At 68.0% G+C, this 230,686-nt stretch carries 194 protein-coding genes, 1 tRNA gene and 4 pseudogenes (2 of these 199 running past the window's edge); 114 read left to right on the top strand and 85 right to left on the bottom strand.

Annotated features, from left to right (window positions below; genetic code table 11):
• A protein-coding gene (locus WKC72_RS01030; protein ID WP_128640248.1) for an MFS transporter crosses the window boundary here: on the bottom strand, nucleotides 1–1,061 show its 5' portion. It extends 274 nt beyond the left edge of the window; only the first 1,061 of its 1,335 coding nucleotides appear in the window; the start codon lies at nucleotides 1,059–1,061; its stop codon lies beyond the left edge, outside the window.
• A gap of 55 nt (nucleotides 1,062–1,116) precedes the next feature.
• A complete protein-coding gene (locus WKC72_RS01025) occupies nucleotides 1,117–2,295 on the bottom strand; it encodes a CaiB/BaiF CoA transferase family protein (RefSeq protein WP_370181504.1) in 1,179 nt (392 codons plus the stop codon).
• Nucleotides 2,296–2,445: 150 nt separating this feature from the next.
• Between WKC72_RS01025 and WKC72_RS01020 the strand changes: the two genes are divergently transcribed.
• The 5 genes from WKC72_RS01020 (at nucleotide 2,446) to WKC72_RS01000 (ending at nucleotide 6,435) form a co-directional block, all read left to right on the top strand.
• Complete coding sequence (locus WKC72_RS01020) at nucleotides 2,446–3,648, top strand: PucR family transcriptional regulator (protein WP_370181503.1); 1,203 nt, start codon at nucleotides 2,446–2,448, stop codon at nucleotides 3,646–3,648.
• Between the two features lie 159 nt (nucleotides 3,649–3,807).
• Nucleotides 3,808–5,127 carry an alkyl sulfatase dimerization domain-containing protein gene (locus tag WKC72_RS01015; protein ID WP_370181502.1) on the top strand — a complete coding sequence of 440 codons (1,320 nt, stop codon included), beginning with the start codon at nucleotides 3,808–3,810 and terminating at the stop codon, nucleotides 5,125–5,127.
• Nucleotides 5,115–5,492: a YidH family protein gene (locus WKC72_RS01010; RefSeq protein WP_112301685.1), complete on the top strand. Its 378-nt coding sequence runs from the start codon at nucleotides 5,115–5,117 to the stop codon at nucleotides 5,490–5,492. The genes WKC72_RS01015 and WKC72_RS01010 overlap by 13 nt, the downstream gene beginning before the upstream one ends.
• Nucleotides 5,489–5,806, top strand: coding sequence for a DUF202 domain-containing protein (locus WKC72_RS01005; RefSeq protein ID WP_370181501.1), 318 nt, complete (start codon nucleotides 5,489–5,491; stop codon nucleotides 5,804–5,806). Before WKC72_RS01010 ends, WKC72_RS01005 begins: the two co-directional genes overlap by 4 nt.
• Nucleotides 5,807–5,841: 35 nt before the next feature.
• The gene (locus tag WKC72_RS01000; protein ID WP_037239621.1) at nucleotides 5,842–6,435 is read left to right on the top strand and encodes an HhH-GPD-type base excision DNA repair protein; all 594 of its coding nucleotides are present in this window, start codon (nucleotides 5,842–5,844) and stop codon (nucleotides 6,433–6,435) included.
• A gap of 6 nt (nucleotides 6,436–6,441) precedes the next feature.
• Here the strand turns inward: WKC72_RS01000 and WKC72_RS00995 are convergent, their stop codons facing one another.
• Complete coding sequence (locus WKC72_RS00995) at nucleotides 6,442–7,788, bottom strand: ammonium transporter (RefSeq protein WP_037239624.1); 1,347 nt, start codon at nucleotides 7,786–7,788, stop codon at nucleotides 6,442–6,444.
• A gap of 210 nt (nucleotides 7,789–7,998) precedes the next feature.
• On the opposite strand from WKC72_RS00995, the gene WKC72_RS00990 reads away from it, so the two are divergent.
• The 4 genes from WKC72_RS00990 to WKC72_RS00975 all read left to right on the top strand — a co-directional run bounded on the left by WKC72_RS00990 (nucleotide 7,999) and on the right by WKC72_RS00975 (nucleotide 13,714).
• A complete protein-coding gene (locus WKC72_RS00990) occupies nucleotides 7,999–10,272 on the top strand; it encodes a DNA polymerase III subunit gamma and tau (protein WP_370181500.1) in 2,274 nt (757 codons plus the stop codon).
• An 84-nt stretch (nucleotides 10,273–10,356) separates the two neighbouring features.
• Nucleotides 10,357–11,055, top strand: a complete 699-nt coding sequence (locus WKC72_RS00985) for a hypothetical protein (protein WP_174233877.1) — start codon at nucleotides 10,357–10,359, stop codon at nucleotides 11,053–11,055.
• Nucleotides 11,056–11,099: 44 nt separating this feature from the next.
• Nucleotides 11,100–13,043 carry a sensor histidine kinase gene (locus WKC72_RS00980; RefSeq protein ID WP_370181499.1) on the top strand — a complete coding sequence of 648 codons (1,944 nt, stop codon included), beginning with the start codon at nucleotides 11,100–11,102 and terminating at the stop codon, nucleotides 13,041–13,043.
• A complete protein-coding gene (locus WKC72_RS00975; RefSeq protein ID WP_370181498.1) occupies nucleotides 13,040–13,714 on the top strand; it encodes a response regulator in 675 nt (224 codons plus the stop codon). Before WKC72_RS00980 ends, WKC72_RS00975 begins: the two co-directional genes overlap by 4 nt.
• A 10-nt stretch (nucleotides 13,715–13,724) precedes the next feature.
• On the opposite strand, the gene WKC72_RS00970 is transcribed toward WKC72_RS00975, so the two are convergent.
• On the bottom strand, nucleotides 13,725–15,374 hold the full coding sequence (locus WKC72_RS00970; protein ID WP_370181497.1) for an amidase: 1,650 nt from the start codon (nucleotides 15,372–15,374) through the stop codon (nucleotides 13,725–13,727).
• 235 nt (nucleotides 15,375–15,609) lie between these two features.
• Between WKC72_RS00970 and WKC72_RS00965 the strand changes: the two genes are divergently transcribed.
• The 3 genes from WKC72_RS00965 (at nucleotide 15,610) to WKC72_RS00955 (ending at nucleotide 20,199) form a co-directional block, all read left to right on the top strand.
• Nucleotides 15,610–16,824, top strand: coding sequence for an acetyl-CoA C-acetyltransferase (locus WKC72_RS00965; RefSeq protein ID WP_005253367.1), 1,215 nt, complete (start codon nucleotides 15,610–15,612; stop codon nucleotides 16,822–16,824).
• Between the two features lie 29 nt (nucleotides 16,825–16,853).
• Nucleotides 16,854–18,995 carry a 3-hydroxyacyl-CoA dehydrogenase NAD-binding domain-containing protein gene (locus WKC72_RS00960; protein WP_370181496.1) on the top strand — a complete coding sequence of 714 codons (2,142 nt, stop codon included), beginning with the start codon at nucleotides 16,854–16,856 and terminating at the stop codon, nucleotides 18,993–18,995.
• 154 nt (nucleotides 18,996–19,149) lie between these two features.
• Nucleotides 19,150–20,199 (top strand): hypothetical protein, encoded by a 1,050-nt coding sequence (locus tag WKC72_RS00955; RefSeq protein ID WP_370181495.1) that lies wholly within the window; start codon nucleotides 19,150–19,152, stop codon nucleotides 20,197–20,199.
• 23 nt (nucleotides 20,200–20,222) lie between these two features.
• Here WKC72_RS00955 and WKC72_RS00950 read toward each other — a convergent pair whose 3' ends face one another.
• Both WKC72_RS00950 and WKC72_RS00945 read right to left on the bottom strand, forming a co-directional pair.
• Nucleotides 20,223–21,524 carry a class I SAM-dependent methyltransferase gene (locus WKC72_RS00950; RefSeq protein ID WP_005253370.1) on the bottom strand — a complete coding sequence of 434 codons (1,302 nt, stop codon included), beginning with the start codon at nucleotides 21,522–21,524 and terminating at the stop codon, nucleotides 20,223–20,225.
• Entirely contained in the window at nucleotides 21,521–22,972 is a 1,452-nt protein-coding gene (locus tag WKC72_RS00945) for an FAD-binding oxidoreductase (protein WP_370184231.1), read from the bottom strand. Before WKC72_RS00945 ends, WKC72_RS00950 begins: the two co-directional genes overlap by 4 nt.
• Nucleotides 22,973–23,220: 248 nt before the next feature.
• Here WKC72_RS00945 and WKC72_RS00940 point away from each other — a divergent pair, with 248 nt between their 5' ends.
• The 5 genes from WKC72_RS00940 (at nucleotide 23,221) to WKC72_RS00920 (ending at nucleotide 26,843) form a co-directional block, all read left to right on the top strand.
• A complete protein-coding gene (locus WKC72_RS00940) occupies nucleotides 23,221–23,655 on the top strand; it encodes an SRPBCC family protein (RefSeq protein WP_370181494.1) in 435 nt (144 codons plus the stop codon).
• Nucleotides 23,656–23,772: 117 nt separating this feature from the next.
• Nucleotides 23,773–24,114: a YbaB/EbfC family nucleoid-associated protein gene (locus WKC72_RS00935; protein ID WP_370181493.1), complete on the top strand. Its 342-nt coding sequence runs from the start codon at nucleotides 23,773–23,775 to the stop codon at nucleotides 24,112–24,114.
• A gap of 9 nt (nucleotides 24,115–24,123) precedes the next feature.
• Complete coding sequence (gene recR / locus WKC72_RS00930) at nucleotides 24,124–24,732, top strand: recombination mediator RecR (protein WP_005248644.1); 609 nt, start codon at nucleotides 24,124–24,126, stop codon at nucleotides 24,730–24,732.
• Nucleotides 24,729–25,301, top strand: a complete 573-nt coding sequence (locus tag WKC72_RS00925) for a TetR family transcriptional regulator (RefSeq protein ID WP_005248642.1) — start codon at nucleotides 24,729–24,731, stop codon at nucleotides 25,299–25,301. Before recR ends, WKC72_RS00925 begins: the two co-directional genes overlap by 4 nt.
• A gap of 84 nt (nucleotides 25,302–25,385) precedes the next feature.
• A complete protein-coding gene (locus WKC72_RS00920; RefSeq protein WP_037229275.1) occupies nucleotides 25,386–26,843 on the top strand; it encodes an MFS transporter in 1,458 nt (485 codons plus the stop codon).
• A 126-nt stretch (nucleotides 26,844–26,969) separates the two neighbouring features.
• On the opposite strand, the gene WKC72_RS00915 is transcribed toward WKC72_RS00920, so the two are convergent.
• Entirely contained in the window at nucleotides 26,970–27,302 is a 333-nt protein-coding gene (locus WKC72_RS00915) for an ArsR/SmtB family transcription factor (RefSeq protein ID WP_370181492.1), read from the bottom strand.
• Nucleotides 27,299–27,745: an SRPBCC family protein gene (locus WKC72_RS00910; protein WP_037229267.1), complete on the bottom strand. Its 447-nt coding sequence runs from the start codon at nucleotides 27,743–27,745 to the stop codon at nucleotides 27,299–27,301. The genes WKC72_RS00915 and WKC72_RS00910 overlap by 4 nt, the downstream gene beginning before the upstream one ends.
• Nucleotides 27,746–27,951: 206 nt before the next feature.
• Between WKC72_RS00910 and WKC72_RS00905 the strand changes: the two are divergent.
• Nucleotides 27,952–28,964 (top strand): annotated as a pseudogene (locus WKC72_RS00905) (hypothetical protein).
• Nucleotides 28,965–29,048: 84 nt separating this feature from the next.
• Here the strand turns inward: WKC72_RS00905 and WKC72_RS00900 are convergent.
• From WKC72_RS00900 to WKC72_RS00890, 3 genes are read right to left on the bottom strand one after another with little or no spacing between them, the layout of a single operon-like run.
• A complete protein-coding gene (locus tag WKC72_RS00900) occupies nucleotides 29,049–29,759 on the bottom strand; it encodes a type 1 glutamine amidotransferase (protein WP_268791936.1) in 711 nt (236 codons plus the stop codon).
• Nucleotides 29,752–31,005, bottom strand: a complete 1,254-nt coding sequence (locus WKC72_RS00895; RefSeq protein WP_037229260.1) for a MurT ligase domain-containing protein — start codon at nucleotides 31,003–31,005, stop codon at nucleotides 29,752–29,754. Before WKC72_RS00895 ends, WKC72_RS00900 begins: the two co-directional genes overlap by 8 nt.
• 25 nt (nucleotides 31,006–31,030) lie before the next feature.
• Complete coding sequence (locus tag WKC72_RS00890) at nucleotides 31,031–31,948, bottom strand: EamA family transporter (RefSeq protein ID WP_112301697.1); 918 nt, start codon at nucleotides 31,946–31,948, stop codon at nucleotides 31,031–31,033.
• A 72-nt stretch (nucleotides 31,949–32,020) separates the two neighbouring features.
• Between WKC72_RS00890 and WKC72_RS00885 the strand changes: the two genes are divergently transcribed.
• Nucleotides 32,021–32,914 (top strand): LysR family transcriptional regulator, encoded by an 894-nt coding sequence (locus tag WKC72_RS00885; RefSeq protein ID WP_037229251.1) that lies wholly within the window; start codon nucleotides 32,021–32,023, stop codon nucleotides 32,912–32,914.
• A 54-nt stretch (nucleotides 32,915–32,968) separates the two neighbouring features.
• Here WKC72_RS00885 and WKC72_RS00880 read toward each other — a convergent pair whose 3' ends face one another.
• From WKC72_RS00880 to leuA, 4 genes are all read right to left on the bottom strand, one after another.
• On the bottom strand, nucleotides 32,969–33,346 hold the full coding sequence (locus tag WKC72_RS00880; RefSeq protein ID WP_037229244.1) for an SHOCT domain-containing protein: 378 nt from the start codon (nucleotides 33,344–33,346) through the stop codon (nucleotides 32,969–32,971).
• Nucleotides 33,347–33,518: 172 nt separating this feature from the next.
• Entirely contained in the window at nucleotides 33,519–39,005 is a 5,487-nt protein-coding gene (locus WKC72_RS00875; RefSeq protein ID WP_268791932.1) for a biotin carboxylase N-terminal domain-containing protein, read from the bottom strand.
• A gap of 416 nt (nucleotides 39,006–39,421) precedes the next feature.
• The gene (gene ctaD, locus WKC72_RS00870) at nucleotides 39,422–41,161 is read right to left on the bottom strand and encodes a cytochrome c oxidase subunit I (protein WP_009477278.1); all 1,740 of its coding nucleotides are present in this window, start codon (nucleotides 41,159–41,161) and stop codon (nucleotides 39,422–39,424) included.
• Between the two features lie 173 nt (nucleotides 41,162–41,334).
• A complete protein-coding gene (leuA, locus tag WKC72_RS00865; protein ID WP_037229237.1) occupies nucleotides 41,335–43,143 on the bottom strand; it encodes a 2-isopropylmalate synthase in 1,809 nt (602 codons plus the stop codon).
• A gap of 203 nt (nucleotides 43,144–43,346) precedes the next feature.
• On the opposite strand from leuA, the gene WKC72_RS00860 reads away from it, so the two are divergent.
• Together WKC72_RS00860 and WKC72_RS00855 are read left to right on the top strand one after the other, a co-directional pair.
• A complete protein-coding gene (locus WKC72_RS00860; RefSeq protein WP_112301698.1) occupies nucleotides 43,347–44,375 on the top strand; it encodes a hypothetical protein in 1,029 nt (342 codons plus the stop codon).
• Nucleotide 44,376: 1 nt separating this feature from the next.
• Nucleotides 44,377–44,727, top strand: a complete 351-nt coding sequence (locus tag WKC72_RS00855) for a hypothetical protein (RefSeq protein WP_037229231.1) — start codon at nucleotides 44,377–44,379, stop codon at nucleotides 44,725–44,727.
• Nucleotides 44,728–44,811: 84 nt separating this feature from the next.
• On the opposite strand, the gene WKC72_RS00850 is transcribed toward WKC72_RS00855, so the two are convergent.
• The 3 genes from WKC72_RS00850 to WKC72_RS00840 form a co-directional block, all read right to left on the bottom strand.
• On the bottom strand, nucleotides 44,812–45,777 hold the full coding sequence (locus WKC72_RS00850; protein ID WP_370181491.1) for a pirin family protein: 966 nt from the start codon (nucleotides 45,775–45,777) through the stop codon (nucleotides 44,812–44,814).
• A gap of 156 nt (nucleotides 45,778–45,933) precedes the next feature.
• Nucleotides 45,934–46,344, bottom strand: a complete 411-nt coding sequence (locus tag WKC72_RS00845) for a DUF732 domain-containing protein (RefSeq protein WP_037229225.1) — start codon at nucleotides 46,342–46,344, stop codon at nucleotides 45,934–45,936.
• Between the two features lie 94 nt (nucleotides 46,345–46,438).
• Nucleotides 46,439–57,010, bottom strand: a complete 10,572-nt coding sequence (locus WKC72_RS00840; protein ID WP_370181490.1) for an SDR family NAD(P)-dependent oxidoreductase — start codon at nucleotides 57,008–57,010, stop codon at nucleotides 46,439–46,441.
• Between the two features lie 349 nt (nucleotides 57,011–57,359).
• On the opposite strand from WKC72_RS00840, the gene WKC72_RS00835 reads away from it, so the two are divergent.
• A complete protein-coding gene (locus WKC72_RS00835; RefSeq protein WP_370181489.1) occupies nucleotides 57,360–58,148 on the top strand; it encodes a putative protein N(5)-glutamine methyltransferase in 789 nt (262 codons plus the stop codon).
• 32 nt (nucleotides 58,149–58,180) lie between these two features.
• Here the strand turns inward: WKC72_RS00835 and WKC72_RS00830 are convergent, their stop codons facing one another.
• Nucleotides 58,181–58,858: a metalloregulator ArsR/SmtB family transcription factor gene (locus WKC72_RS00830; RefSeq protein WP_128640225.1), complete on the bottom strand. Its 678-nt coding sequence runs from the start codon at nucleotides 58,856–58,858 to the stop codon at nucleotides 58,181–58,183.
• Between the two features lie 85 nt (nucleotides 58,859–58,943).
• Between WKC72_RS00830 and WKC72_RS00825 the strand changes: the two genes are divergently transcribed.
• The 3 genes from WKC72_RS00825 (at nucleotide 58,944) to ggt (ending at nucleotide 63,079) form a co-directional block, all read left to right on the top strand.
• Nucleotides 58,944–59,381 carry a DoxX family membrane protein gene (locus WKC72_RS00825; protein ID WP_037229214.1) on the top strand — a complete coding sequence of 146 codons (438 nt, stop codon included), beginning with the start codon at nucleotides 58,944–58,946 and terminating at the stop codon, nucleotides 59,379–59,381.
• 124 nt (nucleotides 59,382–59,505) lie between these two features.
• Nucleotides 59,506–61,071, top strand: a complete 1,566-nt coding sequence (locus WKC72_RS00820) for an FUSC family protein (RefSeq protein ID WP_370181488.1) — start codon at nucleotides 59,506–59,508, stop codon at nucleotides 61,069–61,071.
• 37 nt (nucleotides 61,072–61,108) lie between these two features.
• Nucleotides 61,109–63,079: a gamma-glutamyltransferase gene (gene ggt / locus WKC72_RS00815; protein ID WP_037229212.1), complete on the top strand. Its 1,971-nt coding sequence runs from the start codon at nucleotides 61,109–61,111 to the stop codon at nucleotides 63,077–63,079.
• Between the two features lie 19 nt (nucleotides 63,080–63,098).
• On the opposite strand, the gene WKC72_RS00810 is transcribed toward ggt, so the two are convergent.
• Entirely contained in the window at nucleotides 63,099–64,109 is a 1,011-nt protein-coding gene (locus WKC72_RS00810) for an LLM class flavin-dependent oxidoreductase (RefSeq protein ID WP_370181487.1), read from the bottom strand.
• A gap of 114 nt (nucleotides 64,110–64,223) precedes the next feature.
• Between WKC72_RS00810 and WKC72_RS00805 the strand changes: the two genes are divergently transcribed.
• Nucleotides 64,224–64,415, top strand: coding sequence for a hypothetical protein (locus WKC72_RS00805; protein WP_370181486.1), 192 nt, complete (start codon nucleotides 64,224–64,226; stop codon nucleotides 64,413–64,415).
• 9 nt (nucleotides 64,416–64,424) lie between these two features.
• Nucleotides 64,425–66,809 (top strand): glutamate--cysteine ligase, encoded by a 2,385-nt coding sequence (locus WKC72_RS00800; protein WP_037229198.1) that lies wholly within the window; start codon nucleotides 64,425–64,427, stop codon nucleotides 66,807–66,809.
• An 8-nt stretch (nucleotides 66,810–66,817) separates the two neighbouring features.
• Here the strand turns inward: WKC72_RS00800 and WKC72_RS00795 are convergent, their stop codons facing one another.
• A complete protein-coding gene (locus WKC72_RS00795; RefSeq protein WP_370181485.1) occupies nucleotides 66,818–67,834 on the bottom strand; it encodes an iron-siderophore ABC transporter substrate-binding protein in 1,017 nt (338 codons plus the stop codon).
• A gap of 458 nt (nucleotides 67,835–68,292) precedes the next feature.
• On the opposite strand from WKC72_RS00795, the gene WKC72_RS00790 reads away from it, so the two are divergent.
• On the top strand, nucleotides 68,293–68,592 hold the full coding sequence (locus WKC72_RS00790) for a DUF4193 domain-containing protein (protein ID WP_005248611.1): 300 nt from the start codon (nucleotides 68,293–68,295) through the stop codon (nucleotides 68,590–68,592).
• A 9-nt stretch (nucleotides 68,593–68,601) separates the two neighbouring features.
• Entirely contained in the window at nucleotides 68,602–69,036 is a 435-nt protein-coding gene (locus WKC72_RS00785) for an SRPBCC family protein (RefSeq protein ID WP_370181484.1), read from the top strand.
• A 68-nt stretch (nucleotides 69,037–69,104) separates the two neighbouring features.
• Here WKC72_RS00785 and WKC72_RS00780 read toward each other — a convergent pair whose 3' ends face one another.
• Nucleotides 69,105–70,928 (bottom strand): NAD(P)-binding domain-containing protein, encoded by a 1,824-nt coding sequence (locus tag WKC72_RS00780; protein WP_370181483.1) that lies wholly within the window; start codon nucleotides 70,926–70,928, stop codon nucleotides 69,105–69,107.
• A 223-nt stretch (nucleotides 70,929–71,151) separates the two neighbouring features.
• On the opposite strand from WKC72_RS00780, the gene WKC72_RS00775 reads away from it, so the two are divergent.
• Both WKC72_RS00775 and WKC72_RS00770 read left to right on the top strand, forming a co-directional pair.
• Nucleotides 71,152–71,592: a YciI family protein gene (locus WKC72_RS00775; RefSeq protein WP_037229185.1), complete on the top strand. Its 441-nt coding sequence runs from the start codon at nucleotides 71,152–71,154 to the stop codon at nucleotides 71,590–71,592.
• Between the two features lie 5 nt (nucleotides 71,593–71,597).
• Complete coding sequence (locus WKC72_RS00770; RefSeq protein ID WP_370181482.1) at nucleotides 71,598–72,863, top strand: RNA polymerase sigma factor; 1,266 nt, start codon at nucleotides 71,598–71,600, stop codon at nucleotides 72,861–72,863.
• 96 nt (nucleotides 72,864–72,959) lie between these two features.
• On the opposite strand, the gene WKC72_RS00765 is transcribed toward WKC72_RS00770, so the two are convergent.
• From WKC72_RS00765 to WKC72_RS00755, 3 genes are read right to left on the bottom strand one after another with little or no spacing between them, the layout of a single operon-like run.
• A complete protein-coding gene (locus tag WKC72_RS00765; protein ID WP_112300577.1) occupies nucleotides 72,960–73,991 on the bottom strand; it encodes a crotonase/enoyl-CoA hydratase family protein in 1,032 nt (343 codons plus the stop codon).
• Nucleotides 73,988–75,625 carry an acyl-CoA dehydrogenase family protein gene (locus tag WKC72_RS00760; RefSeq protein WP_370181481.1) on the bottom strand — a complete coding sequence of 546 codons (1,638 nt, stop codon included), beginning with the start codon at nucleotides 75,623–75,625 and terminating at the stop codon, nucleotides 73,988–73,990. Before WKC72_RS00760 ends, WKC72_RS00765 begins: the two co-directional genes overlap by 4 nt.
• Complete coding sequence (locus WKC72_RS00755; RefSeq protein WP_370184229.1) at nucleotides 75,622–76,233, bottom strand: TetR/AcrR family transcriptional regulator; 612 nt, start codon at nucleotides 76,231–76,233, stop codon at nucleotides 75,622–75,624. The genes WKC72_RS00760 and WKC72_RS00755 overlap by 4 nt, the downstream gene beginning before the upstream one ends.
• 79 nt (nucleotides 76,234–76,312) lie before the next feature.
• Between WKC72_RS00755 and WKC72_RS00750 the strand changes: the two genes are divergently transcribed.
• On the top strand, nucleotides 76,313–77,098 hold the full coding sequence (locus tag WKC72_RS00750) for a crotonase/enoyl-CoA hydratase family protein (protein ID WP_370181480.1): 786 nt from the start codon (nucleotides 76,313–76,315) through the stop codon (nucleotides 77,096–77,098).
• Nucleotides 77,099–77,104: 6 nt separating this feature from the next.
• A complete protein-coding gene (locus WKC72_RS00745; RefSeq protein WP_370181479.1) occupies nucleotides 77,105–78,043 on the top strand; it encodes a phosphatase PAP2 family protein in 939 nt (312 codons plus the stop codon).
• Here the strand turns inward: WKC72_RS00745 and WKC72_RS00740 are convergent.
• From WKC72_RS00740 to WKC72_RS00725, 4 genes are read right to left on the bottom strand one after another with little or no spacing between them, the layout of a single operon-like run.
• On the bottom strand, nucleotides 78,012–79,181 hold the full coding sequence (locus tag WKC72_RS00740; RefSeq protein ID WP_370181478.1) for an alpha/beta fold hydrolase: 1,170 nt from the start codon (nucleotides 79,179–79,181) through the stop codon (nucleotides 78,012–78,014). The two genes, WKC72_RS00745 and WKC72_RS00740, sit on opposite strands and share 32 nt — an antisense overlap.
• 37 nt (nucleotides 79,182–79,218) lie before the next feature.
• On the bottom strand, nucleotides 79,219–80,169 hold the full coding sequence (locus WKC72_RS00735) for an oxidoreductase (RefSeq protein ID WP_370181477.1): 951 nt from the start codon (nucleotides 80,167–80,169) through the stop codon (nucleotides 79,219–79,221).
• Nucleotides 80,170–80,195: 26 nt separating this feature from the next.
• Entirely contained in the window at nucleotides 80,196–81,263 is a 1,068-nt protein-coding gene (locus tag WKC72_RS00730) for a 2Fe-2S iron-sulfur cluster-binding protein (RefSeq protein ID WP_370181476.1), read from the bottom strand.
• On the bottom strand, nucleotides 81,263–82,168 hold the full coding sequence (locus tag WKC72_RS00725) for a metal-dependent hydrolase (RefSeq protein WP_128640210.1): 906 nt from the start codon (nucleotides 82,166–82,168) through the stop codon (nucleotides 81,263–81,265). Before WKC72_RS00725 ends, WKC72_RS00730 begins: the two co-directional genes overlap by 1 nt.
• A 219-nt stretch (nucleotides 82,169–82,387) precedes the next feature.
• Here WKC72_RS00725 and WKC72_RS00720 point away from each other — a divergent pair, with 219 nt between their 5' ends.
• Complete coding sequence (locus WKC72_RS00720) at nucleotides 82,388–83,077, top strand: TetR/AcrR family transcriptional regulator (RefSeq protein ID WP_268791910.1); 690 nt, start codon at nucleotides 82,388–82,390, stop codon at nucleotides 83,075–83,077.
• Nucleotides 83,078–83,084: 7 nt separating this feature from the next.
• Here WKC72_RS00720 and WKC72_RS00715 read toward each other — a convergent pair whose 3' ends face one another.
• Genes WKC72_RS00715 through WKC72_RS00700 form a run of 4 tightly spaced genes read right to left on the bottom strand, consistent with a single transcriptional unit; the run spans nucleotide 83,085 to nucleotide 86,293 of the window.
• Nucleotides 83,085–83,759, bottom strand: coding sequence for a DUF2064 domain-containing protein (locus WKC72_RS00715; protein ID WP_112300570.1), 675 nt, complete (start codon nucleotides 83,757–83,759; stop codon nucleotides 83,085–83,087).
• On the bottom strand, nucleotides 83,756–84,454 hold the full coding sequence (locus WKC72_RS00710) for a glycosyltransferase family 2 protein (protein ID WP_268791909.1): 699 nt from the start codon (nucleotides 84,452–84,454) through the stop codon (nucleotides 83,756–83,758). The genes WKC72_RS00715 and WKC72_RS00710 overlap by 4 nt, the downstream gene beginning before the upstream one ends.
• Complete coding sequence (locus tag WKC72_RS00705; RefSeq protein ID WP_128640207.1) at nucleotides 84,423–85,490, bottom strand: NAD(P)-dependent oxidoreductase; 1,068 nt, start codon at nucleotides 85,488–85,490, stop codon at nucleotides 84,423–84,425. Before WKC72_RS00705 ends, WKC72_RS00710 begins: the two co-directional genes overlap by 32 nt.
• Nucleotides 85,487–86,293 carry an S-methyl-5'-thioadenosine phosphorylase gene (locus WKC72_RS00700; protein WP_370181475.1) on the bottom strand — a complete coding sequence of 269 codons (807 nt, stop codon included), beginning with the start codon at nucleotides 86,291–86,293 and terminating at the stop codon, nucleotides 85,487–85,489. The genes WKC72_RS00705 and WKC72_RS00700 overlap by 4 nt, the downstream gene beginning before the upstream one ends.
• Nucleotides 86,294–86,313: 20 nt before the next feature.
• Between WKC72_RS00700 and WKC72_RS00695 the strand changes: the two genes are divergently transcribed.
• On the top strand, nucleotides 86,314–87,726 hold the full coding sequence (locus WKC72_RS00695) for a hypothetical protein (protein ID WP_370181473.1): 1,413 nt from the start codon (nucleotides 86,314–86,316) through the stop codon (nucleotides 87,724–87,726).
• A 38-nt stretch (nucleotides 87,727–87,764) separates the two neighbouring features.
• Here WKC72_RS00695 and WKC72_RS00690 read toward each other — a convergent pair whose 3' ends face one another.
• The 5 genes from WKC72_RS00690 to WKC72_RS00670 all read right to left on the bottom strand — a co-directional run bounded on the left by WKC72_RS00690 (nucleotide 87,765) and on the right by WKC72_RS00670 (nucleotide 92,266).
• Nucleotides 87,765–88,433: a hypothetical protein gene (locus WKC72_RS00690; RefSeq protein ID WP_037229322.1), complete on the bottom strand. Its 669-nt coding sequence runs from the start codon at nucleotides 88,431–88,433 to the stop codon at nucleotides 87,765–87,767.
• 87 nt (nucleotides 88,434–88,520) lie between these two features.
• Nucleotides 88,521–89,180 carry a class I SAM-dependent methyltransferase gene (locus WKC72_RS00685; protein WP_174233826.1) on the bottom strand — a complete coding sequence of 220 codons (660 nt, stop codon included), beginning with the start codon at nucleotides 89,178–89,180 and terminating at the stop codon, nucleotides 88,521–88,523.
• A complete protein-coding gene (locus WKC72_RS00680) occupies nucleotides 89,177–89,689 on the bottom strand; it encodes a hypothetical protein (RefSeq protein ID WP_370181472.1) in 513 nt (170 codons plus the stop codon). Before WKC72_RS00680 ends, WKC72_RS00685 begins: the two co-directional genes overlap by 4 nt.
• Nucleotide 89,690: 1 nt before the next feature.
• Nucleotides 89,691–90,941: a molybdopterin-dependent oxidoreductase gene (locus WKC72_RS00675; protein ID WP_370181471.1), complete on the bottom strand. Its 1,251-nt coding sequence runs from the start codon at nucleotides 90,939–90,941 to the stop codon at nucleotides 89,691–89,693.
• 116 nt (nucleotides 90,942–91,057) lie between these two features.
• On the bottom strand, nucleotides 91,058–92,266 hold the full coding sequence (locus WKC72_RS00670; RefSeq protein ID WP_037229142.1) for a low temperature requirement protein A: 1,209 nt from the start codon (nucleotides 92,264–92,266) through the stop codon (nucleotides 91,058–91,060).
• Nucleotides 92,267–92,596: 330 nt separating this feature from the next.
• Between WKC72_RS00670 and WKC72_RS00665 the strand changes: the two genes are divergently transcribed.
• Together WKC72_RS00665 and WKC72_RS00660 are read left to right on the top strand one after the other, a co-directional pair.
• On the top strand, nucleotides 92,597–93,046 hold the full coding sequence (locus WKC72_RS00665) for a DUF6325 family protein (RefSeq protein WP_128640202.1): 450 nt from the start codon (nucleotides 92,597–92,599) through the stop codon (nucleotides 93,044–93,046).
• A 16-nt stretch (nucleotides 93,047–93,062) separates the two neighbouring features.
• Entirely contained in the window at nucleotides 93,063–93,404 is a 342-nt protein-coding gene (locus WKC72_RS00660; RefSeq protein WP_112300564.1) for an SHOCT domain-containing protein, read from the top strand.
• 18 nt (nucleotides 93,405–93,422) lie between these two features.
• On the opposite strand, the gene WKC72_RS00655 is transcribed toward WKC72_RS00660, so the two are convergent.
• From WKC72_RS00655 to WKC72_RS00645, 3 genes are read right to left on the bottom strand one after another with little or no spacing between them, the layout of a single operon-like run.
• Complete coding sequence (locus WKC72_RS00655; RefSeq protein WP_037229134.1) at nucleotides 93,423–94,253, bottom strand: SDR family oxidoreductase; 831 nt, start codon at nucleotides 94,251–94,253, stop codon at nucleotides 93,423–93,425.
• Nucleotides 94,250–95,179 (bottom strand): alpha/beta hydrolase, encoded by a 930-nt coding sequence (locus WKC72_RS00650; RefSeq protein ID WP_370181470.1) that lies wholly within the window; start codon nucleotides 95,177–95,179, stop codon nucleotides 94,250–94,252. The genes WKC72_RS00655 and WKC72_RS00650 overlap by 4 nt, the downstream gene beginning before the upstream one ends.
• On the bottom strand, nucleotides 95,176–96,636 hold the full coding sequence (locus tag WKC72_RS00645) for a flavin-containing monooxygenase (protein WP_370181469.1): 1,461 nt from the start codon (nucleotides 96,634–96,636) through the stop codon (nucleotides 95,176–95,178). The genes WKC72_RS00650 and WKC72_RS00645 overlap by 4 nt, the downstream gene beginning before the upstream one ends.
• 190 nt (nucleotides 96,637–96,826) lie before the next feature.
• Here WKC72_RS00645 and WKC72_RS00640 point away from each other — a divergent pair, with 190 nt between their 5' ends.
• The 14 genes from WKC72_RS00640 (at nucleotide 96,827) to WKC72_RS00575 (ending at nucleotide 111,813) form a co-directional block, all read left to right on the top strand.
• Nucleotides 96,827–97,783, top strand: coding sequence for an AraC family transcriptional regulator (locus WKC72_RS00640; RefSeq protein WP_370184226.1), 957 nt, complete (start codon nucleotides 96,827–96,829; stop codon nucleotides 97,781–97,783).
• 125 nt (nucleotides 97,784–97,908) lie between these two features.
• Nucleotides 97,909–99,108: a DDE-type integrase/transposase/recombinase gene (locus WKC72_RS00635; RefSeq protein ID WP_370180656.1), complete on the top strand. Its 1,200-nt coding sequence runs from the start codon at nucleotides 97,909–97,911 to the stop codon at nucleotides 99,106–99,108.
• A 126-nt stretch (nucleotides 99,109–99,234) separates the two neighbouring features.
• Nucleotides 99,235–100,386: a TetR/AcrR family transcriptional regulator gene (locus WKC72_RS00630; RefSeq protein WP_112300561.1), complete on the top strand. Its 1,152-nt coding sequence runs from the start codon at nucleotides 99,235–99,237 to the stop codon at nucleotides 100,384–100,386.
• Nucleotides 100,387–100,492: 106 nt separating this feature from the next.
• A complete protein-coding gene (locus WKC72_RS00625; RefSeq protein WP_370181468.1) occupies nucleotides 100,493–101,686 on the top strand; it encodes a lipid-transfer protein in 1,194 nt (397 codons plus the stop codon).
• Nucleotides 101,683–102,147, top strand: a complete 465-nt coding sequence (locus WKC72_RS00620; RefSeq protein ID WP_370181467.1) for a MaoC family dehydratase N-terminal domain-containing protein — start codon at nucleotides 101,683–101,685, stop codon at nucleotides 102,145–102,147. Before WKC72_RS00625 ends, WKC72_RS00620 begins: the two co-directional genes overlap by 4 nt.
• Nucleotides 102,144–102,554: a MaoC/PaaZ C-terminal domain-containing protein gene (locus WKC72_RS00615; RefSeq protein ID WP_037229112.1), complete on the top strand. Its 411-nt coding sequence runs from the start codon at nucleotides 102,144–102,146 to the stop codon at nucleotides 102,552–102,554. Before WKC72_RS00620 ends, WKC72_RS00615 begins: the two co-directional genes overlap by 4 nt.
• A gap of 42 nt (nucleotides 102,555–102,596) precedes the next feature.
• Nucleotides 102,597–103,424 carry an SDR family NAD(P)-dependent oxidoreductase gene (locus tag WKC72_RS00610; protein WP_012689569.1) on the top strand — a complete coding sequence of 276 codons (828 nt, stop codon included), beginning with the start codon at nucleotides 102,597–102,599 and terminating at the stop codon, nucleotides 103,422–103,424.
• A gap of 10 nt (nucleotides 103,425–103,434) precedes the next feature.
• Complete coding sequence (locus WKC72_RS00605; RefSeq protein ID WP_370181466.1) at nucleotides 103,435–104,589, top strand: acyl-CoA dehydrogenase family protein; 1,155 nt, start codon at nucleotides 103,435–103,437, stop codon at nucleotides 104,587–104,589.
• A 29-nt stretch (nucleotides 104,590–104,618) separates the two neighbouring features.
• The gene (locus WKC72_RS00600; RefSeq protein WP_370181465.1) at nucleotides 104,619–106,148 is read left to right on the top strand and encodes an AMP-binding protein; all 1,530 of its coding nucleotides are present in this window, start codon (nucleotides 104,619–104,621) and stop codon (nucleotides 106,146–106,148) included.
• Nucleotides 106,141–106,953: an enoyl-CoA hydratase/isomerase family protein gene (locus WKC72_RS00595; protein ID WP_370181464.1), complete on the top strand. Its 813-nt coding sequence runs from the start codon at nucleotides 106,141–106,143 to the stop codon at nucleotides 106,951–106,953. The genes WKC72_RS00600 and WKC72_RS00595 overlap by 8 nt, the downstream gene beginning before the upstream one ends.
• A 34-nt stretch (nucleotides 106,954–106,987) precedes the next feature.
• Nucleotides 106,988–108,508 carry a long-chain-fatty-acid--CoA ligase gene (locus WKC72_RS00590; protein ID WP_370181463.1) on the top strand — a complete coding sequence of 507 codons (1,521 nt, stop codon included), beginning with the start codon at nucleotides 106,988–106,990 and terminating at the stop codon, nucleotides 108,506–108,508.
• Entirely contained in the window at nucleotides 108,508–109,353 is an 846-nt protein-coding gene (locus WKC72_RS00585; RefSeq protein ID WP_370181462.1) for an enoyl-CoA hydratase, read from the top strand. The genes WKC72_RS00590 and WKC72_RS00585 overlap by 1 nt, the downstream gene beginning before the upstream one ends.
• Nucleotides 109,350–110,444 carry a CaiB/BaiF CoA transferase family protein gene (locus WKC72_RS00580; protein ID WP_370181461.1) on the top strand — a complete coding sequence of 365 codons (1,095 nt, stop codon included), beginning with the start codon at nucleotides 109,350–109,352 and terminating at the stop codon, nucleotides 110,442–110,444. The genes WKC72_RS00585 and WKC72_RS00580 overlap by 4 nt, the downstream gene beginning before the upstream one ends.
• 223 nt (nucleotides 110,445–110,667) lie before the next feature.
• The gene (locus tag WKC72_RS00575) at nucleotides 110,668–111,813 is read left to right on the top strand and encodes a DUF3089 domain-containing protein (protein WP_370181460.1); all 1,146 of its coding nucleotides are present in this window, start codon (nucleotides 110,668–110,670) and stop codon (nucleotides 111,811–111,813) included.
• Between the two features lie 31 nt (nucleotides 111,814–111,844).
• Here the strand turns inward: WKC72_RS00575 and WKC72_RS00570 are convergent, their stop codons facing one another.
• Genes WKC72_RS00570 through WKC72_RS00555 form a run of 4 tightly spaced genes read right to left on the bottom strand, consistent with a single transcriptional unit; the run spans nucleotide 111,845 to nucleotide 116,730 of the window.
• Nucleotides 111,845–112,732, bottom strand: a complete 888-nt coding sequence (locus WKC72_RS00570; protein WP_037229092.1) for a carbohydrate ABC transporter permease — start codon at nucleotides 112,730–112,732, stop codon at nucleotides 111,845–111,847.
• A gap of 3 nt (nucleotides 112,733–112,735) precedes the next feature.
• Complete coding sequence (locus tag WKC72_RS00565) at nucleotides 112,736–113,770, bottom strand: carbohydrate ABC transporter permease (RefSeq protein ID WP_370181459.1); 1,035 nt, start codon at nucleotides 113,768–113,770, stop codon at nucleotides 112,736–112,738.
• Between the two features lie 12 nt (nucleotides 113,771–113,782).
• Nucleotides 113,783–115,048, bottom strand: coding sequence for an ABC transporter substrate-binding protein (locus WKC72_RS00560; RefSeq protein ID WP_268791892.1), 1,266 nt, complete (start codon nucleotides 115,046–115,048; stop codon nucleotides 113,783–113,785).
• Nucleotides 115,045–116,730, bottom strand: a complete 1,686-nt coding sequence (locus WKC72_RS00555) for an alpha-amylase family glycosyl hydrolase (protein ID WP_370181458.1) — start codon at nucleotides 116,728–116,730, stop codon at nucleotides 115,045–115,047. The genes WKC72_RS00560 and WKC72_RS00555 overlap by 4 nt, the downstream gene beginning before the upstream one ends.
• Nucleotides 116,731–116,913: 183 nt before the next feature.
• On the opposite strand from WKC72_RS00555, the gene WKC72_RS00550 reads away from it, so the two are divergent.
• Nucleotides 116,914–117,930, top strand: coding sequence for a LacI family DNA-binding transcriptional regulator (locus WKC72_RS00550; RefSeq protein WP_112300550.1), 1,017 nt, complete (start codon nucleotides 116,914–116,916; stop codon nucleotides 117,928–117,930).
• Between the two features lie 2 nt (nucleotides 117,931–117,932).
• On the opposite strand, the gene WKC72_RS00545 is transcribed toward WKC72_RS00550, so the two are convergent.
• Nucleotides 117,933–119,012: an ABC transporter ATP-binding protein gene (locus tag WKC72_RS00545; RefSeq protein WP_037229078.1), complete on the bottom strand. Its 1,080-nt coding sequence runs from the start codon at nucleotides 119,010–119,012 to the stop codon at nucleotides 117,933–117,935.
• A 229-nt stretch (nucleotides 119,013–119,241) separates the two neighbouring features.
• Between WKC72_RS00545 and WKC72_RS00540 the strand changes: the two genes are divergently transcribed.
• Nucleotides 119,242–120,246, top strand: a complete 1,005-nt coding sequence (locus WKC72_RS00540) for an ROK family glucokinase (protein ID WP_370181457.1) — start codon at nucleotides 119,242–119,244, stop codon at nucleotides 120,244–120,246.
• Complete coding sequence (locus tag WKC72_RS00535; protein ID WP_025431714.1) at nucleotides 120,231–120,566, top strand: WhiB family transcriptional regulator; 336 nt, start codon at nucleotides 120,231–120,233, stop codon at nucleotides 120,564–120,566. The genes WKC72_RS00540 and WKC72_RS00535 overlap by 16 nt, the downstream gene beginning before the upstream one ends.
• Nucleotides 120,567–120,576: 10 nt before the next feature.
• On the opposite strand, the gene WKC72_RS00530 is transcribed toward WKC72_RS00535, so the two are convergent.
• The 6 genes and pseudogenes from WKC72_RS00530 to WKC72_RS00505 form a co-directional block, all read right to left on the bottom strand.
• Nucleotides 120,577–122,379 carry a protein kinase gene (locus tag WKC72_RS00530; RefSeq protein WP_370181456.1) on the bottom strand — a complete coding sequence of 601 codons (1,803 nt, stop codon included), beginning with the start codon at nucleotides 122,377–122,379 and terminating at the stop codon, nucleotides 120,577–120,579.
• Nucleotides 122,380–122,431: 52 nt separating this feature from the next.
• Nucleotides 122,432–122,680, bottom strand: a complete 249-nt coding sequence (locus WKC72_RS00525) for a hypothetical protein (RefSeq protein ID WP_081792274.1) — start codon at nucleotides 122,678–122,680, stop codon at nucleotides 122,432–122,434.
• 90 nt (nucleotides 122,681–122,770) lie between these two features.
• Complete coding sequence (locus tag WKC72_RS00520) at nucleotides 122,771–125,323, bottom strand: LuxR C-terminal-related transcriptional regulator (RefSeq protein WP_370181455.1); 2,553 nt, start codon at nucleotides 125,321–125,323, stop codon at nucleotides 122,771–122,773.
• A gap of 251 nt (nucleotides 125,324–125,574) precedes the next feature.
• Nucleotides 125,575–127,938: a sulfatase-like hydrolase/transferase gene (locus tag WKC72_RS00515; protein WP_370181454.1), complete on the bottom strand. Its 2,364-nt coding sequence runs from the start codon at nucleotides 127,936–127,938 to the stop codon at nucleotides 125,575–125,577.
• A gap of 118 nt (nucleotides 127,939–128,056) precedes the next feature.
• Nucleotides 128,057–128,143 (bottom strand): annotated as a pseudogene (locus WKC72_RS00510) (YidH family protein); the annotation flags it as partial.
• A gap of 11 nt (nucleotides 128,144–128,154) precedes the next feature.
• A pseudogene (locus tag WKC72_RS00505) lies at nucleotides 128,155–128,626 on the bottom strand (TauD/TfdA dioxygenase family protein); the annotation flags it as partial.
• A gap of 182 nt (nucleotides 128,627–128,808) precedes the next feature.
• Between WKC72_RS00505 and WKC72_RS00500 the strand changes: the two are divergent.
• Nucleotides 128,809–130,257, top strand: coding sequence for an aldehyde dehydrogenase (locus WKC72_RS00500; protein WP_370181453.1), 1,449 nt, complete (start codon nucleotides 128,809–128,811; stop codon nucleotides 130,255–130,257).
• Between the two features lie 16 nt (nucleotides 130,258–130,273).
• Complete coding sequence (locus WKC72_RS00495) at nucleotides 130,274–131,353, top strand: zinc-binding dehydrogenase (RefSeq protein ID WP_370181452.1); 1,080 nt, start codon at nucleotides 130,274–130,276, stop codon at nucleotides 131,351–131,353.
• Between the two features lie 51 nt (nucleotides 131,354–131,404).
• Here WKC72_RS00495 and WKC72_RS00490 read toward each other — a convergent pair whose 3' ends face one another.
• Nucleotides 131,405–132,562 carry an acyl-CoA dehydrogenase family protein gene (locus WKC72_RS00490; RefSeq protein ID WP_370181451.1) on the bottom strand — a complete coding sequence of 386 codons (1,158 nt, stop codon included), beginning with the start codon at nucleotides 132,560–132,562 and terminating at the stop codon, nucleotides 131,405–131,407.
• A gap of 191 nt (nucleotides 132,563–132,753) precedes the next feature.
• Here WKC72_RS00490 and WKC72_RS00485 point away from each other — a divergent pair, with 191 nt between their 5' ends.
• Nucleotides 132,754–133,902, top strand: a complete 1,149-nt coding sequence (locus WKC72_RS00485) for a TetR/AcrR family transcriptional regulator (protein WP_268791882.1) — start codon at nucleotides 132,754–132,756, stop codon at nucleotides 133,900–133,902.
• 71 nt (nucleotides 133,903–133,973) lie between these two features.
• Here the strand turns inward: WKC72_RS00485 and WKC72_RS00480 are convergent, their stop codons facing one another.
• The 10 genes from WKC72_RS00480 to WKC72_RS00435 form a co-directional block, all read right to left on the bottom strand.
• Nucleotides 133,974–135,677 carry a class I adenylate-forming enzyme family protein gene (locus tag WKC72_RS00480; RefSeq protein WP_370181450.1) on the bottom strand — a complete coding sequence of 568 codons (1,704 nt, stop codon included), beginning with the start codon at nucleotides 135,675–135,677 and terminating at the stop codon, nucleotides 133,974–133,976.
• A gap of 19 nt (nucleotides 135,678–135,696) precedes the next feature.
• Nucleotides 135,697–136,863: an acetyl-CoA C-acyltransferase gene (locus tag WKC72_RS00475; RefSeq protein ID WP_370181449.1), complete on the bottom strand. Its 1,167-nt coding sequence runs from the start codon at nucleotides 136,861–136,863 to the stop codon at nucleotides 135,697–135,699.
• 54 nt (nucleotides 136,864–136,917) lie between these two features.
• Entirely contained in the window at nucleotides 136,918–138,075 is a 1,158-nt protein-coding gene (locus tag WKC72_RS00470) for an acyl-CoA dehydrogenase family protein (RefSeq protein ID WP_112300540.1), read from the bottom strand.
• 13 nt (nucleotides 138,076–138,088) lie between these two features.
• Entirely contained in the window at nucleotides 138,089–138,469 is a 381-nt protein-coding gene (locus WKC72_RS00465) for a MaoC/PaaZ C-terminal domain-containing protein (RefSeq protein WP_037229050.1), read from the bottom strand.
• A 1-nt stretch (nucleotide 138,470) separates the two neighbouring features.
• Nucleotides 138,471–139,658, bottom strand: a complete 1,188-nt coding sequence (locus WKC72_RS00460; RefSeq protein WP_370181448.1) for a lipid-transfer protein — start codon at nucleotides 139,656–139,658, stop codon at nucleotides 138,471–138,473.
• A 27-nt stretch (nucleotides 139,659–139,685) separates the two neighbouring features.
• Nucleotides 139,686–140,489, bottom strand: a complete 804-nt coding sequence (locus WKC72_RS00455; RefSeq protein ID WP_112300537.1) for an SDR family NAD(P)-dependent oxidoreductase — start codon at nucleotides 140,487–140,489, stop codon at nucleotides 139,686–139,688.
• A gap of 27 nt (nucleotides 140,490–140,516) precedes the next feature.
• Nucleotides 140,517–141,662: a CaiB/BaiF CoA-transferase family protein gene (locus tag WKC72_RS00450; RefSeq protein WP_112300536.1), complete on the bottom strand. Its 1,146-nt coding sequence runs from the start codon at nucleotides 141,660–141,662 to the stop codon at nucleotides 140,517–140,519.
• Nucleotides 141,663–141,697: 35 nt separating this feature from the next.
• Nucleotides 141,698–142,501, bottom strand: coding sequence for an SDR family NAD(P)-dependent oxidoreductase (locus WKC72_RS00445; RefSeq protein WP_370181447.1), 804 nt, complete (start codon nucleotides 142,499–142,501; stop codon nucleotides 141,698–141,700).
• Between the two features lie 60 nt (nucleotides 142,502–142,561).
• The gene (locus WKC72_RS00440; RefSeq protein WP_112300534.1) at nucleotides 142,562–143,020 is read right to left on the bottom strand and encodes a MaoC family dehydratase N-terminal domain-containing protein; all 459 of its coding nucleotides are present in this window, start codon (nucleotides 143,018–143,020) and stop codon (nucleotides 142,562–142,564) included.
• A 195-nt stretch (nucleotides 143,021–143,215) separates the two neighbouring features.
• Nucleotides 143,216–144,382, bottom strand: coding sequence for a thiolase family protein (locus WKC72_RS00435; RefSeq protein ID WP_112300533.1), 1,167 nt, complete (start codon nucleotides 144,380–144,382; stop codon nucleotides 143,216–143,218).
• 321 nt (nucleotides 144,383–144,703) lie between these two features.
• Here WKC72_RS00435 and WKC72_RS00430 point away from each other — a divergent pair, with 321 nt between their 5' ends.
• The 9 genes and pseudogenes from WKC72_RS00430 to WKC72_RS00390 all read left to right on the top strand — a co-directional run bounded on the left by WKC72_RS00430 (nucleotide 144,704) and on the right by WKC72_RS00390 (nucleotide 154,414).
• Nucleotides 144,704–146,062, top strand: coding sequence for an MFS transporter (locus WKC72_RS00430; protein WP_370181446.1), 1,359 nt, complete (start codon nucleotides 144,704–144,706; stop codon nucleotides 146,060–146,062).
• Nucleotides 146,063–146,119: 57 nt separating this feature from the next.
• Nucleotides 146,120–146,326: pseudogene (locus WKC72_RS00425) on the top strand (acyl-CoA thioesterase); the annotation flags it as partial.
• A gap of 48 nt (nucleotides 146,327–146,374) precedes the next feature.
• On the top strand, nucleotides 146,375–146,899 hold the full coding sequence (locus WKC72_RS00420) for a hypothetical protein (protein WP_328286547.1): 525 nt from the start codon (nucleotides 146,375–146,377) through the stop codon (nucleotides 146,897–146,899).
• A 56-nt stretch (nucleotides 146,900–146,955) separates the two neighbouring features.
• Nucleotides 146,956–148,491, top strand: a complete 1,536-nt coding sequence (locus tag WKC72_RS00415) for a long-chain fatty acid--CoA ligase (protein ID WP_370181445.1) — start codon at nucleotides 146,956–146,958, stop codon at nucleotides 148,489–148,491.
• 121 nt (nucleotides 148,492–148,612) lie between these two features.
• Nucleotides 148,613–149,425, top strand: coding sequence for a crotonase/enoyl-CoA hydratase family protein (locus WKC72_RS00410; RefSeq protein WP_112302097.1), 813 nt, complete (start codon nucleotides 148,613–148,615; stop codon nucleotides 149,423–149,425).
• Nucleotides 149,426–149,480: 55 nt separating this feature from the next.
• Nucleotides 149,481–150,638: an acyl-CoA dehydrogenase family protein gene (locus WKC72_RS00405; protein WP_370181444.1), complete on the top strand. Its 1,158-nt coding sequence runs from the start codon at nucleotides 149,481–149,483 to the stop codon at nucleotides 150,636–150,638.
• Between the two features lie 22 nt (nucleotides 150,639–150,660).
• Nucleotides 150,661–152,187, top strand: coding sequence for an acyl-CoA synthetase (locus WKC72_RS00400; RefSeq protein WP_370181443.1), 1,527 nt, complete (start codon nucleotides 150,661–150,663; stop codon nucleotides 152,185–152,187).
• Between the two features lie 44 nt (nucleotides 152,188–152,231).
• Entirely contained in the window at nucleotides 152,232–153,380 is a 1,149-nt protein-coding gene (locus tag WKC72_RS00395; protein ID WP_370181442.1) for an acyl-CoA dehydrogenase family protein, read from the top strand.
• Entirely contained in the window at nucleotides 153,380–154,414 is a 1,035-nt protein-coding gene (locus WKC72_RS00390) for an acyl-CoA dehydrogenase family protein (protein WP_112302093.1), read from the top strand. Before WKC72_RS00395 ends, WKC72_RS00390 begins: the two co-directional genes overlap by 1 nt.
• Nucleotides 154,415–154,482: 68 nt before the next feature.
• Here the strand turns inward: WKC72_RS00390 and WKC72_RS00385 are convergent, their stop codons facing one another.
• Both WKC72_RS00385 and WKC72_RS00380 read right to left on the bottom strand, forming a co-directional pair.
• Entirely contained in the window at nucleotides 154,483–156,291 is a 1,809-nt protein-coding gene (locus tag WKC72_RS00385) for an alkyl/aryl-sulfatase (protein WP_112302092.1), read from the bottom strand.
• Nucleotides 156,288–157,412 carry an AI-2E family transporter gene (locus WKC72_RS00380; protein ID WP_037229008.1) on the bottom strand — a complete coding sequence of 375 codons (1,125 nt, stop codon included), beginning with the start codon at nucleotides 157,410–157,412 and terminating at the stop codon, nucleotides 156,288–156,290. The genes WKC72_RS00385 and WKC72_RS00380 overlap by 4 nt, the downstream gene beginning before the upstream one ends.
• A gap of 172 nt (nucleotides 157,413–157,584) precedes the next feature.
• On the opposite strand from WKC72_RS00380, the gene WKC72_RS00375 reads away from it, so the two are divergent.
• The 3 genes from WKC72_RS00375 to WKC72_RS00365 are packed head-to-tail and all read left to right on the top strand — an operon-like array spanning nucleotide 157,585 to nucleotide 161,422.
• Complete coding sequence (locus WKC72_RS00375; RefSeq protein ID WP_081792272.1) at nucleotides 157,585–158,007, top strand: hypothetical protein; 423 nt, start codon at nucleotides 157,585–157,587, stop codon at nucleotides 158,005–158,007.
• Nucleotides 158,008–158,019: 12 nt separating this feature from the next.
• A complete protein-coding gene (locus tag WKC72_RS00370) occupies nucleotides 158,020–159,726 on the top strand; it encodes a SulP family inorganic anion transporter (RefSeq protein WP_370181441.1) in 1,707 nt (568 codons plus the stop codon).
• Nucleotides 159,727–159,754: 28 nt separating this feature from the next.
• On the top strand, nucleotides 159,755–161,422 hold the full coding sequence (locus tag WKC72_RS00365; RefSeq protein ID WP_128640182.1) for a SulP family inorganic anion transporter: 1,668 nt from the start codon (nucleotides 159,755–159,757) through the stop codon (nucleotides 161,420–161,422).
• Nucleotides 161,423–161,473: 51 nt separating this feature from the next.
• Here the strand turns inward: WKC72_RS00365 and WKC72_RS00360 are convergent, their stop codons facing one another.
• Entirely contained in the window at nucleotides 161,474–163,825 is a 2,352-nt protein-coding gene (locus WKC72_RS00360; protein ID WP_128640181.1) for an arylsulfatase, read from the bottom strand.
• A 144-nt stretch (nucleotides 163,826–163,969) separates the two neighbouring features.
• Here WKC72_RS00360 and WKC72_RS00355 point away from each other — a divergent pair, with 144 nt between their 5' ends.
• The 7 genes from WKC72_RS00355 to WKC72_RS00325 all read left to right on the top strand — a co-directional run bounded on the left by WKC72_RS00355 (nucleotide 163,970) and on the right by WKC72_RS00325 (nucleotide 171,588).
• Nucleotides 163,970–165,307: a DUF1254 domain-containing protein gene (locus WKC72_RS00355; RefSeq protein WP_112302089.1), complete on the top strand. Its 1,338-nt coding sequence runs from the start codon at nucleotides 163,970–163,972 to the stop codon at nucleotides 165,305–165,307.
• A 13-nt stretch (nucleotides 165,308–165,320) separates the two neighbouring features.
• Nucleotides 165,321–165,977: a GAP family protein gene (locus WKC72_RS00350; protein WP_112302088.1), complete on the top strand. Its 657-nt coding sequence runs from the start codon at nucleotides 165,321–165,323 to the stop codon at nucleotides 165,975–165,977.
• Nucleotides 165,978–166,259: 282 nt separating this feature from the next.
• Nucleotides 166,260–167,234, top strand: coding sequence for a hypothetical protein (locus WKC72_RS00345; protein ID WP_370181440.1), 975 nt, complete (start codon nucleotides 166,260–166,262; stop codon nucleotides 167,232–167,234).
• 95 nt (nucleotides 167,235–167,329) lie between these two features.
• Entirely contained in the window at nucleotides 167,330–168,595 is a 1,266-nt protein-coding gene (locus tag WKC72_RS00340; protein WP_005248517.1) for an aspartate kinase, read from the top strand.
• 2 nt (nucleotides 168,596–168,597) lie between these two features.
• On the top strand, nucleotides 168,598–169,629 hold the full coding sequence (locus WKC72_RS00335) for an aspartate-semialdehyde dehydrogenase (protein ID WP_370181439.1): 1,032 nt from the start codon (nucleotides 168,598–168,600) through the stop codon (nucleotides 169,627–169,629).
• Nucleotides 169,630–169,709: 80 nt separating this feature from the next.
• The gene (locus tag WKC72_RS00330) at nucleotides 169,710–170,828 is read left to right on the top strand and encodes an alpha/beta hydrolase family protein (protein ID WP_370181438.1); all 1,119 of its coding nucleotides are present in this window, start codon (nucleotides 169,710–169,712) and stop codon (nucleotides 170,826–170,828) included.
• 94 nt (nucleotides 170,829–170,922) lie between these two features.
• The gene (locus tag WKC72_RS00325) at nucleotides 170,923–171,588 is read left to right on the top strand and encodes a GAP family protein (protein ID WP_037228988.1); all 666 of its coding nucleotides are present in this window, start codon (nucleotides 170,923–170,925) and stop codon (nucleotides 171,586–171,588) included.
• Here the strand turns inward: WKC72_RS00325 and WKC72_RS00320 are convergent.
• Nucleotides 171,535–172,461: a hypothetical protein gene (locus WKC72_RS00320; protein ID WP_268791864.1), complete on the bottom strand. Its 927-nt coding sequence runs from the start codon at nucleotides 172,459–172,461 to the stop codon at nucleotides 171,535–171,537. The genes WKC72_RS00325 and WKC72_RS00320 overlap by 54 nt on opposite strands.
• 61 nt (nucleotides 172,462–172,522) lie before the next feature.
• Nucleotides 172,523–173,461 carry a formylglycine-generating enzyme family protein gene (locus tag WKC72_RS00315; protein ID WP_370181437.1) on the bottom strand — a complete coding sequence of 313 codons (939 nt, stop codon included), beginning with the start codon at nucleotides 173,459–173,461 and terminating at the stop codon, nucleotides 172,523–172,525.
• A gap of 100 nt (nucleotides 173,462–173,561) precedes the next feature.
• On the opposite strand from WKC72_RS00315, the gene WKC72_RS00310 reads away from it, so the two are divergent.
• The 5 genes from WKC72_RS00310 (at nucleotide 173,562) to WKC72_RS00290 (ending at nucleotide 179,909) form a co-directional block, all read left to right on the top strand.
• A complete protein-coding gene (locus tag WKC72_RS00310) occupies nucleotides 173,562–175,391 on the top strand; it encodes a multicopper oxidase family protein (RefSeq protein WP_370181436.1) in 1,830 nt (609 codons plus the stop codon).
• Between the two features lie 100 nt (nucleotides 175,392–175,491).
• On the top strand, nucleotides 175,492–176,085 hold the full coding sequence (locus WKC72_RS00305) for a TetR/AcrR family transcriptional regulator (protein WP_081792271.1): 594 nt from the start codon (nucleotides 175,492–175,494) through the stop codon (nucleotides 176,083–176,085).
• On the top strand, nucleotides 176,082–177,572 hold the full coding sequence (locus WKC72_RS00300; protein ID WP_370181435.1) for a flavin-containing monooxygenase: 1,491 nt from the start codon (nucleotides 176,082–176,084) through the stop codon (nucleotides 177,570–177,572). The genes WKC72_RS00305 and WKC72_RS00300 overlap by 4 nt, the downstream gene beginning before the upstream one ends.
• Nucleotides 177,569–179,281, top strand: coding sequence for an FAD-dependent oxidoreductase (locus WKC72_RS00295; RefSeq protein ID WP_370181434.1), 1,713 nt, complete (start codon nucleotides 177,569–177,571; stop codon nucleotides 179,279–179,281). The genes WKC72_RS00300 and WKC72_RS00295 overlap by 4 nt, the downstream gene beginning before the upstream one ends.
• Nucleotides 179,265–179,909, top strand: a complete 645-nt coding sequence (locus tag WKC72_RS00290) for a hypothetical protein (RefSeq protein ID WP_037228970.1) — start codon at nucleotides 179,265–179,267, stop codon at nucleotides 179,907–179,909. Before WKC72_RS00295 ends, WKC72_RS00290 begins: the two co-directional genes overlap by 17 nt.
• 14 nt (nucleotides 179,910–179,923) lie before the next feature.
• Here WKC72_RS00290 and WKC72_RS00285 read toward each other — a convergent pair whose 3' ends face one another.
• Entirely contained in the window at nucleotides 179,924–180,334 is a 411-nt protein-coding gene (locus WKC72_RS00285) for an SRPBCC domain-containing protein (RefSeq protein ID WP_370181433.1), read from the bottom strand.
• A complete protein-coding gene (locus WKC72_RS00280) occupies nucleotides 180,331–180,642 on the bottom strand; it encodes a helix-turn-helix transcriptional regulator (protein WP_005248504.1) in 312 nt (103 codons plus the stop codon). The genes WKC72_RS00285 and WKC72_RS00280 overlap by 4 nt, the downstream gene beginning before the upstream one ends.
• A 93-nt stretch (nucleotides 180,643–180,735) precedes the next feature.
• Here WKC72_RS00280 and WKC72_RS00275 point away from each other — a divergent pair, with 93 nt between their 5' ends.
• From WKC72_RS00275 to WKC72_RS00265, 3 genes are all read left to right on the top strand, one after another.
• Entirely contained in the window at nucleotides 180,736–181,194 is a 459-nt protein-coding gene (locus WKC72_RS00275; protein ID WP_005248503.1) for a Fur family transcriptional regulator, read from the top strand.
• A gap of 53 nt (nucleotides 181,195–181,247) precedes the next feature.
• Nucleotides 181,248–182,717, top strand: a complete 1,470-nt coding sequence (locus WKC72_RS00270) for a catalase (protein WP_112302077.1) — start codon at nucleotides 181,248–181,250, stop codon at nucleotides 182,715–182,717.
• Nucleotides 182,718–183,024: 307 nt separating this feature from the next.
• Nucleotides 183,025–183,828: a metal-dependent hydrolase gene (locus tag WKC72_RS00265; RefSeq protein ID WP_037228961.1), complete on the top strand. Its 804-nt coding sequence runs from the start codon at nucleotides 183,025–183,027 to the stop codon at nucleotides 183,826–183,828.
• Between the two features lies 1 nt (nucleotide 183,829).
• Here WKC72_RS00265 and WKC72_RS00260 read toward each other — a convergent pair whose 3' ends face one another.
• The 3 genes from WKC72_RS00260 to WKC72_RS00250 all read right to left on the bottom strand — a co-directional run bounded on the left by WKC72_RS00260 (nucleotide 183,830) and on the right by WKC72_RS00250 (nucleotide 186,065).
• A complete protein-coding gene (locus WKC72_RS00260) occupies nucleotides 183,830–184,837 on the bottom strand; it encodes an ABC transporter substrate-binding protein (protein ID WP_037228958.1) in 1,008 nt (335 codons plus the stop codon).
• Between the two features lie 128 nt (nucleotides 184,838–184,965).
• A tRNA-Pro gene (locus WKC72_RS00255) sits at nucleotides 184,966–185,039 on the bottom strand.
• Between the two features lie 54 nt (nucleotides 185,040–185,093).
• Nucleotides 185,094–186,065, bottom strand: coding sequence for a metallophosphoesterase (locus tag WKC72_RS00250; RefSeq protein WP_037228956.1), 972 nt, complete (start codon nucleotides 186,063–186,065; stop codon nucleotides 185,094–185,096).
• 67 nt (nucleotides 186,066–186,132) lie between these two features.
• On the opposite strand from WKC72_RS00250, the gene WKC72_RS00245 reads away from it, so the two are divergent.
• A complete protein-coding gene (locus tag WKC72_RS00245; protein WP_005248498.1) occupies nucleotides 186,133–186,600 on the top strand; it encodes a GatB/YqeY domain-containing protein in 468 nt (155 codons plus the stop codon).
• Nucleotides 186,601–186,653: 53 nt separating this feature from the next.
• On the opposite strand, the gene WKC72_RS00240 is transcribed toward WKC72_RS00245, so the two are convergent.
• Nucleotides 186,654–188,999: a transglycosylase domain-containing protein gene (locus tag WKC72_RS00240; RefSeq protein ID WP_037228954.1), complete on the bottom strand. Its 2,346-nt coding sequence runs from the start codon at nucleotides 188,997–188,999 to the stop codon at nucleotides 186,654–186,656.
• 258 nt (nucleotides 189,000–189,257) lie between these two features.
• On the opposite strand from WKC72_RS00240, the gene WKC72_RS00235 reads away from it, so the two are divergent.
• Complete coding sequence (locus WKC72_RS00235; protein WP_005248496.1) at nucleotides 189,258–189,581, top strand: WhiB family transcriptional regulator; 324 nt, start codon at nucleotides 189,258–189,260, stop codon at nucleotides 189,579–189,581.
• A gap of 63 nt (nucleotides 189,582–189,644) precedes the next feature.
• Here the strand turns inward: WKC72_RS00235 and WKC72_RS00230 are convergent, their stop codons facing one another.
• Together WKC72_RS00230 and WKC72_RS00225 are read right to left on the bottom strand one after the other, a co-directional pair.
• On the bottom strand, nucleotides 189,645–190,784 hold the full coding sequence (locus WKC72_RS00230; protein ID WP_037228950.1) for an ArsA family ATPase: 1,140 nt from the start codon (nucleotides 190,782–190,784) through the stop codon (nucleotides 189,645–189,647).
• Nucleotides 190,781–191,797, bottom strand: coding sequence for an ArsA-related P-loop ATPase (locus WKC72_RS00225; RefSeq protein WP_037228947.1), 1,017 nt, complete (start codon nucleotides 191,795–191,797; stop codon nucleotides 190,781–190,783). The genes WKC72_RS00230 and WKC72_RS00225 overlap by 4 nt, the downstream gene beginning before the upstream one ends.
• Before the next feature lie 54 nt (nucleotides 191,798–191,851).
• Between WKC72_RS00225 and WKC72_RS00220 the strand changes: the two genes are divergently transcribed.
• The 3 genes from WKC72_RS00220 to WKC72_RS00210 are packed head-to-tail and all read left to right on the top strand — an operon-like array spanning nucleotide 191,852 to nucleotide 193,294.
• Nucleotides 191,852–192,016, top strand: a complete 165-nt coding sequence (locus WKC72_RS00220; protein ID WP_005248493.1) for a DUF4177 domain-containing protein — start codon at nucleotides 191,852–191,854, stop codon at nucleotides 192,014–192,016.
• A 5-nt stretch (nucleotides 192,017–192,021) separates the two neighbouring features.
• The gene (locus WKC72_RS00215; RefSeq protein WP_112302076.1) at nucleotides 192,022–192,498 is read left to right on the top strand and encodes a RidA family protein; all 477 of its coding nucleotides are present in this window, start codon (nucleotides 192,022–192,024) and stop codon (nucleotides 192,496–192,498) included.
• Nucleotides 192,499–192,502: 4 nt separating this feature from the next.
• On the top strand, nucleotides 192,503–193,294 hold the full coding sequence (locus tag WKC72_RS00210) for an MBL fold metallo-hydrolase (protein ID WP_370181432.1): 792 nt from the start codon (nucleotides 192,503–192,505) through the stop codon (nucleotides 193,292–193,294).
• Between the two features lie 65 nt (nucleotides 193,295–193,359).
• Here WKC72_RS00210 and WKC72_RS00205 read toward each other — a convergent pair whose 3' ends face one another.
• A complete protein-coding gene (locus tag WKC72_RS00205; protein ID WP_005256089.1) occupies nucleotides 193,360–194,034 on the bottom strand; it encodes a Crp/Fnr family transcriptional regulator in 675 nt (224 codons plus the stop codon).
• Between the two features lie 219 nt (nucleotides 194,035–194,253).
• Nucleotides 194,254–194,526, bottom strand: a complete 273-nt coding sequence (locus tag WKC72_RS00200; protein ID WP_037229304.1) for a hypothetical protein — start codon at nucleotides 194,524–194,526, stop codon at nucleotides 194,254–194,256.
• Nucleotides 194,527–194,547: 21 nt separating this feature from the next.
• Between WKC72_RS00200 and nth the strand changes: the two genes are divergently transcribed.
• Genes nth through marP form a run of 4 tightly spaced genes read left to right on the top strand, consistent with a single transcriptional unit; the run spans nucleotide 194,548 to nucleotide 198,013 of the window.
• Nucleotides 194,548–195,393: an endonuclease III gene (gene nth, locus WKC72_RS00195; protein ID WP_052032973.1), complete on the top strand. Its 846-nt coding sequence runs from the start codon at nucleotides 194,548–194,550 to the stop codon at nucleotides 195,391–195,393.
• 12 nt (nucleotides 195,394–195,405) lie between these two features.
• A complete protein-coding gene (locus tag WKC72_RS00190) occupies nucleotides 195,406–196,068 on the top strand; it encodes a TlpA disulfide reductase family protein (protein ID WP_112302073.1) in 663 nt (220 codons plus the stop codon).
• On the top strand, nucleotides 196,065–196,826 hold the full coding sequence (locus WKC72_RS00185; protein ID WP_128640172.1) for a CoA pyrophosphatase: 762 nt from the start codon (nucleotides 196,065–196,067) through the stop codon (nucleotides 196,824–196,826). Before WKC72_RS00190 ends, WKC72_RS00185 begins: the two co-directional genes overlap by 4 nt.
• Nucleotides 196,823–198,013, top strand: coding sequence for an acid resistance serine protease MarP (marP, locus tag WKC72_RS00180; RefSeq protein WP_037228933.1), 1,191 nt, complete (start codon nucleotides 196,823–196,825; stop codon nucleotides 198,011–198,013). Before WKC72_RS00185 ends, marP begins: the two co-directional genes overlap by 4 nt.
• A 7-nt stretch (nucleotides 198,014–198,020) precedes the next feature.
• Here marP and WKC72_RS00175 read toward each other — a convergent pair whose 3' ends face one another.
• Genes WKC72_RS00175 through nhaA form a run of 3 tightly spaced genes read right to left on the bottom strand, consistent with a single transcriptional unit; the run spans nucleotide 198,021 to nucleotide 200,723 of the window.
• Nucleotides 198,021–198,959: an alpha/beta fold hydrolase gene (locus WKC72_RS00175; protein WP_370181431.1), complete on the bottom strand. Its 939-nt coding sequence runs from the start codon at nucleotides 198,957–198,959 to the stop codon at nucleotides 198,021–198,023.
• Nucleotides 198,960–198,966: 7 nt separating this feature from the next.
• Nucleotides 198,967–199,491: a phage holin family protein gene (locus WKC72_RS00170; RefSeq protein WP_037228928.1), complete on the bottom strand. Its 525-nt coding sequence runs from the start codon at nucleotides 199,489–199,491 to the stop codon at nucleotides 198,967–198,969.
• Complete coding sequence (nhaA, locus tag WKC72_RS00165) at nucleotides 199,488–200,723, bottom strand: Na+/H+ antiporter NhaA (protein ID WP_037228926.1); 1,236 nt, start codon at nucleotides 200,721–200,723, stop codon at nucleotides 199,488–199,490. Before nhaA ends, WKC72_RS00170 begins: the two co-directional genes overlap by 4 nt.
• Before the next feature lie 176 nt (nucleotides 200,724–200,899).
• Between nhaA and WKC72_RS00160 the strand changes: the two genes are divergently transcribed.
• Together WKC72_RS00160 and WKC72_RS00155 are read left to right on the top strand one after the other, a co-directional pair.
• Nucleotides 200,900–202,285, top strand: a complete 1,386-nt coding sequence (locus WKC72_RS00160; protein ID WP_037228923.1) for an MFS transporter — start codon at nucleotides 200,900–200,902, stop codon at nucleotides 202,283–202,285.
• Between the two features lie 73 nt (nucleotides 202,286–202,358).
• Nucleotides 202,359–204,176, top strand: coding sequence for a DUF5939 domain-containing protein (locus tag WKC72_RS00155; protein ID WP_370181430.1), 1,818 nt, complete (start codon nucleotides 202,359–202,361; stop codon nucleotides 204,174–204,176).
• A 51-nt stretch (nucleotides 204,177–204,227) separates the two neighbouring features.
• Here WKC72_RS00155 and acs read toward each other — a convergent pair whose 3' ends face one another.
• Entirely contained in the window at nucleotides 204,228–206,192 is a 1,965-nt protein-coding gene (acs, locus tag WKC72_RS00150; RefSeq protein ID WP_370181429.1) for an acetate--CoA ligase, read from the bottom strand.
• A 316-nt stretch (nucleotides 206,193–206,508) separates the two neighbouring features.
• On the opposite strand from acs, the gene WKC72_RS00145 reads away from it, so the two are divergent.
• The 5 genes from WKC72_RS00145 (at nucleotide 206,509) to WKC72_RS00125 (ending at nucleotide 212,666) form a co-directional block, all read left to right on the top strand.
• Nucleotides 206,509–208,125 (top strand): ABC transporter substrate-binding protein, encoded by a 1,617-nt coding sequence (locus WKC72_RS00145; RefSeq protein WP_370181428.1) that lies wholly within the window; start codon nucleotides 206,509–206,511, stop codon nucleotides 208,123–208,125.
• A 124-nt stretch (nucleotides 208,126–208,249) separates the two neighbouring features.
• On the top strand, nucleotides 208,250–209,176 hold the full coding sequence (locus WKC72_RS00140) for an ABC transporter permease (RefSeq protein ID WP_037228913.1): 927 nt from the start codon (nucleotides 208,250–208,252) through the stop codon (nucleotides 209,174–209,176).
• The gene (locus WKC72_RS00135) at nucleotides 209,169–210,143 is read left to right on the top strand and encodes an ABC transporter permease (protein ID WP_112302068.1); all 975 of its coding nucleotides are present in this window, start codon (nucleotides 209,169–209,171) and stop codon (nucleotides 210,141–210,143) included. The genes WKC72_RS00140 and WKC72_RS00135 overlap by 8 nt, the downstream gene beginning before the upstream one ends.
• The gene (locus WKC72_RS00130; RefSeq protein ID WP_037228908.1) at nucleotides 210,140–211,885 is read left to right on the top strand and encodes an ABC transporter ATP-binding protein; all 1,746 of its coding nucleotides are present in this window, start codon (nucleotides 210,140–210,142) and stop codon (nucleotides 211,883–211,885) included. The genes WKC72_RS00135 and WKC72_RS00130 overlap by 4 nt, the downstream gene beginning before the upstream one ends.
• A 31-nt stretch (nucleotides 211,886–211,916) precedes the next feature.
• The gene (locus WKC72_RS00125; protein WP_037229302.1) at nucleotides 211,917–212,666 is read left to right on the top strand and encodes a hypothetical protein; all 750 of its coding nucleotides are present in this window, start codon (nucleotides 211,917–211,919) and stop codon (nucleotides 212,664–212,666) included.
• Between the two features lie 412 nt (nucleotides 212,667–213,078).
• On the opposite strand, the gene WKC72_RS00120 is transcribed toward WKC72_RS00125, so the two are convergent.
• A complete protein-coding gene (locus WKC72_RS00120) occupies nucleotides 213,079–213,915 on the bottom strand; it encodes an HAD-IB family hydrolase (RefSeq protein ID WP_370181427.1) in 837 nt (278 codons plus the stop codon).
• Nucleotides 213,916–214,294: 379 nt separating this feature from the next.
• Here WKC72_RS00120 and ssd point away from each other — a divergent pair, with 379 nt between their 5' ends.
• The 8 genes from ssd to WKC72_RS00080 all read left to right on the top strand — a co-directional run bounded on the left by ssd (nucleotide 214,295) and on the right by WKC72_RS00080 (nucleotide 220,545).
• A complete protein-coding gene (gene ssd, locus WKC72_RS00115; protein ID WP_370181426.1) occupies nucleotides 214,295–215,380 on the top strand; it encodes a septum site-determining protein Ssd in 1,086 nt (361 codons plus the stop codon).
• Nucleotides 215,377–216,579, top strand: a complete 1,203-nt coding sequence (locus tag WKC72_RS00110; protein ID WP_370181425.1) for a TadA family conjugal transfer-associated ATPase — start codon at nucleotides 215,377–215,379, stop codon at nucleotides 216,577–216,579. The genes ssd and WKC72_RS00110 overlap by 4 nt, the downstream gene beginning before the upstream one ends.
• The gene (locus WKC72_RS00105) at nucleotides 216,576–217,367 is read left to right on the top strand and encodes a type II secretion system F family protein (protein WP_370181424.1); all 792 of its coding nucleotides are present in this window, start codon (nucleotides 216,576–216,578) and stop codon (nucleotides 217,365–217,367) included. The genes WKC72_RS00110 and WKC72_RS00105 overlap by 4 nt, the downstream gene beginning before the upstream one ends.
• Nucleotides 217,364–217,951 carry a type II secretion system F family protein gene (locus WKC72_RS00100; RefSeq protein ID WP_370181423.1) on the top strand — a complete coding sequence of 196 codons (588 nt, stop codon included), beginning with the start codon at nucleotides 217,364–217,366 and terminating at the stop codon, nucleotides 217,949–217,951. The genes WKC72_RS00105 and WKC72_RS00100 overlap by 4 nt, the downstream gene beginning before the upstream one ends.
• A 57-nt stretch (nucleotides 217,952–218,008) precedes the next feature.
• Nucleotides 218,009–218,227, top strand: a complete 219-nt coding sequence (locus WKC72_RS00095) for a DUF4244 domain-containing protein (RefSeq protein ID WP_370181422.1) — start codon at nucleotides 218,009–218,011, stop codon at nucleotides 218,225–218,227.
• On the top strand, nucleotides 218,227–218,601 hold the full coding sequence (locus WKC72_RS00090; RefSeq protein ID WP_128640165.1) for a TadE family type IV pilus minor pilin: 375 nt from the start codon (nucleotides 218,227–218,229) through the stop codon (nucleotides 218,599–218,601). The genes WKC72_RS00095 and WKC72_RS00090 overlap by 1 nt, the downstream gene beginning before the upstream one ends.
• Nucleotides 218,598–218,954, top strand: a complete 357-nt coding sequence (locus WKC72_RS00085; RefSeq protein ID WP_112302061.1) for an Rv3654c family TadE-like protein — start codon at nucleotides 218,598–218,600, stop codon at nucleotides 218,952–218,954. Before WKC72_RS00090 ends, WKC72_RS00085 begins: the two co-directional genes overlap by 4 nt.
• Nucleotides 218,955–219,135: 181 nt before the next feature.
• The gene (locus WKC72_RS00080; RefSeq protein ID WP_370181421.1) at nucleotides 219,136–220,545 is read left to right on the top strand and encodes an MFS transporter; all 1,410 of its coding nucleotides are present in this window, start codon (nucleotides 219,136–219,138) and stop codon (nucleotides 220,543–220,545) included.
• Nucleotides 220,546–220,554: 9 nt separating this feature from the next.
• Here the strand turns inward: WKC72_RS00080 and WKC72_RS00075 are convergent, their stop codons facing one another.
• Nucleotides 220,555–221,451 carry a LysR family transcriptional regulator gene (locus WKC72_RS00075; RefSeq protein ID WP_370181420.1) on the bottom strand — a complete coding sequence of 299 codons (897 nt, stop codon included), beginning with the start codon at nucleotides 221,449–221,451 and terminating at the stop codon, nucleotides 220,555–220,557.
• Nucleotides 221,452–221,561: 110 nt separating this feature from the next.
• Between WKC72_RS00075 and WKC72_RS00070 the strand changes: the two genes are divergently transcribed.
• Complete coding sequence (locus WKC72_RS00070; protein WP_037228888.1) at nucleotides 221,562–222,482, top strand: CoA transferase subunit A; 921 nt, start codon at nucleotides 221,562–221,564, stop codon at nucleotides 222,480–222,482.
• A complete protein-coding gene (locus tag WKC72_RS00065) occupies nucleotides 222,479–223,261 on the top strand; it encodes a 3-oxoadipate--succinyl-CoA transferase (protein WP_037228887.1) in 783 nt (260 codons plus the stop codon). The genes WKC72_RS00070 and WKC72_RS00065 overlap by 4 nt, the downstream gene beginning before the upstream one ends.
• A 4-nt stretch (nucleotides 223,262–223,265) precedes the next feature.
• Here WKC72_RS00065 and WKC72_RS00060 read toward each other — a convergent pair whose 3' ends face one another.
• Complete coding sequence (locus WKC72_RS00060; protein WP_370181419.1) at nucleotides 223,266–225,629, bottom strand: DEAD/DEAH box helicase; 2,364 nt, start codon at nucleotides 225,627–225,629, stop codon at nucleotides 223,266–223,268.
• Between the two features lie 397 nt (nucleotides 225,630–226,026).
• Here WKC72_RS00060 and WKC72_RS00055 point away from each other — a divergent pair, with 397 nt between their 5' ends.
• The 4 genes from WKC72_RS00055 to WKC72_RS00040 all read left to right on the top strand — a co-directional run.
• Nucleotides 226,027–226,230 (top strand): cold-shock protein, encoded by a 204-nt coding sequence (locus WKC72_RS00055; protein WP_005248460.1) that lies wholly within the window; start codon nucleotides 226,027–226,029, stop codon nucleotides 226,228–226,230.
• A 141-nt stretch (nucleotides 226,231–226,371) separates the two neighbouring features.
• Nucleotides 226,372–226,956, top strand: coding sequence for a hypothetical protein (locus tag WKC72_RS00050; RefSeq protein WP_037228882.1), 585 nt, complete (start codon nucleotides 226,372–226,374; stop codon nucleotides 226,954–226,956).
• 137 nt (nucleotides 226,957–227,093) lie between these two features.
• On the top strand, nucleotides 227,094–230,012 hold the full coding sequence (topA, locus tag WKC72_RS00045; protein WP_370181418.1) for a type I DNA topoisomerase: 2,919 nt from the start codon (nucleotides 227,094–227,096) through the stop codon (nucleotides 230,010–230,012).
• A gap of 52 nt (nucleotides 230,013–230,064) precedes the next feature.
• A protein-coding gene (locus WKC72_RS00040; RefSeq protein ID WP_037228875.1) for a DNA polymerase III subunit delta' crosses the window boundary here: on the top strand, nucleotides 230,065–230,686 show its 5' portion. Its footprint extends 593 nt past the window's final position; 622 of the gene's 1,215 nt are visible here — the first part of the coding sequence; the start codon lies at nucleotides 230,065–230,067; its stop codon lies beyond the right edge, outside the window.

The following is a 230,686-nucleotide window of genomic DNA, read 5'->3' as shown; positions in this document are numbered from 1 at the left end:
CCCCACGCCGCGGTATTGAGGGAGAACGCGAGGGTGATGAGAACCATCTGCACCGTCCCGACCGGAAGGACGGTGAAGCCCACCATGCAGGCGCCGCCGGCGGCCAGCAGGAACGCGGAGAACAGGCCGCGGGCGGTTCGCGACGAGACGCCGTTCAGCGAGAGGCGAGTGGAGATCATTCCGGCAAGGAAGGTCAGGGCCACGGCCGACGCGAACGGTAGCGTGATCAGAAGTCCTGTGACCCCGGGGCTGTAGTCGAGGCCCTCGCGGAGATACAGCGGTAGCCAGCTCACCTTCAGTGCGGTCGCCCAATAGGAGCAGAACGAGAAGAGGGCGACGCCGATGACGGTGGGTCGGCCCCAGAGAACCCGCAGGGGAGCGGTGTCGGGGAGGGCCACAGCTTTCTCGCCGGCACCGGCGCCGGCATTTCCGGCGGGACCCTCGCCGCCCACGAACAACCACGCGACCAACCACACCACTCCCACCACCATCAAGATGAGGAAGGCCGCGTGCCAGCTGTGGCGCTGGATGATCCAGGTCAGAACCGGCGCCGCGATGAGGGGGCCGAGGGAGGCGCCCATGATGACGACCGAAGCGGGCAGGGAACGCCGTTTGGGAGCGAACCAGGTGTGGACGATCTGCTGCGACAACGCTCCCGCAGGTCCTTCCGCGAATCCGAGCAACATGCGGCACGCGAGGAACACCCCGAACCCCACCGTGGTGGTCATCGGCGCAAGGCTGAGCACCCACAGCCCGACCAGGCCGGCGAGTAGCCACCGTGCGGGCACCCTGCCGCCCAGTGATCCGAGCGCCACCGCCCCCACCGCGAACAGCCAGAAGAATGCGCTCTGCGCGGTGCCGAACTGCTGATCGCTCAGCCCGAGGTCGGCCTTGATCTCGACGCCCGCGAGACTGACGACGATCTTGTCGGCGAAATTGATCAGCATGAACGCCATCAGCATCAGGGTGATGATCCATCCGCGGCGTCGAATACCCGGCTTGTCCAGCTCGTCGGAAGGTTCGTCTGCCTCGAGCGGGGTGAGTGGATTGTGAAGGGACATGGGTGCTCCTGGAACGGTGGTCGACGCAGGGGAGACGAGCGGTACCGAACTGTCGTCAATGGACAGTGGCGTGATCGACGAGGCCGTACCGGCTCAGAACTTCCCCGGTGTGTTCTCCGAGTTCGGGGACAGCGCCGGCGCCACGATTGCGTGGCGTGCTCTGCGAGCTGTACGGCAGACCGGGAATGTCATACTGGGCGCCTTCCACACTGCTCGCCGTCGCGAAGATGCCACTGGCGATCACATCGGCCGCTGTCAGTACCTGGTCGTACGAACGGACCGCCCCTGCAACGATTCCGGCCGAGGTGAGCTGCTGCAGGGCCGTTTCGGTGTCGAGTTCGGAGAAGAACGGCGACAACGCGTCGAGAAGTTCGGCGCGATGGGCGACCCTGGCCGGATTGTCTGCGAAGCGTGGATCTTTCGGCAGCTCCGGGCAGTTCGCGATCGCACACAGTTGCTCGAATCTGGCTGCCGTGTACGCCGACACCACGATCGAACCGTCTGCTGTGCGGAAGATGTCTGCCGCAGGTGCGGCGGTGGGCTGGCCATTGCCGCTCCGGCGCGGAACCACGCCGGTGATGCCGTACTCACCCCAGTTCACGCACTGCAGATCGACCGCAACGTCGAGAAGTGATACCTCGATCTCGTCGCCGAGTCCCGTTCGCTCTCTTCGATACAGCGCAGCCAGGATCGCTTGAGCCACCACGTACGCCGTCGCATGATCGACGAGGGGAAATCCGACACGCTGCGGATCGCCGTCCGCTTCTCCGGTCGCCGACATCATGCCGGTTTCCGCCTGCGCCGCGATGTCGAGACCCGGCCGAGCGCGGGAGGGGCCGTGGGTGCCGAACCCCGAAACGGAAGCGAGCACGACCGTCGGATTCAGTTCGCGGATGGCAGCTGCCGAAAGTCCCAGCCTGTCCATGACTCCCGGCCGCAGATTGTGCACGACCACGTCGGCGTGGCGGATCAGTGAGCGGGCGTTGCCGAGGTCCACGTCGTTCTTGAGGTCGAGGACGATCGACTTCTTGCGCCGGTTGTAGGCCCGCATGATCGCTTCGCCGTACACGCCGATTCCACGCGCCTGGTCACCCTCGGGGCTCTCGACTTTGATCACGTCCGCGCCGAGGTCGGCAAGCGTCTGCGCCGCGCCCGGGGCAGCGATGTACTGGCCGAGGTCGACGACCACGATTCCGGCAAGGGGAAGGTCCGGTGCGTTCTCGGTCTGTGTCATGGGGTCCTCATTCCTTCGCCGGTGCATCAGGAGTCCTGTGGAGGTCTCGTCAGTGCATCAGCGTGCCGACCCGGTGACTGTCGTACCATCGGCGGCGGTCACACTCTTGCTGGGTAACCTGTGTGATCCATCACAGTGAGGAGTCGACCGATGCGGGCTGCATCCGAGACAGATCTGCGGCGTTCGATCGCACGGATGCGGCGCTCGATCCCTCGCCTGGCCAGGACCACCATCGACCGTTACATCCAGGCCACCCCGCTCTACGAGGGGACCGGAGTCCCCGACCACCTCCACCGCGAGAGTGCCCACACCGTCCGGTCGATGCTCGATGTCTGTTTCCGTTCGGTCGTCGAGGACTCGATCGACATCGCCGAGACCATGCGGGAAAGCATCGAACGAGGCACCGAGCGGGTATCCGAGGGTTTGCCGCTCCGGGAATACATGCGCTGCTGGCAGACGGCCTTCGACGTGCTCGCCGAAGCGCTGGAGTCCGAATGGGGCCGCGACCACGAGACGTTCTGGTTCGTCCTCGGCCGGGCCCGCCGGACCAACGACCGTATTCTTCGAGACGTGGCTTCCGCGTACGAGATCCACGCGCGCGAGCTGGTCGCGGCCCAGGATCACAACCACGCGCCGATCATCGACGCGGTCCTGCGCGGCGACGACTGGATCTTCGACGACCCCGAACTCGTTCCCGCGCAACCGGTCGTCCTGTTCCTCGACATCGGGGACGTCCCCGGCGAAAAGTCGGGTGACGCCCACGCCCGGTCGGTCGCGGTGAAGCGGAAAGTGCGCCGTCTCCGCGCCCAGCTGGCACGGGAACTGCCGGGTCTGTGGTTGACCGACATCCGTCCGAACTCCGGTCGGCTGCTGATGCATCCGCCGTCGATCGACCTGAATTCACTCGTCGCGGACCTCGAGAAGGCCAGCGGGGCTCGCGTGACGGCGGGTATCGACGAGGCGGCCGGAGTCGGAGATCTTCCGCGTGCGGGACGGACCGCGCGAGAGGTGCTCGAAGTGGGTCTGCGGTGCGGGCTCACCGGTAGAGCGATCCGAATCGACGATGTGGCTCTGGAACACCATTTCGCTCACGCGAGCGCGTCATTGGGCGTCCTGCTGGACCGGTGTAGCGGGCTGCGAAACCGCCCGGAGCTGGTGCAGACGCTGCGGGTCTACCTTGCGTGCAACCAGGACCGGCGCGGCACCGCGGACACGCTGTTCGTGCACCCGAACACGGTGGACAACCGCTTGAATCGGGTGCGCGAGCTGACCGGTCTCGACGTCCATGTCACGAACGATCTCCTCACGCTCGCCGTCGCGGTGAACTCCGGAATCGCACCGCCGGAGGCCTGAGTAGCCGGCGGACGATTGTCCCGACCTGTGACATCTCACAGGTCGGCGCGTCGGCGGGTGTGTGAGAACTCCATTGTCGGCGGAGCCCGCGGAACACAGAATTGGCCACAGCGGACAGCCGATCCGGCCGGACGAGTGCCGACACCCGAGGAGAGCGATATGACCGACATCATCGAATACGCCGACAAGGTGTGGCGGGGCGAGGCGAGCCAGCAGCTGTATCACCGCGGCGACCTCCGCAGGGAGGGGATGCATCGCGTCGCGGACGGTGCCTACATGTGGCCCGCCTTCGGCAACGTCTACGTCTTCCCCACGGATGCAGGCTTGTTCGTCTACGACACCGGCGACCTGCGCACCGCGAACGAGTTGTTCTCGGCGACTCGGGAACTCTCCGACCGGCCGATCCACACAGCGGTGTACTCACACGGTCACATCGACCACATCTTCGGGATGGGGCCGTTCGACGAGGAGGCGGCCAGGCGCGGCTGGGAGCGCCCCACCGTCGTGGCGCAGGAAGCGGTTCTTCCCCGCTTCGATCGCTACCGCAGGACCCGTGGTTACAACGGCGTCATCAACCAGCGACAGTTCCAGGCACCGAATCTCCAGTGGCCGAACGACTACCGCTACCCGGATGTCACGTTCGGCGATCGCACGACGCTCACGATCGACGACCTCGTAGTCGACTTGCGTCACGCACGCGGTGAGACGGATGATGCGGCCATCGCCTGGCTGCCGGACCGGAAGATCCTCTGCTGCGGCGATTTCTTCATCTGGGCGAGCCCGAACGCCGGCAACCCGCAGAAGGTCCAGCGGTTTGCGTACGAGTGGGCGCGCACCCTGCGTTGGATGGCCGGACTCGGAGCGGAGATCCTTCTCCCCGGGCACGGACTTCCCGTAGTCGGCGTGGACCGCATCCGGGTGACCCTGACGGACGCTGCGGAACTGCTCGAGACCCTGCACTGCCAGACGCTCGAGTTGATGAATGCCGGTGCGACGTTGGACGAGGTGATTCACACGGTCACGGCGCCCGCCGAACTGCTGAAGAAGCCGTATCTGGCGCCGTCCTACGACGAACCCGAGTTCGTCGTACGCAACGTCTGGCGGATGTACGGCGGCTGGTACGACGGAAACCCCGCCAACCTCAAGGCCGCTCACCGCAACGACCTGGCGCGGGAGATGGCAGAAATCGGCGGTGGCGCCGAGCGATTGGCCGAGCGGGCGCGTGAGCTGCTCGCACGCGGCGAGCATCGGCTCGCCGGGCATCTCGCGCAGATGGCGGCCGACGCCGATCCGGGCAGCCGGGTTTCGCACGAGACGCGGCTCGACGTGTTCGGTGCGCTCGAGCGGGCAGCCACGTCGACGATGGCGAAGGGCGTGTACAGCTGGGCGGCCGCGGAATCGAGGGCTTTCCTCGAGGGGAGCGACCGTGCGACGGAGCTGAAGGCCAAGACTGCGGGAAGGTCGCAGTGGGCGTTCTGAACTCGCGGCCGCAGCGCGCGTCGTCGGTCGCGTCCGAGGTGGAGGACGAGCCGGATTACCGCTTCACCCTCGCGAACGAGCGAACCTATCTCGCATGGATACGGACGGCGCTGGGACTCCTCGCCGGAGGTGTGGCGGTGGGCCAGTTGGCTTCGTCGCTGTCGGACGGAGCGCAGTGCGCGATCTCCGTTGTGTGTTTCGGACTCGCGACGGTGCTGGCGGTCGGTGCCTACCTCCACTGGCGGTCGGTGCAACTCGCGATCAGGCGCAGTCTGCCGCTCCCGGATTCCGTGCTGGTGCCCGTGCTGACTGTGGGTGTCGGCGTGATTGCGGTACTTGCCGTCGTTGCGACGTCCGTTCCGTGACGGGTGTGCAGGTCCGGGACGCCGGTCTCCAGCCGGAGCGCACCGCACTGGCGTGGCGTCGGACATCCCTGTCGGCAATCGCCGCGGCGTTGTTCCTAGCGCACTTCGCCGCAGTCTCGGACGCCGGTGTGGCCGGTGCGCCGGTTGCCGGGATGGCGCTGTCACTGTTGGGGATCGGCCTCGTCGCGGGTCGGCGCGTCTCTTCTCTGCGCCGTTCGCGCGCAGGGATGACCGATCGTAGTGCGCTGCTGATCTCGCTACTCCTGGCCGCGACCGCCGCCTCGGCCGTCGCCGTCGCGGTTCTCGGCCGGTAGCTGCGCAGCCGAGACCGACCTGGCAGGATCGAACCATGGCACGCACGCTGAACCTGGTAGGGGATCCGGACGCCGACGCACTCCTCGCGAGTGACCCGCTGGCGCTGCTCATCGGGATGTTGCTCGATCAGCAGGTTCCGATGGAGACGGCGTTCGCGGGTCCGAAGAAGCTGGACGACCGGCTCGGCGGCCTCGAGGTGCACCGCATCGCGGAGATGGATCCGGAGGAGTTCGCGGCCGTCTGCTCGCAGACGCCGGCGGTCCACCGGTTTCCCGGATCGATGGCCACCCGCATCCAGTCGCTGTGCGCGTTCCTCGTCGAGAACTACGACGGCAGCGTCGAGGCGTTGTGGACCAGCGGCGACCCCGACGGCAAAGAGGTCCTGAAACGGCTGAAGGCGCTGCCGGGTTACGGCGATCAGAAGGCCCGCATCTTCCTGGCGCTGCTCGGTAAGCAGATCGGGGTGGAGCCGAAGGGCTGGCGGGAGGCCGCAGGCGACTACGGCACCGACGGAGCGCGGCGTTCGATCGCGGACGTCGTGGACGACAAGAGCCTCCACGAGGTCCGCGAGTTCAAGAAGGCGGCGAAGGCCGAGGCGAAGAAGGCTGCGGCGGCGAAGAAGAAGTAGCCGCCGCTACTCGGTGTCGGAGGGCTTCTGCTTCCGCTCGGCATCCAGGTGCCGCCTGCGTTCGGCCTCGTGCATCCACGGGAAGACGCTGTTGCCCTGACCGCCGCCGCCCGGACCGTGCCCGAGCACACCGTGCTCGTACGCCGACTCGGCGTGCAAAGCAAGGTCGATGCCGGACGACTCGTCCTCCGCGCTCACCCGGAACCCGAAGATCCGGTCGATCAGCTTGCCCAGCGCGTACGTCACGCCGAACGCGTACAGGGCGACGACCACCACGGCCACCACCTGCTTGCCGAGTTGGGCGAACCCGCCCCCGTAGAAGAGGCCTTCCGGTCCGCCGGTCATGACCTCGGTGGCGAGCAGACCGATCAGGATGGTGCCGACGATGCCGCCCATCAGGTGGACACCCACGACGTCGAGGGAGTCGTCGTACCCGAGGCGGAACTTCCAGCCGACGGCGAACGAGCAGACCACGCCGGCGACGGCGCCGACGACGAGCGCGCCGACCATGCTCACGGTGCCGCAGGACGGGGTGATCGCGACCAGACCCGCGACGACGCCGGACGCCGCACCGAACGTGGTGGGGTGGCCGTCACGCTTCTGTTCGACGAGGAGCCAGCCGAGCAGGCCGGTGCACCCGGCGACGAGGGTGTTCAGGAAGATCGCGGCGGCGGTGCCGTCGGCGGCGAGCGCGGAGCCGGCGTTGAAACCGAACCAGCCGAACCAGAGCAGGCCGACGCCCAGCAGCACCAGCGGCAGGTTGTGGGGGCGCATCGACTCGGACCGGAATCCGAGGCGCGGGCCCAGGACCAGCGCCAGCGCCAGGCCGGACGCGCCGGACACGATCTCGACGACCAGTCCGCCCGCGTAGTCGAGGGCGCCGAACTGTGCGATCCAGCCCTGCGGGTTCCACACCCAGTGCGCGACGGGCGCGTAGACGACGAGGGCCCAGACGGGAACGAAGATCATCCAGGCCGAGAACTTGGCCCGGTCGGCGATCGCACCGCTGATCAGCGCGGCGGTGATGATCGCGAACGTCAGCTGGAACGTGGCGAACAGGATCTCGGGCACCTGCCCGTGGACGGTGGTGGGGTCGATGCCCACCATCCCCAGGTGCTCCAGCCCGCCGATCAGTCCGCCGCCGATGTCGTCGCCGAAGATGAGGGAGTATCCGGCCACCAGCCACGCGACCGTGACCAGCGCGATCGACACGAAGCTCATCATGATCATGTTCAGTACGCCGGTGGAACGGACCATCCCGCCGTAGAACAGGGCGAGCCCCGGCGTCATCAGAAGGACCAGCGCGGTACTGATCAGAAGCCAGGCGGTTGCTCCGGCGTCGATTGCAGGCACGACATTCTCCTCACACACCGGGACGAAACCCGGCGCGGAAAGTCACGATGACCGCGAGCGGTTTCGACTGTGATGCCGCTGCGTTGCGAACGTGTTACGCAATGCGGTCAGGTTCGGACCTCGGCATGTGAGTAGCGCCCCGAGCGGGTGCCGAGCGGGCGCTTCGACCACCCGGCCCGGACTGTCGGGGACCGCCGGTAGTCTTTCCGCGTGGCCCTGTACCGGAAGTACCGACCCGCATCCTTCGCCGAGGTGGTGGGGCAGGAGCACGTCACCGAACCACTGAGCACCGCTCTCGACGCCGGACGGATCAACCACGCGTATCTGTTCTCCGGTCCCCGCGGCTGTGGCAAGACGTCGTCTGCCCGAATCCTGGCCCGATCGCTGAACTGTGTCGAGGGTCCCACCTCGACGCCGTGCGGCCAGTGCCCCTCGTGCGTGGCGCTCGGCCCCGGCGGTTCGGGCAACCTCGACGTCACCGAACTCGACGCGGCCAGCCACGGTGGCGTCGACGACACCCGTGAGCTGCGCGACCGCGCGTTCTACGCGCCCGCCGAATCCCGGTACCGGGTGTTCATCGTGGACGAGGCCCACATGGTCACCACGGCCGGTTTCAACGCGCTCCTCAAGATCGTGGAGGAGCCGCCGGAGCACCTCATCTTCATCTTCGCCACCACCGAACCGGAGAAGGTGCTGCCGACCATCCGTTCGCGCACCCATCACTACCCGTTCCGGTTGCTTGCGCCGACCACGATGCGCGGGTTGCTCGAGAAGATCTGCCACCAGGAGAGTGTGCCCGTCGCCGACCCGGTGTATCCGCTGGTCATCCGCGCGGGTGGCGGTTCGCCGCGTGACTCGCTGAGCATCCTCGATCAGCTGCTCGCCGGAGCGGGTGACGAGGGCGTCACCTACCCGCGTGCGCTCGCGCTGCTCGGCGTCACCGACGTCGCGCTCATCGACGACGCCGTGGACGCGCTCGCCACCGGCGACGGTGCAGCGCTGTTCGGAACGGTCGACCGCGTCATGGACGCCGGGCACGATCCGCGCCGGTTCGCCGTCGACCTGCTCGAGCGCCTGCGCGACCTCATCCTGATGCAGGCGGTGCCCGACGCCGCCGAACGTGGCCTGGTCGACGCGCCCGGCGACGTGCTCGAACACATGCGCGCCCAGGTCCAGCGGATCGGTCCCGCCACGCTCACCCGCTACGCCGAGGTGATGCACGCAGGCCTGGGTGAGATGCGGGGCGCCACGGCTCCCCGCCTGCTGCTCGAAGTGATGTGCGCCCGGATGCTGCTGCCCGCGGCGTCCGATGCGGAGTCCGCCGTGCTGCAACGACTCGAACGCGTCGAACGCGGACTTCCGCCCGCCGGGGCGGCGCCGGCAGTGGACGCGGCCGAGCGGCCGGCGGCGGCTCCTGCGCGTGCGCCGCAACATCCCGCCGAGCCGGAGCCGGAACCGAAGTTCCAGCGACCGTCGATGCGCCAGGCCGCGGCGGCCACCGTGCCCCCGCCGCCCGAGCCGGAACCCGAACCGATGCCGCGGCCGGTTCCGGAGCCCGCGCCGACACCCGTTCCCGAACCGGAGCCGCAGCCCGAGCCGACACCTGTTCCGGAGCCGACGCCTGCGCCCGAGCCTGCCCCTGTGCCCGCACCCGAGCCCGCGCCCGCACCCGAGCCCGAGCCCGTGCCCGCTCCTGTTCCGGAACCCGAACCGGCGCCCGCTCCTGTTCCGGAACCGGAACCTGTACCGGAGCCGACTCCCGCACCGGAACCGGAGACGCCGATCGCCCCCGAGGTGGAGGCGGAGCCCGCCGCATCGGCCGGACCGGATGCCGCCGCGCTGCGGGAAGCCTGGAATTCGCTGCGCGAGAAGGTGAGTCAGCGTAACAAGATCCTGCCTGCCATGTTGTCGGCCGCGACCGTGCACGACGTTCAGGGCAACCGCCTGATCCTGGCGCACCCCGTCCCCAACCTGGGCGCTCGCATCGCGTCACCGCACAACGCTCAGGTGATCACCGAGGTGCTCGCCGAGATGTTCGGCGGCACCTGGGAAGTGGAGTATCAGGCCGGTGCTCCGACGGCGCCGCCCCCACCGGTCGCGAAGGCCGCTGCAGCGCCGACGAAGCCGGCAGGCGCACCGCGATTCTCCCGGCCCAGCCAGGAGAAGACCGCGCAGCGTCCGCCGCAGCAGCAGTCCGACACACAACGCTCCGATTCGGGTCCGGGTGCGGGCCAGGCACGTCCGTCGTCCGAGCCGGACGACGACATTCCGCCGCCGGAGGCACCCGACTACCCGGACGATCCCGGGCCGATCGACTACGAGGCTTCCGCGACAACGCCGCCGCCCGTCTCCACACCCGAGGACGAGGAAGAGATGTTCGCGGAGGCGGCGGAACCCGTCGATCCCGCGACTCGCCGCGACCCGGAAGACGTGGCGTTCGAACTGCTCAAGGACATGCTCGGGGCCAAGAAGCTCGAGGGCTGACCCGAAGGGGCCGCGTCGCCGGTCCCGCCACATCGGGACATCGGCCCCTGGTGCCCGGGACGCCGGGTGCCCGATTCTCGTCCCATGAGCACAGTGAATGTTCCAGACGGCGTGCAGAACGAGGTCCCGGCGACGGCGCGACCGCGAAGTGGCCGGTGGTGGGCCTACGTCGGGGCCGTCGCCGGCGTGGCCGGAATCGTCGGCATCCAGGCGAGTATGTCGATCGACGCGGTCTACGTGGAGGCGTCGGCCGGCGACGCGGTCGCAATCATGAACGGCCTCGCCGGACAGCGCACCGGGATCCTCGTCATGCACGTGGCGGTCATGACCGCGGCGCTGCTGATCCTCGTCTTCGCCGCGGGGTTGTCCCAGCGGCTGCGAGCAGCGTTGCCTGCCGAGAGCATCCTGCCGTCGGTCGCGGCGTTCGGTCTGGTTCTGACGTCGGCGGCGTGCCTGCTCGGAACCGGCCTGACCACCGAGTTGGTGTTCGGTCTCGGTGACACAGACCAGCTGGTGCCGGAGTTCGCGGTGGTCGGGGGCCACTGGATGGGCACCATCCCGTGGCTGTGGGCGGGTGCCGGGGTCAGCGCGCTGGCGGTGGCCGTCGCACTGCTGCGCGGGCAGGCCGGCCCGCGGTGGATCGGCTGGGTCAGCCTGGTCCTGGGCCTGGTGACGGCCGTCATCGGCGTCTCGCCGCTGCAGTACCTCGCGGGGTTCACCGGACCGCTGTGGGTGCTGGTGAGCGCAATCGGTTTCGCTTTCGCCGACACCGTGCGCGAGTAGCGGAGATACTCGTTCGCATCATGGTGAAGCAGAAGGACACTCCGATGACCGAGGGGTCGGCAGGTACGGGCGGTGCGCCCGTACCTGCTGCTGTCATGGCGGTGTCCGCGTGGATTCTGGTCGTCCTGTCGGTGGTGGCGTTCGTCCGGGCCGATCCGGGCATCGATTCGAACCAGCTGTTCTTCCTGGTGGACGTCGTCGGGGCAGCGGTGTACGGGACCGTGGCCGGCGTCGTCCTCGCGCGCCGGGTGCATCCGGTGCCGATCATCATGGGGATCACCGCCATCGGCGTGGGTGTCGCCGCGCTGAGCTACAGCTATTCCCAGCTCGCGGTCGTGCGGCCGGGGTTGCCGTGGGTCGACGTGCTGTCGCCGCTGCAGAACACGGCGTGGATTCCCGGGACGCTCAGCCTGTTCCTGATCGTGCCGTGGCTGATCCGCGACCATCCGCTCGGTGTCGGCGCGAAACTCGGCGTCCTCGCGGGTATCGCGGCGACGTCCTGGTACTTCTGGTCTCGCACGTTCACGGGGATCCCCGCGGTGTGGGTGATCGTGCCCGTGCTCGTCGTCGGCTCCGCGGCGGCAGCGGACTGCGGGTGGCGCTGGCGGCACGGCCCACCCGACGAGCGTGTGGGGCTCGGATGGATGTGCCTCGGCACGGCGCTGATGACGGCGGCGTACATTCCGCTGGCCCTGCCCGCGTCGCTGCCGGGGCTGTGGGTGCTCAACCCGTTGGTGCACTTGGCCGTTCAGGCGTTCTATCCGGTCGCGATCCTGGTGTGCATCCTGCGTCAGCGCATGTGGGGGCTGAATCTCGCCGTCAGCCGCGCGACGGTGGCGGGCACCCTCACCGTCCTGCTGCTGGTGCTCTACGTGGTGGTGGCCACGGCCGTGACGGCGCTGCTGCCCGAGGGTGATTCGGTGGGGGCGCAGGTGGTCGCGGCGGGTGTCGTCGCCGTCGCCGTGCAGCCGGTCCGGTTGTGGCTGCAGCGGCGGGTGCACCGCCTCGTCTACGGAGAGGGCGAGGACCCGGCGCGGGCCGTCCGCACCCTGGGCCGGCAGTTCGGCAGTGCGGAGACCCCGGAACAACTCCTGGAGGGACTCGCTGCCGGCGTGGGCGTCGCGTTGCGGCTCGAATCCGTGTCCGTGCGGCGCACCAGCGGGGTTGCCGCGGTGTGGGGTTCGGCGACGGGGCACGCCGAGTCGGTGGAATTGGTCCACCGCGGTGCGGCGCTCGGGACGATGGTCGTGACGGCGCCGCCGGGGGAGTCGCTGGGGGCGCGCACCCGCCGGTCGCTCACCGAGTTGTCGGCGGTGGTGACGGCCGGTCTCGTCGTGCTGCAGTCGGCGGAGAATCTGCAGGAGGCCCGACGCAGGTTGGCGTCCGTGCGACTGGAGGAGCGGCAGATGATTCGCCGCGAACTGCACGACGGGCTGGGTCCGTCGCTGGCGGGCATCCGACTCGGCCTGCAGGGCGCCCGGAACCTGCTCGGCTCGGATCCGGTCGCCGCCGCGGAACTCATCGACGCGCTGCAGGAGCAACTCGACCATCAGGTGGAGGGCGTCCGGCAGCTGTCCCGCAGCATGTTCCCGCCGGTGCTCGACGAGCTCGGACTGGTCCCGGCGCTGCACGAACTGGCAGCCAGCCAGTCGCGCAGCGGATTCCAGCTGCGGGTGCAGGCCGATCCGCCGCCCAGGCTGGGGGCGGAGATCAGCGCCGCGGCGTACGGGATCGTCGTCGAGGCCGTCACCAACGCGCGCAGGCACAGCGGAGCCGACGGCTGCCGGGTCGACGCCACGTTCGCGTCGGAGATGCTCACGGTCGTCATCCACGACGACGGGTGCGGGTTCGATCCGGCCGGGGGCGGCGGCGTCGGAACCAGGTCGATGCGCGAGCGCGCCCACGAACTCGGCGGCACGCTCCACATCGAATCCGGCCGTCCGACAGGCACGGTGGTCACCGCCCGGTTACCGTTGACCGCATCATGAGCGCAGGCACCACGAATTCCACCACCTCGTCCATCCGGGTCGCCGTCGTCGACGACCACCCGGTGTTCCGGCTGGGCATGGTGGCGTTGCTGTCGACCCTGGACGGCATGGAGGTGGCCGCGCAGGCCAGCTCCGTCGCGGAGGCGCTCGACGTCGTCGACGGGGACGTCGACGTGGTGCTGATGGACCTCGAACTCGGGGACGGTTCGGGGGTGGACGCCACCCGGCGGCTCGTCGAGCGGCACCCCGCACTGCGGGTGCTCGTGGTGACCATGCACGAGGACGACGAATCGCTGGTCGCGTCGGTGCGGGCCGGTGCCCGCGGCTACCTGGTGAAGGGGGCCGATCCGGGGGAGGTCGAACGGGCGGTCCGGGCGGTCGCCAACGGTGAGGTGATCCTGGGCGCCGCGGTGGCGGCCCGCGCGATGGGCTTCATGGCCGCCTCGCGCCGTGTGGGTCCCACGGTGTTTCCCGAGCTGACCGACCGGGAGCGTGAGGTCCTCGACCTCGTTGCCCGCGGCTACGACAACGCGAACATTTCGCGGCGACTCGTGCTGAGCCCGAAGACGGTGCGCAACCACGTGTCGAACGTGCTGGCCAAACTCGGTGTGCCCGACCGTCCGACCGCGATCGTCCGGGCACGGGACGCGGGTCTCGGCCTCGACGCCTGACCTCGCGGCGTCATACCGCCGCGGTCGATGTCGTCGGCACGAACCGGATACCCGGGCCGGTGTCGTCCGTGTTGGTCGCAGTCGGTCCGGCGCCGGGGGCCGCTACCCGCACCTCGGGGATCCGCCGCGGTGACGGGCCGAGCGGCGGCGCGTCCCGCCACACCGGCTGCGCCTCCTGCAGTTCCAGGACGATCGAGATCAGCGACGCCTCGGACCACGGAACCCCGCCCAGTTGCACGCCGAACGGAATGCCGGTGGCCGCGGACCGGCCCACCGGGGTGCAGACGACCGGGGCTCCGGTGTAGTTGGCCCAGAAGTAGTTCTCCCGCGCACCGGCGAACACGCTCGAGTCGGAGAGCGCGTCGCGCCGCACCCCGTCGGTGAGGGAGCCGGGGCGCACAATCGCATCCAGCCGGTGCTCGGCGAACATCCGGTTGTAGTCGTGCTGGAAGCGCAGGCGTGCGCGTTCGAGAGCGAAGTAGTCCGCGACGGGCAGGGCGAGGCTCGCCGTCGCCGCGGTCGCGGCGAGCGCCGACTCCTGGCCGTACGCCGGGAGCCGGTCCGCGAACTGCCGGTGATACGAGCCGAACTCGGCATAGTCGCCGCTCAGCAGCCCCTTCGGCACGTCGGGCACGGTCACGTCGACGATCTCGCCGCCCAGTGCGCGGACGAGGTCGAGGAAGCCGCCGAACAGGGTCCCGGTCGCGCCGGGCAGGTCGTCGGCGACACCCCGCGGCAACCCGAGGCGCGTGCCCGACAGCGGGCGTGACCCGCCCACGGCGGTCAGCGGGTAACCCTCCGCGGGAACGTCCGGGCCCACCGACGTGCAGGGGTCGTCCACGTCGACGCCCGCCATGTGACTGAGGAGCAGCGACGCGTCGGCGACACTGCGCCCCATCGGGCCGGTGTGATCGCGCGTCCAGGTCAGCGGAATCACCCCGCTGGTGCTGCACCGGCCGAACGTCGGTTTGATCGACGTGATCCCGCACGCGCTCGCGGGGATGCGCAACGACCCGCCGGTGTCGGTTCCCACCGCACAGGGCGCGAATCGCGCGGCGAGGGCGGCGGCGCTGCCACCGGACGAGCCGCCCGGCGAATACTCTACGTCCCACGGGTTCCCCACCTGCGGTGTCGCGGTTCCGATGGCGAACTCGTGGGTGTGCGCGTGGCCGATCAGCACCATGCCCGCGTCGCGCAGCTGCCGCCACACCCCGGAATCGCCGGCGGCGATGTTTCCCGCGAGGACGCCGCTCGATGCCGTGACGGGCAGCCCGGCCACCGCATAGAGATCCTTCAGCGCGATCGGCAATCCGCAGACCAGCGGCGCGGACCCTGCCGCGAGTCGCTGTGCGGCCGACTCCGCGGCCTCGTAGGCCTGCTCGGGGTAGATCCGGATCCAGGCCCCGATGCCGCCGTCGTGGGCGGCACTGCGCGACAGGCACGCGTCGAGCAGCTCGCGCGGATGCAGCGCGCGTGACTGCAACAGCGACGCGGCCTCGACCGCGCTCAGGAGAGCCGGATCGGACGCGGTGATCGCGGCAGGAGACGGCAGTCGACGAGCCGGATCCGCGGACGCTGCGGCGCGTCCCAGCCCGGCAACGGTCGCCGCACCCGCGGTCGCGGCGCCGAACAGTTGCCGGCGGGACAGTCGGGTGGTCACAGCGTGTTCTCCTCCGCTCGGGTCGGGTCGAGCGCCGGGTCATTACAGCACGAAAGTGCGGCCCGGGTAGGGCGGAGATCGGCCGATCGTGATCGCCTGGGTCACGATCCAGGATCGCTTCGGTCCTTCCTACCGTTTTGCAACACGTTCTAAGGTGGACGTGCCGGGGTATGCCCCGTGCAGAGCGCCGTGTGCACGGTCGGCGTCGACGCAGATTAGGAAGGAACACTCCACAGTGACCACAGAGGCATTCATTTATGAAGCCATCCGAACCCCGCGTGGCCGCGGAAAGAAGACCGGTTCGCTGCACTCGGTCAAGCCGATCTCGCTGGTCACCGGCCTGATCGACGAGCTCCGCGCCCGCTTCCCCGACCTGGACGAGGATCGCATCTCGGACCTGATCCTCGGCGTCGTCACCCCCGTCGGCGACCAGGGCATGGACATCGCGCGCGTCGCGGTGAACGACGCCGGACTGCCCGACACCGTCGGTGGCGTCCAGCTGAACCGGTTCTGCGCGTCCGGCCTCGAGGCCGTCAACACCGCCGCGCAGAAGGTGCGCTCCGGCTGGGACGAACTGGTCATCGCCGGCGGTGTCGAGTCGATGTCCCGCGTGCCGATGGGCTCCGACGGTGGACCGTGGGCGCTCGACCCGGCCACCAACTACGACAACTACTTCGTTCCCCAGGGCGTGGGCGCCGACCTGATCGCCACCATCGAGGGCTTCTCCCGCGAGGACGTCGACGCGTACGCCGTCCGCTCGCAGGACCTCGCCGCGAAGGCGTGGACCGGCGGCTACTTCGCCAAGTCCGTCGTCCCGGTCAAGGACATCAACGGCCTCACCGTCCTCGACCAGGACGAGCACATGCGTCCCGGCACCACCCTCGAGAACCTCGCGGGCCTCAACCCGTCCTTCGCCGGCGTCGGCGAGATGGGCGGCTTCGACGCGGTGTCGCTGCAGAAGTACCACTGGGTCGAGAAGATCAACCACGTCCACCACGGCGGCAACAGCTCCGGCATCGTCGACGGCGCCGCACTGGTACTCGTCGGATCCGAGCAGGCCGGTAAGGACATGAGCCTGACCCCGCGGGCCCGCGTCGTCGCGACGGCCACCAGCGGTGCCGACTCCACGATCATGCTCACCGGCCCGACCCCGGCCTCGAAGAAGGTGCTCGCCGCCGCCGGTCTGACCGTCGACGACATCGACCTGTTCGAGATCAACGAGGCGTTCGCGTCCGTGGTGCTCAAGTTCCAGAAGGACCTGAACATCCCGGACGAGAAGCTCAACGTCAACGGCGGCGCCATCGCGATGGGGCACCCGCTCGGAGCCACCGGCGCCATGATCACCGGCACCATGATCGACGAGCTCGAGCGTCGCAACGCCCGGTACGCCCTCATCACCCTGTGCATCGGCGGCGGTATGGGCGTCGCCACCATCATCGAGCGCGTCTGACCGCCCGGACCATCAGGAGACTTGAAGCAGTGAGCGAGCAGAACATCATCAACTGGGAGCAGGACGCCGACGGCATCGTCGTGCTCACCATCGACGATCCCAACCAGGGCGCGAACACCATGAACGACGCCTACATCTCCTCGATGAAGGCGACCGTCGACCGCCTCGTCGACGAGAAGGACTCCATCACCGGTGTCGTCATCACGTCCGGCAAGAAGACGTTCTTCGCCGGCGGCGACCTGAAGAACATGATCAAGGTCGGCCCGGAGAACGCCGACGAGATCTACAGCCACAGCGTCGCGATCAAGTCGGACCTGCGCCGCCTCGAGACGCTCGGCAAGCCCGTCGTCGCCGCCATCAACGGTGCCGCGCTCGGAGGCGGACTCGAGATCGCCCTGGCCACGCATCACCGCGTCGCCGCGGACGTGAAGGGCGTCAAGATCGGCCTGCCCGAGGTCACCCTCGGCCTGCTGCCCGGCGGCGGTGGCGTCGTGCGCACCGTCCGCATGCTCGGACTGCAGAACGCGCTCATGCAGGTGCTGCTCCAGGGCCAGCAGCGTGGACCGGTGCAGGCCAAGGAGGTCGGACTCGTCGACGAGGTCGTGTCCTCGGTCGAGGAACTGGTGCCCGCCGCGAAGGCGTGGATCAAGGCCAACCCCGAGGGCGGCGTCCAGCCGTGGGACAAGAAGGGCTACCGGATCCCCGGCGGCACCCCGTCCACCCCGGCGTTCGCAGCCAACCTCCCCGCGTTCCCCGCGAACCTCCGCAAGCAGCTCAAGGGCGCTCCCATGCCGGCACCGCGCGCCATCATGGCCGCCGCCGTCGAGGGCTCGCAGGTCGACATCGACAACGCGCTCCTCATCGAGGCCCGCTACTTCACGTCGCTGGTCACCGGCCAGGTCGCGAAGAACATGATCCAGGCGTTCTTCTTCGACCTGCAGGCCATCAACTCCGGCGCCTCCCGCCCCGAGGGCATCGAGAAGACCCCGATCACCAAGGTCGGTGTGCTCGGTGCCGGAATGATGGGCGCGGGCATCGCCTACGTGTCCGCGAAGGCCGGCTTCGACGTCGTCCTCAAGGACGTCACCATCGAGGCCGCGAACAAGGGCAAGGCGTACTCCGAGGGCATCGAGGCAAAGGCCCTCTCGCGTGGCAAGACCACCGAGGAGAAGTCGAAGGCGCTGCTCGACCGGATCACGCCGACCGCCGACCCCGCCGACTTCGCCGGTGTCGACTTCGTCATCGAGGCCGTGTTCGAGTCGCAGGACCTGAAGCACAAGGTGTTCCAGGAGATCGAGGACATCGTCGAGCCGACGGCCCTGCTCGGCTCGAACACGTCGACCCTGCCGATCACCGGCCTGGCGACGGGTGTGAAGCGCCAAGAGGACTTCATCGGAATCCACTTCTTCTCTCCCGTCGACAAGATGCCGCTCGTCGAGATCATCCGCGGCGAGAAGACATCCGACGAGGCGCTCGCGCGCGTCTTCGACTACGTGCAGGCCATCCGCAAGACGCCGATCGTCGTCAACGACTCGCGTGGCTTCTTCACCTCGCGCGTCATCGGCACGTTCATCAACGAGGCCATCGCCATGCTGGCGGAGGGCATCGAGCCCGCCACCATCGAGCAGGCAGGCATGCAGGCCGGCTACCCGGCGGCACCGCTGCAGCTGTCCGACGAGCTGAACCTCACGCTGATGCAGAAGATCCGCAAGGAAACCGCGGAAGCTGCGAAGGCCGAAGGCAAGGAACTGCCCGCCGATCCGGCAGGCGACGTCATCAACACGATGGTCGACAAGTTCGACCGCAAGGGCAAGCTCGGCGGCGCCGGCTTCTACGACTACGCCGACGGCAAGCGCACCGGCCTCTGGCCCGGCCTGCGGGAGAACTTCGGTTCCAAGGAACTCGAGGTGCCGTTCCAGGACCTCATCGAGCGCATGCTGTTCATCGAGGCCATCGAGACGCAGAAGTGCTTCGACGAAAACGTGCTCCTCACCACCGCCGACGCCAACATCGGCTCCATCATGGGTATCGGCTTCCCCGCCTGGACCGGCGGTGTGTCGCAGTACATCCAGGGTTACGAAGGCGGCCAGGCAGGCTTCGTCAAGCGCGCTGAAGAACTCGCCGCCAAGTACGGCGAGCGCTTCACCCCGCCGGCGTCGCTGAGGTTGTAGGCGGCTCCGCCGCCCGTGCGTGGTTAAGGAGTCTCTGGACTCGCTGACCACGCACGGGCTGAGTTATCCCCAACCTGTGGGTTATCCACAGGGCAATTCATTTCCCCAGGTGCGACACCGAGACCCGTCGGGGGTCTCGGTGACCGTGCCCGGTATGACCTCCACGCAATTCGCCGCCCTGAAAGACGTCGCCGACGCGCAGTTCGGCCTGATCACCCACACGCAACTCCACGCCCTCGGGTTTCCCCGCAGCAGGGTCCGACACCGCGTCGAATCCGGTAGATGGCAAGCAGTGCTCCACGGTGTCTATTCGGTGAGCAACGGACCGATCACTCGTGAGATGTCGCTGGAAGCCGCGCTGCTCTTCGGAGGCAAGGGTGCAGTCCTCAGCCACCACACGGCCGCCGAGGAATGGCACATGATTCGTGCCGATCCCGCACGCCCCGTGCACATCACCGTTCCCTACGGAAGATCGGCTGTCACCCAGGCGCCGACCGTTGTCGGTGCGGGCCTCGCGTCGGTGAGTCTGTGCCACCGGGAAGGAACTGTCGTGCATCCGGGAGTCGTCGTGCACCGGTCGAGGGCGCACGACTACATTGCCGTCGACACGGACCAACCCCGGACGGCAAGGGCAGATACGGCTCTGGACGTAGCTGTCGCCGAGCCCACGGCACGGGACGCCTACACCCGGCTCATCGCTCTCGTGACCAATGCCCGGATCCCACTGCGCGACATCCGGCGACGCATGGAGGAGCGACGACCACGTCGGTACGGCAAGGCGCTCGTGGATGCGGTACGACTGCTCGCCGACGGCGTCCAGTCGGTGCTCGAATACCGCTACGCCACCGACGTCGAGGACGCGCACGGGCTTCCTCGCGCGCGGCGGCAGTCACCCGTGGTCGTGGACGGGCGCACCCTCTTCGAGGACTGCGACTACTCCGAGCACGGGGTGCCGCTCATCGTGCGACTCGACGGTCGCCGCGCGCACGCCATGGCGGAGGTCGCGTTCCGGGACCGTCGACGCGACAACGCCGCGGAACTGCAGGGGCGTCCACGACTCGTCTACGGGTTCGACGAGGTGACGAAGAGTCCGTGTGTGGTGGCCCGTGAAGTGGAGACCGTGCTGGTGCGGGAGGGGTGGATCAGGCCCGGCGAGAGGCCGTGCCCGGCGTGTGAGTGGTCAAGGAGTGCAGAGACTCCTTAACCACTCACGGGCGGCGGAGCCGCCTACTTCCACCACGGACGCAGCGGCACATGCGCCTCGCCCTTGGGGCCGAGTTTGACGGCGAGGACCTGGTGCAGCTGAACGACGTTGCGTTCGAAGCCCAGTCGCGACCCGGCCATGTAGAGACCCCACACACGTGCGGTCCCTTCGCCGACCTCGGCGACGCAGGCGTCCCAGTTGTCGACCAGGTTCTGGCACCATCCGGCGAGGGTGAGTGCGTAGTGTTCGCGCAGGTTCTCTTCGTGCCGCACCTCGAGCCCGACGTTCTGGATCTCGGTGATGATGCGTCCGGAGCCGGTGAGTTCGCCGTCGGGGAAGACGTACCGGTCGATGAATCCGCCTGCGCGCGCCTGACTCTGGTTGTCGGGCCGGGTGATGCAGTGGTTCAGCAGCCGGCCGCCCTCGCGGAGCTTGCTCTGCAGCAGACCGAAGTAGGCGGGGTAGTTGCCGACACCGATGTGCTCGGTGAGGCCGATCGAGGAGATGGCGTCGAATCCGGTCTCGGGGACGTCGCGGTAGTCGGAGAACCGGACCTCCGCGAGGTCGGACAGTCCTTCTTCGGCGATGGCCTTCTGCGCCCATTCGGCCTGTTCGCGGGACAGGGTGGCGCCGATGACCTTGACGCCGCGGCGGGCGGCGTACCGGACCATCGATCCCCAGCCGCAACCGATGTCGAGCAGTCGGTCGCCGGGCTGGAGGCCGAGCTTCTCGAAGACGAGGCGGTACTTGTTGTCCTGCGCTTCTTCGAGGGTCTGTTCGGCGTTCTCGTAGCACGCGCACGTGTACGTCATGGACGGGCCGAGGACGTACTCGTAGAAGGTGTTCGAGACGTCGTAATGGTGGTGGATGACCTCGGCGTCACGGGACTTGGAGTGCCGCAACCCTTCCGCGACCCGACGCCAGCGCGGGAGATGCTCCTGCGGGGGAGGGGCGATGGGGCGCAGCAGATCCCAGCCGAGCGAGCGCGTGATGGCGGCGAGCGTGAGCGCGGACGGGCGACGGAAGTGCAGTTCGTCGCCCATGACGCGGAGGATCTCGTAGGGGTCGCCGGGATGGACGCCGCGGGCCTCGAGGTCGCCGGACACGTAGGCCCGGGCCATGCCGAGGTCGCCGGGGGCGGTCGCGAGGTAGGTGGTGCCCCGGGTCGTCTTGAGGTGGAGTCCGTAAGGGGCGTCCTCCGGGCCGGCAGCGCTGCCGTCGTAGGCGGAGAACCGCAGGGGGAGCATACCGTCGGACAGAGTTTCGAGAATCTCTGCGATGGTCAGCTTGTGGTCTTGGGAGCGTGAAGCTTTCAGAGTTGTCATCGACGTTGCACCGCCTTGGAGAAAAGGTCCAGTAATCGTGATTTCGGGTCGTAGCGTTTTTTCAGTTCCGTGTATCGATCGCCGCCGTAGTAGAGGCGTTCGAAATCTTCTCGTGAATAGTACGAATCGGAGTAGAGAGACTTGTGTCCGTCGAAGTCGTTGACCTTGTCCTCGATCAGCCGATTCGCCGCCCCCTCGGGTCGGCCCGGAACGATGGGCACCGACGACCAGAATCCGATGTTCACGTATGTGCGCTTCGGTTCGAGGGGGTACAGGGGCCAGGGGCGTTGCGAGGACGCGCCGGCGGGGGCGGGTTCCCGCAACCGCAACGGGCACAGCCACAGCGGTTCGATCGGGATCTCGTCGAGGAACCAGCGGACGAAGTCCGCGGTGCGCTCGATGGGCACTTCGACGTCCTGCACGACGCGTTCGCGCGGCGGGTTGCCCTTGCGCTTCTCGAGTCGGTCGCCGATGTCGTACTTGTGGTCGAGGGCGATGAGCTTCCAGTAGAAGCTGCTGCGGAGGAGGTTCTTCGGCCACAGCCGGCGGATGGTGGGGTTCTGGGCGCCGAATGCGCGCGAGCACCAGAACCAGTCGGTGTCCCAGCGCCACAGGTAGTCTCGAATGGTGAGTTTGTCCGTTTTGGGGTGGTTCACGGAACTGTGCTGGATGGACCGGTAGAAGATGTTCTGCCCGGTGTAGTCGCTGACGGGGCCGCCCTCGTCGGTCTGATGGCCCAGCGTCAGGTAACTCTCGGACGCGGTGAACACGACGCCGTCCAGGTAGTCGACGGGGATGCCGTCGTGGACGCGCTCGGTGACGATGCGATCCATTGCGGACTGCAGCTCGTCGAGGGAGTCGAAACGCAGATGGCGCAGTGCCACATACCGTTTGACGGGCTCGAGCTGGATGCGCAGCCGGGTGGAGTAGCCGAGGGTTCCGTAGGAGTTGGGGAATCCCCAGAACAGGTCGGAGTTCTCGCCTTCCGGTGTCGCGGTGACGATGTCGCCGTTGCCGGTCAGGACGTCGATCTCGAGGACCGATTCGTGGGGGAGCCCGTTGCGGAACGACGTCGACTCGATGCCGAGGCCGGTGACCGCGCCGCCGAGTGTGATGGTCTTGAGCTGCGGAACCACCAGCGGCGCCAGCCCGTACGGCAGGGTGGCGTCCACCAGGTCCTCGAAGGTGCACATTCCGGCGACATCCGCGGTCCGGGCCTGTGGGTCCACCGAGATGACTCCGCCGAGGCCGGAGACGTCGAGGCCGGGCGCACTGGTCTGGGCCCGCGCGCGGAACAGATTGGACGTCCTCTTCGCGAGTCGCACGGTGGCGTCCGTGGGGATCGCGCGGTAGGACGCGAGAAGCCGTTCGACGCCGGCGCGGTGAGCGTCGATCCCGGTGACGGGCAGAGTGCGATGCGCACGGAAGGGGCGTCCACCCTCCCGCATGCTTTTCAGTAGTTCAACCGAAGAGGCAGCCACACCCTGACGCTATCCCTCTCCGCGGCTTCAAGCCACGCATATCGGCGCGGTCGACCGAAGATTCACACAAATGTCTCATCAATGTGCGGGTCGTAACCACGTCGAAGTGAGCTACCTCACAATAGATTGCCACGTCATCGCCCGGACTCGCGGACGGAAGGCAGGATGAGAGGAGGAAGCAGTTTCGTACAAATCGTACAAGAGGAGTCAGAACAGTGGGCCAGGTCAGCGCGAGCAGTTCGATCACCGTCGCAGCCACACCGGAGAAGGCGCTCACGGCTTTGACGGACTACGAGACGGTGCGTCCGCGCATCCTCTCGGAGCAGTACCTGGACTACCGCGTCCTCGAGGGTGGGCAGGGCGGCGGCACCGTCGCGCAGTGGACGTTGAAGGCCACGGAGAAGCGGTCGCGCGACATCAAGGCCACGGTCACCGTGGCGGGCAACACGATCACCGAGACGGACGCGAACTCGTCGCTCGTCACCACCTGGGTCGTCGCCCCGAGCGGCAGCGGTTCGACGGTCACCACGACCACCGAGTGGAAGGGCGCGGGCGGCATCGGCGGCTTCTTCGAGAAGACGTTCGCCCCGCTGGGTCTGAAGAAGATCCAGGGGCAGGTGCTGGCGAACCTGGAGCGCGAACTCGCCTGACGCGACGCCGGTTCGCTCCGGCGCCGTCGGCGTGAGTCCCACGACGGCGTCGGCGCCGGACCGCGCTGACGGTCACGGTCTACGCTGGCAGGGGAAACAGCAGAAAGGACCACGTCAGTGCAACCAGGTGGACAACCCGACATGTCGGCGCTCCTCGCGCAGGCACAGCAGATGCAGCAGCAGCTGATGGCCGCCCAGCAGGAGATGGCCGAGGCCGAGGTCACCGGGCAGGCCGGTGCCGGACTCGTGACCGCGACGGTCAAGGGGACAGGTGAAGTGGTCGGTCTGAAGATCGATCCGAAGGTCGTCGATCCCGACGACGTGGAGACTCTGCAGGACCTCGTGATCGGTGCGATCGAGGACGCGTCGAACAAGGCGCAGGAGATCGCGGCGCAAAAGCTCGGTCCGCTCGCGGGTGGATTCGGTGGGGGAGGCCTGCCCGGTCTCCCCGGTTTCTAGAGGCCCGGCGTGTACGAAGGTCCGGTTCAGGATCTGATCGACGAGCTCGGCAAGCTGCCCGGCGTCGGGCCGAAGAGCGCACAGCGCATCGCGTTCCACCTGCTCAGCGTCGAACCGCCGGAGATCGACCGGCTCAAGAATGCGCTGCAGCGGGTGCGCGACGGCGTCCAGTTCTGCGTGGTGTGCGGCACGGTCTCCGACAAGGAGCACTGCCGCATCTGCGCCGATCCGCGCCGTGACCGCACGGTGATCTGTGTGGTCGAGGAGCCGAAGGACGTCCAGGCCGTCGAGCGCACACGCGAGTTCAAGGGCCGCTATCACGTTCTGGGCGGCGCGCTGGATCCGCTGTCCGGGGTGGGCCCCGATCAGCTCCGTATCCGGGAGCTGCTGGCGCGCATCGGCAATCAGGAGGACGGTGTCGACGTCTCCGAGGTGATCATCGCGACCGACCCCAACACCGAGGGGGAGGCCACCGCGACGTATCTGGTGCGGATGCTGCGGGACTTCCCCGGTCTGACGGTCAGCCGGCTCGCGTCGGGTCTGCCGATGGGCGGCGACCTCGAGTTCGCCGACGAGCTCACCCTGGGCAGGGCGTTGTCGGGGAGACGCACGCTGTGACGTCGGATCCGGGCACTGCCGCGCCGGTGAAGCGGACGGCCGAGCAGTCGCGGTCGCTGATCGTCGACGCTGCCGGCCGGGCGTTCGCGACGCGTCCCTACCGGGAGATCACGCTCAAGGACATCGCCGAGGACGCCGGGGTCAGCGCACCGCTGATCATCAAGTATTTCGGGTCGAAGGAGCAGTTGTTCGACGCGCTCGTCGATTTCCGTGCCGCCGCGGAGATCGTGTTCAGCGGTCCGCTGGACGGTCTCGGTGAGCGGATGGTGTCGATGTTCGCGCGGCCGCTCGAACCGTACAAGCCGCTGTCGCTGAACATCCTGTTCATGAGCGGGCCGAGCGAGGAGAGCAGCCGCAAGCTCCGCGCCAACTATTCGGCGCAGATGATCGACGCGCTGGCCGAACGACTGCCCGGGCCGGATGCCCGGCTGCGCGCCGAACTGGTGATGTCGATGCTGACGGGTCTCGCCGTCATGCGTCGCAAGATGATGCAGGAACACGCGACGGGTACCCCGGAAGAGGTGGTGGCGCACTACGCCCCGCTGGTGCAGGAGTTGCTCGACGGCTGAGGGCGGATTGTCCGGCTTGCGGGGTAAATGGTTGTTCACCTAATGTGGTGAACAACCATTTACCAGCTGTGCAAGGGGTGACGCTTGACGATCTCGTTGCCGCGCCCACTGTCGGCGCTTGCGGATCAGCCGGTCGCACGGCCGGACTCTGCCGGCGGATCGCGTTACCTCTTCCCGATTCTCGCGTTCGCGGGCGTGTTCCAGGCCGTCCTGCAGACCGTCATGGTGCCCCTGCTGCCCAGCATGCCGACGTTCACCGGCGCGAGTCAGACGTCGGTGTCCTGGCTGATCACCACCACCCTCCTGGTCGGCGCGGTCGTCACCCCGATCTTCGGCAGGCTCGCCGACATGTTCGGCAAGAAGCGGATGCTGCTCGTCGCCTTCGTCTTCATGACGCTCGGAGCGTTGATCTGCGCCGTCACGTCCGATATCGCGTTCCTGATCTTCGCGCGGGGACTGCAGGGGGCAGGCGCCGCCGTCATCCCGGTCGGAATCTCGATCCTCCGCGACGAATTGCCGCGGGAGAAGGTCAACGGCGCCATCGCCATGATGAGCTCGACGCTCGGGATCGGCACCGCGCTCGGACTGCCGTTCGCGGCCTCCGTCGCCGAGTACTCCAACTGGCACGTCCTCTTCTGGGTCATCGCGGGAATCGGGCTCGCGGTCACCACCGCCGCGGTGCTGTTCATCCGCGAGTCCGACGTGCGGTCGGGTGGGCGGTTCGACGGTGTCGGCGCCGTCGGTCTGACCGCGGCCCTCGTCTGCCTGCTCGTCCCGATCACGCAGGGCAGCTCCTGGGGCTGGGGTAGTCCCGCGGTGCTGGGCATGTTCGCGTCCGCGGTGTTCCTGTTCGCGCTGTGGGGATATCAGCAGCTGCGCAACCGCAACCCGCTGGTGGACCTGCGGGTGTCGGCGCGACGGTCGGTGCTGCTGCCGCATGTCACGGCGCTGCTCGTCGGTTTCGCGTTCTACGGAAACGCCCTCATCACCACGCAGCTGCTTCAGGCGCCGCGCGGGGACGCCGGCTACGGTCTGACGATCCTGCAGGCCGCGGTGTGCCAGCTGCCGACGAGTCTGTCGATGATCGTGTTCGCGCAGGTCGGGGCCCGGGTGTCCGAACGCTACGGGTCGAAGGTGACGATCCTGTCGGGCGCGATCTGCCTCGTCCTCGGCTACGCGCTGCACACCGTGCCGCACAAGGAACTGTGGATGGTGATCGCGGCACTCGGCGTCGCGGCCGTCGGTACCGCGCTGGTGTACAGCACGCTGCCGATGCTGATCGTCCGGGCCGTGCCGTCCACGCAGATGGCCGCGGCCAACGGCGTCAACGTGCTGCTGCGGACGATGGGTACGACCATGTGCAGCGCGGTGGTCGCGACGGTCCTGGCGGCGAGCATGGTGGGCGGTGTCGCCTCGGCCGCCGGATTCTCGATCGCCTACGGGGTGTGCGCGGTGCTGGCGGTCCTGGTGTTCGCGGTCTCCCTCGCCCTCCCGGGCCACGATCGGATGAAGAAAAGTCCGATGGAGCCACTTGTGACGTAGATCACTCACGTGTATCGTCAGTGATGCGGATCGAGGAAATGTACCTGTGAGCAGAGAAAACTCGAGAAGCAGAGATCCGGCCGAGAATGCAGAAGCATTCCCGGCCGAACCCCTGTCTGGGGGTCTTTACTCCTCCATCGATTCCGCGATCTGCTTGATGGCGGCCAGCCGGCGATCCCACTCGGCGCCGATCCGTTCCAGCGTCCGTGCCGTCTTGCTGAGCTCCGCGCCCAGCGCGCGGTGGCGGATCTCGCGGCCCACCTTCACCGACTCCACCAATCCGCAGGCCTGCAGCGCATTCAGGTGCTTCGCGATGGCCTGCCGCGACACCGGGAGCCGGGTGGCGAGCGACGACGCCGACTGGTCGGCCCGCCCGAGTTCGGTGAGGATCTCCCAGCGGGTCTCGTCGGACAGCGCCGCGAACACCGAGGCCAGTTCGGCGTACGTGCCCACTGTCATGCCTTCACGCCGTGCAGATATGCGACCAGCTCGTCGAGTTCGGCGTGCCAGCCCTGGACGTTGCCCTCGCGGGCCCGCTTCTGGTCGGCGACGTCGCGGTCGAGGGTGTCGAATCCGGTCTCGACGACGGTCAGTTCGGTGCCGGCGGCGTGCTCGGACAGTGTGAACCGCACCAGGGTGGAGTTGCCGATCACCGGATCGGCGTCGATGTCGGCGGCCCAGCGGAAGCCGAACGCGTTCGGTTCGTCGACCTCCGTGACGACGGCGTGGGCGGTGCCGTGCTCGTCCCACGTGAAGGCTGCCTTGCCGCCGACACTGAGGTCGAGCGACGTGCGCTGCCCGAACCACTGGCTGATCTTGTCGGGGTCCGTGATCGCCGCCCACACCGCTGATCTCGGGGCGTTCACGACAACGGTCCTGGTGATGCTGCTCGATGCGTCCATGGTGGGCCACCTTTTTCGACGACGGTTGATATGCAACTCCATGGTTGCACTGTTTCCCACGTTCTGCAACTCCTCGGTTGCACCCACACGTGAGTGCCAATGCGTATCGAGGGGCTTCTTCTCACTCACATGGGTTATCCACAGGCTGTGGAAAGAGTGGTTCGTCGGGGCGATTCTTGTCGGGGCGAGTCGACACCGTTCCGGGCATGGAACACGAATCATGGCAGGCCATTCTCGACGCCCAGGACGGCGTCGTCACCACCGCACAACTCCGGGCGTACGGCGTCAATGCCACCGCACTCCGGCATCGAGTCGTGACCGGCCAGTGGTTGCGGGTGCTGCCGCGCGTCATCGCGGTCACCAACGGCCCGCTCACCCGCCCGATGGCCCTCTCCGCCGCACTCCTGTACGGCGGCCGGCGATCCTGAGTCACCGGACCGCGGCCGAGGAATGGGGAATGGTCCGCGTCGACGACCCGTCGGCGCCGGTCCACATCACCGTCCCATACAACTGCTCGGCCGTGAACCAGGGGCCGACGGTCCGCGCGCCAGGCGGGCCGCGCCCGACCTCGGCCGGCAACGCACTCGTTCACGGCGGCGCCGTGGTCCATCGGTCCCGCGCGTTCGAGCACATCTCGGTCCCGTATCTCCGGCCACGGACATCGTTGGCCGACACGGTGATCGACCTCGCGGTGGCCGAGGCCACCCCGCGGGATGCGGCCCTGCGATTCATCGAGGCCGCCACCAGTGGCAAGGTCCACGTCGAGGTGCTCCGGCGGAAACTCGAGGTCCGGCGTCCACACCGGTATGCGACCGACATCGCCGACGCCGTGACGCTGCTCGGCGACGGCGTTCAATCGGCCCTCGAACATCGTTACGCACTCGACGTCGAACGGGCCCACGGGCTGCCGAACGGGAAACGGCAGATGCCACACGTCGTGGACGGCCGGATTCTGTACGAGGACGTCGATTACAGCCCTTGGGGTGTGCCGCTGATCGTCCGGCTCGACGGGCAGCAGTACCACAGCGCGCAACAGTCCCGCTTCCGTGACCGCCGCCGCGACAACGCGGCGGAGCTCGCCGATCGTCCACGACTGGTCTACGGGTGGGAGGAGACGACCCGCGACCCCTGCGGGGTGTTCGAGGAAGTGCGCCGGGTGTTGGTCCGCGAAGGCTGGGCCGATACGTCGCGTCGCTGTCCGGCCTGCCCACGTGAGTGACGAAGAGTGCCCGGCCACTCTTTCCCACTCACGTGCGGAGGTGAGTGGGAAGGAGTGCGGGACGACGCTTTGCCACTCACGTGCCTAGACGCGCAGGCGCTCCCGGCGCAGCTGCTCGACCTCGGGCAGGTCGAGGGGGGCGAGTTCGTCGACGCCCAGCGCCCGCTTCAACAGCAGGTCGGCGAGTTCGGGATTACGGGCGAGCGCGGGTCCGTGCATGTACGTGCCGATGACGGAACCCTGGACGACGCCTTCGAGCCCGTCCCCGACGCCGTTGCCGACACCGTGCGTGACCCGGGCGAGACCGCGGGCGTCGGCACCGAGTGTGGTACCGCCGCGGTGATTTTCGAACCCGGTGAGCGGCTGCGTCAACCCGTCCATCTGCGGGTTCGTGATCACTTCACCGATGGACCGCGTCGCCTGCGGGGACGTGGTGACGTCGAGCATCGAGACGCCGTCGACGCGTTCGCCGCTCGACGTCTCGTACCAGTTTCCGAGCACCTGGATCGCGGCGCAGATCGCCAGGACGGGGGCGCCGCGTTCGGCGGCCTTCTGCAGACCGGGGTACTTGGCGAGGTGCCGGGTGGCGAGGCGCTGCGCCGAGTCCTCGGCACCGCCGAGCGTGTAGACGTCGAGGGACTCCGGGACCGGGTCGTTCAGCGTGATCTCGACGATCTCCGCGTCGTATCCGCGCATGCGCAGTCGTTGCCGGAGGATCAGGGCGTTGCCGCCGTCGCCGTAGGTGCCCATCACGTCGGGCAGTACCAGGCCGATGCGTACGGTCGAGTCAGGCATTGCGCGCCTCCTTCGCGATGGCGGTGTTCAGGTCGCGGAAGGCGGTGTAGTTGGCGAGCACCTCGACGCGTCCGGGTGGGCAGGACGCGATGGCCCGCAACGGGTTCGGGTCGAGCGTGTGCTCGACGCCGGCGTATGTGAGGCGGACGGCCAGGTCGGTGCCGCGTTCGCCGGCGGCGACCACCTTGACGCCCTCGAAGTGCTCGAACCGCACGTCCCACAGCCAGGACAGGTCTTCGCCGTCGGGGACCTGCCCGTTGACGGCGATCACGAGTCCGTCGACGGTCGGGTCGATCATCGACAGCGCTTCCTGCCAGCCGGCGGGGTTCTTGGCGAGCAGCATGTGCACGGAGTGCGACCCGACCTCGACGGTGCTGTAGCGGCCCGCGACCTCCTGGACGGTGGCCGCCGCGGCGACGGCGTCCTCCGCCTTCGCGCCCATCGCGACCGCCGCGGCGACGGCCTGCGCGGCGTTGCCGCGGTTGGCGCGTCCGGGGAGGGCGAGGGTCATCGGGATCTTCAGACCGTCGGGCCCGTACAGGTTTTCGTCGTCCAGCCACCAGTCGGGGGTCGGGCGCGCGAAGTCGGAACCGGTGCTGCGCCAGTGCGAGCCCTCCCACACGATGGGTTCACCGGTGCGCGGACAGCTGGCGGCGTCGCTGGCCCATCCGCCGCCCGCGGCGACCCAGACGACGTTCTTCGCGTCGTAGGCCACCGAGGTGACGAGGACGTCGTCGCAGTTGGCGATCACGACGGCTTCCGGGTGTGCGGCGACGCAGGCGCGGAGTTTGCGTTCGATCATGTTGATCTCGCCGACCCGGTCGAGCTGGTCGCGGCTGAGGTTGAGCAGGACCAGGGCCTCGGGGTTGACGGCGTCGCTGACGTGCGGGACGTGGAGTTCGTCGACCTCGAGGGCGGCGAGGGGTGCGTGGACGCGGGTGCTGAGCGCCGCGACGATGCCGGCGTCCATGTTGGCGCCGTCCGCCTGCGTTGCGACCTCACCGAGGGTGGAAAGCGCCGCCGCGGTCATCCGGGTGGTGGTGGACTTGCCGTTGGTGCCGGTGATCACTGCGGTGCGTCGGCCTGCGCCGAGTTGCTCCATCAGTGTCGGGTCGATCTTCAGGGCGATCAGTCCGCCGATCATCGAGCCTTTGCCGCGGCCTGCCTTCTGCGACGCCCACGAGGCCGCCGCCGCTGCCCGCAGGGCGACCTTGCCACGCGTCGTGATCCCAGTTCCAGTACTCACTCCGCGAGTTTTGCACAGGGTCCGGTCAGACGCCGACTCGCGCGGGGGCAGGTGAGTGCGAAAGTGTGCTCGGACGCACCTTGCCACTCACCTGGGTGGCGGCAGCACCGGCGATGACGACGGCCCCACCGATCAGCGACAGGACGCTCGGCTCCTCGTGCAGCACCAGCCAGGACGCCCCGATCCCGACGATGGGAACCAGCAGGGAGAACGGCGCGACCGTCCCGGCGGGGTACCGGCTGAGCAGTGCCGTCCACAGACCCGAGCCCGCGACCGTGCCGAGAATCACGATGTAGGCAAGGCCCGCGAGCGCGAGCGGGCCGTTGCCCTCCAGCGACGACGTCAGGGAGTTCCAGCCGGCCGACGGACCCTCCACACCGATCGACAGCGCCAGCATCGGCAGCGGCGGAATGACGCACATCCACAGCATCAGGCGCATCGGCTGGTCCGACGCGGCCTTGCGGTTGCCGATGTTGCCCAGCGCCCACGACAGTCCCGCGAGCAGCGTCAGGGCCACCGGCAGCAGCGCGGCGTGCTGGGCGCGGTCCCAGCCGATGAGCGTCATCCCGGCCATCGCCACCAGCAGTCCGCACACCTGCGTCGGCCGCAGCCGTTCCCGTAGCAGGACCGCGCCGAGGACCACGGTGAACGGCGCGGAGGACTGCAGCACCAGCGACGCCAGCCCGGTGGGCATCCCGACGTGCATGGCCCAGAACAGGAAGGCGAACTGGCAGACGCCGAACCCGAGGCCGTACACCAGCAGCCACTTCAGAGGGACCTGCGGCCGGGGAACGAACAGGATCACCGGGATCGCGATGACGAAGAATCGCAGCGCGGCGAAGAAGAACGGCGGGAAGTGATCGAGGCCCGCGCGAATGGCGAGGAAGTTGAGCCCCCACAGGACGACGACGGTGAGTCCGAGCAGCCGGTCGCGGGAGGTCATGCATTCCATCGTGAGGGCCGGAAACAATCAGGACAAGCGCATTAAAGTGCATCATCGATGTAGTTTTGCTACATGGATGCGACCCGGTTGCGTGTGCTGCGCGAGCTGGCGGACCGCGGGACGGTGGCGGCGACCGCGCAGGCGTTGTCGATGACGCCGTCGGCGGTGTCGCAGCAGCTCAAGATCCTCTCGCGGGAGGCCGGGGTGACCCTGCTCGAACCTGCCGGTCGCCGGTTGCGGCTCACGGATGCCGGTCAGGCCCTCGTCGTCCGCGCCGACGACGTCGTGGCCGCGCTGGACCGTGCGGCGGCGGAGATGAGCGCCTACCGCGGTTCGCCGCGCGGCCGGGTGCGGGTGGCGCTGTTCCCGTCCGGTGCCGCGCTGCTGCTGCCCGGACTGCTGGACGCGCTCGCGGGCAGCGGGGTGGACGTGCAGGCGCGCGACGAGGACCTGCCCGCCGCCGCGGTGCCCACCCTGCTCGCCGATTACGACGTGGTGCTGACGCATCGCGACGAGCGGGCCCCGGACACGTCCTCGCCGCGGGTGACTGCCGAACCGCTGATGCGCGAACCCATCGACCTCATCCTGCCGCCCGGCCACCCGCTCGCCGGACAGGATGCGGTCCGCCCGGACCAGTTGGCGGACGAGCGGTGGATCAGTGTGCGCGGCGGGTTCCCCGTCGACGACGTGCTGATGTCGGTGGCCGCCGCAACCGGTGTGCAGCCGCATGTGGTGATGCGCATCAACGACTTCCGCGTCATCGAGGAACTCGTCGCCGGCGGTCACGGCGTGGCCCTGCTGGCCCGCCATGCGGTGACGAACCGCTCGGTGGTCCAGCTGCCGCTGGCCGGGGTGCGGGCGGCCCGCATCTATGAGCTGGCCCGGCGGCCGGCAGCGGACGACGTTCCCGCGGTGGCGACGGTACTGCAGGCGTTCCGGGACGTCGCGGCGCGGATCGCGGACTGACCCGACAGCACGAAGGCCCGCACCGGGGCGGGCCTTCGACGGTGACGGTGCGGGTCAGGCCAGCGCCTTGGCCTTCAGCGTCTCGTACTCCTGCTGAGTGATGGTGCCCGCGTCGAGCAGGGCCTTCGCGTCCGCGATCTGCTCGGCGGAGGACTTGCCCGCCACCGAACGGATGTAGCTGTCCTGGGCCTGCTTCACCTCCTGCGCGGCCGCCATCGACCGCTGGGCCATGCCGTCGCTCTTGACGATGAGATACACGAGCGCGGTCAGCAGCGGGACGAAGAACAGGAAGATGATCCAGATGGCCTTCACCCAGCCCGACGTCTTATGGTCGCGGAACAGGTCGGTGATGATGGAGAACAACAGGATCAGGTAGGCCACGAAGCCGAAGGTGACGATGATCACCCAGAGAAAGTCCCAGAAAGAGTCCATTGCAGCGCTCCATTCACAGTCGAATTCACTCTGCGCTGACTATCGCACCGGGCCGGGGCACCCGCGTCATCCGAAACAGGTGAAATGCGGTCGGAGCAGGAGCCCCGCCCGCGGTGGCGGAAACGCCGAACGGCCGCGACACCGGTAGGTGCCGCGGCCGTTCGGGTGGGGACTACTTGCCTGCTTCGACCGCCCGGCGCATGCCGCGCTCGACCGCACCGATGATGTACGGACGCAGCTCGACGGCCGGGATGACGGCGTCGACGGAGCCGACCCGCTGTGCCCGCTGGATGTTGTGCACGGCCTCGAACTCGGCCGCGACCTCACCGAGCTTCTCGTTGCGCACCGCAGCCTGCTGGGCCGCCAGCTCCACCCGCAGGTGAGCCTGCTGGGCGTCGTTCTGGGCGCCTGCCAGGTTGGCCTCGAGCTCCCGGATCGACGGGTCGGCGGCCACCCGAGAGTTGACCTCGCGGGTGAACACCACGGCCGCGGCGGGGGCACCACCGAGGACCGAGGCGAACGAACCCTCGACCGCCAGTACCTCCATGTTGTCGTTCAGTGCTCCGGAGAACACCACGAACGCGCCACCGTGGTAACGGGAGACGACGCAGAACACGATCGGGCCGTCGAAGTTGACGATGGCGCGGCCGATCTCGGCGCCGTACTCGAGCTGGATGTGCCGCAGCGAGTCCGGGGAACCGTCGAAGCCGGACAGGTTGGCCAGCACCACGAGCGGACGGCTGCCGCTGGCGGCGTTGATCGCCCGGGCCGTCTTCTTCGACGACTGCGGGAACAGTGTTCCCGCAGTCCACTGGTCGGGACCGTTGGCCGGCGACCATCCCTTACGGGCGATGGCCCGCGACTCGATGCCGATGACGCTCACCGGGTAACCGCCGAGGTGCGCGTCGAACACGACGGACGTGTCGGCGTCCGCCATGTCGGCCCACCGCTCCAGCACCGCGTGGTCCTGGTCGACGAGCGAACGCATCACCGTGCGAATGTCGAACGGCTTCTTGCGTTCCGGGTTCGTCTCCGCGGAGAAGATGTCGCCGACCGTGGTGAAGTCGCTGGACGGGTGGATGTGCGGGAAGGACCGCACGTCGCGCCCGATCGGGTCGCTGGTCTGAGCCCGGCGCGGGAAGCGTTCTCCGGCAACGACGTACGCGTGGTCGTAGTGCGCGAACAGGATCTCGCACGCGGCGGGCAGGTTCGGCGCCCAGTACTGCGCCTCACCGTTGGGGCCCATCACGCGGTCGTAACCACCGATGCCGAAGTTGTCCTCGGCCGAGACGCCACCCGAGTAGTCGAGCGAGTTCTTACCGGTGAGCACCATGGCGCTGTCCGGCGTCATGACGAGGATGCCCTTGGTGTGCATCAGCATCGTGGCTTCGGCGTTCCAGTACGGCTGCGCACCGACGTTGATCCCGGCCACGATCACGTTGACCTCGCCACCGTTCTGCGTGAACGTGATGAGGCGACGCAGGCCGCGGGACACCCAGTCCATGTTCTCGGTGCCGCTGTCCATGGAGATCGTCGCGCCGGACGACAGCGCGAACCACTCGACCGGAACACCCAGCTTCTCGGCCAGGTCCACACCGGCGACGAGGCGGGCGCACTCGGCTTCCGCGACGGTGCCGAGGGCCTTCGTCGGGTCGCCGAACAGCGCGACGCGGGTCATTCCCTCGGGATGCCGGTCGGTGCGGGCGGTGACCAGACCGACGACGAGGCCGGCCTTGTTCTGACCGTACGGACGCTCGACGGGAACCAGCTGACCCGACTCGTCCAGGTCGTGCTCGACGAAGCTGCCGTCGCGGCCGGTGAGCAGCGGGATCAGCTCGTACGGGTAGACGGTGCCGCGGGCGCGTGAGCTGCGGACCTTCTGCGTGTACGCGTCGAGCGGCTGCAGCGGCTCGGTCGGCGGCTCGGTGACCTTGACGACCACGCCGGCGCCGGTCCGGTAGGAGAAGCGCAGAGCCTTCTCCCGCGACTCCGTGCCGGGCTCGCCCTGGAGCCGGGCGATCACGGTGATCTCCTCGAGTCCGGCGCCCGCGGTGAGCGGTGCCGCGACCCGGGCGAACGCCTCGAGGTCCTCGACCGGGACGTCGATCTTCGGCCACACGTACAGCACGACGCGGTTGGCGTCGAGCTTGCGCTTGCTGCCGCGCGTGGCCTGCGCCCGGCGGATGCCGTCGAGGCACGACTGCAGGACGCGTTCCGCGGCGGGAACACCGATGACCTGGCCGTCCTCGTTGCGGACCGGCGTGATGTCGCGGATCTCGGCGAGCGCGATGAGGCGTTCGTCGGTGGGGTTCTCGCGCGAGACCAGGTTGAACAGGAACGTGTCGGCGACCGCGGGGAGGCGGGTGCCGTCGAAGTTCTTCAGACGCCACAGGTCGAGTCGCTGGCCGGTGAGCGGGTGCATGTCCCGGATCAGCTTCTCTTCCGCGAGGACACCTGCGTCCGGGCGGTACGTGAACTTGCGGACGTCCATGTCGGTTCCGCCGAAGACGGACACCGTGACCCGGCGGCAGGTTGCGGCCAGCGGCAGCGCCGCCAGCGCCTTCCGCAGGTCCTCGGACATCGTGTTCGGGTCGGCGGGCGGTGCGGTCCACGACAGGTAGAGGTCGAGGACGAGGTTGTCGGGGTTCTCCGCGGCAACGGCACCGATCTCGTCGAGTGCGCCGGGCAGTTCGGCGTACTCGGCGACGGCCGACACCAGGTTCAGGCGCTCGCCGAGCAGATCGAAGTTGCCGGTGACGAAACGCCGTCCGTTGCGGTCGAAGGACGTGACGTCCTCGAGCGTGCGGATGTCGTAGTAGCGACGGGTGACGACCTCGAGCAGCGGCCCGACGGTCGTGCTCTTGCGGGCGATCCGCTGCCCGAGGAGCTCGGTCAGCGACTGCGGGGTGGCGACCAGGGCCTCGAGACGTTCCTGGTAGTCGGCGGCGTCGGGACGCTCGGCGAGGTACTCGAGGCTGCCGCGGACACCGTCGTAGACCTGCTCGCGGGCCTTGCGGATCTGCGGCTCGTCGAAGAACCGGAACCGCACGTTGCGGGCGACGTTGCCGATCACCGGGTAACGGACCTGGGTGGCGATGATCAGCCGGTCCAGGACCTCGCCGAGTCCGCTGGGTGCACGGCCGGGAGCGTTGCCGTCGTTCAGCCACCGATCGAGCAGGGCGGCGATGACGGGAACCTGGTTGTCCATGCGCTGCTGCGCGAGGAACAGGCGGTAGACCGCCTCCTCCAGCTCGGCGGTGCGCTCGAGGTCGGTGACGTCGTAGTGACGCAGCGCCCGCGACAGCCGGGTCGTGAACGACTCGGGCAGGCCTTCGAGCTCGACGTCGAGGGTGTGGAGGTAGGTGTGGAAGTGCTCGCGCGGGCTGTGGACGCGCTCGTCACCGTCCTCCTCGGCGGCGGTCGGACGGTTACGTCCGATCTCGCAGATGTCCGCGAACGTGTTCAGCAGGGCGAGTTCCGCCTGCACGAGATCCGGGTCGCCCGCGATCTCGGCGCGCAGCTTCTCGTAATCGGCGAGGAGCACTCCGGCGCGCTTCGCGCTGACGTCGTAACCGGTGAGCAGTGCGGCGAGTGCGTCGATCTGCTCGAGGGCGTCGGCCCGGGTGTTCCCGTGCGAAGCGGGAGCACCGAGATCGAACTGGACGCGAGGCGACTTCGGAGCGGTGGACTCCTCGGAGCTCTCCTCGACGCGCAGCAGCGCCGTTCCGGCGTCGACCTGGGAGTTGACCATGGCGAGAACTTCCCGCACCCGGCCTGCGACGGGGGCGCGGACCGCGGTCTCCATCTTCATGCTCTCGAGGACGACCAGCGTGGCGCCGACCTCGACCTCGTCGCCGACGGACACGGGCACCGCGACCACGACTGCGGGAGCCGGTGCGCGGACGACGCCGGCCTCGTCCTGGCTGATCTGGTGGCTGATGCCGTCGACCTCGACGAGGTACTGGGCGCGGCCTGCGACGGAGACGACGTGGTGGCGGCGGTCGCCGATCACCAGGCGGCTCTCGAACTCGCTGAGGCGGTCGACCTCGACCTCGGTCTCGGGGGCGTCCCCGTCGACGCGGTAGCTGTGGGCACCGACCTGCGTGACGGTGAGTCCGTAGGCCTGGCCCTGGTAGCTGAGCTCCACCTTGCGGCCGATGGCGTGACCGGCGCGGGGGCGTCCACCGCGAGCGGACGAGAGGAACGCCTCACGCTCGAGCTTCTCCTCGGCGTCGTAGACGTCGATGGCGGCGGCGATCAGGGCGACGTCCGCGGTCCGGGACGGGACGTTGGAGTTGCCTGCGTCGGTGCGGTCCAGCCAGCCGGTGTCCGCGGACGCCGAGATGACCTCTTCGCGGTCCAGCAGGTCCAGCAGGAACGACTTGGTGGTGGTGCCGCCCTGCAGCACGACCGTGGTCTCGCGAAGGGCGGTGCGCAGACGCGCGAGCGCCTCGGAGCGGTCGCGACCCCAGGCGATGACCTTGGCGACCATCGAGTCGTAGTCGGGCGGGATGACGTCGCCCTGGGCGATGCCGGTGTCGACGCGGAGACCGCTGCCGAGCGGGAACTTGAGCAGCTGCACGGCGCCGGGCGCGGGAGCGAAGCCGTTGGCGGCGTCCTCCGCGTTGAGGCGGGCCTCGACGGCGTGACCGAACTCGGGCGGGCAGTCGCCGACCAGCGGCTCACCGCTCGCGACGAGGATCTGCAGCTTCACCAGGTCGATGCCGGTGGTGGCCTCGGTGATGGGGTGCTCGACCTGGAGGCGGGTGTTGACCTCGAGGAACGTGAACGTCTTCTGCTCGGGCTGGTACAGGTACTCGACCGTGCCGGCGCCGCGGTAGCCGGCGGCGCGCACGAGCTCTGCGGAGACGGTGCGCAGGTGGTTCGACTGCTCGGCGGTGAGGAGCGGGGAGCTGGACTCCTCGATGACCTTCTGGTTCTTGCGCTGGATGGAGCAGTCGCGCACACCGGGAGCCCAGACGTTGCCGAAGTTGTCGGCAATCACCTGTACCTCGACGTGGCGTGCGTCGGTGACCAGTCGTTCGATGAACACGACGGGGTCGCCGAAGGACCGCTGGGCCTCACCCTGGGTGCGTTCGAGCGCGACTTCGAGTTCGTCCTCGGACCACACCTTGCGGATACCGCGGCCACCACCACCGGAGCGGGCCTTGATGATGAGCGGGTAGCCGATGGCCTGGGCGTGACGGCGGGCGTCGGCGCGGGTGGCGACGGGGCCGCCGCTCCACGGCGCGACCGGGACCTCCACCTTCTCGGCGAGGAGCTTGGCCTCCACCTTGTCACCCAGCAGGCGCATCGATTCGGCGGGCGGGCCGATGAACGTGATGCCGAGCTGCTCGCAGACCTCGACGAACGCGGGATCCTCGGCGACGAAGCCCCAGCCGACCCACACGGCGTCGGCCTTGCTCTCGCGCAGTGCGCGGGCCAGCTCGGCGTGATCGAGGTAGGCGGTGCCGGTCTTGACTGTGCGCAAGCACACACCCTCGTCGGCCTGCCGAACGAACATCGCGCGGCGTTCTGCCTCGGTGTGCAGTGCGATCGTGCGGATGCCGTAGTTGTGCTCGGCGTTCAGTTCGCGCACCGCACGAATCAGGCGGACCGCCGCTTCGCCGCGGTTGACTATCGCTATTCGCTTGAACATCTGTTATCGCTCCGTTTCCGTAAAACTCATTGATCCGCAGAGTGTTTCGATGGCCAAGGCCATGTCCGCCGAGGACTGGGTGCCGCCTTCGCGGACACGTGCACCCCTGCACAACCCACTTGACTACCTCCAGGGGCGCCCCGAACGCGATCGTCGGACCTGCGCCATTGCGGGACCGATGCTCGGGGAATGCGAGCATAACGTCGAAAATATGTACCCGCGCGTAACTTCTGCGAGGCCCCGATCTGCTTGTCAAGCGTTCAATGACTTGCGTGTCGACCCTACGGCGGAGTAATGAGGCCGGAATTCCGCCGAACAGGGCGTCCTCCGGACATGTATCTGCAACCCGTTGTCACAGAGTCGTTTTCGTCCGGTTCCTCGAGAAGCTCTCGGGGAAGGGAACTTTCACGCGGAAGTTACTGGCGGTTCACCTTCGGGTCGGCGCCCGCGGGTTCGGTCGCGTGCGCCACCGCCCCCCGCACGCCGACGTGTGCCTCGCGGTGCATCCGGTCGACCATGTGCGGATAGTGCAGTTCGAACGCGGGACGCTCGGAGCGGATGCGTGGCAGCTCGGTGAAGTTGTGCCGCGGCGGCGGGCACGTCGTCGCCCACTCGAGGGAGTTGCCGAACCCCCACGGATCGTCCACCGTGACCACCTCGCCGTAGCGGTAGCTCTTGAAGACGTTCCAGACGAACGGCACGGTCGACGCGCCCAGGACGAACGCGAACACGGTGGAGACCGAGTTGAGGACGGTGAAGCCGTCCGAGGGCAGGTAGTCGGCGTAGCGGCGCGGCATCCCCTCGGCGCCGAGCCAGTGCTGGACGAGGAACGTGCCGTGGAAACCGGTGAACGTGGTCCAGAAATGCCATTTGCCGAGACGCTCGTCGAGCATGCGGCCCGTCATCTTCGGGAACCAGAAGTAGATGCCCGCGTACGTGGCGAAGACGATCGTCCCGAACAGCACGTAGTGGAAGTGGGCGATCACGAAGTAGCTGTCGGTGACGTGGAAGTCCAGCGGCGGGCTCGCGAGGATGACGCCGGTGAGGCCGCCGAAGATGAACGTGATGAGGAAGCCGAGCGAGAACAGCATGGGGGTCTCGAACGTCAGCTGCCCCTTCCACATGGTGCCGATCCAGTTGAAGATCTTCACCCCGGTGGGCACCGCGATCAGGAACGTCATGAAGGAGAAGAACGGCAATAGCACCGCGCCCGTCGCGTACATGTGGTGCGCCCACACCGCGATCGACAGGGCGGCGATGGCGATCGTCGCGTAGACGAGCCCGCTGTACCCGAAGAGCGGTTTGCGGCTGAAGACCGGGAAGATCTCCGACACGATGCCGAAGAACGGCAGCGCGACGATATACACCTCCGGATGGCCGAAGAACCAGAACAGGTGCTGCCACAGCAGCACGCCGCCGGTGGCCGGGTCGTACAGATTGCCGCCCAGGTGGCGGTCGACGAACAGGCCCATCAGGGCGGCGGTGAGGATCGGGAACGCCACCAGGATCAGGATGCTGGTGATGAAGATGTTCCACGTGAAGATCGGCATCCGGAACATGATCATGCCCGGGGCCCGCAGGCAGATGACGGTGGTGATCATGTTGACGCCGCCGAGGATGGTGCCGAGACCGGACAGCGCCAGCCCCATGATCCACAGATCGGCGCCGACACCCGGCGCATGCAGCGCGCTCGTCAGCGGCGAGTACGCGGTCCACCCGAAGTCCGCGGCGCCCCCCGGGGTGATGAATCCCGCGATCGCGATGGTGCCGCCGAACAGGAACGCCCAGTAACTGAACGCGTTGAGACGGGGGAACGCGACGTCGGGGGCGCCGATCTGCAGCGGCAGGATGTAGTTGGCGAACCCGAACACGATCGGCGTCGCGTACAGCAGCAGCATGATCGTGCCGTGCATCGTGAACAGCTGGTTGTACTGCTCGTTCGACAGGAACTGCAGACCCGGTACGGCGAGTTCGCCGCGGATCAGCAGGGCCATCAGACCGCCGGCCATGAAGAACACGAACGACGTGATCAGGTACAGAATCCCCAGGTCCTTGGGATCCGTCGTCGTGATCATCTTGTAGAAGAAGCTGCCCTTGGGGCGGCGCCGGGCCGGAAACGGACGGACCGGAAGATGCTGTTGAAATGCCAGATTCACGACGCCCCCCGAAGGGTCCGAGGCGGTTCGGGTCCGGTGTGGACTCCGTTACCAGGGTAGTCACCCGGCGCCCGGAGGGAGCCGCTTTCTGTGGCCGGAAACGACGTGGCCGGAAACGACGCTGCCGCAGGTGCGCGTGGTGCGCGCCTGCGGCAGCGAGGGTCGGAAAGCGGTCAGTGCGCCCGGTTGACCGCCGAGACGACGGCGCGCAGCGACGCGGTGGTGATCGACGTCGCGATGCCGACACCCCAGACCACGGTGTTCCGTCCGTCGGGAGCGGTCACCGCGCACTCGACGTACGCGGCCGCCTGGGCGTCGTCCCCGGCCGACATGGCGTGCTCGGAGTAGTCGAGAACACGCACGTCGAAATCGATCGTGGCGAGCGCGTCGACGAACGCGGCGAGCGGGCCGTTGCCCGAACCCGAGATCTCGTGCTCCTTGCCGTCGACCTTCACGGTCGCGGTGATGGAGTCGGTGCCGCCGTCCTCCTCGGACGCCGTGACCTTCTGCTTCATCCGCTCGAGCGGTGTGATCGGAGCCAGGTACTCCTCGTGGAAGACGTCCCACATCTCCTTGGGCGACACCTCGCCACCCTCGCCGTCGGTGATCCGCTGGACGGCCTGCGAGAACTCGATCTGCAGGCGACGCGGCAGCACCAGCCCGTGATCTGCCTTCATGATGTACGCGACCCCGCCCTTGCCGGACTGCGAGTTGACGCGGATCACGGCCTCGTACGTGCGGCCCACGTCCTTGGGGTCGATCGGCAGGTAGGGAACCGCCCACAGGATGTCGTCGACGTCCGCGTCCTGCGAGTCGGCGTCGAACTTCATGGCGTCGAGGCCCTTGTTGATCGCGTCCTGGTGGCTGCCGGAGAACGCGGTGTACACGAGGTCGCCGCCGTACGGGTGACGCTCGTGGACGGGCAGCTGGTTGCAGTACTCGACCGTGCGGCGGATCTCGTCGATGTTCGAGAAGTCGATTTGCGGGTCGACGCCCCGGGTGAACATGTTGAGTCCGAGCGTGACCAGGCAGACGTTTCCGGTGCGCTCACCGTTACCGAACAGGCAGCCCTCGATGCGGTCGGCGCCGGCCTGGTAGCCCAGCTCGGCGGCGGCCACGCCGGTGCCGCGGTCGTTGTGGGGGTGCAGCGACAGGATGACCGAGTCGCGGCGGGCCAGGTTGCGGTGCATCCACTCGATGGAGTCGGCGTACACGTTGGGCGTCGCCATCTCGACGGTGGCGGGCAGGTTCAGGATCACCGGGTTCGCCGGCGTCGGCTGCAGCACCTCGGTGACGGCGTCGCAGACCTCCTTGGCGTACTCGAGTTCCGTGCCGGTGTACGACTCGGGGGAGTATTCCCAGCGCCACTGCGTGTCGGGGTACTTCTTCGCCTCTTCGAGCGCCAGGGTCGCCGCGTCGGTCGCGATCTTCTTGATCACCTCGCGCTCGGCCTTGAACACCACCCGGCGCTGCAGGATGGACGTCGAGTTGTAGAAGTGGACGATCACCTTGTTCGCGCCCTCACAGGCCTCGAACGTGCGCTTGATCAGTTCCGGCCGGGACTGCGTGAGCACCTGGATGGTGACGTCGTCCGGGATCGCGCCGTCTTCGATGATCTCGCGGACGAAGTCGAAGTCCGTCTGGCTCGCCGACGGGAAGCCGACCTCGATCTCCTTGTAGCCCATCCGCACCAGCAGTTCGAACATGCGGCGCTTGCGGGCGGGGCTCATCGGGTCGATCAGCGCCTGGTTGCCGTCACGGAGGTCGACCGCGCACCACTGCGGCGCGCGGTCGATGATCTTGTCGGGCCACGAGCGGTCCGGCAGCGACACCGGCTCCACTTCTTCGGAGAAGGAGCGGTAGCGGAACGTCGGCATCGACGAATTCTTCTGCGTGTTCCACTCCGGCTGATCGGAGGGAGCAGGCTTGGAAGGCGGCGTGATGGTGCGCGTTCCGGAGGTAAAGGCGTCAGCGGGGGACATGGGATTGATCTCCAGGTTCGATGTGGACTTTCTGAGTCCAACGGCTGTGTCGACCGGCGCACGAGAAACCCCGCGACGGGAAGCCAGTCTGGATCAGACCCCGTCGCGGCAACCAAGGAGGAGTGCGCGCTGCATACTCAGCACTGTACTCCGGGCACCATCGTTCGCGTGCCGGGGTTCGAAGTCCGAGTGAGGAGACAGCGGTGGGCCGCAGCGCGACGGTGGTAACACCGCTGGTGGCCGCACTTTTTGCGGCGCTGCTCGCGTCGTGCGCCGGGGTGGTCGAGGGGGCGCCGAGCGTCGCCGGGGTCGGCGAGCCGATCTACGGCCTGCCGGTCAGCGATCACAGCCGCGTCGAGTTGGCCGTTGCCGCCGCGGCCCGCGACATCACGCCGTGCGGCCTGCTCGACGAAAGTCTGGTCGCCTCGCTCGGGCAGGTCACCGCGTTCGGTCCCGTCGGCGATCTGTCGACCTGCCACGCCGAGTTGGTGCCTCCCCGCGGCACGCCCGCCAACCCCGTCTGGGTCGAGGTGACGGTGGGTGAACGCGAACCCACGGAGGAAACCGGTGCCGGCGAGGCGACGTCGGGAATCGAGGTGCGTCCCGCGGTCGGCGCGCTCCCGGGCACGTGCACGCTCTACTTCTCGCTGCCCCCGGTTCCCGGAGTGCCGGACGACGCCACCGGCTCGGGGCGGTGGGGGCACGTGTCGTATCTCGACGGGGCAGGCGGAACGGGTGACTCCGCCGCCGGCGACGACTGCGCGGAGGCCCGCACCGTCCTCGGATCGGTCGCGGACCGGCTGCGCACCCCGGTACCGGTGCGTTCGGATATCCCTCTCGCACAGCAGGATCCGTGCAGGGTGGTCGAGAATATGTCGGGCCGAGGCGTCGAAACGTTCTCCCCGGGCAGTCGTCCCTACGAATGTCTCCTGACGCTCCGCGGCGGCGACGCGGCGTCCGTGCAACTGGCGCTGTCGCCCGAACCGACGCAGACCGGCGGCCCCGAAGTGATCGAACTCGACGGCGAGACGTTCACGTACTTCCGGGACGCACTCGAATGTCACTACTACTTCTACCCGGGTGCGGTGTTCGACACGAACCTGCCGTCGAGTCCGGTGAGCGAACGGGACAAACGCAGCAATCGGCTGACGGCGTCCGTGGCGGCGTCCGCGCCTAGCTGCGACGACGCGGAAACGCTGGTGCTCGCCGCGGCCGAAGTGTTCGACTACTGACATGAACACACAGGTCGATGTCGCCCGGGCCTACCTGGACGCGTTGCTCAGCCACGACGGCAACACGGTGCCCATCGAGCCGCGGGCCGTGCGGTACGAGATGGGGCTGAAGACGGCATTCTCCGGAAATCACCTGCGCCGAAGCCTGTCCGGCGGCCCCCAGTACCGGGTGATCCGGGCGATCCGCGACTGTGTGTGGTCGGTCGACGGCGAAAACGTCACCGTCGACTACCTCCTCGACGCCGGACTGTTCGGCCGCACCCTCGTGACGGTCCGGGTGGTCGAGACGTTCCGGATCCCGCAGGACGACCTGCGTATCCATCGCATCGACGCGAAGATCCGGCGCCCCTGATCGGGCGCCGAACCGACTGTCGTGCAGGGCTTCCGCACGTGAGTGGCAAAGTGTGCCCCGGCACGCTTTGCCACTCACATGGGGTCAGTCGAGCGTTTCGTGCGCTGCGGGAACGGAACCCAGGCGCCCGGCCTGGAAGTCCTCGAACGCCTGCAGCACCTCGGCCTTGGTGTTCATGACGAACGGTCCGGCCATCGCGACGGGCGCGCGGATCGGCTTGCCGCCGAGGAGGAACACCTCGAAGGACTTGGTCCGCGAATCCTGGGTGTCGGCCGCGGCGATCGTCAGCGTGTCACCGCGTCCGTAGACGGCCGTCTGGCCCATGCGAATCGGACGGCGTTCCGAACCGACGAGCCCCTCACCCGCGAGGACGTAGGCGAGCGCGTTGAACTCGGGGTTCCACGGCAGCGTCAAGCTGGCGCCCGGAGCGATCGTCGCGTGGACGAGGCTGATCGGCGTGTACGTGGACCCGGGTCCGTGGTGTCCGTCCACGTCGCCGGCGATCACGCGAACGAGCGCGCCGCCGTCCGTCGAGGACAGCAGGGTCACCTTCTGGCCGGTGATGTCCTGGTACCGGGGTGCGGCCATCTTGTTGTCGCGCGGCAGGTTCACCCACAACTGGACGCCGTGGAACAGGCCACCGCTCATCACCAGGTGCTCGGGCGGGGTCTCGATGTGCAGGATGCCGCCGCCTGCGGTCATCCACTGGGTGTCGCCGCCGCCGATGGTCCCGCCGCCGCCGTTGGAATCCTGGTGCTCCATGATGCCGTCGATCATGTAGGTGACGGTCTCGAAGCCGCGGTGCGGATGCCACGGTGTGCCCTTGGGTTCACCGGGTGCGTAGTCGACCTCACCCATCTGGTCCATGTGGATGAACGGGTCGAGGGCAGGCAGGTCGATGCCCGCGAACGCGCGGCGAACCGGGAAGCCTTCGCCCTCGTAGCCGACAGGTGCAGTGGTGAGCGAACGGACCGGGCGGTCGACGGCGCCGGGAGCGGGTGCGTCGATACGCGGCAGGGCAAGGATGTTGTCGACCGTCACGGCAGGCATGGGGTGTCTCCTCGTACTCAGGTAATTGATTGTTCAACTACTTCATGGTGTGTAACACCCGCGGCGTCCAGGTATTCCCGCAGGGGCGGCTCCGCCGCCCGTGCGCGGTTGGCGAGTGCAGAGACTCGTTAACCACGCACGGGCGCGAAGCGCCTCCTAATTGAGGACGTTCTCGTGATCGGGGCAGTACCGCGTGATCGCGCCGATGATGTACGGGTAGACGCCGTCGTTGGTGAGCATCGGCGTCCACTCCTCACGGACCTGGTCGAGGGGTTTGCCTGCGTCGAGGGCGGTGCAGATCTCGCCGGCCTGATGGACCGCGAGGTCGTCGTCGGTGACGGTCTGGTTGTTCGCGCGCAGGTAGGCCAGGTAGTCGGCGGCCGTCTGCGGGTTGTCGGCGACCGAGAACACGCGGCTGCCGGGGGCGGTGGCGGCGGTCGTCCTCGCCGCCACGGAAGCGGAGGCGGACGTCGTCTCGGAGGCGGCGGTGTCGCTGTCGCCACCGCAGGCGGTGAGGATTGCCGCGGAGCAGACGGTGAGGGCGGTCAGAGCAAGGGTGCGGCGCATGGGGCGTGTGATTCCTTTCGAGGCCTGTGACGGCGACGATCGTATCGCCTGCGGGGCCGGTGTTCCCGGCGGCGATCACCCGCACTGTTCCGGGTCAGAGACCGCGATCGATGAGGTCGAGGATCTCCTCACTCGTCGCGGCGTGAATCTTGTCGACCGCGGCCGCATGCGCGTCGTCGGACGTGCCGACCTCGGCCAACAGGCTTCCGAGGCGCTGCGCGATGGCCGACCGCGCCTCGCTGTCCTCGCCGAGTTCGGCGATGGTCGCCCGAAGCCGGTCGACGTCGGCGAGGGCGACGGACATCGGATCCGGGACGAGTTCCGAGCGCAGGAACTCGGCGACGGCACGCGGGCTCGGGTGGTCGAACACCATGGTCGGCGGCAACCGCAGCCCCGTGGCGGCACCGAGATGATTACGGAGCGCCACGGCGGCCAGCGAATCGAAACCGAGTTCCTTGAACGCCTGGTCGGGGTCCACCGAGTCCGACGCGTCGTAGCCGAGCACCGTGGCTGCTCCGCCCCGCACCAGATCGAGCATCAGGTGCCGCTGTTCGGGGATCGACCTGTCGGCGAGGCGCTGCGCCCAATCCGACGGTCCGGACCCGCTCGCGCCGGTGACGACCGCGTCCGACCCCGCGGCGTGCGGGCGGGATTCCCGGATCAGGCCGCGCAGCGGGGCGGGAACGTAGGGTGCGGCCGAACCGGAGTGGTCGAACCGTGCGGCCGCGACCGTGGGGGCACCGGCAGCCAAGGCGCTGTCGAAGAGGGTCAGGCCGTCGGCCGCGGGCATCGGAACCATTCCGCTGAGGCGGGCTCGGGCGAGGTCGATCGCGCCGAGGTTGTCGGTCATGGCGCTCGGTGTCGCCCACATGCCCCACTCGATCGAGAGCCCGGGCAGCCCGAGGGCGTGGCGGTGATGGGCGAGGGCGTCGAGGAACATGTTCGCGGCCGCGTAGTTCGCCTGCCCGGGGGCCCCGAGGACGCCGGCGAGCGACGAGAACATGACGAACACCCGCACGTCGCCGTTCGCGGTCAGCCGGTGCAGATTCCAGGCCGCGTCGACCTTCGGCCGCAGGACCGCGTCGAGCCGTTCGGGGGTGAGCGACGCCAGGGTGCCGTCGTCGATCACGCCGGCCGCGTGGATCACCGCCGTGAGTGGGTGTTCGGGCGGTATCCCGGCCAGCAACGCGGCGACCGCCGACTCGTCCGAGGTGTCGCAGGCAACGATGCTCACCTCGGCACCCAGACCGCTCAATTCGCTGGACAGTTGGTCGCTGCCCTCGGCGTCGGGTCCGCGCCTGCTGGTCAGCAGCACGTGCCGTGCCCCGTGCTCGGTCACGAGGTGCCGGGCGACCAGAGATCCCACCGTGCCGGTGCCGCCGGTGACGAGAACGGTGCCGTCGGGGTCGAACGGTGTCGGTTCGTCGACGGCGGGCATGCGCCGCAAGCGAGGTGCGCGCAAGGTGCCGTTCCGGACCGCCAATTGCGGTTCCCCGCTCGCCAGCGCCGATGTGACCGCGGCTTCGGCGTCCGATTCGTCGTCGAGGTCGATCAGCACGAACCGGTCCGGGTTCTCGTTCTGTGCGGAGCCGACGAGACCCCACACCGCCGCGGCGGCGAGGTCGGGACGGGCGTCGTGGTCCTGCCCGTCGCCGGTCACCATGGCGTTGCGGGTCACGATCACGAGCGGGGTGTCGGCGACAGCGTCGTCGTCGAGCCAGTCCTGGAGCAGTCGCAGTACCCGAGCGCACAGGTCGTGGGTCGCGTCCGGACCGTGGTCGCCCTCGGTCGCGCACCCGACCAGCACCGTCCACGGACGCAGGTCGTCGTCGTCCGGCCTGGACTCCATCGCGGTCCGCAACGTCTCCAGGTCGGGATAGTCCGGGAACGTCGAACCGACACCCGGGTCGCCGAATCCTTCGGCGCCGAGGACGACCGCCGGGCCGAGGGGTCGTTCGGACGAGGCCACCTCCACCGGGATCCAGGCCGCCCGGTGTAGCCGCAGAGCAGCCGATCGACCTGCGTCGGCCGCCCTCGGCGCCACCCGCAGCGCATCGACGGTCAGTACCGGCTCACCCGCGGGGTCGACGGCGGCGATGCGGTACCGTCCGTCCTCGCCGGCAGTGAACCGGGCGGTCACCGCCTCCGCGCCGACGGTGTGCAGACGGATCCCCGACCAGGTCAGCGGCCAGCCGTCCCACCCGAGGAGGGGTTCGATGGCCGCCTGCAGCAGTTCCGGGTGAATACCGTATCCACTCGTGTCGGTGCCTTCGTCGAGGCGCACCTCCGTCTCGGTGTCGCCCGGGTCGTGCTGCGGCACACCGGCGGCAGGGCCGGCGATGTCGTCGATCGTCGCCGAAGCGTTCCGAACCCAGCTGTCCGGACCGTCGGTGTCGCCCGACTTCGACGAGATCGTGACGGTGCGGGCGCCGTCGGTGCCGGGTGGCGACACCAGCACGCGAATCGTGGCCAGTCCCGACGGCGGCAGGACGAGCGGGTGGTGCAGGGTGAGTTCGTCGATGTGGTCGAGGCCGACGTGGTGGGCCGCGTGCAAGGCGAGTTCCACCGGCACCGCAGGCAACAGGGTTTTCGCGTCGCCGGTCGGCGGCTGGTCGCCGTCGTCGATCGTCGGTGGGACGAGCCACGGATCCCGGTGCAGGGACAGCTGTCCGGTGAACAGGGTCGCGTCGTCGTCGAGCGTCACCGCGGCGCCGAGCAGCGGATGATCGGCCGGGGTCAGACCCAGCTCGGTCGGATCGCCGGTATGCCGGGTGGACGCGGTCGGCCAGTAGGAGCGGCGCTGGAAGGCGTAGGTGGGCAGGGCGACCCGGCGGCGACCCGGCAGTACCCGATCCCAGTCGATGGTGGCGCCCTGCACATAGGCGGCGGCGACCGCCTCGATGATCCCGTGTGCTTCGTCTCCGCGTCCGGGCAGCGTGGCGATCGTGTTCGGCACGACCTCGGCGGCCAGTGCCGCCAGAGCCGCACCCGGACCGACTTCGACGAGGCGGGTGACGCCGAGTTCGTCGAGGGCGCAGACGCCGTCGTGGAAACGCACCGCGTGCCGGATGTGCCGGGTCCAGTACTCCGGGGACATGAGTTCGTCGGCGGTGGCGACGCGCCCGGTGACGTTGGAGACGACGGGAATCTTCGGCGGCTGCGCCGTCAGCCTCGACACCACGGCGGCGAACTGGTCGAGGATGGGGTCCATCAGGGCCGAATGGAAGGCCCGCTCGACCCGCAGGCTCGTGGTCTTCAGTCCGGCGGCGGACAGTTCGGATGCGACGGCGTGCACGTCGCGGTCGCCGCCCGCGAGGACGACGGATTCGGCGCCGTTGACGGCCGCGAGATCGACGCGGCCGTCGATCCGCGGCAGGATGTCCTCCTCGCGTGCCCGTACCGCGATCATCAGACCCGGCTTGGTCGACTGCATCAACCGTCCACGATCACCCACCAAAGCGGCCGCATCGGGCAGGCTGAACACCCCGGCGACGTGCGCCGCGGAGATCTCGCCGATCGAATGGCCGATCAGGTAGTCGGGGGTGATGCCCCAGTCCCGCAGCAGTCGGTAGAGCGCGACCTCGATCGCGAACAGTGCCGGCTGGGTGTACTCGGTGCTGTCCAGCTTCGCGCCGCCGCCGTCGGAATCATCCCAGATGACTTGCCGTACCGGGGTTTCCACGTGCTCGTCGAGTACGGAACAGACCTCGTCCAGTGCCCTCGCGAACACCGGGTAGGCCGCGTAGAGGCCGCGGCCCATTCCGATGCGTTGCGCACCCTGGCCGGTGAACATGAAGGCCGTCTTGCCGCGGGCGCTCGTGCCGGTGACGACGTTGCCGCCGGGCTGCCCCGTGACGATGCGGGCGAGGCCGTCGCGCAGGTCGGCCACTGTTTCTCCGATCACCGCCGCGCGGTGGGTGAAACCGGATCGGGTGGTGGCCAGCGAGTACGCCAGGTCGGCCGGATCGGGGAGTTCGGACTCGTCCGTGTCGAGAAACTCCGCCAACCGGGTGGCCTGCGCCCGCAGCGCATCCGCGGTTTTTCCGGAGATCACCCAGACCAGCGGCGACGCCGACGGCGGGACCTCCGGCACCGCGTCCTCGGGCGGTTGTTCGAGGATCATGTGCGAGTTGGTGCCGCTGATACCGAACGACGAGACGGCCGCCCGGCGGGGCCGCCCGGTCTCCGGCCAGGCAACCGATTCGGCGAGCAGCGAGACCTCGCCCGCGGTCCAGTCGACGTGCCGGGTGGGAACGTCGCCGTGCAGGCTCGGCGGCAGCATCCCGTGCCGCATCGCCATCACCATCTTGATCACGCCGGCGACGCCCGCCGCCGCCTGGGAATGGCCGATGTTCGACTTGACGGAACCGAGCCAGAGCGGCCGGCCCTCTCGCCCCTGCCCGTACGCGGCCAGCAGGGCCTGCGCCTCGATCGGGTCGCCGAGCGTCGTGCCGGTGCCGTGTGCCTCCACGGCGTCGATGTCTGTGGGGCCGAGCGCGGCATCGGCGAGCGCTTGGCGGATCACCCGTTCCTGGGACGGCCCGTTCGGGGCGGTCAATCCGTTGGAGGCCCCGTCCTGGTTGACTGCCGATCCGCGGATGATCGCCAGCACCCGGTGGCCGTTGCGCCGGGCGTCGCTGAGCCGCTCCAGCACCACCATTCCCGCGCCCTCGCTGAGCCCGGTGCCGTCGGCCCGGTCGGAGAACGGCTTGCAGCGTCCGTCCGAGGCGAGCCCGCGCTGGCGGCTGAACTCGATCAGCACACCGGGTGTGGCCATCACCGTCGCCCCGCCGGCCAGTGCCAGCGCGCATTCCCCGTCGCGGAGCGCCCGCGCCGCAAGATGCATGGCCACCAGCGACGACGAGCAGGCCGTGTCCACAGTGACGGCGGGACCGGTGAAGCCGAGGGAGTAGGAGATGCGGCCGGAGGCCACGCTGTTGCTCGTCCCGGTCATCAGATAGCCCTCGGCGTCGACGTTGCGCTGAGTCATCAGATGGAATCCGTAGTCGCCGCCCATCAGCCCGACGTACACGCCGGTGTCGGTGAGACCGGGAGCGGTCGGCCGGATTCCGGCCTGCTCCAAGGCTTCCCAGGCACTCTCGAGGAGCAGCCGGTGCTGCGGGTCCATCGCGATCGCCTCGCGCGGGCTGATGCCGAAGAACGCGGCGTCGAATTCGTCTGCGTCGTAGAGGAACCCGCCCTCCTTCATGTACGTGGTGCCGGCCCGGTTCGGGTCGGGGTCGTACACCTCGTCGAGATTCCAGCCCCGGTTGTGGGGGTACGCCCCCACGGCGTTGCGGCCGTCGCGGACGAGCCGCCACAGGTCCTCCGGGCAGTACACCTTGCCCGGGTATCTGCAGGCCATTCCCACGATCACGATCGGGTCGTCGTCCCTGCGGGCACGTGCCGGACCGGCCGGCTGCGGGACCGCGTCGTCCCCGAGCAGTCGCGCCACCAGCTCCTGGGTCAACGCGTCCGCGGTGGGATGGTCGAACACCACCGTCGCGGCCAGCCGCACACCGGTGGCGGTCGCCAGCTGATTGCGCAGTTGCACGGCGGTCAGCGAGTCGAAACCGAGTTGTTTGAACGCACGTTCCGGATCGATCGCCTCCTTTCCCTCGTGACCCAGCACCGCCGCCACGTGGGTGGTGACGATGTCCAGCACTCGGCTGTGCCGCTCACCGGGGTCCAACGCCCGCAACTCCTCGGCCAGGCCGGTCGGGGAATCGGCGGCAGCGGCGCGGCGACGACGGACACCGAGCACCCGGCGCAGGATCGGCGGCAACGACTCACCCTCGGATCGGGAGGCCCGCGTCGAGAGCCGTATCGGCACGATCAACGGACGGTTCACGGCGAGAGCAGCATCGAACAGGGCCAGACCCGACTCCGGGCTGATGGTGTCGATGCCGCTGCGCTGCAACCGGTCGAGATCGGCCGCATTCAGATGGGACGTCATCCCGCTGGGCCGGTCCCACAGCCCCCAGGCCATGGACGTCGCCGGCAGCCCGCGGGCGCGCCGGTGCTCCGCGAGTGCGTCGAGGAAGACATTCGCCGCCGCATAGTTCGCCTGGCCGGCGCCGCCGAGCACACCCGCCGCCGAGGAGAACAGCACGAACGCGGACAAGTCGCGGTCCCGGGTGAGTTCGTGCAGATGCCAGGCACCGTCCACCTTGGGACGAAGGACGGCGTGCAACTGCTCCGCGGTCAACGAGGCGGCAGTGGCGTCCTCGAGCACCCCGGCGGCATGGATCACGCCGGACAGGTCGGGAATGCCGGCGAGGAGAGCGGCCACCGCGGCGCGGTCGGCGACGTCGCAGGCGACAGCGCTCACCTCCGCCCCCGACTCGGCGAACTCGGCACGCAGTTCGGCCGCACCCTCGGCATCGAGCGGGTGCCGGCCGGTCAGCATCAGCCGGCGCACTCCGTGCCGCGCGACGAGGTGGCGGGCGATCAGCCTGCCGATGGTGCCCGTGCCGCCGGTGATCAGGACCGTGCCGTCCGGGCCGAAGAGTGCAGGTCCCGGTTCGGGCGCCGCCGCGGGGGTCACCGCGGCGAGCATGGGCGCCAGCAGTACACCGTCCCGGATGGCCAGCTGAGGTTCGTTGCAGGCCAGGGCCATGGAGATCAACGAAGGGTCAGCGGTGTCCACGTCCAGGTCCACCAGCGTGATGCGGTCCGGGTGCTCGTTCTGCACCGCGCCGATCAGTCCCCACGCGGGGGCGGCAGACACGTCGTCGACCGGTTCGTCGTCGCGGACCGCCACCGCGAGCCTCGTCGTGACCAGCAAACGGGTCTCGGCCAGGCGATCTTCGCGGAGCCAGGCCTGGACCGCCCGCAACGTCGCCTCCGCGGCGGCGTGCGCGCGCGCCGGCATGTCCGGCTCGTCGCCCGGTTCGCGGTCGAGCCACAGCACGCGACCTTCCGGATCACCGCCGGCAAGCGCCTCCTCGAGCGGCATCAGGTTTGCCGGAGAAGTGCTGGACGCGCCCACCGGCATCCACTCCACGCGGTAGAGGCTGTCCCGGACCCCGGCGGCAGGCACACCCGCGTCCCCGAGCGGCCGCAGCGCCAGCGATTCGGCGGTCAGCACCGGTCTGCCCGCCGCGTCGTACGCGGAGACCCGGTAGCGCTCGGGGCCGGTCGTGGTGACGTGCACGCGCAACGCGGTGGCGCCCACCGCGTGCAGTTGCACCTTGTCCCAGGCGAACGGCAGCCGGACACCGGCGTCCACGGCTCCGAGCGCAATCACGTGCAGCGCCGCGTCGAGCACCGCCGGGTGGATCCCGTACCCCGCGACCGCCGCAGCCGGGTCTTCGCCGCTCAGCCGCACCTCGCCGTACAGGTCGTCGCCGCGACGCCAGGCCGCCCGGAGACCCCGGAAGGCCGGGCCGTACTCGTAGCCGGCCTCGTCGAGCACGTCGTACAGACCCCGGACGTCGATCGGCGTGGAATCAGCTGGCGGCCAGTGCTGTTCGGGGGAGTCGGCGGCGTCCACTGCTGGCGTGAGCGTGCCGGTGGCGTGCCGGGTCCACGGAGTGTCCTGCGCGGCATCCGCGGGCCGGGAGTGCACCGACACCGTCGATCGGCCCGCCTCACCGTCGGCGAGCACGCTCACCTGCAACGCCACCTCACCCTCGGCGGGAATCACCAGGGGTGCCTCGATGGCGAGTTCCTCCAGTCGGCCGCACCCCACACGGTTCCCCGCGTGCAGGGCGAGCTCCACGAAAGCCGTGCCCGGCAGAATGACGGTGCCGCTGACACCGTGGTCGCTCAGCCATGGAAGGCGTTGTGGCGACAGCAGACCCGTGAACACCGCGCCCCGGCCGTTGCCGAGCTCGACCGACGCGGCGAGCATCGGGTGTCCACCGGTTTCCATGCCCGTCGACGCGAAATCGCCCTGCGGAACGGGGCTTTCCAGCCAGTAGCGGCGGTGCTGGAAGGCGTACGTGGGCAGGTCCACCCACTGCTGCCGATCGTCGTGGCGAGCCCAGCTCACCCGATCCCACTCGACGTGCAATCCGGACACCTGCGCCTCGGCGAGTGCGGCGGTGAACTGGCGTAGGCCCGCGCGGTCGCGTCGGATGGTGCCGATCGCGCGGCCGGCGACGCCCGCCGCGTCGAGGGTTTCCTGCAACGGCACGGTGAGGACCGGGTGGCTGCACGACTCGACGAACAGTCGATACCCGTCCGCGGCCAGTGATCTCGTCGCCTGCTCGAACCGGACCGTCCGTCGCAGGTTCCGGTACCAGTAGTCCGCGTCCAGCGCGGTGCCGTCCAGCACGCCACCGGTCACCGACGAGTAGAACGGAATTCGCGACCGGCGGGGAGTGATCGACGCGAGGACGTCGAGAATAGGATCACGCAGGACGGAGACGTCCGCGCAATGCGACGCGTATTCCACCGCGATCCGCCGGGCCTGGACACCGTCGCCCTGCAACTGCCCGACCAGGATGTCGAGGGCGTCGACGGGTCCGGAAATCACCGTCGCGGACGGCCCGTTGATCGCCGCGACCTCGACGGCACCGGCCCAGGGCTGAATCTTCTCCCGCACGATGTCCGGCGGCAGTGCCACCGAGGCCATCCCGCCGCCGCGCTTGGCCGACGCGCCGATCACCCTGCTGCGTGCGGCCACGACGAGGGCCGCGTCCGAAAGGCTCAGCGCGCCCGCGACATAGGCGGCCGCGATCTCGCCCTGCGAATGCCCGACGACGGCCGCCGGTTCGACACCGTGGGACCGCCACAATTCCGCGAGACCGACCATCATCGCGAACAAGGCCGGCTGCACCACGTCGACCCGGTCCAGCGACGCGGGATCGCGGTCGCGCAGCACGTCCAGCAGCGAGAAGTTCGTATACGGAGCCAGCGCGTCGGCGCACTCCCGCACGGTCTCGGCGAATACCGGCGACGTGTCCAGAAGCTCGGTGGCCATGCCCACCCACTGCGAACCCTGTCCGGGGAAGACGAACACCGGCCGGTCGCCGGCTTCCAACGCCACGCCGGTCACGACGTCGGCGCTGGGCGCACCTCTGCTGAGCGCGTCGAGGCCGTTCAGCAGACTCCGAGGCCGTGCGCCGATCACGGCGGCGCGGTGGTCGAACGTGGCACGGGACCCCAGCAGTGCGCCTGCCACCGCGGCGGGCGTGAGGTCGGGGTGCTCGGTGACGAACTCGTGTAGCCGCTCGGCCTGGGCGCGCAGCGCGAGCTCGGTGTGGCCCGACACGAACCAGGCCACGACTTCGTCCGGGGGAGAAGCTGATTCACCCGCCTGTGGCTCGACCGGTGGGGCCTCCTCCAGGACGACGTGTGCGTTGGTGCCGCTGATGCCGAACGACGAGACCGCCGCCCGCCGGGGCCGATCGGACTCCGGCCACTCCCGGTTCTCGGTGAGCAGGGACACTGCACCCGCGGACCAGTCGACGTGCGGGGTCGGCCGGTCGACGTGCAAGGTCTTCGGCAGGACGCCGTATCGCATCGCCATGATCATCTTGATCACCCCGGCGACGCCCGCGGCCGCCTGGGTGTGCCCGAGATTCGACTTCACCGAGCCGAGCCACAGGGGCCGGTCGGCCGGGCGGTCGCGGCCGTAGCCGGCCAGCAGGGCGGACGCCTCGATCGGATCGCCCAGCTTCGTGCCGGTGCCGTGCGCCTCGACCACGTCGACGTCGCCCGGGCCGAGTCCCGCATTGGCCAGCGCCTGCGCGATCACCCGCTCCTGAGCCTGCCTGTTCGGGGCGGTCAGGCCGTTGCTGGCGCCGTCCTGGTTCACCGCGCTGCCACGGATGACAGCCAGTATCCGGCGACCCTTGCGCTCTGCGTCGGACAGCCGTTCCAACGCGACCATCCCGGCGCCTTCGCCCCACGCCGTGCCGTCCGCAGCGGCGGAGAATGCCTTGCACCGGCCGTCCCGGGCCAGTCCGCGCTGGCGGCTGAACTCCACGAACACCGCGGGGGTCGCCATGACGGTCGCCCCGCCCGCCAGCGCCAGTTCGCACTCGCCGCTGCGCAGCGCCTGCATGGCGAGGTGAATGGACACCAGCGACGACGAGCACGCGGTGTCCACCGTGATCGCGGGTCCGTTCAGGCCGAAGCTGTAGGCCACGCGGCCGGACGCGACGCTCATGGCGTTGCCGGTGATGAAGTACCCCTCGAGGTCTTCCGGTGGCATGCCGCCCGCCCGCGCCGCGTAGTCGATGCCGGACAGCCCGGTGAAGACTCCGACCTGGCGGCCGTGCACCGACCGCGGATCGATGCCGGCATGTTCGAACGTCTCCCAGCTCGTCTCGAGGAGGAGTCGCTGCTGGGGATCCATCGCCAGCGCCTCGCGCGGCGAGATCCCGAAGACCTCGGGGTCGAAGCCCGCCGGATCGTCGAGGAAGCTGCCCTGCACCGTGTACGTCTTGCCGGCCTGCTCGGCCTTCGGATCGTAGAGATCCGCCAGGCCCCAGCCCCGGTCCTCCGGGAACCCGGCGACGGTGTCGGACCCGGACTCCACCAAGCGCCACAGGTCCTGCGGCGATCGCACCCCGCCGGGGAACCGGCAGCCCATGCCGATGACGGCGATCGGTTCGCGGCTCACACCCTCGACCTCGCGCAGCTTTTCCCGCGCCTGGTAGAGCTCCGCGGTGACTCGCTTCAGATAGTCGAGGAGCTTCGCCTGATCGGCCATATCGGGGTCCTATCCGAGATCCGCCATCAGTAGCGCGGAAACCTCGATTGTATCCGCCACCACCCTGCGGAGGCAGTGGTCCGAGCATCACCTTCGATCGATCTGCCTGGTCAATTCGGGCAGGTCACTTGGGGTACCCGCCGCTGCTCCGGTCCACACCACTTCCGGTTATTCGGCTGCCCGCCTGCCGCTGGTCGAGGTAGTGTTGCCACCCCGAGCAGGATCCGTATCGAGGAGGTGAGACCCGTGTCCGTTCGTTCAGTTCGGGTGCTCTCACTCCGCGACCGCGCGGTCGTACCGACATAAGGTGACCGGGAGAGCGCCCATCGGCATTCCGGAAGGCTCTCCCATGTCAGTGTCTCTCTCACCGTCCCTCGAATTCGTTCTCGTCACGAGGCTTCGCGCCGCCGGCTGTGTGTTCGCCGAGGACGAGGCCCGCTTGATCGTCTCCGCGGCCCGGACGTCCGACGAGCTCGCGTCGATGCTGGACCGCCGCGTCGCAGGCGTCCCCCTCGAACACGTCCTGGGCTGGGCCGAGTTCTGCGGGCTCCGGATCGCGGTCGATCCGCGGGTGTTCGTGCCGCGTCGTCGCACCGCGTTCCTCGTCGAGCAGGCGGCCGCCCTCGCGTGCCCGCACGCTGTCGTGGTCGACCTGTGCTGCGGCTCGGGCGCGGTGGGGGCCGCGCTCGCCGGGACGGGCGACGGCATCGAGTTGTACGCGGTGGACATCGACCCCGCCGCGGTCCGGTGCGCGCGACGCAACGTCGCGGACCCCGGCCGGGTGTTCGAGGGCGACCTGTACGAGCCGTTGCCCACCACGCTGCGGGGAGGCATCGACATCCTCGTGGCCAACGCCCCGTACGTGCCCACCGACGCGATCCGTTTGATGCCGCCGGAGGCCCGCTTCCACGAGCCGCGGGTCTCGCTCGACGGCGGCGCGGACGGACTCGACATCCAGCGGCGGGTGACCCTCGGGGCGTGTGACTGGCTCGCGCCGGGCGGTCATCTCCTGATCGAGACCAGTGCGAGTCAGGCCCCGTTCACCGCGGAGGCTTTCGCGGACGCCGGGTTGCTCACCCGGATCGAGACGTCGGACGATATGGACGCCACCGTCGTCGTCGGCGCCAACCCCAGGTGAGTGCCGAAGTGTGCCCGGGCACTCTTTGCCACTCACATGGGGAGGGGGCCCTCGATCCGCACGCAGCAGTACCCCTCGGCGGGGGCCAGTGTGGCGCGGCGGTCCTCGCATCCCGCGCCGTCGAGCAGTCCGGACAGCAGCGCGAGGTTCATTCCGCAGACCATGTCGGTGTGCTGCCGGGCGAGCGCGTGGAACGGGCAGTTGACCAGGACGATGGTGCCGTCGCTGCGGCGGGGTTCGTAACCGCACTTCGCGAGTGTCGCAACCAGGTCGTCGTCGGTGCAGCCCGTGTCGGCGCCGAGCCCTCGCCCGAAGTCGCGGGCACGCGCGGAGAGGGCCGCCCGCGGTGATGCGCCGGTGGCGTCCGCGTCTTCGATCGCCCGGGCGAACAACTCTCCGGCGAGCGCGTACGCACGCTCGGGCAGGTGTACCGAGAACTCACGGTCGGACCGTCGGTAGAGCTTGGCGGGCCGCCCCGCGCCCGGACCCGAGCGCCCGCCGCGCCGCGCGAACTCGACCGCCAGCAGCCCCTCGTCGGCCAACTTCTCGAGATGGAACGCGGACGTCGAGCGCGCGAGTCCCAGCGCCTCGGCGACGTCGTCTCGGCTGACCGGCGACGCCTGCGCGCGCACGTGGTCGTACACCCGCCTGCGCACCGGTTCGTCGAGGGAGGAGACGGCCGAGACGTCCGAGCGGGGAGTGTCGTCCATGGACCCATTGTAAAACCGAGAATCGTTGACTTAATTGTGCGGAGAATTCTATAGTCAAGATACATAGTTTTTAGAAGGAGTCGTCATGGCTACCAACACACCCCACGAGGTCAGCCACGGTTCGCACACCCTGGCCGACCCCGGCTATCAGGCCTTCCTCGTGCTGCGCACGGTCTTCACCGTGGCGCCCATCCTGTTCGGGCTCGACAAGTTCACGAACTGGCTCACCGACTGGCCGGACTACCTCGCGCCGTGGATCGACGGCATCCTGCCGGGAACCGCGCAGCAGGGCATGTACGCCGTCGGCGTGATCGAAGTGATCGCAGGAATCCTCGTCGCCGTGGCCCCGCGGATCGGCGCCTGGGTAGTCGCGGCCTGGCTGGCCGGAATCATCGTCAACCTGGTCACGCTGTCCGGGTACTACGACGTCGCATTGCGCGACTTCGGGTTGCTCGCCGGCGCCGTCGCTCTCGGCCTGCTCGCCGCGGAGTACGGGCGTCCGCTCCACCGTCCCCACACCTGATCGGGACCGCGCACCCACGTGAGATGCACCTCATCGACTGTTTCGAGTGACTCGACCGCTCGTAGTCTGTGTGGTCGTGTCGGTAGGAGCGCAGGACCAGGGAACCGGGTCGCGGGATCACGGTGTGCCGATCCCTGCGCCGGCCCCGGCACGGTCGTTGCTTCTGGGGGTGCCCAAGCTGGGTCGGCGCTGGCCGGGCGTGGTCCGCGCCGGGGTGGCCGTGTGTCTGCCCGCGCTGGCGGGCGTCGCGCTCGGACACTCGGCGGTCGCCGCGACAGCGACGCTGGGAGCCTTCGCCGTCGTCTACGGCGAGGGCAGGGCGTACCGGGTGCGGTGGCGGGTGGTGACGATCGCCGCCGCCGTGATGGTGCTCCTGGCCGGAGTCGGTGCCGCGGTCGGCGCGCTCGTGCACGACGCGACCGCGGCGGGCGGTTCCGCGCTGTGGGGGATGGCGCTCGTCGTCGCGATGACGGTCGTCGTGGCGGTCTGCGCGTTCGTCGTGGACGGGTTGCGGCTGGGGGCGCCGGGCGCCTTCCTCCCGCTGCTCACGGTGGAGATCTCGTCCGCGCTGCCCGCCCTCGGTGTCTCCGTGGCGGAGGTGACCGCCTGGTCGGCGGCCGGGGCGGTGTCGGCCCTGCTCGTGTCGATGTCGGGGCTGCTCGCGCGCCCACGCACCCCCGAGCGTGCCGCAGTCGCGACCGCGGTCGCCGCAGTCGAGGCCGCACTCTCCGACACCCCCGCACCGAATTCCCGTCGCGACGCGGTGCGGTCGCTGCACGCCGCGTGGCAGTGTCTCCACGACGCCGCCCTCGTCGGGCGTGATCACCCGCTCACCCGGACGTTGCGCGCGGCTCACCTGCGGTGCGCGGCGACCGTCGACGGTCACGATGCGGACCACGCCACCGACGTCGACGACCTGCGGCCGCAGGTCCCGCTGCCGAGGCCCTCGATCCGCTACCGGCTCGGCCGGGCGGCTCATCTCCGAGGCCGGTCCTGGACGATCGTCGCGCGACTGCTGGTCGCGTGCCCCGCCGCGGGTCTGCTGGCGCTGGCCCTCGGCGTCGCCAGGCCGGACTGGGCCGTGATCACCGCGGCGATGATCCTGCACCAGGGACCGGACCGCGTGCTGGGGACGTACCGCGGACTGCACCGGTTCTTCGGAACGGTGCTCGGACTCGTTCTGCTCGCCGGGCTGGCGACGCTCGACCTGTCGGCGGGCGGGCTGGTACTGGTCGTGGCGCTCCTGATGGCGGGGACGGAGGCCTTCCTCGTCCGCAACTACGGCCTGGCGATGGTGTTCATCACCCCGCTCGCCCTCGTCCTCGGCGGCCTGGGGACACACGTCGACCTCGTCGCGGTCACCCGGGACCGGCTTCTCGAGACCGTCCTCGGTGTGGCGGTGGCGCTGCTCGTGCTGTGGACCGTGCTTCCGGGTTCGTACCGGCGGATCCTGCGCGACGCGGACGACCAGGTGGCCGGGACGATCGGGCGGCTCGGCGATGCGCGGGAACCGGCTGCCGTCGCGGAACTCTGCCGGGATCTCGAGTTCGATCTGCACAGTTCCACCACCGCCGCGATCACCGCCGCCCACACCGACCCGGCGTGGACCCGCGACCGGTGGCCCGAGCACCACCATCTTCACGAGCTCGGCTACCGAATCCTCACCCGGCACTTCGGACCTCGTCTTTAGCCGGTCGGCACCGGATCCCCGCTGTTAGGGTTCGGTGATGGGTCCTGTGACGGGAATCGGAACAGCAATTCGGGCCTCGTTGGCCGCAGCACTCTGCGTCGGCATGCTGGCCGCGTGCGCGTCGGACGAGGAACCGCAGAGCGATCCGGCGGCCACGTGTGCGGACGTTCCCAACGGCACCCCGATCGCCAAGGCGCCACCGCCTCCCGGCCCGGCGCCGACCACCCAGAACCTTGCGACCAACCCCGAGATCGCCACCGTGTACCGCTCCGGGATGGTGCCCGTGGACACCGCGTCGTACGCGGTGTCCACGGCTAATCCGGTGTCGACGAAGGCGGCGTGCGAGGTGTTGCGGGACGGGGGCACGGCCGCCGACGCGCTGATCGTGGCCCAGACCGTTCTCGGTCTCGTCGAACCGCAGTCCTCCGGCATCGGGGGCGGGGCGTTCCTGCTCTACTACGACGCCGGGCAGAAGAGCGTCGAGGCCTACGACGGACGCGAGGTCGCGCCGATGGCGGCGACGGAGAACTACTTGCGCTGGATCAGCGACACCGACCGCACCGAGCCCAAGCCCGACGCCCGGGCGAGCGGGCGGTCCATCGGCGTTCCCGGGGTGGTGCGGATGCTCGAGCTTGCGCACCGCGAACACGGCCGGGACGAGTGGCGGGAACTGTTCGACCCGGCCATCTCGCTCGCAGACCAGGGACTCGAGATCAGCCCTCGGATGGCCGGGCAGATCGCCGAGTCCGCACCCGATCTGGCGCTCGACGAACCGTCGAAGGCGTACTTCCTGAATCCGGACGGCAGCCCCAAGCCGGCGGGCACCAAGCTGACGAACCCGGCCATGGCCAAGACGCTCGGTGCGATCGCGGCGGGCGGCGCCGACGCCTTCTACACCGGGGCCATCGCCCAGGGCATCGTCGATGCGACGGCGACGGCGTCGGGTGGGCGCACCCCCGGACAGATGACTCTCGACGACCTCGCGAACTACCAGGCGAAGAAGCGGACGGCGCTGTGCACGCCGTACCGGGATCACGAGATCTGTGGCATGCCCAACCCGTCGTCCGGCGGCACGGCGGTCGCGGCGACGCTCGGCATCCTGGAGAACTTCGACCTGTCGGGGTACGGGCCCACGAACCTCGACGACAACGGCGGCAAGCCGACGGCGGAGGCCGTGCATCTCATCTCCGAGGCGGAGCGGCTGGCGTACGCCGACCGGGACAAGTACGTCGCGGACTCGGATTTCGTTCCGTTGCCGGGCAATTCCCTCGACACGCTGCTGAACGAGGACTACCTGAAGCAGCGGGCCGACCTCATCGACCCCGGCAAGAGCATGGGCACCGCGCAACCCGGAAACTTCGGGCCGGTCCCGCTGGGTGTGCAGCCGCAGGACAAGGAACACGGCACCAGCCACATCTCGATCGCCGACCAGTACGGCAACGTCGCGTCGATGACGACGACGGTGGAATCGGCGTTCGGCTCGTTCCACATGACGGACGGCTTCGTTCTCAACAATCAGCTCACCGACTTCTCGGCCCAGCCCGTCGGGCCGGACGGGACGCCGCTCGCCAACCGTGTCGAACCGGGTAAGCGGCCCCGCAGTTCGATGGCGCCGACGCTCGTCTTCGACCGTGGCAGCGACGGGTCGCTGGGGGACGTCCAGTACGTGACGGGGTCGCCGGGCGGTTCGGTGATCATCCAGTTCGTCGTGAAAACGCTCGTGGGAATGCTGGATTGGGGACTGAACCCGCAGCAGGCGGTGTCGGCGGTCGACTTCGGGGCCGCCAACACCCCGGTCACCGGCGTCGGCGGGGAGCATCCGAACATCAATGCGGCCAACGACGGCGCCGACGACCCGTTGATCGTGCAGTTGCGGGCGATGGGACACCAGGTGTCGGTCGCGCCGCAGTCCAGTGGGCTCAGCGCGCTGCAGCGCCAGGACTCGGGGTGGGTCGGCGGCGCGGACCCACGACGGGAGGGCGCGGTGATGGGTGACGGTACGGGTTAGCGCACCGCCACCGCAGGGATCATGCCTGCTCGACGAGCGGGGCCACCTTGGTGCCGAGCAGTTCGATCGCGCGCATCACCTTGTCGTGGGGCAGCGGCCCGACGCTGGGGTGCAGCATGAACCGTTCGATGCCCAGGGTGTCGCGCATGCCGACGATCTTCTCGGCCACCTGTTCGGGGTTGCCGAGCACGAGCGAACCGCCGGGTCCGCGTAGACCGTCGAATGCCTGCGGGTTCATCGGTGCCCATCCGCGTTCGCGTCCGAGGCCGGTCATGGCCGCGGCGTACGACGGGTAGAACTCCGACACCGCCCGGTCCTCGGTGTCCGCGACGTAACCGTGCGCGTGGACGGCGATGGGCTGCGGTGCGTGCCCGCCCTCGGTCACGGCACGGCGGTGCAGGTCGGCCAGCGGTGCGAAGCGGGCGGGTTGTCCGCCGATGATCGCGAGCGCCATCGGCAGGCCGAGCAGTCCGGCGCGGGCCACCGACTCGGGGTTGCCGCCGACCCCCACCCAGATGGGGAGGGGACGTTCGGGCCGTGGGTAGACGGACTGGTCCGTCAGCGCCGGCCGGTGCCGTCCCGACCAGTTCACGGTCTCCGAGTCGCGGAGGGCGAGCAGCAGACCGAGTTTCTCGACGAACAGTTCGTCGTAGTCGGCCAGGTCGTAACCGAAGAGCGGGAACGATTCGGTGAACGAGCCGCGACCGGCCATCACCTCGGCGCGACCGTCGGAGATCAGGTCGAGGGTGGCGAATTCCTCGAACACCCGCACCGGGTCGTCGGAGCTCAGGACGGTGACCGCGCTGGTCAATGCGATGCGGGACGTCCGGGCGGCGGCGGCCGACAGCACGACCGCGGGCGCCGACGCGGCGAAGTCGGCCCGATGGTGCTCACCGACCCCGTAGACGTCGAGCCCGACCTGCTCGGCCAGGACGACCTCTTCGAGCAGATCCTTCAGTCGCTGTCGTGGCGACACCGCCCCGGTTCCGCCGGAACCGACCTCCGCGAACGTCGTCAATCCGAGTTCCATGCCGTGCCCCTCGATCGTGATAGTTGAATCATCAATTAGATGGAGTAACTGCCCGGGCGGACGGGATATTCCTTCCGATGATTCAGACCCGGGTGGGCGGGGAACCCGTCGACCATGGCGAAATACCGAGTGATCGATCCCCATGGCAGCGTGGTGGAAACGAAGGAGATCTCGAGCGCCGACGACGCGCACGCATGGTTCGTCGACGTTCGCGCGGACAATTCCGAACTCGGATGGCGGATGGAAGTCGACGAGGACGGCACCTGGGCGTTCTTCGACGACACCGAGGGTGCCACAGAGAAATAGAGGCACATCGTGCTCGCCACCGACCCACGGAAAGTGGGCGTCGAGGAGGAATTCCACCTCATCGATCGCAAGACCCGGCGCCTGACCACCCGCGCGCCGGAGTTGCTGGCACGACTTCCCGACGGGGTGTTCGTCGACGAACTCCAGCAGTGCGTCGTCGAGGTCAACAGTGGTGTGTACGCAGACCTCGACGGCCTGCGGAACGACCTGGAGCGGCATCGGAGAGTGCTGATCGACGCGGCCGAGGGGCTCGGCATCGGCGTGGCGGCCGCGGGCTCGATGCCGCTGGCGCTGCCCGCCGAGATGCACGTGACGGGAACGCAGCGCTACCGGCGCATGCTCGCGGACTATCAGGTGCTCGCCCGCGAGCAGCTGATCTGCGGCACACAGGTTCACGTCGACCTGCCCGACCGCGACGAGGCCGTGCAGGTCGCGCACCGCGTCGCTCCGCACATGCCCGTCCTCCTGGCGCTCAGCGCGAGTTCCCCGTTCCGGTCCGACGGTGCGGACACCGGCTATGCCAGCGCGCGGACGCTTCTGTGGTTGCGCTGGCCGAGCACCGGTCCGGCCGCGCCCGTCTCCTCGGCCGCCGAATACGGCACGCTGATCGACGACCTGGTCGCCAGCGGGGTGATCAGTGACCCCGGTATGGCGTACTTCGACGTCCGGCCGTCGGTGAAACTTCCGACCCTGGAGTTGCGGGTGTGCGACAGCTGCCCGCGACTGGACACGGTCATGCTCGTCACCGCCCTCTTCCGTGCGCTCGTGGAACGTGAGGTGCAGGGATTGCGCGCCGGGACGAAGGGCGTCGAGGTCGTTCCGACCCTGACCAGGGCGGCACTGTGGCGGGCGGCGCGGTCGGGGTTGGAGGAGGACCTCGTCGACGTGACGGTTCCGCAGGCACGTCCTGCGGCGGACCTCGTCGGCGACTTCGTGAATTCGCTGCGGCCTCAGCTCGAGGAGACCGGGGACTGGGACACCGTGGTGGAGCTGTCCGCCGAGGCCACCGCCCACGGCAGCTCCGCCGCCCGGCAACGTCGGGCGCTCGGTCGCCGTGGCCGGCTCACCGACGTGGTGGATCTGCTGCTCGCGGAGACGGCGGGCCGCTCCGAGCACCTTCCCGAAGTGGAGGCGCCACCCGCGCCGCGCGAGCTCGGCCCGAGGTCGACCGGTGCCGGCCGAAGCCGGCGATATTGGAGCGCGCGGTTCTGGGACCGCGGCGACACCGCCGACATGACGTGGACGGAGTCGACGGAGCTCGACGAGAAGAAGCTGATCGAGTGGCGCCGGGACCTGCACGCGCACCCGGAACTGTCGTTCGAGGAACGCAGGACCACCGGCGTCGTGCGCGCCCACCTCGTCGGTCTGGGGCTCGCACCCGTCCTGTTGCCCGGCGGAACCGGCCTGTGGTGCGACGTCGGTCCCGACACGGGCGAGTGCATTGCGCTGCGCGCCGACCTCGACGCGCTGCCGATCGCCGAGACGACCGGTCTCCCGTTCGAGTCGAGGGTGCCCGGAGTGTCACACGCGTGCGGTCACGACGCCCACACCACCATGTTGATGGGGGCGGCATCCGTCCTGACGAAATACCCGCCGCCGTCCCGGGTCCGCCTCGTCTTCCAGCCAGGGGAGGAGACGACCCCCGGCGGCTCGGTCGACACGATCGCCGCGGGCGCACTCGACGGGGTGTCGAAAATCTTTGCACTGCACTGCGACCCGAATCTCGAGGTCGGCAAACTGGCCACCCGGACCGGGCCGATCACGTCGTCCAACGACTCCGTCACGGTGCGGTTGTGGTCGGCGGGGGGACATACCGCCCGACCCCATCTGACCGGCGATCTGATCCACGCCGCGGCCGTCCTGGTGACCGGTCTGTCGTCCGTGCTCGACCGCCGGATCGACGCCCGCACCGCGACCGTCCTCACCTGGGGGAAGGTCGCCGCCGGGCAGGTCGCGAACTCCGTTCCCGAGTCGGGTGAACTGGTGGGCACCCTGCGCAGCGCGTCCCATGAGACGTGGGCCTCGCTCGAACCGCTGGTCACGGACACGATCGGTCACCTGCTCGCGCCGTACAACGTGCGGTACGAGCTCTCCTATCTGCAGGGTGTCCCGCCCGTCGTCAACGATCCCGACTGCACCGCCGACCTACGAGAGGCGATCGAATCGGTCGTCGGCTTCGACCACCTGGCCGAGGCACATCAGTCCAGCGGCGGCGAGGATTTCGCGTGGTACCTGGAGAAGGTTCCGGGCGCGATGGCCAGACTCGGAGTGTGGGACGGGACCGGCTCCCGGCAGGAGCTTCACCAGCCGGGTTTCAACCTCGACGAACGCGCCATGATTCACGGGGTCCGAACGCTGGTGGCGCTCACCCGGCTCGAAGACCAGTCCGGGTGAGCGCGGCGTCAGGCCGGTTTGGCGGCGGTATCCGCCAGTTTCGGCACGAGGGCCTCGACGGCGTACGGGAGGCTGAGGACGGTGCCCCAGGTGAGCGCGCCGGAGACGGTGGGGTCGTCGACGAATACGGCCCGCCCCGCCTTCGCCACCGGTAGCGACTGATAGACGGGGTCGGCGGTGATCGTCGCTTCGGCGCCGGGACTGCTGCCCACGTTCCAGACGAGGACGTCGACGTCGACGATGTCGAACTGTTCCTTGCTGATGGTGAACGCGTCCTGATCGCCTGCAAGTTGCGCGATCTGCTCCGGGACGACGAACCCGAGCGACGTCATCAGGCGTGAGCGCGGGTCGTTCGGGGACCGGACGTAGAACGATCCGGCGTCGCCCAGTTCGGCGACCGCGACCGTCTTGCCCTCGAATTCGGGGTGGGCGGCGCGTTGCTGCGCCACCAGGTCGTCCACACCGGCGACGAGGTGGTTCGCCTTCTCGTCCTCGCCGAGGGTGGTGCCGACGATCCGGACGGCGTCCTGCCACGGCATGCCGAAATCGGGGTAGTCCGGCGACGTCGTGACGGTGGGGGCGATCGCCGAGAGCCGTTGATATGCGTCGTCGTCGACGTCGATGTACAGCGCGAGGATCAGGTCGGGGTCGAGTTTCGCGATGGCCTCGTACGCGAAATTGGCCTCACCGGTGAACTGTCCGCGGTTGAAGACCTCGGGGTGCGCCCCGCCGAGCGCGTCCTGGGCCCAGGGCCACGTGGCGTCCGGATAGTCGCCGTACCAGTCGGTGACGCCGACCGGCCGGCGTCCGAACGCGAGGAGCGTGTCCTGGTCGGAGTAGCCGACGGTGACGATGCGCTGGGGGTTGTCCGGGACTTCGGTCGTTCCCTTCTTGTGCGTCACCGTCCGGGTGGTGCCTTCGGTGTCCGCTGCGGTTCCCGAGGAACACGCTGCGGCGACGACGGCCAGGCCGACCCCGGCGCTCACGGTCAGGAACTTGCGGCGGTCGAGCGTTCGCATCCACATACCTCCCTGTAGGTGAGGCTAACCTACAGGGAGTGGCCCCGGCCGTGCATCTGCGGCGGAAACGGGGGAGTCGGATCCGGAATCGGAGGCTGCGGAGGTCCCGGAGGTTCCGGCGGCCCCGGTTGCGGTCCGGGCTCGGGAGGTGCAGGTTCCGGGCCCGGCTCGGGCGGAAACGGGTGAGGCGGTGTCGGCGTCGGCGGCACAGGAGGAGGGCTCGGATCCGGCGGCACCGGCTCCGGGGCAGGCACGGGATTGCCGAGCTCGTCGTGGGCACTCGTCATCAACTGACCACCTTCCGATCGGCTGATTGAGTGGTACCCGGAACGGGCATCCCGCAACCACGGGGCGAGTTGTGGCGGCCCGGGAACAAAACGCGGGATCGGTGCGTTGTCTAGCAACCGTGCCCCGCAAGTGTGGAATTTCACGACACGGGGAACATGAGCCAAAGGGAGGAAGTCATGGCAACCGACTACGACGCACCACGGGTTACCGTCGACGACGAACTCGCCGCGGACTCGCTCGAAGAATTGAAGACACGGAGGAACGACTCGCAGTCGTCCGTCGTCGACGTCGAGGAGACCGACACGGCGGAGTCCTTCGAACTGCCCGGCGCCGACCTGTCCGGTGAGGAACTCACGGTCCGCGTCGTTCCGAAGAGGGCCGACGAATTCACGTGCAGCAGTTGCTTCCTGGTCCATCATCGGTCGCGTCTCGCGTCCGAAGAGGGCGGACAGCTGATTTGCCGCGACTGCGCATAGGAGGCCCGAGTGGCCGAGGTCAGTAGAACGTTCACCGTCGCCGCACCGCTCGAGAAAGTCGTCGCGTACCTGCGCGACTTCGCGAACACCACGGCCTGGGATCCCGGGACCGACACGTGCGAGCAGACCACCCCCGGTCCGGTGGCGGTGGGCACGCAATGGCGCAACGTGTCGTCGTTCTTCGGGCGCAAAACCGAACTGACCTACCGCATGACCCGCGACGAGCCCGATCACGTCGTCTTCGAGGGTCGCAACGACTCCGCAGCCACGTCGGACGATCTGGCGTTCGAAAAGGTGGACGACACCTCGACGTCGATCACCTACCGCGCCCATCTCGAATTCACCGGCCTGGCGCGATTCGCCGACCCCGTCGCCCGCCTCGCATTCGAGGTGCTCGCGGCCAAGACCGTCAAACAGATGACCGGGGTCCTCGAAGCGAGGTAAGCGGATCATGCATCGACAAGCGCCCTCACTCTCGACGAGTGAGGGCGCCGCTACGTGTCAGGGATCGATCAGCTGAGGTGATGCACCTCCTGCAACCCGTAGACCGGTGTCGGGATCTCCTCGTGCCGGGCCTTGAGCTGCAGAGCGAGGTACAGCGAGTAGTGCCGCGACTGGTGCAGGTTGCCGCCGTGGAACCACAGCGCTTCCTGCTGGGTCGGCTTCCACATGTTGCGCTGCTCGCCCTCCCACGGCCCCGGATCCTTGGTGGTGTCGGAGCCGAGACCCCAGCACTTTCCGACCTTGTCGGCCACTTCCTGACCCATGAGGTCGGCGGCCCAGCCGTTCATGGACCCGTAGCCGGTGGCGTAGACGACGAGGTCGGCCGGCAATTCCGTCCCGTCGGTGAGCGCCACGGCGTTCTCGGTGAGGTGGTCGACCTGTCCGGACACGAGGTGGATGCTGCCGTCGGCGACGAGTTCGGATGCGCCGACGTCGATGTAGTAGCCGGAGCCGCGGCGCAGGTACTTCATGAACAGACCGGACCCGTCGTCACCGAAATCGAGCTTGAATCCGGCCTTCTCGAGCCGGTCGTAGAAGTCCTTGTCCCGTTCGGCGATCTTCTGATAGATCGGGATCTGGAACTCGTGCATGATCTTGTACGGCAGCGACGCGAACGTGAGGTCGGCCTTCTCCGTCGTCATGCCCGCCGCGACAGCGCGCTCCGAGTAGAGGTCGCCGAGGCCGAGGTCCATCAACGAGTCCGACTTCACGATGTGCGTGGACGAACGTTGCAACATCGTCACGTCGGCGCCGTTCTCGAAGAGCGCCTTGCAGATGTCGTGAGCCGAATTGTTGGCACCCACGACGACGACGCGCTTCCCCACGTAGGCGTCCGGACCGGGGTGCCGGCTCGAATGGTGCTGCTCGCCCTGGAAGACGTCCTGGCCCGGGAACGAGGGAACGTTCGGCTTGCCCGACATGCCGGTGGCGAGCACCAACTGCTTCGGGTGGAGCACCACGTCCTCGCCGTCGCGGTCGAGGACGACGGTCCACTCCTTGGTCTCGTCGTCGAACGTCGCGGACGTGCAGGTGGTGGACGACCAGTACGGGATCTCCATCACCTTGGTGTACATCTCGAGCCAGTCGCCGATCTTGTCCTTCGGCGCGAAGACCGGCCAGTTGTCCGGGAACGGCATGTAGGGCAGGTGGTCGTACCAGACCGGATCGTGCAGGCACAGCGACTTGTACCGGTTGCGCCACTGGTCGCCGGGGCGTTCGTTCTTGTCGACGACGATGGCCGGGACCCCGAGTTGGCGCAGCCGCGCGCCGAGCGCGATGCCGCCCTGGCCGCCGCCGATCACGAGAACGTACGGCTGGCGGGTGTAACCGAGTTCCCGCTCCTCGATCTCCCGCTTCTCCGCCCAGCTCTGGGTGTCGCCGCCGGAGCCGTGAACAGCACCCTTGACGCGGTTCCGTCCGCGGCGTTCCTCGTGGCCCTTCAACTCCTGCATGGTGGTGAGGAACGTCCACGCCTCGTCGCCCTTCAGGCGCAGGTGCCCCTTGCCGCGGCCCGTCGCCGTCTCGAACTCGATCCACGCCGAGGTGACGCCGTCGGCTTCGTCCGGTGTCTCGGTGGTGCGGAAGGTGACGGGGTCGGTGTCGTCGAGGCGTGCGTGCAGCATCGCGGCGACGGCGTCGCGTCCCTCGACCGTCTTGAGGTTCCAGGTGAACGCCACCAGGTCCCGCCAGAAGCTGTCGACTGCGAACATGCCCGCGGCGCGGTCGACGTCGCGCTCGGCGAGAGCGGATTCGAAGCTCGCCAACCACAGGTCGACTCGTTCCTGAGGTGTCAGGGACGTCTGCACCGCAGTCGGCTGGACCGTCTGTGTCATGTACCTCTCCTTCGCTTGGTATGTGACATACAGCACACTCCGGAGTGGGGCGGGCGGCAAGCGTTGCATCGTGTTGCAGTCCCCGCCCGTGAGTACTTGTTAACCGCGGGCGGTTAACAAGTACTCACGGGGCGCGAATGTCGAAATCCGTGCTGGCTCGTTCGACGTACTGTGTGAGTCCACGGCAAGAAGGCCTGGACCGACCACAATCGAGGAGGAAATCATGCGAGTCATGGTGATGATCGAGGGTGCAGGTGCCGACGAAGACAAGATCGCGCCGACCGAGGAAATGCTGGCTGCGATGGGTGCGTACAACGAGGAATTGGTGAACGCGGGCATCATGCTCGACGGCCAGGGTCTGAAGCCGACCAGCGCCGGGGCGCGGGTGGTGTTCGAGGGCGGCACGACGTCGGTGGTCGACGGCCCGTTCACCGAGTCGAAGGAGATCATCGCGGGCTACTGGATCTGGGAGGTGCGATCCCTCGAAGAGGCGATCGAGTGGGTCAAGAAGTGCCCCGCCGACTCCGGCACCGGTTTGCGCCAGCTGATCGAGGTGCGGCCGATCTTCGAGTCGGAGGATTTCGGGGACGAGTTCACGCCGGAACTGCGGGAGAAGGAAGAGGCACTCGCGGCGCGGATTCGTGAGCAGCACCCGAACGGCTGAGTCCGGTGGATGTCCAGCGCACGGTCGAGGCGGTGTGGCGCATGGAGTCTCCGCGCCCCATCGCGTCGCTCGCCCGCCTCGTCCGTGACGTCGGGATCGCCGAGGAGATCGCTCAGGATGCGTTCGTGCTCGCGCTCGAACAGTGGCCGGAGCAGGGCGTCCCCGACAAACCGGGTGCGTGGCTGACGGCCACCGCCAAGCACAAGGCGATCGACCGTATTCGCCGGGAGCGGTCGCGGCAGTCGAAGTACACGGCGATCGCCGCCGATCCGTCCGCGCAACCGCCGAGTGCGATGCCCGCGCCGGACGCCGTCGACGGCGTGGAGGACGACCTGCTGGCTCTGGTCTTCGTGGCGTGTCATCCCGTGCTTCCCCGGGAATCGCGTGTGGCATTGACCCTCCGATTGGTCGGGGGTCTGCGCACCGACGAGATCGCGCGGGCGTTCCTCGTCCCCCCGGCGACGATGGGTCAGCGGATCAGCAGGGCCAAGCGGACGCTGTCGGAGGCGAAGGTGCCGTTCGAAGTGCCCGCACGCGAGGAACTTCCGGCGCGGTTGTCGGCGGTGCTCGAGGTGGTCTATCTCGTGTTCAACGAGGGGTACTCCGCCACATCGGGCGAGTACTGGATTCGGCGTGACCTCGCGTCGGAGGCGATGCGGCTCGCCCGTGTTCTCGCCGGCCTGCTGCCCCGGGAACCGGAGGTGCACGGACTGGTGGCGCTCACCGAGTTGCAGGCTTCACGGTTCGCCGCCCGCGTGGGTGCCGACGGTGAGCCGGTCCTGCCGCAGGATCAGGACCGGTCGCGTTGGGACCGAACCCTTCTGACGCACGGCAATGCTGCACTGGAACGGGCTGTCGGGCTCGGCCGCCCGCTCGGCCCCTACTCGCTGCAGGCCGCGATCGCCGGGTGTCATGCCAGAGCGCCACGGTTCGAGGACACCGACTGGGAGGCGATCGTCGCCCTGTACGACGCGCTGGCGCAGGTGGCGCCGTCGCCGGTGGTGGAACTCAACCGTGCGGTGGCGTTGCTGCATTCGGACGGGCCCGAGGCCGCGCTCGCTGCGCTCGACGCCGTGCGGGACGACCATCGGCTGGCGCGGCACCACCTCTACGGCGCCGTGCGGGGCGAAGTCCTCGAACGCCTCGGCCGCTACGACGAGGCGGCCCGGACCCTCGAGGACGCCGCGGCGACCGCGCCCACTCGCCGTGAACGGAACCTCCTCATGGCTCGCGCCGCCGCCGCGTCCGAGCACGGGGATCCGCGCCCCTGATCGCACGGTTGCGCACGGATTCGCCGGAAACCGATGCTATTGCGTGCGCATCCGGCGATTCGATCGGCAAACGTCGGAGGGTCCCGCGCCGGTCGATCAGGATCCCGGCTGCGGCTGCTGCGACTTGTGATCGCCGAACGGTTGGTCGCGTTCACGGACGGCCTCTCGGAATCCGACGGTGGCCGAGCGCAATTGGAACGCGTACCCCTCGCGGGTGTGCCGGGACATCCCGTCGAAGACGGTGCTCACCATCGTCGAGTTGGCGACGCCCTGCGCCAGCAGTGCGCTGTTCAGTGCGAGTTTCACCATCATCAGCTGATTGATCGGCATTCTCGCGATCCGCTCGACGAGGTCCTCGGTTCGGCGGTCGAGTTCCTCCGCGGGCGCCGACTCCACCGCGAGTCCCCACTCGGCCGCCTGCCGTCCCGTGATGCAGTCGCCGGTGAGGAGCAGTCGTTTCGCCCGCTGGTCGCCGAGACGGTGCGCCCACATGCCCGCCGCCGGCACACCCCACACCCGGGTCGGGGGATAGCCGATCTTCGTGTCGTCCGCGGCGACGATCTGGTCGCAGTACAGCGCGATGTCGGTGCCGCCGGCGACGCAGAATCCGTGGATCTTCGCGACCGTCGGCTTGTTCGCGTGGAGCAGGCTCGCGAACCCGCGGTTGAACCGGCTCATCATCGCGTAGTCGGCCATCGGATCCCAGTTGCCGAACGGATTGTGGTTGCGCGCCTGAACGATCGGATCGAGCACGGTGCCCGTCGTGCGGTCCGGCCCCTCGCCGGTGTGGCCGCCGTGCTCGGCGAAGATGCCCAGGTCGTATCCGCCGCAGAATCCCTTACCGCGCCCCGACAGCAGGATCACGTGGACGCGGGGATCGAGGTCGGCGCGTTCCACGGTGGCGGCGAGTTCCACCGGAGTGTCGGCGGTGATCGCGTTGCCGTGGTCGGGACGGTTGAACGTGATCCGGGCGATGCGTCCGGTCACCTCGTAGGTGAGCGTCCGATACTCCGTCGGGTCGTCCGCCCGATCCGGTTCACGATCCGCGAACAGGGAATCGCCGCCCTCGTCCCAGCCGTCGCGCCACGCCGCAGGGCGGGTGCCGGCGTGGTCGCCGGGGCCGGTCACGACCCCACCTTGGGAGTGGCGCGGTCGATGATGGCGGCGGTGTCGACGCCGGTCGGCAACGTCCCGAACACGGTGCCCCAGTCGCCGGACAGCCGGCTGACGCAGAACGCGTCGGCCACCGCGGGGTGTCCGTGGCGGATCAGCAACGACCCCTGGAGGGCGAGCGCCATGTCGCCGACGACCCGCCGCGCCCGGTGCTCGAGTGTGTCGAGATCGCCGAAACTCGCCTTCAGGTTCGTGACGGCGGTGTCGAGTCGCGCGTCGGCTCCCGCGGTGGAATCGAGTTCGTCGAAGAAGACCTGAAGCGTCTGCGGCTGTTTCGCCATCGCACGCAGAGTGTCGAGGGCGGCGACGTTGCCGGATCCTTCCCACACCGACAGCAGGGGAGCCTCCCGGTACAGCCGCGGCATCCGCGATTCCTCCACGTACCCGTTGCCGCCCAGGCATTCCAGGGCCTCCGCGGCGTGGATCGGACCGCGTTTGCAGACGAAGTACTTGCTGACCGCCAGCGAGATGCGACGCAGGGTGTTCGCGTGCTCGTCGCCGGCGGTCGCCCGGTCGGTGAGCGCGGCCAGCCACAGGGCGACGGTCGTGGCCGCCTCCGACTCGACGGCGAGGTCGGCGAGCACGTTCCGCATCAGCGGCTGATCCACCAGGTGGGCGCCGAATGCGCTGCGGTGCACGGCGTGGTGCGCGGCCTGCGCGGTGCCGACACGCATGCCGGTGGCCGTGCCGATGGTGCAGTCGAGGCGGGTCATGTTGACCATCTCGATGATGGTCGGAACGCCGCGGCCTTCCTCTCCGACCAGCCAGGCCACGGCCTCGTCGTACTCGACCTCGCTGCTGGCGTTGGAATGGTTGCCGAGCTTGTCCTTGAGGCGCTGCAGGTGCATCCGGTTGCGGGTGCCGTCCGGCAGCACCCGGGGCAGGAAGAAACACGACAGACCGCCCGGCGCCTGGGCCAGCACGAGGAACACGTCGGACATCGGCGCCGCCGTGAACCACTTGTGCCCGGTCAGGAGATAACTGCCGTCGGACTGCGGGACCGCGCGGGTGGTGCCCGCGCGGACGTCGGAGCCGCCCTGCTTCTCCGTCATCGACATCCCGGCGATCAGTCCGGCCTTGGTCAGCGGAGGGTGCAGCGCCGGATCGTACACCCGGGCGGTGAGCAACGGTTCGTACTGTTCCGCGAGCTCACGGTTGTGGCGCAGGGCGGGGACGACGGCGTACGTCATGGAGATCGGGCAGCCGTGACCGGCGTCGACCTGGCCCCACACGGCCATTTTCGCGGCCCGGACCAGGTGGGCGCGCGGGTGCGGGTCGGCCCACGGTGCGCCGTGCAGGCCCATCTCGACCGCGGTGGTCATCAGCTGGTGGTAGGCGGGGTCGTACTCCACCTCGTCGATGCGGTTGCCGTAGCGGTCGTGGGTGCGCAGGACGGGAGGGTGCGCCTCGGCGAGGTCGCCCCAGCGCTGGGCCGCCTCGCTTCCGGCGAGGCGTCCGACGTCGTGCAGTTCCTCGAGCGCGTCGTGTGCGCCCTCGCGTTGCAGCGCTTCGAGGATCGGTGCGTAATCGGCCGCGTCGAAGTTGACCAGTGGCGGCACCTGGTTGACGACCTCGTGTGTGGCACTCATGTCGGGCTCCCGAGGGATCGAAGGGTGAAGGTGAGCAGGGCGGGGATGATCGCTTCGTCGGCGGCACCGCGGGCGAGGGGCAGAATCAGCGCTTCGCCGATTGCTCCGACGATGCAGGCGGCGGTCACCGACGCGTCCTGGTCCGGGATCTCCCCGGCCTCGACGGCGGCGGCGATGGCGACCGCGAGGGCATCGCGGAACGACTCGCGGAACAGGAGGCGTTCGGTGTCGACCTGCGGGTCGACGGGTTCGACGAGCAGCGCGTACGCCAGGGTGGGGGCGCGCAGCGCGCGTTCGGCGAACGTGCCGACGGAGGCGGATACCGCTGCGACGCACCGACCCTCGGCGCCGCGGGCGGCGTTGCCGGATTCGACGGCGGCGCTCACCTCGCGACTGCAGACGATGCGGAAGACTTCTGCGAACAGTTCGCCCTTGTTCGAGAAGTGCCGGTAGACGGTGCCGGTGCCGACCCCCGCCTCGGCCGCGACCGCGGAGATCGAGCACCCGGCGTAACCGTGGCGGGCGATCAGCCCGATCGCGGAATCGATGAGGGTGGTGCGGAGTGCGTCCAGGCGTTCCTGGATGGCGGGTGTGCGCCGGTAGGCCATATTCAAGGAGTGAACACCCGTTCCGTTCTTCCGTCAAGGGTGCTAGCGTCGGCTACACCAGCGAGGAAAGGCGCACTCGATGACTTCCGACGTGGTACTCGTCCGCAAGGACGGCCCGGTCACGACGATCAGCCTGAACCGGCCCGAAGTCCGCAATGCCGTCGACCGGCCCACCGCCGATGCACTCGCCGACGCCTTCCGTGCATTCGACGCGGACGAGGACGCGTCCGTCGCGGTGCTCCACGGTGAGGGCGGAACATTCTGCGCCGGAGCGGATCTCAAGGCGATCAGTTCCGGAACCGGGAATCGCGTGGCGCCCGACGGCGACGCGCCGATGGGCATCTCCCGGATGAGGTTGTTCAAACCGGTGATCGCCGCGATCGACGGGCACGCGGTGGCAGGCGGTCTCGAACTGGCGCTGTGGGCCGACCTGCGGGTCGCCGGCGCGGACGCCGTCCTCGGAGTGTTCTGCCGGCGCTGGGGCGTGCCGCTCATCGACGGCGGAACCGTCCGCCTGCCGAGGCTCATCGGGGAGGGCCGCGCGATGGACCTCGTCCTCACCGGACGGCCGGTCGACGCCGACGAGGCCCTGAGCATCGGGCTGATCAACCGGAAGGTCGCGGCGGGGGAAGCGCTCACCGCCGCCCGGCAACTGGCCGCCGAGATCGCCGGCCTGCCCCAGGTGTGCCTGCGGCAGGACCGCTTGTCGCTGCTCGAGCAGTCGGGACTGACCGAGGATCAGGCCATGCTGAACGAATTCCGGCACGGTGCGATCTCTCTGGCCAACGGAACGGTCGAGGGTGCAGCACGCTTCGCCGCCGGGGCAGGCAGGCACGGTGATGCTGCGCCCGTGAGTACTTATTAACCGCCCGTGGTTAACAACTACTCACGGGTGAGGTTCCGGCGCACGGTCTGGTGTGCGTACCTGCTCGCGCTGGGCGTCACGATCTACACGCTGGGGCTGCCCACCGACCGCATCTACCAGGCGACGTGGATCGTCGCCGGCCTCGTCGCCTTCACGATCGACCGGCCGTGGCAGGACCATCTGCGCGTCGTGCGGGACTGGTTGCCGCTCATCGCCGCTCTCGTCGTGTACGACCTCAGCCGTGGCTTCGCCCATGAACTCGGGATGCCGGTGCGGGCGGAGGAACTGGTGTCCGTGGAGAGCTGGCTCTTCGGGGGCACCATCCCCACGGTGTGGTTGCAGGAGAATCTCATGCCCCCGGCGGGTGAGCTGCCGTGGTGGACTCTGCTCACGGGAATCGTCTACACCAGCCACTTCATCGTTCCGTGGGTGGTCGCGGCCGTCTTCTACGCGTACTCGCGCGACCTGTGGTCGGGGTACATGCGGCGGGTGCTGCTGCTGTCGTATCTCGGCCTGGTCACCTACATCCTGCTGCCGTCCGTTCCTCCGTGGCTCGCTGCCGAGGGGGACGTGATCTCCGGCAGCGTGGGCCGCGTCGCCGGATTCGGATTCGGTGTGGTCCCCACGGATGTCAGCACGCGGTGGCTGGAGGCGCAGAGCAACCCCGTCGCCGCGCTGCCGTCCCTGCACGCGGCGTTCGCCCTGCTCGTCGCCGTCGCGCTCTGGCCGTTCGCGAAGAACGTGTGGTCGCGGGCGCTGCTGGCCGCATACCCGCTCGCCATGGCGTTCGTATTGGTCTACGGCGGCGAGCACTACGTGGTGGACGTGCTGGCGGGATGGGCGTACCTGGGCCTGGCGATCCTGCTGGCACGGGCGTGGGAGTCCCGGACGACGGCGTGGCCCCGCCGAGCCGTCACCGCCGGCCGCCCGCGGCGTCGCTGGTGACCGACACCTCGTCGAGAATGGGCTGGAGGAAGGGCAGGATGCGGCCTACGATCGCCTCGTTGTAGGCGACCGGTTGCTGGTTCGGATTCGCGTGGCCGGTCCCGTCGAGCTTCGCGACCAGCAGCGCGCCGTCGGTCCCGCCGGACTGTTCGACGAGGATCTTCTGCGTGTAGTCGACGTCGACCACCGGGTCCTTCCACCCCGCGCGGGGACGCACGAACACGATCCCGGGCCGCGGCTTGTCGTCCGTCTCCGCCGCCAGCGACTTCAGGTTGTCGATGGCACCGGACGCGACGATGGTCTTGAACTGCGATTCGATCAGCCCGTTGCTCGCCACGTCCTCCGACAGCACCTTCTCGGTGAGGACCTCGTCGATGACGTCCCGGAACTCGTCGACGTCGACGTGCGGATACCAGTCCGACTTCGTGTCGAGGAACCTGCTCTGCCGGGCCGCGGTCTCCACCAGCAGGCGCATCGTCCGGCTCTCCCGCGCACCGGGGAGCCAGCCGATCCACCGCAGCATGTCCTCGCCGCTGTCCCGGCTTCCGGCCCGGACGGCGTGCAGGTCCACCGGGGTGCAGTCGAGCACCACTCCGATGAGGTTAGCGTCCGTGTCCTGGTAGATGTGCTGCGCGACTTCCAGAGCGACGACGCCGCCCATGCTGTGCCCGGACAGGACGATGTTGTCGATGCCCTCGTCGGCCGCGCGGGTGGCGATCAGTTCGCTGATCACCTTGGTGTCGATACCGCCGTTGTCGTATTGGACCGCCCATACCCGCCCGATCCGGTCGTACGACGACAGGGTGCGGGCGGTGTCGGTGGCATCCTTGTTGCCCAGCCCGACGAGGTCGACGACGGCGGTGTCGTGGTCGGCGGGCGACTGCGCGTCGTACACCTCGTGGATCTGTGGCTGGGTCAGTGCGAGGCGCTCGCGTTCGGGTTGCACGTCGTGAACCCAGTACTGTCCTCCGGCCAGGAGCAGGGGGACGGTCCCGAGCGCGACCGCGGCGAGGAAGCGCCGGGTGCGACCGAATTTCTGCCACTGGTGACCGAGCCGTGTCGCATGCAGACGCGCCGTGCGGCGGTCGTCGTTCCAGTCGGCCACGGTGGACGGATGGCGTGTCATTCTCTCCGACATCCACACCGATGGTACGCGCGGGAGCAGAGGGGCCCGGCTACGCGCGGGCGAGCTGGGTGTACTCCACCCCGGTCACCTCCACGGACTTCTCCCACAGGGCCGCCGCGAGTTTCGTGTTCCGTGCCCCACCGGTGCGCGGCGAACGCGCCACCGGTCCGCGAACTCCGAACAGGTCGTTCGGGCCCAGGTAGTCGTCGGTGCGGACGTCGGGCATGGTCGCCGCGTACAGCTGTCCGAGCGCGCCGTCCTTCTCGTCGTTGCCGATCACCCGCAATCCGAGGTGGGTCACGGCGAGAGCCCCCGGTATCGGCGGGACCATCGAGTCGAAGAGATTGGTGGCGGCGATGCCGGGGTGCGTCGCCACCGAGAGGAGCGGAAGTCCGGCAGCCGCACTGCGCCTGGCCAATTCGCCACTGAACAGAAGGTTGGCGAGCTTCGACTGGTTGTACGCGCCCATCCGGGTGTACTTGCGGCGGTCGAAGTTCAGGTCGTCGAGCACGATCCGGCCGCGGCGGTGCGCGATGCTTGCGAGGGTCACCACCCGCGGTGCGGGAGCGCCGAGGAGTGCCGGGAGGAGCTGTCCGGTGAGCGCGAAGTGCCCGAAATGATTTGTGCCGATCTGCAGTTCGAACCCGTCGGTCGTGCGGCCGAAGGGGACGGCCATCAGGCCCGCGTTGTTGATCAGCACGTCGATCTGCGCTGCGACCTCGCAGGCGTGCTGCGCCGCGTCGCGGACCGAGGACAGGTCGGTGAGGTCCAGCGGAACAAGTTGGTGCTCGGCATCGCTGCCCGCCTTGCGGATCCGTGTGAGTGCGGCGGCGCCGGTCTGCAGATTGCGGCACGCGAGCAGGACCGTCGCGCCCGCACCGGCGAGGGCCGTCGCGGCGTGGAGTCCGAGGCCGTTGTTCGCGCCGGTGACGAGGACGGTCTTCCCCCACTGGTCGGGGATGTCGTCGAACCCGAAGTGCCTGTTGTCGAGTGGTGTCATGAAGGAACCGTCTCCTCGGGGTGCTGTCAGATGTCCAGGACGACGCGCTCGCCCTGGGTGCGTTCGACGCAGAGCAGCATCTGGCCGGAGGTCCAGCCCTCGTGCTCCACGCCGACGGCGCAGGTTCCACAGAACCCCTGCCGGCAGGAGAAGGCAAGCCCGGGACGCACTTCGGAAATCGCGTCGAGCGCAGTCCGGTCGGCGGGGACCTCCACCACCTCACCGGTGCGGGCGAGTTCGGCCTCGAACGGCCGCCCGTCGATGATTGGCGGGGGCGAGAACCGCTCGTAGTGGAACTCGACACGAGACGGCAGGGCGTCGTCGATCGCCTCGATCATCGGTATCGGGCCGCAGCAGTACACCGCGGATGTATCGGTCACCGCGCGGAGCAGCTCTGCTGCGGTAGGCATTCCGCCGTCGTCGTCGGTGCGCACCGTCACCCGGTCGCCGAACTCTTCGAGCTGGTCCAGGAAGGGCAGCGACTCCCGGTTACGGCCGGTGTAGACCATCGACCAGTCGAGGTCGAGGCGATGGGCCAGGCGCACCATCGGGAGGATGGGGGTGATCCCGATTCCGCCCGCGACGAAGTGCAGGCCGTCGGCGGTCGATCCGTGTCCGGGCAACGCCAGGGGGAACGCGTTGTACGGGCCGCGGACCTTCACCGAGGTTCCGGGGTGCAGGACGTCGTGGACCTCGAGCGAGCCCCCGCCGCCGTCGGGAATGCGCCGCACCGCAATGGTGTACGCGCGACTGTCCGCCGGGTCTCCGCACAGGGAGTACTGACGCCTGCGCCCGGACGGCAGTTCGAGGTCGAGATGCGCGCCCGGCCGCCACCGGTCGAGTTCGCCGCCGTCGGGGGCGGCCAGGGTCAGGCTCACGACGTTCTCGTCCGGGGCCACCACTCTGCGCTCACGCACCAGCATCCGCCGGCAGCCGTCGCTGACTGGTGGGGTGATGTCGGTGCGGTACAGGAAGCGCAGCGACCGCATGTACGCGGTGGCGACACCGGCGACGGCACGCAGCAGCGGGTCGCGTTGCCGCTTCCCCCACAGATCGCCCGGTACGGAGGTCGGTGCCGGATACGTCGGAGTCACTACGCCGCCGCCCTCGCGGCAGGCGACTTGGCCAGATAGGCGATCGCCTGCGCCGTGTCGCCCTCGGCCTGCGGTGAGTACCGGGGGTCGAGGTATCGGAGGGCGCCCCGGAACAGGCTCGACAGTCCGGGCAGGGAGCCTCGGCGCATCGCCGCGAGCAGCCCCATCCACAGGGAGAAGTAGCCGCGATCGGGCATCGTCGGGTCGGCGTGCACGATGAACTTGAGCCCGCGCGTCATCACCACCAGGAACGCGAGATACGACACCAGCATCGCGAGGTTGCGCCGGACGTACCCCACCCCGAAGTACATGGCGACGTCGTGAGCGACGTTGCGATGTTCGACCTCCTCCGCGCCGTGCCAGCGGTACAGGTCCGTCATGGCGGGGTCGGCGTCGAAGTCCTCGAGGCGCGCGTTCAGGATCCAGTCGCCCAGGAATGCCGTCATGTGCTCGATGGCGCCGATGAATGCGAGCCGTTCGACGAGCTGCTGACGCTGAGCGCGGGCGCTGCCCATCTCCCTGCGGCCCAGCACCTTCCTCATGAGGTATTCCGACTGCAGCACGAACGGCCGCGGATCCACGTCGTGTGCGTCAAGGAACTCGTACAGCACCACGTTGTGGGTCTCGGCGTGCATCGCTTCCTGCCCGATGAACCCTCGGACGTCGGCGCGGAGTCGGTCGTCGTTGATCAAGGGCAGGGCCTCGGTGAACGTCGCGCAGAACCACCGCTCCCCCTCGGGAAGGATCAGGTTGATCGCGCTGAGTGTGTGGGAGGCGATCGGTTCGCCGGGAATCCAGTGCAGCGGGGTCCGGGACCAGTCGAACTTCACGTTGCGTGCCTGCAGGGTCACGTCACCGGGGTCGACGTCGATCGCGTCGGCCTTCTTTCCGTTCCGCAGTGCCATCAGTGATCTCCTCGAAGTCGGCTTCGGGCGAGGGGCGCCGTTCGGCCGCGTGGCCGCCGGTACCGCGAGACACGATGAGCGTTACTCGCGGTTACGTTTTGTGCGAGTCGAGTGTCACACCGGCGAACTTCGGTGTCAACCACTACTGCCGTTGCCGGAACACGGTCCCGTACCCTGGGTATCGGCACAGGTCCAACGAGCAATCGGAGCCCAGGCGAAGTGGCAGAAACAGACACCCCGCGGTCGTGGGACCGGCGGGCACGCGCCCGTGAGGAGTTCATCGACGCCGCCTACCGGGTGATCGACACGCACGGCCCACGCCCGAGCATGAACGACATCGCCAAGGAGGCGGGGGCGACGAAGCCCCGGCTGTACCGGCACTTCGCAGACAAGGCCGACCTCTACAAGGCCATCGCCGACCGCACCACCCGCGACGTCTACAAGCTGGTGGCACCCAAATTCAACTTCCTGCTCACCACACCGCACGAGGCGCTGAACCACGCCATCACCGGCTACGCCGAAGTGGTCGCCGAGCACCCGAACGTCTTCCGCTTCCTGGCGGACGGCGAGCTGAAGCAGGACGGCGCGGGATCCGCCCTGTCCCTCGACGTCGAGCGCGACCTCACCGACCGGCTGGCCGGCGTCGCGTCGACGATCTTCGAGTCCGTGTCCGCCGAAGTTTCCGACGTCCGGTTCACCGCCCGCGCCGCGGTCGGGATCATGGTCTCGACCACCGACCTGTGGCTCGAGTCGTCGAAGGGTTCCGCGAAACCGGACACCGAGTACTTCGTCGGCCAGGTGGCGCCCCTCGTGTGGGGCGTGCTCGACGCATTCCTCCGCCGCAACGGGATCGAACTCGATCCCACCGAACCGCTCTACCTCGCGCTTGCCCGCATCAACGCCCCGTGAGTACTTGTCAACCGCCCGCGGTTGACAAGTACTCACGGCGGAAGCGACTGGACTCGGGGCAGAGGGCGGCGACCGGGGCGACGTCCGCCGCGTAGTCGACGTCGCGGAGCGTCGGCAGCGACAGCACCTCGGCGCCTGCCGCGAGGAGGGCCTCCCGGGTGAGGCGTCCGGTGTCCGGGCTCGACGTGGGGACCGGGCGTATCGCCTCCGTCGCGACCGCGTCGGGCACGCCGAGGATCCACCACCCGCCGTCCTCCGCGAGTCCGAGGACGCATCGGCCCTTCCGCTCGGTGAGCAGGTCCGCCGATTCCGTGAGCAGTTCCGCCGTCACCTGCGGTGTGTCCATACCGATCTGAAGAATCGGCAGGCCGAACGCGGCGAACGCGTCGGCGTGGGCATTCACCAATCGCTCCGCGAAATCCGCACCCCGTTGCGGCAGCACCGTGAAACAGTCCAACGCCGCCGCGATGTCGGTGCCCCGCACGGCCCGGCCGAGATCGCCGGTCATCGCCACCGCCCGCCGCGCGACGCGGACGCCGGTGACGGCGTCCAGGGTGTCCAGCAGCGAGGCGGCGGCGAGGTCGGCGGCCCGGGCGTCGCCGACGTCCCGCGCGAGCCGGGTCTTCGCGAACCCGGGCACCGGTGCCTTCGCGACCACCAGTACTGCGACGTCGAGGATCATCCGATCACCTTCCAGAAGTCGTGGACGGCGACGACGGTGCCCTTCAGTGAACCCGACACCTTCGACGCGCCGGCGGTGCGCGGCCGGTAGGTGATGTCGCGCTCCACGACCCGCCAGTGGGCGCGGCCGGCGAGCACGAGAAGCTGCAGCGGATAGCCCGACCTGCGGTCGTCGACCCCCAACGCGAGGAGGTCCTGCCTGCGTACGGCTCTCATCGCCCCGAGGTCGTGGACCGGGAGGCCGTACCGGCGTCGGAGTCGTGCGGCGACGACGGCGTTGCCGATCCTGCTGTGCAGCGGCCACGTTCCACGCCGATCGGCGCGGCGCCGCCCGACGGCGAGGTCGGCGCCCGATTCCAGCGCGGAGACCAGTCGAGGCAGTTCGCCCGGGTTCATCGAGCCGTCGCCGTCCAGCACGCAGACCACCGGAGTCTGCGCCGCCAGCACCCCGGCGTGCACGGCCGCACCGTATCCCGGGACAGGCTCCCGCACCACCGTCGCACCGTGCGTGCCCGCGACTGCGGCGGTGTCGTCGGTGGAGTTGTTGTCCACCACCACCGTCCGGTAGTCGCGGGGCACCGCGGCCAGCACTCCGGGCAGGGACCCGGCCTCGTTCATGCACGGGATGACGACGGTGACGTCCCGCGCTGAGATCGGCGCGCGCTCAGACACGGGGAGGTCCCGCCGGCGCAGCATCCCTCAGGGGTGCGTGTGCGAACGCCGCGATCCCCTCGGCGGGCATGATCCGAGCCAGGAAGCCCAGTCGCTCGCGGGCCAGGCGGGGGTCGGCGACGATGTGCCGCACGTCGCCGGGTCGGTATTCGCCGGTGACGACGGGTTCGGGCCCTCCGTACGAACGCGCGAGTGTCGCGGCCACCTCGCCGATCGTGATCGGTTGTCCCGAGCACACATTGAACGCCGAGAATCCCGGCATCGCAGCCTCGACCGCGGCCACGTTCGCCGCCGCGACGTCGTGGACGTGCACGAAATCCCTTGTCTGCCGACCGTCCTCGAACACGCGCGGAGGGTCGCCGTTTTCGAGGGCGGAACGGAACATCGCGGCCACCCCGGAGTACGGGGTGTCACGCGGCATGCGATCGCCGTAGACGTTGTGATAGCGCAGAGCCGTCACGGAACCGCCGGTGGCCAGCGCCCAGGCGAGTGCGTAGTGCTCCTGGGCGACCTTGCCTGCGGCGTAGAGACTTCGCGGCCGCAGAGGCGAGTCCTCCTCCACGAGTGTCCACTCCAGGGGATCGCCCGTGTCGGGATCCCTCTCGTCGAAGATTCCCGCGGCCAGGTCCTCGGTCCGGCGGGCGAGCGGCTCCACGAACTCGCCCCGCCCGTTGCGATACCTGCCGTCCCCGTAGACGACCATCGAGGACGCGAGTATCAGCTTCCCGCAACCCGACTCGTGCATCGCGGCGAGCAGTGTCGCTGTACCGAGATCGTTGTGGCTGGCGTAGGCCGGGGCATCGCTCACATCCACACCGGCACCGACGACGGCGGCCTGATGGCACACGGCGTCGACACCCCTCAGCAGTTCGATCAGAGCGGGGAGGTCGCGGACGTCGGCGCGTCGGACACCGTCCGGCGGCTCGACGTCGGCACCGTGCGCGGACGGGAGCAGCGCGTCCACGGCCACGACGTCGTGGCCGGCGTCGGTCAGCGCGGTGCGGACGTGGCTGCCGATGAATCCTGCTGCGCCCGTGAGTAGTACCCGTGTTTCCGTCATGGCAGCTCGATCGGCAGGTTCACACCCTCGTGGACGCGGCAGGTTTCGCAGGGGCCTTCGGGGGCGGCGGCGATCGCGGACCGCACCAGCGTCTTCAGGGGTCCGAGGTTGCGCTGGAACTCGGCGAACACGTCCACGGCGCGCACACCGTCCCCCGACTCGATCCCCGCGTCGAGATCGGTGACCAAAGCGATGGTGGCGTAGCACATCTCGAGTTCCCGGGCGAGGACCGCCTCGGGGTGGCCCGTCATGTTGACGAGGGTCCAGCCCTGCCGGGCGAACCACACGCTCTCCGCCCTGGTCGAGAACCGTGGCCCCTCGACCACCACCAGCACACCGCCCTCCACGGTGCCCGGCCGGGCGGCGGCCTTGCGCAGGTCGGAGCAGTACGGGTCGGCGAACTGGACGTGCACGCCGCCTCCGTCGAAGTACGTCTGCGTGCGGCCGCTGGTGCGATCGACCAGTTGGTCGGGCACGACCATCGAGCCCGGGCCCAGGTCGGGGGTGAGGCTGCCGGCGGCGCAGGGTGCGAACACCTGCCGCACGCCCAGCGTGCGCAGCGCCCACAGGTTCGCGCGGTACGGGATGGTGTGGGGCGCGAATTCGTGCCGGGCGCCGTGGCGGGGGAGGAACGCCACCTGCCTGCCCTCCACGTCGCCGACCGTGATCGGGGCGCTGGGGTTGCCGTACGGAGTGTCGATCGTGACTTCCACGGCGTCCGCGTCGAAGAACGAGTAGAAGCCGCTCCCGCCGATCACGGCGACGTCCGCGCGGGCCGGTTCGCGTGCACTCATTGCGGTCATGCAGTCAATCCTCCGTCGTTATGCTGGGCGCGAGTGCGACTTTCGCCGAAGGAGATGACGTCATCGGATCCCCGCAGCGCGCCGAGGAGCGGAATTTCCCGTACCGCGACGTCGTGGGCGCCGCGCTCGCTCTGATCCTGGTGGTGGTCGCGTTCGTCGTCCCGCGCCTGGGAAACGAGACGATCACCCCCATCGTCCACCGCACCGCGGAGAGTGTGCGGGACTTCGCGGACGCCGCGCCGCTGTTCGGGTTCCGCGACGTGCACGTCGGGTGGGGGACGCCGATCGCCGTCGCGGTCGCGGCGGCGGTCGTGCTGTGGGGGCCGGGCCTGGCGCAGACGCTGGCGTGGCGTCGTCTCACGGTGGGAGTGTGGCTCGTGTCCGCACTGTGGGCGATGGCGCTCGCGCTGGTCGACGGCTGGCAGCGCGGGTTCGCCGGGCGCCTGACCTCCACCGACGAGTATCTCCACGAGGTTCCTCGTGTCACGGACATCCCCGCGACGCTGCGCGGCTTCGCGGACCGGATCCTGGACCTGCAGCCCGATTCGTGGACCACCCACGTGTCCGGGCATCCGCCCGGTGCGCTCCTGACGTTCGTCTGGCTCGACCGGATCGGGCTCGACGGCGGTGCCTGGGCGTCCGCGCTGTGCGTCGCGGTCGGGTCCAGCGCCGGTGCCGCCGTGATCGTCGCGATCCGTGCGCTCGGTGACGAGGCCATGGCTCGGCGCGCGGCCCCCTTCCTCGTCCTCGCACCCGCCGCGATCTGGGTGGCGGTGTCGGCGGACGCACTGTTCGCCGGCGTGGTCGCGTGGGGGATCGCCCTGCTGGCCCTGTCCGCGACCCGGACCGTCCCGATCCCCGCGCTCGTCGCCGTGGCGGCGGGCGTCCTGCTCGGCTTCGGTGTCTACCTCAGCTACGGGCTCACACTGATGGCGATTCCGGCGGTCGCCGTCCTGGTGATCGCGCGCACGGCCCGCCCGCTGGTCGGCGCTCTCACCGGCGCGCTCGCGGTGGCGGCTGTGTTCACGCTGTACGGATTCTGGTGGTTCGACGGCTACCAGCTGGTGCAGGAACGGTATTACCAGGGCATCGCGTCGGATCGCCCCTTCGCGTACTGGGGCTGGGCCAACTTCGCGTCGCTCGTCTGCGCGGTGGGGTTGGCGGTGCCCGCCGCGCTGCCCCGGGCGTTCGCCTGGTCCCGGGTGCGGGCGCGGTCGCCGGTTCCCGTCCTCGTGCTCTCGGCGCTGCTGGCGGTGGTGATCGCCGACCTGAGCGCGTTGAGCAAGGCGGAGACCGAGCGGATCTGGTTGCCGTTCGAAGTGTGGCTTCTCGCCGCCCCCGCCCTCCTGCCGCGCGGAAGCCACCGGTTCTGGCTCGCGGTGCAGGCCGCCGGTGCGCTGGCCGTCAACCATCTGCTGTTCACGAACTGGTGACGGCCGGCGCATCCCAGGTGCCGTTCGGGGGCAGACGGTCACTTGGTCGCGATCGTGATGGTGGCGATTCCGACCAGCAACCCCGGCTTCACGGCGTCGGTCTTGAACGTCTCGTTCAGCAGTCCGGCGGCGTCTTCCGAGATCTTGACCTCGGTTCCCTGCAGGATCGCCGTGTCGTTCGGTCCTGTCTGCAGCGGCTTCAACGTGCGGCCGTTGAGATCGAACAACACCGCATCGGTGGCCGCCGACGCACCGTTGACGCTGACGTCGCCGGTGAGCAGCGACGTTCCCGGGTCGATCGCGAAATCGGTGAGTTCGACGACGGTGCCGGGCGCCGCCAACGACAATCCGCTGCCGTCGTGCATGATCTCGCCCTGTACGTAGGGATCGACCGTGCCCGGCTCCCAGTACTTCACGTTGCCGCCGGTGATCGGGAAGCTGACCGATCCGTCGGCGAGCGCCGCCGTACCCACCACTCCGGGGGTGAGGCCGAGCGTCGTCAGGGCTCCGGTGAAGCCGGAATCCAATGCGACGGCGGTACTCACCCCGGTCAGGTTGTCGACCTGGGCGACGGGTGCGGGTTGCGAGGATGCTGCTGCGCTCACATTCGACGCCGCATTCGAATCGTTGCTCGAGCACGCCGCGAGCGGGGTCAGGGCCAGGGCGCCGATGGCCGCTGCTACGAGTGCTTTTCGATAGTTCGACATGATGATCAAACAACCTTTCCGGAGGAAGGAGGGGTGGGTGGATGTTCACTAGGTATTCGGTGCGGCTCCGCCGGCGGATGGGAGCTCTTACGCCCATTCCATCCGCACGAAGTACCGATTGGCGTGCTGCAGAACATCGATGACGCTCAGTCCGGCAGCGCGGGCGACCCCGGACATCGCCGCGACACCCACACTCGCCCAAGCGAACCACTCTCCGGCCAAATGATCCGTCTCCCAGCGCAGCAACTCGTGACGGACCCCCGGCGTGGTCGGCGGATCCACCTCGGCGATCACAATTCCGTGAGGTTGCAACAGTTCTCGTGCGCGACGGAGAACCCGCACAGGTTCGCCGCCGATGCCGATGTTGCCGTCGGCGAGCAGCACCCGGTCCCAGTGCCCGGACCGCGGAAGCGGCGCGAAGATGTCCCGGTGCAGCGCGAGGCCGCCGCGTCGGATCGTGAGTTGTACTGCGGCGAAGGATGAATCGACACCCAGCGCCGCGAAGCCGGCCGAGATGAGTGCCGCGGTGAGGCGGCCCGGTCCGCAGCCGAGGTCCACGGTGGCGCCGTGACAACCGGTGAGCATCACCCGGTCCGCGATCCGATCGGAGAGCGAGGATGCGTCCCCGCCCATCCACCGGCCCACCGGCAGCGGGCGACGCGTTCCCCGTGCGTCGCGCACCCAGCAGGGGAGTCCCGCCGACGCACGCCGCATCAGGAGGTCCGTGGATACGTCCGTTCTCCTCATGAGCCGCTCACGGTGTCACCAGCCTTGCGGGACAGCGCGAGCCGGGTGGCGTACGCGATGGCGGACACCGCGAAGAATGTGGCGGTGAGCAGCAGCCAGCGGTCGAGGAACGGTTCTTGCGTCAGCCCCGTCGCCGCGAGATACGCGTCGGCGCCCTGCTCGATGATTCCCGGCAGGAACAGCAGCAGCGTGAGCCCGGACGCGAGCGCCGGTACCCGAAGGTAGTTCAGTGCCGAAACCGACGGAGGTCGGGCAGTTCTCCTGCCCCGCATCGCGTTCAGCCCGGACGCCAAGGATCGGTCCGCGAGCGCGTACAGCGGGAACAGCACGAGGTCGTGGGCGATCACTGCGCCGAGGAACCATACGGCGATGGACTTCCACCACACGTCCTGATTCCACAGATTCTGCGGACCCACCACCGCCACCGCATATCCGGCGAGGGCGAAGCTGAACAGCACGGCCAGCAGATGCAGCGGGTTAGCGCCGTAGAAGCGGGCGAATCGGCGCATCTCACGCCTCCCGGAATTCGATGGCCTGCACCCATTTGGTGTTGTGGACGCCGGGCAGGGCGGGAACGATGATCCGGGCGGGGTAGCCGTGGTCGAGGGACAGGTCCGCGCCGTTGACCGCCAGGGCGAGCAGGGCGTCGGCGTCGCGCACCTGATCCGACGTGAGCACCGCCTGGTTGAACGCCCCGGACCGTTCCAGCGACGTCACCTTCGCCGACGCGAACGCCGTCACCCCGGCGGCGTCCGCGAGGTCACGCAGTCGCACGCCCGTCCACGTCTCGGTGGTGGACCATCCCTCGACGCACGCGATCGGCAGCGACGCCGTGTGCAACGGCATGGCGCGCAGTTGACTTCGGCTCAGCTGCACGGGTGCCGCACCACCCGTCACCGAGAGACGCCAGGTGTCGCCGGTCTGCTCCGGGGTGATCTGCGCGGCCGCAGCGGTGCGGTTGATCTGAAAGTCGTTGGGCCCGTCGCCGTACGAGCGACCGCGGGGGAGGAGCAGCGCGGCATTGCGCAGGAACCCGCCGGTGGTCTGCCCGACCGACAGGACGGCGACCAGCGCGGCGCCGCCACCGACCAGGGCGAGGGCGCCGCGGCGGCTGATGGTGGGCGGGGCGGGGTCTACGGCCACGAGGCCGTTCTCGTCCGGCGATTCGGGGTGCGTGTCCGCACGGGAGGTGCGCAGCATGTCCCGGAACGACCGGGAACGCAACGACCTCACCATCAACGGCACCTTCAGGATCGTGTGCGTCACGAACCCGGCGATGAAGACCCATGCGCCCCAGTAGTGGGCCGTGTAGAAGTCGAAGCCGAAGATGTAGTCGTACTGGATGTTCAGGACCCCGGTGATGATCTCGAACAGCGCACCGCCGACCAGGGCGATCAGTGACAGACGTTCGAGCGCCTGCGCCGGCGACCGCACCGGCGGAAACACGAAGAGTTTCGGGATCACCGACCACAGCTTGGCGAGCACGATCGGCACCAGGATCAGTCCGAGCCCGACGTGCAGACCCTGCGTGAGCCGGTACAACCACGACGGCCGGGTGGGCCACGCGAAGTACGGAAGGTGCAGCCACCCGACGTCGCCGGGACGGGCCTGCCCGAACTGAGGCCCGTACGCGATGTACGAGAGCAGTCCCGTGACGATGACGACCGGAAGCCCGATCAGCAGTACGAGGCCGAATACCGAGGTCAGCCACGGTCCGCGCAATGGACTGCGTAATCGTGGGCCGCGAGAGTGGTCGGTCATGGTGTATCAATCCCTCCGGCTCGATCATCTCGAGCCTCAGAGGTAATTCGGTGCCGCCGCCGTGCAGGACTGCTGCGCCCGTGAGTACTTATTAACCGCCCGACGTTAAGAAGTACTCACGGGTGCGAACCGTGCCGGATCTTTTCGCGGGGCTGGTCGTACCGGACCATCTCGTATCCGATCATCGCGAGCAGGACCGCGGTGAGCACGCCGAGGGTGGCGAGGGCCGGGATGTGCCAGACGACGGGGATCAGCGCGATCAGCACGACCGCCGTCACGACGCGCGGCACGGTGACCGACCTCGTCGCGTACGCCTTGAACGCGACCAGCGCGAGGAGGTACAGCGCCGCGCCGCCGAACAGTGCGATCAGCGGCCAGCCGTACAGCGGGTCGGTGAGCCGATGATGGTTGCCGTCGCCGACGTACGACAGGATCTTCTTCAGGCCGAGTGACAGCATCACGACCCCGATCACCATCGGCAGGTGCAGGAAGCTGTAGCAGTTGCGGGCGATCTTGATCTGACGCGCACCTGTGGCCTCCTCGAAGGCGTGCTCGACGGCCAGTGATGTGACGTCGAAGTACGACCACCACAGCAGCCCCGACACCGCGAGTCCCAGCAACGAGGCGACGATGATCGCCCAGGAGATCGGCAGGCTCGCGACGCCGATGCCGATCGAGACGATCGACTCGCCGAGCGCGACGATGATGATGAGGCCGTGTCGTTCGGCGAAGTGGCTGATCGACCGCAGCCGCCAGTCGGTGCCGCCGATCAGGGTGCCGATGTAGTCGCCGGCGAGGGCGAGGATCCACATCACGGTCTGCGCCGTGCCGGTGAGCTGCGATGCGATGAGCAGGAACGCGGTGCCGGTCACCATGCTCGGCGCGAAGCGCAGGACCTGACCGCGCAGTTGGGGGTCGGTGCGGCTGATGACCCAGAACATCACCAGGTGCAGTAGGCGGACGACGAAGTAGCCGAGGGCGAAGATGACGGGGCCGTCGAGTCCGCCTGCCAGGTCGTCGAACGCCTCGGGGATCGTCAGGGCGGTGATGAACATGGCGCCCATCGCACCGAACATCACCACCCGCACGATGCCCTCGTCGGCGCGTACGAGGTTGCAGAGCCAGGCGTACCCCACCCAGCTCCACCACAGGACGGCCATCACCAGTGCGCCGCGCAGCAGGTTCACCCCGGTGGGGTCCTCGGCCATCAGATCGGTGACGCGGGTGAGGGCGAACACGAAGACGAGGTCGAAGAACAGTTCGAGCGGCGACACCGACGCTCGTTCTTCGACGAGGCGGGGACGCAAACGATGGGCAAAGGTCACGGGGAGAATGCTGCCACCGGACGGCGACGCGGGAAAGTCCTACGAACTGCGACGATCCGTGGGGTCGGGCTCAGCCTTTCGTTCGGGGGTGCCGACGGGGGTGCGGGGGATCCGCCCGGCCCGCCGGCTGCCGCGGCCGGGAACGTCTTCGCATGCAGGGCGTCATCGAAAATCATCCGAACAGGGTGAAAGCCCGTGAGACGGTCTCGAACCGGATTATGCTCGGAAGATGGCCGGAATTCTCGTGGGAGATCCCGGATTACTGTGACCGAGCCCTGATCCCGGTGCCATCCGCGGACCTGGTCGGCATGCACGAAGAGAGGTTTTCCGGTGAACGATATCGACCCGGAGGATAGCGGGCCCATCGATTATCTCGTGGTGGAGTTCCCGGCCGACCGAAGACCGGACGGATCGGCATTGGCGATACTCCGCGACCTCGTCGAGCAGGGCACCGTGCGAGTGCTCGACCTGGTCTTCCTTCGCAGGGAAGCGGACGGTTCCGTCGTGGCGATCGACGTCGTCGACGTCGGACTCGAGGGCGACATAGATGCGTCGCTCTTCGCCGAGGCCTCGACCGGCCTGCTCGACCTGGCGGACATCGCCGACGCCGGATCCGTGCTCGAGCCGGGTGCTTCGGCTGCGGTACTGGTCTACGAGAACACTTGGGCCGCACCGCTCGCAACCGCTCTGCGTCACAGCGGAGCGCAGCTCGTGGCGTCGGGTCGCATCCCTGTGCAGGGCATCCTGGCGTCACTCGACGCGCTCGAAGCCAGAAACTGAAACCGAGGACAACATCATGCCCGGACTCCTCCGCGGGATCGCCCGCACCGCCGTCATCGCCGGAACCGCCACATCCGTGTCGAATCGAGTGTCTCGACGCCAGGGTCAGCGGTGGGCGGCGAAAGAGCAACCGCAACAGCAACCACAGCAGCAACCGCAGCAGCAACCGCAGGCACCGCAGAACGAGGCCCCGGCCTACTCCCAGGAACCCCCGCCGCAGGCCGCCCCCACCCCCTCCGCGGGAGGAGGGAGCGTCGACCGGATCGCCGCTCTGAAGGATCTCGGAGAACTCAGAGCGCAAGGTGTGCTCACCGAAGCCGAATTCAACGCCGAGAAGGCGAAGATCCTGGCGTCCTAGGACGACCCCGGCAGTCGCCTACTTCATCCACGGCATGAAGGTCGCGAAACCGGCGGCGACCACCCGCTGATACGACGACCCGATGACGCGGGCCAGCACGTCGAGGGCCTTCGCCTCCCAGCCGATGATCACCCGGGCTTTCCCCTTGCGGACTCCGTCGAGGATCGTCGTCGCCGCCATCTCCGGCGAGTGCAGGGCCAGCCGCTTGTCGAAGAAGTCCGCGAAGGTCTGTGCGTCCTCGTCCTCGGCGACAGTGGCGTTGCGGGCCACGGCGGTCTTGATGCCTCCGGGATGCACGCACGTCACCTCGACGGGGTGCTTGGCGATCAGCATCTCCTGACGCAGCGATTCGGTGAAGCCGCGCACAGCGAATTTCGCGGCGTTGTAGGCGCTCTGGCCCGGCACGGCGATCAGCCCGAACAGGCTCGAGATGTTGACGACGTGCCCGTCGCCGGACGCGATCAGATGTGGCAGAAAGGCTTTGGTCCCGTTGACGACGCCCCAGAAGTCGACGTCCATGATCCGCTCGATGTCCTTGAACTCGGACTTCTCGACGTTGCCGTTGTAGCCGATGCCGGCGTTGTTGTAGACCTGGTGGACCGTGCCGAACGTTGCGACGACGGAGTCTGCGTATTCCAGCATCTCTTCCCGTTCGGCGACGTCGATTCGGTCGGACCTGACCTCCGCGCCCAGCGCCTTGGCCTGGCGGACGGTGTCGGCGAGTCCGACGGTATCGACGTCGGAGAGGGCGAGCTTCGCACCCCTGTTCGCGAGATCGAGGGCGAGGGCCCGGCCGATGCCGGATCCTGCTCCGGTGACGACGGCGACTTTTCCTTCGAACGTGCTCATGTGGTTGCAACCTTTGCTGTGTCGGGGTGAATCGTCTGAATGTGACGGCGCAGTGCCGCGCCGAGGTCGGTGACCGCCTCGCGTGCCTCGGCGAGGAGGCTGACCTGGAGGTGGAAGTCGTGCCAGAGGTCGTCGAACCGGCGATGGTGGAGGACGCCCGCCGCAGAGGCGACGGCTGCTTCGATCTTCTCGGCGTCGACGGAGATCGGATCGTCGCCGGCCGTGTGCATGACGATCGGCGGCAGACCCGTCATGTCGCCGTACACCGGGGAGATGCCGGGCGATCTCGGATCGTGCTGTCCGGCATAGCGCGGGGCCCATTCGGCCGTCATGGACGGCAGGATCAGGGGATCGCGCAGCACCGGTCGCGACCGGTCGGCGTCGATCGCGAGGTCGGCCCACGGGCAGATCAGGCCGAGCGCGGCCGGGGCGGGGAGGCCACGATCACGCAATGCCGTCGCCAGCGCCAGCGTCAGTCCGCCGCCGGCGGAATCCCCCGCGACGATGGTGGTGTCCGCGTCGAGGCCGTCGTCGAGTAGCCGGGAGTAGACCGCGACCATTTCCTCGAGGGCAATCGGGTAGCGGGATTCCGGCGAGCGTGAGTAGTCGGGGATCACCGCCGTCGTCCCGGCGGCTGCGGCGAGGTGCGCGACCAGGCCGCGGTACCCCTTCGCGCTTCCGAGGGCGTATCCGCCGCCGTGGAGGTAGATCAGCGTCCCCCCGGTGGTGTGCGCCGGCCGCACCCGCACGACGGGGACGCCGGCGACCGTGTCGCGCTCGAACCGGGTGCCACGCGGTGGGCGGGCGGCGGCCGTCACCATCTCGACCATGAGGCGCTTCGCCCCGACGGGCACGCGGTGGGACGCGAACAGTGGGCGTGCGCTGCGCAGGCAGGCCCGGATGGCACCCCGGCTGACGGTACTCATGCCGGCGCGCCGAACTGCAGAATTCCGTCGTGAACGGGGTCGTCGAGGAGCATCGTGGAGTCCTTCTCGTAGTGCATGAGAACCTTCCACGGCGCCGTGGACCCCTGGCGGGGCATGACGTCCTTGCCGCGCTGCACGTACCCGGACTGCAACTGGTCGAGCATGCCGATGTCCATCGCGGAGTTCTCGACGTCGCGGGGCGTCGCGACGGTGTGACCGCCCTCGTCCATGTACCGGAGCAGCCGGCACAGGTAGGCGCCCGCGATGTCGGACTTCAGGGTCCACGGCGCGTTGGTGTAGCCGAAAACCCAGGCCAGGTTGGGGATTCCCTCGACGAGCACGCCCTTGTAGGTCATCTGACCGTGCAGCGGACGGGGCTGCCCGTCCACGGACAGTTCCATTCCGCCGAGCATCTGGATCTTCAGGCCGGTGGCGGTGACGACGACGTCCGCCTCCAGTTCCCGTCCCGACTTCAGCAGGATGCCCGTCTCGGTGAACGTGTCGATGTGATCGGTGACGATCGATGCGTCTCCCGACGAGAGCGCGGTGAAGAGGTCCGCGTCCGGCACCGCGCAGAGGCGTTCGTCCCACGGCATGTAGTTCGGCGTGAAGTGGCTCATGTCGAATCCGGGGCCGAGGCGTCGTCGCACCTGCCAGAGCAGGAATCGCCGCATCTGCCGCGGCCACCGCCGGCACGCCAGGTAGAGCCCGCGCTGGAGGGCGATGTTGCGCTTGCGTCCGAACGAATACACCCACTCGGCGGGCAGGAATCGGCCCAGCACCTCGGAGATCTTGTCGAGGGCGGGGATCGGGAAGATGTACGACGGCGAGCGTTGCAGCATGGTCACGTGCTCTGCATCGCCGGCCATCGACGGGACCAGGGTGACGGCGGTGGCGCCGCTCCCGATCACGACGACCTTCTTACCGGTGTAGTCGAGGTCCTCCGGCCACTGCTGTGGGTGGACGCACCGGCCCCGGAATCGGTCCGTGCCCGGGAAGTCCGGAAGGTGGCCGGCGTCGTAGTCGTAGTAGCCGGTGCAGCTGACCAGGTACCCGCAGGTGTAGGTGCGGATGTCGCCGGTTGCCTCGTGCAGGGCGGTCACCGTCCAGCGTTCCTCGGCCGTCGACCAGTCCGCCCCGACGATCTTCAGCCCGTAACGGATCTTGTCCTCGATGCCGAACTCCCGCGCGGTGTCCGCGATGTACCGGCGGATCGACGCACCGTCCGCGAGCACCTTCGAGTCACGCCACGGCCGGAACTTGTAGCCGAACGTGAACATGTCGGAGTCGGAACGAATACCGGGGTAGCGGAACAGATCCCACGTACCGCCCAGCCGCTCGCGGCGCTCCAGCACCGCGATGGTCTTGTGGGGGAACTCGGCCGTCACCTGGCAGGCCGTTCCGATGCCGGACAGTCCGGCACCGATGATCAGAACGTCGAAATGTGTCGTACTCATGGCTTCCTCGCGCTTCTGCCTGCTGGGTTCGCAGGATGGGGTACAAACAGAATGACTGTGTGCCACGTCACAGGTCTTGACACTTTCGGACATGCTTTTAGCATTTCCCGACATCGTTCCCGGCTGGAGGAGAGTTGACCCCGTGGGAAGTCTGATCCGGGCCACGAACCTCTGGGGGTACGGCGACCTGATGCGGGAGCTGGGCGCCGACCCGGAGTCGTCCCTCGCGCGCTTCCACATCCCACCCGGAGCCGAGCACGAGGTGGACGCGTTCGTGTCGTTCGAGGCGGTCGTGCACGTGCTGGAGGCCGGTGCTACCGACCTGGACTGCCCGGACTTCGGGCTCCGGCTCTCGCACTGGCAGGGCCTGGACATCCTCGGGCCCGTCGCCGTGATCGCTCGGAACGCGCAGACCGTGCACGGCGCATTCGAGGCGATCGCCCGCTACTTCTACGTGCACTCGCCCGCCCTGAAGCTGACCGTCGAGCCGCGCACCGGAGGTGACGTCCGGTTCGTCTACGAGATGACGGAACCGTCGCTGCCCTATCTGCCGCAGGGATACGAGCTGGCCATGGCCAATGGTGTCCGCATCCTTCGGCTGCTCGCCGGCCCGGATGCGCGTCCCTCGCTGATCTCGTTCGTGCACGACCAACTCGGGTCGGACGCCGCCTACCGTGCTGCGCTGGACTGCCCCGTCCTGTTCGGGCAGACGTGGTGCGGGTTCGAACTGCCCCGGACCCTGGCGGACCGGCGGATCGACAGCGCAGATCCGGAGACCCGGCGGATCGCCACGAAATACCTGGAAACGCATTACCTACCGAGCACCGCGGCGCTGTCCGAACGCGTGGCCGAGTTGGCCCGGCGCCTGCTGCCCACCGGCCACTGCAGCGCCGAGGCCATCGCCGACCAACTGTCGATGCATCCGCGCACGCTGCAACGGCGGCTGGCCGAGGAGGGTGTGCGATGCCAGGATCTCATCGAACGGGAACGTCGCGCCCAGGCGGCGAGATACCTCGCCGAACCGGGATTTCATCTCGGCCAGATCGCGGGACTGCTCGGCTACACCGAACAGAGCACCCTCAACCGTTCCTGCAGGCGGTGGTTCGGGAAGACGCCGAGGCAGTACCGGGCCGACCTGCACCCGTGAGTACTTGTCAACCGCGGGCGGTTTGTTGAGTCTGGGGACATGTGAGACAGATGATGTCTACCCAGATGTGAGACACGCTGCCGTCGACGAGGTGTGAGGCACCTGACTGGTCGTGAACTTGGTTCATGACCGGAACGGATGCCGTCATGGACCTGCTACACGCCCTGCTGGTGCTCGCCCACGCCACCGGCGCCGACATGTTCGACGGGAACTTCGCCCGCTGGTGCGCCGACCACGGGATCTCCCGCGCCACCGCCTACCGACACAAGAAACGGATCGAGGAGGAGGGCCGGTGGACCACCCGGTCCCGCCGGCCCACCTCCTGCCCACACGCCACCCCACTACCGGTCGAGATCGAAATCGTCCGGCTTCGCCTGAACCTGCCCCACCACGAGCGCGGCGCCGACACCATCGCCTACCACCTGCAGGCCGTCGCCGACAAACACCACTGGGCCGCCGAGGGCTGGACCATCCCGTCCCGGGCCACGATCAACACGATCCTCTCCCGCTACGACCTGGTGATCCCGGAACCGAAGAAACGCCCGAAATCGTCGTACCGCCGGTTCTGCTACCGCAACCCCCGCGACTGCTACCAGATCGACGCCACCCAGGTCCGGTTGGCCACCGGCGAGAAGGTCGTCGTCTTCGAGGTCCTCGACGACTGCACCCGCACCCTGGTCGCCACCCGGGTCGCGGACGCCGAAACCGCCGCCGGGGCGATCGCGGCGATCACCGCCGCGTTCACCGGCTTCGGGATCCCGGCGTTGGTGCTCGCCGACAACGGCAGCGCGTTCACCTCCCGCCGCACCAAGGGCGGCATCTCCGGCTTCACCCGGGTCGTGGAGCAGGCCGGGGCCCGGCTGATCCACTCCACCCCGTATCACCCGCAGACCTGCGGGAAGGTCGAACGCCACCACCGCACCTTCAAGCAATGGTTGGCCGCACGGCCCACCACCGCGGCCACCACCACCGAACTGCAGCAACTGTGCGAGACCTACCAGCGGTTCTACAACACCGAACGCCCGCACAGCGCCGTCAAGATGCCACCGCTGCAGGCCTGGCGGAATGCGGCGATCCACGGTGGGCCACAGCACCTTCCGATCCAACACGACGCCACCGTGCACGCCCTCGTCGTCTCCTCCACCGGCACCGTGTGCGTCGACTCCCGCGCCCGCCTGAGCGTCGGCCGAAAGATGGCCGGACAGACCGTCACCCTGCTGCGCGACGACGACCACGTCACCGCCTACACCACCGACGGCGACGTGATCGGCCACCTACACCTCGACCACACCAAGCGCTACCAAGGCAAACTCCGCCCCGCCTAAAATCTGTCTCACATCTACGTAGACACCCGTGTCTCACATCTACGTAGACAGCACAAACCGCGGGCGGTTGACAAGTACTCACGGGCGTAGCCTTAACCGACGTTTACATAGTCGCGGAAGGCACTCATGGATACCACCCTGTCCACCGTCCGGCGCCGGCCGAAGGATCGCAAGGAGCAGATCCTCGAATCCGCACGTGCGCTGATCGTCGAGCTCGGGTACCGGAATGTGTCGATGGCGCAGATCGCCGACCGGGTCGGGATCACCGCCGGCGCGCTGTACCGCCACTTCTCCAACAAGTCGGTGTTGCTGGGGGCGGTCATCGGGCAGAGTTTCGACGACGTCACCCCGACGTTCGGTTCGCGGGTGACGCTGGCGGGCGCCTTGGCGGTGAGCTGCGAACATGCGGCAGCTCACCGGGACGTCGGTGCACTGTGGTGGCGCGAAGCACGCAACCTCCCGGACGATCTGCGGGACGGGCTGCGCGACCGTCTGCGGGCGGTCAATCGTCAGTACGCGGATCTCGTCGAAGTGGAGAGGCCACACCTGGGGAATGGGCAGGCCGAGGAAGTGGCATGGGGGGTGCAGGCCGTGCTTGCGAGCCCCAGCTCGCACGCGTCGCGGATTTCCGGTCCCGAGTTCGCGGCGCTCCTCACGTCGGCGTGTGAGGCCCTGTGTGCAGTCGAACTCGCGCCGCCGACGCCATTGCCCAAGCGGGCATCGGCGCGACTCGAGCCGGTCTCCAAGCGTGAGAGCCTGCTCGGCCACGCCATCGTCCTGTTCGGGGAGAACGGGTACGAGGCGACGGGGCTGGACGACATCGGTGCGGCCGCCGGGGTGTCGGGCCCCAACCTGTACAGCTATTTCGACAGCAAGGCGGAGATTCTGGAGGCGGCCATCGAGCGCGGCACCAGCGCGCTCTGGCTGCTGTTGCACTCGGTGCTGCGGGAGAACGAACTGCCGGAGCGCGCGCTCGAAGATCTCGTTCGCGGCTACGCGGAATTAGCTTTGGACAGAACGATTTTGACGTCTCTTCTGCAAACGGAACAGGTGACCCTGTCCGACATTGCTCGCGCCCGGCAGCGCGAATACGTCGCGGAGTGGACCGCGTTGCTCCGCGCTTGCCGCCCGGACCTGGAGGAGACGCCCGCGAGGGTTCTGGTGCACACCGCGCTGAGTGTCGTGCACACCCTCGCGCGCATCGAGCACCTCCGCGCGAATGCGTCCTTCCCGGCCGACCTCGTGGCGATGACCCTGGCAGTGCTCTTCTCGCACTGATCGTCCGCGCACCTCTCGCGGCATCAGTCGATCGAAGATTCCCCCTTCCCAATGAAGTAAATGCCGGTTAAGGTGACTGGAATCACTTCATGATGAGAGGACGGAAATGGTCAACGATGTCCACGTGGCCGGGGTAGGAATGATCCCCTTCACGAAACCGGGAAAGAGCGGCAACTACGCCGACATGGGGGAGGCTGCGGCGAGGGCTGCGCTCGCCGATGCGGGAATCGACTACGCGCTCGTCCAGCAGGCGTATGTCGGCTATGTATACGGTGACTCAACCTCGGGTCAGGCCGCGCTGTATGGCCTGGGTCAGTCGGGGATCCCGATCGTCAACGTCAACAACAACTGTTCGACGGGATCGTCGGCGCTGTGGCTGGCGCGGCAGGCGGTGGCCAGTGGCACCGTCGACTGCGCCCTCGCGCTCGGATTCGAGCAGATGGTGCCCGGCGCCCTGGGTTCGGTCTTCATCGATCGTCCGGGGCCGATGGTGCGGCAGGAAGCGATCCGGGACGAGGTGCAGGGCGTCGATCCGCAGGCACCGATGGCGGCGCAGTTCTTCGGCGGAGCCGGTCAGGCGTACGTGGACGAGTTCGGGATCGATCCGGCGATCTTCGCCGAGATCTCGGTGAAGGCCCGCAAGCACGCCGCGAACAATCCCAACGCGGTGTTCCGCAACCTGGTGACCGTCGAGGAGGTGCTCGCGTCCCCGAAGATCTACGGGCCGCTCACCCGGCTGCAGTGCTGCCCGCCGACGTGCGGCGCCGCCGCCGCGGTGGTCTGCACCCCCGAATTCGCCCGCAAGCACGGACTGAACGCCGACGTGGTGATCCGCGCGCAGAGCCTGACCACCGACACCCCGAGCACGTTCGAGTCCAAAGACATGCGCAAGGTCATCGGATACGACATGGCCGCCGCGGCCGCGCACAACGTGTACGAGACCGCCGGCGTCGGCCCGGAGGACATCCGCGTCGTCGAACTCCACGACTGCTTCACCACCAACGAGTTCCTCACCTACGAGGCGCTCGGACTCACCCCGGCCGGGACTGCGGAGAAGTTCATCCGCGACGGCGACAACACCTACGGCGGACGAGTCGTCACCAACCCGTCGGGTGGGCTGCTGTCCAAGGGCCATCCGCTGGGCGCGACGGGCCTGGCCCAGTGCGCCGAGTTGGTGTGGCAGCTGCGTGGCCAGGCCGGAGCCCGTCAGGTCGAGGGCGTGAATCTCGCGCTGCAGCACAACCTCGGTCTCGGCGGCGCCTGCGTCGTCACGCTCTACCAGAAGGTGGACGCGCGATGAGCCTCGACCGCTCCGTCATCGGCCGCGAATTCCCCGCGGTGTCCCTGCTGATCACGCGCAGCCGGCTGCAGAACTTCGCGAAGGCCACCGGGCAGCACGACCCCGTCTACCTCGACCCCGACGCCGCCAAGCAGGCCGGTCACCGCGACTTGCCGGTGCCGCCGACGTTCGTGTTCGGCATCGAACTCGAGGCCCCGAACCCCTTCGCGTTCCTCGAGGACCTGGACGTCGATCTGCGCACCGTCCTCCACGGCGAGCAGCAGTTCGACTACCACCGGATGGCCTACGCCGGTGACGAATTGACCGCCGCGAGCCGGATCACCGACATCTACGAGAAGAAAGGTGGCCTGCTGGAATTCATCGTCCGCGAGACCACCGTGACCAACCAGGACGGTGCCCGCGTCGCGGTGATGCGCGGCGTCACCGTCGTGCAGAACCGGCCCGGACAGGACGCGTCATGACGGTCTTCACACCCGAGGTCGGCGCCGGCGTGCAGCCTCTGCGCATCGACCCGATCTCCCGCACGACGCTCGCCCTGTTCGCCGGTGCGTCGGGTGACCACAACCCGATTCACATCGACCTCGACGTGGCGAAGAGCGCCGGGCTCGACGACGTCTTCGCGCACGGCATGCTGTCGATGGCGTATCTCGGCCGCCTGCTCACCGATCTCGTTCCGCAGCAGCAGCTTCGCTCCTACAAGGTGCGCTTCGCGTCCATCACCCCGGTGCACGGTCAGCCCACCTGCACCGGCACCGTCACCTCGATCGACGAGGTCGGCGGCGAACGCCTCGCCACCGTCGAACTGAAGGTCGCGCTCGCCGACGGCACCGTCACCCTCCTCGGCGACGCCGTCATCGCACTCGACTGACCACACGAACACACCACTCTCGAAAAGGAACACCGAATCATCATGGGAAAGCTCGAAGGAAAGACCGCCATCGTCAGCGGATCCGGACGCGGCATCGGACGCTCCATCGCTCTCACCCTCGCGCGTGAAGGCGCCAACGTCGTCGTCAACGACCTCGACACCGCGCCCGCACAGGCGGTCGTCGACGAGATCACCGCCGCCGGTGGCAACGCCGTCATCTGCGCGGGCAACGTCACCGCCCCCGACTTCGGCGAGCGCTTCGTCGGCACCGCCACCGGCGAGTTCGGCGGGCTCGACATCATCATCAACAACGCCGGCTACACCTGGGACACGGTCATCCAGAAGATGGGCGACGACCAATGGGACGCCATCCTCGACGTGCACCTCAAGGCGCCGTTCCGGATCCTGCGGGCCGCGCAGCCGGTGATCAGCAAGGCAGCCAAGGCGGAGAAGGAAGCCGGGACCCCCGTGCACCGCAAGGTCGTCAACATCTCCTCCATCGCCGGTCTCTACGGCAACGCCGGCCAGGTCAACTACTCGTCGGCGAAGTCCGGGATCATCGGCATGACCCGCACCCTGGCCAAGGAGTGGGGCCGCTACAACGTGAACGTCAACGCGGTCGCGTTCGGTTTCATCGAGACCAGGCTCACCGAGGTCGCCGCCGACGGCGACGCGACCATCGACATCGAGGGCCGTGAGATCAAGGTCGGGGTCAACCCGCATCTGCTCACGGCGATGAAGGCGATGATTCCGCTCGGCCGCCCCGGCACCCCCGACGAGGCCGCGGGCTCCGTCGTGATGCTGACCTACCCCGAGTCCGACTACGTCAGCGGCCAGATCATGGTCACCGGCGGCGGATACGAAGGATAGGACGACGCGGATGCCCTCCACCACCTACACCTCGTCCTGGCGCGACTCCGACACCACCGCGCTCGGCGAGCTTGCCGACAAGTTCTTCGCGAGAGAGCTCACACCCCACCGCGACAAGTTCGAGCAGCAGCACTACGTCGACCGTGACGTCTGGACCAAGGCCGGCGAACTCGGGCTGCTGTGCTGCTCCATCCCCGAGGAATACGGGGGTGGTGGAGGGACGTTCGCCCACGACCTCGCCGTCGTCGAGGCCCAGGCCCGCGCCCTGGACACCGGCTTCGGCAACACCGTCCACAGCGGTATCGTCGCGCATTACATCCTCGCGTACGGCACCGAGGAACAGCGTCGCCGCTGGCTTCCCGGCATGGCCACCGGGCAGACCGTCACCGCGGTCGCCATGACCGAGCCGGGTGCCGGTTCGGACCTGAAGAACATCAAGACGACGGCCCTCCGCGACGGCGACCACTACGTGATCAACGGCGCGAAGACGTTCATCTCCAACGGATCACAGGCGGATCTGATCGTCGTGGTCGCCAAGACCGATCCCGCGGCAGGCGCGAAGGGGGTGTCGCTGATCGTCGTCGAGACCGCCGACTGCCCCGGATTCACCCGCGGACGCATCCTCGACAAGGTCGGTCAGCACGGCGCGGACACATCGGAGCTGTCGTTCGAGGACGTCCGGGTGCCCGTTGCGAATGTGCTCGGTGGCGAGGAAGGTCGCGGGTTCGGCCAGTTGATGACGCAACTGGCGCAGGAGCGGCTCCTGATCGGAGTGACCGCGGTCGCGACGATGGAGGCTGCTGTCGCGGAGACCGTGTCCTACACCAAGTTCCGGAGCGCGTTCGGCCAGACGATCTTCGACTTCCAGAACACGAAGTTCGTTCTCGCGGAATGTGACACGGTCGCGCATGCGGCGCGGGTGTTCATCGATTCGTGTATCGAGCGCCACATGAGCGGAAACCTCGACACGACCACGGCCGCGATGGCGAAGTGGTGGCTCACCGAACAGCAGTGTCAGGTGATCGACCGGTGTGTGCAGCTCTTCGGCGGTTACGGCTACATGCGCGAATACCCGATCGCCCGCATGTACGCCGACGCCCGGGTCCAGAAGATCTACGGCGGATCCAACGAAATCATGAAGGACCTCATCGCTCGATCGCTCTGAACACACGACAACTCGGTACGGAGGCAGGAATGAGCTCGTCCCCGGTCATCAGGTGCGGCGCCGCAGTACGTACGCATGCGGCGGTGAGAACGCGAGCGGCCCGGCTGGCCGCCGCACTCGCGCAGAAAGGACTTGCACACGGCGATCGCTACGCCATCGTCATGCGCAACGAGATCGCATTCGTCGAGGCCACTCTCGCGGGTGCCGCGATCGGCGCAGTCCCGGTCCCGGTCAATTGGCACTGGACCGGGGACGACCTCGAATACCTGCTCGCCGACAGCGGCAGCAAGGTGGTCCTGGTCCACACCGATCTGCTGCCCGCGGTGGAGGCGGTGCTGCCTGTGGGCGTCACGGTGGTCGAGGTCGCGGTGCCGCCGGAGGTGGCGGACGCCTACGGCTTCCCCGCCCCGCAGCTGACCGGCCGGCATCCGGACGTCGAGGGGTTGATACGCGACAGCGAACCGATCACCTCACCCGTCACGGATCCACCGCTCGGTGTCATCTACACGTCGGGAACGACCGGCAGGCCCAAGGGAATCCTGAGACAACCGGTCGCGGACGAGAACTCGGCGCGACTCGCGGACATGGTGGTCGAGGGGTTCGCGTTCGACCCGTCCATGTCCACGCTCGTCCCGGCTCCGCTGTATCACACCGCACCCAACACACACGCGGTGTTCGCGGTGGCCCTGGGAATGGACCTCGACATCATGCCCCGATTCGATGCCGAGGATCTGCTCCGGCTCGTTCAGGATCGGCGGATCGAGCACGTCCAGATGGTGCCGACGATGTTCGTTCGACTGCTCAAACTACCTCCGCACGTGCGCAACCGGTACGACCTGTCGTCGTTGAAATCCATCGTCCACGCGGCCGCACCCTGCCCGCAGGAAGTCAAGCGCGCCCTCATCGACTGGCTCGGGCCGATCGTGCACGAGTACTACGGTGGCTCCGAGACGGGTGCCGCCGTCGCGTGCACCAGCGAAGAATGGCTGCACCACCCCGGCACCGTCGGCCGGCCGTTCGGGGACGTCGACGTGAAGATCCTCGGAGACGAGGGGGAGGAGTTGCCGGCCGGCGTCGTCGGCGACATCTACATCAAACCGTTCACAGTGTGGCCGGATTTCACGTACCTCGGGAACGATGCCAAGCGCCGGGACATGGAGCGTGACGGCTTCCTGTCCGTCGGTGACCTCGGCTACCTCGACGCCGACGGCTATCTGTACCTGAGCGATCGCCGCAACGACATGGTGATCTCGGGCGGGGTCAACATCTACCCGGCGGAGGTCGAGGCCTGCATCATCGGCATCGACGGTGTGCACGACGTCGCCGTATTCGGCATCCCCGACCAGGAATTCGGCGAGGCCCTCGCCGCCCACATCGAACTCGCACCGGGAGCGACACTCCGTGACGAGGACGTCCGAGCGCACGTCGGCCGCCACCTCGCGAAGTACAAGATCCCCAAGGTCATCGTCTTCGACGAGACGCTGCCGAGGGAAGACACCGGAAAGTTGTTCAAGCGCAGGCTGAAGGAGCCGTACTGGAAGGCCAGGGTCGATGCCTGAGCGTCTCGAGGTATTCGGGAAAGTACTCGTCGAACTGCGCGGCGACGGGGTCGGCATCGTCACGCTCAACCGTCCGGAGAAGTTGAACGCCCTCACCGCCGACTTCCTCGCCGACCTGGAGAGGGCTCTGCGCGAGTTGGGTGGCGCCGCCGACTGCCGGGCGGTCGTGCTCCACGGCGCGGGCAGAGCGTTCTGTGCCGGCATGGACCTGAACATCGGACTCGCCCGAGACAGGGCGGACCCGACCCGGGCCGCCTACGCCGCAATGCGTCAGGCAGTGTCGGTCGTCGCGGCCATGCGCGAGATCCCGCAACCCGTCGTCGCCGCGGTCCGTGGGCATGCGGTCGGGGCAGGCTTCGCCCTGGCCGCAGCAGCGGACATCCGCATCTGCGCCGAGGACTCCCGATTCGACGCCGTCTTCGTCAAACTCGGCATGAGTGCCGGCGATCTGGGCCTGTCGTTCCTGCTTCCCCGCCTGATCGGACCCGGCCGTACCGCGGAACTCTTCTACACCGGTGGTGCCCTGTCCGGCGTCGAGGCGGAGCGGTTGGGCCTCGTACAACACGTCGTCGACGATCCGCTGCACGAGGCCGTCGAGCTCGCATCGACCATCGCCGCGATGCCGCCGATGGGAGTGCAGATCACCAAGGAACTCCTCGACACCAGCATCGGCGCGAGCGGGTTCCGCGAACATCTGGAACTCGAATTGCGCTCACAAGTCATCGGCCTGACCACCCTCGATCACGCCGACGCCGTCCGCGCCTTCTCCGCACGACCCCGGGCCGCGCACGAAAACCGCCCCTGACCTCCCCGCGACCCCCGCACTCGAAGGATCGAGAATGTATCTCACCCAACCGCTTCACCGCAGCCTGCAGCAGCGGCCCCACGAGGTCGCCACCATCTGCGACGGCCGCATCGTCACGCACGCCGAGACCTTCGACCGCGTCGGCAGGCTTGCCGGTGCGTTGCGGGGAGTGGGCGTGGCCGGCGACGACCGCGTCGCTGTTCTCGCCCTGAACTCGGATCGCTACTTCCAGATCATCATGGCCGTGGCGTGGGCCGACGCCGTCATCGTCCCCGTCAACACCCGCTGGAGCGTGAAGGAGATCGCGTACTCGCTCGAAGAGGCGGGTGTCCGGGTGATCTTCGTCGACGACGCATTCAGTGCACTCGCCGACCAGCTCCGCGAACAGTGTCCCCGCCTCGAGGCGGTGATCCATTGCGGCGACGGCGCCACTCCGGACGGGATGCTCGCGTACGAGGAATTGATCGCGGGGGCGACCGCGGTCCCGGATGCGCACCGACGCGGTGACGCGCTCGCCGGAATCTTCTACACCGGTGGAACCACGGGATTTCCCAAGGGCGTGATGCTCAGTCACCGCAACCTGTTCGTGTCGGCCACCGCGTGCGCGGCGACGGGCGCATGGTCGGCGGAGGGCACAGTGCTGCACGTCGCCCCGATGTTTCACCTGGCCGATCTCGCGTCGATGATCGCTCATTCGCTGCTGGGGGGAACACACATCATGCTCCCGGTGTTCGACCCCGTTTCGATGCTGGCCACGATCGCCGAACACCGGGTCACCGACACGTTGCTGGTCCCCACCATGATTCAGATGATCGCCGATCACCCGCAGCTCGCCGACTTCGACCTGTCGAGCCTGCGGAACGTCATGTACGGCGCATCGCCGATCTCCGAGGCGCTTCTCGGGCGAGCCCGGGCCGCGTTCCCGTCCGCCGCGTTCGTGCAGGGCTACGGCATGACCGAACTGTCGCCGGTCGCGACGCTGCTCCTCGACAAGGACCACGACGACCCGGTACGGCGCCGATCCGCGGGGCGCGCCGCCCCGCACGCCCTCGTCAAGGTCGTCGGCCCGGACGGAAACGAAGTCCCACGAGGAGAATTCGGTGAGATCGTCGTCACCGGCGACCACGTGATGCTCGGCTATTGGAACAAGCCCGCCGAAACGGCCGACGCCGTGCGGGACGGGTGGATGCACACCGGAGACGGCGGCTACATGGACGAGGACGGTTACGTGTTCGTCGCGGACAGGATCAAGGACATGATCATTTCCGGCGGCGAGAACGTGTACTCCATCGAGGTCGAGAACGTCGTCGCGAAGCACCCCGCCGTCACCCAGTGCGCCGTGATCGCCGTACCCGACGATCAATGGGGCGAACGCGTCCACGCCGTCGTCTCCCTGCTTCCCGGCGCCACCCTGACCCTCGACGAACTGCGCGAGCACAGCAAGAAGGACATCGCCGGCTACAAGGTCCCCCGCAGTCTCACCGTCGTCGACACCTTCCCGATGTCCGGCGCCGGGAAGATCCTCAAGCGCGAACTCCGGAAGCAGTACGCGTGATGGGGGACTTCATCCGGCGTGAAGACCCCGCACCCGGCATCGCCCGAATCGTGCTGGCACGCCCGGAAATGCGGAACGCACAGAGCCCCGAACTGCTCTACGAACTCGATGCGGCATTCGCTCACGCGACCGCCGACAGCGATGTCAAGGTCATCGTCCTCGCCTCCGACGGACCCGACTTCTCGTCCGGCCACGACCTGAAGGCCGGGTTCACCCTGCCCTGTGCGCCGGTCGCGACGCTGCAGTCGGGGCTCGACGCGGGTGGTGCCGAGGGACACTACGCCTTCGAATGCGAGGCGTATCTGGGTCTGTGCAAGCGGTGGCGCGACATTCCGAAACCGACCATCGCCCAGGCTCAGGGGCGGACGATCGCCGGCGGCCTGATGTTGCTGTGGCCCATGGACATCATCGTCGCCGCCGACGACGCGACGTTCTCCGACCCGGTCACCGCGTTCGGTGTCAACGGCATCGAATACTTCACCCACGCCTGGGAACTCGGAGCTCGTAAGGCGAAGGAGATCCTGTTCACCGGCCGGGCGATGACAGCGGCCGAAGCGCGCGACGTGGGCATGGTCAATCATGTCGTCGACGCCACCGAGCTGGACGCCTTCACCGTCGAGCTCGCCGCCACCGTCGCCGCGCGTCCCGCGTTCGGGTTACGGCTGGCCAAGGAGAGCATCAACCGCGGCCTCGACGCGCAAGGCCAGTCCACCGCCCTCGATTCGGCACTCGCGCTTCACAACCTCGGCCACGCCCACAACCTCGCCCAGCACGGTCAGATCGTGCACCCGGCCGGCGCGGACGTCATCCGCGCGGCCGCTCAACGAAGGGAACTCACACCATGACCGGCCCACTCACCGGACTCCGCGTCGTCGAATTCGCCGGAATCGGCCCCGGCCCGCACGCCTGCATGCTCCTTGCCGACCTCGGCGCCGACGTCGTCCGTGTCGAACGCAGGGCGGGTGCGAATCCCGGCATCGCGATCGAGGCCGACGCGACCCTGCGGAACCGTCGCACGGTGGAGGCCGACCTGAAGCGTCCGGAAGATCGCGACAGAATTCTCGAGTTGATCGAGCACTCCGACGTCCTCGTGGAGGGATTCCGGCCCGGTGTCACCGAACGGCTCGGTCTCGGACCGGACGAGTGCCTGTCCGTCAATCCCCGATTGATCTACGGGCGAATGACCGGCTGGGGGCAGAGCGGACCGTTCGCCGACCGCGCCGGCCACGACATCAACTACATCTCCCTCACCGGTGTCCTCGACAACATCGGCCGCGCCGGCGACCGGCCGGTGCCGCCGCTGAACCTCGTCGGTGACTTCGGCGGGGGTTCGATGTTCCTCGTCTTCGGTGTGCTGGCCGCACTGTGGGAGCGGGAAGTATCCGGTCGCGGGCAGGTCGTCGACGCGGCCATGGTGGACGGTGCCGGTGTCCTCGCGCAGATGATGTGGTCGATGCGGGGCAACGGGACCTGGGCCACCGGTCGCGGGGAGAACCTGCTCGACGGGTCCTATCCCTTCTACGACACCTACGTCTGCGCGGACGGGAAGCACGTCGCGGTCGGTGCGATCGAACCGCAGTTCTACGCCGAGCTCATCGAGGGGTTGCAGCTCGACCCGGGTCGCCTGCCCGGCCAATGGGAACGCACCCGGTGGACGGCACTGCGCGCGGAGTTCGAGATCGCGTTCAAGTCACGCACCCGGGACGAGTGGGCCCAGGTCTTCGCGACCACCGACGCGTGCGTGACCCCGGTCCTGACCTACGACGAAGCCCTCGAACATCCCCACATGGTCGCGCGGAACACCTTCGGCGCTGTCGACGGGGTCGATCAGCCGATGCCCGCGCCCCGGTTCTCGCGCACGCCGGCGGCGGCACCCTCCGCACCCGAACCGAGACCGTTGGCGGAGCAGATTCGGCGTTGGGTGACGGCGCGATGACGTCCGTCTTCGGCCGCCGGTAACCCGCCGGCATCCGCACAGACAGTGGTCACCTGCGCGCGCAATTGCGGCGGAAGGTGACCAATGTCCGCGCAGCTGTGGATGGCGGCGGGGGGATTCCATTGTGTGTTACCGGCTGGTATACATACTCGACTCGGTTGGAATGTTATCTGGATCACGTCAGGGGATGCCTGTGTTCGGTGGGAGAGGGATCGCGCGCTCGATGGGTGCGCTGCTGCTCGTGGGGCTGGCGGCCGGGGGACTGTCGGCGCCGGCGGCGGCGCAACCCGCGGCGAGTGCACCGGTCCAGTGGCTGTGCAGCCCCGAGACGGACACGGACCCCTGCGATCTGCCCGATGACACGACCGATCTGCTGACCGGAGAAGTCACCCCGGCCACACCGGTGTCCGAATCGGACAAGCCCGTCGACTGTTTCTACGTCTATCCCACCGTGAGCGACCAGGTCGCGCTCAACGCCGACCTCACTCCCCAACCCGAAGTGCAGTCCATCGCCAGCTTCCAGGCCGCCCGGTTCGGGAGCCAGTGCCGGATCTTCGCCCCGACCTACCGCCAGATGACCCTGACACCGGGAATCGGGGGCTACCTCGCCGGGGCGGCGCCGCTCGCCCAGACCGCGTACGGCGACGTCCTCGCGGCGTGGAACGACTACCTCGCCAACGACAACGACGGCCGCGGCGTGATCTTCATCGGCCACTCACAGGGCACGATGATGCTGCGAAAACTCATCCGCGAGCAGATCGACCCGAATCCGGCGCTCCGCGACAAGTTGGTGGGCGCATTTCTCATGGGCGCCAATGTCGAAACTGCCCCCGGCAGCGCCACCGGCGGCGACTTCCAGAACATTCCCCTGTGCACCGAGCAGGGGGAAGCAGGCTGTGTCGTCGCCTACTCCACCGCTGTCGCGGATCCGACCGCGTCGCTGTTCGGTAACAGCGCGATCGACATTCTGTCGCCTGGGATGGGGCTGCCGAGCGGCCCGCAGTACCAGGTCGCGTGCACCGACCCCGCTGTGCTGAGCGGCAACTCCGAGCCGGTCGGCCTGACCGTGCCGAGTGCGCCGTTTGCGTTCGGCATCATCTCGGTTCTCCTGGACTACACCGCGTTCCCGAAGGGCAGTCCCACCTCCACGTCGACGTGGACCACGAGCGCCGAGCGGGCGGTCGGGAGTTGCACCGACGTGAACGGCTACCGCACCTACCAGTTCCGCATCACGGATCCACGTGGACAGCGGGTCAACGAGTTGCCGCTGTTCGGTGGCCATCTCGTCGACATCAACCTCGGGTACGACCGCCTCGTCTCGATCGCGGAGCAGCAGACCCGTGAGTACTTGTTAACGTCGGGCGGTTAACAAGTACTCACGGGCGGCGGAGCCGCACGGGCTATTTGACGCCACCGGCGGTCAGGCCGGACACGATGCGGCGCTGCAACAGCAGCACGATGATGACGAGCGGGATGGTCACGACCGTTCCCGCCGCCATCACGGACGTGAACGGCTCCTCGTGCGGCTTGCTTCCCGCGAACTGTGCGATGGCGACGGTGGCCGGCTGGGTCACGTCGTTGGACAGCTGGCTGGAGATCAGGTATTCGTTCCACGACGCGATGAACGCGAGGATCGCGGTGGTGAACAGTCCCGGTGCGGCCAAGGGCAGCAGCACCATTCGGAACGCCTGCCGCCTGCTGGCCCCGTCGATCCGGGCCGCCTCCTCGAGTTCCCACGGGAGTTCCTTGAAGAACGCCGTGAGGGTGTAGATGGTGAGGGGTAGCACGAACGAGATGTTCGGGATGATCAGCGCCTGGTACGTGCCGAACCAGCCCATCGACGTGAACAACTGGAACAGCGGTGTCAGGACGGCGACACCCGGGAACATCGACGCCGCCAGGATGATTCCCAGGACGACGTGCTTTCCCCGGAACTGCAACCGCGCCAGCGCATACGCGGTGCCGACACCGACGACCAGACCGATCGCGGTGGTGACGGCGCCGATGATCGTGCTGTTGACGAGCGCCCGGGCGAAGTGGTTGCCCGCCTCCGTCGAGAACACGCTCGCGAAGTTCTCCAGCGTGACGTGGGTGGGCCACGGTGTGGTGTCGAACGTGTAGTCGGAGTGACGGAAGGCGGTGACCACCATCCAGTAGACGGGGGCCAGACCCCAGACGACGATCACCCCCAGGCCCAGATAGGTGCGGATGGAGGCGAGCGACGGTCCCCGGCGCCGGCGTGCCACCGTGGCACGGGGAATCCCCGGTGTGACGACTGCTGTGGACATGGATCAGGCCTTTCGCTGCTGCTCTTGGGTGTCGATCACGTTGACGCCCATCACCTTCACCAGTACGTAGGCGACGGCGAAGATGAACAGGAACGTGATCGTGGAGAGGGCGGACGCGCTGTTGAATCCCTGGCGCATCTGGTCGATCACCAGGATCGACAGTGTGGTGGTGGCCGTGCCGTCGCCGCCACCGCCGCCGGTGAGGATCGCCGGGAGGTCGTAGATCCGCAGGACGTCGAGCACCCGGAAGAGGACCGCCACCAGAATGGCCGGCTTGATGAGGGGCAACGTGATCGACCGGAACCGCTGCCACGCGTTGGCGCCGTCCATCCGCGCCGCCTCGTACACCTCGGCGGGCACCATCTGCAGTCCGGCGAGGATCAGCAACGCCACGAACGGCGTGGTCTTCCAGGCGTCGGCGATCACGACGGCGAACCGGGCAGGCCACGTGTCACCGGTCCACAGGATCTCCGTGCCGAGCAGTTTGTTCGCGATGCCGTCGTAGGCGAAGACGAAGTACCACAGCTTCGCGGTGACGGCGGTCGGGATGGCCCACGCCACGAGGATGCTGGTGCGCAGCAGCGCCCGACCGCGGAACGCCCGGTTCATGATGGTGGCGAACCACAGTCCCAGCGCGACCTCGATGGCGACGGTGACGACGGTGAAGAACACGGTGACCCACATCGACTGCCAGAACAGCGATCCCAGCGTGCCGCCGGGGCAGGACACGGACGCTCCGGTCGTGTCGGTGCACCGCTGGAACAGCCAGTGCGTGTAATTCGACAGTCCCGCGAAACCCTGGTCGACGAACTTGCCGGTGGCGGGGTCGATCGCCGGGTCCTTGAACAGCGACATCACCATCGCGCTGACCACCGGGTACAGGACGACGATGCCCAGCAGGATCATGGTCGGCAGGATCAGGAACATCGCCGCCTTGCTGCGCCCCTTCCGTGGGCGCGCGGGCTCCGGTTCGCCGGACCTCGCGTCGCCCCGACGTGGGGGAGCGGGCGTCTCGACTGAGAGTTCGTGAACGGTCATCGGCTGTCTCCTCTAGGACCCGGCCGCGGCGATCGCGGACTGGATGTCGGCGGCGGCCTGGTCCACCGTCTTCTCGCCTTTGATCGCGGCGTAGGCGTTGTTCTGCACGGCCCGGGTGACCGCGGGATAGAACGGGGTGACCGGCCGGGTCACGGCGTTCTCGATCGACGTCTTCAGCGTGGGGAGGTACGGGTACTGCTCGATCAGTTCCGGGTCGTCGTAGACGTCGGCGCGGACGGGGGCGAGCGATCCCTGCGACAGGAAGAACGCCTGTGACTTCTTCTCCAGGAAGAACTTCAGGAAGTCCGAGGCGGTCGCCTTGTGCTCGGAGTACACGTTGATCGCGGCGCTGTGCCCGCCGAGTGTCGAGTGACCGGGTCCGCTCTTGCCCGGCAGCGGCGCCACCGCGAACTTGCCCGACACCGCGGAACTGCCCTGACCTTCCATCAGGCTGTACGCGTACGGCCAGTTGCGCATGAACAGCAGGTCGCCGCTCTGGAACGCCTGCCGTGCCTGCTCCTCCTGGAACGTGACGGACTCGCGGGGGATGGCACCCGAACGGTAGGCGTCGACGAGCGATTGCAGGCCCGCCTTGGCCTCCGGGGTGTTCATCGTCGGGGTCACGCCGTCCGGTCCGAGGATCGACCCGCCCGCCGTGTTGATGGCCTCGGACGCGTTGACGGTCAGCCCCTCGTACTTGGCGTACTGTCCTGCGTAGCAGCCTATTCCGGCGTTCTGCGCCGTCTCGCACGCGCCGATGAGCTCATCCCAGGTGGTGGGCGGATGTTCCATCAGGTCGGTGCGGTAGTAGAGCAGCGCGCCGTCGCTGGTCTGCGGAGCCGCGTACAGGACGTCCCCGTACGTGGCCCCCGCGACCGTCGCGGGGAGCAGGCCGGACGTGTCGATCGCCATCGGGCCCTCGAGCGGTTGCAGCCATCCGCGGGCCGCGAACTCGGCGGTCCACACGACGTCGACGACGGCGACGTCGTACCCGGAGTCGCGGGACTGGAAGTGCTGCACCAGGTCCTCGTGCTGCTGGTCGGCCTGGTCGGACTGTTCCTTGAACGTCACTTCCTCGCCGGGGTGGGTGGCGTTCCACTCGTCGATCAGCGGCCGGACGACGTTGGAGTTGTCCTTGCCCTGCACGTAGGTGATGGGCCCGCGGCCGTCGAGGTTCTGCTTCTCCGCCTGCGCGGCGGCGTCGATGCCATGATCCGCGCAGGACGACGCGGCGAACAGGACCCCGACGGCCACCGCGCATGCGGCGACGCGCTTCATCGCGATTCACCCGTGCCGGGTTCCGACAGCCACACCGCGGCGTCTGCCGGGAGTGCTCCGCCGGTGATGCCGGCGACGGAACCGAGCACCACGGTCAGTCCTTCGGGGAGTGCGATCGGTTCGGTGCCGGTGTTCACCCAGCACTGCGCTGCGCCGCGTGCGAACGCGAGCACGTCGCGTGGGGTGTCGAGCCACTCGACGGCGTGCGGGGTGTCGAAGTGCTCGCGTCGCAGTTCCAGCGCCTCGCGGTACAGGGTGAGGAACGACTCGGGGTGGCCTGCCTGCGCTTCCGCGGTGTGCGGCGCCCAGTGCCCGGGCTGCGGAAGCCAGGTGTCCTCCTCCGCGTCGAACGGGGAGAAGCCGTACGGCACTGCGTCGTTCGACCACGGGATCGGAACCCGGCAGCCGTCCCGGCCGCAGTCGGTGAAGCCGGTCTGGAACCACGTCGGATCCTGCCGGGCCTCGTCGGGGAGGTTCTCGACCTCTTCCAGTCCGAGTTCCTCACCCTGGTAGATGTAGGCCGTGCCCGGCAACGCCAGCTGCAACAGCGCCGCCGCCCGGGCGCGGCGCCTGCCCAGTTCGTGGTTCGGCTCCTCGAGCGCCCAGCGTGCGCGCTCCCAATCGGTCTCGACCAGGTGGTCGGGCTGTGAGCGGGAGTAGCGGGTGACGGTGCGGGGCACGTCGTGGTTGGAGAGCACCCACGTGGCGGGTGCGCCGACGGTGGCCGCCTGCTCGAGCGCGTCGTCGATCACGGCGCGGATGCTCGCAGAACGCCAAGGGGCGCGCAGGAAGTCGAATTGGAACGCGGTGTGCAGCTCGTCGGGGCGCAGGTAGCGGGCGAGGCGGTCGTTGCCGGGCACCCAGGCCTCGGCGACGAAGACGCGGTCGGCGTAGGCGTTGGCGACGGCCCGCCAGCCCCGGTACACCTCGTGGACGGCATCCTGATCCCACGCGGGGTGGGGGTCGGTGTGCTGCGAACCGGGAAGGCGCTCACCGGCATCGGGGAGTGCGGGATCCTTGGCGAGGCCGTGGGCGACGTCGATCCGGAAGCCGTCGACACCCTTGTCGAACCAGAAGCGCAGGATGTCCTCGAACTCCGCACGGACCTCGGGGTGCTCCCAGTTGAGGTCGGGCTGGGCGGGAGCGAACAGGTGCAGGTACCACTCACCGGTGTCCAGGCGACTCCACGCGGGACCGCCGAACGCGCTCTGCCAGTCGTTGGGCGGCTCGTCGCCTGCCGGGCCGCGGCCGGGGCGGAAGATGTAGCGGTCGCGTGCTCCGGGCTCGTCGCGGAGGGCGGCCTCGAACCAGCGGTGCTCGCTGGAGGTGTGGTTGGGCACGATGTCGAGGATCACGCGGATCCCCAACTCGTGGGCCTCGGCGATGAACGCCTCACCTGCCGCGAGTGTGCCGTACGAGGGCTCGATGTCGCGGAAGTCGGCCACGTCGTAGCCGGCGTCGGCCATCGGCGACGGGTACCAGGGGTTGATCCATACGGCGTCGACGCCGAGGTCGGCGAGGTAGGGCAGCTTGGAACGCAGGCCGGTGAGGTCGCCGATGCCGTCACCGTTCCCGTCGGCGAAGCTGCGGATGTAGACCTGGTAGACGACTGCCGTCTTCCACCAGGCTTCGGGGTGCCGGCTCGCGACGGTGGTTGCGGTCGACTCCACGGACTGGGTCATCGAATCTCCTCGGTGGGGGGATGGGATGGGGGAATGTGATGCGTAAACGTTTGCGTAAATAGCGTGAGGCACGTCACAGGTGGCTGTCAACTCGAGCAGGGTGATTTATTTTCCGGACTACAGCGGCATGGATTCCGTGAGGAATCTACGCAAATATTTGCGTTGCTCGCTTACTGTGGGAACGTGATCCCCAAGCAGTCCGTCAACATGGCCGACGTCGCGCGCCGCACCGGAGTCTCGATCGCCACCGTCTCGCGCGCGTTGCGCGGCGAACGCGGCGTCTCCGAAGCGACGCGACTGCGCATTCAGCGGGCCGCCGACGAGTTGGCGTACGTCGTCTCACCCGAGGCGTCGAAGCTGTCGGGCGGCGCGACGGGCCGGGTGGCCGTCGTGGTGCCGTGGATCGATGCCTGGTTCTATTCGCGGATTCTCGCCGGCATCGAACACGAACTCCGCGCCGCGGACCTCGACGTGATGCTGTACTGCCTCGAGGAGTCGGCCCAGCGCGAATCGTTCTTCGAGCGGCTTCCGTTGCGCCGCAAGGTCGATGCGGTCATCGCCGTGGCGTTTCCGCTGACCGGTCCGGAGCGGGCGCGGCTCGAGGAGATGGACGTGACCGTGGTCGTCATCGGCGCGCACGCCGGCGAATTTCCGTCCGTCCGGATCGACGACGAACTGGCCGCGCGCCAGGCTGTCGGGCACCTGATCAGGATCGGTCACACCCGGATCGGGATGATCCGCACCGTGGACCCGGAAGGTCAGTCCTGGGAAGGCGACATCGCCCGGGTGGCGGGCTTCCACGCCGCACTCGCGGGCGCCGGGCTCGCCGACGACTGCACCGTCACCGTGCCCTGGGGAATCGAGGGCGGCGAGCGCGGCATGGAACTGCTGCTCAGCCGCGCCGAGGTGCCCACCGCGGTGTTCTGTCATTCCGACGAGGTCGCCGTCGGGGCGTTGCGCACGCTGCGACGTGCGGGGATTCCCGTTCCGGCCGGGATGTCGGTGATCGGGATCGACGATCACCCGACGGCCGAGCTGGCCGACCTGACCACGGTGCGGCAGCCGGTGGGGGAACAGGGGGCGGCGGCCGGCCGGGTGGTCGTGGAACTGCTCGGCGGCCGGGAACCTGCGGAGCGGGCGGTCGTGCTCCCGACCCACCTGGTGGTCAGGGGCTCGACCGCCCGCCCTCCGGAACTCTGACGTCAGCGCACGAGTCGCTCGCCCGCCGCGTCGGTGGCGAAGATGTGCGCGTGTGCCTCGTCGACGCGGACGTGCACGACCTGGCCCTTCTCGGGTGGGTTGCGCCAGTCGACCCGGGCGACCAGGTTCTCGGTCCGGCCATTGACGGTGGTGCGGCCGAAAACGAACGCCTCCGAGCCGAGTTCCTCGACGACGTCGATCTCGAGTTTCAGTCCGCCGGAGTCGGCGATCTCGACGTGCTCCGGCCGGATCCCGAAGATCACCTCGGAGCCCGCCGCGGTGAGGGCGTCGCGGGGGACGGGGACCAGCTGGTCGCCGATCTGCACCCCGCCGTCGGTGACGGGCACGGTGAACAGGTTCATCGACGGTGAGCCCATGAAGCCGGCGACGAAGACGTTCGCGGGCCGGCGGTAGAGCTCACGCGGGGACGCGCACTGCTGCAGCACCCCGCCCTTGAGGACGGCGACCCGGTCGCCCATCGTCATGGCCTCGACCTGGTCGTGGGTGACGTAGACGGTGGTGGTGCCGAGGCGGCGCTGGAGCTGGGCGATCTGGGTGCGGGTCTGTACCCGCAGCTTCGCGTCGAGGTTCGACAGCGGCTCGTCCATCAGGAACACCTGTGGTTGCCGGACGATGGCGCGGCCCATGGCCACTCGCTGACGCTGACCGCCGGAGAGCGCCTTGGGTTTGCGGTCGAGGTAGGCGCCGAGGTCGAGCATGTCGGCGGCCTCCCCGACACGCTTGCGGATCTCAGCCTTGTCGGTGCCTGCGAGTTTGAGGGCGAAGCCCATGTTCTCGGCGACGGTCATGTGCGGGTAGAGCGCGTAGTTCTGGAAGACCATCGCGATGTCGCGGTCCTTGGGCTCGGCGTGCGTGACGTCGCGGCCGCCGATCAGTATCTGGCCGCCGTCGACGTCCTCGAGTCCCGCGAGCATCCGCAGGGACGTGGACTTGCCGCAGCCGGACGGGCCGACGAGGACGAGGAACTCGCCGTCCTCGATGTGCAGGTCGAGTTGATCGACCGCGGGGACGTCCGAGCCGGGAAAGAGCCTGGTCGCGCGGTCATAGGTGATTGTTGCCATGAGAAATGAATCCCTCCACCGGCAGGAACGTGCCGGACGATCCGAGTGTTAGGGGTGTGCCGGAAGACACCGACGAGGAAGAACTATGGCCTAGATCACAGTGCTTGTCCACTTGGAGACGAACCGGCTTTGTTCTTGAAAAGACGGAAGTATGTATTGATGAAAATCCAAAGGTCCTCTACTGTCAGCGTGACACCCCTCACTCGCAGATTTGAAGAGGACACGAGACATGGCTCTGACAATTGGCATCGACGTGGGTGGCACGAAGATCGCAGCCGGCGTGGTCGACACCGACGGAGTCATCCACCGGATGGTGCGTCGTGACACCCCGTCCCACGATGCGCGCCGCGTCGAGAACGTCATCGCCGAACTCGTCCGCGAACTGGCGGATACCCACCCGGCGCAGGCTGTCGGCATCGGCGCGGCCGGCTTCGTCGCCGCGGACCTCAGCACCGTGCTCTTCGCCCCGAATCTGGCCTGGCGCAACGAGCCTCTGGGTGAGGTGGTCGAAGCGGCGTGCGGACTGCCGACGGTGGTGGAGAACGATGCCAACGCCGCGGCATGGGGCGAGGCGCGCTTCGGGGCCGGGCGGACGGGGCAGACCGTCGTCGTGCTCACGGTCGGAACCGGGATCGGCGGCGGCATCGTCGTCGACGGAGTACTTCATCGCGGCAAGTTCGGTGTGGCCGCGGAATTCGGGCATCTCAACGTCGAACCGCACGGTCGCCGATGCGGCTGCGGCAACCACGGCTGCTGGGAGCGTTACGCCAGTGGGCGGGCACTCGTCCGCGAAGCGCAGGATCTCGCGAACGTCTCGCCGGGTTTCGCTGCAGACCTCCTTGCCCGCGCCGGCGGAAGGGCGGACGCCATCACGGGCCTGCACATCACCGCGGCCGCGCAGGACGGTGACCCCGCCGCGCTCGAGTGTTTCCGGGTGATCGGTTCCTGGCTGGGACACGGCATGGCGGATATCGCCGCGTTCTTCGACCCCGACCTGTTCATCATCGGCGGGGGAGTGTGCGAGGCGGGCGAACTGCTGCGCGGTCCCGCCGCCGCCGCGTTCGAGAACCGTCTCACCGGACGCGCACACCGACCGGTCGCCGAGGTGCGACTGGCTGAACTCGGCGCGAACGTCGGCATCGTCGGCGCCGCCGATCTGGCCCGGGAACGAGTTCTCGGGCTCGCACACAACGGCTCACGAGTATCTGGAGGAGTGCAATGTCCAATCGGTTGAGTCTTCCCATTCCGGTCGCCGAGGTGTGGGACTGGCAGAGGGACGCCGCGTGCCGCGGCTACGAGTCGTCCACGTTCTTCCACCCCGACCGCGAACGTGGCCGGGCCCGCGAGATGCGGGACTTCCGCGCCAAGATGATCTGCCGCGGATGCCCCGTGCTGGTGCAGTGCCGGGAGCACGCGCTCAGTGTCGGTGAACCGTACGGCATCTGGGGTGGGCTCTCCGCGAACGAGCGTGAAGAGTTGCTCGCCACTCACCACGGCCGGGTGGACGAGGCGGTCGCGGAATCCTTCGGCTTCGATCTGGCGCGCCAGGCCTGAGCGCGAGCGGTCAGCTTCCCGCCGGGAGCATGATCACTCTGCTGTTGTCGGTGTCCGCGACGTAGACGTCGCCTCTGCTGGACACGGCGATACCCTCCGGCTGGTCCAGCCCGGAGAACGGGAGAACCTCCTGCTCGTCCGAACCGGCGGCCAGCCGCAGAATGCGATTGTGGTTCTGATCGATGGCGTACACGGTTCCCTCGTCGTCGACCGCGACTCCACCGACGCTCTGGACGTCGGTGAAGGGCAGGAAGCTCTGGGCATGGGTGGCGGCGTTCCACGCGAGCACCTTGTTGGGCGTGCCGACGTAGAGATCCCCGTGTTCACTGACGGCGACGGCGAACGGGCCGATCACCGTGAGCGGCACCGCGACGGGAGCCGCGGTGACGTCGTGCAGGGCCATCACCCGGTTGTTCAGCGTATCGGCGACATACAGCGTGGCGTCCGGTCCGAGCGCGATTCCGAACGGCTGGTCGAGACCGTCGAACGGCATCGGCACCTGGGTGCCGCCGTGCAGCATTGTCACGGTGTTGGTCACGAGATCGGAGACGTACACGTCGCCGGACGCACTGACCGCGACTCCCTGGGGAACCTCGAGGCCGGTGAAGGGAAGGACGGTCTGCTCGTACGTCCCGGCGCTCACTCTCAGAACCTGTTTGGCCGCGCTGTCCGCGATGTACAGGTCCCCGGTCCCCGAGACCGCGAGCCCGGCCGGACCCTGGAGACCGGTCAGCGGGAGCACGACCTGCGCGCTCGCCGACTCCGCACCCGGCCAGGCGATATAAGCGACACCGGCGACCACGAGGACGCCCGCCAGCAGCGCGGCGAGCAGCCAGCGCTTCCGCCGCCCCGCGACCGTTGTCGGTTTCGTCGGCTCGGCACCCTGATCGGTGTCGGGGCGGGTCACGGCCGGACTGCTCGTCCGGGTGGTTGCGGCGGGATCGACCAGGTCAGCAGGCCGGGTGACCGGTCCGGGATCGGTCCACCCGATCGCGCGGACGGCTTCGCTGAACTCACGACACGTCGAGTAGCGCTCGTCGCGGTCCTTGGCCATGGCGCGCGCGACGACCGCATCGACACCGGCGGGCAGCCCGGGGCGCACCACGCTCGGTCGGGGAATCGGCCCGTTCAGATGTCCGTGCATCACCGAGGAGGCGGTGTTACCGGGATACGGCGGTTCGTTGGTGAGCAGGTGGAAGAAGGTGCAGCCCAACGCGTAGATGTCGACGCGGTGGTCGAGTTTCTCGCCCTCGATCTGCTCGGGCGCGGCGTAGTGCAGGGTCGCCACCAACATCCCGGTGCGGGTCAGCTGATGCGTTTCGTCCAGGGCCTTGGCGGTGCCGAAATCGGTGAGCAGCACCCGTTCGGGGTCGCCCGGCGCGAGCAGTATATTCGCCGGCTTCACGTCACGGTGCAAGATCCCGGCCTGGTGGGCGTGGTCGAGCGCCTTCCCCGTCTCGCTGACGATGTGCACGGCGCGCTCGACATCGAGGGCACCGGAGCCGAGTGCTTTCCTGGCGTCGGTGCCGGGAACGTACTGCATCGCGATCCACAACCTGCCGCCTTCGCGGCCGCGGTCGTGGACGGTGACGATGTTGGGATGGTCGAGATGTGCGGCGTGGTCTGCCTCCGACTCGAAACGTGACCGGACGTAGTCGTCGTTCGTCCATGACGTGTCGAGCAGTTTGAGGGCGATCTTGCGCGGCAGGTTGGGATGCTGGGCGAGGTAGACGGTGCCCATGCCGCCTCGTCCCAGAACCCGCTCGATCACGTAGCCGGCAAACACCGTGCCCGGTTCGAACTCGCCGCTCACATCGGCTTCACCGCCTCCCGGGACCCTCCAACCATTGAACCCCGACGCCGGGTCAGTCCGGTAGCCGCCGCATCTCGATGACGGTCAGTCCCAGCGCGTCGAAGCGCGCCAGCATGCCCCGGAGTTCCGTCGGGCTGTCGACCGGGCCGTAGAGCGTGGTGTCACCGGTAGTGACGTCCGAGACGTCCAACTCGGGGAACGCGGCCAGCACCCGATCGGACAGGGCGCCGCTGATCAGGAACGCGTACCTGACCTTGCCGGGCCAGTTCGATTCAGGACGCACCACGGCGGGCTCCTTCATTCGCATCGTCGTTCCAGAACTCGGTCAGCCGTAGATTTCAGGGTGACCGACGGAACGGCGACGCGCCTCACCCGCAAGTGGTGAACCGGCTCAGAGCAAGCCGTTGTGTTGTGCGGCGGCGATGGCGTCGCGGCGGGAGGTGACGCCGAGTTTGCGGTAGATCCCGCGCAGATGGGTCTTCACGGTGTTCACCGACACGCACAGATCTGCCGCGATCTGCTCGGCGGTGCGCCACGACGGAAGCTCCACGAGTAGTTCCAGTTCGCGGGGAGTCAACATGTCGGACGCAGCGCTCTCCGACCGCGGGAACGACGCCCGGAGCCGCTCTGCGAACGCTTCGAGGACACCGAACCGGCCGGTGCTCCGCACGAGGAGTTCTCGGATCTGGGGTCCGCAGTCGTGGAACGGGCGCACCACCGACTGCGGCTCCGCGAGACGCAAGGCTTCGGTGAGAGCGCTGTGGGCACGTGAATCATGTTTGCGGGCAAGCGCGATCGATGCGTCGACGAGCCACGCCGCGATCAGGTTGGTTCCCGCCGCACAGTCCAGTTCACCGTCCAGGACGGGTTGGAGTGTCTTACGGGCCAAGTCGAGGCGGTGGAGATGCAGATGGACGATCGCCTCGACGACGGCTGTGTCGCCGGTGGGACCGAGGAGGGCATGCGTTTCGGTCGCCAATTCGTGCGCCCACCCGATCTCGCCGGCAGCGAGATACGCGTACTGGATGGCAGGCAGCAACACCGCCCGGACCCCGGGCGGTACCGGCAACGAAGACGACACAGGGCTCTCCGCGTGCAGCGTCGTCACCGAACTGTGCCGGTGTCCGGACTCGTCGAGACCGAACAGGGTGGCGGCGCCCTCGGCGAACCCCGCGGTCCCGGTGTTCGCGCGACGCAGCGCCTCCGCGGATTCGGCGGCGGCGCGGGCGGCATCGGGGTCCATCCGGACATAGCGGCACCAGGAGTCGATGAGCTTCGTCGACTGGAATGCGGGATCGCTCGTTGCCGAATGCGTCCGGCCGATCGTGAGTGCCTCGTCGGCCAGCGCGGACGCCCGCACCACGTCGCCCCGCGACATCGCGACGGTGCCGAGAGTTCCCAGGCAGTACATGACGCCCAGCGGCGCATCGCCGAGTCGCGCGTGGGCCAGCGACTTCCCGAGCACGACCTCCGACTCGTCGGTCCGCCCGAGGAACAGCAACGCGCGCCCTTCCTGCAGCAGGACGAATGCATCGACGTCGGGATCGCCGCTCGTCCCGACACCCACGCCGCGCAACCTGTTCAGGGCGGTCTCGATGTCGCCGGTGCCGATCGCGGTCTGCACGCGGAGCGATTCGCGGAGCAGCAGATGTAATCGGGACTCGGCGGCGCCGTCCACCAGCAACCCCGACCGCCTGCGGTCGAGAAGCTCGAGGGTGGACGTGGCCACCGGGATGTTGCCCGAAGCGAGTGCCGCGGCGGCGCGGATGAGCCGCGCCGACGGGTGGTCCTGCGAAGATCGGGGTGCCCGCGTGAGGAGCCGGTCGACGGCCTCCCCATGACCTCCGACGATCAGGGCCAGCGACGTCCGGGCGAGCAGCGCCACGATCTCGTCGTGATCACCGGAGTTCACCGCGTGTTCGAGTGCGAGCAATGCGTCGCCGAATTCGTCGTGCCAGTGGGCGGCCGTCAATTCGAGATTCTCGACTTCGACGTGGCCGATCCGGCTGATCTCCGCCCGCAGATAACTCCGCAGCAGCGGATGGTAGCGATAGTGCGTGGGGCTGTCGGCGATTCGGCTGATCAGGAAATTGTGGTGCTCGAGCCAGTCGATGTTGCCGTGCGCATCCGCGCAGCCCGTGAGCTTCTCCGCGAGTTCGACCGTGAACGAGACAGGTACGGACGTGCGCAGGAGGAACTCGCGCATCTCGTCGGTCTGGCCTGCGAGGACCTCCTCGATGAGATAGTCGGCGACGGCCCGGCGGTCGCCCGTGAACTCCGCGATCAATCGGCTCGGATCCGGGTGTCCTTCCAAAGACATTCCTGCCAAGCGAATTCCGGCCGCCCAGCCCTCCGTCCGATCCATCAGGGCGTCGAGATCGGCCGGACTCAGCGCGACGTCGTGCTCGTCGAGCATCTCGGCGGCCTCGTCGGAGGTGAAGGCGAGATTCTTTGCCGTAAGGGTGAACAGCTTGCCGTCCAGGCGAAGTCGCTGCAAAGCGAGAGGCGGCTCGAAACGCCCGACGATGACCGTTCGCAGCATCGGAGGTTGCCAGCGCATGAACGACTCGAGGTCGGTGAGTACGTCGGTGTCGCGGAGGAGGTGGCCGTCGTCGATGATCATCCAGATGTTCTCGCCGAGTTCGTGCAACGCGGCCGACAATTGCGCGCCGAGATCCGGTGACTCGGAATCGAGCCCGGCGCATGCCTTCTGCAGGCGAGGGTTTCCGGTGTCGGTGAGTGAGCGGAGGATCGCCCGATGGACGACGTCGAGGTCGTTGTGCCGCTCCTCGATGGTGAGCCAGGCAATGGTCGGAGCGTCGCCGGCGGCGAGTGTCTCCCGTGCCCAGTCGGCCACGGCCCGCGTCTTACCCGAGCCGGCCGGTGCGCAGACGAGCGCCACCGGGAAGGGGTGGGCGTCGTCGGTGAGCGCCTCGGTGAGCATGGCGTGCAGGCGGGTCCGGGTAACCGTCCGACCCCCTGCACTCGTCGGTATTCGAGTGCTCAGATGAAATTCCCCGAGAGGTACTGCCGTCACGCCGACCCCCAATTCTCGCTGCACCGAGAAACGATCTTCGACAAACGCCAATCTCCGACGCGGTGGGCCGGTGCGACGATTTTAGCGAGAATGCGTTGTCTTGTGTGGGTGAACGTGTTTACCGCAGGGAATGCCACGCTTTCGTGATGTCGTTCGGACTACTGCTTCGTCATCGCGATCGTCATCCTGTGCTCGGGATCGGCCAGGTGACTGTGGTCGTCCTCCCCGATATCGATACGCGCCCACGCAATGTCTCCGGTGAAACCATTTCCGGTCGGCCCGTACTCGCTGGAGACGGGGGAGGCGACATCGATTCCGACGTCCACCGTTTCGTCCATCGAGAACATGAAGGGAAGTGTCCGTTCCACCTTCCCCGTGCCGATGGGGTGTCCGTCCGCGGAGAGGGTGACGGTGCCGCCTTTACCGAGGCCGCCGCCTTCGTACTCGAACTCCATGCGCACTTCGTGCTCTCCGGGGGATAACGGCTGGTCGGAGGTGGTGGTGTACTCGTTCATCCCGAGGACGTTGTAGGTGTATTTCAGGTATCCGTCCCTCGTATACACACTCCAGCCGCCGAACGCCCCGCCCTGGACGAGAATGACCCCGTTCGCGCCCGATTCCGGGATGGTCACTTTCGCGGTGACCGAGTGCGACTTGTTCTTGACGTTGATGACCGAGTTCTCACTGAGCCGCTTCATCCCCGGGTAGAACACCTGCGAGGTCCCCTGGATCAATGTGGGTCTGCCGACCAGTTCGTTGTTGAACCGCTCGGCCGACCGCGTATCCATGGGCAGCACCTTGAATCGCGCCGCCTGGATGAGGAACAGCCGCTGCAGCTCGGCCAGCTTGTCCGGGTGCTCGCCCGCGAGGTCGTGCGACTGCGTCCAGTCCTCTTCCACGTTGTAGAGCTCCCATACGTCGGCGTCGAGGCCGTGCGACGAGGAGAGCCACGGGTCCTTGTGTTTGGCGACGGCGGTCCAGCCCTTGTGGAAGATCGCGCGGTTGCCGAGCATCTCGAAGTACTGCGTTTCGTGCTGTTCCGGTGCGTCACCGTCGTCGAAGGAGTAGTTCATCGCCGTGCCCTCGAACGGGCGCTGCGTGACACCGTGCACCGTGCTCGGTTCGGGAATGCCCGCGGCCGCGAGCACCGTGGGTGCGACATCGATGACGTGCGCGAATTGGTCGCGAATCTCGCCGCGTGCCGCGATGCCGTTCGGCCAGCTCACGATCGTCCCGTTGCGGGTGCCGCCCCAATGCGAGGCCACCTGCTTGGTCCACTGGTACGGGGTGTCCATCGCGTGTGCCCAGCCGATGGCGTAGTGGTTGTAGGAGTCGGGAGTGCCGAGGTCGTCGATGTGCTCGATCATGTAGTCCTCGGTTTCGAGGTGATCCATGTGGTTGATGATGAAACTCTCGTTGGTGGTTCCCTTCATCGTTCCTTCGGCGGACGCCCCGTTGTCGCCGATGATGATGTACACGAGGGTGTCGTCGAGGACGCCGAGATCGTCGAGAGAATCCAGCACCCGTCCGACGTGGTGGTCGGTGTAGGCGAGGAATCCGGCATAGACCTCCATCTGGCGGGCGAGTGCCGGACGGAGTTTCTCGCTCATCTCCTCCCACGCGGGGATGCCCGGGCTTCGAGCGGTGAGGGTGGCCTCGCGAGGGACCACCCCGAGTTCCTTCTGCCGGGCGAACGTCTCTTCGCGGAGCTTGTCCCAGCCCTGATCGAACTTGCCCCGGTACTTGTCCGCCCATTCCTTCGGCACGTGGTGTGGGGCGTGGGTGGCGCCGGGCGCGAAATAGGTGAAGAACGGCTTGTCGGGCGCGAGTGCCTTCTGCTGTTTGGTCCAGGCGATCGCCTTGTCCGCCATGTCCGCCATGAAGTGGTACCCCTCGTCGGGAGTGCCCCAGGGCTCGAGCGGGGAGGTGTTCTCGTAGATTGCCGGGTACCACTGGTTGGTCTCCCCGCCGATGAACCCGTAGAAGTACTCGAAGCCCCCGCCCGGGTGTGGCCAGTGGTCGAACGGACCGACCGGTGAGGACTCCCAGACGGGGACCTCGTGGCACTTCCCGAACTGCGCCGTGCTGTAACCATTGAGCTTGAGTATCTCGGCGAGCGGGGCGCAGTTGTTGGGCCTCAGCGAGCTGTAACCGGGTGCGCTCGTGGCAATCTCGGTGATGCCACCCATCCCGACCGTGTGGTGGTTGCGGCCGGACAGCAGAGCGGCACGCGTCGGTGAGCACAGTGCCGTCGTGTGGAAACGGGTGTATTTGAGCCCCTGGGCGGCGACGCGTTCGAAGTTCGGTGTCTCCACCGGACCGCCGAACGAGCTGGACGCGCCGAAGCCGGTGTCGTCGACGAGGATGACCAGCACGTTCGGGGAGCCGTCGGGTGGGAGCAGGCGGCGGATCGGTGGATAGCTCGTGTCCGGATCCGACGCGTCGTAGGTGACGGTTCCCGTGTACTCGAGGTCGGGAATCGGAAGGGTTCCGCGTTGGATGTCCGTCGAATCGGCTGCCATGGCTACCACTCTGCGACTGCTGAGGGCGGTGGTCGGTGCCCGCCCCCGAAATTCGGATGCGGCTCTCGGCGACGCTAACCGCGCGCTGCTGTCGGCGGGATCACCCACGGAGGGTGATCCCAGCCAGCAGGCCGAGTGCAGTGCGGACCCAGGCGGAGAAGGTCCGTTCGTTCGCGAGAGTGAACCGGTAGTCCGGTTCCGTGTCGACTTCCGGTGTCAGGAGGACACTCCGACCGGACGGTCGCCGACGATCGAGATCCGCTCCATCACCCGCCGCGCCGGAAAGTGGTCACTCGCCGCGTAGTGCTGGCAGGCGCGGTTGTCCCAGAACGCCACCGTGTTCGGCTGCCATCGCAGGCGCACCTGGAATTCGGGACGGTGGACGTGCCGGTAGAGCATGCGCAGCAATTCGTCGGATTCGGTCGGGGACATCCCGACGATGCGTTGCGTGAAGCTCAGGTTCACGAAGAGGACGTGGCGCCCGTCTCGGGTATCACGCGGACCACCGGATGCTGGACGGCGGGGAACTGGGGGCGCAGCATCTCCACGGTCTCCGGCGGCATGTCCGGAAGAACAGGACCTTCCATTCGAGGAGTGCGCGACGCAGTTCCGACATCGTCTCGTCGGGCAGGCCACCGGTCAGCCGGATCCCGGACACCTCGGCGCCGATCGTCGGGGTCACCGGACTGCAGACCAGGCTCGGTCAACAAAACCGGTCAAGCATTATTGTCTATTCACTTAGTCCATCAAATCGCCTAGTATTAGGGTATCTAGTGGAAAACGATGTAGATCTATGAATTCACCGGACCGCACCGGCGCGTGGCCCGTGCCGACCGGTCTCCGACCGTCACCCTGGAGGAATGCACGCTCATGAACGATGTCGTCGAGTACCGAAAGCTCTTCATCGGTGGTGACTGGGTGACGCCGACCGGGACAGGAACTCTCGACGTGATCTCGCCCCACAGCGAGGAACGCGTCGGGCGGGTGCCCGCCGCCACGGTCGAGGATGTCGACCGCGCGGTCGCCGCTGCTCGTGCTGCTTTCGACACCGGGCCCTGGCCGCTGATGCCGCTGGCCGAGCGGATCGGGGTCGTGACCCGGATCAAGGAGGGGATCGCCGCCCGGGCCGGCGACTTCGCCGAACTGATCTCCCGCCAGAACGGAGCCCCGATGAGCTCCGCCGTGCGGACCCAGGTGCTCGGCGCCGTCGCCGCGTACGGTTCGGCCTGCACTACTGCCGCGGAATTCGGGTGGGAACAGGAGCGACCGGGCGTCACGGGCCCGATGGTGGTGCGTCACGAACCGGTGGGGGTGGTCGCCGCGGTCGTTCCGTGGAATGTCCCTCAACTCGTGATCGCCGCCAAGCTGGCCCCCGCGCTCCTCGCGGGGTGCACGGTCGTCCTCAAGCCCGCACCCGAGACGCCACTGGACGCGAACCTTCTCGCCGAGGTCTGCACGGAGGCAGGCCTTCCCCGAGGGGTGCTGAGTGTGCTGCCCGCCGATCGAGACGTGAGCGGTCATCTCGTCGCGCATCCCGAGGTCGACAAGGTGGCCTTCACGGGATCGGTCCTGGCGGGAAAGCAGATCATGGCTGCCGCTGCCGAGAACCTCACCCGGGTGACGCTCGAACTCGGAGGCAAATCCGCCGCAATTCTCCTCGAGGACGCCGACCTCGACACGGCGATCCCGCACGTGGTCGCCGGCGCCTTCGTCAACAGCGGCCAGGCGTGCGTCGCCCTCACCCGCATCCTGGTTCCCGCAGCGCGATACGACGAGGTTGCCGACACACTGGCCGCCGCGATCGCGGCGCTGAGAGTCGGTGACCCGTCCGATCCCGCCACCGTCATCGGGCCGATGGTGAGCGCACGACAGCGGCAGCGGAACCTCGACTACATCCGTCTCGGCCAGGAGGAGGGCGCGAAAATCCTCACCGGCGGAGGTGTGCCCGCCGGCCTGTCCTCGGGCTGGTACGTCGAGCCCACTCTGCTCGGCAACGTCGACAACTCCATGCGCGTCGCGCGGGAGGAGATCTTCGGGCCGGTCGTCTGCCTGATCCCGTTCGACGACGAGGACGACGCCGTCCGCATCGCCAACGACTCCGACCTCGGGCTCTCGGGCGCGGTGTGGGCCGGCGACGTGCAGCACGGCCTCGACGTCGCCCGCCGCGTCCGGACCGGCACGTTCTCGGTGAACTGCCAGCGCTTCGACGTCGCCGGACCGTTCGGCGGCTACAAGAATTCCGGTCTCGGCCGCGAGTTCGGACCCGAGGGGCTGGCCGCGTACCTGGAGACCAAGTCCATCTTCCTGCCCGCTCAGTAGTCGAAGGAGAAAATCAGTGCAAGCCGCAGTTCTGCACCGGACGGGGGACGAGCAGTTGGACGTCACCCGCTCGATCACCGCGACGTCGTTCGGACCCGGACGGGTCCGCGTCCGTCTTCACAAGGCGGGTCTGTGCCATTCGGACCTGTCCGCCATGAGTGGTGTACTCCCGCACAAGGCTCCGTTCGTCCCCGGTCACGAGGGTGCCGGGGAAGTTGTCGAGGTCGGCGACGGCGTCGCCGACCTGGCGGTGGGCGACCGGGTCGTCATCTGCTGGATGCCGCCGTGCGACCGCTGCCCGTCCTGTACGTCGGGCGCGGCACATTTGTGCCTCAGTGGATACAAGAATCTCGCGACACCCAATTTCGAGATGGACGGGATCGCGCTGCCGGGGATGATGGGCGAGGGGACGTTCGCCGAAGAGGTCGTCGTCTCCGCCGCGGCCGCGATCACGATCCCGGACGACGTCCCCTACGAGATCGCTGCGCTCATCGGGTGCGGCGTCACCACGGGGATCGGTGCCGCGCTCAACACTGCCCGCGTGGAGCCGGGTTCGTCGGTGGTCGTGATCGGTCTCGGTGGTGTCGGGATCAGTATTCTGCAGGGCGCCCGCGTCGCCGGTGCCGCTCAGATCGTCGCGGTCGACCCCACCTCCAACCGGCGCGATTGGGCCCTGAAGTTCGGCGCGACGACTGCGGTTTCCCCGGAAGAACTGCAGGACACCGTGAAACGGATCAGTGGTGGTGCAGGCGTCGACTACGCCTTCGAGGCGGTGGGTACGCCGGGCACGCTGCGCGCGGCCTACGATTGCACGCGCCGGGGTGGAACGGTCTGCCTCGTCGGCGCCGGCTCCCGGACCGAGCCTCTCGGCCTCACCATGGGTGAACTCGTACTGGACGAGAAGAAGTTGCTGCCGTCGTTCTTCGGCGGTGACGACGTCCGGCGCACCTACGCCAAGGTCGTCGAACTGTGGCGGGCGGGCCGAATCGATCTGCAGTCCATGATTACTCACCACGTTCCGCTGTCCGGGATCAACGAGGCCATCCGCCAGATGAAGACCGGTGAAGCGTTGCGCACCGTGATCGACATCGTCTAGGACGCGGCGGCAGGCCCCGCACCCGGAGGTGCGGGGCCTGCTGTCGTCTCGCTACACGCCGAGGTCCTTCGCGATGATGGTCTTCATGACCTCGCTGGAACCGGCGTAGATCCGGTTGACGCGGGTATCGGCGTACAGCCGGGCGATCGGGTACTCACGCATGTAGCCATAACCGCCGTGCAGTTGCAGGCACTTGTCGATGACGCGCCCGGCGACCTCGGTGCAGAACAGCTTGATCTTCGCTGCGTCGGCGACGGTCAACTCGCCGATCTCGTCGAGGTCCAGTGCGCGGTCGACCATGCTCTGAGCGGCTTGCACCTCCGTCGCACATTCGGCGAGAACGAACTTCGTGTTCTGGAACGCCGACACCGGCGTGCCGAAGACCTGGCGTTCGAGCACGTAGGCCTTGGCGAACTCGATCGCGGCGCTCGCGTTTGCGTATGCACCCACCGCTGCTCCGAGGCGCTCCCGCACCAGGTTGCGAGTCAGATAGGAGAATCCGGCGCCTTCCTCACCGAGGAGATTCTCGACGGGGACTACCACGTCGGTGAACGACAGCTCGGCGGTGTCCTGAGCGCGCAGGCCGATCTTTTCCAGCTTGCGTCCGACACCGAAGCCCTCCGATGCGGTGTCGACGCACAGGATCGACAGACCACCTCTGCGGTTGCCGGGGTCGGGCGGGGAGGTGCGGCACACCACCAGGATCAGATCCGCCTGTGCGCCACCGGTGATGAAGGTTTTCGCGCCGTTCAGCACGTAGTGCGTGCCGTCTTCGGACAGTGCGGCGGTCGTCTTGATTCCTGCCAGATCGGAACCGGCGCCGGGCTCGGTCATCGCGATGGCCGTCATCATCTCGCCGGAGACGAACCGGGGCAGCCATCGCTGCTTCTGCTCCTCGGTGCCGTATTCCAGCAGGTAGGGCTGCACGAGACAGGTGTGCACCACGTCGGCGCCGAAGCTGACGCCTGCGCGTGCCGCTTCCTCGCGGATCACTGCCTGGTATTTGAAGCTGGTCTCCCCGGCCCCGCCGTACTGCTCGGGGATCTCGATACCGAACACTCCGAGTTCACCGAGCCGCCGGTAGAGCGCACGAGGCACCTGGCCCTCGCTTTCCCATCCGGCATACGACGGCGCGACCTCCTTGGCGATGAACTCGCGGATAGTCTTGCGGAAGGTTTCGTGATCTTCGTCGAACACGGTTCGCTTCACGGTCGGTGTCCCTTCGGTCAGTACTCCGGCGAGAGAGGGTCGGACAGTACGTGGGGTAAGATTCCCTAACCAGATGATCGGGAAGAATTGCGATAGAGCACGCTCTTTTCGCGAATAAGTGAATCTTACCTCATATCGTTGCAAATCGGCACCGGGCGAGGGGATTCCGCAGGGACACGGAGGATGCCAGCATGGTCGTACGCAGACCCCACGACCGCAAGCAGCAGATTCTCGCCGCGGCCGGCGACCTGTTCCGGGAACGCGGCTATCACAACGTGTCCGTCGCCGACGTCGCCGCCGAGGTCGGGATCACCGCTCCCGCTCTCTACCGGCACTTCCGCAACAAGCCGGATCTGCTTCACAGCGCGGTCCAGGCCGGCCTCGACTCACTGTTCGCCACGGTGTCGGAATCCGAAGACGTGAAGGCGCTGCTGACCAATCTGTCCTCGTCGGTGTCGCGGCGACGCGGACTGTTCCTGCTGTGGCAGCGCGAGGCCAGGCACCTTCCGGCGCAGCAGCGCGAGCTCATGCGGGCGCAGGTCAAAGACGTCGCAGCCCGGGTGGCCGCGCTGATTCGCGCCGAGCGTCCCGAACTGCACGACGGCGACGAGTACCTCCTCGGGTGGAGCGTGATCGCGGTCTTCGGCAGTATCTCGGGGCACCGCGTTGCCCTCGGGAGACGACAGATGGAGGCGCTGCTGTACGCCCTCGCCGAGAGGGTCGTACTGGCCCGTGTGGGCGTCTCGGAGTCGCGGGACCAGCCGCAGGGCAGGCCTGTCTCGGTGACTCTTCCGCGTCGTGAACTGCTCCTGATCGAGGCGATCCGGCTCTTCGACGAGCGCGGATACCAGTCCGTGAACACCGAGGAGATCGGTGAGGCCGCCGGAACGACAGGTCCGAACGTCTACAACCACTTCGATGCCAAGGTCGACCTCCTCGTCGCCGCCGTGTCCCGGGGTGGGGAGCGACGGCGGCTCGGGGCGGCGCAGGCGATGACGGAGGCCGGTAGTCCGGACGAGGCCCTGATCGGGCTCTTGAAGGCGCACATCGACTTCGCGATCACCGAACGCCACCTCCTCGGGGTGTTGATCAGCGAACTCGACCAGCTCCCCGACAAGTTCCGCAAGACGTGCGAGCAGAGTCAGCGCGAATATCTCGGCCTGTGGGTGCAGGTGCTGGACGAGGTGAAACCCGGCCTCACACCGGCCGAGGCGAGGATTACAGTCAGTGCCGCACTGACCGTGGTGGAGAACGCGGTTCGAACCGGCAGGCTTCGGCGTCGTCCGGATCTTGCGGAACGGCTGGCCGAGATCGGTACCGCGGTCCTTCTGGGCAACTGACGGCAGCCCGCGAACGAGGAAGGGCGGCGGTTCCGAGGAACCGCCGCCCTTCGCCCGTCGTGTGGAAACGTCTACGCTCCGAGGCTCTCCCGGAGGTCCGCCTTCCGGATCTTGCCCGTGGCGGTGGCCGGGAGTGCGTCGAGCACGTGGACCGCTCGGACGCGCTGATACGGGGCCACTTCCGCGGCAACGTGCCCGATGATCGAGTCGGTGATCTCCGCACTGCTGCGGACCCCTGGGCGCAGCACCACGAAGGCCACCGGAATCTCTCCCGCGGTCTCGCTCGGAGCCCCGACCACCGCGGCCTGCGCCACGGCCGGATGCGTACAAACGAGTTCCTCCAGCGGCTGTGGATAGACGTTGTATCCCTTGTAGATGATCAGATCCTTCGTGCGTCCCACGATGAACAGATGGCCGTAGTCGTCGATCCTGCCCATGTCGCCGGTGTGCAACCAGCCTCCGATGAACTGCCGTGCGGTCAATTCGGGTTCACCCTGGTAGCCGTCGGTGATCTGCGGGCCGCGAGCCCAGATCTGGCCTGCGCGGCCGACCGGAAGCAGCGTCGACCCGTCGTCGTCCCGGATCTCGATTTCGGTGTCGAAGATCGGTATTCCGACGCTGCCGAGCGGAGTGTCCACCGCCGGGGAGGCGGCGTGCATCGTCACCGCCATCGTCGCTTCGCTCAGGCCGTACCCCTCGGTGACCATCGCGCGTGGAAACACCTCCCGCAGCGTGCGGATGGCTGTGGTGTCGAGCGGGGCGGCCCCGGACCCGATGTACCGCACCGACGTCAGGTCGTGCTCGCGGAGCGTGCGCGCCCTCAGGATCGCGTAGTACATCGTCGGCGATCCGGCGAGGTAGGTGACGCGGTGGCGATCCACGTCGTCGAGGAAGGTGTCCGGGTCGAAGCGACCCGACAGGATCGCGGTTCCCCCCATGAGAGTCGCGAAATTGTGGCTCACCAGGCCGAGGCCGTGGAAGAGCGGAGCCACCGCGATCGACACGCTCGCACCGGGCACGAGCATGTGCGGAGTCTGCGCGCCGGCGATCGGTGTCAACGTGATCGCACCGTCGTCCAGCGTGGCAGCGTGTCCGGTCCGCCAGCTCGTGGTCTGCACGACGTTCGCAACCAGATTCCGGTGCAGCACGCGCACCGCCTTCGACCGTCCGGTGGTACCACCGGTCAGCTGGAGGTGGGCGACGAGATCCGGATCCACGCGATAATTCGTCAGCGGTTCGGCATCCAGCAGTTCGGCGAGAGGCACCAGACCGGTGGTGGTCACCTCGCTGCCGGCCGGGCCTGCCGCAGTGGCAGGGATGACGACCAGGGTCCGCTCGCACTCCGACTCCATCTGGGCGGCGAGCGCCGTGGCGGCGCAGGACGGGTGCGTGAACACCACTTTCGCGGCGCAGTCGTCGAGTTGACGCCGCAGTTCGGCGGCCGGTTGCGCGGGATTGATCGGTGCCACCGCCGCTCCGGAACACAGTGCGCCGTAATAGGCCACCACGTACCAGAGGGAGTTGGGCATATGGAGTGCGACCGCATCCTCGGGTTCGATGCCGCGGATCCGGAGGCTCCCGGCCACCCTCAGTGCTCGATCGTGCAATTCGGCGAAGGTGAGGGTGGTGTCGCCGTCTCGCAGCGCGACACGGTTCGGGTACGAGCGTGCTGCCCCGGCCAGGATGGCGTCGGCGCCGCACTCCGGATAGTCGAGACTGCGGGGGAGACCGGTCGGCCAGCTACCGGTCAGATCGGGGACCCGGACGTCACTCATATGTGGAAGGTCCTTCATGTCAGATCAATTCGAGGATCGTCGCATTGGCCATGCCACCGCCCTCGCACATCGACTGCAGCCCGTAGCGGATGCCCTCGTCGCGCATGTGATGAACCAGGGTGGTCATGAGCCGGGCGCCGGAACCGCCGATGGGGTGACCCAACGCCATCGCGCCGCCGTTGGGGTTCAGACGTTCGTAGTCGGCGCCGGTCTCGCGCAGCCAGGCCAGGGACACCGAGGCGAACGCCTCGTTGATCTCGAACGCGCCGATGTCGTCGACCGACAGCCCGGACTTCGCCAATGCCTTGGCGGTCGCCGGTATGGGACCCTTCAGCATCGTCACGGGGTCGGTGCCGGTGACCACCGCGGTGTGGATGCGGGCGATCGGGGTCCAGCCCTGTGCCTCGGCGAACTCGCTGGTGGTGATCAGCAGGGCCGCGGACCCGTCGGAGATCTGGGACGAATTCGCCGCGGTGATGATGCCGTCCTCGTCGAACGCCGGACGCAGCCGCGCCAGTGTCTCGAGCGTGCCGCCGCGCCGCACGCCTTCGTCGGTGTCGAAGACGTGCATCCTGCCCTCGGCGTCGGTGACGTCGACCGCGGTGATCTGGTCCTTGAAGCGACCCCCGTCGATCGCGGCCGCGGCCCGGGCGTGGGAATCGAGAGCATGCTGGTCCAACTCGGTGCGAGTGAGACCGTATTCGTCGGCGATCAGCTGCGCGCCCATGCCCTGGTTGAACCGCACCCCGTTGTAACGGTCCCAGACGAGCGGTCCGTGGGGCTCCCCGAAATCGCCCGCAGCGCGGGCGGATCCGAGGGGAACGGCGCTCATCATCTCGACGCCACCCGCGACCGCAACGTCGTACTGCCCGGAGATCACCCCCGCAGCGGCCTGATGCACGGCCTGCTGCGAAGACCCGCACTGACGGTCGACGGTGACGCCGGGAACGTGCTCGGGCCAGCCGGCGGCGAGCACGGCGGAACGGGCGATGCAGCCCGACTGCATGCCGAGCGTGCCGACGCAGCCCCAGACCACGTCGTCGACGAGGCCCGGATCGAGACGGACCCGGTCGGCGAGTGCGCCGAGCACATGAGCGGACAACGAGGCCGCGTGCATTCGGGACAGTGCGCCGCCCCGTTTGCCGACCGCGGTCCGGACGGCGTCGACAATGACTGCGTCGCGCATGGGAACTCCAGGTGTACTAGGGGATCAGGGATTGGGGTGGTGAACGTGCGGGCCCTACAGGCCCATGTCCTTGGCGATGATGGTCTTCATGACCTCGCTGGTTCCGCCGTAGATGCGGCTGACGCGAGTGTCTGCGTACAGACGGGCGATGGGGTATTCGAGCATGTAGCCGTAGCCGCCGTGCAGCTGCAGGCATTTGTCGATGACGCGTGCCGCGACTTCGGTGCAGAACAACTTGATCCGTGCGGCGTCGGCAGCGGTGAGCTCGCCGGAATCGTCCAGTTCGAGCCCTCGGTCCACGAGCACCTGGGCGGCTTCGACGTCCGTGGCGCACTCGGCGAGAACGAATTTGGTGTTCTGGAAGCTCGCGACCGGCTTGCCGAACACCTTCCGCTCGGTCACGTAGTCCTTCGCGAACCGGACCGCGGCGGCAGCGGACGAGACTCCGCCGACGCCGATGGACAGGCGCTCGCGCGGCAGGTTCTGCCCGAGATAGGAGAAACCGCGATCCTGCTCGCCGAGCAGATTCTCCACCGGAACCACCACATCGGTGAAGGACAGCTCGCTGGTGTCGCTGGCGCGCAAGCCCAGCTTCTCCAGCTTGCGACCGTATTCGAACCCGGGGCTGTCGGTCGGAACGACGAGCAGGCTCAAGCCGAAGCGGCGATCGTCCGCCGTGGGGGCCGAGGTGCGGGCCACGACCACACAGAGTTCCGAGTTGACCGCGCCGGTGATGAAGGTCTTGGCCCCGTTGAGGACGTAATGCGTGCCGTCCTCGGAGAGCTTGGCGGTGGTCTTGATCCCGGCGAGGTCGGAACCGGTACCCGGCTCCGTCATGGCGATGCACAGCATGGTCTCGCCGGACGCCACTCCGGGAAGCCAGCGCTTCTTCTGCACCTCGTCGGCCAACCGGAGCAGATACGGCAGCACGATGCCGATGCTGACGGTGTAGTGGCCGAATCCGACTGCAGCGCGGGCGGCTTCCTCCTGCATGATGGCTTGGAACTTGAAGCTTGCGTCGCCGGCGCCCCCGAATTCCTCCGGGATGCCGAATCCGGTGGCGCCGAGGTCGCCGAGTTTGGTGAACAATTCACGCGGAACGCGGTTCGCCGATTCCCAGTCCGCGTAGTGCGGAGTGATCTCCTTGGCGATGAACGTCCGGATGGTGTCCCGGAACGCCTCGTGTTCGTCGTTGTAGACCGTGCGTTTCATCTCTGATGTCCTTTCAGTTCGCGGTGACGACGGCGGACCCTTGGAGGGTGACCGTTCCGTCCGGCAGGGTCACGGTGAGATCGAGGTGGGCGAGACCGTTCTCGACCTTCACCACCGTCCCGGTGCAGGACGGGGTCGAGTTGACCGGTGTGATCGCCGAGAATCGGACGTTGTACGAACGGATGCGTTCCTGTGCAACGTAGTTCGTCAGCAATCGGCCCAGGTACGCCATCGACAGCATGCCGTGGGCGAACACGTCGGGAATTCCGACGGCGGTGCACGCGTCGATATCGATGTGCACCGGATTGTGGTCACCCGACGCGCCCGCGTACAGGGCGAGCGTGGAGCGGGTGATCTTCGGTAGCTCGAGGGTGAGGGTGTCTCCGGAATTCATCTCAGCCGACTTTCTCGTACAGGGTGACGACGCCGGCGCCGCCGAGACCCAGGTTGTGCTGGAGTGCGAGGGTGGCGCCCTCGACCTGCCGGGGACCGGACTCGCCGCGCAACTGCCAGACGAGTTCGGTGCATTGTGCGAGGCCGGTGGCGCCCAGCGGGTGCCCCTTGGACAGCAGTCCGCCCGACGGGTTGACGACCACCCGGCCTCCGTAGGTGTTGTCGCCGTCGAGGATGAACTGCTCGGCGCCGCCCTCCTCGACGAGCCCGAGTGCCTCGTAGCAGAGCACCTCGTTGACGGTGAAGCAGTCGTGGAGTTCGACGACCGCGATGTCGTGCGGATCCACGCCCGACATCTCGTACACGTTCTGCGCTGCCGTCCTCGTGACGTCCGAGCCGACGACCTTGATCATGCTGCGGTCGTCGAACGTGCTGGGCAGGTCGGAGGTCATGGACTGGGCCGCGATGGCCACGTCGGCGCGCAGGCCGTGGGCACGGGCGAACTCTTCGCTGCAGAGGACGGCTGCGGCCGCACCGCAGGTGGGAGGGCATGCCTGGTATCGCGTGACGGGTCCGTAGAGAGTCGGTGCCGCGAGCACTTCCTCTTCGGTCAGCGGAGTCCGGAACACCGAGTACGGGTTGTTCGCGGAATGCCGGCGGGCCTTCACTTGGATCTTCGCGAACGTTTCCGCTTTCATGCCGTACTCGGCCATGTACTCCAGACCCGCCGCGCCGAAGTACTGCGCCGCGCGGGGCACGTCGGTGTCGATGCCGAACGTGTCCTCGAGCACCTCGTCGAAGCGGCCGAGCGGCCGCGGCCGGTCGGTCCACGCGCCCTTCAGCGCGCCCGGCTGCATCTGCTCGAAGCCGACCGCCAGCACACACTCGGCCGCGCCGCTCTCGACCGCCTGACGGGCGAGCCACAGCGCCGTCGACCCGGTGGCGCAGTTGTTGTTGACGTTGACGACCGGGATGCCGGTCTGCCCGAGCCGGTACAGGGCGCGCTGCCCGCACGTGGAGTCGCCGTACACGTAGCCGGCGTAGGCCTGCTGCACGCTCGCGTAGTCGACTCCGGCATCCCGCAGGGCGGCGTGCGCGGCCGCGGCGCCCATCACGTCGTAGTCGTCGCTCTGTCCGGGTTTCGTGAACGGGATCATGCCAACCCCGGCCACGATCGTCCTGCGGCTCATGCTTTCTCCAATTTCACGGGTTGTCGCTCAGACGCGGCCGGCGTCGACGACCAGGCACTGGCTGTTGACGTAGTCGGATTCGGGTGTGCAGAGGAGGTACACCGCTCCCGCGGCCTCCTTCGGGGTGCCGCCCCGGCCGAACGGGATCGTGGTGGCCATCGCCGCCATGCGGTCGGGGTTGACTCCGACGCGGATGTCGCGCCCGTCGATGTTCAGCGTCGTGTTCGTCTCGGCCGTGACCTCGGTCATGCGGGTGACGATGAACCCGTACGCGACGGCGTTGACGTTGACCTTGTAGCGGCCCCACTCCTTGGCGAGGGTCTTGGTGAGTCCGATGACGCCCGCTTTCGCGGAACCGTAGTTCGCCTGTCCCGCATTGCCGTAGAAGCCGGACGTCGAGGAGATGTTGACGACCTTGCGGTGGTAGTCGGTGGGGTTGGCCTTGATGTACGGCTGGGCGGCGCGCAGGATCCGGAACGGCGCCTTGAGGTTGACGTCGAGAATCGTGTCCCACTGTTCGTCGGTCATCTTCTGGATGACGGTGTCCCAGGTGTAGCCGGCGTTGTTGACGATGATGTCGAGGCCGCCGAACGATTCGACGGCGGTGTTCACGAACCGCTCGGCGAATCCGTCGTCGGATACCGATCCGACGCAGCTCACCGCCTGCCCGCCTGCTGCCTTGATGTCCTGCTCGGTCTGGGTGGCAGGTTCGGGGTCGAGGTCGTTGACCACGACGGCGGCGCCCTCGGAGGCGAGTTTGAGTGCGATTTCCCGGCCGATGCCGCGGCCGGAGCCGGAGACGAGGGCGACTTTTCCGTCCAGAGTTCCCATGTGTCGTACGTCCTGTTCGTGTAGTCGTCAGGCGAGGGCCGCCGCGTGACCGGCGTCGAGGCCGATCTCGGCGAGGACCTCGCGGGTGTGGGCGCCGACGTACGGCGCGGGTGTGGGCGCCGAAGCGGGCGTTCCCAGGTAGCGGGGTGCGGGGGAGGGTTGAACGGAACCGTCCCCGAAGGTTCCGAAGGTTCCGCGGCTCACGTTGTGCGGGTGTTCGGCTGCTTCGGTGAGGGTCAGGACGGGTGAGACACACGCGCCCTGGCCGTCGAACCTCGACTCCCACTCGGTTCGGGTCCGGGTCGAGAAGACCTGGGCAAGGCGTTCGGCCATCGTCGGCCACGCGTCGCGGTCGTGTTGCCGGGCGAAATGTAGGTCGTCGGCCAGCTCCAGCACCCGGAGCATCGCGGCGTAGAACTGCGGTTCGACGCAGCCGACGGCCACGAATCGTCCGTCCGCGCAACGGTATGTCCGATAGAACGGCGCCGCGCCGTCGAACATGTTCGACGCCCGCCGGTCCACCCACCGGTCGCGGGCGAGCAAACCGTGGATCAGGGCCAGCTGCACCGCTGTGCCGTCGGTCATCGCCGCATCGACCACCTGTCCGCGGCCGTCGATCCGGGACCGGAGCATCGCCGTCGTCATCCCCAGTGCGAGAAGCATTCCGCCGCCGCCCATGTCGCCGACCAGGTTCAACGGCACCGGGGGAACGTCACCCTCCGAGCCCATTGCGCCGAGGGCGCCGGTCAGGGCGATGTAGTTGATGTCGTGGCCCGGCTCCTGCGCCAGCGGCCCGTCCTGACCCCAGCCCGTCATCCGGCCGTACACCAGCTCGGGGTTCCGGGCCAGGCAGACGCCGGGTCCGAGGCCCAGGCGTTCGGTGACACCCGGCCGGAAACCTTCGATCACCGCATCAGCGGTGTCGATGATCTTCAGCACGGTCTCGACATCACGCGGATCCTTCAGGTTCAGGGCGACGGACCGCCGATTGCGATGCAGCACAGGGTGCCCGGATCGGGATCCGATCTCGGTGTGCCGGTCGATCCGGATCACGTCCGCACCCTGATCGGCGAGCAGCATCCCGCAGAACGGGCCCGGCCCGATTCCGCCGAGCTCGACGATCCGTAGTCCGGTGAGGGGTCCGCTCGCGGCGGACGTGGCGTCAGTGCTCATCAGAAGCGCTCCTTGACAGGGGGATCGGTACGGATTCAGCGTGAACCGGCGTCGACGTTCAGGCACTGGCCGCTGACATAGTCGGTCTCGGGCGCGCAGAGCACGTAGACCGCTCCGGCGGCTTCGGCGGGCGTGCCCGGCCGGCCGAGCGGGTTGGACGTCTTCACCCGATCCATCACCGCCTGACTGACACCCGCCTTGATCTTGCGGCCGCCGATCTCGACGAACGTGTCGTCGCCCGACACCGCCTCCGTCATCCGGGTGAGGATGAAACCGAATGCGACGGCGTTGACGTTGACCTTGTAGCGGCCCCACTCCTTGGCGAGGGTCTTGGTGAGTCCGATGACGCCCGCTTTCGCGGCGGCGTAGTTGGACTGTCCCGCATTGCCGTAGAAGCCGGACGTCGAGGAGATGTTGACGACCTTGCGGTGGTAGTCGGTGGGGTTGGCCTTGATGTACGGCTGGGCGGCGCGCAGGATCCGGAACGGCGCCTTCAGATGGACGTCCAGGATCGTGTCCCACTGTTCGTCGGTCATCTTCTGGATGACGGTGTCCCAGGTGTAGCCGGCGTTGTTGACGATGATGTCGAGGCCGCCGAATGATTCGATTGCGGTGTTCACGAACCGTTCCGCGAATCCGTCCTCCGTCACCGATCCGACGCAGGCGACGGCCTGCCCGCCTGCTGCCTTGATGTCCTGCTCGGTCTGGGTGGCAGGTTCGGGGTCGAGGTCGTTGACCACGACGGCGGCGCCCTCGGAGGCGAGTTTGAGTGCGATTTCCCGGCCGATGCCGCGGCCGGAGCCGGAGACGAGGGCGACTTTTCCGTCCAGAGTTCCCATGATGTGTTGTTCCTCGAGGTTCGTGATGAATGAAATGTTCTGTGGCGTGGTGCCGTACCGCTACGCGGAGGCTCTCGGGTCGCGGATGACGGTGGTCGATCGCAGCTGCGCGATCGGCTCGCCGTGGCGGGTGACCTCGGTGGTGCGGACGAGGAACTGGAGCGCCCCGCCCTTCTTGGCGTAGCAGTTGGTGACTTCGGTCGAGAAGTGAAGGGTGTCACCGGCGTACGCGGCGGCGTGGTAGGTGAACGACTGCTCGCCGTGCAGAATCGTGCGGATGTCGATGCCGAGGTCCGTGTAGAAGGTCGACGGACTCGGCCGCTCCATGTCGAGGCAGAACAGGAAGGTGGGGGGCACCGGCAGGTCGCGGTGGCCGGCCTCCGCCGCGGCGCCCGGGTCGGTGTAGATCGGGTCGTCCTGCCCGGTGGCGCGGGCGAAGAAGGACAGTCGCCCGCGCTCGACCTCCACGGTGTGCTCGGGAATCCGGGTGCCGATGACGCCGGGATCGAGACTTGCCACGGCAACTCCTTGGGTATGAGGGGCGGCGCCTGCCGCCAGGATGGGGGTCCTGCGCCGAATCCACTCGGAACAAGCTCCAGCAACTGGTTAGCGCATATTCACTTTGCGATACATATAGGCATATGTCAAGGAAATCTGGGGTCGTATCCAGGTGATCGAGAATTTTCACGAGGCCGGGAATCGTCGGTCTCTCGGTCAGAGAAGTTCGAGGACCATCGCGTTGGCCATGCCGCCCGCCTCGCACATCGACTGCAGGCCGTACCGAATTCTGCTGTCGCGCATGTGGTGCACCAGTGTGGTCGCCAGCCGGGCGCCTGAGCCGCCGAGCGGGTGGCCGATCGCCATCGCGCCGCCCAGCGGATTGAGCTTCGCGTAGTCGGCACCGGTCTCCTGCAGCCAGGCCAGTGTGACCGACGAGAACGCCTCGTTGATCTCGAATGCTCCGATGTCATCGAGGGACAGCCCGGCCCGCGCGAGGACCTTGGCAGTGGCCGGGATCGGGCCGGTGGCCATGGTCACCGGATCGACTCCGGCGAGAGCCACCGTGTGGATGCGGGCCAGCGGGTTCCATCCGTGGCGCGCGGCAACCTCGCTGCTGGTCACGAGCAGTGCTGCGGCGCCGTCCGAAATCTGCGACGAATTGCCCGCCGTGATCCGGCCGTCCTCCTTGAACGGGGTGGGGAGTGCGCTAAGGCGTTCCAGCGTCGACGTGCGTCGGATGCCCTCGTCGGTGTCGAACACGAACGACGCCCCGTCCGGGCCGGTCACCTCGACCGGGGCGATCTGCCCCACGAACCGCCCCTCGTCGATGGCTGCCGCGGCACGCGCGTGCGAGTCCAGTGCATGCTGGTCGAGTCCCGACCTGCTCAGGGCGAATTTCTCGGCGATCATCTCGGCGCCGACGCCCTGGTTGAACTCGACGTGGTCGTACCGCTCCCGGACGAGTGGGCCGAACGGTGTGCCGCATCCCGTGGCATTACGTGCCGACCCCATCGGAACGCGGCTCATGCTCTCGACGCCCCCGGCGATGGCGATGTCGTACTGACCGCTGATCACGCCCGCCGCGGCGAAGTGGAGGGCCTGTTGCGACGACCCGCAGGCACGCTCGATCGACACACCGGGCACCGACTCCGGCCAGCCGGCCGCAAGGACCGCGAACCGGCCGACGCCGCCGGCCTGTTCGCCGACCTGGCTGACGCAACCCCACAGCACGTCGTCCACGGAAGTCGGATCCAGGTCGTTCCGATCGCTCAGGGCGCTAAGCACGTGCGCGGACAGGTCGACGGGGTGGATACCGGCGAGTGCTCCGCCCCGTCGGCCGACCGGTGTGCGGACGGCGTCGACGATGACAGCGTCGTACATGTGATTCCTCCTCGTTGGCAGGTCGCGGACGTTCCCGCCGACCGCTCCCTTTAAGTGAATATGCGATAACAGATCTGCCGATGTCCTCCTCGTCTCGCTCCCTGCCCTGGGATAGGGCTGGTCCTGGTCGCGAGGCAGGGGATCAGTGGCCGCTCTCAGGTTATAGCAGATTCACATTTTTCGAGATAAGGCTTGATAGATAGCCAATTCGATGATTGACTTCTGCCCCAGACGCGCTGATGTGACTCCTGTCACTACTGCGGTTCGCTGCGTCCAGTTCGGTGTCGAACGCGAATCAACACTCACCCTCTAGGAGTAGTCGTGGTAGCAGATCAGAGAACCGCCGGGCGGAAGTCCGCTCGCGGGGACGCCGGCGAGTCACGCCGTATGGCCTGGGGGCTGACGGGCGTCCTCGTACTCATGTACATCGTCAATTTCGCCGACAAGGCCGTGCTCGGGATCATCGCGCAACCGCTCGCACACGAACTCGGTCTCACCTCCTCGGAGATCGGTCTCGCGGGAAGCGTCTTCTTCCTGATGCTGTCGCTCGGCGGGTTGCTCTCGGGCGTCCTGGATCGATGGCTCGGTCTGCGCTGGGCCCTCGCGATTCTCGCGATCCTGTGGTCGGTGACGATGCTGCCGCTCATCGTGGCCGCCGGATTCGCCACGCTTCTGGTGAGCCGGATGCTTCTCGGATTGGCCGAGGGCCCGAACTCGGCATTGCTGTACACCGCGACGTACTCGTGGCATCCCCCCGCTCGCCGCGGCCTTCCCGGCGCGCTGCTCGCCTGCGCGGCGTCGATCGCCAAGATCGCGATCGCTCCGATGCTGGCGTACGTCGCCGTCGCGTGGGGCTGGCGATCCGCCCTGGTGGCCCTGTCCATCATCGGCCTCGGCTGGTGCGTTCTGTGGCTGCTCGTGTGGTCGGAGGGGCCGTACCGGCGCCGCGACCATTCACCTGCCGCCGGCGGAGGTGACTCGGCCGCGCCCCACGGCGTGACCGAGCCGGCGGTGCCGTGGACGCGGATCTTCCGCTCGCCGACCTTTGTCGGCGGTGCCCTGATCGTCATCAGTGTGTATGCGCTGGTGTCTGTCGTGCTCACCTGGTTGCCGTCGTATTTCGAGACCGGGCTGGGCTACAGCCGACTGCAGGCCGGATCCATGTTCTCCATCCCGAGCCTGTTCGGACTCGTCATCATGCTGAGTTCCACGTGGTTCAGTGATCGTCTCGTCGTACGCGGCGTGAGTATGAGAACCGCGCGGGTGATCATGCCGGTGGTCGGACTCGTCATCGGTGGGTGCGTCCTCACGACGTTGCCGTACATCACCACTCCGGTAATCGCCGTGCTCGTCGTCTCGATCGGGTATGCCGTCGGTTCGCCGGTCTTCCCGTTGCTCAATGCTGCGGTGGCCGAACTCTGCCCCCCGCGGCAGGTCGCGGGGACGCTGGGTGTCTTCCTGTCCCTGATGGCGATCGGCGGGTTCATCGCGCCGTATCTCATGGGCCGCATCGTCGACGCGGCCGCGACGGCGGCGGGTGGCTACGCCACGGCGTTCCAGATACTCGGAATCGTGGCCGTCGCGGCCGGTCTTCTCGGCGCCCTGATCATCGACCCCGAACGCGACAAGCGGCGCCTTCGCGGGCTCGTGGCAGGCGATGTTCCGCAACTGGGAATCTGAGATGAGTTCGGTGACAGACGATGACGTCCCGCTCGACCTCGCCCACGGAGACCCTTCGGCGGACACATCGCGGCCCAGTCGCTCACTGCAGCAGGCGGTACCGTCACCCGGGAGCACGCGGCGCATTCCTTGCACGGCTACTTCCTGAGTGCGGGCAACCCGCACGATCCCATCACGTATCGGGTGGAACGACTGCGCGACGGCCGCTGCTACCGGTCGCGACGGGTGACGGCGACACAGGACGGAACGGCCATCTTCACCTTGTCGGCATCGTTCAAGCTGCCGGAGGTCACACCCGATCGCCAGCCCGTCATGCCCGCTGTCCCACCGCCGGAGGAACTTCCGGACCCCTACGAGGCCTGGTCGCGGGTGCGGCCGGACGAATATCGGGATGCCGTGACGGCGCGGGTGATGTCCATGCGGTTCGTCCCGTCCGAGGATGTCGACGGCGACAGGCCCCTCGGTATTGCGGAACAGTTCGTGTGGCTCGAGCCCGCGCACTCCCTCCCGGACGACCCGTTGATGCACGTCTGCGCCCTGACCTACGGCTCGGACATAACGCTGGCATCGACGGCCGCACTCGACCGTCAACCCCACCGCAGTCTGCAGCGAGGTCCGTCGCGGGTCTTCATGACGTCCCTCGACCACGCAGTGTGGTTCCACCGACCGTTCCGGGCCGACGACTGGATGCTGTTCGCGCAGCAGAGTCCGTCCGCCGTCGACGGCAGAGGCCTCTCGATGGGCAACTTCTGGACTCGTGACGGTCACCTGGTGGCCACGGTCGTCCAGGAATCGCTGATGCGGCCCGTGCGGCGTATCGACCACGAAAATGACTGATCTGCAACAACATTTATCAACCCTCGACAACCTCGAGCGAGAATTCGGAGGTCCGCGTGTACTCGACCCAATTCCTGCACCGTGCGTTGCAGCAGGCCCCCGACGGGCCGATGACAGTCAGCGGCGACCGCGTTCGGACCACCCGTGACATCGCGGACAGGGTCGCCCGGTTGTCGGGCGGACTGCACGGGCTGGGTGTGTCGGAGGGAGACAGGGTCGCCGTCCTCGCCCTGAACTCCGACCGCAATCACGAGATCTTCCTCGCGTGCTGGTGGGCGGGCGCGGTGGTGAATCCGGTCAACATTCGATGGAGTGGACGGGAGATCGCGGACTCGCTCCGGGACGCCGGGGCAGTGGTCCTGCTGGTCGACGACGAGTTCGTGGACATGGTCCCCGCGTTCCGCGAACAATGTGCCGACCTCCGCGCGGTGGTGCACTGCGGCAACGGTGTGGCCGGACACGGGATGGCAGGCTACGAGGAGTTGATCGCCGCGTCCGAGCCGGTGCCGGACAAGCGAATCGGTGGTGATGCGATGGGTGCACTGCTGTACACCGGCGGCACCACAGGTGTGTCGAAGGGCGTCATGGTGAGTCATCGGAACTTGCTGACGGCGGCGCTCGGCACCCAGGCGGCCTGCCAGTCGGTGTTCGCCGGTGGGGTCAATCTGGTCGTGAGTCCGATGTTCCACATCGCGGGGCTCGTGGCATGGGCGACGCAGAACCTCCTGGGTGGTACCCAGGTCTTCCTGCCGACGTTCTCACCCCGGGCCGTGCTGGAGGCGATCCAACGGCACCGGGTCACCACGGTCGGGGCAGTGCCGGTGATGCTGCAGATGCTGGTCGCGCACCCGGATATCGAGTCGTACGACCTGTCGAGCGTGAAGTCCGTTCGCTACGGCGCGTCGCCGATTTCGCCGACGTTGCTGCAAGGCGCCATGAGGGTGTTCCGGAACAGCGGCTTCGCTCAGGGGTACGGGATGACCGAGACCGCACACATCAGCGTCCTCGGGCGGGAAGACCATCTGGCCGGGGGCGAACTGCTCCGTTCCGCGGGACGTGCCCTGCCGCACTGCGAACTGCGCGTCGTCGACGCCGACGACGTGGAGGTGCCTGCCGGCGTGCTGGGCGAGATCGTGACCCGGGGCGATCACGTCATGCTCGGTTACTGGAACAGGCCGGAGGAGACCGCGGCCGTGTTGCGGAACGGCTGGATGCACACCGGCGACGTCGGTTACGTGGATCGGCACGGTTACGTCTTCGTGGTCGACCGGATCAAGGACATGATCATCACCGGCGGCGAGAACGTCTACTCGACCGAGGTGGAGAACGCACTCGCTGCCCATCCCGCTGTCGAAGCGTGCTCGGTCATCGGTGTGCCGGACACCCGGTGGGGTGAGCGCGTCCATTCCGTCGTCGTGCTCCGGGAGGGAGCACGTCCCGATGCCGAGGAATTGCGCGCACACGTGCGCGGGCTCATCGCCGGATACAAGGTGCCCCGGACGGTCGAGTTCCTCGACGCGCTGCCTGTCTCGGCGGCGGGGAAGGTGCTCAAGCGCGATCTCCGTGCGGCGGCCTGCCGGGCGGACGGCTGATACCACCGGTCGGGCGAAGAGCGATTCCCTAATCATGGATCATTCCGAAAGATTCTGTTGACATGCAGGAAGAAGTCGGACAAAGTGAATTAGCAATAACCTCTGTATCGAAGGGCATTCTATGACCGCCACCTCGGCCGACGTCGTACTCTCCAGCCGTCGCGACCACGTCGTCACCTGGACGATCAACCTTCCGGAGGCCCGTAATCCCATCTCCGGCGACGACGTCATCGACCGGCTCGTCGAACTCGTCGAGGAGGCGAACGAGGACGTCGACACGCGCGTCGTCATCCTCACCGGCGCAGGCAGCGCGTTCTCCGCCGGAGGGAACGTCAAGAACATGGCGGATCGTGCCGGAATGTTCGGTGGCGCCCCGCACGTGATGCGAGAGGGATACCGCCGCGGCATCCAGCGGTTGCCCAAGGCGATCTACCACTGCGAGGTCCCGATCATCGCGGCGGTCAACGGTCCCGCAGTCGGCGCCGGCTGCGATCTCGCGATGATGTGCGACATGCGCGTCGCCTCGACCAACGCCTTCTTCGCGGAAAGCTTCGTCAAACTGGGAATCATCCCCGGCGACGGTGGCGCCTGGTTGCTACCGCGGGCGGTCGGTGCCGCACGCGCCGCGGAGATGGCCTTCACCGGCGACCGGGTGGATGCGGCCACCGCGCTCGACTGGGGAATGGTCTCGAGCGTCGTCGATCCCGAACTGCTGCTCGACACGGCGCACGAGCTGGCCGAGCGGGTCGCGGTCAATCCGCCTCACGCACTCCGGATGACCAAGAAGCTCCTGCGCGAGGGGCAACGTCAGGACCTCGACAGTCTGCTCGAACTCTCCGCCGCGATGCAGGCGCTGTCGCATCACACCACCGACCACGGCGAGGCCCTCGCGGCCTTCGTCGAGCGACGGGCCGGGCAGTTCACCGGGAGCTGAGCCACGCCCGGCGACTATTGCAACCCATCGACGTACAGCACTGAAAGGACCCGCCGTGAAGCGGACACTCTTCAACCGGGAACACGACGAATTCCGGACAATGGTCCGGGAGTTCATCGCCCGCGAGGTACTTCCCAACCGGGAGAAGTGGGACGAAGTCGGGCGTCCGCCGCGCGAATTCTTCGAACGACTCGGTGAACTGGGAATCCTCGGAATCTCGGTGCCCGAGGAATTCGGCGGCGGTGGCGAGACCAGCTTCAAGTTCGCGACCATCGTCTTCGAGGAGGTCGCCAGGGCAGGAGTGTCGTTCGGCTCGTACACCGTTCACTCGTGCATCATCCTGGGGTACCTCCTCGAATACGGCTCCGACGAGCAGAAGCAGCGGTGGCTTCCGGACTTCGCGGCCGGCCGGCTGATGACGGCGATCGCGATGACCGAACCGGGAACGGGCTCGGATCTGGCCAACATCTCCACCACCGCCAAGCTCTCCGAAGACGGCACACACTACGTGCTCAACGGAGGCAAGACGTTCATCACCGGCGGGGTGACGGCCGACCTGGTTCTGACCGTCTGCCGCACAGCTCCTTTCGATCCGGAGAACCGGCGATCCGGGCTCTCCATCATCGCGGTGCCCAAGGAATCCGACGGTTTCGAGGTGGGCCGCACGCTCGACAAACTCGGTCTGCATCAACAGGATACGGCCGAGCTGTCCTATCGCGACGTGCGTGTCCCGGTCGGGAACCTGCTCGGTGAGGAGGGCGAGGCGTTCGGCTACCTCACCCACAATCTTCCTCAGGAGCGGCTGAGCATCGCGCTGAACTCCGTGGCGCACGCCGAGGCGGCGATGCTGCACGCCACCCGGTACGTCCAGGACCGCACCGTTTTCGGCAAGCCGGTGGCCTCGTTCCAGAACACGAAGTTCGTTCTCGCCGAGTGCTCCGCCGAAGTGCAGGCGGCACGCGTCCTCGCCGACAACGCGCTCGAACTGCTCGACCGAGGTGAGCTCACGGTGGCCGACGCTGCCCGGGCCAAGCTGTTCTGCACCGAGACCGCGGGTCGGGTGATCGACAAATGCCTCCAGTTGCACGGTGGATACGGCTACATCACCGAGTACCCGATCGCACGGCTCTACGCCGACACCCGCGTGACGCGAATCTACGGCGGCACGAGCGAAGTCATGAAGTCCATCATCGCCAAGGACCTGGGGCTGTAGGCCGGATCGCAGGAGGAACCGAATGTATCCCGGACGCCACGCCGCGACCACTCCCGACAAACCGGCCGTCATCGAAGCCGCCACCGGCAAGATCGTGACGTACCGCGACCTCGAGGACCGATCCGTGCAGTTCGCCCACTGGCTGACCGGCCAGGGCCTCGGTCCGGGCGACCACCTCGCGGTGCTCTCGGTCAACGACGCCAGAGTATTCGAAATCTACTGGGGTGCGGTGCGCTCCGGTATGGTCGTCACCTTCGTCAACACGCACCTCACCCCGTCCGAGGTCTCCTACATCGTCGACGACTGCGAGGCTCGGACGCTCGTGGTGTCGGCCCGGCTTGCCGAGCTCGCGACGGCCGTCGTGGACTCCACCCCGAAGGTCCGCAGCAGGCTGGCCTTCGGCGGGGCCGTGCCCGGCCACGACGATTACGACCAGGCCATCGCGTCTCTGAGCACCAGCCCACCGTGCGACCAGCCCCGCGGCTCGGACATGCTGTACTCGTCCGGGACGACCGGGCGGCCGAAGGGCATCGTGGTCGCCCCGACCGACGACCAGATCGGCGACGAGCCCGGTCCCCAGTTCGTCGGACTGTTGCGCAACTTCGGCTTCGACGAGAACTCCGTCTACTTCTCGCCCGCACCGATCTACCACGCCGCGCCGTTGCGCTACGGCGCCGGCGCCCACGCCCTCGGCGGAACCGTGGTGATGGCCGACCGATTCGACGCCGAGTCGAGTCTGCAGTTCCTCGAGCGGTACCGAGTCAGCCACAGCCAATGGGTGCCCACACACTTCATCCGGATGTTGAAGCTCCCCGAAGCCGTACGCAACCGGTACGACGTCTCGTCCATGAAGGTCGCGATCCACGCCGCCGCCCCCTGCCCGCCGGAGGTCAAACGGGCGATGATCGACTGGTGGGGCGAGATTCTCTACGAGTACTACTCGTCGACCGAGTCGGTGGGCAGCACGGTGATCACGACGCAGGAGTGGCTGCGCAAACCCGGCAGCGTCGGGCGCGGACAGGGTGCCACCAGCCGTGCGCACATCTGCGCAGAAGACGGGACCGAACTGCCGGCCGGGCAGGTCGGGCACATCTACTTCGCCCGGCCGGGCCATTCCTTCGAATACCACAACGACCCGGTCAAGACGGCGCAGTCGCGTCACCCCCGCAATCCCGGCTGGGTGACGACCGGGGACATCGGCTTCCTGGACGAGGACGACTACCTGTTCCTCACCGACCGCGCGAAATTCGTGATCATCTCCGGTGGGGTCAACATCTACCCGCAGGAGATCGAGAACGTCCTCGCGGTCCACCCCAAGGTGTCCGACGTTGCGGTGATCGGCGTGCCGGACGAGGACATGGGGCAGTCGGTGCACGCGGTGGTGGAACCGGGGCCGGGCGTCGTCGGTGACGACACGCTGGTCGCCGAACTCCTCGACTACTGCCGTGGGCGTATCGCCGGGTACAAGTGCCCGCGCAGCGTCGCGTTCGTGACCGAACTGCCGCGAACGCCGACAGGGAAATTGGCCAAAGCAGCGTTGCAGGCGTGAGCCTGCGGAAGCATTCGACACACTCGTCGAGGGAAGTAGACAGCATGCACACACAAGTGGTGCCGGCCGCGGGCCCGCCCGATCACGAACTCGACGCGTTGCGGGCCGAGGTGCGAACGTTCCTGCGCGAGCAGATCGACGCCGGCGTGTTCACACCCGGTGTGGACACGTGGCTCACCCGATGGAATCCGGACTTCACGAAGGCCCTCGCAGCCCGCGGCTGGCTGGGCATGACGATCCCGGCGGAGTACGGCGGGCAGGGCCGCACGTTCATGGAGCGGTTCGTCGTCACCGAAGAACTACTGGCCGTCGGCGCACCCGTTGCCGCACAGTGGGTCGCGGACCGGCAGGCCGCGCCGTCGCTGCTCACCTACGGCACCGAGGAACAGAAGCAGCGGTTCCTCCCCGGTATCGCCAACGGCGAGATCAGCTGGGCGATCGGCATGAGCGAACCGGAATCGGGTTCCGACCTGGCGAGTGTCCGCACGAAAGCCGTCCGGGTCGACGGTGGCTGGCGAATTACCGGGACCAAATTGTGGACGTCCGGCGCCCACCGTGCCGACGCCTTCTTCGCCCTCGCGCGGTCGGCTCCGCTGGACCAGGCGCAGCGCCACGCCGGGCTCAGCCAGTTCATCGTTCTGCTCGACTCCCCGGGGGTGCAGATCCGGCCGATCCTGTCGATGTCGGGCGATCACCATTTCAACGAGGTGATCCTCGACGACGTGTTCGTGCCGGACGAGTTGGTGCTCGGCCGCATCGGCGAAGGCTGGAAGCAGGTCACCTCCGAGCTCGGGTTCGAACGCAGTGGTCCGGAACGTTTCATGTCCACGTTCCCGGTCCTCGCCGCGATGGCCGAGGAAATCCGGGAGGGACGGCAACCGGCCGATGCCCGCATCGGAGCGCTCGTCGCCCGGACCTTCGGCCTCCATCACATGTCCCGCGCGGTGTCGGAGGCACTGGGGCGTGGTGACGACGCCGAGCTGGGCGCCTCGGTGGTGAAGGTCCTCGGCACCAAGACCGAAGGTGACATCGCCGACCTCGTCGAAGAACTGGCCGGCGAGCCGGCGGCGGGCGGCGACCACTTCGCCGAACTGGTCCGTGCCGGCGTGATGCAGCGCCCCGGATTCACCCTGCGGGGCGGCACGAGTGAGATTCTGCGCGGCGTCATCGCGCGGGGATTGGGGATGCGCTGATGACCGGACCGGCAACCGACACCGAGATGCGGGAGTTCGCACGCATGCTCGACCAGGTCTTCGCCACGGACCGGCGGGCCCCGGGCGAGGCCCGGGAGTTCGATCGCGAATTGTGGTCGACGCTCGCCGACCTCGGCCTCACGCGGCTCACCGGCCCGGAGTCCGAGGGCGGCAGCGACGCCGGGTGGACGGAGTCGGCGTACCTGCTCGCGGCCGCAGGCACCGCTGATCTCCCGATCGCCGAGAACGATCTGCTCGCGGGATGGCTGCTCGGCAGGTCCGGGTGCCCGACCGCGCACTCCGGCCCCGCCGTGGTCCGCACCGCAGCCGTGCTGGACTCAGACGGGACCGCGCGGCACGTCCCGTGGGCGCGCTCGGTGGATGCGCTGGTGGCCCTGTGGGAGGCGGACGGCACGTGGCGGGTCGCCGAATTCGCCCGCTCGGATGTCGAGGTGACGGAGGCGGCCAATCTCGCGTCGATGCCCCGGGACCACGTCCGGGTCGACGTCTCCGCGCAGCAGGGCACGCCGGTGCCTGCGGACGTGGTGACGGAGTTCCTCCGGCGCGGCGCGCTGGCCCGGGCGCTCGCAATGGCCGGGACCATGGAACGCGTCCTGGCCCTCGTCGTCGAGCACACCTCGGCGCGCACACAGTTCGGTCGCGCGGTGGGCAAGTTCCAGGCGGTGCAGGCCATGGTCGCCGACATCGCTGCGGAGGGCGCCCTGGCACGTGCCGCCGCGAACGCCGCGGTGTCGATCGCCGAGGAACACGGTTTCGGAAGCCCGGAGGCCGGTTTCGCCGTGGCCGCCGCGAAGTCGTGCGCCGGACATGCGGCGTCGGTGGTGGTGCGCAACGCCCATCAGTGTCTCGGCGCGATCGGTTTCACGATGGAGCACGAACTGCACCGGCACACGAACGCGTTGCTGGCCTGGCGTTCGGAATACGGTTCGGTCCGCTACTGGGACGAGGCGCTCGTCGCGGCCGCGGCTGCCGCCGGGGAACGTGGCCTGTGGCCGCTCATCACCGACGGTTAGGCGGCCCCGCCGCCCGTGCGCGGTTAGCGAGTGCAGAGACTCGTTAACCGCGCACGGGCGCGGAGCGCCTACGGCGTGACGATCGGGAATGCGCTGTCGGGTGCGTCGAGGAGTTCCGTGAGGACCAGGAGCTTCGACGGGTCGCCCGTCACCTCGATGCCCTCCAGCCCCTTGCCGGCGAACAGTCCGAGTAACTGCATCTTCGTCAGTGTCAGCGAGACGTCCGGTTGCGTCGGGGTCCTCGGCGACAGTGTCTGGATGAGTGCACCGTTGGACAGCGTCGTCCGGTAGTGCGCTTCGGGTTCGGTGAAGTGCCACTCCGCGACGAGGGTCTTGTCCCAGGCTCGTGGACCGTTGATGCGGAGGGCGATGGAGTCGAAGATCTGCTCGATCGTCAGGGCGCTCAGCATGTCGGCGCCGAGGTCGCTGAGCGGAGGGGCGACGATGCCGCCGCGCAGTTCGAGTGCACCCGTGAGGTAGAAGTTGCGCCACGTCGCGTTCTCCGAGCCGAACCCGAGTTGCTCGTAGGTGCGGGCCAGCAGGTCCTTGGCCGCACCGTCGGAAGGGTCGGCGAAGACGGCGTGCTTGAGCAGTTCGGCGGCGAACCGCAGATCGCCCTGCTCGAGGTACTGCGTCGCCTTCGACCGGACCTCGCTCTGGCCGCCCATGCACTCGACGTAGCGTGTGGCCGCGTTCTCGGGTGGGTGCTGCCACAGCGACGTCGGGTTGCCGTCGAACCAGCCCATGTACCGCTGATAGATCGCCTTCACGTTGTGACTGACCGAGCCGTAGTAACCGCGTGCGTGCCAGGCGGATTCGAGGGCCGGCGGCAGCGGGAAGTCCTCGGCGATCTCGATTCCCGTCATCCCCGTGTTGAGCATCCGCAGGGTCTGGTCGTGCAGGTACTGGTACAGGTCGCGTTGCTGCGACAGGAATTTCACCACCCGGTCGCGACCCCACGTCGGCCAGTGGTGGGAGGCGAACGCGACGTCGTAGCCGCCGTCGAACATCTCGATCGCCTGATCGAGATACCGCGACCAGGCGCGGGGATCCCGGACCAGCGCGCCTCGCAGCGTGAGGAGATTGTGCAGATTGTGGGTGGCGTTCTCCGCCATGCACAGTGCCCGATGGTCCGGGAACAGGAAGTTCATCTCGGCGGGCGCCTCCGTTCCCGGCGTCACCTGGAAGACGATCCGGATGCCGTCGACGGTCTCCTCCTGGCCGGTGTGGGTGATGTCGACGGTCGGTGGGATCAGACCGGGCCGACCCGCCGAGGTGTTCGTACCGAGCCCGGCGCCGAGGTGCCCGCGCGGGCCCTTGGGGAGCAGCGGCCCGTACATGTAGGTGGCGCGCCGGCCCATTGCCGTTCCGGCATAGACGTTCTCGGAGACCGCGTGCTCGAGGAACCCTTCGGGGGCGAGGATCGGGACGTCGCCGCGACCGTCCGGGAGGACGCCGACGACGCCGCCGAAGTGATCGATGTGGGAATGCGTGTAGATCACTCCGGTGACGGGCCGATCGCCGCGGTTCTTCCGGTACAGCGCGAGCGCGGCGGCCGCGGTTTCCTGTGAGATCAGCGGGTCGATCACCAGGACACCCGTCTCGCCCTCGACGATCGTCATGTTGGACAGGTCGATACCCCGTAGCTGGTAGATGCCCTCGGTGACCTCGTACAGGCCGTCCTTCGCGCACAGTTGCGACTGACGCCAGAGGCTCGGGTGGGCGGTGTCCGGGCAGTCACCGTTGAGGAACGAATACTCCTGCATGTCCCACACCACGCGACCGTCCTCACCCGTGACCGTGCAGGGGTCGAGGCGGTCGACGAAACCGCGGTCGGCGTCCTCGAAATCGGTGGTGTCCGAGAAATCGGGTGTCATGATTCTTCCTTCTCGTGTCGCGGTGGGGCGGGGGCAGGGACCGGTGCAGGGGGAGTGGGGGCGCTGCTGAGGATCGTGTTCACCCACCGCGTGGACGGGTCGATGTCGATCAGCAGGGCCTTCGCCATCAACGTCAGCGGGATGGCCAGGATCGCGCCGAGGGGTCCGAGGATCCACGTCCAGAACACCAGCGACAGGAACGTGAACGTCACGGACAGGCCCACCGCGTCTCCGACGAACTTCGGCTGGATCACGGACTGGATGATGACGTTGATGACGCTGTACACGACGATGACCGTCAGCATCAGTCCCGGACCGCCCTGGAGGAGCGCGAGCAGGGCCGGCGGAACGAGCCCCAGGATGAAGCCGACGTTCGGGATGTAGTTGGTGATGAACGACAGCAGTCCCCACAGGACCGGCAGCGGAATCCCCAGCGCCCACAGTGCCCCGGTGTCGATGACGGCGACGATCAGCCCGAAGACCGTGGACACGATCAGGTACTTGCGGGTGCCGACCGAAAAGGCGCTGAGAGCGGTGGCGATTTCGGGGCGCATCTGCGTGACGATCCGCATCCGTGACCCGTAGGAGCTTCCGTCGACGGCCATGAACAGCAGGAGGGCGAGGACGAACAGCAGATTCGAGAAGACACCCAGCATTGCCTGCAGGATCCCCTCCACGAGTCCGAACACCTTGCTGTAATCCACCTGGGAGAGGAGGGTCTGGGCGTCCGTGGAGTTCACGCCGTTGCTGTTCAGGAAACTCTGGGCGCTGTCGATGAGGGCGGTGAAGTCGTCCGCGTACTCGGGTAGGAGCGTGGCGAGCTGGGCGACCGACAGGGCCAGCGACAGCACGAGAACGAGAATGATGCCGTTGACGACCAGGATCGCCGCGATCGTGGCGATCCACCCCGGGACACCCTTCCGGTGCAGCCATTCGGGCAGCGGGTGGACCGCGACGGTCAGCATGAGCGCGAGGAAGATCGGGCCGACTATCGACGCGGCCACCTGAATCCCCGCCACGGTGACGACGAGCGCGGCCAGGCCGAGAATCACGATCAGGCCGCGCGGCATCGACCACCGAGTTTCCGACGCCGCGCCGGAAATGTCCTGCGGATCGGTCATCGCGTGTCCCTTCGCAACAATCGGCCAACCGGGATGCCCCGAATCGACTGTTGCACCCGGCGGACGACGACACATCATCCGTTGCAGATGAGGATCACCCGGCGCGGATGATGCCGACACCGCCGCGAGGCCGCACGATTCCACTGTTCGAGCACATCCTTTCGAGAAGGGCATGGACATGACGACAAATCCGGAGTCCAGGACCAACAGCCCTGTCAAACAGGGTTTTGCGGCGGGAACGTCGCTGGCAGCGGCGATATTGCTGCTGACCGTCGGCGTGATCTCGTTCTTCCAGGGCATCGCCGCAGTCGCCTCCGACAATCTGCTGGTCATCGGCGTCGAGTACACCTACCAGTTCGACACCACCGCGTGGGGATGGATTCACATCGTTCTCGGCGTCGTCCTGGTCATCAGCGCGATCGGCCTCATGACGGGCGCCACCTGGGCCCGTGTCGTGGCCGTCTGCATCGCTGCGCTGTCGATCCTCGCGAACTTCCTCTGGCTGCCCTACTACCCGCTGTGGTCGATCCTGATCATCGCGCTCGACGTCGTCGTGATCTGGGCGGTCACCACCTGGGACACCGCCAGGGACTAGGACGATCACGACGTGGTGAGTTCTGCGACCGGCACTTGGCCGGTATTCGGCTCGCTGCAGGAATATCGGAAAGGATGGGTCAGGCCCGACGTCATCGCGGGCCTGACCGTGTGGGCCGTGCTGGTCCCGGAGGCCCTGGCCTACGCGACCATCGCGGGAGTTCCCCCGGTCGTCGGTCTGTACGCGGCGATTCCGGCACTGGTCCTCTACGCGGCGGCGGGCAGTTCCCGGCATCTGGTGGTCGGGCCGATGTCGGCGACGGCCGCCCTGTCGGCTGCCATCGTCGCGCCGCTCGCCGGGGCGGACGGCGGCAAGTATGCCGCCCTGACAGCGGTGCTGGCGATCGCGACCGGCATCGTCGGGCTGCTCGCGGGTCTTCTCCGACTGGGCTTCATCGCGTCGTTCATCTCGGGGCCGGTGCTGAAGGGTTTCATCGTCGGGCTGGCCCTGACCATCATCATCGGGCAGGTGCCTGCCTTGTTCGGCGTGGAGAAGGAGCACGGAAACTTCTTCGAACAGGCGTGGGGAGTCGTCACCCACCTGGGTGACATCGACTGGGGCACGCTCGTCGTCGGTGTGCTCAGTCTCGTCGTGGTTCTCGGATTCAAACGGTGGCTGCCGCTCGTGCCGGGCTCGCTGCTGGCCGTCCTTCTCGGTATCGCCGCGGTCGCCGTGTTCGGTTTGGACGGAAGAGGTGTCGACATCGTCGGTCACATCGATTCCGGGCTGCCGTCGGTGGGACTGCCGGGTGGTGTCGGGTTCGACGATTACATCGACCTTCTCGGGCCCGCAGTGGGCGTGCTGCTCATCGGGTTCGCGGAAGGGCTCGGTGCCGCGAAGACGTACGCCGCGAAGGAAGGCTACGAGGTGGACGCCAACCGGGAACTCCTCGGCCTCGGCGCTGCCAATCTCGGCTCGGGGCTGTGCTCGGGAATGGTGGTGAACGGCAGCCTCTCCAAGACAGCGGTCAACGGCGGGGCGGGCGCCAAATCACAGGTCAGCGGTCTCGTCGTCGCGGTTCTCACCGTGGTGACCCTGCTGTTCCTCACCGGACTGTTCGAGAAACTCCCCGAGGCGACGCTTGCAGCGGTGGTCATCGCCGCCGTCATCGAACTCGTCGACATCTCCGCGCTCCGCCGGCTCTACGGGGTGTGGACCGAAAGGCTCGGCAGTATCTACGGATACGCCGCGCGTGCCGATTTCGCGGCCGCCCTCGCCGCGATGATGGGCGTGCTCCTGTTCGACACTCTGCCCGGGCTCGTCATCGGCATCGGCGTGTCCATGCTGCTGCTGCTCTACCGGGCGTCGCGTCCCCACGTCGCGGCGCTCGCGAAGGAGGGGTCGCTGTGGGTGGACGCCGAGCGTCATCCCGATCTGCCGACCACACCGCACGTGGTCGTGGTGCGCGTCGAGTCGGGACTGTTCTTTGCCAACGCCGATCACGTCAAGGACCGCATCGAGGCCCTGTGCGCCGACGACACGCGAGTGGTGGTCCTCGACGCCGAGACGTCGCCGTTCGTCGACGTCAGTGCCGCGCAGATGCTCGTGCAGTTGCGGGATGTGCTTGCGCGCCAAGGAATCGAGCTACGTGTGGCACGGGACATCGGGCAGTTCCGGGACACGATACGACGCTCGGGCTCGGACGCGACCCCCGTCGGCCTGTATCCGACCGTGCGCGAGGCCCTCGGGGAACCGGATCGGCGTAGCGAGGATTCATGACAGGGCCGAGGTTTCGGTGTGAGTCACCGTGACCGTTCTCGCGCCGACCCTCGTCGGGTACCGGAAGAAGTGGCTCCGCGCCGACGTGGTCGCGGGCCTCAGCGCCGGCGCGGTCGTGATTCCGCAGGCGATGGCGTACGCCACCATCGCGAACATGCCCGTCCAGATCGGCCTGTACACCTGCATGGTGCCGATGGTGGTCTACGCGATACTCGGCGGATCCCGCACCGCCAGTGTAAGTACCACCTCGACCATCGCGACCCTCACCGCGTCCACCCTGATCGGAGCGGGAATCGCCGCCGGTTCCGACGACGCCCAGACGTCGCTGATGACGCTGACGCTGTTGGTGGGCGTGATCCTGCTGCTGGCGAGGCTGCTGCGGCTCGGTGCGATCATCGAGAACATCAGCGAGGCAACACTGTCCGGGATCAAGGCCGGGGTGGGGCTGACGGTGGCCGCGAGCCAGCTGCCGAAACTGCTCGGCGTACCGTCCGATCCGGACGCCACCGGATTCTTCCGCGTCGTGTGGTCGGCGCTCCGGCAGGTCGGCGACGCGAACGCCGCCACCGTGCTGCTGGCCGCCGGGTCGATAGCGGCGCTGTACGCGATGGCGAAATTCATACCGCGGGTCCCAGGGCCGCTGGTCGTTGCGGTCGCGGGGATACTGCTCGTCGCGCTTGCGGGCATCGACGGCCGCGGGGTCGCGTTGATCGCCGAGGTGCCGCGTGGCATTCCGCTACCCGGTATCCCACCGCTCGCCGACATCGGTGCGCTGGTGCCCGGGGCACTGGCGATCGCGATCATGGCGTTCCTGGAGACGGTGTCCGTCGGGCGTGGAGTGCGGCGGCAGACGGAACCGCCGATCGACAGCGACCGCGAACTGCTCGCCAACGGTGCGGCGTCCGTGGCGGGCGCCTTCTTCCACACCCTGCCGCCGGCGGGCGGATTCTCGCAGACCGCGGTCGCGTTGCGGGCAGGGGCGAGGACCCAGCTGAGTGGGCTCGTCACGGCGGCGCTGGCGGTGCTCGTCGCGCTGTTCCTCGCCCCGGTGCTCAGCGACCTGCCGCAGGCCACGCTCGGCGCGATGGTGGTCGTCGCGACGCTCGGACTGCTCGATTTCGGGTCGTTCGCACGGTTCTGGCGCATCGACAGGACCGAGTTCTGGGTGGCGCTCGCGACCGCACTCATCGGTCTGGTCGCCGGACTGCTGCCCGCCGTCGCGGTCGGGGTGCTGTTCACGTTGTATCTGGTACTGCGCGAGCTGAACCGGCCGCACGTCGTGCAATTGCAGAAGGACGGACACGGCCAGTGGCGCGCGGGGGAGGAAGACGCGCCGACCGTTCCCGCCGATCCTCTCGTACTCCGGCTGAACGTCGGTCTCTACACCGCGAACGTGCGGGCGAACACGGTGGCGATCCGCACTCGCCTGGGGGTGGTCGAGGGCCACGACACGTCGACCGTGCCCCACACGCTGATTCTCGACTGCTCGCGCCTGCAGAAGGTGTCGCTGACCGTGATGCGCAGCTTCCTCGACCTCGAGCGGGAACTGTCGGACGCGGGGGTCACCGTGTACTTCGCCGAGTTGCCCCGCGCCAACCGCGACACGGTGCTCCGCACGGACCTGGGGCGCGAATTCGACGGCAGGGGCCGGTTCTTCCCCACCGTCGACGACGCCGTAGGCGCTGCGCACCCGTGAGTGGTTGACGAGTCTCTGGACTCGCTGACCACTCACGGGCGGCGGAGCCGCCTACTGGTGGCGCAAGGCCGCGGCGAGGGCGTCCTCGGGGTCGATCAGGTGGTTGTGGTCGTCGTCGCCCAGTTCGATGTCGGCCCAGTCGATCTTGCCGTTGAACTTGCCCCGCGGCGTGGTGTACCCCTCGTAGACGGGCATTCCGGTGTCCACGCCGACGTCGAGTCCCTCGTCGAACGAGAAGTACAGCGGATGGGTCCGTTCGACGTGCTCGCTGCCGGCCTCGTCGCCGTCGATGTACAGGGTGGCGGTGCCGCCCTTGCCGATACCGCCGCCGTCGTACGCGAACTCGACGCGAACCTGATGCTCGCCCGCCGTGAGTGCGGTCGGCGCCAGCACCGTCGTTCTCCGTAGACCGCAGTAGTTGTAGTGGTAGCCGAGTGTGCCGCCGACGGTGAACAGGGCCCAGCCGCCGGTGCGTCCGCCCTGGGTGACGATCACCCCTTCGGCGCCCGATTCCGGAACCTGGATCTGCGCGGTGACCGAGTAGCTGCGGTTCTTGATGTTGATCGCGACGTTCTCGCCGAGCCGGGTCATGCCCTCGAACAGCCGGAGCTTGTCGCCCCGGACGAGGGTCGGCCGTCCCGCGATCTCCGGGTTCATCCGTTCGGCGGCCCGGTCGTCGAGCGGGAGCACGTTGTGCCGCACCGCCTCGATCAGGAACAGCTGCTGCAGTTCGGCGAGCTTCTCGGGGTTGTCCTTCGCGATGTCGTGGGCCTGCGTCCAGTCCGTGGTGGTGTCGTACAACTCCCACACGTCCAGGGAGAAGTCCGGGGCCTTCGCGACGACGTCCCACGGTGTGCGGTGTTTGGTGACGGCGGTCCACCCGTCGTGGTAGACACCGCGATTGCCCATGAGCTCGAAGTACTGCGTCCGGTGACGTTCGCCTGCGTCCGCATCGTTGAACGTGTATGCGAAGGACGTGCCGTGCATCGGCACCTGAGTGACGCCGTTGACCGTGTGCGGTTGCGCCAGTCCCGCCAATTCGAGGATGGTCGGCGCGACGTCGATGACGTGATGCCACTGGTGACGGGTCTCGCCCTTGGCCTGGATGCCGCCGGGCCAGTGCATGATCGTCCCGTTGCGGGTTCCGCCGTAGTGGGAGGCCACCTGTTTCGTCCACTGGTACGGGGTGCACATGGCGTGCGCCCACCCGACCGCGTAATGGTTGTACGCCTCGGGGCCGCCGATCTTGTCGAGGTGCTCGTTCCAGAACTCGACGGTCTCGTACTCGCCGCCGCCGTTGGAGGCGGTGGTGATCATGTACGTGCCCTCGAGCCCGCCCTCGGCCGAGGCACCGTTGTCGCCGATGATGTAGAGGATCAGCGTGTTGTCCAGTTCGCCGATCTCCTCGACGGCGTCGACGACGCGGCCGACGTGGAAGTCCGCGTACTCGAGGAACGCCGCGTACACCTCCATCTGGTGCCGGAGGATCGGTTTGCGCTCCTCCGGGATGTCGTCCCACGCCATGATGCCGTCGGGGCGTGCGGTGAGATCGGAGTCGGATCCGATGACGCCGAGTTGCAGTTGCTTCCGGAACGTTTCGTCGCGGACGGCGTCCCACCCCTGGTCGAACCTGCCCTTGTACTTGGCGATCCATTCCTTCGGCACGTGGTGCGGGGTGTGCGTGGCACCCGGCGCGAAGTACGTGAAGAACGGCTTGTCGGGTGTCAGCGCCTTCTGCTGTTTGATGTAGTCGATGGCCTTGTCGGCCAGGTCGGGCATCAGGTGGTAGTCGGGGTCGTCGGGCGGGAGGACGGCGGTCACCCCGTCGACGAGCGCGGGCTGCCACTGGTTGGTCTCGCCGCCGATGAATCCGTAGAAGCGTTCGAACCCGCTGAACGCAGGCCAGTGATCGAACGGGCCCGTGGGTCCCGATTCCCAGACCGGAACCTCGTGGCACTTTCCGAATTGTGCGGTGTTGTAACCGCTCTGCCGCAGGATCTCGGCAAGCGGTGTGCACGAGTTCGGCCGCGTCGACCGATAGCCGGGTGCGGGGGTGGCGGTTTCGGTGATGTGGCCCATCCCGACCGCGTGATGGTTACGGCCGGTGAGCATGGCGGCGCGCGTCGGCGAGCACAGCGACGTGGTGTGGAACCGGGTGTATTTCAGACCACCCGCCGCGAGCCGGTCGGCGGTCGGGGTGCCGACCGGACCTCCGAACGCGCTCGACGCCCCGAATCCGACGTCGTCGAGAAGGATCAGCAGCACGTTCGGGGCGCCGGCGGGAGGGCGCTTGGCGGTGATGGGAGGCAGTTTCTCGGTGGCGTGTTTGGCGTCGAAGTACAGCGGCCCCTGATACTGCTGATCGGGGAGCGGGAGGATCGATCCGGGAAGCTCCTCAGGCATGGTGTTCGCCCTTTCCATGGACAGCACGGTCTCCCCGCCGACGCTAGGGGCGGCAACTCCGTTCCGGCTCACACTTTCCGGGTGAAGCCGTGACCCGTCCCGCCGTGGTCGCATGGATCGGAGACCGCGGGACAGGAGCCAGTCGTGAGTGCAGAACTGCAGGAACTCGCCGCCAAGGCGTGGGTGTACGGTTTCCCGCTGGTGTTCGACCTCGACCAGGTGAACCGCTTCGTGGCGGAGGGGATGGGGAGCCTCGATGCCGCACCCTTCAACACGTTCGGTCACGCGCGCACGCTCGCCGGGCCGCGGGACACCTTCGTCTCGGTGAACAACGACACCATCTACTCGATCGCCCAGATCGACCTCGCGCACGGACCGCAGTTGCTGCGAGTGCCCGACAGCGGCGGGGCGTATTACGTGCTGCAATTCGTCGATGCGTGGACGAATAATTTCGCGTACGTCGGCAAACGCGCGACGGGAACGGCGGCCGGCCGTTTCCTGCTGACCGGCCCGGAGTGGTCCGGTGAGGTCCCAGACGGTGCGACGCGGATCGCGTTCCCCACTGCGGTGGGCACCATCATCGGCCGCTGGGCCTGCGACGGCGAGGCAGACCTGGAGCGGGTGAAGGAACTGCAGTCGGCCCTCACGCTGGAACCGGTCGGAGACCAGGAACCGGCGCAGGGGTTGCCGGCACCCGACCCGAACGTCCCCGAGGAACTTCGGTTCTGGGAGAAGCTGAGGGTGTACTCGCAGGCGTACCCGCCCGCCGCGCAGGATCTCGTCGCGCAGCAGGCGTTCGCCCCGCTCGGGCTGCTCGAGACCGGGCCGTCGCCGTACCTCGAAGCGCCGCCGGACCTCGCGTCGGTGCTCACGGCCGGTGCCGAGGCAGGGCATCAATCGCTCGTCACCGCACTGAAATCCGGGGCGGGCGGAGCGGTGGTCAACGGCTGGCAGTTGATGTACCACGCCTTCGACTACAACGACGACTTCTTCGAGGTCGGCACGCTCGACTCACCCGAGTGGCGGATCGAGGACCGCTCGAAGGCGCTGGGACTGCGGGCCGGTGCCGCGATGGCGGGACTGTGGGGAAACCACGGTTACGAGGCCGCGTACGCGCCGATCTACCACGACAGCGAAGGCAACGAACTGTCCGGCGAACACGACTACACGCTCACGTTCGCGCCGACCCCGCCGGTCGACGCGTTCTGGTCGATCACCATGTACGACCTCCCGGAGTTCTTCCTCGTCGACAATCCCATCGACCGCTATTCGATCGGTGACCGCACGCCGGGACTGATATTCGCGGACGACGGTTCGCTGACCATCACGCTGAGCACCGTCGCGCCGGCCGATCCGGCGGCCCGCGCCAACTGGCTGCCGACACCGGCAGCCGGGTTCCGGCCCCTGCTACGGATGTACAGCCCGAAGGCGGAGGTGTTCGACGGAACGTTCGAGATCCCGCCCTTCGTGAGGACCAGGTGATCAGGGGGCGCAGGTGAGTGAGCTGATCTGGCTGCTCGTTCCCGAGATGATCGGTCTGGTCATCACACCCGCCGCCGTAGTCGGATGTGTGTTGCTGCTCGAGTCGGCGAACGCGGTGCGGAACGCCCTCGCATTCGGTTCCGCGTTCCTGCTCGTCTATTCCCAGATCGCTGTCGCGGCGCTCCTCGGCGGCGCCGGTGATCCGTCGGCAACATCCAAGACGGTGAGCAACTGGGTGGGACTGATCGTCGGTGTGCTGTTCCTCGTCGTCGGCGTCGTCATGCTCGCGCAGAAACCGAAGCCGGCGGGCGCGACACCGAAATGGATGACGGCCCTCGAATCCGCCACACCGCGCACCGCCTTCGTGGCCGGACTCGCCCTCGGCACGATCAACCCCAACATCTTCATCATGCTGTCCGGGATGACCATCATCTCCAGTTCACACGTCGGGATCGGGGGTGCGCTGGTCGGGACCGCTCTGCTGCTCGTCGCATCGATGCTCGACTTCGCCGTCCCGATCGGGATCTACACCGTTCTGGGTGACCGCGCCCAGAAGGGGCTGAGCGCCGCCAAGACCTGGATGGTCCGGCACAACCGGGCGCTCGGGGTCGCGGTGTTCTTCGGCTTCGGCACCTTGTTCGCGCTACGGGGACTGCTCGCCCTCGTGTGATCCGAACGTCGGCGGGAGTCCGCAATGGGCGCGGACCCAGGCGCTGCGTCGTTCCAACGCGGACTGCCGGTTCGCGGGGGACGAAGCGGTCAGTGAGTCGATGGCCCGCAGGAGGTGGCGGGCGACGAACGGGTGGCGCCGGGCGGCGTCGGCGATCTCGTCGTGGGTCGCGAATCCGATCCGGACCGGGGGAACTCGGCTGCTCTGTTCACGGCGCCCCTTCCTCTCTCCGATGATCCCCGCATCGGCGGTAGTGTTCGGGCCGATTCGAGGGGGGATCGAGTGAAGAAAGTTGCCGCGGCGCTCCTGTGCGCCGTGATCACGTCCGGGTGCGCGCACAGCGTGTCGGGGACTGCGGGGGCCTCCCCGCTGCAGGAACTGACGCCGGAGCAGCAACGGCACGTCCACGTCGAGGACGCGCTCCGCGCCGCCGATCCGTGCGGCCTGCTCGACGAGTCGGTGGTGCGCGCCGCCGGGACGGTTCAGCAGTACGGGTCCGCCGTGCAGCTGTCGGTGTGCTCGGCGCTCATGGCCCGGCCCGAAGGCGCGACGACCTACGTGGAGTTGTCCCTGCTGCCGTCGATGCTGTCCGATGCGGCGCTGACCCGGCCGGACACGGTCGACGGGGTGACTGTTTATCGCGGTGCGGGCGCCGACCTGGCGCGCGGGACGTGCGAGCGCGTCTTCCGGCTGAACGTCGGAACCGGCGAGGAACAGGTGGGACGGGACGCGCTGGCGACCGTCCGCGCCGGAACCGTCGCCGGCCAGGACGCCTGCCCGCTCGCCGACGCGGCGCTGGAGTCGGCGATCGACAGGATGCGGTCGGGACTGCCTGCTCGGGACGGCACGTCCGCGCACCAGGCGGCGCTCGCGGTACACGACCCGTGCGAAGTACTCGACGTGCTGGGGACCACGGCGGGCGGACGCGTCGTCGATCCGGAGTCGCCGCCCACCCCGTTCGACTGCGTCCTGTTTCCGAACCCGAACCGGGTGCCCGGGAGTGAGGTGACCGTGTCGTTCACGATGTCGCCGGTGAAGGAAAACCGACCATCCGTTCCCGCCGAGCCGGAGACGGTCGGCGACCGATGCCGGTGGACGAGCCCGATGGGTGAGCCGATCGACGTCACACGGCCCGGAGCGGGCGTCGACGAGTTCACCCGCAGGCTCGGTCACGCGGGTGCAGTCGTCACTGTTCACGGCCCGAACTGCGCGGCCGTGGCGAGGGTCGCGGACGCCGCGAACACGGCGTTCGGATAGGCGTCCGAACGGACTCACCCGGGATCAGATTGGACTCCGCCGGTAAGCTCGACAGCTGGACCAGTACAGATTCATCGACCTGGAGGTAGAAACGCGTGGCTCTCGTCGTCCAGAAGTACGGCGGATCCTCGGTGGCAACCGCCGAGAGAATCCGACGAGTGGCTGAACGGATCGTCGAGACCAAGAAGGCCGGCAACGATGTCGTCGTCGTGGTTTCAGCGATGGGGGACACCACTGATGAGCTGCTCGATCTGGCTCAGCAGGTGTGCCCAGCCCCACCCGCCCGCGAAATGGACATGCTGCTGACCTCCGGTGAGCGCATTTCCAATTCTCTCGTCGCAATGGCAATTCATTCGCTCGGTGCGGAGGCCCGTTCGTTCACGGGCTCGCAGGCGGGCGTCATCACCACCGGTGCTCACGGCAACGCCAAGATCATCGACGTCACACCGGGCCGCGTCCGGGATGCGCTCGACGAGGGCTCGATCGTCCTCGTCGCCGGATTCCAGGGCGTCAGCCAGGACAGCAAGGACGTGACGACCCTCGGGCGCGGCGGTTCGGACACCACCGCGGTGGCCCTCGCAGCGGCCCTCGAGGCCGACGTCTGCGAGATCTACACCGACGTCGACGGCATCTTCACCGCCGACCCGCGCATCGTTCCGGACGCGCAGCGTCTCGAGACGGTGTCGTTCGAGGAGATGCTCGAGCTCGCGGCGTGCGGCGCGAAGGTGCTCATGCTCCGCTGCGTCGAGTACGCCCGCCGATACAACGTGCCCGTGCACGTCCGTTCGTCATACACGACCAAGCCGGGCACCATCGTGTCCGGATCGATGGAGGACATCCCCGTGGAAGAGGCAATCATCACCGGAGTCGCGCACGATCGCGGCGAGTCCAAGATCACCGTCGTCGGCCTGCCCGACACCCCGGGCTACGCCGCGCAGGTCTTCCGCGCGGTGGCCGAGGCGGAGATCAACATCGACATGGTGCTGCAGAACATCTCGAAGGTCGAGACCGGCAAGACCGACATCACGTTCACCCTGCCCACCGCCGACGGCCCGCGCGCCGTCGAGAAGCTCACCAAGCTGCAGGGCGAGATCGGCTTCACGCAGGTGCTGTTCGACGACCACATCGGCAAGGTGTCGCTGGTCGGCGCGGGCATGAAGAGCCACCCGGGCGTCACCGCGACGTTCTGTGAGGCCCTCGCGAAGGCCGGAGTCAACATCGACCTCATCTCCACATCCGAGATCCGCATCTCGGTGCTCGTCAAGGACGTGGAGCTGGACAAGGCCGTGAAGGCGATCCACGACGCATTCGAGCTCGGCGGCGACGAAGAAGCCGTCGTGCACGCAGGAACGGGACGGTAGATATGACCACCATCGCTGTCGTCGGTGCGACCGGGCAGGTCGGCATCGTCATGCGCACCCTCCTCGAGGAACGGAACTTCCCCGCGGACAAGGTGCGGTTCTTCGCCTCCGCGCGGTCGGCGGGCAAGAAGCTGCCGTTCCGGGGCGAGGAGATCGTCGTCGAGGACGCGTCCGCGGCGTCCGACGAGGACCTGAAGGGCATCGACATCGCCCTGTTCTCGGCCGGTGCGACGCTCTCTCGTGAGCAGGCCCCGCGGTTCGCGGCGGCAGGCGCCACGGTCGTCGACAACTCGTCGGCGTTCCGCAAGGACCCCGACGTCCCGCTGGTCGTCAGCGAGGTCAACCCGGAGCAGGCGAAGAACCCGCCGAAGGGCATCATCGCCAACCCCAACTGCACCACGATGGCCGCGATGCCGGTGCTGAAGGTTCTGCACGACGAGGCCGGTCTGCAGCGCCTCATCGTGTCGAGCTACCAGGCCGTGTCGGGCAGTGGCATCGCCGGTGTCGAGGAATTGGTGGGCCAGGCCCGCGCCGTCATCGACGATGCGGAGAAGCTGGTGCACGACGGTAGCGCCGTCGACTTCCCGGCCCCGAACAAGTACGTCGCACCCATCGCGTTCAACGTCCTGCCGCTGGCCGGCTCGATCGTCGACGACGGCAGCGGTGAGACGGACGAGGACCAGAAGCTCCGCAACGAGAGCCGCAAGATCCTCGGCCTGCCCGACCTTCTGGTGTCGGGCACGTGCGTCCGCGTCCCCGTGATCACGGGTCACTCGCTGTCGATCAACGCCGAGTTCGAGCGTCCGCTGTCGGTGGAGCGCGCGCAGGAGCTTCTGTCGAAGGCTCCCGGTGTGCAGCTGGTGGACGTCCCCACCCCGCTCCAGGCCGCGGGCAGCGACCCGTCGCTGGTCGGGCGCATCCGTCAGGATCCGGGTGTCCCCGAGGGTCGCGGTCTGGCGCTGTTCGTGTCCGGCGACAACCTGCGTAAGGGTGCCGCCCTCAACACCATTCAGATCGCCGAACTGCTGGTCTGACCTCCTCCCCACGTGAGTGGCAAAGTGTGCTCCCGCACGCTTTGCCACTCACGTGCCGGTTTCGGGTGGATACTGGGCCGATGAGAGTCGTCGGGGCCGCGGTGGCCGCGGTCCTGTTGCTGCTCACCGGTGCGAGCGAGGCGTCCGCACAGCCGAGGATCCTGCTGTCGCAGGAAGAACTTCCACCCGCCGCAGTCCCCACCCAGGCCGGCGACAGCGTCCGGGTCCGCTACTCCACGATGCGCACCGCCACCGCGACCGGTGAGTCGACCGGATCGATCTTCCTTCCCCACGGTGATCCACCCGACGGCGGCTGGCCGGTGGTGTCCTACGCACACGGCACGGTCGGGGTCGCCGACCAGTGCGCTCCGTCCGTCGCCGGGTTCAACTACGTCGAACTGCCCGCGATCGAGCAGTGGCTGGCCGCTGGGTACGCCGTCGCAGCAACGGATTACGCGGGAATCGGCACGCCCGGGGTCAATGCCTATCTCGACGGTCGCGCCGCCGCCGCCAACGCCGTCGACATCGTCCTGGCCGCACACGACATCTACAGCGACGTGCTCAGCGACCGGTGGATCGTCACGGGACTGTCGCAGGGCGGGCACGCGACCTACTTCGCCGCCCGCGAGGCCACCACCAGGGCACCGGCCCTCGACTACCGCGGTGCCGTCGCCGTCGCCGCGCCGACCCACCTCGAACAGCTCTTTCCGGCCGCGGGTCCGGCGATTCCCGCTCTGCCGACAACGGGAATCGTGAACTACGCGTTGCTGACTCTCGCCGGCATCGACGACCAGCGCCCGGAGGTCGACATTCGGCACTATCTGTCGCCGAAGGGAATCGAACTGATGGAGTTGGCGAAGGTGACGTGCAGCCGGGAACTCGGCCGGTACCTGCTCGGCCATCCCACGTCGGTCGGGGACCTGTTCGCGGCGCCCCTGTGGAACGAGCAGTTCCGGGCGCTGTTCCGGGCGATGCAGCAGGTACCCGTCGACGGATTCGACCACCCCCTGCGGGTGGTGCACAGCCTGTCCGACATGTCGGTGCCGATTCCGTTGACGTGGGCGCAGCTCGCCGAGATGCAGCAGCACGGGGTGAACGTCGAATACCAGCAACTTGCCGGTGAGGACCACCGCGAATCGCTGACGGCCTCCATGCCGGAGTCCCTCGCGTTCGCGGCGCGCGTGCTGTCCCCCATGTGAGTGGCAAAGCGTCCCCGAGCACGCTTTGCCACTCACCTGGGGTTCACCCGACACGTGCGAGGCGGAGACGGCGCCCCGACCCTACGGTTCGGACATGGGCTCAGTCATCGGAGAACTGTTACCGCTCGCCGTGGGTGTCGCGATCTCGCCGATACCGATCATCGCCGTCATCCTGATGCTGCTGTCGAAGCGGGCGGGCGGTGCGAGCGCGGGCTTCGGCGTCGGCTGGATCCTGGGCATCCTCGTCGCGACGGGCATCTTCATGCTCCTCGCCGGCAGCATCGACACGTCCGACTCCGACGGTCCCTCGGCGACCGCGTCGTGGGTGAAGGTGGTTCTCGGTGTGCTGCTGCTCCTGCTCGCGGGGCGGCAGTGGAGAAGCCGCAATGCCCACGCGGAGCCGCCGAAATGGATGCAGGCCATCGACGACCTGAACTTCGTCAAATCCACCGGTCTCGGATTCGCGCTGGCGGCAATCAATCCCAAGAACCTTCTGCTCTGCGTGTCCGCGGGCGTCGGGATCGGCACAGCCGGGGTGAACGGCGGCGAGCAGGTGGTGGCCCTGATCGTGTACACGGTGCTGGCCGGATCGACCGTCCTCGTCCCGGTGATCGCCTACGCCGTCGCAGCCGACAAGATGCGCGGGACCCTCGACAACCTCAAGGTCTGGCTCCAGGCCAACAACGCCGCGGTGATGAGCGTGCTGCTACTCGTGATGGGCGCCGTCGTCCTCGGCAAGGGGTTCAGCGGGTTGTTCTGACACGACGGCGTCCGGGCCGCGCAGGTACCGCCCGATGTAGCCCTCGTCGAGCGCGATCGCCTTGACGATCACCGCGGACCCCACGATCACGACGGACAGGACGAACAGCCAGCTGATCGCGGTGAACACCAGGCCGAGCGACCCGAACTGGTGTTGCGCGGCGGCGGTGATCCGGGGCAGGACGAGACGTCCGCCGACGTGGAGAGCGGTGAGCGCGGCGGCGGTCAGCGCCCCCGTCGCCCACAGCACGCGACCCTTGAGGGTGCCCATCGTCAACAGGTACGGGCTGAGAGTCCACACGGCCATCCACACCGCGAACTCCCCGGCGACTGCGAGAGGTGGCCCGATGAACCGGACGTTCGTGAGCTCGCCGGCCAGGCCGATCGCCGTCCCCGACATCGCGACGGCGAACAGGACGACGAGCCACCGCCAGGCGTCTCGGAGGGTGATCGACGGGACGTTCCAGATCTTTGCGTAGATCCGGGCGAGCGCCCTCGCGAAGGACGTTCCGCTGATCGCGATCATCAGCAGACCGACGACCCCGAACGCGGCGAAGGAGGGGTTGGTGGTGTCGACGGAGCCGGACGTGGTCGTCAGTTCCGTGGGGTCGAAGCCGAACTGGGTCTTGATGGTGCGTGCGGTCACGTTCCAACTGCTCAGCGTCGATGCCGCAATCATCACGGGCAGCACCGACGTGAAGATCCGGGCGGCGAGCGTCATCGAGCGGTCGACGAGTTCGATCGCGATCAGCCCGTCGATGACGCGTCGAACCGTGCGGCCGGGAGGTGTGCCCTGCAACCAGCCGTTGGCAGTTTCGGTCCGCGCGATCAGCGCTTCCCGGGCCAGCGCCACAGACAATTTGGTGGACCGCACATCACCGACTCAACCGCAGCGGACGCGGCGCGTCTTCATCCCCGTGAGGTGAGAAAGACCGTCACGGGCGGATGATGCACCGGAACCCGATGTGGCACGTCGACGTCTCCTCGGTGTCACCCTGCCGGGCCGAGGGTCGGTAGCGGAGGCAGTAGTTCGGCGCGCAGAGGTGCGAGCCGCCCTTGATCACGCGGCGCGCGTAGGGCTCGTCCGGGTTCTCGACGCGTGCCGTCTCGACTCTCGGGTTGGTGGGAATGCAGCAGGAACTGGTGGGCGCGACGTTCTTCCCGCCCTCGGAGTGATCCGCCGTGAAGTAATCGGTGGTCCATTCCCACACGTTGCCGGCCATGTCGCTGAGTTCGTAACCGTTGGGCCGGAAATGGCCGACCGGCGACGTTCCCGCGAAGCCGTCCGCGAGGAGGTTCTCCCACGGGAACTGCCCCTGCCAGACGTTCCCGCCGGGCCGGCCGCCCGGTTCGTGCTCCTCGCCCCACACGAACGGCTGCCGGTCCAGCCCGCCGCGGGCCGCGAATTCCCATTCGGCCTCGGTCGGGAGGTCCTTGCCCGCCCACTCCGCGTACGCGCGGGCGTCGAACCACGACACGTGCGTGACGGGATGGCGTTCGCGTCCGCCGACGTTGCTGCCCGGACCCTCCGGGTGCCGCCAGTCCGCACCCGGCGTGAACGACCACCAGCGGGTGTAGTCGTCGAGCGGGACGGGGCCGGCCGTCGGGGTGAACACGAGCGAACCGGGCACGAGCAGAGCCGGATCCGCGCCCGGGTACTGTGCGGGGTCGGGGGCGATCTCGGCGGTCGTGACGTGACCGGTGTCTTTCACGAATCGCCGGAACTCGGCCACGGTGACCTGGTGCGAGTCCATCCAGAATCCGTCGACGGTCACCTGGTGGACGGGGCCTTCCTCGGGGTAGAAGTCCTCCGAACCCATCCAGAAGGTGCCCCCGGGGATCCATGCCATGTTCTTCGGAGCTGCACCAGTCATGAGGTCAGACTGGCACGACGACGGCCGCCGTGCGAAGGGACGCCCCGTAAACCCGGTGAGAGGGGCAACGGTTGCGGTACCGTCGGCTACTCGATTCGCAATGCTGTTCTCACCGTGCAGGGGGCTCCTCGGAATGGATGGACGGATTCCGCGTAGGTCTTTCGTTCGTGGACTGGCGCTGACGGCCGGGCTCGGTGCCGTCGGGGTGGGATCGGCGAGCGCCTACCCGTTCGGGATCGATCCGCTGCGGCCGTTCGTCTTCTCCTCGCCGCCGCTCCAGCCGTTCCGGGAACAGTTGCCGCCGTTGCCGATGGTGGGTGGGAGCGCCGTCGAGGTGCACGCGAGCAGCACGACGCACGTGTTCCACCCCGACCTGCCTGCGTCCCCGGCCCTCGGCTACGGCGGGATGGACTACCTGGGCCCGACGATCGAAGCCCACGTCGGCGAACGGACCTCGCTGACGTACCGCAACGACATCGCGAGCAACCCCCTCGCCGCCGACGTCGACACGAGGATCCACGGCGTGAGCGAGCAGGACCGCACCCAGGTGCCGACGTCGCTGCACCTGCACGGCGGACGGACGCCCCCCGAGTTCGACGGACATCCCGAGGACACGATGCGACCCGGGCAGGGAATGGTGCACGAGTTCCCGAACCGGCAGGAAGCCTGCGCGCTCTGGTATCACGACCACGCGATGGGCGTCACCCGGCTCAACATCTACGCCGGGCTGGCGGGCATGTACCTGCTGCGCGACGAGTACGACACCGGTGCGAGCGGCAACCCGCTCGGTCTGCCCTCGGGTGAATTCGAACTGCCGCTGGTGTTGCAGGACAAGAACTTCACCGACGACGGACGGCAGAGTGTCCGTTCCAACCCGCTGAATCCGCAGGGCAGCTGGGAGGCCGCCACACCCGGTGACGTGGGGGTGGTGAACGGCAAGGTGTGGCCGGAGATGTCGGTGGCGCGGGGCCTGTACCGCCTGCGGATGGTGAACGCCGCATCGTTCAGCGTGTGGAATCTGTTCTTCGAGAACCGGATGAGGTTCTGGGTGATCGGCGCCGAGGGCGGGTTGCTCGACGCCCCGGTCGCCACCGACCACGTCCGACTCGGACCGGGCGAGCGGGTGGACCTCCTCGTCGATTTCGGAACCCTCGCGCCCGGCACGACGGTCGAACTGCGCAACGACGAGCCGATACCGGCGCAGGTCGCGCAGCGCGGGGTGCAGATCATGCCGCGGTTCTGCCGGTTCCGGGTGGGCACCGCCGCCGGGTTCACCGGTGGCGTGCCGGAGACACTGCGGGGCGGAAGCCGTGGTCTCGCCGTCCTCCCGCCCGTCGCGCGGCCGTCGGTGGTGGTGCGCAACGTGTCGGTGATGCAGCTCGCGCAGGGCCTGGGTCAGCCGTCGCCGCTGATGTCGCTGAACAACCTCCGCTACACGACCGACGACATCGAGATGCCCCGGCAGGGCACCGTCGAGCAGTGGAACATCGTCAACGTCACGCCCGAACCGCATCCGATCCACCTGCATCTGGTGTCGTTCCGGGTGATCGGGCGGCAGGCGATCGACACGAACGCCCTGATGCAGGCCGTCCCGGTACCCGCGGTCGGGGTGCGGTGGACGCCGTCGGCGGACCCGTTCGTGCTCGGGCCGAACCTGGCGCCGCAGGTGTGGGAGTCGGGCTTCAAGGACACGGTGATCGCGGACGCGAACTCGATCACCCGGATCATCGTCCGGTTTCCGACCGCGGACGAACTCGGTTTCGACCCGGACGCCACGTTCGGGATGTCGGCGCACACGATGGATCACTCCGAAGGCGGACACGGCACCATGGGGCAGGCGTCGCATCCCCTGCAGGGCTACGTGTGGCACTGCCACATGCTCGACCACGAGGACCACGACATGATGCTGCGGTACCGACTCGTGCCCTAGGCCCGTGAGTACTTATTAACGTCCGGCGGTTAATAAGTACTCACAGGCGCGTAGCGCAAACTTACAAGCAGTCTGGACTGTTTTCTTTTTTCCGCCTACAGTGCTGTGTGTGACACCTGACACAGCAGTAGTCAAACCGACCCGCACGCAGGCCGAGCGGACCGCGGCGATGCGCACGAAGCTGCTCGACGCCGCCGTCGACTCGCTGGTCGAGCTCGGGTACGCCCGCACCACCACGCAGGGCATCGCCCGGCGGGCGGGGGTGTCGCGCGGCGCGCAGCTGCACCATTTCCCGACCAAGGAGTCGCTGGTGGTGGCAGCCGTGGAACATCTCGTGGACAAGCGGATGGAGGAGATCCTCGCCGCCGAAGTGGATGCCGGCCGCGGCGTCGAGGTGCTCGCCGACGCCTTCTCCGGACCGCTGTTCTATGCGGCCCTCGAGTTGTGGGTGGCCGCTCGCACCGACCCGGCGCTGTACGAGGCGACGGTTCCGCTCGAGCGGAAGGTCAACGACGCGCTGCGCCGCGGGTCGGCGGAGGTGTTCGGCGATCGGTTCGACGCCGACACCATCGAGCTCAGTATCGAATTGGTTCGCGGTCTGGCGGTGTCGGCCCTGTTCCGCACCCCAGAGGCCGAACAGTCACTACGCGCGCGGCTGTTGCCCGTGTGGGAATCGAAGGTGGAGAAGTCGTGAATCTTCCGCAACACGTACGCACCCTGATCGTGGGGGCAGGTTTCGCCGGCATGGGACTGGCGGCGCGCATTCTGCAGACGCAGCCGCAGGCCGACGTCCTGATCATCGAGCGCGGCGACGACGTCGGCGGCACGTGGCGAGACAACACCTACCCGGGGTGTGCGTGCGACGTCCCGACGTCGCTGTACTCGTACTCGTTCGCGCCGAGCGCGGACTGGAGCCACACGTTCGCCCGTCAACCCGAGATCCACCGTTACCTGAAGAAGGTTGCGGCCGACACCGGTGTCGGGTCCCGGGTGGTGACCGATTGTGAACTGCAGGAAGCGCACTGGGACGACGACGAGGCCATCTGGACCGTCCGGACGAGCCGCGGAACGCTGACGGCCGACGTCGTGGTGGCCGCGACGGGTGCGCTGTCGACGCCCAGCGTCCCGGACATGCCGGGACTGGAGACGTTCGGCGGCACCACGTTCCACTCGGCCACATGGAACCACGACCACGACCTCACCGGTGAGCGCGTGGCCGTCATCGGCACCGGTGCGTCCGCGGTGCAGTTCGTGCCGGAGATCGCGCCCGCTGCCGAACATCTCACCGTGTTCCAGCGCACGCCCGCCTGGGTGATCCCACGTCTCGACCGCGAACTGTCCGGGTCCGAGAAGGGCCTCTACCGGCGACTGCCGTTGGTGCAGAAGGCCGTCCGCGGGTCCGTGTACAGCTTCCGCGAAGCGCTGGGCGGTGTGCTCGCGCACGCCACCGGGCTGCTGCCGGTGTTCGAGATGGTGGCCAAGGCGCATCTGCGCCGGCAGGTGCGGGATCCCGAACTGCGCCGGAAGCTCACACCGAACTTCACGATCGGCTGCAAGCGGATGCTGCTGTCGAACGACTGGCTGCGGACCCTCGACCGTCCCGACGTCACGCTCGTCGACGCGGGACTCGCCGGGGTCACGTCGGACGGCGTCGTCGATGCGGTGGGCAACGAGCACAAGGTCGACACCATCATCTTCGCGACGGGCTTCACACCGACGGAACCTCCTGTGGCGCACGCATTGCGCGGTGGGAACGGCCGCACCCTCGCCGAGCACTGGGACGGGAGCCCGAGTGCGTACAAGGGGACCACCGTCGCCGGTTTCCCGAACCTGTTCCTGATGTACGGTCCCAACACCAACCTCGGGCACAGCTCCATCGTCTACATGCTCGAATCGCAGTCCGCGTACATCGCCGACGCGTTGAACGTGATGCACCACAGCGGCATCACCGCCTTCGAGGTCAGCGAGGAGGCGCAGCGCCGGTACAACACCCGCATCCAGTCCGAACTGCAGTCCACCGTCTGGAACAAGGGTGGCTGCTCGAGCTGGTACTACGACTCCGAGGGCCGGAACTCCGTCCAGTGGCCGACCTTCACCTGGAAGTTCCGCTCCCAGCTGCAGCGCTTCGATCAGGAGAACTACGTTTCACGACGCAGCGCCGTGAAGGAGACCGTCGCGTGACGCACTACGACGTGATCGTGGTCGGCTCCGGTTTCGGCGGCAGCGTCGCGGCGCTCAGGCTCACCGAGAAGGGGTACCGGGTCGGCGTACTCGAAGCGGGTAGACGCTTCGCCGACGACGAGCTGCCCGAGACGAGCTGGCGGCTGCGCCGCTACCTGTGGGCACCGTGGCTGGGCTGCTACGGCGTGCAACGGATCCACCTCCTCCCCGACGTCCTGGTCATGGCCGGGGCAGGGGTAGGAGGCGGGTCGCTGAACTACGCGAACACCCTCTACCAGCCGCCACGCCGCTTCTTCGAGGACAAACAGTGGGCGCACATCACCGACTGGCAGTCGGAGCTGGCCCCGTACTACGAGCAGGCGAAACGGATGCTGGGTGTGACGACCAATCCGTCGTTCACCCCCGCCGACGCCGTCATGCGCGAGGTGGCCGAGGAGATGGGCGCCGGTGAGACGTTCACGTCCACACCGGTGGGGGTCTTCTTCGGCGAACCGGGATCGCGGGTGGCCGATCCGTTCTTCGGGGGAGTAGGACCCGAGCGCACAGGGTGCACCGAGTGCGGCAGTTGCATGACGGGTTGCCGGGTGGGCGCGAAGAACACGCTCGTCAAGAATTACCTCCACCTCGCCGAGAAGGCGGGTGCCCGGGTGCATCCGCTCACGACGGTGACGGAGTTGCGTCCCCGGGCGGGCGGCGGCTACGCGTTGCGGACCCGCCGCACCGACGGGATCCGCAAGCGGGAACACACCTTCACCGCCGACCAGGTGGTGGTCGCCGCGGGCACGTACGGCACCGCCCGGCTGCTGCTGGCGATGAAGGAATCCGGTGCGCTGCCGCGGTTGTCGCCGAGGCTGGGATCGGTGGTGCGCACCAACTCGGAGGCGGTCCTCGCGGCCACGGCGAAGAACCGTGCCACAGACTTCACGAAGGGCGTTGCCATCACGTCCTCGTTCCACCCGGACGATCACACCCACATCGAACCGGTGCGGTACGGCAAGGGCAGCAACGCGATCGGCCTGTTGCAGACCGTCCTCAGCGACGGCGGCGGCAGGACGCCGCGGCTGCTGAAGACGGTCGGCGTCGCGTTGCGTCGCCCCGGGGCGTTCGTGCGCAGCCTGTCGGTGCGGCACTGGTCGGAGCGCACCGTGATCGCGCTCGTCATGCAGACCGACGACAATTCGCTCGAACTGGCCAAGGGGCGGGGCCGCCTCGGTCGCGCGGTCACCAGCCGTCCCGGACCCGGAGCTCCGCCGCCCGAATGGATCCCGCAGGGTCACACGGCCATCCGCAAGGTGGCCGAGCGGATCGGGGGAGACCCGGGCGGTTCGTTCGCCGACGTCGTGAACATTCCGATGACCGCTCATTTCCTCGGGGGTTGCACCATCGGGGACTCGCCGGATACCGGCGTCGTCGACCCCTACCTGCGGGCGTACGGACACGACGGTCTGCACGTGGCCGACGGCTCCGTGGTGAGCGCGAATCTCGGGGTCAATCCGTCGCTCACCATCACCGCCCAGGCCGAGCGTGCATTCGCTCTGTGGCCCAACAAGGGTGAGGCCGACATCCGGCCCGAGCCGGGCAAGCCATACGTACGTATCGAACCGTCGCCGCCCCGGAATCCGGTGGTCCCCGCCGACGCGCCGGGTGCACTGCGGCTCCCGCTGACGGTCACCACCCGAAGGGAGACAGTCGATGTGGAGCGTGCCTGAATCGACCACCCCGCGCACCGACTGGCCCGAGAGCTCGCCGCCCCCGTGGCCGGCGGGGGTGCGCGCGACACTGTGGTGGCACCGCAGCACCGCGGCCGCCCGCGCGCTCGGACCCGACGGCGCCACCGTGCCGTTGACCCTCGCGATGATGGTCGACTACCTCGACTCGCCCGTCGGGCCCTACCGGGAAATCCTCGCCAGCCCGGTGCTCCGCGCGCCCGGACGTCGCATCGGCGTCCTGCCGCGCATGGCGGTCCCGTTCATTGCCGTGGATTCGGAACCCTCCGTGCACGGCGGCCGCGTGCACTGGAGCCTGCCGAAGGTGACTGCCGAGTTCGACGGGGATGTGCACGGCGACTTCGAGGCATCGTCCGAAGCGTGGCGCGTCACAACGAGCACTCGTCCGCGCGGACCGCGACTGCCTGTCGCCGGCGCGCTGGGGTTCGCGCAACCCGGCGGCCACGGCCTCGTGACCGCGTCCGCGCGACTCCGGGGGCATTTCCGATATGCCCGCGTGGACGTGACGGCCGAAGGTCCCACCCTCGGTGACTGGCTGACGCCCGGCACGCACCACGGCATCGTGATCACGGACGGCCGGATGACCACCGGGCCCGCGCAGCTCCGCTGACCTGAGACAGGTCGCTATCCGATTTCCGCGACCGCGCCGGCGAGACGTGGCAGCACGGTGTCGCGCCAGCCCGGACCCATCCGCTCGAACGCGTCGCGGCTGCGCTTGTCGTCGAGGTCGAAGCCCGAATGCTCGAGGAACAGGCGGGTGCCCTCACCCTCGGGAACCAGGCGCCAGACCAGCGTCCAGCTCTCGGTGAACGTGTAGACGAAGCGCCGTTCGGGCTGGACCTCGACCACTTCGCAGGGAACGGCGCCCCAGCCGGGCATGTCGAGGTGGAACCGATGCCCGACCGTGGCGGCGATGTCACCCGCGGCCCACCAGCGGGCGAGCAGTTCCGGCTCGGTGAGGGCGCGCCACACCTTGGCGGGCGGCGCGGCGATGAACTGGTCGACGGAGATCTTGGTGGTGGTGCGGTCGGTCACGAGTCCTCCTCGAGGAAGTCGGCGAGTGTGCGCAAGCGGCCACGCCAGAACCGCTCGAACGGGTGCAGCCAGTCGCCGACGTCGGCGAGCGGCTCGGCGGTCAGGTGGTAGTGCCGTTGCCGTCCGGACGGTTCGTCGCGGACGAGACCGGCCCGGCGCAGCACCTGCAGGTGCTCCGCCACCGCGGGTCGGCTGAGGTCGAACCGGCCGGCGAGGTCGCCGGCGGTGAGGGGTCCGTCCACCAGGATTTCCAGCAGGCGCCGTCGCACGGGGTTCGAGAGGGCGATGAAGACGTCGTCGTCGGGCACGCCGCGACTTTATGTCGGAGATTTCCGACATGTCAAGAATTTCCGACACGTCCTTTTCTTGACTAATTCCAAAAAGGCGCGATACTGGAACACATGCGACACGACACGGATCCCAAAGCGCAGCTGCGCGGGGTGGGCCTGCGTGTCACTGCACCACGCGTTGCAGTGTTGAATGCGGTTGCCGTGCGGCCGCATTCCGACGTCGACGACATTGCGGCCGTAGTTCGTGAAGAGCTGGGATCGGTCTCCACCCAGGCGGTATACGACGTCCTCAAGGCGTGCACCGCCGCCGGCCTGCTCAGACGTATCGAGCCCGCGGGATCGCCCGCACGGTTCGAAACCCGTACCGGAGACAACCACCACCACCTCGTGTGCCGCAGCTGCGGGACCGTCGTGGACGTGGACTGCGCCGTCGGTGAGGCTCCGTGCCTCGACCCTTCGCAGGCCCACGGTTTCGAGATCGACGAGGCGGAGGTCGTCTTCTGGGGGCTCTGCTCGCAGTGCCAGACCGGCGCGCAGAGCGGAACCGGGTCGGCAGCAGCCCTGTCCTGACCCGTCCGTCCCCACCGCTACACCCTCACCCGATGCAACCTGGAGGCTTTGCCATGCCTGAAACACAGCGCGCCACCACCAACAACTTCGGAATTCCCGTCGTCAGCGACAACGAATCCCTCACCGCGGGCACGCAGGGCCCCATCCTGCTCCACGACCACTACCTGATCGAGAAGCTCGCCCACTTCAACCGCGAGCGCGTTCCGGAGCGTGTCGTCCACGCCAAGGGCGGCGGTGCGTTCGGCGAACTGGTCGTCACCCACGACGTGAGCCGCTACACGAAGGCCACACTGTTCCAGCCCGGCGCGAAGACCGAGTCGCTGGTGCGCTTCTCCACCGTCGCGGGCGAGCAGGGCAGCCCCGACACCTGGCGCGACCCGCGCGGATTCGCCGTGAAGTTCTACACCGAGGACGGCAACTACGACCTCGTCGGCAACAACACACCCGTCTTCTTCATCAAGGACCCGATCAAGTTCCCCGACTTCATCCACTCGCAGAAGCGGCTGCCGGGGTCCGGTCTGCGCGACCACAACATGCAGTGGGACTTCTGGACGCTGCGGCCCGAGTCCGCCCACCAGGTGACCTGGCTGATGGGTGACCGCGGAATCCCGAAGACCTGGCGTCACATGGACGGTTTCGGCTCGCACACGTACCAGTGGGTCAACGCCGACGGCGAACGGTTCTGGGTCAAGTACCACTTCAAGACCGATCAGGGCATCGAGTTCCTCACTCAGGACGAGGCCGACACCCTCGCCGGCAACGACCCCGATCATCACCGCGCCGACCTGTACGACACGATCGCCCGCGGCGAGTTCCCCAGCTGGACGCTGAAGGTCCAGGTCATGCCCGTCGACGAGGCTGAGGGCTACCGATTCAACCCGTTCGACCTCACCAAGGTGTGGTCGCAGAAGGACTATCCGCTTATCGAGGTCGGCAAGTGGACCCTCAACCGGAACCCCGACAACTTCTTCGCGCAGATCGAGCAGGCCTCGTTCGAGCCGTCGAATGTCGTTCCGGGAATCGGCTTCTCGCCCGACAAGATGCTGCTGGGACGGGTCTTCTCGTACGCGGACGCGCACCGGTACCGCATCGGCGCCAACTACGCGCAGCTGCCGGTCAACGCGCCGAAGAATCAGGTGAACTCGTACTCGCAGGACGGTGCGATGCGGTACGCCACCAATTCGCCCGAGACCCCGGTGTACGCGCCGAACTCCTACGGCGGCCCCCACGCCGACGCGTCGCTCGCGGGTGACGAAGGTCTGTGGGCGTTCGACGGCGAGTCGGTGCGAGCCGGCTACATCGAGCACGCCGAGGACGGCGATTTCACGCAGGCGGGCACGCTCGTCCGAGAGGTCCTGAGCGACGACGAACGCGACCGCCTGGTGAACAACATCGTCGGCCACGCACTCGGCGGCGTCAGCGAACCGGTTCTGCTGCGGGTCTTCGACTACTGGAAGAGCGTCGACCCCGACCTGGGCAAGCGAGTGGAAATCGGTGTCCGGGAAGGGCAGAGCCGGAACTGATGTCGTTGGTGGGGCAGGCTCAGAGCAGGCCCCACCAATAGAGCAGCACGGCGAGAACGAACACGATCACAGTTTCCACGACGACCCTCCTCCGCCCGACTGCACGCAGCGCACTTCCATCATCCACCTTCAGCGGGGACGGACGCCACTGCGCTTCGCGCCCGTGAGTACTTGTTAACCGCCCGCGGTTAACAAGTACTCACAGGTGTGTGACGGGTGTGTCGGATGTTGTTGCTAGGTTGGGCGGTGTCAGGACACCGGCTCGGATGACCGTGTCCCGAGTCGGGGTCGAAAGGTGCTGTCTTCCATGGTGATGGGTCCCACCCATGCAATGTCCGGTGCGGCTGTAGGTCTGGCGGTGGCAGATCTGCTGCCCCTCGACTGGGGTGGGCCCACCTCGACCGCCGAGACCTTCACGTTCGCGGCGGTGTGCGCCGGAGCGGCGCTTCTCCCGGACCTGGACACGAGCCAGTCCACGGTCTCACGCTCGTTCGGGCCGGTCAGCAGCGTCGTCGCGAAGGGCGTCGATGCGGTGTCGCTGGGTTTCTACACCGTCACAAAGGGCAAACGCGACGGCAAGCGGCGCGGCGGGCACCGGACGCTCACCCACACGGCCCTGTTCGCCGCCGGTATCGGGGCCGGGGTGTCCGCGCTGGTCGTCCAGTTCGGCAAGCCGGCCATCATCGCGACACTGTTCGTCTGCCTCGGGCTCGCGCTCCGCGGGCTGGCCGGGGAGCTGGCCAAAGAAAAAGGCTGGCTGGCGGTTTCGGCGGTCGCCGCGGTGCTGTCCGCGCTCACCTGGCAGTCGTATCCCACGGAGGCCGGTTCCACCGGACTCGGAGTGGCGGTGGCGCTGGGCTGCGCCACCCACTGCCTCGGGGACGCCATCACCAAGGAAGGCGTCCCCTTCCTGGCTCCGTTCCTCACACTCGGCAAGGAACGGTGGTGGGAGTTCCGGCTCCCGTCGTTCCTGTCCATCCGGGCGGGCGGGCCCTTCGAGAAGGTCGTGCTCGGGCCCGCCCTCACGGTGGCCGTCGGACTCATGGTCATCTGGGCCATCGACGGTGCGCCGCAGGCAATCTACGACGCGTTCATGCCTGCCCCGCAGTGACTCAGGCCGCGAGCATGTTCTCGAGTTCGTCGAGGACGATCATCGCCCCGGTGGGTCCCAGCGCGAGGAACCAGGTCTCGTCGCTGACGTGCACGGCCTTGCCGTCCTTCACCGCCTGCATCTGATTCCACAGCGGGCCGCCGACCACAGTCGACTCGTCGGTGGTCTCGGGCGCGCCGTAGCTGGAGTAGAAGATCCGGTCGGCATTCGCCTCCCCGATCGTTTCCTGGCTCACCTCGACGGCCAGTTCGTCGACGTTCTGCACCGTCGGACGCGGAAGGCCGACGTCCTTCAGGATGACGCCGATGAACGACAGGTTGCCGTACAGGCGGATCTTGCCGGACATGAACCGAACCAGCGAGATCGTCGGCTCGCCCGTGATGGACTCGCGGACCTCGTCGGCGCGGGTCTGGTAGGCGTTGAGGACGTCCTCCGCCTTGGTCTCCTCACCGAGCGCGTCCGCGACCAGCAGGAAGTTCTCCTTCCACGGGAAACCGGGGCGGATGCCGAACACGGTCGGAGCAATGGACGACAGCTGCGGGTACAGCTTGTCGGCGCGCAGCTTGCTGCCCAGGATCAGATCGGGCTGCAGCGCGGAGATCGCCTCGAGATTCAGATTGTTGGTGGTCCCGACGTCCGGCACCCCGGCCAGCTTGTCGGCGAGGTAGGACGGCTGACCGGCGGCGCTCTCGGGGCTGGCCAGTCCGACGGGCGTGATTCCCAGGGAGAGCACGTCGTCCAGCTCACCGCCGTCGAGGACGATCACCCGTTCGGGCTTCTTCTCGATGACGGTCTCGCCGAGGGCGTGGGTGATGGTCCGGGGGAAGACGCCTGGTTCGGCGTCGGTGCCGAGCTTGGCGGTCTCGGCGTCCGCCGTGGCGAACTGCCTGCCGCCGGTGGCGACGTCGGCGTTGCCGGCGGACGATCCGGTGTCGGTGGTGCCGCAGGCGGCGAGAAAGACGGTGGCCAGGGCGACCAGCCCGGCGCGTACGTAGAGCCTCGAAGACATGAGGTGAGGCTAGCCTGAGGTTTCGGCCGGGCGCTCGCGGGGTCTGTGAACCCCGACAACGCCTCCACCATGCAGAAGAGGCCCTGGCCGGCGAACCGGTCAAGGCCTCTTCTCGGTGTCTCACACTGTCGGGGTGGCGGGATTTGAACCCACGACCTCTTCGTCCCGAACGAAGCGCGCTACCAAGCTGCGCCACACCCCGTGTTGAACCTCGGCTAGCTTACATTACGCAACCAGTCACCATTAAATCCCCTGGTCAGTTCCGTATAACGGTGCTCTCCGACGACTCGGTGCGACCCCGGTCGGCGTCGGCGTCCGAGCCGCCGCGCTGAGCCGGAACCAACGTGAGGAGCGTCGCCTCGGGGCGGCAGCAGAAGCGGGCGGGCGCCCACGGCGACGTCCCGATTCCCGCGGACACGTGCAGCTGGGTGTGCGCGCCCCACTTGGACGGACCCTTCACCCGCGAACGGTCGATGTCGCAATTGGTGACCAGCGCGCCGTAGAACGGCAGGCACAGCTGACCGCCGTGCGTGTGGCCCGCCAGCACGAGGTCGTAACCGTCGTCCGCGAACCGGTCGAGCACCCGCGGCTCGGGCGAGTGGGTGATGCCCAGCCGGAGATCGGCCAGCGGATTGGGCGGACCGGCGATGGTGTCGTACCGGTCGCGCTTGAGGTGCGGATCGTCGACACCCGCCGACGCGATCCGGACACCCGACACCTCGAGGTCGCGGCGGACGTGCGTGACGTCGAACCAGCCGCGCTCGGTGAACGCGGCCCGGAGGTCGCCCCACGGCAGCGGCTCGCCGAGGACGCGCTTGTGTTCCTTGCGGAAGTACTTGAGCGGGTTCTTCGGCTTGGGCGCGAAGTAGTCGTTGCTGCCGAAGACGAACAGTCCGGGGCGGGCGAGCAGATTCCCCAGCGCCTGGACCACTGCGGGCACCGCCCGCTGATGCGACAGGTTGTCGCCGGTGTTCACGACGAGGTCGGGGTCGAGGTTGTCCAGTTCCCGCAGCCAGTTCTGTTTCAGCCGCTGTCCGGGCATCATGTGCAGGTCGCTGATGTGCAGCACACGGAGCGTCGACGACCCGGGTTCGAGTACCGGCATCGTGACCTCACGCAGCGCGAATGCATTGCGCTCGATGAGCGAGGCGTAGCCGATGCCGAGGGCGGCGGCACCCGCCGTACCCAGGGCGGCGCGGGTCAGGTTGGCACGGAACTCGTCAGACACTCTTCCAGGATACTGATGAGCGCAATCGAGATGCAGTGGACGAATCGGGGCGCGTAGCGTTTCGCCCATGCCAGATTCACTGAAAGCAAGACTGCGCTCCGACATGACGGCCGCCATGAAGGCCAAGGATTCGCTGCGCACCGCCACCATCCGCATGCTGATGGCCGCCGTGCAGACCGAGGAGGTCTCCGGCAAGGAAGCCCGCGAACTCACCGACGACGAGGTGCTGAAGGTCCTCGCGAAGGAGTCGAAGAAGCGCGGCGAGTCCGCCGAGATCTACACCGAGAACGGTCGAGGTGAGCTGGCAGCGCAGGAGCGGGCCGAGGCGCAGATCATCGACGAGTACCTCCCGACGCCGCTGACCGACGCGGAACTGGTCGACGTCGTGGACACCGCGATCGCTCAGGTGGCCGAGGAAATCGGTGAGCGTCCCGGCATGCGCCAGATGGGTCAGGTCATGAAGGCCGCCGGTGCACTCGCGGGCGGCAAGGCCGACGGTTCGCGGCTCTCGCACGCGGTGAAGTCCCGCCTCTGACCCCGACGTGAGTGGGAAAGCGTGCGTCGACACACTTTCCCACTCACCTGGGGTTACCGGGGTATGGGCGGCAGCTGGATCGGCGGCAGGCCGGGCAGCTGGATGGGCGGAACCGGGATCCCCTGAGCCGGCGCCTGCGGGGGAGCAGCCTTCACCGATCCGTCGCTGACGTAGATCGTGATGGTCGACCCCGGAATGGCCGAACCGGACGGCGATGCGCTCGTGACCGTCCCCTTGGCCGCCTGCGACTCGGTGGTGACCGCGTTCACGGTGAACCCCGCGCCCTGCAGACGGGACGTCGCGGCCGACTGGCTCAGTCCGGTCACGTCCGGAACCTGACCGTTCTGTGAACCCCGCGCGTACTTCTGGTCGACCGGCGGCAGCGTCGTCGGCCCGAAGTTGTTCGCGATCGGATTCATCGCCGCATACCAGGTGCGCGCCGGTTCGTTTCCGCCGAACAGGTTTCCGTCGCCACACGGCCGCAGCGGGGCCGAGCAGATTTCACCCGGCGTCGGCGAGTCACCGAACACATAGACGGCGGCGGCGAAGTTGTTGGTGAACCCGAGGAAGCCCGAGGACATGTGGGACTCCGTGGTACCCGTCTTGCCCGCCATCGGGAGTGTCCAGCCGACGCTGCCCGCCGCTCCGGCGGACGTGCCGCCGGGCTTGTCGTCCTTGCTCATGGCGTTGGTGAGGGTGTCGGCGAGACCGGGTTCGACCACCTGCTCGCAGGCCTGCTGGGTGACCGAGACGGGCTTGCCCTCACGGTCGAAGACCGAATCGATCGGGGTGGGCGGGCACCACTTGCCGTGCGAGGCGAGTGTCGCCGCGACATTCGACAGTTCCAGCGGATTGATCCACGTGGGGCCGAGAGTGAACGAACCCAGGTTCTGATCCTTCTGGAAGTCCGCCATGCTGCGGTCGTCGAATCCCGACGTGCCGGGCTGGGCGTACGAGCGCAGACCCAGCCGCACCGCCATGTCGACGGTGGGGGCGACGCCGGTCGCCTGGATCAGCTTGACGAACGCGGTGTTGGGCGACTGCGCCAGCGCGTCCGTCACCGACAGTGCCGCCGGGTATTTGCCTGCGTTCTCGACGCAGTACGTGGCCGCGGGGCAACCGCGCGCACCACCACTACCCATGCCCCGGGCCTCGAACCGCCCGGGCACGTCCAGGATGGCGTTCGTGCCGAGGCCCTTCTCCATGGCGGCGGCCGTCGTGAAGATCTTGAAGATCGACCCGGCGCCGTGACCGGCCAGTGAGTACGGCTGGGCCTGCACGGTTTCGTTGGCGTTCGCGTCGAGGCCGTAGGTGCGGCTGCTGCCCATCGCGAGGATCCGGTGCGAATCCTGGCCGGGCTGGACCACGTTCATGACGTTCGCGATGCCGTCGAGTTCCGGGCTGGCGTTCGAGCTGAGCGCCGCCTTGGTCGACGCCTGGACCGCGGGGTCGAGCGTCGTCTTGATCAGGTAGCCGCCCTTGTCGATCTGCTCGCGGCTGATGCCGGCGTTGGCCAGATACTGCAGGGCGTAGTCGCAGAAGAAGCCGCGGTCACCGGCGGCGATGCACCCGCGGGGCAGCCGGTTGGGCTCGGGGAGCACACCGAGGGGCGTCTCCTTGAGCTGCCGGAGTTCGGCGGCGCGCTCGGGAATGTTCGAGATCATCGTGTCGAGAACCACGTTGCGTCGTTCGAGGACGCCCTCGGGGTTCGTGTACGGGTTCAGCGCCGAACTCGACTGCACCATGCCCGCGAGCATCGCGGACTGCTGCGTGTTCAGTTCGGACGCGTCGATGCCGAAGTAGGTCTGTGCGGCGTCCTGGATGCCGAACGAGGCGTTGCCGAACGGAACCAGGTTGAGATAGCGGGTGAGAATCTCGTCCTTGGTGAGTTCCTTGTCGAGTGTCAGCGCCATCCGGATCTCGCGGATCTTGCGGGCGGGCGTCGTCTCGATCGCGGCCCGGCGTTCGGCGTCGGTCTTGGCCACGACGAGCAGCTGGTAGTTCTTCACATACTGCTGGTCGAGAGTGGACGCGCCCTGCTGCACCTCACCGCTCGTGGTGTTGGTCAGGAAGGCGCGCATCGTGCCCTGCCAGTCGACGCCCTTGTGCTCCGGGAAGCGGCGGTCCTCGACGGAGACGATGGCGAGCTTCATCTCGTTCGAGATCTTGTCGCTGGGCACTTCGAAGCGGCGCTGGTCGTACAGCCACGCGATGGGATTGCCCGCCGAGTCGACCATCGTCGAGACCGCGGGAACCGTTCCTTCGACCAGTTCGGCCGAGACGTTGTCGACGGTGTCAGCCGCCCTGTTGGAGGCGTAACCGAACCCTCCGGCGAGCGGAAACATCACGCCGGCGAGGAGCACTCCTGCCAAGGCGGAGGATCCTGCGAGCTTCCCCACTGTTTTTGCAATCGACACGATCTACAGAGTACGTGGGGTCTGTGGGTGCGCTGGTTGGGCGCAGAATTCGGCCCGGAAAAAGCCCTGAGCACGGGGTATGGACGGGCGTACCAAAAAAGCGTGTTCTTCGTCTTGCGCGTTGCGGTTTCTTTACCTAAATTGTTGGAACAGTGTGATGGAGATAACACCCCATCGCTTATGTGGTGCAGCCTCGGCGTGCTAGGTGCTGGGGTGTGCAGACTCGAAGAGGGGAAACGAATGCACATGACCACCCCAACCAGCCGTCTGGACGTCGAGCAAGCAGAAGCGCGAATCGCCTGGGTCACCCAGGCTCGTTGCCGGGAAGTCGATCCCGATCAACTCTTTGTACGCGGCGCAGCACAGCGCAAGGCCGCAACCATTTGCCGGCATTGCCCGGTATTGATGCAGTGCGGAGCCGATGCTCTCGACAATCGTGTCGAGTTCGGCGTGTGGGGTGGCATGACGGAACGTCAGCGCCGGGCGTTGCTCAAGCAGCACCCCGAGGTGGAATCATGGTCCGATTTCTTCGAAGCTCAGCGGCAGCACCAGTCCGCTGTCTGACGTTCGGTATCTGATTCGCAGACAGGCCACAGGCGGGTGACCGGTTCTCCGGCAGCGAGCTGATCAGCTCGTGCGGGTGAGCTGGTCACCTACCGCTCTCAAGGCCTCGAGGTCCGACACCTCGAACGGCAGCGAGGGCACGCCGACGATCGGCACCCGAGGGTGGGCGGCCGTGAACCGGCTCAGTAGTTGGACCTCACGCTTGGCGATCACCGCCCGATGGGCGTGGATCCGCAGCACAGCGGCGGTGAGGGGGTCTTGGTCCCCGAGTTGGTCGGCGGCAGTGACCGCGTGATCGGCCGACAGGGAACTGAGAGTGGGGTGCGTCCGATTCAGGACGAGGCCCGCGAGCGGCATCTCGTCGCCTGCGAGCCGGTCGACGAAGAACGCCGCCTCCCGCAGTGCATCCGGCTCCGCTGCCGCGATCACCAGAAACTTCGTGCCCGGCTGCCGGAGCAATTCGTAAGTACGCGTGGCTCTTTCCCGGAATCCGCCGAACATCGAGTCCAGGGACTGCACGAAACTCGAGGCGTCCGACAGCATCTGACTACCCACGATGGTGGAGACGCCGCGCAGCGCCAGGCCCATCGCGCCGGTGACGAGCCGGGTGAGGCCGCGACCCGGCGCGGTGAGCAACCGGATCATGCGACCGTCGAGGAAAGCGCCCAGACGCTGGGGCGCGTCGAGGAAGTCCAGGGCGTTGCGGGACGGCGGGGTGTCGACGATCACCAGGTCCCATTTGTCGCTGGAGGCGAGCTGCCCCAGCTTCTCCATCGCCATGTACTCCTGCGTTCCCGAAAACGAGGTGGCGACGGTCTGATAGAAGGGGTTCGCGAGAATCTGCTCCGCCTTCTCGGGCGTGGAGTGCTCGATGACCATCTCGTCGAACGTGCGACGCATGTTGAGCATCATGGCGTGCAGTTCGCCCGTCGCGTCCGGTCCGAGCTGCACGGGTTGCGGCGAGTTGTCGAGTTCCGCGACGCCGAGCGCCTGCGCGAGCCGGCGTGCGGGGTCGATGGTCAGCACGACCACCTTCCGCCCCTGCTCCGCCGCACGCAGTGCCAGCGATGCCGCCGTGGTGGTCTTGCCGACGCCACCGGCGCCACAGCACACCACGATCCGCGTGGCCTTGTTCTGCAGAATCCCCGCGACATCGAGAGCGGAGGCGGTGCGGCGACGCTCGTGTTCAGTTGTCTGGGTCATCGGACACCCTGTTCCGTCAGATATTCGGCGAGTTCGTACAGCCCGCCCAGGTCGACACCGTCGGCGAGGGACGGCAGATGCAGTCGCGCCCCGTCCACTTCGCTGAGGGCTCCGGCGCTCTCCTCCTGCGCCTCGAGCACGGATGCGTGTTCGATCGTCTCGGTGAGCAACCCGGCGAAATCCTCGTCGTCGAGGGTGATCCCGCTCTTCTGCAGCCCGGCGCGGATGGCCTCGGCGTCGATGCGGCCCTTCGCGGCGTCGGCCAGCGTCTCGGCGGGCAGGAACTGCGGGCTGGTGCGGTTGACGACGATGGTGCCCAGCCGCAGATCGGCGCGGGCCAGTTCCTCTGCGGCGTCGGTGGTCTCCTGCACCGGAAGCGCCTCGAGCAGCGTCACGAGGTGGACGACGGTCTCGTCGGAATGCAGCAGGCGCACGACGCCCTCACTCTGCGAGCGCACCGGCCCGCCCTTCGCGAGGTCCGCCATCGCCTTCGTCACGTCGAGGAAGTTGCCGATCCGCCCGGTCGGCGGGGCATCCACGACGACGGCGTCGTACGCCCGCTTCCCGGACTTGTCGGTGCGCACCACGCATTCCTTGATCTTGCCGGTCAGCAGCACGTCCCGAAGCCCCGGTGCGATGGTGGTGGCGAACTCGATGGCGCCGAACTTGCGCATCGCGCGGCCGGCGAAGCCGAGGTTGTAGAACATCTCGAGGTATTCGAGGAACGCGGTCTCGATGTCGATGGCCAGCGCCATGACCTCCCCGCCACCCTCGGCGGCCGCGACTTTCGTCTCCTGCGGCGGCAGCGGGGGCACGTCGAAGAGCTGGGCGATCCCCTGCCGGCCCTCGACTTCCACGAGCAGCACGCGACGCCCGCCCTCGGCCAGCGCGAGAGCCAACGCGGCGGCCACCGTGGACTTTCCGGTGCCGCCCTTTCCGGAGACGAAGTGCAGCCGGGCCCGCGCAGCCTTCTCGGGCCACGTCGGGGTGAGCTGGTCTGGGGATGCAACCACGGGTCGAGCCTATAAGTCTGGGAGCCGGGATGTGCGGGGGATAGGCTCACCGGCATGAGTGAATTGACTTCCTGGGAGTACGCCACCGTTCCGCTGCTCACACATGCGACCAAGCAGATCCTCGACCAGTGGGGCACCGACGGCTGGGAACTGGTGACGGTTCTGCCCGGACCCACCGGTGAGCAGCACGTCGCGTACCTGAAGCGTCCGAAGGGCTGACGGCCGTGGCAGAGACACAGAACTGGACCGCCCGCCTCGCCGAGCTCGGCATCACGCTGCCGTCCGTCGTCCCGCCGGTGGCCGCCTACGTGCCCGCCGTGCGCACCGGCAACTACGTCTACACGTCGGGGCAGCTGCCGATCGTCGAGGGCAACCTGACGATCGCGGGCAAGCTCGGCGCCGGCGTGTCGGACGAAGACGCCAAGGCCGCGGCCCGGGCCTGCGCACTCAATGCGCTCGCGGCGATCGACGCGCTCGTCGGCATCGACTCGGTGGTGCGGATCGTGAAGGTCGTCGGATTCGTCGCGTCCGCCGAGGGATTCACCGGTCAGCCCGGCGTTGTGAACGGCGCTTCCGAATTTCTCGGCGAGGTGTTCGGTGACGCGGGTGCCCACGCGCGTTCGGCTGTCGGCGTCGCGGAATTGCCGCTCGGCGCCCCCGTCGAGGTGGAGCTGATCGCCGAAGTGCAGCCGGAGTCGTAGTGCCATGACACTTGCCCATCCGGCCTACGCCCAGGTGCGGGAGGTCACCCCGATCGTCTCGGTGATGCTCGAGAACAATCCCGGCATGATGACGCTCGACGGAACCAACACGTGGATTCTGCGTGCGCCGGGCCGGGACGAGTGTGTGGTGATCGACCCGGGTGACGCCGACGAGGAGCATCTCGCCCGCGTCGCGGCACTCGGACCGGTCGCACTGACGCTGATCACGCACCGTCATTTCGACCACACCGGGGGAGTGCAGCGGTTCTTCGAACTCACCGGCGCGCCCGTGCGTTCGGTGGACCCCGAATTCCTCCGCGGCGGCGGCGACACCCTCGTGGACGGCGAGACCATCGACGTCGCGGGGCTCACCCTCACGGTGATCGCCACGCCCGGGCACACGAAGGATTCGGTGTCGTTCGCCGTGGAAGGTGAGGGCACCGTCCTCACCGGCGACACGATCCTCGGCCGCGGCACCACGGTGCTCGACGACACGGACGGCGACCTCGGCGACTACCTGTCGTCGCTGCGCCGCCTGCTGGACCTCGGGGCCGGACACCGGGTGATGCCCGGCCACGGACCCGAACTGCCCGAACTGAACGTCGTCGCGCAGCAGTACCTCGATCATCGCGAGGAGCGACTCGACCAGGTGCGGGCCGCGCTCGGCGCGCTCGGCGGCACCCCCACCGTCCGCGAGGTGGTCGAGCACGTCTACTCCGACGTCGACCCGAAGTTGTGGCCGGTGGCGGAGAAGTCCGTGAATGTGCAGCTCGCCTACCTGCGCAGCCTCGACTAGTCACTGAAACGACTGCGGCCACCCCCTCGGTGTGAGGGGGTGGCCGCAGTCGTAGGTGCGGGGGACTACCGCGCGCGACGTGCCAGGCGCTCGGAGTCGGAGATCAGCACGCTCTTGCCTTCGAGGCGCAGCCATCCGCGGTGGGCGAAGTCGGCGAGCGCCTTGTTGACGGTCTCACGGGAAGCGCCGACGAGCTGGGCGATCTCTTCCTGCGTGAGGTCGTGGGTGACACGCAGCGAACCCGCCTCCTGGGTGCCGAACCGCTGCGCGAGCTGCAGCAGGGCCTTGGCGACACGACCGGGAACGTCCGTGAAGATGAGGTCGGCCAGGTTGTTGTTGGTACGACGCAGACGGCGCGCGAGCACCCGCAGGAGCTGTTCGGCGATCTCGGGGCGGTGGTCGATCCATGCCTTGAGCGCTTCGCGGTCCATGCTGACCGCGCGGACCTCGGTGACGGTCGTGGCGGTGGACGTACGCGGACCCGGGTCGAAGATGGACAGCTCACCGAACATGTCGGACGGGCCCATAATCGTCAGCAGGTTCTCACGGCCGTCCGGCGAGCGGCGGCCGATCTTCACCTTGCCCGAAACGATGATGTACAGGCGGTCACCGGGCTCACCTTCGTTGAAGATGACATGTCCGCGGGGGAAGTCGACAGGCTGCAGCTGCTTGGTCAGCGCCGCTACCGCTGAGGGCTCGACTCCTTGGAAGATGCCGGCTCTTGCCAGGACGTCGTCCACGTGCGCTCCTTGGGAATATTGTTCGTCTGTATGCATATTGTGCGCGATTTGCTGCATGTCGACGGTGCCCCGGTGATCCGCGGCGTGTCGCTGTGCAACAGGTACGGCTCTGAAGTCTACGTTGAGACGGCTCGGTCTGAGTGACCGATACCACGGAAGTCGCAAAAGTTAACCGGGGGATGCGTCCTGCGGTGTGCTGATTCGGGGGCCGCCCAGCGCTCAGCTGGCGCGCCGCGAGCCCACTTCGGTGACGGCGGCGTCGTCGGCTTCGAAGCCCGACCGACCCTTGCGACGTCGATGGAAGCGTGCCAATGCGTGGGGGAAACCTTCGTGGGCCAGGGTGGCCACTTCGTCGTGACTTGCCTGGTCGAGGAACTCTTCCACCTCTTGCTGACGAACCGTGAGCCGGCGGAGTCTGAACTCCACCCGCTCCATTGCCAGCGCAAACAGCATCAGCAGCACTGGGAAGAGGACCACAGCGAGACCTTGCATACCGGGAAGTAAACACTGCAAATGTCTCAGAAGCGACACAGCGGCGATTCGGATCGGTCGGGTATCCGTAGAGTTGATCCCGTGCATGCGACCCCCAGCGACGGCTCCGAAGTGCGTGGACGCACCCGTTCGCGGGCCGCGAAGCAGGACGAAACCCGGCTCGGACTCGTCCGGCGCGCCCGGCGAATGAACCGGCGCCTCGCCGAGGCCTTCCCCCACGTCTACTGCGAGCTCGACTTCACCACCCCACTCGACCTCGCCGTCGCGACCATCCTCTCCGCGCAGTGCACTGACGTGCGGGTGAACATGGTGACGCCGGCGCTGTTCGCCCGCTATCCCGACGCCAAGGCGTACGCGGAGGCCGAACGCACCGAACTCGAGGAGTACATCCGGTCCACCGGTTTCTACCGCAACAAGACGAACTCTCTGATCGGGCTCGGGCAGGCTCTGCTCGAACGCTTCGACGGCGAGGTCCCCGCCAACCTGAAGGACCTCGTAACGCTGCCGGGGATCGGCCGGAAGACGGCCAACGTGATCCTCGGCAACGCGTTCGATGTGCCGGGGATCACCGTCGACACCCACTTCGGGAGGCTCGTCCGACGCTGGAAGTGGACCGAGGAGGAAGACCCGGTCAAGGTCGAGCACGCGATCGGCGCCCTGATCGAGCGCAAGGAGTGGACCCTGCTCTCGCACCGGGTGATCTTCCACGGCAGGCGCGTCTGCCACGCCCGCAAACCCGCCTGCGGGGTGTGCGTGCTCGCCAAGGACTGTCCGTCGTACGGGCTCGGCCCGATCGACCCCGACGTCGCCGCAGAACTGGTTCGTGGACCGGAGACGGAGCATCTGCTGCGTCTGGCCGGCAGGTGAGGGTAGATACGAGTGTCTAGCGCAGCGCGGTGGAGTCTGGCCGCCCTCGTGGTCGTGGTGGCTCTCGTCGTCGCGATCTGGCCGCGGGGTGACGACGCGGAGGCGCCGTCGTACCAGGACCGGTTCGGTTCGGGTGGTCGAACCCCGACAGCGGTGAGCGCCGATCCCGACGCGCTCGCGGCACTGAGGACGCAGGCGGGCCTGGCATCGTGCCCGGCCTCGGCGGCCACGTCCGATCCTTCGCCGGGTTCGGTCCTGTCCGGCATCACACTGGAATGCGTGGGCGACGGCAGCCAGGTGGATCTGGCTGCCGCGCTCGGTGGTAAACCGGCGCTGCTGAACCTGTGGGCCTACTGGTGCGGCCCCTGCGCCGAGGAGCTGCCCTATATGCAGCAGTTTTCGGATCGTGCGGGTGACGCGGTTACCGTGCTTACGGTGCACACCGATCCCAACGAGTCCAGCGCGCTGTCCCGGCTCATCGACTACTCCGTCACCCTTCCCGGTGTGCAGGACGGCGACGGTCGTGTCCGCGCCGCGGTCGGAGCCCCGCCTGTCCTGCCCGTCTCGGTGCTGATCCGGCCCGACGGCACAGTGGCGAAGGTTCTGCCGCAGCCGTTCCGCAGCGTCGACGAGATCGCGGACGCCGTCGAACAGAACCTGGGGGTGGCGGCATGACGAATTCCGTGGACGGCGTCGCCGTTCCGCCCTGGCTGCGCCGGGTCGTGCACCGGACCCCGGCCGACCCGCACAGGATCAATCCCGTCCTCGATCGGCGCGCGCCCCGCGGCGCGACCACCCGTGAGGCGGCGGTGCTCGTGTTGTTCGGCGGCCCCGCCGCGGCGGACCCGCTGATGTCGGGCGGTCTGCCCGCCGACGCCGACATCCTGCTCACCCAGCGTGCGTCCACGATGCGTCAGCACAGTGGCCAGGTGGCGTTCCCTGGTGGCGCCAGCGATCCCGGCGACGAGGGACCCATCGCCACCGCGCTGCGGGAGGCCCAGGAGGAGACGGGACTCGACCCGTCCGGTGTCCGCCCGCTCGCCGTGCTCGAGGAGATCTTCATCCCGCCGTCCGGATTCGACGTCACTCCCGTCCTCGCGTACTGGGAGAAGCCCAGCGCGGTCGGCGTGGTCGATCCCGCGGAGGCCGAACGTGTCGCCCGGGTTCCCGTCCACACCCTGATCGATCCGCGGAACCGGTTTCAGGTGCGTCACCGGGCCGGATACCAGGGGCCCGCGTTCGCCGCCGACGGCATGCTCGTGTGGGGTTTCACGGCAGGCATCCTGGCCGCGCTGTTCGCGGTCTCCGGCTGGGAACAGGAGTGGGACCGGCACGACATCCGCGACCTCGACACCGTCCTCGCCGAACTCGACAACGATCTGGACGACGACCATCTGACCCACGGTCACAACCGGCCGGCGGCCGAGCGGTGACCGGCTCGCACTGGATCGACCTGGCGATCGTGCTGATCGCCTTCGTCGCCGCGACGTCCGGCTGGCGGCAGGGTGCGGTGGCGTCGGTGCTCGCCTTCATCGGGGTCGTGCTCGGTGCGGTGGCGGGCATCCTGATCGCCCCGCACGTGCTGGTGCACGTGGACGAGGGCCGCGGTCGCGTGCTGGTCGGCATCGCCCTGATCGTGGTGCTGGTCATCGTCGGCGAGGTCGCGGGCATGGTCCTCGGCCGGGCCGCGCGGGGCAGCATGCACAGTCCGGTCGCGCGGTCCGTCGACAGCGTGATCGGCGCCTGTGTGCAGGCTGTCGCGGTGTTCGTCGCCGCGTGGCTGCTCGCGATCCCGCTCACGTCCTCGTCCCAGCCTCAGCTGGCGGCGGCGGTGCGCGGGTCGAGCGTCCTCGAAACGGTCGACAACATCGCGCCCGCCTGGATGCGGCAACTGCCCACCGAGTTCACCGCCCTGCTCGACACGTCCGGGCTTCCCGACGTCATCGGGCCGTTCGGGCGCACCCCCATCACGACCGTCGACCCGCCGGACGCCAGCGTCCTGGAGAGCCCCGTTGCGTCCTCGCTGCAATCGAGCGTGCTGCGGATCCGGGGTGTGGCCCCGAGTTGCCAGCGGGCGCTCGAGGGATCCGGTTTCGTCGTGGCCCCCGACCGGGTGATGACCAACGCCCACGTGGTCGCGGGGACGGCGGGCATCGTCGTCGACACCGCGAATGGACCGATGGACGCGGAGGTCGTGCTGTTCGACCCGTCCGCCGACGTCGCGGTGCTCGAGGTGCCGGGACTGGACGCCCCCGTGCTGAACTTCGCGCCGGAGCCGGCCCAGACCGGCGACAGCGCCCTGGTGCTCGGCTACCCGGGCGGCGGGCCGTACACGGCCAGCGCCGCGCGTGTCCGGGAGATTCTGGACCTCAGCGGACCCGACATCTACCGGGCGGGAACGGTCCAGCGTGAGGTGTACACGGTCCGCGGTTCCATCCGGCAGGGCAACTCGGGCGGGCCGCTCGTCGACAGTGACGGCCGGGTGCTCGGTGTGGTGTTCGGCGCCGCCGTCGACAACAGCGACACCGGGTTCGTGCTCACCGCCGCCGAGGTGTCGCGTCAGCTGCAGGCTGCGTCCGGGGCGTCCGCCGCCGTGGACACCGGGGCGTGCATCCTCTGACGGTCGGTCAGACCGTGCGGGGTGCGACGAGGTCCAGCAGGGCGGCATTGACGCGTTCGGGGGCTTCCCAGTGCGCGTAGTGGCCGACACCGGGGACCGTCTGCATCTGCTGGGTGGGCGCGAAGCGGTGGCTGCGGCGCACGGTGTCCGCGAGCACGTAGGGGTCGAGGTCGCCGTAGAGGTGCAGCACCGGGATCCGCAGCGTCTGATCCATCGACGCCATGAAACGGCTGCCGTCCGGGCGGAACTGGCTGCGGAACGCCCACCGCTGGTACTCCAGCGTGCAATGAGCGGTCCCGGGAATCTGAATCGCCGAGCGCATCCGGGACATCACGACGTCGAACTCCGGGTTCTCCGTCCAGGCAGGGCCGGAGCGTGCGCGGATCAACCGCTCGACCTCCGACCCGTTGTCGCGGGTGAGGCGACGTTCGGGACGCCACGGCACCTGGCAGGAGACGAACGACGGCAGCAGCGCCTTGCGCTGGTAGCGATCGCGGAGGACGGCCTGCTTGAGCGCGAGGGGATGCGGCGAGCTGACCAGTGCGATCGACCGGACGAGGCGGGCGTGGAGAACGGCCGTTGCCCAGCAGACGAGGCCACCGTCGGCGTGCCCGACGAGGGTGGCCTCGCTGTATCCCATGGCCCGGATGAGGCCGGCGATATCGCCGGCCAGCGTCCACCCGTCGTAGCCGCGCGGCGGTTTGTCGGAATCCCCGTAGCCGCGGAGGTCGACGGCGACGGCCCGGTACCCCTCCGCGGACAGCGCGGTCAGCTGGTGGCGCCACGACCACCAGAAGTCCGCGAATCCGTGCAGCAGGACGACGAGCGGCGCATCCGGTGCGGATGCGCCGACCTCGACGGTGTGGAAGCGGATTCCGTTGGCATGGATGTCGCGATGAATCCAGGGGCCGTCGAAACGGACGGTAGACGGATCGGGTGGTGCCACAGGCGAGTTACCGCGCGTGACGTCCGCTGGACGATGCGAGATGGGCTTCCGCATCCGAGTACGACGTCGGGAGCACCGTCTTGGCCTGCTTCAGGGAGTCGATGGTCTTCTCCGGTGCGCGGAGCTTGCGTACCCGCAGATAACCGAGCAGGGCGAGAAGCGCCGTCACCACGACCATGATCAGGAAGACGATCAGGAATGCCAGCCAGCGGGCGATCCACACGTCCAGGAGTTCGGCGAGGAAGAAGAAGAAGAAAAACGAGCTGAACAGCAGCACGGTGAACGCGAGGATGAAGAACAGGCTGCCCTGCAGGCCCTTCTTGACCTCACCGGTGACCTCGGCCTTCGCGAGCTCGACCTCGGCGCGGACGAGGGTGGACACCTGCGCGGTCGCATGCTTGACCAGCGTGCCGAGGCTCGCCTCGCCGGGTGTCTGAGCGTCCACGTCCGTGAGCGGGATCGACGACACCGTGTTCGGCACCCCGTCTCCCGTGTATCGCGGGCTGTCTCCCTTGCCGTGAGTGATGCTCACTTGTCGACCCCTCCAGGTAGCTCTTGCACTTCCGAGTCATCCTTCCGGGCCGCATGGGCCCGACCGCGTCGCCACAGTAACGCTGATCCGATCAGCGACGCTGTCAACGATGTCACGAGCACCGCGACCTTAGCTATTTCGGCCTCGCTGCCGTCACCGATTCCCGCAAGCGCGAGATCCGCTACGAGAAGGCTAACGGTGAACCCGATCGCACCGAGCACTGAGAGGGCAAACATGTCCCGGAACCCCAGTGCTCGCGGTTTCTTCGCGATACCCAGGCGGATCGCGAGCCAGGAGATGCCGAAGATGCCGACGGTCTTGCCGACGAGGAGCCCCGCGATCACGGACTGCGAGATGGGGTTGGTGAACAGCTGCCCGAGGAGCTCGCTGCTCAGGGCCACGCCGGACGCGAACAAGGCGAACAGCGGGACGCAGACGCCCGCCGACAGTGGCTGGATGCGGTGCTCGAGGCGGGCGCCCGGGGATTCTCTCTCGCCGGGGTCGCGCCGGACCCGGGTGAGGAGGCCGAGCGCGACACCGGCCAGTGTGGCGTGGATTCCGGCGTCGTGCATGCAGTACCAGGTGAGCAGTGCGAGTGGAACGTAGAGCAGTGGGGTGGTGATGCGCCGGTGCTGGGCGAACGCGTAGACGGCCAGGCACACGGCGGCGCCCAGCAGCCACAGCAGGGCGATCGAGCTGGTGAACAGGACCGCGATGAGCACGATCGCGAGAAGGTCGTCGACGACGGCCAGGCTGAGCAGGAACACGCGGGCGCTCGCCGGGATGCGAGACCCGGTCAGCGCCAGCACACCCAGTGCGAATGCGATGTCGGTGGCGACCGGGATCGCCCAGCCCCGATCCATGCCTGGTGTGCCGGCGCCGATCGTCGCGGCGATGATCGCGGGCACCACCACACCGCCGCAGGCCGCGATGATCGGGAGCAGGGCACGTTTGCGGTCGGCGAGTTCGCCCACCACCATTTCCCGCTTCAGTTCGAGGCCGGCGACGAAGAAGAAGACCGCCAGCAGCCCGTCCTGCGCCCACGTCCCGACCGTCAGGTTCAGGTGGAGCGCCTCCGGGCCGATCGGCCAGTCGCGCAGTGCGAAGTACGAATCCGAGACGGGGGAGTTCGCCCACACGAGGGCGATCGCCGCGGCGACGAGCAGGATCGAACCGCCGACCGTCTCGGTGCGGAGGTAGCGGGAGAGTTCGGAGCGGAGGGGCTGGGTCACCGGGGTCGCTCGCTTTCGATGTGGTCCGGGTACGGCAAATGCTCTGCCGACCAGACTTCCCGGCGCACCGAGAAGAGCTTATCCAATTTGCCAATCGAAAGACACGAGGTGTTCAATTCCTAAGGAATGGACTCTCGTCCCAATAGTTGAAATAGCATCGTGTAGGAGTAAGTCGAGTGAGCAGTGCCGTCGATACGTCGAAGCCAGAACCTGACGGCGGGGCCACCGTCGCCGGCGTACCCAGAAGCAGGATCGTCGTCGCGAGCATGGTGGGGACATCCATCGAGTTCTACGACTTCTACATCTATGCCACCGCCGCGGTGTCGGTGTTCCCGCACCTGTTCTTCCCCAAGGGAAACGGCACCACCGCCCTGCTGGCCTCCCTGGCCACGTTCGGTCTCGCCTTCGTCGCCCGGCCACTCGGCTCGATCCTGTTCGGCCACTTCGGCGACCGCATCGGACGCAAGACGACGCTCGTCGGCTCACTCCTCACCATGGGTATCGCCACGTTCGTGATCGGCCTGCTGCCGACGTACCACCAGATCGGCCTCGTCGCGCCCGCGCTGCTGGCGTTGATGCGCTTCTGCCAGGGTCTGGGACTGGGCGGTGAGTGGAGTGGTGCGGCGTTGCTCGCGACCGAGACCGCGCAGAAGGGCAAGCGGGCCTGGGCCGCCATGTGGCCGCAGCTCGGCGCGCCCATCGGGTTCTTCCTCGCCAACGGTCTGTTCCTGATCATCACCCTGTTCCTGGACCACGACAACAGCAGCCCCGACCTGGACGGCGCGTTCCTCACCTGGGGCTGGCGTATCCCGTTCCTGCTCAGCGCGATCATGGTGATGATCGGTCTGTACGTGCGGCTGAAGCTCGAGGAGACGCCCGTGTTCGCCCGCGCCGTGGCGCGGGGCGAGAAGGTGAAGACCCCGCTGGCCGAGGTGTTCAAGACCAGCTGGCGTCAGCTGATCATCGGCACGTTCGTCATGCTCGCCACCTACACGCTCTTCTACATCATGACCACCTGGGTGCTCAGCTACGGCACGGGCAAGACCCCCGCCCAGGGCGGCACGGGAGCCGGCTTCCACTACACCGACTTCCTGGTCCTCCAGCTGATCGCGGTCCTGTTCTTCGCGGCCGCCGTCCCCGTGTCGGGGTGGCTGGCCGACCGCTACGGCCGCCGCGTCACGCTGCTCGTCATCACCGGGCTCATCATGGTGTTCGGGCTCACGTTCGGTGTGATGCTGAACCAGGAAGGTATGGGCAACGCTCGCATGCTCGTATTCCTGGCCATCGGAATGTTGTTGATGGGCATGACCTTCGGGCCGATGAGTGCCGTTCTGCCCGAGTTGTTCCCGACCAACGTGCGCTACACGGGTTCGGGAATCGCCTACAACACCGCCAGCATCCTGGGCGCAGCCGTGGCCCCGTTCATCGCCACCTGGCTCGCCACCTCGTACGGCGTCGGCTGGGTCGGCATCTACCTGCTGATCGCCGCCGCGCTCACGTTCGTCGCGCTGCTCGTCATGCGCGAGACCCGCGACCAGTCGCTCGACGACGTAGGGGCGTAGCCCCCGTGAGTGGTTGACGAGTCTCTGCACTCGTCAACCACTCACGAGCCGCGCAGCGGCCTATAGTTCTTGCATGGCGAAAGCCGTGCTGCTGTCCAGGACGGCCCGGATCCGGCTGCCGAAGCAGGATCTGTGGTCGTTCCTCGCCGATACCGATCGGCTCAACCGCAACATCGACCTGTCACCGGTGCACTTCGCTCCGATGCTGGACCGCCGGCGCAAGGGGCATTATTCGGCGGAGACTCGTTCGTACGGGCGGCGGGTGCGGTACGAGGAGTTCCCGTTCGAGTGGATCGAGGGCCGCTTCTACCAGGTCCTCCGTCGGTTCTCCGGCGGTCCGCTCGCGGAGGTCTCCACGGGTGTCCGGCTTCGCCCGGCCGCCGACGAGACCGAAGTCGAGGTGTTCGCCCGGATCGTCCCGCGGACGTGGTTCGGGGCGATCGTGGCGCGAACCCTGCTGGCGCGCACGGGTATACGGAAGACGGTGGCGCTCGCGCGCGCGTTAGAACTCCACATCCGCGACCCGCAGACGCATGCCGTGCCCGCCCTGCCGCCGCCGGAGCAACTCGACGCCGGCCGGCTGGAACTCCGCACGGCACAGCTGTCTCGATCGCACGATGCCCCGAACCTGATCGGACACTTGGAATCCCACCTGCGGACCGCGTCCGACCTGGAGGTGACGGGCATGCGACCGTTCGAGCTGGCGGACCGCTGGGGTGTCGATCGGATGCAGTTGCTGTACGTCTTCCTCCACGCCGCGGACTGCGGACTGCTGGACCTGAGCTGGAGCGTGCTCTGCCCCGTCTGCCGGACCGTCCGCGAGGACGCCGGCCGCATTCGACAGCTGGCGAGCCGCGTCCACTGCGACACGTGCGACATCGCCTTCGACACCGACCTGGCACGGTCGGTGGAGATCCGCTTCGACGTCAACCCGGCTGTCCGCCGGGCGGAGCGGGCCCGGTACTGCATCGGTGGTCCGGCGAATTCACCGTCGGCGGTGGCTCAGCTGCGGCTCGATCCGGGCGAGCAGCGTTCCGAGCGGCTCGACGTCGACCCGGGGTGGTTGCGCCTCCGGTGCTATCAGGTGGGCACCCCGGTGCACTGCGAGGTCGGCCCTGCCGGTGGAACGCTGCGGGTCGAGTGCGGTCCAGGCGAACTCCGCGTGCACGGTTCTCCCGACACCGACGGGGCGATCCGTCTGGAGGTTGCCAACCGGCTCCCCGGCGAAGCGCTGGTGGTGGTCGAGCGGGAGCGGTGGAAGGACGCCGCGGCGACCGGTGCGCTCGTCACGTCGCTCGACGGTTTCCAGGACCTCTTTCCGGATCAGGGGGTCGCGCCCGGCGACGAGATCGGGATCGCGAACCTGGCGGTGCTGTTCACGGATCTGAGCGGCTCGACCGCCCTGTACGAGCGCATCGGGGACGTCCGGGCGTTCGCGTTCGTGCAGAGCCATTTCCGCTACCTGCGTGACGCCGTGGTGCGCGAGAACGGCGGTGTCGTGAAGCAGATGGGTGACGCGGTGATGGCGACGTTCGCCGATGCGAGGGAGGCCTGGTCGGCGGCGGCGTCGATGCAGTCCGGCTGGGACGGTTTCCGTCGCGGGCACCTCGGTGCGGACGACTCGGTGGCGTTGAAAGTCGGGCTGCACCAGGGGCCCGCCGTGATGATCGACAACGACGGCCGCGCCGACTACTTCGGCGCGACCGTCAACTTGGCGGCGCGGGTGCAGGGGTGTGCGGCGGGCGGCGACATCGTCCTGTCCCGAGCCGTTCACGACGACCCGGAGGTGGCGTCGCTGCTGGCGGAATCGGACTACCGGTGCGACGTCTTCACGACCGCGCTGAAGGGAATCGGCGAGGAGCAGACGCTGTGGCGGCTTCGCCGCCCGTGAGTGGTTGAGGAGTGCAGGGACTCGTCAACCACTCACGGGGCGCGGAGCGCCCTACTTGCCGCGGATCGCGTCGAAGACCTTGGGGTCGACGAGCGTGGAGGTGTCGCCGAGGTCGCGGCCTTCGGCGATGTCCTTGAGCAGGCGTCGCATGATCTTGCCCGACCTCGTCTTGGGGAGTTCGGGGACGATCGTGATCTGGCGGGGCTTGGCGATCGGGCTGATCTCCCGCGACACCTCGGCCTTGAGTTCGGCGATGAGGGTGTCGCCGGTGTTCTCGACGCCCTCGCGGAGGATGACGAACGCGACGATGCCCTGGCCGGTGGTCTCGTCTGCGGCGCCGACGACGGCGGCCTCGGCGACACCGTGGTGTCCGACGAGGGCGGATTCGACCTCGGAGGTGGAGATGCGGTGCCCGGAGACATTCATGACGTCGTCGACGCGGCCGAGGACCCACAGGGCCCCGTCCTCGTCGTACTTGGCGCCGTCGCCGGCGAAGTACCAGCCCTGCTCCGGGTAGCGGGACCAGTAGGTTTCGCGGTAGCGGTCCATGTCGCCCCAGATGCCGCGGAGCATCGCCGGCCACGGCTTGTCGAGGACGAGGTAGCCGGAGCCGCCGGCACCGAGTTCGTTGGCGTCGTCGTCGACGATCTTCGCGGAGATGCCGGGCAGCGGGGCCATCGCGGAGCCGGGTTTGGTGGCGGTGATCCCGGGCAGCGGGGAGATCATGATCGCGCCCGTCTCGGTCTGCCACCAGGTGTCGACGATCGGGGCCTGGTTTCCGCCGATGACCTCGCGGAACCACTTCCAGGCCTCGGGGTTGATCGGTTCGCCGACCGAGCCGAGGAGCCGGATCGAGGACAGGTCGTGGGCGTCGGGAATGTCGCGGCCCCACTTCATGAAGGTGCGCACCAGGGTGGGTGCGGTGTAGTAGATGCTGACACGGTACTTCTCGATGATCTGGAAGTGCCGGTGCTCGTCGGGGGAGTTCGGGGTGCCCTCGTAGACCACCTGGGTGACGCCGTTCGAGAGCGGCCCGTAGACGATGTAGCTGTGGCCGGTGACCCAGCCGATGTCGGCGGTGCACCAGTACACGTCCTGGCCGGCCTTGTGGTCGAAGACGTTGTGGTGGGTGTACGACGCCTGGGTGAGGTACCCGCCGGAGGTGTGGATGATGCCCTTGGGTTTTCCGGTGGTGCCGGAGGTGTACAGGATGAACAGCGGGTGTTCGGAGTCGAACGGCTGCGCCTGATGGGTGTCGGACGCCTTGTCGACGGTCTCGTGCCACCACAGGTCCCGGCCCTCGGTGGTGTCGACGTCGATGCCGGTGCGCTTGACGACGAGCACGTTCTTGACGGACGCGGCGCCGTCCACGGCCTCGTCGACGGCGGGTTTGAGGGGTGCGGCCTGGCCGCGGCGCCACTGTCCGTCGACGGTGACGACGAGTTTGGCTTCGGCGTCGTCGATGCGTGAGCGCAGCGCGCTGGCGGAGAAGCCGGCGAACACCACCGAGTGGGTGAGGCCGAGGCGGGCGCAGGCGAGCATGGTGACGATGGCCTCGGGGATCATCGGCATGTAGATCGCGACGCGGTCGCCGGCGACGAGTCCGAGGTCGGTGAAGGTGTTGGCGGCCTTGCTGACTTCGGCGAGCAGGTCGTTGTAGGTGAGGTCGCGGGTGTCGCCCGGTTCGCCTTCGAAGTGGATGGCGACGCGGTCGCCGTTGCCGGCGAGGACGTGGCGGTCGACGCAGTTGTAGGCGACGTTGAGCCGTCCGTTCACGAACCACTTCGCGACCGGGGCGTCGGACCAGTCGAGGACCTCGGAGAAGGGGGCGTGCCAGTGCAGGCGCTCGGCCTGCTTCGCCCAGAATGCGAGACGGTCTTCGTCGGCGGCAGCCTGGAGTTCGGGGCCGGCGTTCGCCGTGGCGGTGAACTCGGGGCTCGGCGGATACACCTGCGGGACGGAATCAGAATGTTCCGACTTCTCCGTCGCTCCGCTCGCCTGTGCTGCACTGGTCATTGTGGCCCGGCCTTCTTTCCAGTCTCGAATTCGGCACTTCTAGCACGTGTGAGGGTAGTCACATGGTCTCCCGAGCGCACCGTTGCAGAGGGTTGCATGCCCATATTCTGCGACGATCGGTCGACTGGGCGCGACGGACGGCGATCGGGGACGACGAGTGGAGACCCCCGTGCCGACGATGTTTCGATCAGGTGCCGATTGCACGAGTTTCGCCCGTCGTGGCTACACAGATTGAAACGTTGACTTATCGTCATCCCATCATTCGGGCTGCGCCCGGAACCGCTGCCCGGAACCACGCAGATCTGGGAGGATCGTTTTGCGCATCACACGTGTGGCAACCGCCATTCTGGCGGTCGGCCTGGCAGCAGGAATGCTGTCCGCCTGCTCGTCCGGAGATTCGACGAGCGGGGGTGGAAGCGGAATCGTCAACGCCTGGGCGGGTGAACCGCAGAACCCGTTGATTCCCACCAATACCAGTGAGAATCAGGGCGGCCGCGTCGTCGATTCGCTGTTCGCGGGGCTCGTCTCCTACGACTCCGACGGCGGGGTGAGCAACGAGGTCGCCGAGTCGATCGAGACGACCGACGGCAAGAACTTCACCGTGAAGCTGAAGGACGGCTGGACGTTCACGGACGGCACGCCGGTCACGGCGGCCTCCTTCGTCGACGCCTGGAATTACGGCGCGCTGTCCACGAATGCGCAGATCCAAGCGTCGTTCTTCGACCCGATCCAGGGCTACGACGAGGTGGCCGCCGAGAACCCGGCCGTGCAGACCATGTCGGGACTGAAGGTGGTCGACGACTCCACGTTCACGATCGAACTGAAGCAGCCCGAGTCCGCCTTCCCGGACCGCCTCGGGTTCGCCGCGTACTACCCGTTGCCCGCAGTGGCGTACCAGGACATGGCCGCGTTCGGTGAGAATCCCATCGGCAACGGCCCGTACATGATGTCCGGCCCCGGAGCGTGGCAGCACAACGTCCGGATCGACACCGTCGTGAACCCCGACTACAACGGCAACCGCAAGCCGAAGAACGCGGGCGTCGACTTCGTCATGTACAACAGCCTCGACACGGCGTACACGGATCTGCTCGCGGGCAACGTCGACGTCCTCGATCAGGTGCCGCCGAGCGCGGTCACGACGTTCGAGACCGACCTGCCGGGCCGCACCGTGAACCAGCCGTCCGCGACCATCGAGACGTTCACGATCCCGGGCCGTCTGCCGCACTTCAGCGGTGAGGAGGGGACGCTGCGCCGCCAGGCCATCTCGATGGCGATCAACCGCGACCAGATCACCCAGCAGATCTACAACAACACCCGCACCCCCGCGCTCGACTTCACCAGCCCCGCCATCGAGGGCTGGTCGGATTCGCTCGCCGGCAACGGCAACCTGAAGTACGACCCGGAGGCGGCGAAGAGGCTGTGGGCCCAGGCCGATGCCATCGCCCCGTGGTCGGGCAGCTTCGAGATCGCGTACAACGGCGACGGCGGACACAAGGAATGGGTCGACGCCACCGCCAACAACATCCGCAACACCCTCGGCATCGACGCGAAGGGCAAGGAGTACCCCACGTTCGCGCAGATCCGCACCGAGGCCACCAATCGCACCATCCCCAGCGCGTTCCGGTCGGGATGGCAGGGCGACTACCCGCAGCAGTACGGCTTCCTCGCGCAGAACTACCAGACTGGCGGCAGCTCCAACGACGGCGACTACTCGAACCCCGAGTTCGACCGTCTTCTGCGTGCCTCCGCGGGTGAGGTCGATCCCGGCAAAGCCCAGGACCTGCTGAACCAGGCGCAGGAAGTTCTCCTGCAGGACCTGCCTGCCGTCCCGACGTGGTACCGCAACGCCGCCAGCGGCTGGTCGGAGAACGTGTCGAACGTAGTCATCGACTGGAAGGGCATCCCGATGTACTCCGACATCGAGAAGAACTGACGCACCGACGATTCTTCGACGACGGGTGGGGCCGCGAGCTGTCAGTTCGCGGCCCCGCTCGGGAGTACGAGCCGAGGCTGCGGATTCCTGACGTCACTGCTCCCGACGAATAGGAGGTGATCCGATGCTCTGGTACGTCGGTCGCCGTTTGCTCCAGATGATCCCCGTGTTCCTCGGGGCCACGTTCCTCATCTACGCGATGGTGTTCCTGCTGCCCGGAGACCCCATCGCCGCGCTGGCCGGCGACAAGGCGCTCAGCCCCGCGGTGGCGGCCCAACTCCGTGCCCGATACCACCTCGACGAGCCGTTCCTGACGCAGTACCTCCTGTATCTGAAGGGCATCTTCACCCTCGATTTCGGTACGTCCTTCTCCGGCCGCCCCGTCAGTGAGGTTTTGGCGCAGGCATTCCCGATCACCATCAAGTTGTCGCTGATGGCACTTGCCATCGAGGGGATCTTCGGGATCGGCTTCGGCCTGTGGGCCGGACTCCGCAAGGGCGGCATCTTCGACAGTTCCGTCCTCCTCGTGAGCCTGGTGATCATCGCGATCCCGATCTTCGTCATCGGCTTCCTGGCCCAGTTCTTCGTCGGCGTGAAATGGGGGTTGGTGCCGCCCACGGTCGGGGGCAACACCAGTTTCAAGAATCTGCTGCTGCCCGCGTTCGTCCTCGGGTCGGTGTCGTTCGCGTACGTGCTCCGGCTCACCCGGACGTCGGTCGCCGAGAACCTCACTGCCGACTACGTGAGAACCGCGACGGCCAAGGGTCTTTCGCGGCGCCGAGTGGTGCAGGTGCACGTGCTGCGGAACTCGCTGATCCCGGTGGTCACGTTCCTCGGCGCCGACCTTGCCACCCTGATGGGCGGCGCGATCGTCACGGAAGGCATCTTCAACATCAACGGTGTCGGCGGCACGATCTATCAGGCGGTCACCCGTGGTGAGGCGCCGACGGTGGTGTCCTTCGTGACGGTGCTGATCGTCATCTACCTGCTCGCCAACCTGCTCGTCGACCTCCTGTACGCCGCGCTCGACCCGAGGATTCGCTATGTCTGAGAAAGTGGAGAACGAGTCGCCCCGGACGGGCGACCGGAAGACCCGTCAGGCGCATTTCGTGGCACCCGAAGAGGTGGCGGCGCCGGGAGAGACCGACGCCGTCCACATCGACCAGCCGCCGACGAGCATGTGGTCGGATGCGTGGCGGGACCTCCGCAAACGTCCGCTGTTCCTGGTCGCCACGGTGATCATCGTCGTGGTGATCGCCGTGGCGGCCTTCCCCGGTCTGTTCACCAGCACCGACCCCAGGTTCTGCGATCTCGCGTTCAGCATGCAGGGTCCGTCGGCGGGGCACTGGTTCGGATTCGACAAGCAGGGCTGCGACATCTACTCCCGCACGATCTACGGGGCGCGGGCGTCGGTGCTGGTGGGGGTCGGTGTCACGTCGATCGTGCTCGTCGTGGGCGTGGTGTTCGGTGCGGTCGCCGGGTTCTACGGCGGCTGGGCCGACTCGTTGCTGTCCCGGGTCGCCGACATCTTCTTCGGCATTCCGCTCATCCTCGCCGCGATCGTCCTCATGCAGCTGTTCGCCAACCGCACCATCTGGACGCTGGTCGTCGTCCTCGCTCTGTTCGGGTGGCCTCAGATGGCGAGAATCGCTCGTGGCGCGGTGATCTCGGCGAAGAACAACGACTACGTGATGGCGTCGCGGGCGCTCGGTGTGTCGAACATACGCACCCTTGTCCGGCACGTGCTGCCGAATTCCCTCGCCCCGATCATCGTGATCGCGACCATCTCGCTCGGCATCTACATCGTGGCCGAGGCGACGCTGTCGTTCCTCGGCATCGGTCTTCCGTCCACCGAGATCTCGTGGGGCGGAGACATCAGCACCGCCCAGGTCACGCTGCGTCAGGGGTCGCCGATCCTGTTCTATCCGGCGACCGCGCTGGCGATCACGGTGCTCGGTTTCATCATGATGGGCGATGCTCTCCGGGACGCGCTCGATCCCAAGGCCCGGAAGAGGTGAGCGCGGTGTCCACGAACGAGCCAGCCGGGCAGAAGCATTCGGCCGACGAGGTGCCGCTGCTCGAGATCCGGGACCTGGAAGTGTCGTTCCAGTCCCATTCCGGGCTCGTGCCCGCGGTGCGCGGTGTCAGCCTCACGGTGTATCCGGGGCAGACGGTGGCGATCGTCGGTGAGTCCGGTTCGGGCAAGTCCACGACCGCCCACGCGATCATCAACCTTCTTCCCGGGACGGGCAAGGTGACCGGCGGTCGGATCCTGTTCGAGGGGCAGGACCTCGCGGAGGCCTCGGAGCGCGAGTTCGTCGCGCTGCGCGGTCAGAAGATCGGCCTCGTCCCGCAAGACCCGATGTCCAACCTCAACCCGGTGTGGAAGGTCGGCTTCCAGATCGAGGAGGCGTTGGAAGCCAACGGGATCGCGAAGGGCAAGGCCGCGAAGGCCCGTGCCGCCGAGCTGCTCGAAGAGGCCGGACTCGCCGACGCCGAGGACCGCCTCGGCCAGTATCCGCACGAGTTCTCCGGTGGCATGCGCCAGCGCGCCCTCATCGCCATCGGGTTGTCGGCCCGCCCGCAACTGCTGATCGCGGACGAGCCCACCTCGGCCCTCGACGTCACGGTCCAACGCCAGATCCTCGACCATCTCGACGGTCTCACCAACGAGCTGGGCACCGCGGTCCTACTCATCACCCACGACCTCGGCCTGGCCGCCGAGCGGGCCGAGCACCTGATCGTCATGAGCAAGGGGCGGGTGGTCGAGGCGGGGCCGGCGCTGGAGATCCTGCAGCGGCCGCGCCACCCGTACACCCGGAAGCTGGTGGCGGCGGCGCCGTCGCTGGCGTCGCAACGCCGGAGTTCCTCGCTGGCCCGGGCGGACATCCGGGAGCATGCCCTCGAGGTGGTCGGTGAGGCCGAACAGCACGGCGAGATCGGTGTCGACTTCGGCCAGGCGACCGACGACGTGGTCGTGGCCACCGGGCTGACCAAGGTGTTCAAGATCCGGCACGGGCTACGGAAGTCCACCGACTTCACCGCCGTCGACGACGTGTCGTTCGCGGTCCGGCGCGGGACGACCACGGCCATCGTCGGCGAGTCGGGGTCGGGCAAGTCGACGGTCGCGCAAATGGTCCTCGGACTTCTCGCGCCGACGTCGGGGAATGTCGTGTTCGACGGCAAGGACGTCGCGACGCTGGACCGCCGGGAGACGCTCGCGTTCCGCCGCCGGGTGCAGCCGATCTTCCAGAATCCGTACGGCACGCTCGACCCGATGTACTCGATCTTCCGCACCGTCGAGGAGCCCCTGCGCACCCACAAGGTGGGGACGAAGGCGGAGCGCGAAGCGCGGGTACGTGATCTGCTGGACAAGGTGGCGCTGCCGGCATCGGTGATGCGGAGGTTCCCGAACGAACTGTCCGGTGGCCAGCGGCAGCGTGTGGCGATCGCCCGGGCGCTGGCGCTGCAGCCGGAGATGGTGGTGTGCGACGAGGCCGTGTCGGCGCTCGACGTGCTGGTCCAGGACCAGATCCTCACCCTCCTGAACGACTTGCAGGCGGAGCTGGGTTTGACGTACCTGTTCATCACCCACGACCTGGCGGTGGTGCGGCAGATCGCCGACGACGTGCTCGTCATGTCCACCGGCGCGATCGTGGAGAAAGCGACCACCGACGAGGTCTTCACGTCCCCGAAGGAGGAGTACACGCGGAAGCTGCTGGATGCGATTCCCGGGGGATCGATCCGGCTCGGCGCCTGACGCGGGACGGCGCCGGGTAGCGTTCCGATACGTGAGCGACCCGTTGCAGCCCCTCGTCGACCTTCCCGGCGTCCGCGAAGCCGCGGACCGTGCGCGCGACGCACTCGGTGCGGTTCACCGCCACAAGACCAACCGGCGCGGCTGGCCGACGACGGCGGCCGAGGCGGCGGTCCGGGCGGCCCGCGCCTCGGCGTCGCTGGACGGCGGCAGCACTGAGCTACCCGCCCCCGGCGAGGCCGGCGACCCGATTCTGTCGGGGGCACTGCGTGTCGGGCAGGCCCTCGACGGTGACGCCCTCACACTGTTGCAGTCCACCTGGCAGCGGGCACCCCTGCAGGCCCTCGCACGGCTGCATCTGCTGGCCGCGGCCGACCTCGTGGAGGATCAGGAACTGCTCGGCAGGCCGCGGGCCGGATCCGGCGTCGCGGAGCGGCTAGACGGTCTCGCACAGCTCGTGACGGGGGGAACGGCCGCACCCGCGCCGGTTCTGGCAGCCGTGGTGCACGGGGAATTGTTGACGCTGAAGCCGTTCGGGGTCGGCGACGGCATCGTCGCGCGCGCCGCGTCGCGTCTGGTTTCCGTGTCGAGCGGGCTCGATCCGCACAATCTCGGGGTGCCGGAGGTGAGCTGGTTGCGCCGGCAGCAGGCGTACCGCAACGGGGCTGCAGCGTTCGCGTCGGGCGAGCCGGAGGGTGTCGGCAGCTGGGTCGTCCTGTGCTGCGGCGCCCTGGAGGCCGGAGCGCGGGAAGCCACGTCGATCGCGGAGGCCGCAGCGAGTTAGTCGAATCCTTTGCGCTGCAAGAACTTACCGAACACGTGAAACGGGCGGCGCTGCCGACTGGTGTCGACTTCGCCGCCCGTTAGCACGGACAACCGGTTACCAAGCGTGCAAGGTGGGTTGTGTGGGTGGCCTCGGCGAGAGTCCGAATATCGTCGGGTCGTCCTTGCAACCTGTGCAGGGTCCTTGCCGGTGAAGACTCGAGTCTCGCAGGCCCACAACGCTTCTGCCCTTATAGTGGCTTATGCTTCGCGTGGGTACCTAGTGCCCGTGCTGGGAATCCTGGTCGGGAGATCGATCCTTCTCTTCTGGGTCGACCTTGGCCTTCCGTTCTTCCGTAACTCCTTTGTACCCCGTGACCCCCCTCACAGCAAGTATCAAATTCGGTTTGTGACCGTGTCGCGGGTTGCGGCGGTCAGCGCTTGCGGCGCAACACTCCATACGTGAATGCGCCCGCGACCAGGGCTCCGACACTCACCGCCGCCGTGGTCGCGACGGTGGTGGCGGACGGCGCCTGGAGGCGTGCCCGGAGGGAGACCGGATTCGAGAAAGTCAATATGGGCCAACCGTTTCCGGCCGCGGCCTTCCGCAACGCGCGGTCGGGGTTGACCGCAGTCGGGTGGCCGACCGCGGTGAGCATCGGGAGATCGGTCACCGAGTCGGAGTAGGCGTAGCATTCCGACAGGTCGTAGTGATATTCGTCGGCCAGTTGCCGCATCGCGTCCACTTTGCCTTCGCCGTAGCAGTAGAACTCCACCTCGCCCGTGTAGAGCCCGTCCGCGACCGCCATGCGGGTGGCGGTGCTTCGCGTGGCCCCGAGTGCCTCGGCGATCGGCGCCACCACCTCCTCGCCGGACGCCGAGACCACGATGACGTCGTGGCCCCGCAACTTGTGGTCCGCGATGAGGTCGGCGGCCTCGGCGAACACCAGTGGGTCCACGATGTCGTGGAGGGTTTCGGCTACCACGGACCGGACCTGGTCCACGTTCCAGCCCGCGCACATGCTCGTGAGGTAGGCGCGCATCCGCTCCATCTGATCGTGATCCGCGCCCGACAGCAGGAACAGGAACTGCGCGTAACTGCTCTTGAGAACCGATCGGCGATTGATCAGGCCCTGGTCGAAGAACGGTCTGCTGAACGCGAGGGTGCTGGATTTCGCGATGATCGTCTTGTCGAGGTCGAAGAATGCGGCAATCCGACCTGTCTCGGTGTGTCGACCTGTCTTGGCACTTCTCTGTGGCTTCGCGGTCACAATTTCCAAGGATATGCGGACTTCGGGTGGGGCGGGGGTTCGTATGAACGGTCGAAGGAAGGGTCTTTCGGCACTATCGACACGACGGAACGTTCAACAGTTGAACTTGCAAATACTGATCGGGGGAGGTGTAGTATTGCTGATGTCCGGATTTGATCCGGACGATGTTCAGCCCGACCCCCGGGGCTGAACACTGACGACCCTCGCCTCCTCCCCCCCTGGCGAGGGTCGTCCTCTGTCTGCGGCAGGTCTGCCGCCTCCTCGGCCCGAAGTACTTAAATTGGTGCGGAAGTACCAGTTTCTATCCACAGGGCCGAAGTTGTCCACAGTTCGAGCTGAGCCCCTTCCGGCGGTCTCCGGCAGCGGGCACGCTCGCTGCATGGACGCAGAAGGCGGGGGTGAAGTGCTGGTTCTGATCGACGACCCGGCACTGCTGCACAGCATCAGGCGCGTGGCGGCAGCCGCCGACCGGGCGCTGAACGAGGTCGATGTCGCCGACGCCCGGCATCTCTGGGGAAGCGCCCCGATCGTCGTGCTCGACGCGCGCGCAGCCGCAGCATGCCGCAACCGGCTCCCACGGCGGCGCCGTGTGGTGCTGCTGTGCGACGGGCCGCCGGGCATCGACGAGTGGCGGATCGCGACCGCGGTCGGTGCGGAACACGTGCTCGCCGTGCCCGAGGACGAGTCGGCACTGGTCGCCGTGCTCGGCGAACAACCCCAGCGTCCCGAAGCGGACGGCACCGTCGTCGCCGTGGTCGGCGGATGCGGCGGTGCGGGCGCCTCCACGCTGGCGGCGGCGACAGCCCTCACCGCCGCGTCGCGACCGCAGTCCACACTTCTGCTCGACACCGATTCGTGGGGGTCCGGCCTCGACGTGCTGCTGGGCATCGAGGACGTGCCAGGACTGCGATGGTCGGGTCTGTCGATCGAAGGCGGCCGGATCTCCTCGGGCGCGCTCCGGGACGCCCTCCCCGCCCGCGGCGAGCGGCTGCGGGTGCTCGCCTGCAGCAGGACGGGGCACGGCGCCGGACCGACAGCGGCCGCGGTCCGTGCGGTCACCGAGGCCGGCCGCCATGCGGGCGATCTGGTCGTGTGCGACGTGTCGCGGTTTCCCGGCCCGGTCACGGAAACCGTCCTCGAACTCGCCGATCTGGTGGTCCTCGTCGTGCCCGCGACTGTCCGGGCCTGCATCGCCGCGGGAAAGGTGTCGCAGTGGATCACCGAGAGGAACCCCAACCAGGGACTCGTGGTCCGCGGTCCGGCACCCGGCGGGCTTCGGGGCGCCGACGTCGCGGAGGTTCTCGACCTGCCGCTGATCGCGTCGATGCGCGCCGAGCGCGCGCTCACCGGAATGCTCGAACACGGCGGACTGCGGCCTGGCAGGCGCTCCCCGCTGGGCGTCGCGGCCGAGGCGGTCCTCGACACAGTCGGCAGCAGACCGCGGTCGCGGGAGTGGGCGGCATGAGTTCCCTCGTCACCCCCGACCTCCTCGACCGGGTGCGCGAACGTCTCGCGCACACGTCCGGCGAGCCGACGCCGGCAACGGTCGCCGCTGCCATCCGCACCGAGTCGGGCGGCGTGCTCGGCGACACCGACCTGCTCGGGGCACTGCGGGTGCTCATGACCGAACTCACCGGTGCCGGGCCGCTCGAGTCGTTGCTGACGGAGCCCGGAGTCGCGGACGTGCTCGTCACGGCGCCCGACCGCGTCTGGGTCGACCGAGGCCGCGGGCTCGAACGCGCAGCCGTCCGCTTCACCGACGAGGCGGCGGTGCGCCGACTCGCCCAACGTCTCGCGCTGTCTGCCGGACGCCGTCTCGACGACGCTCAGCCGTGGGTCGACGGACGACTGCGGGACGTCGGAAACGGCTCGTTCGGTGTGCGGCTGCATGCCGTCCTCGCCCCCGTGGCTCAGGGCGGCACCTGCCTGTCGCTGCGGGTGCTGCGCCCGGCCACCCAGGGGCTCGGCGCGCTCGTCGCGGGCGGTGCCGTGGTCGAGGCGGCCCACGACCTGCTGGTGAAGATCGTGCACGCGCGGCTCGCCTTCCTGGTCACCGGCGGCACCGGCGCAGGCAAGACCACGCTGCTGGCGGCGCTGCTGGGGGCAGTGGACCAAGCGGAACGGATCGTGTGCGTCGAGGATGCCGCGGAGTTGGCGCCGACGCACCCGCACGTCGTCCGGCTCGTGGCCCGCGCACCCAACGTCGAGGGTGTGGGTGAGGTGACCGTCCGGGACCTCGTCCGTCAATCCCTGCGTATGCGTCCCGACCGGATCGTCGTCGGCGAGGTTCGCGGCGCCGAGGTCGTCGACCTGCTGACGGCTCTCAACACAGGTCACGACGGCGGTGCCGGAACGGTGCATGCCAACTCACCCGAGGAGGTTCCCGCCCGGCTCGAAGCGCTTGCGGCACTGGGCGGAATGGACCGCTCGGCGCTGCACAGTCAGCTCGCCGCCGCCGTCCAGGTGATCCTGCACGTCCACCGGTCTTCGAGCGGGGCGCGGCGGCTGACGCAGATCGGTGTCGTCACTCGCGACGAGTACGGGCACGTCACGATCATGCCCGCCTGGAACCACGACACGGGTGAGGGTCCGGCGGTGGACCGGCTCCGTCACTTGTGTTCCCGGCGTGGACCGGAGGGTTCGGAGACGGAGGTGCCGTCGTGATCGCCGGTCTGGTAGTGCTCGCCTGTGCGGTGCTGGCGGTGCCGTCCGCACGATCGCGGCCCCGGTTGCTCGCGGTGACGGGCAGGGAAGGTCCCCGGCGCCGGATGCGTCTGCCCTGGGGGGTTCCGGCGGCGCTCGCCGGTATTCCGATCGTGTACGAACTGGGCGGACTCTGTGCGGTTCTCGCTGCGATGATCGTCTGTGCAACAGTGCGTTTCAGATCGTCACGACGTAGGTCGGCGAGAGCCAAGGACGCGGATCTGCGTGTCATACTGTCGAGCCTCGAGGTCGTGACAGCGGAACTTCGTGTGGGCGCCCATCCGGCTGCGGCATGCCAGACGGCCGCCGACGAGTCGGCAGGCAGTGTGGCGGCTGCATTTCGGGCCGCGTCGGCGCGGTCGCGGCTCGGAGGATCTGCCGCCGACGGGTTCCGGATCGCGGGCTCCCGCGTCGGTGCCGAGTTGGGGCGCATCGCCGACATCTGGGCGGTGGCCGACGCGCACGGTCTCGCACTGGCGGAACTGCTCGAGGCGGCACGAACGGACCTGTTGGGACGCAGTCGCTTCCGTCAGCGAACCGAGGCCTCGCTGGCCGGGGCGAGGGCCACGGCGACCGTACTGGCCGGGCTGCCGCTCCTGGGTGTCGGTCTCGGCCAGATGATGGGGGCGTCCCCTTTGGCGGTGCTGTTCGGCGGTGGTGTGGGTGGAATCCTGTTGCTGCTCGGGGCAGGACTGGTGTGCGCGGGCCTGTTGTGGACCGACCGGATCACCGGACGTGTGACGGGATGATCTGGTGCGTGGTACTTCTCCTCGCGGGCGCCGTGCTGGTGTTGCCCGCACCCCGATCGCCGGTGCAGCGACTGCGCGGCGACACCGGTGGCCCGGGTGATGCGGCGTCCTCGGTGGACGACACCGCGCGCCGCGAGGACCCGCTCGCGATCGCCGCGACCTTCGACTTGCTGGCAGCGTGCCTGCGCGCCGGCCTGCCGGTCGCGACCGCGGCGCAGGCCGTGTCGCGGTCGGCGCCCGCGCCGCTGTCGGAATCGCTGCGCCGCGCCGCAGACCTGCTGTCGCTGGGGGCGGACGCGGCGACCGCGTGGGAGGCGGCGGCGTCGGACCCGGCCACCGAATCGCTCGCCCGCATGGCGCGCCGGTCGGCCGCATCGGGGTCGTCGCTCGCCGGTTCGATGACGGAACTCGCCGCCGACGGCCGAATCCAGGTCGAGCACCTGGCGGCGGCGTCGGCCGAACGGGCGGGCGTGCTGATCAGTGGCCCCCTCGGGCTGTGCTTCCTGCCGGCATTCATCTGTCTCGGGATCATCCCGGTCGTCGTCGGGCTGGCCTCACGCGTGCTGGACGGCGGGCTGTTGTGACACATCGACACTTCCGGCGCAGAACCGCTGCGCCGGACACTCTGAAGGGGGAACACCATGGGACACGGAATCCGGGCCTTGGCGGAAGTGCGAGCACTGACCGCCCGCTTGACGCTGCTCGCGACGGACGAGGACGGCATGTCGACCGCGGAGTACGCCATCGGCACCATCGCGGCCGCGGCCTTCGGCGCAGTCCTGTATTCGGTCGTCACCGGCGACAGCATTGTCGCGGCGTTGACGAACATCATCGACAAAGCGCTGAACACCGCGGTGTGATGAGCGCGGCCGAGAACCTGCGCCGGTCGGAGGCCGGGGGCGTCACGGTCGAGGCGGCTATCGCGATCGCGTCGATCGTGGCGGTGGTCGTGCTGTGTGTCGGAGCGATCACCGCGGCGACGCTGCACGTCCGGTGTGTCGACTCGGCCCGCGAGGCTGCGCGGCTCGCTGCCCGTGGAGATCGCGAATCGGCGATCTCCACGGCGGCGAGAGTGGCCCCCGACGGCGCCGACGTGTCGGTCAGGGCCGAGGGGGAGTTCGTCGTCGCGACCGTGCGGGCTCGCAGTCCGCTGCTTCCGCTCGTGAACATCTCCGCGGAGGCGGTGGCTGCTCTCGAACCCTCGGTGCCGGGGTGGAGCGGGGGAGGGCGGTGAGTTCGGGGATCACCGACGACCGCGGTTCCGTGACCGTCACGGCGTGCTGTGCGCTCGCGGCGCTGATGGTGGTCACGGCGATGCTCGTGCACGTCGGCTCGGCGGTATCGGTGCGGCACCGGGCGCAGTCCGCCGCAGATCTGGCTGCCCTCGCCGCGGCCGTCGGGCTGGACCGCGGTACCGAGGCGGCGTGTGCCGCGGCGAGGGAGGTCGCGGGACGAATGCGCACCGAAGTCGTGTCCTGTGAGATCGACGACTGGGACGTCGAAGTGGCGGTCACCGCGCCGGTGCTTCTGTCCTCGCTGGGTGTCCGGGACGCCCGGGCAGTGGCGAGGGCAGGTCCCGCGGAGTGACATCGAAGCGTCGCGGTGGTCGGTGTCGCTCCAGCGTGTGGGAGGTTTCCCTGATTATGACCAGATCGGTAACAATCCCCCGCTCAGGAAGTATTGGACGGCATCGATCCTGTGATGCGAGTCTCACTGATGCGAGCTGGTTTTCATCCACACCACTCCCTTTGGCGAGAGAGGGCATTACATGACCACGGCACCACCGAAGCGGACCGAGGCCGAGACAAAGGCGCGGAGGGCGGGCATCGCCTCGTTCATCGGCACCACGATCGAGTGGTACGACTTCTACATCTACGGCACCGCGTCGGCGCTGGTCTTCGGTCAGGTGTTCTTCTCCGACACCCTGCCTGCGGGCATGGGCACCCTGCTCGCGTTCGTCACGCTGTGGGCGGGGTTCCTCGCCCGCCCGATCGGCGGCATCGTCTTCGGCCATCTCGGCGACAAGATCGGTCGAAAGAACACCCTGGTCATCACGCTCATGATGATGGGCACCGCGACCGTCGGAATCGGACTCCTGCCCTCCTATGCGCAGATCGGGATATGGGCACCCGCCGCCCTGGTATTCCTCCGGGTCGTCCAGGGTGTGGCAGTGGGCGGTGAATGGGGCGGGGCGGTCCTGATCGCCAGCGAGAACGCACCCAAGGGGAAGGGGATTCTGTACTCGGCGTTCGCCCAGCAGGGGTCGCCCGCCGGAAACCTCCTGGCGACCATGGCGTTCTTCCTGCTTTCCGCCATGCCCACTCCGGCTTTCGTGCTCTACGGCTGGCGCATCCCGTTCCTGATCTCCGCGGCCCTGGTGATCGTCGGCATGATCATCCGCCTCAAGCTCGAAGAGTCGGACGCGATGAAGACCGTGCTGAAGCGCAAGAAGACCGTCGCACTGCCGATCGGTGAGGTGCTGCGCAAGCATTGGGTCCTCGTTCTCCTCGGTGCGGGCGCGCTGCCCCTGGCCCAGGTGACGTACTTCAAGAACACCTTCGCGTTGTCGTGGGCCACCAGCGAACTCGGCTACGACCGGGGCACGTTCCTCGGCGCGATCGCCATCGCACTCGTGGTCCAGTTCATCGTGCAGCCGTTCGGCGCCGTCCTGGTGTCCCGGATCGACATGCGGAAAGCCATGTGCATCATGGTGATTCCCGAGTTCATCCTGATGCCGGCAATGTTCTTCGCGATCCGGACCGAGAACTTCGCCATTGCCGTCGTCGCGATGTGCCTCGCGACCATTCCGCATTCGATGTTCTACGGCGCCATCGCCGGAGTGCTCGCGCGTGCCTTCCCCGCCAACATTCGCTACACCGGTCTTTCGGCGGCCTACCAGCTGTGTTCGCTGGTCGTCGGCGGCGGCACCCCGGTGCTGGCGCAGTGGATGCTCAACTCGTCCGGAAACATCGTCGGTGTCGCGTTCGTGTCGGCCGGTTATGCCGCAGTCTCCCTGATCTGCACGCTGTTGCTGCTGAATCGGACCGGCTTCGACGCGCGCCGGTTGTCGACCGCGGAGCAATCCGACGCGGACGAACTGCAGCTCGACATCGATGAGGACGATGCGGTGGACACCGCTCCGAGCGCAGGGCAGACACGTGCGACAGCCAACTCCTGACCGTCCGGCTCAGTCCGGAGTGGGCAATGCCTCCTCGGACAGCCTGAGGACTTCCCGTAACGCGGCGCTGTGGTCGTCCGCTCTCCACGCGATCCGCAGTTGCAGAGTGCTGGGACCGCCGGCCAGCGGGAGGAACACGACGTCCGGGTTGTTGACGTTCTCGGCCACGGAGGAGACGGTCAACGCACAGCCGACCTCCGCGGACACCAACGCCATCAGCGCCATCGAGTCCGGGGCGCTCTGCACGATCCGGGGCGTGAAACCGGCGTCGTGGGCCGCCCTCTGCAGGGAGTCGCGCAGCGCCGATCCGGGATCGGCGGGCAGCGTCACCCAGGGCTCGGTGGCCAGCTCCTCGATGCGAACACTGTCCCTGCCTGCAAGCGCGTGGTCGGTGGGTACGGCCACCACGAAGTCCTCGTTGAGGATGACGCGGGACGCGATGCCGGGCGGGGTGAAGATCCACCGGACCAGACCGATGTCGAGGGTTCCGTCGAGGAGCTTGTTCAGTGCTTCGCTCGCGAAAGCGGAACTGTCCAGAACGAATTCGATTCCCGGGTGGGTGTGCCGGACGAGTTTGGCCCACCGCCCGATGAGCAGGTGGGACGAGACTCCGGCGAAGCCGATGCGCACCCGGCCGACCTGCCCGCGCCCGGCGGCGGCGACGGCGATCTCCGCGAGCCGGCAGGCGTCCAGGATCTCGCGCGCCGGGCCGAGCAGTGCCTCACCGGCCGGCGTGAGGCGAACGTTCCGGGTGTTTCTTTCGAAAAGAGTTGCTCCGAGCTGCTTTTCCAGTTGCCGAATCGTTCGGCTCAGCGGCGGCTGGGCCGAGTGCAGGCGCTGCGCTGCCCGGCCGAAGTGCAGTTCCTCGGCGACCGCGAGAAAGGCAGTGATCTGAGAAATCTCCACGGGAGAACTATTGCAGTTCCAGCAACAGATTTGTCAACACTATTGATTCACACGGCGGTAATCCGGCGGGGAGGGTCCCTAGGCGACCTCCCGTCGCTTCGGAGAAGGGGATGGCGATGAGCAAAGTGGTCAGCATGGCGGAAGCCATAGGAACGTACGTCGAAGACGGCATGACCGTGTGCCTCGAGGGCTTCTCGCATCTCATCTCTTTCGCGGCTGCGCACGAGATCATCCGGCAGGAACGGCAGAACCTCACGCTGTGCCGGATGACGCCCGACATCGTGTCGGATCAACTCGTGGCGGCCGGGTGTGTCACCAAGCTCGTGGCCTCGTTCTTCGCGAGCGGCTCGGCCGGATCACTGCACGAGTTACGACGCCGCATCGAGCACCACGATCCGGTGGCCCTCGAGGTCGAGGAGTACAGCCACTACGGAATGGTCTGCCGCTATCAGGCGGGTGCCGCCGGCCTCCCGTTCTTTCCGCTGCGCTCCTACGCGGGAAGCGACCTTCCTCGGCTCAATCCCCGAATTCGACTCGTCGACGATCCCTACGGGGAGGGCACGGTGTACGTCGTGCCTCCGCTGAACCCGGACGTCACGATCGTTCACGCGCAGCGCGCCGACCGCCAGGGCAACGTGCAGATCTGGGGTATCTCCGGGGTCCAGCAGGAAGCGGTGTACGCCGCGCGGAAGGCGATCGTGGTCGTCGAGGAGATCGTCGACGACGAGGTCGTCCGCTCCGACCCCAGCCGCACGTTGATCCCCTCCCACGCGGTCGATGCCGTGGTCGTCTGTCCGCGCGGGGCGCACCCGTCCTACGTGCAGGGCTACTACGACAGGGATTGCGCGTTCTACCGGCGCTGGACCGCCATCAGCAAGGACTCCGGACTCCTGCAGGCCTGGCTGAAGGAATGGATCCACGGCACTGCGAATCACGACGAGTACCTGGACAAACTCGGCGACGACTACTGGAACGACCTTGCCGTCGAGCCTCGATTCTCCGAACCAGTCGACTACGGGAGCCGGAAATGACCACAGCACCAGTCGGAGCGATCTCGGCGACGGAGGTCATCGTGTCCGTCGCCGCCCGCGAACTCGCCGGGAAGCGGCGCGTGTTCGCCGGCGTCGGCTTGCCGACGCTCGCCGTCGATCTCGCCAAGAGGACGAGCAACCCGGACGTCGAACTGATCTACGAATCGGGAGTGTGCGGCGCCCATCCCGCCGCGATGGCCGAGGGGATCGCCGACTCGGTCGTCGTGTCGGGCGCCGAGTCGGTGGTGTCGATGTCGGCGTTGTTCGGTTACGTGCTGCAGGGCGGCAACGTCGACGTCGGATTTCTCGGCGCGGCCCAGATCGATCGGTACGGCAGCCTCAACACCAGCATCATCGGAGACTGGGACAAGCCGACAGTCCGGCTGCCCGGCGCCGGTGGCGCCGTGGAGATCATGCCCAACGCCGGCGAGATCTTCGTGGTGATGCGGCGACACGACCCGAGCGCTTTCCCCGCGGAACTCGACTTCTGCACGTCGCCGAGTCCTGTCCGGGCCCGGGCGGCAGGTGACGGGATCATGCCCCGCGGTCGAGGGGTGACGAAGGTGTTCACCAACCTGGGGGTGTTGTCGCGGCAGGGCCCGTTCGACGAACTCGAACTGGTCAGCGTGCACGAGGGGGTCACCGTCGACGAGGTGCGAGCGCAGACCGGCTGGGACCTGCAGGTGGCCGACGATCTCACGGTGACCGCCCCGCCGACCGGTGAGGAGATTCATTTGCTCCGCGACGTGATCGACAAGGTTCGGCTGTATTTGCGCTGAACCCTCAGCCGAGCGAGTCGAGTACCGCCGTCAGGACCCGGATCGCGCCGTCCTTGTCGAGAGGGTCGTTGCCGTTTCCGCACTTCGGCGAGTACACGCAGGACGGGCACCCCGAGGTGCATTCGCACGATTCGATCGCTTCCCGGGTCGCGCCGAGCCAGCGGGTGAGTTCGGCGTGCCCGCGGTCGGCGAATCCGGCGCCGCCTGCGTGACCGTCGTAGACGAACACAGTGGGAAGTCCGGTGTCGGCGTGCAACGCCGTCGAGACCCCGCCGATGTCGCCTCGATCGCACACCGCGACAAGAGGCAGTAACCCGATTGCGGCGTGTTCGGCGGCGTGGAGCGAACCGGGCACGCGTTCGGCCGGAACACCCGCCTGCACCAGAAGTTCGGGTGTCACGGTATACATCACCGCGCGGGTGGGGAGGGTCTGCCTCGGCATGTCCAGTTCCACTGCGTCGAGGATCTCGCCCGAAGACAGTCGTCGCAGGTACCCGATCACCTGATGGGTCACCTCGACCTCGACGAGCGCGACCTCGACGTCGCCGAACTGCTTCTGTTCGAGCACCGAGGTGACGGTGATCTCGGTGGTTTCGCGAGCCGACGTCGTCCAGTCCGGGTCTTCGGCGTGCACCAGGGCGAGTCCCTGGTCGAGGTCGAGTTCGTCGACGACGTACGACTCACCCTGGTGGATGTGGACGGCGCCGGGATGTGCCGTGGCAGGAGCGCGGCCGGTGTCGACGGTTCCGAGCATGCGTCCGGATTCCGACACGACAATTGCCACCTGAGTTCCGATTCCACCCCGGATATCCACTGCGCCATGAGGATTTGTGCCGGCGGTGACGAACCAACCGTGTGTGCGTCGGCGGATCAGGCCCTGCTCCGCCAGCTTCCCGAGTACCTCGATCGCCCCGAACGCCTCGGCCTCCGCGTCGGACAGCGGTAGTTCCATTGCCGCGCAGAGCAACTGCGGGCCGAGGACGTACGGATTGCTCGGGTCCGTGACAGTCGCCTCGACGGGCTTGTCGAGCAGCGCGGACGGGTGATGGACGAGGTAGGTGTCGAGGGGATCGTCCCGCGCGACCAGGACGACGAGCGACCCTTCGCCGCGTCGGCCGGACCGGCCTCCCTGTTGCCAGAACGACGCCACCGTGCCGGGGAACCCGGCGACCACGACGGCGTCGAGGCCGGCGATGTCTACGCCGAGTTCCAGCGCATTCGTCGTCGCCGCCCCCAGCAGCGTGCCGTCGGCGAGTGCGGTCTCGAGTTCACGACGATCCTCGGCGAGGTACCCGGCTCGATACGACGCGACTCGCGTCGCGAGTTCGGGATCGATCTCCCCGAGTAGACGTTTGGTCGCCATCGCGGTCAGCTCCGCGCCCCGGCGGGAGCGCACGAAGGTGAGGGTGCGGGCCCCTTCGACCATCAGGTCGGCCATGATGCGCGCGGCCTCCGAACCGGCGGGCCGTCGAACGGGGCTTCCGTTCTCCCCGGTGACCTCCCGCATGAGCGGGGGTTCCCACAGCGCGACCGTCCGGGGGCCGTGTGGTGAACCGTCTTCCACGACCTCGGCGCAGGGCGCTCCGATCAGCCGCGACGCCGCCGCCCCGGGGTCCGCCGTGGTGGCGGACGCGAGGACGAAGACGGGATCGGCGCCGTACCGGGCCGCGATGCGCCGGAGCCGCCGCAGCACGAGCGCGACGTTCGAGCCGAAGACACCACGGTAGGAGTGGCATTCGTCGATCACCACGTAGGCCAGATTGCGGAAGAAGTGCGCCCATCGCTGATGGGTCCGGAGGAGGGAGATGTGCAGCATGTCGGGGTTCGTGAAGAGCCACCGCGAGTTCTCCCGTGCCCAGTGCCGCACCTCGAGTGGGGTGTCGCCGTCGAACGCGCACGGGCACACGCCCCGGAGGTCGTCCCCGGCATCCAGGACTTCCGAGTCGATGAGCGACGTCACGGCCCGCAGCTGGTCTGCGCCCAGTGCCTTGGTCGGCGAGAGGTAGAGGGCGGTCGCCCGCGGATCCGTTGCCAGAGTGGTGAGTACCGGAAGCTGGTAGGCCAGGGACTTGCCCGAGGCGGTGCCGGTGGACACCACGACGTTCGACCCGTGACGGGCCAGGTCGGCGGCGGCGGCCTGGTGCGTCCAGGGACGGGGGATCCCGTTCTCCTGCATGGCCCGGACGACGCTCGGGTGCGCCCACGCGGGCCATTCCGACAGCTGAGAAGTCCGGGCAGGCATTTCCGCGGCGAAAGTGAGCGGGTTTTCGTCCCGGGGGACACCCTCGAGGACTCGGTTCAGCAGCGCTCGGCCGTATGTTTCGCCCGTATTTCCACTGTCGTCACGTGGTGAAAACGGTGTGCTCACTGATGTCTCCGGGCTGTCGTAGGGGACGGGCGAGTAGCTTCCACACCGCCACGACCTGCGCATTTGATGATAACGAGTGCCTCTTCGGGGCTGTCGCGCGGGGTGCCGCGACCCCGGCGTCAATCCGCTGTTTCGCGCCTGTTCGCTACAAGATCAACTTTTTGTGTGAATTGTTCGGATTTCGACTGTTGCGTTCGCGGAGTTCATGGTTGACTACAACTGGTCGCAGCTTCTGTGTTCGTAGGCTTGAAAGAGTGAACGTTCGCAGGATCGATGTTGCGAACGCGGTGCTCTGCTTTTCCTGAGGGGGAAATCTAGAAGTACAGCGGTCGGAACCGGCCCGGCGGACTGTATGTGCTGTCCGCCGAATCCGGTGGTTAGAAAGAGAAGGAAAAGCATGGCACAGGGCACTGTGAAGTGGTTCAACGCGGAAAAGGGCTTCGGCTTCATCGCACCCGAAGACGGCTCCGCTGACGTCTTCGTTCACTACTCCGAGATCCAGGGCAGCGGCTTCCGCACCCTCGAGGAGAACCAGCGCGTGGAGTTCGAGGTCGGCCAGGGCACCAAGGGCCCCCAGGCCACCGGCGTTCGCGCAGTCTGATTCTGCCGTTCACATTCGTGAACACGTAAATCAGATAGGCGGGGTCCTCGTGGCCGCGTCTGATTCGTCCCCCATCGCCTGAGGCGGTGGGGGACGAGTCGTTTTCACGGCAACGGTGCCGTGGCAATAGGGGGTACTTCAGTGAGTCAGCTCTCCTTTTTCTCCGCAGAGGCGATGCCGCCGGCGGTCACCGACTTGTGCGGTCTACTCGCCGCGACGGGCCAGGTGGTCACATCGGCCGGGCGTGCGCGCATCTCGATCGTGGTGGATGCGCCGTGGCGGGCGGAGGCTATTGCAGAGCTGATCGCCCAGGCCGGACTCGAGGTCGAGATCACGCGCAGCGACGAGGGCAGCCCGCTCGTCCGCACCGCATCGGTCGTCGACTTGCGGCCGCTCGCGGACCAGTGGACGAGGGGAGCGGTCAAGGCGGTGCCCTCCGGCTGGGTGCCTTCGGGGCGTCAGCTGAGGGTGTGGGCACTCGCGTCGGGCAGGAGCGAAGCGGAGGGCGAGCGGTTCGTCCTCGGACTCGACCCGCACGCCCCGGATACCCACGCGCCGTTGGCTCAGGCATTGATGAGAGCGGGCATCGCGCCGACGCTGATCGGCACCCGTGGCTCCGGTCCGGGGCTCCGAATCTCGGGTCGGCGTAGGCTCGGCAGACTCGTCGAGAGCATCGGTGAGGCGCCCGGAAATTTGGACGACCGTACCGGTTGGCCCCACGTGTAGAGCCGCGTAGACGGTACTGATCTGCGAGGATGGGTTCCGGGTATGTCACTCTAGTAATAGGCGAACCGGGTATAAAAGGGTTTGTCTGCACAACTGTCGAGTGGCAGCGATCGACTTCAGGAAGGCTCGGGCTACAGGTGGCTAAAGGGGACAACGGCAGTGCACAGGGTGCGGCGGGAGCGTCCGGCCAGCCTCGCCGCCTCGTGATCGTCGAGTCGCCGACCAAGGCCCGCAAGATCGCCCCGTACCTCGGAAAGAACTACGTCGTCGAGGCGTCGGTCGGCCACATCCGCGACCTTCCGCGCGGAGCCGCAGACGTCCCGGCCAAGTTCAAGGGTGAGTCGTGGGCGCGGCTCGGCGTCAACGTCGACCATGATTTCGAACCGCTCTACGTGGTCAGTCCGGAGAAGAAGTCCAAGGTCACGGAGCTGAAAAGCCTCCTCAAGGACGCCGACGAACTCTTCCTCGCCACCGACCCCGACCGCGAGGGCGAAGCGATCGCCTGGCACCTCCTCGAGACGCTCAAACCGAAGATCCCGGTTCGCCGGATGGTCTTCCACGAGATCACCGAGCCGGCCATCCGCGCCGCGGCCGAGGACACCCGCGAACTCGACAACGACCTGGTCGACGCGCAGGAGACCCGTCGCATTCTCGACCGTCTGTACGGCTACGAGGTCAGCCCCGTGCTGTGGAAGAAGGTCATGCCGAGGCTGTCGGCAGGCCGCGTGCAGTCCGTCGCCACCCGCGTCATCGTGCAGCGGGAACGCGAGCGGATGGCGTTCCGCTCGGCGTCCTACTGGGACATCTCCGCCACCCTCGACGCCGGCGCCGAGGCCAGCCCCCGCAGTTTCGGGGCGCGTCTGGTGAGCGTCGACGGCTCCCGGGTGGCCACCGGCCGCGACTTCGGCGCGGACGGCCAGCTGAAGACGAGCACCGTCACGGTTCTGGACGAGGCGCGGGCGCAGCGTCTGGCCGAGTCCCTCGCCGGTGTCGACCTCACCGTCTCCTCCGCCGAGAGCAAGCCGTACACCCGCAAGCCGTACGCGCCGTTCATGACGTCGACGCTGCAGCAGGAGGCGGGCCGCAAGCTCCGCTTCACGTCCGAGCGGACCATGCGCATCGCGCAGCGGCTGTACGAGAACGGCTACATCACCTACATGCGTACCGACTCGACGACGCTGTCGTCGTCGGCGATCGCTGCCGCCCGCGCGCAGGCCACCGAGTTGTACGGCGCCGAGTACGTGCACGACACACCGCGCCAGTACACGCGCAAGGTCAAGAACGCGCAGGAGGCGCACGAGGCCATCCGCCCCGCCGGCGACGTGTTCCAGACCCCCGGTCAGCTGCATTCCCGCCTCGACACCGACGAGTTCCGTCTGTACGAGCTGATCTGGCAGCGCACCGTGGCGTCGCAGATGGCCGACGCGCGGGGCACGACGCTGACCCTGCGGATCACCGGAACCGCGGGCACCGGCGAGGAGTGCACCTTCTCCGCATCGGGCCGCACCATCACGTTCGCCGGGTTCCTGAAGGCCTACGTGGAGAGCGTCGACGAGGAGGCCGGCGGCCAGTCCGACGACGCCGAGTCGCGCCTGCCGGTGCTCGTCGAGGGTCAGGCGGTCACCGCCACCAAACTCGATCCCGACGGTCACACCACCAACCCGCCCGCCCGCTACACCGAGGCGAGCCTGATCAAGACCCTCGAAGAGCTGGGCATCGGCCGCCCGTCCACGTATTCGTCGATCATCAAGACGATTCTCGATCGCGGATACGTGTACAAGCGCGGCAGCGCGCTGGTCCCGTCCTGGGTGGCGTTCGCCGTCATCGGTCTCCTCGAGATGCACTTCGGGCGGTTGGTCGACTTCGACTTCACCGCCGGGATGGAAGACGATCTCGACGCGATCGCCGGTGGCCGGGAACAGCGCGGCAACTGGCTGAGCAGTTTCTACTTCGGCGGCGATCACGGCGCCGAGGGTTCGGTTGCCCGTGAGGGCGGTCTGAAGAAGATGGTCGGCGTCAACCTCGAGGAGATCGACGCTCGCGAGGTCAACTCGATCAGGCTCTTCGACGACGCCGAGGGACGGGAAGTGCACGTCCGGGTCGGACGGTTCGGTCCGTACCTCGAGCGGATGGTCCAGAACCCGGACGACCCCGAGGGCGACCTCATCTCCCAGCGGGCCAACCTGCCCGACGACCTTCCGCCGGACGAGCTGACACCGGAGTACGCGGAGAAGCTCTTTTCGACTCCGCAGGAGGGTCGCAAGCTGGGCGTCGACCCGCTCACCGGGCACGAGATCGTCGCGAAGGAGGGCCGCTTCGGCCCGTACGTCACGGAGATCCTTCCCGAGCCGGAACCGGAGCCCGAACCGGCAGTGGTGCCGGTGACCGACGAATCGGGCGACGGGACGACCAAGACGAAGACGGCAGCCAAGAAGGCGCCGGCGAAGAAGGCGGCGAAGAAGGCCACCGGTCCGAAGCCGCGGACGGGCTCGCTGCTCAAGTCGATGGACTTGGCGACGGTGACCCTCGACGACGCCCTCAAGCTGCTGTCGCTGCCGCGGGTGGTGGGTGTCGATCCGGAGTCCAAGGAAGAGATCACCGCGCAGAACGGTCGCTACGGCCCGTATCTGAAGAAGGGGACGGATTCGCGGTCCCTCGCCACCGAGGACCAGATGTTCACGGTGACCCTCGACGAGGCTCTGAAGATCTACGCGGAGCCCAAGCGCCGCGGACGTCAGGCCGCCGCCACCCCGCCACTGCGTGAGCTGGGTGTCGACTCGGTCAGCGAGAAGCCGATGGTGATCAAGGACGGCCGGTTCGGGCCGTACGTGACCGACGGTGAAACCAACGCCAGCCTCCGCAAGGGCGACGAGGTGGAGTCCATCACCGACGCCCGCGCTTCGGAATTGCTGGCGGATCGGCGTGCCCGCGGTCCCGTCAAGAAGAAGGCCGCCGCGAAGAAGGCGCCCGCCAAGAAGGCCGCAAAGAAGACCGCCGCCAAGAAGGCACCGGCCAAGAAAGCGGCCGCGAAGAAGGCAGCGGACAAGAAGGCGTGAGCCGGTACCTCGGGCCGGCCGGGTTGTCGCACGTGCCGGTTAGGCTGGCGCGGTGACGGTATTCGACCGGTTGGTGGGCCAGGAGGACGTCGAGGCCGAGCTGACGGCCGCGGCGACTGCCGCCCGTCGTGGAGTCGGTGCGATGGGCTCCTCGATGACGCATTCGTGGCTGTTCACGGGCCCGCCCGGATCGGGTAGGTCGGTGGCCGCGCAATGTTTCGCCGCCGCACTCCAATGCACCAGCGACGGCGTTCCAGGCTGCGGCGTGTGCCACGCCTGCACTACCGCGATGGCTGGTACCCACGGAGACGTCCGGCAGGTCGTCCCCGAGGGCCTGAGCATCAGCGTCAAGGAAATGCGCGCCATCGTGCAGACCGCCGCTCGCCGGCCGAGCACCGGGCGCTGGCAGATCGTCGTCGTCGAGGACGCGGACCGGCTCACCGAGGGTGCGGCCAACGCTCTTCTGAAAGTGGTGGAGGAGCCGCCGGACCGCACCGTGTTCCTGTTGTGTGCGCCCTCCGTCGACCCGCAGGACATCTCCGTGACGCTGCGGTCGCGCTGCCGGCACATCCATCTCGTGACCCCGTCGGCCGACTCCATCGCCAAGGTCCTGCGCGAGCGGGACGGCCTGGACCCCGCCGATGCGCAGCTGGCTGCCTCGATCAGCGGCGGTC

The organism is Rhodococcus wratislaviensis (assembly GCF_041228765.1).
Lineage (GTDB): Bacteria > Actinomycetota > Actinomycetes > Mycobacteriales > Mycobacteriaceae > Rhodococcus_F > Rhodococcus_F wratislaviensis.
Note: the sequence above shows the minus strand (reverse complement) of the source record. Positions and strands in the feature narration are given on the sequence as shown.

Bases quoted from the DNA above. Each gene is read 5' to 3' on its own strand.
- WKC72_RS01025 (WP_370181504.1), bottom strand. From the start codon at position 2,295: ATGACACAGACCGAGAACGCACCGGACCTTCCCCTTGCCGGAATCGTG.
- WKC72_RS01020 (WP_370181503.1), top strand. From the start codon at position 2,446: ATGCGGGCTGCATCCGAGACAGATCTGCGGCGTTCGATCGCACGGATG.
- WKC72_RS01015 (WP_370181502.1), top strand. From the start codon at position 3,808: ATGACCGACATCATCGAATACGCCGACAAGGTGTGGCGGGGCGAGGCG.
- WKC72_RS01000 (WP_037239621.1), top strand. From the start codon at position 5,842: ATGGCACGCACGCTGAACCTGGTAGGGGATCCGGACGCCGACGCACTC.
- WKC72_RS00985 (WP_174233877.1), top strand. From the start codon at position 10,357: ATGAGCACAGTGAATGTTCCAGACGGCGTGCAGAACGAGGTCCCGGCG.
- WKC72_RS00980 (WP_370181499.1), top strand. From the start codon at position 11,100: ATGACCGAGGGGTCGGCAGGTACGGGCGGTGCGCCCGTACCTGCTGCT.
- WKC72_RS00975 (WP_370181498.1), top strand. From the start codon at position 13,040: ATGAGCGCAGGCACCACGAATTCCACCACCTCGTCCATCCGGGTCGCC.
- WKC72_RS00955 (WP_370181495.1), top strand. From the start codon at position 19,150: ATGACCTCCACGCAATTCGCCGCCCTGAAAGACGTCGCCGACGCGCAG.
- WKC72_RS00950 (WP_005253370.1), bottom strand. From the start codon at position 21,524: ATGACAACTCTGAAAGCTTCACGCTCCCAAGACCACAAGCTGACCATC.
- WKC72_RS00945 (WP_370184231.1), bottom strand. From the start codon at position 22,972: ATGCGGGAGGGTGGACGCCCCTTCCGTGCGCATCGCACTCTGCCCGTC.
- WKC72_RS00915 (WP_370181492.1), bottom strand. From the start codon at position 27,302: ATGACAGTGGGCACGTACGCCGAACTGGCCTCGGTGTTCGCGGCGCTG.
- WKC72_RS00910 (WP_037229267.1), bottom strand. From the start codon at position 27,745: ATGGACGCATCGAGCAGCATCACCAGGACCGTTGTCGTGAACGCCCCG.
- WKC72_RS00900 (WP_268791936.1), bottom strand. From the start codon at position 29,759: ATGCCTGACTCGACCGTACGCATCGGCCTGGTACTGCCCGACGTGATG.
- WKC72_RS00890 (WP_112301697.1), bottom strand. From the start codon at position 31,948: ATGACCTCCCGCGACCGGCTGCTCGGACTCACCGTCGTCGTCCTGTGG.
- WKC72_RS00885 (WP_037229251.1), top strand. From the start codon at position 32,021: ATGGATGCGACCCGGTTGCGTGTGCTGCGCGAGCTGGCGGACCGCGGG.
- WKC72_RS00880 (WP_037229244.1), bottom strand. From the start codon at position 33,346: ATGGACTCTTTCTGGGACTTTCTCTGGGTGATCATCGTCACCTTCGGC.
- WKC72_RS00875 (WP_268791932.1), bottom strand. From the start codon at position 39,005: ATGTTCAAGCGAATAGCGATAGTCAACCGCGGCGAAGCGGCGGTCCGC.
- leuA (WP_037229237.1), bottom strand. From the start codon at position 43,143: ATGTCCCCCGCTGACGCCTTTACCTCCGGAACGCGCACCATCACGCCG.
- WKC72_RS00855 (WP_037229231.1), top strand. From the start codon at position 44,377: ATGAACACACAGGTCGATGTCGCCCGGGCCTACCTGGACGCGTTGCTC.
- WKC72_RS00850 (WP_370181491.1), bottom strand. From the start codon at position 45,777: ATGCCTGCCGTGACGGTCGACAACATCCTTGCCCTGCCGCGTATCGAC.
- WKC72_RS00845 (WP_037229225.1), bottom strand. From the start codon at position 46,344: ATGCGCCGCACCCTTGCTCTGACCGCCCTCACCGTCTGCTCCGCGGCA.
- WKC72_RS00840 (WP_370181490.1), bottom strand. From the start codon at position 57,010: ATGGCCGATCAGGCGAAGCTCCTCGACTATCTGAAGCGAGTCACCGCG.
- WKC72_RS00835 (WP_370181489.1), top strand. From the start codon at position 57,360: ATGTCAGTGTCTCTCTCACCGTCCCTCGAATTCGTTCTCGTCACGAGG.
- WKC72_RS00830 (WP_128640225.1), bottom strand. From the start codon at position 58,858: ATGGACGACACTCCCCGCTCGGACGTCTCGGCCGTCTCCTCCCTCGAC.
- WKC72_RS00825 (WP_037229214.1), top strand. From the start codon at position 58,944: ATGGCTACCAACACACCCCACGAGGTCAGCCACGGTTCGCACACCCTG.
- ggt (WP_037229212.1), top strand. From the start codon at position 61,109: ATGGGTCCTGTGACGGGAATCGGAACAGCAATTCGGGCCTCGTTGGCC.
- WKC72_RS00810 (WP_370181487.1), bottom strand. From the start codon at position 64,109: ATGGAACTCGGATTGACGACGTTCGCGGAGGTCGGTTCCGGCGGAACC.
- WKC72_RS00805 (WP_370181486.1), top strand. From the start codon at position 64,224: ATGGCGAAATACCGAGTGATCGATCCCCATGGCAGCGTGGTGGAAACG.
- WKC72_RS00795 (WP_370181485.1), bottom strand. From the start codon at position 67,834: ATGTGGATGCGAACGCTCGACCGCCGCAAGTTCCTGACCGTGAGCGCC.
- WKC72_RS00790 (WP_005248611.1), top strand. From the start codon at position 68,293: ATGGCAACCGACTACGACGCACCACGGGTTACCGTCGACGACGAACTC.
- WKC72_RS00780 (WP_370181483.1), bottom strand. From the start codon at position 70,928: ATGACACAGACGGTCCAGCCGACTGCGGTGCAGACGTCCCTGACACCT.
- WKC72_RS00775 (WP_037229185.1), top strand. From the start codon at position 71,152: ATGCGAGTCATGGTGATGATCGAGGGTGCAGGTGCCGACGAAGACAAG.
- WKC72_RS00760 (WP_370181481.1), bottom strand. From the start codon at position 75,625: ATGAGTGCCACACACGAGGTCGTCAACCAGGTGCCGCCACTGGTCAAC.
- WKC72_RS00755 (WP_370184229.1), bottom strand. From the start codon at position 76,233: ATGGCCTACCGGCGCACACCCGCCATCCAGGAACGCCTGGACGCACTC.
- WKC72_RS00750 (WP_370181480.1), top strand. From the start codon at position 76,313: ATGACTTCCGACGTGGTACTCGTCCGCAAGGACGGCCCGGTCACGACG.
- WKC72_RS00740 (WP_370181478.1), bottom strand. From the start codon at position 79,181: ATGTCGGAGAGAATGACACGCCATCCGTCCACCGTGGCCGACTGGAAC.
- WKC72_RS00735 (WP_370181477.1), bottom strand. From the start codon at position 80,169: ATGACACCACTCGACAACAGGCACTTCGGGTTCGACGACATCCCCGAC.
- WKC72_RS00725 (WP_128640210.1), bottom strand. From the start codon at position 82,168: ATGGCACTGCGGAACGGAAAGAAGGCCGACGCGATCGACGTCGACCCC.
- WKC72_RS00715 (WP_112300570.1), bottom strand. From the start codon at position 83,759: ATGATCCTCGACGTCGCAGTACTGGTGGTCGCGAAGGCACCGGTGCCC.
- WKC72_RS00710 (WP_268791909.1), bottom strand. From the start codon at position 84,454: ATGCTGCGCCGGCGGGACCTCCCCGTGTCTGAGCGCGCGCCGATCTCA.
- WKC72_RS00705 (WP_128640207.1), bottom strand. From the start codon at position 85,490: ATGACGGAAACACGGGTACTACTCACGGGCGCAGCAGGATTCATCGGC.
- WKC72_RS00700 (WP_370181475.1), bottom strand. From the start codon at position 86,293: ATGACCGCAATGAGTGCACGCGAACCGGCCCGCGCGGACGTCGCCGTG.
- WKC72_RS00695 (WP_370181473.1), top strand. From the start codon at position 86,314: ATGCTGGGCGCGAGTGCGACTTTCGCCGAAGGAGATGACGTCATCGGA.
- WKC72_RS00690 (WP_037229322.1), bottom strand. From the start codon at position 88,433: ATGTCGAACTATCGAAAAGCACTCGTAGCAGCGGCCATCGGCGCCCTG.
- WKC72_RS00685 (WP_174233826.1), bottom strand. From the start codon at position 89,180: ATGAGGAGAACGGACGTATCCACGGACCTCCTGATGCGGCGTGCGTCG.
- WKC72_RS00680 (WP_370181472.1), bottom strand. From the start codon at position 89,689: ATGCGCCGATTCGCCCGCTTCTACGGCGCTAACCCGCTGCATCTGCTG.
- WKC72_RS00675 (WP_370181471.1), bottom strand. From the start codon at position 90,941: ATGACCGACCACTCTCGCGGCCCACGATTACGCAGTCCATTGCGCGGA.
- WKC72_RS00660 (WP_112300564.1), top strand. From the start codon at position 93,063: ATGCCCGGACTCCTCCGCGGGATCGCCCGCACCGCCGTCATCGCCGGA.
- WKC72_RS00655 (WP_037229134.1), bottom strand. From the start codon at position 94,253: ATGAGCACGTTCGAAGGAAAAGTCGCCGTCGTCACCGGAGCAGGATCC.
- WKC72_RS00650 (WP_370181470.1), bottom strand. From the start codon at position 95,179: ATGAGTACCGTCAGCCGGGGTGCCATCCGGGCCTGCCTGCGCAGCGCA.
- WKC72_RS00645 (WP_370181469.1), bottom strand. From the start codon at position 96,636: ATGAGTACGACACATTTCGACGTTCTGATCATCGGTGCCGGACTGTCC.
- WKC72_RS00640 (WP_370184226.1), top strand. From the start codon at position 96,827: ATGCGGGAGCTGGGCGCCGACCCGGAGTCGTCCCTCGCGCGCTTCCAC.
- WKC72_RS00635 (WP_370180656.1), top strand. From the start codon at position 97,909: ATGACCGGAACGGATGCCGTCATGGACCTGCTACACGCCCTGCTGGTG.
- WKC72_RS00630 (WP_112300561.1), top strand. From the start codon at position 99,235: ATGGATACCACCCTGTCCACCGTCCGGCGCCGGCCGAAGGATCGCAAG.
- WKC72_RS00625 (WP_370181468.1), top strand. From the start codon at position 100,493: ATGGTCAACGATGTCCACGTGGCCGGGGTAGGAATGATCCCCTTCACG.
- WKC72_RS00620 (WP_370181467.1), top strand. From the start codon at position 101,683: ATGAGCCTCGACCGCTCCGTCATCGGCCGCGAATTCCCCGCGGTGTCC.
- WKC72_RS00615 (WP_037229112.1), top strand. From the start codon at position 102,144: ATGACGGTCTTCACACCCGAGGTCGGCGCCGGCGTGCAGCCTCTGCGC.
- WKC72_RS00610 (WP_012689569.1), top strand. From the start codon at position 102,597: ATGGGAAAGCTCGAAGGAAAGACCGCCATCGTCAGCGGATCCGGACGC.
- WKC72_RS00605 (WP_370181466.1), top strand. From the start codon at position 103,435: ATGCCCTCCACCACCTACACCTCGTCCTGGCGCGACTCCGACACCACC.
- WKC72_RS00600 (WP_370181465.1), top strand. From the start codon at position 104,619: ATGAGCTCGTCCCCGGTCATCAGGTGCGGCGCCGCAGTACGTACGCAT.
- WKC72_RS00595 (WP_370181464.1), top strand. From the start codon at position 106,141: ATGCCTGAGCGTCTCGAGGTATTCGGGAAAGTACTCGTCGAACTGCGC.
- WKC72_RS00590 (WP_370181463.1), top strand. From the start codon at position 106,988: ATGTATCTCACCCAACCGCTTCACCGCAGCCTGCAGCAGCGGCCCCAC.
- WKC72_RS00585 (WP_370181462.1), top strand. From the start codon at position 108,508: ATGGGGGACTTCATCCGGCGTGAAGACCCCGCACCCGGCATCGCCCGA.
- WKC72_RS00580 (WP_370181461.1), top strand. From the start codon at position 109,350: ATGACCGGCCCACTCACCGGACTCCGCGTCGTCGAATTCGCCGGAATC.
- WKC72_RS00575 (WP_370181460.1), top strand. From the start codon at position 110,668: ATGGGTGCGCTGCTGCTCGTGGGGCTGGCGGCCGGGGGACTGTCGGCG.
- WKC72_RS00570 (WP_037229092.1), bottom strand. From the start codon at position 112,732: ATGTCCACAGCAGTCGTCACACCGGGGATTCCCCGTGCCACGGTGGCA.
- WKC72_RS00565 (WP_370181459.1), bottom strand. From the start codon at position 113,770: ATGACCGTTCACGAACTCTCAGTCGAGACGCCCGCTCCCCCACGTCGG.
- WKC72_RS00560 (WP_268791892.1), bottom strand. From the start codon at position 115,048: ATGAAGCGCGTCGCCGCATGCGCGGTGGCCGTCGGGGTCCTGTTCGCC.
- WKC72_RS00555 (WP_370181458.1), bottom strand. From the start codon at position 116,730: ATGACCCAGTCCGTGGAGTCGACCGCAACCACCGTCGCGAGCCGGCAC.
- WKC72_RS00545 (WP_037229078.1), bottom strand. From the start codon at position 119,012: ATGGCAACAATCACCTATGACCGCGCGACCAGGCTCTTTCCCGGCTCG.
- WKC72_RS00540 (WP_370181457.1), top strand. From the start codon at position 119,242: ATGGCTCTGACAATTGGCATCGACGTGGGTGGCACGAAGATCGCAGCC.
- WKC72_RS00535 (WP_025431714.1), top strand. From the start codon at position 120,231: ATGTCCAATCGGTTGAGTCTTCCCATTCCGGTCGCCGAGGTGTGGGAC.
- WKC72_RS00525 (WP_081792274.1), bottom strand. From the start codon at position 122,680: ATGAAGGAGCCCGCCGTGGTGCGTCCTGAATCGAACTGGCCCGGCAAG.
- WKC72_RS00520 (WP_370181455.1), bottom strand. From the start codon at position 125,323: ATGCTCACCGAGGCGCTCACCGACGACGCCCACCCCTTCCCGGTGGCG.
- WKC72_RS00515 (WP_370181454.1), bottom strand. From the start codon at position 127,938: ATGGCAGCCGATTCGACGGACATCCAACGCGGAACCCTTCCGATTCCC.
- WKC72_RS00500 (WP_370181453.1), top strand. From the start codon at position 128,809: ATGAACGATGTCGTCGAGTACCGAAAGCTCTTCATCGGTGGTGACTGG.
- WKC72_RS00485 (WP_268791882.1), top strand. From the start codon at position 132,754: ATGGTCGTACGCAGACCCCACGACCGCAAGCAGCAGATTCTCGCCGCG.
- WKC72_RS00480 (WP_370181450.1), bottom strand. From the start codon at position 135,677: ATGAGTGACGTCCGGGTCCCCGATCTGACCGGTAGCTGGCCGACCGGT.
- WKC72_RS00475 (WP_370181449.1), bottom strand. From the start codon at position 136,863: ATGCGCGACGCAGTCATTGTCGACGCCGTCCGGACCGCGGTCGGCAAA.
- WKC72_RS00470 (WP_112300540.1), bottom strand. From the start codon at position 138,075: ATGAAACGCACGGTCTACAACGACGAACACGAGGCGTTCCGGGACACC.
- WKC72_RS00465 (WP_037229050.1), bottom strand. From the start codon at position 138,469: ATGAATTCCGGAGACACCCTCACCCTCGAGCTACCGAAGATCACCCGC.
- WKC72_RS00460 (WP_370181448.1), bottom strand. From the start codon at position 139,658: ATGAGCCGCAGGACGATCGTGGCCGGGGTTGGCATGATCCCGTTCACG.
- WKC72_RS00455 (WP_112300537.1), bottom strand. From the start codon at position 140,489: ATGGGAACTCTGGACGGAAAAGTCGCCCTCGTCTCCGGCTCCGGCCGC.
- WKC72_RS00450 (WP_112300536.1), bottom strand. From the start codon at position 141,662: ATGAGCACTGACGCCACGTCCGCCGCGAGCGGACCCCTCACCGGACTA.
- WKC72_RS00445 (WP_370181447.1), bottom strand. From the start codon at position 142,501: ATGGGAACTCTGGACGGAAAAGTCGCCCTCGTCTCCGGCTCCGGCCGC.
- WKC72_RS00435 (WP_112300533.1), bottom strand. From the start codon at position 144,382: ATGTACGACGCTGTCATCGTCGACGCCGTCCGCACACCGGTCGGCCGA.
- WKC72_RS00420 (WP_328286547.1), top strand. From the start codon at position 146,375: ATGCCCGCTGTCCCACCGCCGGAGGAACTTCCGGACCCCTACGAGGCC.
- WKC72_RS00410 (WP_112302097.1), top strand. From the start codon at position 148,613: ATGACCGCCACCTCGGCCGACGTCGTACTCTCCAGCCGTCGCGACCAC.
- WKC72_RS00400 (WP_370181443.1), top strand. From the start codon at position 150,661: ATGTATCCCGGACGCCACGCCGCGACCACTCCCGACAAACCGGCCGTC.
- WKC72_RS00395 (WP_370181442.1), top strand. From the start codon at position 152,232: ATGCACACACAAGTGGTGCCGGCCGCGGGCCCGCCCGATCACGAACTC.
- WKC72_RS00390 (WP_112302093.1), top strand. From the start codon at position 153,380: ATGACCGGACCGGCAACCGACACCGAGATGCGGGAGTTCGCACGCATG.
- WKC72_RS00385 (WP_112302092.1), bottom strand. From the start codon at position 156,291: ATGACACCCGATTTCTCGGACACCACCGATTTCGAGGACGCCGACCGC.
- WKC72_RS00380 (WP_037229008.1), bottom strand. From the start codon at position 157,412: ATGACCGATCCGCAGGACATTTCCGGCGCGGCGTCGGAAACTCGGTGG.
- WKC72_RS00375 (WP_081792272.1), top strand. From the start codon at position 157,585: ATGGACATGACGACAAATCCGGAGTCCAGGACCAACAGCCCTGTCAAA.
- WKC72_RS00360 (WP_128640181.1), bottom strand. From the start codon at position 163,825: ATGCCTGAGGAGCTTCCCGGATCGATCCTCCCGCTCCCCGATCAGCAG.
- WKC72_RS00335 (WP_370181439.1), top strand. From the start codon at position 168,598: ATGACCACCATCGCTGTCGTCGGTGCGACCGGGCAGGTCGGCATCGTC.
- WKC72_RS00330 (WP_370181438.1), top strand. From the start codon at position 169,710: ATGAGAGTCGTCGGGGCCGCGGTGGCCGCGGTCCTGTTGCTGCTCACC.
- WKC72_RS00325 (WP_037228988.1), top strand. From the start codon at position 170,923: ATGGGCTCAGTCATCGGAGAACTGTTACCGCTCGCCGTGGGTGTCGCG.
- WKC72_RS00315 (WP_370181437.1), bottom strand. From the start codon at position 173,461: ATGACTGGTGCAGCTCCGAAGAACATGGCATGGATCCCCGGGGGCACC.
- WKC72_RS00310 (WP_370181436.1), top strand. From the start codon at position 173,562: ATGCTGTTCTCACCGTGCAGGGGGCTCCTCGGAATGGATGGACGGATT.
- WKC72_RS00290 (WP_037228970.1), top strand. From the start codon at position 179,265: ATGTGGAGCGTGCCTGAATCGACCACCCCGCGCACCGACTGGCCCGAG.
- WKC72_RS00275 (WP_005248503.1), top strand. From the start codon at position 180,736: ATGCGACACGACACGGATCCCAAAGCGCAGCTGCGCGGGGTGGGCCTG.
- WKC72_RS00270 (WP_112302077.1), top strand. From the start codon at position 181,248: ATGCCTGAAACACAGCGCGCCACCACCAACAACTTCGGAATTCCCGTC.
- WKC72_RS00265 (WP_037228961.1), top strand. From the start codon at position 183,025: ATGGTGATGGGTCCCACCCATGCAATGTCCGGTGCGGCTGTAGGTCTG.
- WKC72_RS00260 (WP_037228958.1), bottom strand. From the start codon at position 184,837: ATGTCTTCGAGGCTCTACGTACGCGCCGGGCTGGTCGCCCTGGCCACC.
- WKC72_RS00245 (WP_005248498.1), top strand. From the start codon at position 186,133: ATGCCAGATTCACTGAAAGCAAGACTGCGCTCCGACATGACGGCCGCC.
- WKC72_RS00235 (WP_005248496.1), top strand. From the start codon at position 189,258: ATGCACATGACCACCCCAACCAGCCGTCTGGACGTCGAGCAAGCAGAA.
- WKC72_RS00230 (WP_037228950.1), bottom strand. From the start codon at position 190,784: ATGACCCAGACAACTGAACACGAGCGTCGCCGCACCGCCTCCGCTCTC.
- WKC72_RS00220 (WP_005248493.1), top strand. From the start codon at position 191,852: ATGAGTGAATTGACTTCCTGGGAGTACGCCACCGTTCCGCTGCTCACA.
- WKC72_RS00210 (WP_370181432.1), top strand. From the start codon at position 192,503: ATGACACTTGCCCATCCGGCCTACGCCCAGGTGCGGGAGGTCACCCCG.
- WKC72_RS00200 (WP_037229304.1), bottom strand. From the start codon at position 194,526: ATGCAAGGTCTCGCTGTGGTCCTCTTCCCAGTGCTGCTGATGCTGTTT.
- nth (WP_052032973.1), top strand. From the start codon at position 194,548: ATGTCTCAGAAGCGACACAGCGGCGATTCGGATCGGTCGGGTATCCGT.
- WKC72_RS00185 (WP_128640172.1), top strand. From the start codon at position 196,065: ATGACGAATTCCGTGGACGGCGTCGCCGTTCCGCCCTGGCTGCGCCGG.
- WKC72_RS00155 (WP_370181430.1), top strand. From the start codon at position 202,359: ATGGCGAAAGCCGTGCTGCTGTCCAGGACGGCCCGGATCCGGCTGCCG.
- acs (WP_370181429.1), bottom strand. From the start codon at position 206,192: ATGACCAGTGCAGCACAGGCGAGCGGAGCGACGGAGAAGTCGGAACAT.
- WKC72_RS00140 (WP_037228913.1), top strand. From the start codon at position 208,250: ATGCTCTGGTACGTCGGTCGCCGTTTGCTCCAGATGATCCCCGTGTTC.
- WKC72_RS00135 (WP_112302068.1), top strand. From the start codon at position 209,169: ATGTCTGAGAAAGTGGAGAACGAGTCGCCCCGGACGGGCGACCGGAAG.
- ssd (WP_370181426.1), top strand. From the start codon at position 214,295: ATGGACGCAGAAGGCGGGGGTGAAGTGCTGGTTCTGATCGACGACCCG.
- WKC72_RS00110 (WP_370181425.1), top strand. From the start codon at position 215,377: ATGAGTTCCCTCGTCACCCCCGACCTCCTCGACCGGGTGCGCGAACGT.
- WKC72_RS00100 (WP_370181423.1), top strand. From the start codon at position 217,364: ATGATCTGGTGCGTGGTACTTCTCCTCGCGGGCGCCGTGCTGGTGTTG.
- WKC72_RS00095 (WP_370181422.1), top strand. From the start codon at position 218,009: ATGGGACACGGAATCCGGGCCTTGGCGGAAGTGCGAGCACTGACCGCC.
- WKC72_RS00090 (WP_128640165.1), top strand. From the start codon at position 218,227: ATGAGCGCGGCCGAGAACCTGCGCCGGTCGGAGGCCGGGGGCGTCACG.
- WKC72_RS00080 (WP_370181421.1), top strand. From the start codon at position 219,136: ATGACCACGGCACCACCGAAGCGGACCGAGGCCGAGACAAAGGCGCGG.
- WKC72_RS00070 (WP_037228888.1), top strand. From the start codon at position 221,562: ATGGCGATGAGCAAAGTGGTCAGCATGGCGGAAGCCATAGGAACGTAC.
- WKC72_RS00065 (WP_037228887.1), top strand. From the start codon at position 222,479: ATGACCACAGCACCAGTCGGAGCGATCTCGGCGACGGAGGTCATCGTG.
- WKC72_RS00055 (WP_005248460.1), top strand. From the start codon at position 226,027: ATGGCACAGGGCACTGTGAAGTGGTTCAACGCGGAAAAGGGCTTCGGC.